197 protein-coding genes, 1 tRNA gene and 3 pseudogenes (2 of these 201 only partly in view) are annotated in these 230,686 nt (G+C 38.0%); 134 read left to right on the top strand and 67 right to left on the bottom strand.

The window, feature by feature from the left end; genetic code table 11:
* The 3 genes from CPT03_RS12880 to CPT03_RS12870 all read left to right on the top strand — a co-directional run.
* Positions 1-453, top strand: partial view of a c-type cytochrome domain-containing protein gene (locus tag CPT03_RS12880; RefSeq protein WP_099439232.1) — the end only. Its footprint begins 957 nt before the window's first position; 453 of the gene's 1,410 nt are visible here — the last part of the coding sequence; its start codon lies off the left edge, out of view; the stop codon is at positions 451-453.
* A gap of 42 nt (positions 454-495) precedes the next feature.
* The gene (locus CPT03_RS12875) at positions 496-3,492 is read left to right on the top strand and encodes a histidine kinase (RefSeq protein WP_099439231.1); all 2,997 of its coding nucleotides are present in this window, start codon (positions 496-498) and stop codon (positions 3,490-3,492) included.
* Positions 3,493-3,618: 126 nt separating this feature from the next.
* On the top strand, positions 3,619-4,365 hold the full coding sequence (locus CPT03_RS12870) for a LytR/AlgR family response regulator transcription factor (protein ID WP_099439230.1): 747 nt from the start codon (positions 3,619-3,621) through the stop codon (positions 4,363-4,365).
* Between the two features lie 17 nt (positions 4,366-4,382).
* On the opposite strand, the gene CPT03_RS12865 is transcribed toward CPT03_RS12870, so the two are convergent.
* Positions 4,383-6,170 (bottom strand): alpha-L-fucosidase, encoded by a 1,788-nt coding sequence (locus CPT03_RS12865; RefSeq protein WP_099439229.1) that lies wholly within the window; start codon positions 6,168-6,170, stop codon positions 4,383-4,385.
* Between the two features lie 144 nt (positions 6,171-6,314).
* Between CPT03_RS12865 and CPT03_RS12860 the strand changes: the two genes are divergently transcribed.
* Complete coding sequence (locus CPT03_RS12860; protein ID WP_099439228.1) at positions 6,315-6,953, top strand: Pr6Pr family membrane protein; 639 nt, start codon at positions 6,315-6,317, stop codon at positions 6,951-6,953.
* A gap of 17 nt (positions 6,954-6,970) precedes the next feature.
* Here the strand turns inward: CPT03_RS12860 and dcp are convergent, their stop codons facing one another.
* Together dcp and CPT03_RS12850 are read right to left on the bottom strand one after the other, a co-directional pair.
* On the bottom strand, positions 6,971-9,115 hold the full coding sequence (gene dcp, locus CPT03_RS12855) for a peptidyl-dipeptidase Dcp (RefSeq protein ID WP_099439227.1): 2,145 nt from the start codon (positions 9,113-9,115) through the stop codon (positions 6,971-6,973).
* Positions 9,116-9,210: 95 nt separating this feature from the next.
* The gene (locus CPT03_RS12850) at positions 9,211-10,020 is read right to left on the bottom strand and encodes a hypothetical protein (RefSeq protein WP_099439226.1); all 810 of its coding nucleotides are present in this window, start codon (positions 10,018-10,020) and stop codon (positions 9,211-9,213) included.
* Between the two features lie 118 nt (positions 10,021-10,138).
* On the opposite strand from CPT03_RS12850, the gene CPT03_RS12845 reads away from it, so the two are divergent.
* Complete coding sequence (locus tag CPT03_RS12845; protein WP_099439225.1) at positions 10,139-10,633, top strand: GNAT family N-acetyltransferase; 495 nt, start codon at positions 10,139-10,141, stop codon at positions 10,631-10,633.
* Between the two features lie 12 nt (positions 10,634-10,645).
* On the opposite strand, the gene CPT03_RS12840 is transcribed toward CPT03_RS12845, so the two are convergent.
* A complete protein-coding gene (locus tag CPT03_RS12840; protein ID WP_099439224.1) occupies positions 10,646-11,059 on the bottom strand; it encodes a hypothetical protein in 414 nt (137 codons plus the stop codon).
* A 52-nt stretch (positions 11,060-11,111) separates the two neighbouring features.
* On the opposite strand from CPT03_RS12840, the gene CPT03_RS12835 reads away from it, so the two are divergent.
* The 6 genes from CPT03_RS12835 (at position 11,112) to CPT03_RS23115 (ending at position 16,433) form a co-directional block, all read left to right on the top strand.
* Positions 11,112-11,708 (top strand): Crp/Fnr family transcriptional regulator, encoded by a 597-nt coding sequence (locus CPT03_RS12835; RefSeq protein ID WP_157766431.1) that lies wholly within the window; start codon positions 11,112-11,114, stop codon positions 11,706-11,708.
* Between the two features lie 310 nt (positions 11,709-12,018).
* Positions 12,019-12,417 (top strand): hypothetical protein, encoded by a 399-nt coding sequence (locus CPT03_RS12830; protein WP_099439222.1) that lies wholly within the window; start codon positions 12,019-12,021, stop codon positions 12,415-12,417.
* A gap of 602 nt (positions 12,418-13,019) precedes the next feature.
* Entirely contained in the window at positions 13,020-13,712 is a 693-nt protein-coding gene (locus tag CPT03_RS12820) for a hypothetical protein (RefSeq protein WP_099439220.1), read from the top strand.
* 525 nt (positions 13,713-14,237) lie between these two features.
* Positions 14,238-14,777, top strand: a complete 540-nt coding sequence (locus CPT03_RS12810; RefSeq protein WP_099439218.1) for a GNAT family N-acetyltransferase — start codon at positions 14,238-14,240, stop codon at positions 14,775-14,777.
* 133 nt (positions 14,778-14,910) lie between these two features.
* On the top strand, positions 14,911-15,339 hold the full coding sequence (locus CPT03_RS12805; RefSeq protein ID WP_157766430.1) for a tyrosine-type recombinase/integrase: 429 nt from the start codon (positions 14,911-14,913) through the stop codon (positions 15,337-15,339).
* 350 nt (positions 15,340-15,689) lie between these two features.
* Positions 15,690-16,433 carry a hypothetical protein gene (locus tag CPT03_RS23115; protein WP_245869830.1) on the top strand — a complete coding sequence of 248 codons (744 nt, stop codon included), beginning with the start codon at positions 15,690-15,692 and terminating at the stop codon, positions 16,431-16,433.
* A gap of 208 nt (positions 16,434-16,641) precedes the next feature.
* On the opposite strand, the gene gap is transcribed toward CPT03_RS23115, so the two are convergent.
* From gap to pfkA, 3 genes are read right to left on the bottom strand one after another with little or no spacing between them, the layout of a single operon-like run.
* Positions 16,642-17,640, bottom strand: a complete 999-nt coding sequence (gap, locus tag CPT03_RS12795; RefSeq protein WP_099439216.1) for a type I glyceraldehyde-3-phosphate dehydrogenase — start codon at positions 17,638-17,640, stop codon at positions 16,642-16,644.
* A gap of 4 nt (positions 17,641-17,644) precedes the next feature.
* Positions 17,645-18,487 carry a hypothetical protein gene (locus CPT03_RS12790; protein ID WP_099439215.1) on the bottom strand — a complete coding sequence of 281 codons (843 nt, stop codon included), beginning with the start codon at positions 18,485-18,487 and terminating at the stop codon, positions 17,645-17,647.
* Positions 18,488-18,489: 2 nt separating this feature from the next.
* A complete protein-coding gene (pfkA, locus tag CPT03_RS12785; RefSeq protein WP_099439214.1) occupies positions 18,490-19,476 on the bottom strand; it encodes a 6-phosphofructokinase in 987 nt (328 codons plus the stop codon).
* 299 nt (positions 19,477-19,775) lie between these two features.
* On the opposite strand from pfkA, the gene CPT03_RS12780 reads away from it, so the two are divergent.
* Entirely contained in the window at positions 19,776-20,465 is a 690-nt protein-coding gene (locus CPT03_RS12780; protein WP_099439213.1) for an NUDIX hydrolase, read from the top strand.
* 70 nt (positions 20,466-20,535) lie between these two features.
* Here the strand turns inward: CPT03_RS12780 and CPT03_RS12775 are convergent, their stop codons facing one another.
* Entirely contained in the window at positions 20,536-21,393 is an 858-nt protein-coding gene (locus tag CPT03_RS12775) for an N-acetylglucosamine kinase (RefSeq protein ID WP_099439212.1), read from the bottom strand.
* A 431-nt stretch (positions 21,394-21,824) separates the two neighbouring features.
* Here CPT03_RS12775 and CPT03_RS12770 point away from each other — a divergent pair, with 431 nt between their 5' ends.
* Genes CPT03_RS12770 through CPT03_RS12760 form a run of 3 tightly spaced genes read left to right on the top strand, consistent with a single transcriptional unit; the run spans position 21,825 to position 24,948 of the window.
* The gene (locus CPT03_RS12770) at positions 21,825-22,865 is read left to right on the top strand and encodes a threonine aldolase family protein (RefSeq protein ID WP_099439211.1); all 1,041 of its coding nucleotides are present in this window, start codon (positions 21,825-21,827) and stop codon (positions 22,863-22,865) included.
* Positions 22,866-22,873: 8 nt separating this feature from the next.
* Positions 22,874-24,358, top strand: coding sequence for an acetyl-CoA carboxylase biotin carboxylase subunit (gene accC, locus CPT03_RS12765; protein WP_099439210.1), 1,485 nt, complete (start codon positions 22,874-22,876; stop codon positions 24,356-24,358).
* 5 nt (positions 24,359-24,363) lie between these two features.
* Positions 24,364-24,948 carry a riboflavin synthase gene (locus tag CPT03_RS12760; protein ID WP_099439209.1) on the top strand — a complete coding sequence of 195 codons (585 nt, stop codon included), beginning with the start codon at positions 24,364-24,366 and terminating at the stop codon, positions 24,946-24,948.
* On the opposite strand, the gene CPT03_RS12755 is transcribed toward CPT03_RS12760, so the two are convergent.
* Positions 24,949-26,094: a tetratricopeptide repeat protein gene (locus CPT03_RS12755; RefSeq protein WP_099439208.1), complete on the bottom strand. Its 1,146-nt coding sequence runs from the start codon at positions 26,092-26,094 to the stop codon at positions 24,949-24,951.
* Positions 26,095-26,277: 183 nt separating this feature from the next.
* On the opposite strand from CPT03_RS12755, the gene CPT03_RS12750 reads away from it, so the two are divergent.
* Entirely contained in the window at positions 26,278-26,577 is a 300-nt protein-coding gene (locus tag CPT03_RS12750) for a hypothetical protein (protein WP_099439207.1), read from the top strand.
* Positions 26,578-26,581: 4 nt separating this feature from the next.
* On the opposite strand, the gene CPT03_RS12745 is transcribed toward CPT03_RS12750, so the two are convergent.
* Entirely contained in the window at positions 26,582-28,354 is a 1,773-nt protein-coding gene (locus tag CPT03_RS12745; protein ID WP_099439206.1) for a histidine kinase N-terminal 7TM domain-containing protein, read from the bottom strand.
* A gap of 151 nt (positions 28,355-28,505) precedes the next feature.
* On the opposite strand from CPT03_RS12745, the gene CPT03_RS12740 reads away from it, so the two are divergent.
* Positions 28,506-29,093, top strand: coding sequence for a porin family protein (locus CPT03_RS12740; RefSeq protein WP_099439205.1), 588 nt, complete (start codon positions 28,506-28,508; stop codon positions 29,091-29,093).
* 114 nt (positions 29,094-29,207) lie between these two features.
* Complete coding sequence (locus tag CPT03_RS12735) at positions 29,208-29,489, top strand: hypothetical protein (protein WP_099439204.1); 282 nt, start codon at positions 29,208-29,210, stop codon at positions 29,487-29,489.
* Here the strand turns inward: CPT03_RS12735 and CPT03_RS12730 are convergent.
* The 3 genes from CPT03_RS12730 to CPT03_RS12720 all read right to left on the bottom strand — a co-directional run bounded on the left by CPT03_RS12730 (position 29,486) and on the right by CPT03_RS12720 (position 32,939).
* Positions 29,486-30,406: a YihY/virulence factor BrkB family protein gene (locus CPT03_RS12730; RefSeq protein WP_099439203.1), complete on the bottom strand. Its 921-nt coding sequence runs from the start codon at positions 30,404-30,406 to the stop codon at positions 29,486-29,488. The two genes, CPT03_RS12735 and CPT03_RS12730, sit on opposite strands and share 4 nt — an antisense overlap.
* Before the next feature lie 105 nt (positions 30,407-30,511).
* Entirely contained in the window at positions 30,512-31,642 is a 1,131-nt protein-coding gene (hppD, locus tag CPT03_RS12725; protein WP_099439202.1) for a 4-hydroxyphenylpyruvate dioxygenase, read from the bottom strand.
* A gap of 130 nt (positions 31,643-31,772) precedes the next feature.
* Positions 31,773-32,939 (bottom strand): homogentisate 1,2-dioxygenase, encoded by a 1,167-nt coding sequence (locus CPT03_RS12720; RefSeq protein WP_099439201.1) that lies wholly within the window; start codon positions 32,937-32,939, stop codon positions 31,773-31,775.
* 288 nt (positions 32,940-33,227) lie between these two features.
* Here CPT03_RS12720 and CPT03_RS12715 point away from each other — a divergent pair, with 288 nt between their 5' ends.
* Together CPT03_RS12715 and CPT03_RS12710 are read left to right on the top strand one after the other, a co-directional pair.
* Positions 33,228-34,223: a fumarylacetoacetate hydrolase family protein gene (locus tag CPT03_RS12715; protein WP_099439200.1), complete on the top strand. Its 996-nt coding sequence runs from the start codon at positions 33,228-33,230 to the stop codon at positions 34,221-34,223.
* Positions 34,224-34,290: 67 nt separating this feature from the next.
* On the top strand, positions 34,291-35,178 hold the full coding sequence (locus tag CPT03_RS12710) for a flavin reductase family protein (protein WP_099441105.1): 888 nt from the start codon (positions 34,291-34,293) through the stop codon (positions 35,176-35,178).
* Here CPT03_RS12710 and CPT03_RS12705 read toward each other — a convergent pair.
* The 6 genes from CPT03_RS12705 to CPT03_RS12680 all read right to left on the bottom strand — a co-directional run bounded on the left by CPT03_RS12705 (position 35,173) and on the right by CPT03_RS12680 (position 41,570).
* Positions 35,173-35,715, bottom strand: coding sequence for a C40 family peptidase (locus tag CPT03_RS12705; protein WP_099439199.1), 543 nt, complete (start codon positions 35,713-35,715; stop codon positions 35,173-35,175). The two genes, CPT03_RS12710 and CPT03_RS12705, sit on opposite strands and share 6 nt — an antisense overlap.
* A 62-nt stretch (positions 35,716-35,777) precedes the next feature.
* Positions 35,778-36,479: an SDR family oxidoreductase gene (locus tag CPT03_RS12700; RefSeq protein WP_099439198.1), complete on the bottom strand. Its 702-nt coding sequence runs from the start codon at positions 36,477-36,479 to the stop codon at positions 35,778-35,780.
* The gene (locus CPT03_RS12695) at positions 36,476-38,266 is read right to left on the bottom strand and encodes an aromatic amino acid hydroxylase (protein ID WP_099441104.1); all 1,791 of its coding nucleotides are present in this window, start codon (positions 38,264-38,266) and stop codon (positions 36,476-36,478) included. Before CPT03_RS12695 ends, CPT03_RS12700 begins: the two co-directional genes overlap by 4 nt.
* A gap of 85 nt (positions 38,267-38,351) precedes the next feature.
* Positions 38,352-38,834 carry a GtrA family protein gene (locus tag CPT03_RS12690; protein WP_099439197.1) on the bottom strand — a complete coding sequence of 161 codons (483 nt, stop codon included), beginning with the start codon at positions 38,832-38,834 and terminating at the stop codon, positions 38,352-38,354.
* Positions 38,835-38,838: 4 nt separating this feature from the next.
* Entirely contained in the window at positions 38,839-40,767 is a 1,929-nt protein-coding gene (locus CPT03_RS12685) for an LTA synthase family protein (RefSeq protein WP_099439196.1), read from the bottom strand.
* Positions 40,768-40,865: 98 nt separating this feature from the next.
* A complete protein-coding gene (locus CPT03_RS12680; RefSeq protein ID WP_099439195.1) occupies positions 40,866-41,570 on the bottom strand; it encodes a CAP domain-containing protein in 705 nt (234 codons plus the stop codon).
* Between the two features lie 200 nt (positions 41,571-41,770).
* Here CPT03_RS12680 and CPT03_RS12675 point away from each other — a divergent pair, with 200 nt between their 5' ends.
* The 5 genes from CPT03_RS12675 to CPT03_RS12655 all read left to right on the top strand — a co-directional run bounded on the left by CPT03_RS12675 (position 41,771) and on the right by CPT03_RS12655 (position 51,127).
* A complete protein-coding gene (locus tag CPT03_RS12675; protein WP_099439194.1) occupies positions 41,771-42,313 on the top strand; it encodes an RNA polymerase sigma-70 factor in 543 nt (180 codons plus the stop codon).
* Positions 42,314-42,367: 54 nt separating this feature from the next.
* Complete coding sequence (locus tag CPT03_RS12670) at positions 42,368-43,285, top strand: FecR family protein (RefSeq protein ID WP_099439193.1); 918 nt, start codon at positions 42,368-42,370, stop codon at positions 43,283-43,285.
* A 130-nt stretch (positions 43,286-43,415) separates the two neighbouring features.
* Positions 43,416-46,853 (top strand): TonB-dependent receptor, encoded by a 3,438-nt coding sequence (locus tag CPT03_RS12665; protein ID WP_216641546.1) that lies wholly within the window; start codon positions 43,416-43,418, stop codon positions 46,851-46,853.
* Between the two features lie 17 nt (positions 46,854-46,870).
* The gene (locus CPT03_RS12660; RefSeq protein ID WP_099439192.1) at positions 46,871-48,670 is read left to right on the top strand and encodes a RagB/SusD family nutrient uptake outer membrane protein; all 1,800 of its coding nucleotides are present in this window, start codon (positions 46,871-46,873) and stop codon (positions 48,668-48,670) included.
* A gap of 78 nt (positions 48,671-48,748) precedes the next feature.
* A complete protein-coding gene (locus CPT03_RS12655; RefSeq protein ID WP_099439191.1) occupies positions 48,749-51,127 on the top strand; it encodes a PQQ-binding-like beta-propeller repeat protein in 2,379 nt (792 codons plus the stop codon).
* Between the two features lie 83 nt (positions 51,128-51,210).
* On the opposite strand, the gene CPT03_RS12650 is transcribed toward CPT03_RS12655, so the two are convergent.
* Positions 51,211-52,692 carry a glycine--tRNA ligase gene (locus CPT03_RS12650; RefSeq protein ID WP_099439190.1) on the bottom strand — a complete coding sequence of 494 codons (1,482 nt, stop codon included), beginning with the start codon at positions 52,690-52,692 and terminating at the stop codon, positions 51,211-51,213.
* A gap of 105 nt (positions 52,693-52,797) precedes the next feature.
* Between CPT03_RS12650 and CPT03_RS12645 the strand changes: the two genes are divergently transcribed.
* From CPT03_RS12645 to CPT03_RS12610, 8 genes are all read left to right on the top strand, one after another.
* On the top strand, positions 52,798-53,505 hold the full coding sequence (locus CPT03_RS12645) for an ATP-binding cassette domain-containing protein (RefSeq protein WP_099439189.1): 708 nt from the start codon (positions 52,798-52,800) through the stop codon (positions 53,503-53,505).
* 119 nt (positions 53,506-53,624) lie between these two features.
* Positions 53,625-54,152: an outer membrane beta-barrel protein gene (locus tag CPT03_RS12640; RefSeq protein ID WP_099439188.1), complete on the top strand. Its 528-nt coding sequence runs from the start codon at positions 53,625-53,627 to the stop codon at positions 54,150-54,152.
* A 266-nt stretch (positions 54,153-54,418) separates the two neighbouring features.
* Positions 54,419-54,940 (top strand): outer membrane beta-barrel protein, encoded by a 522-nt coding sequence (locus CPT03_RS12635; RefSeq protein WP_099439187.1) that lies wholly within the window; start codon positions 54,419-54,421, stop codon positions 54,938-54,940.
* Between the two features lie 4 nt (positions 54,941-54,944).
* A complete protein-coding gene (gldF, locus tag CPT03_RS12630) occupies positions 54,945-55,673 on the top strand; it encodes a gliding motility-associated ABC transporter permease subunit GldF (RefSeq protein WP_099439186.1) in 729 nt (242 codons plus the stop codon).
* Entirely contained in the window at positions 55,667-57,349 is a 1,683-nt protein-coding gene (gene gldG, locus CPT03_RS12625) for a gliding motility-associated ABC transporter substrate-binding protein GldG (protein WP_099439185.1), read from the top strand. Before gldF ends, gldG begins: the two co-directional genes overlap by 7 nt.
* Before the next feature lie 34 nt (positions 57,350-57,383).
* Entirely contained in the window at positions 57,384-58,508 is a 1,125-nt protein-coding gene (gene dnaN, locus CPT03_RS12620; RefSeq protein ID WP_099439184.1) for a DNA polymerase III subunit beta, read from the top strand.
* An 88-nt stretch (positions 58,509-58,596) separates the two neighbouring features.
* A complete protein-coding gene (locus CPT03_RS12615; RefSeq protein WP_157766429.1) occupies positions 58,597-59,280 on the top strand; it encodes a DUF4397 domain-containing protein in 684 nt (227 codons plus the stop codon).
* An 81-nt stretch (positions 59,281-59,361) separates the two neighbouring features.
* Complete coding sequence (locus tag CPT03_RS12610) at positions 59,362-60,018, top strand: DedA family protein (RefSeq protein ID WP_099439182.1); 657 nt, start codon at positions 59,362-59,364, stop codon at positions 60,016-60,018.
* Between the two features lie 262 nt (positions 60,019-60,280).
* Here the strand turns inward: CPT03_RS12610 and CPT03_RS23110 are convergent, their stop codons facing one another.
* From CPT03_RS23110 to CPT03_RS12590, 5 genes are all read right to left on the bottom strand, one after another.
* The gene (locus CPT03_RS23110) at positions 60,281-60,640 is read right to left on the bottom strand and encodes a zinc dependent phospholipase C family protein (protein WP_245869828.1); all 360 of its coding nucleotides are present in this window, start codon (positions 60,638-60,640) and stop codon (positions 60,281-60,283) included.
* Positions 60,603-60,785 carry a hypothetical protein gene (locus CPT03_RS23105; RefSeq protein WP_245869827.1) on the bottom strand — a complete coding sequence of 61 codons (183 nt, stop codon included), beginning with the start codon at positions 60,783-60,785 and terminating at the stop codon, positions 60,603-60,605. Before CPT03_RS23105 ends, CPT03_RS23110 begins: the two co-directional genes overlap by 38 nt.
* Before the next feature lie 127 nt (positions 60,786-60,912).
* Positions 60,913-62,772 carry a Fe-S protein assembly chaperone HscA gene (gene hscA, locus CPT03_RS12600; RefSeq protein WP_099439181.1) on the bottom strand — a complete coding sequence of 620 codons (1,860 nt, stop codon included), beginning with the start codon at positions 62,770-62,772 and terminating at the stop codon, positions 60,913-60,915.
* A gap of 152 nt (positions 62,773-62,924) precedes the next feature.
* On the bottom strand, positions 62,925-63,998 hold the full coding sequence (locus tag CPT03_RS12595; RefSeq protein WP_099439180.1) for a DUF3810 domain-containing protein: 1,074 nt from the start codon (positions 63,996-63,998) through the stop codon (positions 62,925-62,927).
* Positions 63,998-65,332 carry a dihydroorotase gene (locus CPT03_RS12590; protein ID WP_099439179.1) on the bottom strand — a complete coding sequence of 445 codons (1,335 nt, stop codon included), beginning with the start codon at positions 65,330-65,332 and terminating at the stop codon, positions 63,998-64,000. The genes CPT03_RS12595 and CPT03_RS12590 overlap by 1 nt, the downstream gene beginning before the upstream one ends.
* A gap of 145 nt (positions 65,333-65,477) precedes the next feature.
* Between CPT03_RS12590 and CPT03_RS12585 the strand changes: the two genes are divergently transcribed.
* From CPT03_RS12585 to CPT03_RS12570, 4 genes are read left to right on the top strand one after another with little or no spacing between them, the layout of a single operon-like run.
* Positions 65,478-66,800, top strand: a complete 1,323-nt coding sequence (locus CPT03_RS12585; RefSeq protein WP_099439178.1) for a DEAD/DEAH box helicase — start codon at positions 65,478-65,480, stop codon at positions 66,798-66,800.
* A 9-nt stretch (positions 66,801-66,809) separates the two neighbouring features.
* Positions 66,810-67,091 (top strand): hypothetical protein, encoded by a 282-nt coding sequence (locus CPT03_RS12580; RefSeq protein ID WP_157766428.1) that lies wholly within the window; start codon positions 66,810-66,812, stop codon positions 67,089-67,091.
* Positions 67,091-67,426, top strand: coding sequence for a gliding motility protein GldC (gene gldC / locus CPT03_RS12575; RefSeq protein WP_099439176.1), 336 nt, complete (start codon positions 67,091-67,093; stop codon positions 67,424-67,426). Before CPT03_RS12580 ends, gldC begins: the two co-directional genes overlap by 1 nt.
* A 5-nt stretch (positions 67,427-67,431) precedes the next feature.
* Positions 67,432-67,845 carry a hypothetical protein gene (locus CPT03_RS12570; RefSeq protein WP_099439175.1) on the top strand — a complete coding sequence of 138 codons (414 nt, stop codon included), beginning with the start codon at positions 67,432-67,434 and terminating at the stop codon, positions 67,843-67,845.
* 3 nt (positions 67,846-67,848) lie between these two features.
* Here CPT03_RS12570 and CPT03_RS12565 read toward each other — a convergent pair whose 3' ends face one another.
* Positions 67,849-68,364 carry a DUF421 domain-containing protein gene (locus tag CPT03_RS12565; RefSeq protein ID WP_099439174.1) on the bottom strand — a complete coding sequence of 172 codons (516 nt, stop codon included), beginning with the start codon at positions 68,362-68,364 and terminating at the stop codon, positions 67,849-67,851.
* Positions 68,365-68,463: 99 nt separating this feature from the next.
* On the opposite strand from CPT03_RS12565, the gene CPT03_RS12560 reads away from it, so the two are divergent.
* The 19 genes from CPT03_RS12560 to CPT03_RS12470 all read left to right on the top strand — a co-directional run bounded on the left by CPT03_RS12560 (position 68,464) and on the right by CPT03_RS12470 (position 87,530).
* Positions 68,464-69,123: a heme exporter protein CcmB gene (locus tag CPT03_RS12560; RefSeq protein ID WP_099439173.1), complete on the top strand. Its 660-nt coding sequence runs from the start codon at positions 68,464-68,466 to the stop codon at positions 69,121-69,123.
* Positions 69,124-69,379: 256 nt separating this feature from the next.
* Positions 69,380-69,946: an RNA polymerase sigma-70 factor gene (locus CPT03_RS12555; RefSeq protein WP_099439172.1), complete on the top strand. Its 567-nt coding sequence runs from the start codon at positions 69,380-69,382 to the stop codon at positions 69,944-69,946.
* Between the two features lie 83 nt (positions 69,947-70,029).
* Positions 70,030-71,169, top strand: a complete 1,140-nt coding sequence (locus CPT03_RS12550) for a FecR family protein (RefSeq protein ID WP_099439171.1) — start codon at positions 70,030-70,032, stop codon at positions 71,167-71,169.
* Between the two features lie 173 nt (positions 71,170-71,342).
* Positions 71,343-74,828, top strand: a complete 3,486-nt coding sequence (locus tag CPT03_RS12545) for a SusC/RagA family TonB-linked outer membrane protein (protein ID WP_099439170.1) — start codon at positions 71,343-71,345, stop codon at positions 74,826-74,828.
* 24 nt (positions 74,829-74,852) lie between these two features.
* The gene (locus CPT03_RS12540) at positions 74,853-76,313 is read left to right on the top strand and encodes a RagB/SusD family nutrient uptake outer membrane protein (protein WP_099439169.1); all 1,461 of its coding nucleotides are present in this window, start codon (positions 74,853-74,855) and stop codon (positions 76,311-76,313) included.
* Between the two features lie 28 nt (positions 76,314-76,341).
* Positions 76,342-77,031, top strand: a complete 690-nt coding sequence (locus tag CPT03_RS12535) for a fasciclin domain-containing protein (protein ID WP_157766427.1) — start codon at positions 76,342-76,344, stop codon at positions 77,029-77,031.
* Positions 77,032-77,060: 29 nt separating this feature from the next.
* A complete protein-coding gene (locus CPT03_RS12530; protein ID WP_099439167.1) occupies positions 77,061-78,047 on the top strand; it encodes a DUF5007 domain-containing protein in 987 nt (328 codons plus the stop codon).
* Positions 78,048-78,183: 136 nt separating this feature from the next.
* Positions 78,184-78,843 carry a cytochrome c biogenesis protein CcsA gene (gene ccsA / locus CPT03_RS12525; RefSeq protein ID WP_099439166.1) on the top strand — a complete coding sequence of 220 codons (660 nt, stop codon included), beginning with the start codon at positions 78,184-78,186 and terminating at the stop codon, positions 78,841-78,843.
* Position 78,844: 1 nt separating this feature from the next.
* Positions 78,845-79,063, top strand: coding sequence for a CcmD family protein (locus tag CPT03_RS12520; RefSeq protein WP_099439165.1), 219 nt, complete (start codon positions 78,845-78,847; stop codon positions 79,061-79,063).
* Positions 79,064-79,212: 149 nt separating this feature from the next.
* The gene (locus CPT03_RS12515; RefSeq protein ID WP_099439164.1) at positions 79,213-80,634 is read left to right on the top strand and encodes a Glu/Leu/Phe/Val family dehydrogenase; all 1,422 of its coding nucleotides are present in this window, start codon (positions 79,213-79,215) and stop codon (positions 80,632-80,634) included.
* A 129-nt stretch (positions 80,635-80,763) separates the two neighbouring features.
* Positions 80,764-81,423 (top strand): peptide-methionine (S)-S-oxide reductase MsrA, encoded by a 660-nt coding sequence (gene msrA / locus CPT03_RS12510; RefSeq protein ID WP_099439163.1) that lies wholly within the window; start codon positions 80,764-80,766, stop codon positions 81,421-81,423.
* A 124-nt stretch (positions 81,424-81,547) separates the two neighbouring features.
* Positions 81,548-81,958, top strand: coding sequence for a cytochrome c maturation protein CcmE (locus tag CPT03_RS12505; RefSeq protein WP_099439162.1), 411 nt, complete (start codon positions 81,548-81,550; stop codon positions 81,956-81,958).
* 5 nt (positions 81,959-81,963) lie between these two features.
* Entirely contained in the window at positions 81,964-84,435 is a 2,472-nt protein-coding gene (ccsA, locus tag CPT03_RS12500; RefSeq protein WP_099439161.1) for a cytochrome c biogenesis protein CcsA, read from the top strand.
* Positions 84,435-85,196: a Rossmann-like and DUF2520 domain-containing protein gene (locus CPT03_RS12495; protein WP_099439160.1), complete on the top strand. Its 762-nt coding sequence runs from the start codon at positions 84,435-84,437 to the stop codon at positions 85,194-85,196. The genes ccsA (CPT03_RS12500) and CPT03_RS12495 overlap by 1 nt, the downstream gene beginning before the upstream one ends.
* A gap of 40 nt (positions 85,197-85,236) precedes the next feature.
* The gene (locus CPT03_RS12490) at positions 85,237-85,569 is read left to right on the top strand and encodes a 2Fe-2S iron-sulfur cluster-binding protein (RefSeq protein WP_099439159.1); all 333 of its coding nucleotides are present in this window, start codon (positions 85,237-85,239) and stop codon (positions 85,567-85,569) included.
* 28 nt (positions 85,570-85,597) lie between these two features.
* Positions 85,598-85,840 (top strand): Fe-S cluster assembly protein IscX, encoded by a 243-nt coding sequence (gene iscX / locus CPT03_RS12485; RefSeq protein ID WP_048904286.1) that lies wholly within the window; start codon positions 85,598-85,600, stop codon positions 85,838-85,840.
* 6 nt (positions 85,841-85,846) lie between these two features.
* Positions 85,847-86,374, top strand: a complete 528-nt coding sequence (locus CPT03_RS12480; RefSeq protein ID WP_099439158.1) for a KdsC family phosphatase — start codon at positions 85,847-85,849, stop codon at positions 86,372-86,374.
* Between the two features lie 114 nt (positions 86,375-86,488).
* Positions 86,489-86,890, top strand: coding sequence for a periplasmic heavy metal sensor (locus CPT03_RS12475; RefSeq protein ID WP_099439157.1), 402 nt, complete (start codon positions 86,489-86,491; stop codon positions 86,888-86,890).
* Positions 86,891-86,960: 70 nt separating this feature from the next.
* Positions 86,961-87,530 carry a Maf family nucleotide pyrophosphatase gene (locus CPT03_RS12470; RefSeq protein ID WP_099441102.1) on the top strand — a complete coding sequence of 190 codons (570 nt, stop codon included), beginning with the start codon at positions 86,961-86,963 and terminating at the stop codon, positions 87,528-87,530.
* Here the strand turns inward: CPT03_RS12470 and CPT03_RS12465 are convergent.
* The 7 genes from CPT03_RS12465 to CPT03_RS12435 all read right to left on the bottom strand — a co-directional run bounded on the left by CPT03_RS12465 (position 87,527) and on the right by CPT03_RS12435 (position 94,351).
* Positions 87,527-88,435, bottom strand: a complete 909-nt coding sequence (locus CPT03_RS12465; protein ID WP_099439156.1) for an exopolyphosphatase — start codon at positions 88,433-88,435, stop codon at positions 87,527-87,529. The two genes, CPT03_RS12470 and CPT03_RS12465, sit on opposite strands and share 4 nt — an antisense overlap.
* Positions 88,436-88,513: 78 nt before the next feature.
* Positions 88,514-89,680: a molecular chaperone DnaJ gene (gene dnaJ / locus CPT03_RS12460; RefSeq protein WP_099439155.1), complete on the bottom strand. Its 1,167-nt coding sequence runs from the start codon at positions 89,678-89,680 to the stop codon at positions 88,514-88,516.
* Positions 89,681-89,684: 4 nt separating this feature from the next.
* On the bottom strand, positions 89,685-90,284 hold the full coding sequence (locus tag CPT03_RS12455; protein ID WP_099439154.1) for a nucleotide exchange factor GrpE: 600 nt from the start codon (positions 90,282-90,284) through the stop codon (positions 89,685-89,687).
* Positions 90,285-90,412: 128 nt separating this feature from the next.
* Entirely contained in the window at positions 90,413-91,096 is a 684-nt protein-coding gene (locus CPT03_RS12450; RefSeq protein ID WP_099439153.1) for a cell division ATP-binding protein FtsE, read from the bottom strand.
* A 2-nt stretch (positions 91,097-91,098) separates the two neighbouring features.
* Positions 91,099-91,302, bottom strand: a complete 204-nt coding sequence (locus CPT03_RS12445; protein WP_099439152.1) for a fructose-6-phosphate aldolase — start codon at positions 91,300-91,302, stop codon at positions 91,099-91,101.
* Positions 91,303-91,350: 48 nt separating this feature from the next.
* Positions 91,351-93,270, bottom strand: a complete 1,920-nt coding sequence (locus tag CPT03_RS12440; protein WP_099439151.1) for a gliding motility-associated C-terminal domain-containing protein — start codon at positions 93,268-93,270, stop codon at positions 91,351-91,353.
* A 61-nt stretch (positions 93,271-93,331) separates the two neighbouring features.
* Positions 93,332-94,351 carry an acyl-CoA reductase gene (locus CPT03_RS12435; RefSeq protein WP_099439150.1) on the bottom strand — a complete coding sequence of 340 codons (1,020 nt, stop codon included), beginning with the start codon at positions 94,349-94,351 and terminating at the stop codon, positions 93,332-93,334.
* Positions 94,352-94,428: 77 nt separating this feature from the next.
* Here CPT03_RS12435 and CPT03_RS12430 point away from each other — a divergent pair, with 77 nt between their 5' ends.
* The gene (locus tag CPT03_RS12430) at positions 94,429-94,779 is read left to right on the top strand and encodes a 4Fe-4S dicluster domain-containing protein (protein ID WP_099439149.1); all 351 of its coding nucleotides are present in this window, start codon (positions 94,429-94,431) and stop codon (positions 94,777-94,779) included.
* A 59-nt stretch (positions 94,780-94,838) separates the two neighbouring features.
* Here CPT03_RS12430 and CPT03_RS12425 read toward each other — a convergent pair whose 3' ends face one another.
* Complete coding sequence (locus CPT03_RS12425; protein ID WP_099439148.1) at positions 94,839-95,294, bottom strand: universal stress protein; 456 nt, start codon at positions 95,292-95,294, stop codon at positions 94,839-94,841.
* Between the two features lie 82 nt (positions 95,295-95,376).
* On the opposite strand from CPT03_RS12425, the gene CPT03_RS12420 reads away from it, so the two are divergent.
* Entirely contained in the window at positions 95,377-96,156 is a 780-nt protein-coding gene (locus CPT03_RS12420; RefSeq protein WP_099439147.1) for a C40 family peptidase, read from the top strand.
* 22 nt (positions 96,157-96,178) lie between these two features.
* On the opposite strand, the gene CPT03_RS12415 is transcribed toward CPT03_RS12420, so the two are convergent.
* From CPT03_RS12415 to hisG, 10 genes are all read right to left on the bottom strand, one after another.
* Positions 96,179-96,655 carry an OsmC family protein gene (locus CPT03_RS12415; RefSeq protein ID WP_099439146.1) on the bottom strand — a complete coding sequence of 159 codons (477 nt, stop codon included), beginning with the start codon at positions 96,653-96,655 and terminating at the stop codon, positions 96,179-96,181.
* Positions 96,656-96,712: 57 nt separating this feature from the next.
* Positions 96,713-97,615, bottom strand: a complete 903-nt coding sequence (locus CPT03_RS12410) for a WD40 repeat domain-containing protein (RefSeq protein WP_099439145.1) — start codon at positions 97,613-97,615, stop codon at positions 96,713-96,715.
* A 4-nt stretch (positions 97,616-97,619) separates the two neighbouring features.
* Entirely contained in the window at positions 97,620-98,210 is a 591-nt protein-coding gene (hisIE, locus tag CPT03_RS12405; RefSeq protein ID WP_099439144.1) for a bifunctional phosphoribosyl-AMP cyclohydrolase/phosphoribosyl-ATP diphosphatase HisIE, read from the bottom strand.
* 40 nt (positions 98,211-98,250) lie between these two features.
* Entirely contained in the window at positions 98,251-99,006 is a 756-nt protein-coding gene (hisF, locus tag CPT03_RS12400; protein WP_099439143.1) for an imidazole glycerol phosphate synthase subunit HisF, read from the bottom strand.
* A gap of 3 nt (positions 99,007-99,009) precedes the next feature.
* The gene (gene hisA, locus CPT03_RS12395) at positions 99,010-99,759 is read right to left on the bottom strand and encodes a 1-(5-phosphoribosyl)-5-[(5-phosphoribosylamino)methylideneamino]imidazole-4-carboxamide isomerase (RefSeq protein WP_099439142.1); all 750 of its coding nucleotides are present in this window, start codon (positions 99,757-99,759) and stop codon (positions 99,010-99,012) included.
* A gap of 1 nt (position 99,760) precedes the next feature.
* Positions 99,761-100,354 carry an imidazole glycerol phosphate synthase subunit HisH gene (gene hisH / locus CPT03_RS12390; protein WP_099439141.1) on the bottom strand — a complete coding sequence of 198 codons (594 nt, stop codon included), beginning with the start codon at positions 100,352-100,354 and terminating at the stop codon, positions 99,761-99,763.
* Entirely contained in the window at positions 100,354-101,487 is a 1,134-nt protein-coding gene (gene hisB / locus CPT03_RS12385; RefSeq protein WP_099439140.1) for a bifunctional histidinol-phosphatase/imidazoleglycerol-phosphate dehydratase HisB, read from the bottom strand. Before hisB ends, hisH begins: the two co-directional genes overlap by 1 nt.
* Positions 101,487-102,527, bottom strand: a complete 1,041-nt coding sequence (gene hisC, locus CPT03_RS12380; protein WP_099439139.1) for a histidinol-phosphate transaminase — start codon at positions 102,525-102,527, stop codon at positions 101,487-101,489. Before hisC ends, hisB begins: the two co-directional genes overlap by 1 nt.
* A gap of 84 nt (positions 102,528-102,611) precedes the next feature.
* Positions 102,612-103,901 carry a histidinol dehydrogenase gene (gene hisD, locus CPT03_RS12375; RefSeq protein WP_099439138.1) on the bottom strand — a complete coding sequence of 430 codons (1,290 nt, stop codon included), beginning with the start codon at positions 103,899-103,901 and terminating at the stop codon, positions 102,612-102,614.
* A 68-nt stretch (positions 103,902-103,969) separates the two neighbouring features.
* Complete coding sequence (hisG, locus tag CPT03_RS12370; RefSeq protein WP_099439137.1) at positions 103,970-104,821, bottom strand: ATP phosphoribosyltransferase; 852 nt, start codon at positions 104,819-104,821, stop codon at positions 103,970-103,972.
* A 382-nt stretch (positions 104,822-105,203) separates the two neighbouring features.
* Between hisG and CPT03_RS12365 the strand changes: the two genes are divergently transcribed.
* The 11 genes from CPT03_RS12365 (at position 105,204) to CPT03_RS12315 (ending at position 121,652) form a co-directional block, all read left to right on the top strand.
* The gene (locus CPT03_RS12365; protein ID WP_245869826.1) at positions 105,204-105,824 is read left to right on the top strand and encodes an RNA polymerase sigma factor; all 621 of its coding nucleotides are present in this window, start codon (positions 105,204-105,206) and stop codon (positions 105,822-105,824) included.
* 107 nt (positions 105,825-105,931) lie between these two features.
* The gene (locus tag CPT03_RS12360; protein WP_172954177.1) at positions 105,932-107,077 is read left to right on the top strand and encodes a FecR family protein; all 1,146 of its coding nucleotides are present in this window, start codon (positions 105,932-105,934) and stop codon (positions 107,075-107,077) included.
* Positions 107,078-108,565: a carboxypeptidase-like regulatory domain-containing protein gene (locus tag CPT03_RS12355; protein ID WP_099439135.1), complete on the top strand. Its 1,488-nt coding sequence runs from the start codon at positions 107,078-107,080 to the stop codon at positions 108,563-108,565. It begins immediately after the preceding gene.
* A 196-nt stretch (positions 108,566-108,761) separates the two neighbouring features.
* Positions 108,762-111,386, top strand: coding sequence for an outer membrane beta-barrel protein (locus CPT03_RS12350; RefSeq protein WP_099439134.1), 2,625 nt, complete (start codon positions 108,762-108,764; stop codon positions 111,384-111,386).
* A gap of 81 nt (positions 111,387-111,467) precedes the next feature.
* Positions 111,468-113,045 carry a L,D-transpeptidase family protein gene (locus CPT03_RS12345; protein WP_245869825.1) on the top strand — a complete coding sequence of 526 codons (1,578 nt, stop codon included), beginning with the start codon at positions 111,468-111,470 and terminating at the stop codon, positions 113,043-113,045.
* Positions 113,046-113,066: 21 nt separating this feature from the next.
* The gene (locus CPT03_RS12340; protein WP_099439133.1) at positions 113,067-115,112 is read left to right on the top strand and encodes a BatA domain-containing protein; all 2,046 of its coding nucleotides are present in this window, start codon (positions 113,067-113,069) and stop codon (positions 115,110-115,112) included.
* A complete protein-coding gene (locus tag CPT03_RS12335) occupies positions 115,109-116,371 on the top strand; it encodes a dihydroorotase (protein WP_099439132.1) in 1,263 nt (420 codons plus the stop codon). Before CPT03_RS12340 ends, CPT03_RS12335 begins: the two co-directional genes overlap by 4 nt.
* Positions 116,364-117,041: a hypothetical protein gene (locus tag CPT03_RS12330; protein WP_099439131.1), complete on the top strand. Its 678-nt coding sequence runs from the start codon at positions 116,364-116,366 to the stop codon at positions 117,039-117,041. The genes CPT03_RS12335 and CPT03_RS12330 overlap by 8 nt, the downstream gene beginning before the upstream one ends.
* Positions 117,042-117,085: 44 nt before the next feature.
* Positions 117,086-117,631, top strand: a complete 546-nt coding sequence (locus CPT03_RS12325; protein ID WP_099439130.1) for a DUF4199 domain-containing protein — start codon at positions 117,086-117,088, stop codon at positions 117,629-117,631.
* A 318-nt stretch (positions 117,632-117,949) separates the two neighbouring features.
* Entirely contained in the window at positions 117,950-118,948 is a 999-nt protein-coding gene (locus CPT03_RS12320; RefSeq protein WP_099439129.1) for a Gfo/Idh/MocA family protein, read from the top strand.
* Positions 118,949-118,955: 7 nt separating this feature from the next.
* Entirely contained in the window at positions 118,956-121,652 is a 2,697-nt protein-coding gene (locus CPT03_RS12315; protein ID WP_099441099.1) for a PQQ-dependent sugar dehydrogenase, read from the top strand.
* A 63-nt stretch (positions 121,653-121,715) separates the two neighbouring features.
* Here CPT03_RS12315 and CPT03_RS12310 read toward each other — a convergent pair whose 3' ends face one another.
* Positions 121,716-122,495: a DUF1080 domain-containing protein gene (locus CPT03_RS12310; protein ID WP_216641545.1), complete on the bottom strand. Its 780-nt coding sequence runs from the start codon at positions 122,493-122,495 to the stop codon at positions 121,716-121,718.
* A gap of 213 nt (positions 122,496-122,708) precedes the next feature.
* On the opposite strand from CPT03_RS12310, the gene CPT03_RS12305 reads away from it, so the two are divergent.
* The 35 genes from CPT03_RS12305 to CPT03_RS12125 all read left to right on the top strand — a co-directional run bounded on the left by CPT03_RS12305 (position 122,709) and on the right by CPT03_RS12125 (position 172,853).
* Entirely contained in the window at positions 122,709-123,662 is a 954-nt protein-coding gene (locus CPT03_RS12305) for a glycosyltransferase family 2 protein (protein ID WP_099439128.1), read from the top strand.
* A 3-nt stretch (positions 123,663-123,665) separates the two neighbouring features.
* On the top strand, positions 123,666-124,634 hold the full coding sequence (locus CPT03_RS12300; protein ID WP_099439127.1) for a glycosyltransferase: 969 nt from the start codon (positions 123,666-123,668) through the stop codon (positions 124,632-124,634).
* A complete protein-coding gene (locus CPT03_RS12295) occupies positions 124,631-125,419 on the top strand; it encodes a hypothetical protein (protein WP_099439126.1) in 789 nt (262 codons plus the stop codon). The genes CPT03_RS12300 and CPT03_RS12295 overlap by 4 nt, the downstream gene beginning before the upstream one ends.
* A gap of 9 nt (positions 125,420-125,428) precedes the next feature.
* Positions 125,429-126,928, top strand: a complete 1,500-nt coding sequence (locus tag CPT03_RS12290; RefSeq protein WP_099439125.1) for a GH3 auxin-responsive promoter family protein — start codon at positions 125,429-125,431, stop codon at positions 126,926-126,928.
* Positions 126,925-128,076, top strand: coding sequence for a 1-deoxy-D-xylulose-5-phosphate reductoisomerase (locus tag CPT03_RS12285; RefSeq protein WP_099439124.1), 1,152 nt, complete (start codon positions 126,925-126,927; stop codon positions 128,074-128,076). The genes CPT03_RS12290 and CPT03_RS12285 overlap by 4 nt, the downstream gene beginning before the upstream one ends.
* Before the next feature lie 39 nt (positions 128,077-128,115).
* A complete protein-coding gene (gene rseP / locus CPT03_RS12280; RefSeq protein ID WP_099439123.1) occupies positions 128,116-129,441 on the top strand; it encodes an RIP metalloprotease RseP in 1,326 nt (441 codons plus the stop codon).
* A 6-nt stretch (positions 129,442-129,447) separates the two neighbouring features.
* Positions 129,448-129,978 carry a Fe-S protein assembly co-chaperone HscB gene (hscB, locus tag CPT03_RS12275; protein WP_099439122.1) on the top strand — a complete coding sequence of 177 codons (531 nt, stop codon included), beginning with the start codon at positions 129,448-129,450 and terminating at the stop codon, positions 129,976-129,978.
* A gap of 88 nt (positions 129,979-130,066) precedes the next feature.
* Positions 130,067-130,366: a DUF3817 domain-containing protein gene (locus CPT03_RS12270; RefSeq protein WP_099439121.1), complete on the top strand. Its 300-nt coding sequence runs from the start codon at positions 130,067-130,069 to the stop codon at positions 130,364-130,366.
* A gap of 45 nt (positions 130,367-130,411) precedes the next feature.
* Positions 130,412-130,491 (top strand) — tRNA-Leu (locus CPT03_RS12265).
* Between the two features lie 535 nt (positions 130,492-131,026).
* Positions 131,027-131,596: an RNA polymerase sigma-70 factor gene (locus CPT03_RS12260; protein WP_317044287.1), complete on the top strand. Its 570-nt coding sequence runs from the start codon at positions 131,027-131,029 to the stop codon at positions 131,594-131,596.
* Between the two features lie 111 nt (positions 131,597-131,707).
* Positions 131,708-132,847 carry a FecR family protein gene (locus tag CPT03_RS12255; RefSeq protein ID WP_099439119.1) on the top strand — a complete coding sequence of 380 codons (1,140 nt, stop codon included), beginning with the start codon at positions 131,708-131,710 and terminating at the stop codon, positions 132,845-132,847.
* Positions 132,848-133,141: 294 nt separating this feature from the next.
* Entirely contained in the window at positions 133,142-136,480 is a 3,339-nt protein-coding gene (locus CPT03_RS12250; RefSeq protein WP_172954176.1) for a SusC/RagA family TonB-linked outer membrane protein, read from the top strand.
* A gap of 26 nt (positions 136,481-136,506) precedes the next feature.
* Entirely contained in the window at positions 136,507-138,306 is a 1,800-nt protein-coding gene (locus tag CPT03_RS12245) for a RagB/SusD family nutrient uptake outer membrane protein (RefSeq protein WP_099439117.1), read from the top strand.
* Between the two features lie 127 nt (positions 138,307-138,433).
* Positions 138,434-140,875: a beta-galactosidase gene (locus CPT03_RS12240; protein ID WP_216641544.1), complete on the top strand. Its 2,442-nt coding sequence runs from the start codon at positions 138,434-138,436 to the stop codon at positions 140,873-140,875.
* Positions 140,876-140,905: 30 nt separating this feature from the next.
* Positions 140,906-143,836: a glycoside hydrolase family 2 TIM barrel-domain containing protein gene (locus CPT03_RS12235; RefSeq protein WP_216641543.1), complete on the top strand. Its 2,931-nt coding sequence runs from the start codon at positions 140,906-140,908 to the stop codon at positions 143,834-143,836.
* The gene (locus tag CPT03_RS12230; protein WP_099439115.1) at positions 143,837-144,742 is read left to right on the top strand and encodes a metallophosphoesterase family protein; all 906 of its coding nucleotides are present in this window, start codon (positions 143,837-143,839) and stop codon (positions 144,740-144,742) included. It abuts the gene before it with no gap.
* A gap of 45 nt (positions 144,743-144,787) precedes the next feature.
* Positions 144,788-146,044: a glycoside hydrolase family 27 protein gene (locus CPT03_RS12225; RefSeq protein WP_099439114.1), complete on the top strand. Its 1,257-nt coding sequence runs from the start codon at positions 144,788-144,790 to the stop codon at positions 146,042-146,044.
* Between the two features lie 53 nt (positions 146,045-146,097).
* Positions 146,098-149,451 carry an endo-alpha-N-acetylgalactosaminidase family protein gene (locus CPT03_RS12220; protein ID WP_172954175.1) on the top strand — a complete coding sequence of 1,118 codons (3,354 nt, stop codon included), beginning with the start codon at positions 146,098-146,100 and terminating at the stop codon, positions 149,449-149,451.
* 80 nt (positions 149,452-149,531) lie between these two features.
* Positions 149,532-151,157: an alpha-L-fucosidase gene (locus CPT03_RS12215; RefSeq protein WP_099439112.1), complete on the top strand. Its 1,626-nt coding sequence runs from the start codon at positions 149,532-149,534 to the stop codon at positions 151,155-151,157.
* Positions 151,158-151,266: 109 nt separating this feature from the next.
* Positions 151,267-151,596 carry a LytR/AlgR family response regulator transcription factor gene (locus CPT03_RS12210; RefSeq protein ID WP_099439111.1) on the top strand — a complete coding sequence of 110 codons (330 nt, stop codon included), beginning with the start codon at positions 151,267-151,269 and terminating at the stop codon, positions 151,594-151,596.
* Between the two features lie 1,005 nt (positions 151,597-152,601).
* Positions 152,602-152,931, top strand: coding sequence for a LytR/AlgR family response regulator transcription factor (locus CPT03_RS12200; RefSeq protein ID WP_099439109.1), 330 nt, complete (start codon positions 152,602-152,604; stop codon positions 152,929-152,931).
* A 600-nt stretch (positions 152,932-153,531) separates the two neighbouring features.
* Positions 153,532-153,855, top strand: a complete 324-nt coding sequence (locus CPT03_RS12195) for a TonB-dependent receptor plug domain-containing protein (RefSeq protein ID WP_157766426.1) — start codon at positions 153,532-153,534, stop codon at positions 153,853-153,855.
* A complete protein-coding gene (locus CPT03_RS12190) occupies positions 153,855-156,434 on the top strand; it encodes a SusC/RagA family TonB-linked outer membrane protein (RefSeq protein ID WP_099439107.1) in 2,580 nt (859 codons plus the stop codon). The genes CPT03_RS12195 and CPT03_RS12190 overlap by 1 nt, the downstream gene beginning before the upstream one ends.
* A 2-nt stretch (positions 156,435-156,436) precedes the next feature.
* A complete protein-coding gene (locus CPT03_RS12185; RefSeq protein ID WP_099439106.1) occupies positions 156,437-157,996 on the top strand; it encodes a RagB/SusD family nutrient uptake outer membrane protein in 1,560 nt (519 codons plus the stop codon).
* Positions 157,996-159,111 carry a fasciclin domain-containing protein gene (locus CPT03_RS12180; RefSeq protein WP_099439105.1) on the top strand — a complete coding sequence of 372 codons (1,116 nt, stop codon included), beginning with the start codon at positions 157,996-157,998 and terminating at the stop codon, positions 159,109-159,111. The genes CPT03_RS12185 and CPT03_RS12180 overlap by 1 nt, the downstream gene beginning before the upstream one ends.
* A 26-nt stretch (positions 159,112-159,137) precedes the next feature.
* Positions 159,138-160,244, top strand: a complete 1,107-nt coding sequence (locus tag CPT03_RS12175) for a DUF5007 domain-containing protein (RefSeq protein WP_099439104.1) — start codon at positions 159,138-159,140, stop codon at positions 160,242-160,244.
* 20 nt (positions 160,245-160,264) lie between these two features.
* The gene (locus CPT03_RS12170; RefSeq protein WP_099439103.1) at positions 160,265-163,399 is read left to right on the top strand and encodes a SusC/RagA family TonB-linked outer membrane protein; all 3,135 of its coding nucleotides are present in this window, start codon (positions 160,265-160,267) and stop codon (positions 163,397-163,399) included.
* An 11-nt stretch (positions 163,400-163,410) separates the two neighbouring features.
* A complete protein-coding gene (locus tag CPT03_RS12165; protein ID WP_099439102.1) occupies positions 163,411-164,949 on the top strand; it encodes a RagB/SusD family nutrient uptake outer membrane protein in 1,539 nt (512 codons plus the stop codon).
* Positions 164,950-164,960: 11 nt separating this feature from the next.
* Positions 164,961-165,680: a hypothetical protein gene (locus CPT03_RS12160; protein ID WP_157766424.1), complete on the top strand. Its 720-nt coding sequence runs from the start codon at positions 164,961-164,963 to the stop codon at positions 165,678-165,680.
* A 20-nt stretch (positions 165,681-165,700) separates the two neighbouring features.
* The gene (locus CPT03_RS12155) at positions 165,701-167,323 is read left to right on the top strand and encodes a DUF5008 domain-containing protein (protein WP_099439100.1); all 1,623 of its coding nucleotides are present in this window, start codon (positions 165,701-165,703) and stop codon (positions 167,321-167,323) included.
* Positions 167,324-167,362: 39 nt separating this feature from the next.
* Positions 167,363-169,057 carry a LamG-like jellyroll fold domain-containing protein gene (locus tag CPT03_RS12150; RefSeq protein WP_099439099.1) on the top strand — a complete coding sequence of 565 codons (1,695 nt, stop codon included), beginning with the start codon at positions 167,363-167,365 and terminating at the stop codon, positions 169,055-169,057.
* 30 nt (positions 169,058-169,087) lie between these two features.
* Positions 169,088-170,122, top strand: a complete 1,035-nt coding sequence (locus CPT03_RS12145; protein WP_157766423.1) for a DUF1735 domain-containing protein — start codon at positions 169,088-169,090, stop codon at positions 170,120-170,122.
* Between the two features lie 74 nt (positions 170,123-170,196).
* Positions 170,197-171,234, top strand: a complete 1,038-nt coding sequence (locus tag CPT03_RS12140; RefSeq protein WP_157766422.1) for a DUF5013 domain-containing protein — start codon at positions 170,197-170,199, stop codon at positions 171,232-171,234.
* A gap of 191 nt (positions 171,235-171,425) precedes the next feature.
* On the top strand, positions 171,426-171,809 hold the full coding sequence (locus tag CPT03_RS12135; RefSeq protein ID WP_099439096.1) for a hypothetical protein: 384 nt from the start codon (positions 171,426-171,428) through the stop codon (positions 171,807-171,809).
* A 654-nt stretch (positions 171,810-172,463) separates the two neighbouring features.
* Positions 172,464-172,853, top strand: coding sequence for a lipocalin family protein (locus CPT03_RS12125; protein ID WP_099439094.1), 390 nt, complete (start codon positions 172,464-172,466; stop codon positions 172,851-172,853).
* 543 nt (positions 172,854-173,396) lie between these two features.
* On the opposite strand, the gene CPT03_RS12120 is transcribed toward CPT03_RS12125, so the two are convergent.
* Positions 173,397-174,632 (bottom strand): recombinase family protein, encoded by a 1,236-nt coding sequence (locus tag CPT03_RS12120; RefSeq protein ID WP_099439093.1) that lies wholly within the window; start codon positions 174,630-174,632, stop codon positions 173,397-173,399.
* A 9-nt stretch (positions 174,633-174,641) separates the two neighbouring features.
* On the opposite strand from CPT03_RS12120, the gene CPT03_RS12115 reads away from it, so the two are divergent.
* The gene (locus CPT03_RS12115) at positions 174,642-175,196 is read left to right on the top strand and encodes an ATP-binding protein (RefSeq protein ID WP_172954174.1); all 555 of its coding nucleotides are present in this window, start codon (positions 174,642-174,644) and stop codon (positions 175,194-175,196) included.
* Here CPT03_RS12115 and CPT03_RS12110 read toward each other — a convergent pair.
* From CPT03_RS12110 to CPT03_RS12065, 11 genes and pseudogenes are all read right to left on the bottom strand, one after another.
* Positions 175,132-176,160: a tyrosine-type recombinase/integrase gene (locus CPT03_RS12110; protein ID WP_099439091.1), complete on the bottom strand. Its 1,029-nt coding sequence runs from the start codon at positions 176,158-176,160 to the stop codon at positions 175,132-175,134. The two genes, CPT03_RS12115 and CPT03_RS12110, sit on opposite strands and share 65 nt — an antisense overlap.
* Positions 176,147-177,151, bottom strand: a complete 1,005-nt coding sequence (locus CPT03_RS12105; protein ID WP_099439090.1) for a tyrosine-type recombinase/integrase — start codon at positions 177,149-177,151, stop codon at positions 176,147-176,149. Before CPT03_RS12105 ends, CPT03_RS12110 begins: the two co-directional genes overlap by 14 nt.
* Entirely contained in the window at positions 177,144-177,797 is a 654-nt protein-coding gene (locus CPT03_RS23100) for a site-specific integrase (protein WP_245869824.1), read from the bottom strand. The genes CPT03_RS12105 and CPT03_RS23100 overlap by 8 nt, the downstream gene beginning before the upstream one ends.
* A 135-nt stretch (positions 177,798-177,932) precedes the next feature.
* Positions 177,933-178,103: pseudogene (locus CPT03_RS23385) on the bottom strand (hypothetical protein); the annotation flags it as partial.
* Positions 178,104-178,903: 800 nt separating this feature from the next.
* Complete coding sequence (locus CPT03_RS23250; protein ID WP_099439088.1) at positions 178,904-179,086, bottom strand: GIN domain-containing protein; 183 nt, start codon at positions 179,084-179,086, stop codon at positions 178,904-178,906.
* Positions 179,014-179,613, bottom strand: coding sequence for a GIN domain-containing protein (locus CPT03_RS23095; RefSeq protein ID WP_157766421.1), 600 nt, complete (start codon positions 179,611-179,613; stop codon positions 179,014-179,016). The genes CPT03_RS23250 and CPT03_RS23095 overlap by 73 nt, the downstream gene beginning before the upstream one ends.
* A gap of 4 nt (positions 179,614-179,617) precedes the next feature.
* Positions 179,618-180,865 carry an OmpA family protein gene (locus CPT03_RS12090; RefSeq protein ID WP_099439087.1) on the bottom strand — a complete coding sequence of 416 codons (1,248 nt, stop codon included), beginning with the start codon at positions 180,863-180,865 and terminating at the stop codon, positions 179,618-179,620.
* 219 nt (positions 180,866-181,084) lie between these two features.
* On the bottom strand, positions 181,085-181,765 hold the full coding sequence (locus CPT03_RS12080; RefSeq protein WP_099439085.1) for a hemerythrin domain-containing protein: 681 nt from the start codon (positions 181,763-181,765) through the stop codon (positions 181,085-181,087).
* Between the two features lie 135 nt (positions 181,766-181,900).
* Positions 181,901-183,703 carry a 7TM diverse intracellular signaling domain-containing protein gene (locus tag CPT03_RS12075; protein ID WP_099439084.1) on the bottom strand — a complete coding sequence of 601 codons (1,803 nt, stop codon included), beginning with the start codon at positions 183,701-183,703 and terminating at the stop codon, positions 181,901-181,903.
* A gap of 3 nt (positions 183,704-183,706) precedes the next feature.
* The gene (locus CPT03_RS12070) at positions 183,707-184,351 is read right to left on the bottom strand and encodes a response regulator transcription factor (protein WP_099439083.1); all 645 of its coding nucleotides are present in this window, start codon (positions 184,349-184,351) and stop codon (positions 183,707-183,709) included.
* Entirely contained in the window at positions 184,348-185,817 is a 1,470-nt protein-coding gene (locus CPT03_RS12065) for a 7TM-DISM domain-containing protein (RefSeq protein ID WP_172954173.1), read from the bottom strand. The genes CPT03_RS12070 and CPT03_RS12065 overlap by 4 nt, the downstream gene beginning before the upstream one ends.
* A 184-nt stretch (positions 185,818-186,001) precedes the next feature.
* Between CPT03_RS12065 and CPT03_RS12060 the strand changes: the two genes are divergently transcribed.
* The 4 genes from CPT03_RS12060 to CPT03_RS12045 all read left to right on the top strand — a co-directional run bounded on the left by CPT03_RS12060 (position 186,002) and on the right by CPT03_RS12045 (position 189,867).
* Positions 186,002-187,258, top strand: a complete 1,257-nt coding sequence (locus CPT03_RS12060) for a hypothetical protein (RefSeq protein WP_099439081.1) — start codon at positions 186,002-186,004, stop codon at positions 187,256-187,258.
* 39 nt (positions 187,259-187,297) lie between these two features.
* Positions 187,298-187,930, top strand: coding sequence for a hypothetical protein (locus tag CPT03_RS12055; protein WP_099439080.1), 633 nt, complete (start codon positions 187,298-187,300; stop codon positions 187,928-187,930).
* Between the two features lie 11 nt (positions 187,931-187,941).
* Complete coding sequence (locus CPT03_RS12050) at positions 187,942-189,357, top strand: Ig-like domain-containing protein (RefSeq protein ID WP_099439079.1); 1,416 nt, start codon at positions 187,942-187,944, stop codon at positions 189,355-189,357.
* A 270-nt stretch (positions 189,358-189,627) separates the two neighbouring features.
* Complete coding sequence (locus tag CPT03_RS12045) at positions 189,628-189,867, top strand: hypothetical protein (RefSeq protein ID WP_099439078.1); 240 nt, start codon at positions 189,628-189,630, stop codon at positions 189,865-189,867.
* A 169-nt stretch (positions 189,868-190,036) separates the two neighbouring features.
* On the opposite strand, the pseudogene CPT03_RS12040 reads toward CPT03_RS12045, so the two are convergent.
* The 3 genes and pseudogenes from CPT03_RS12040 to CPT03_RS22800 form a co-directional block, all read right to left on the bottom strand.
* A pseudogene (locus CPT03_RS12040) lies at positions 190,037-190,341 on the bottom strand (transposase); the annotation flags it as partial.
* Positions 190,342-190,869: 528 nt separating this feature from the next.
* Complete coding sequence (locus CPT03_RS12035) at positions 190,870-191,268, bottom strand: Fic family protein (RefSeq protein WP_245869823.1); 399 nt, start codon at positions 191,266-191,268, stop codon at positions 190,870-190,872.
* Positions 191,261-191,452, bottom strand: a complete 192-nt coding sequence (locus CPT03_RS22800; protein ID WP_157766420.1) for a BlaI/MecI/CopY family transcriptional regulator — start codon at positions 191,450-191,452, stop codon at positions 191,261-191,263. Before CPT03_RS22800 ends, CPT03_RS12035 begins: the two co-directional genes overlap by 8 nt.
* Before the next feature lie 496 nt (positions 191,453-191,948).
* Between CPT03_RS22800 and CPT03_RS12030 the strand changes: the two genes are divergently transcribed.
* The 7 genes from CPT03_RS12030 (at position 191,949) to CPT03_RS12000 (ending at position 196,933) form a co-directional block, all read left to right on the top strand.
* The gene (locus CPT03_RS12030) at positions 191,949-192,380 is read left to right on the top strand and encodes a hypothetical protein (protein ID WP_099439077.1); all 432 of its coding nucleotides are present in this window, start codon (positions 191,949-191,951) and stop codon (positions 192,378-192,380) included.
* Positions 192,377-192,847: a DUF6036 family nucleotidyltransferase gene (locus tag CPT03_RS12025; protein ID WP_245869822.1), complete on the top strand. Its 471-nt coding sequence runs from the start codon at positions 192,377-192,379 to the stop codon at positions 192,845-192,847. Before CPT03_RS12030 ends, CPT03_RS12025 begins: the two co-directional genes overlap by 4 nt.
* Before the next feature lie 483 nt (positions 192,848-193,330).
* A complete protein-coding gene (locus tag CPT03_RS23245) occupies positions 193,331-193,516 on the top strand; it encodes a DUF932 domain-containing protein (RefSeq protein ID WP_099439076.1) in 186 nt (61 codons plus the stop codon).
* Between the two features lie 22 nt (positions 193,517-193,538).
* Entirely contained in the window at positions 193,539-193,859 is a 321-nt protein-coding gene (locus tag CPT03_RS23240; protein ID WP_099439075.1) for a DUF932 domain-containing protein, read from the top strand.
* A 452-nt stretch (positions 193,860-194,311) separates the two neighbouring features.
* Positions 194,312-195,325, top strand: coding sequence for an SDR family NAD(P)-dependent oxidoreductase (locus tag CPT03_RS12010; RefSeq protein WP_099439074.1), 1,014 nt, complete (start codon positions 194,312-194,314; stop codon positions 195,323-195,325).
* Between the two features lie 12 nt (positions 195,326-195,337).
* On the top strand, positions 195,338-196,066 hold the full coding sequence (locus CPT03_RS12005; RefSeq protein ID WP_099439073.1) for a glucose 1-dehydrogenase: 729 nt from the start codon (positions 195,338-195,340) through the stop codon (positions 196,064-196,066).
* Between the two features lie 54 nt (positions 196,067-196,120).
* Positions 196,121-196,933 (top strand): helix-turn-helix domain-containing protein, encoded by an 813-nt coding sequence (locus CPT03_RS12000; protein ID WP_099439072.1) that lies wholly within the window; start codon positions 196,121-196,123, stop codon positions 196,931-196,933.
* A gap of 101 nt (positions 196,934-197,034) precedes the next feature.
* On the opposite strand, the gene CPT03_RS23085 is transcribed toward CPT03_RS12000, so the two are convergent.
* On the bottom strand, positions 197,035-197,235 hold the full coding sequence (locus CPT03_RS23085; protein ID WP_245869821.1) for a hypothetical protein: 201 nt from the start codon (positions 197,233-197,235) through the stop codon (positions 197,035-197,037).
* Between the two features lie 402 nt (positions 197,236-197,637).
* Between CPT03_RS23085 and CPT03_RS11990 the strand changes: the two genes are divergently transcribed.
* Entirely contained in the window at positions 197,638-199,272 is a 1,635-nt protein-coding gene (locus CPT03_RS11990) for an ABC-F family ATP-binding cassette domain-containing protein (RefSeq protein ID WP_099439071.1), read from the top strand.
* Between the two features lie 68 nt (positions 199,273-199,340).
* On the opposite strand, the gene CPT03_RS11985 is transcribed toward CPT03_RS11990, so the two are convergent.
* Positions 199,341-199,952: a hypothetical protein gene (locus tag CPT03_RS11985; RefSeq protein ID WP_099439070.1), complete on the bottom strand. Its 612-nt coding sequence runs from the start codon at positions 199,950-199,952 to the stop codon at positions 199,341-199,343.
* 228 nt (positions 199,953-200,180) lie between these two features.
* On the opposite strand from CPT03_RS11985, the gene CPT03_RS11980 reads away from it, so the two are divergent.
* The 12 genes from CPT03_RS11980 to CPT03_RS11925 all read left to right on the top strand — a co-directional run bounded on the left by CPT03_RS11980 (position 200,181) and on the right by CPT03_RS11925 (position 220,833).
* Complete coding sequence (locus tag CPT03_RS11980; RefSeq protein ID WP_099439069.1) at positions 200,181-203,492, top strand: SusC/RagA family TonB-linked outer membrane protein; 3,312 nt, start codon at positions 200,181-200,183, stop codon at positions 203,490-203,492.
* A gap of 12 nt (positions 203,493-203,504) precedes the next feature.
* A complete protein-coding gene (locus tag CPT03_RS11975; RefSeq protein WP_099439068.1) occupies positions 203,505-205,259 on the top strand; it encodes a RagB/SusD family nutrient uptake outer membrane protein in 1,755 nt (584 codons plus the stop codon).
* 295 nt (positions 205,260-205,554) lie between these two features.
* Positions 205,555-206,124, top strand: coding sequence for an RNA polymerase sigma factor (locus tag CPT03_RS11970; RefSeq protein WP_099439067.1), 570 nt, complete (start codon positions 205,555-205,557; stop codon positions 206,122-206,124).
* Positions 206,125-206,189: 65 nt separating this feature from the next.
* The gene (locus CPT03_RS11965) at positions 206,190-207,335 is read left to right on the top strand and encodes a FecR family protein (protein WP_099439066.1); all 1,146 of its coding nucleotides are present in this window, start codon (positions 206,190-206,192) and stop codon (positions 207,333-207,335) included.
* Positions 207,336-207,372: 37 nt separating this feature from the next.
* Positions 207,373-210,816, top strand: coding sequence for a SusC/RagA family TonB-linked outer membrane protein (locus CPT03_RS11960; protein WP_157766419.1), 3,444 nt, complete (start codon positions 207,373-207,375; stop codon positions 210,814-210,816).
* 10 nt (positions 210,817-210,826) lie between these two features.
* Positions 210,827-212,542: a RagB/SusD family nutrient uptake outer membrane protein gene (locus tag CPT03_RS11955; RefSeq protein ID WP_099439064.1), complete on the top strand. Its 1,716-nt coding sequence runs from the start codon at positions 210,827-210,829 to the stop codon at positions 212,540-212,542.
* A 79-nt stretch (positions 212,543-212,621) separates the two neighbouring features.
* A complete protein-coding gene (locus CPT03_RS11950) occupies positions 212,622-214,910 on the top strand; it encodes an alpha-N-acetylglucosaminidase (RefSeq protein WP_099441095.1) in 2,289 nt (762 codons plus the stop codon).
* A 140-nt stretch (positions 214,911-215,050) separates the two neighbouring features.
* A complete protein-coding gene (locus tag CPT03_RS11945; RefSeq protein WP_099439063.1) occupies positions 215,051-215,986 on the top strand; it encodes a dihydrodipicolinate synthase family protein in 936 nt (311 codons plus the stop codon).
* Positions 215,983-217,563: an aldehyde dehydrogenase (NADP(+)) gene (locus tag CPT03_RS11940; protein ID WP_099439062.1), complete on the top strand. Its 1,581-nt coding sequence runs from the start codon at positions 215,983-215,985 to the stop codon at positions 217,561-217,563. Before CPT03_RS11945 ends, CPT03_RS11940 begins: the two co-directional genes overlap by 4 nt.
* Positions 217,556-218,557, top strand: coding sequence for a 4-hydroxyproline epimerase (locus CPT03_RS11935; protein ID WP_099439061.1), 1,002 nt, complete (start codon positions 217,556-217,558; stop codon positions 218,555-218,557). Before CPT03_RS11940 ends, CPT03_RS11935 begins: the two co-directional genes overlap by 8 nt.
* A gap of 24 nt (positions 218,558-218,581) precedes the next feature.
* Positions 218,582-219,820: an NAD(P)/FAD-dependent oxidoreductase gene (locus tag CPT03_RS11930; RefSeq protein ID WP_099439060.1), complete on the top strand. Its 1,239-nt coding sequence runs from the start codon at positions 218,582-218,584 to the stop codon at positions 219,818-219,820.
* A gap of 122 nt (positions 219,821-219,942) precedes the next feature.
* Positions 219,943-220,833, top strand: a complete 891-nt coding sequence (locus CPT03_RS11925) for an AraC family transcriptional regulator (protein ID WP_099439059.1) — start codon at positions 219,943-219,945, stop codon at positions 220,831-220,833.
* Between the two features lie 12 nt (positions 220,834-220,845).
* Here the strand turns inward: CPT03_RS11925 and CPT03_RS11920 are convergent, their stop codons facing one another.
* The 5 genes from CPT03_RS11920 to CPT03_RS11900 all read right to left on the bottom strand — a co-directional run bounded on the left by CPT03_RS11920 (position 220,846) and on the right by CPT03_RS11900 (position 225,544).
* Positions 220,846-222,006, bottom strand: coding sequence for a PepSY-associated TM helix domain-containing protein (locus tag CPT03_RS11920; protein WP_099439058.1), 1,161 nt, complete (start codon positions 222,004-222,006; stop codon positions 220,846-220,848).
* Positions 222,007-222,176: 170 nt separating this feature from the next.
* Complete coding sequence (locus CPT03_RS11915; protein WP_099439057.1) at positions 222,177-223,262, bottom strand: acyltransferase family protein; 1,086 nt, start codon at positions 223,260-223,262, stop codon at positions 222,177-222,179.
* A gap of 120 nt (positions 223,263-223,382) precedes the next feature.
* Complete coding sequence (locus CPT03_RS11910; protein ID WP_099439056.1) at positions 223,383-223,718, bottom strand: SMR family transporter; 336 nt, start codon at positions 223,716-223,718, stop codon at positions 223,383-223,385.
* Positions 223,719-223,867: 149 nt separating this feature from the next.
* On the bottom strand, positions 223,868-225,106 hold the full coding sequence (locus CPT03_RS11905; RefSeq protein WP_099439055.1) for an RNA polymerase sigma factor: 1,239 nt from the start codon (positions 225,104-225,106) through the stop codon (positions 223,868-223,870).
* 96 nt (positions 225,107-225,202) lie between these two features.
* Positions 225,203-225,544 carry a YciI family protein gene (locus CPT03_RS11900; RefSeq protein WP_099439054.1) on the bottom strand — a complete coding sequence of 114 codons (342 nt, stop codon included), beginning with the start codon at positions 225,542-225,544 and terminating at the stop codon, positions 225,203-225,205.
* 205 nt (positions 225,545-225,749) lie between these two features.
* On the opposite strand from CPT03_RS11900, the gene CPT03_RS11895 reads away from it, so the two are divergent.
* From CPT03_RS11895 to CPT03_RS11880, 5 genes and pseudogenes are all read left to right on the top strand, one after another.
* A complete protein-coding gene (locus CPT03_RS11895; RefSeq protein WP_099439053.1) occupies positions 225,750-227,057 on the top strand; it encodes a Gfo/Idh/MocA family protein in 1,308 nt (435 codons plus the stop codon).
* A gap of 19 nt (positions 227,058-227,076) precedes the next feature.
* Positions 227,077-227,787: a DUF1080 domain-containing protein gene (locus CPT03_RS11890; protein ID WP_099439052.1), complete on the top strand. Its 711-nt coding sequence runs from the start codon at positions 227,077-227,079 to the stop codon at positions 227,785-227,787.
* 50 nt (positions 227,788-227,837) lie between these two features.
* Positions 227,838-228,670 (top strand): annotated as a pseudogene (locus CPT03_RS23080) (ABC transporter transmembrane domain-containing protein); the annotation flags it as partial.
* A 3-nt stretch (positions 228,671-228,673) separates the two neighbouring features.
* Positions 228,674-229,588, top strand: coding sequence for an ABC transporter ATP-binding protein (locus CPT03_RS23075; protein WP_410522631.1), 915 nt, complete (start codon positions 228,674-228,676; stop codon positions 229,586-229,588).
* Positions 229,578-230,686 carry the 5' portion of an ABC transporter ATP-binding protein gene (locus CPT03_RS11880; protein WP_099441094.1) on the top strand. It continues 652 nt past the right edge of the window, so only the first 1,109 of its 1,761 coding nucleotides appear in the window; it begins with the start codon at positions 229,578-229,580; its stop codon lies off the right edge, out of view. The genes CPT03_RS23075 and CPT03_RS11880 overlap by 11 nt, the downstream gene beginning before the upstream one ends.

Raw genomic sequence — 230,686 nt, 5'->3', positions numbered from 1 at the left:
AGTAATTATTTGTCTGCAAGTTTTGTTACTGCTAAGGCAAGTGCTGAGGTATTAAAACTCTTAGAACCATTAAAAAAGCAACTTGTTTGGCTTAATCTTGCCAATACGGCCTTAGATGATAAAGGGATGCTGGAAGTTGCCAAACTTGACAATCTGATTCGTCTTAATTTAAGCAGAACTCCTGTTACAGATAAAGGATTAGCATTGATAAGCAAGGTAAATTCCTTACAATATGTAAACCTTGTTGGTACTAAGGTGACTGCCTCAGGTGTGGAGCAGCTTAGGCCTTTGAAAGGGTTAAATAGTATTTATCTTTATCAAACTGCTGTTGCGAAAGATGATGAGGCAAAGCTTAAGAAAGTATTTGCTAAAGTGAATCTGGATTTTGGTGGTTATGTTGTGCCGACTCTTGAAAAGGATACTACTGAAGTGAAGCCTCCTGCTGCAAAATAATCGTTTGCAATTTACATTGCAAATTGATAAGTTTAATGTAGTATGGGCATTAAGGCATCTGTTAACTGCATTTTAATATTGTTGTGTTTTTTGCCGTATTATGGCAAGACCCAAAGTCATTTGAAGGATGAAGTTATCCGATTTGATGAAGGATTACCTTCGGATTTTGTCAGGCAGTTAGCCTTAAGTAAAAACGGCTATCTGTATCTGGCAACCAGAAGAGGCTTATCACAATATGACGGTTATCGATTTTTAGAGCATCCGGCAGCCTTAACTAATATTACTTCACTTTTAGTTAAAGGGGATGCTATTTACTACCATGATGTTTATAATGGCTTATGCTTATTAAAAAACTTTTATGATAAGCCTGAGGTAATTGCCATAAATAAATATCATGATACAGACCCTAATAATGACCATTTTGAGAATATTTTTGTCGATTCGGAAGATAGGGTCTGGTGCAGTGATTTTAACAATATTAAATACTTTAATGCCAATGATACTATCGGTAAAGTATTTTTTGTTGATAAAAATCCGGATAAGTCAAAACGGTATCTCACTTTTTTAGAAATAAAGAAAGGGGAGATATGGGTGTTTACAAATCATGGCTCATATGTTTGGCGGAAAGGTACCGGAAAACTTAGTGTTCATCCGGATGCGAGGTTAAGAAGTCTTAATTATGCTTCGGCATTACACATCAACAAGGACGAAATTCTTTTTGGTACAGCTGACGGAATACTTAACCGGTATAACTTAAGGAGTAGGGAGATTAAGAGTTTGCCGTCTTTGCCTGGCAATGACCGAATTGTAGGTATGAAGAAGGTAGTGTTTGATGGCCTTAACCAAACTTTATTATATTCTGACCGGTTGTTGTATTTGCTAGGTGACAATGACTTAAAACCCAAATTACTTTATAGCACAGATGGACAGATCATTAATGATGTAATTGTAAATAATGAAACCAAAGTTATATGGATAGCAACAAATAAAGGACTCGTTAAGCTATTTAACCGGTACACTTCAATAAGTAATGAGATGCTGCCTCTTGATTCCCAAAAGCCGGGAAATATGATGGCAGATATTGCTGAGATGTCAAATGGTGATATTTATACCTGTGGCAGAGATAATCTGTTATGGGTATATAGTAAAGCCTCTGGCTGGCGTAAAATGTTACTCCCTGCAGAGGATGTGAAATGCGAGAGTTTACATACCAATGGTAGTGAACTTTTTGTAAGTACAAATGTTGGTGTTTTTTATACCGATACTGAAAAGGACAAAAAACTAACCAAGCTGCCAATATCCCTAAATACTGCAATAAAAAAATGTATTCTTTATAAAAAGAAACAACTTTGGGTGTTACCCGCCGGACAGCCTGTTCAGGTTTGGAAATGGCCTTCGCTTGAAAAAGAAGAGGGGCTGGTGACGAATGACAAGCAGTTTTGGTCCGACAATTTGTGGAACGATATCTATGTGCATAATGATGGTAAGATATGGTTGATTGGCTGGATGCCTAAAGATTTTGGGATTACAATTTACAGTGATGCTCTAAGAGCTTTTACTGAGGTAAGCAAGTTTAAGGCAAATTCAAACCATTCTATGTTTTCCGGAGATTATTACAATCGGATTGCCCCGGCAGCAAATAATAATGTGCTGGTTTCAGGATACGGTGGCTGGAATTTACTAAACTCATATGGAGAGATAAAAAAGCTCCTGAATACTAAAACGTACGATGTAGCCAATGATAGAGTTGAAGGAATTACTGAAGATAATAATGGTAATATATGGTTTGCTACTGAGGAAGGATTAAATGTTTATAACAGGAATACTGATAAAGTGATCAGGATATCGCAAATTGATGGGTTGCCAGGTGATGATCTGATATACGGATTCAGAAAACTGAAAAATGGAAATCTGGTTGTTGGTGTAGAGAATGGCCTGTCTTTTATTGATGTAAGTAAAATTGTGAGGTCTCAGCTGGTAAACAAACTGGAGCTTTGTGGTATTAAAATAAACGGCAAGACTATTAACACCAATAATCCTAACATTGAACTTAAGAAAGGCGAAACAGAACTTGAATTACTTTTCTCTTCATTAACTTATATTGATAAGCGGAAAATAATATATCGCTATAAATTTAAGGATGAAACGAAATGGAACTACCTGGGTAATAAGGCTGAATTGCCGTTAAGGCATCTTGCTCCGGGAGATTATCATTTATTGATTGAGGCAGGGGACAATATGGAGAACTGGCAATCAAAAGGATTGGTGGTAAAGGTATATGTACCCGCACCATTTTATAAAACACAATGGTTTTTATTCCTGATGTTTGGGCTTATTATATTGGGTATAGTATATGTTTACAGGTATTTGTTTCATCAACATAAGCTTGAAGAACAGTACAGACGAAAGCTTAAAGATGCTGAGATGCAGGCTTTGCGGTCGCAAATGAACCCTCACTTTATGTTTAATACTCTTAACTCTATAAATAGCTTCGTTATTGAGCATAAAATTGAGGAGGCAAGTGAGTACATAACTACGTTCTCTAAGTTAATGAGGAATATACTTGATAATTCTAAACATACAGCTATTTCTTTAGATAAAGAGCTTGATACACTAAAGCTTTATCTGAATTTAGAGGCCGTAAGGTTAGAGCATTGTTTTGAGTATGTTATTAAGTTTAACAAGGATATTCATCCGGAATCTTTAAAAGTACCGCCACTTATTTTGCAGCCCTTTGCCGAGAATGCCATTTGGCATGGATTAAGAAACAGGGAAGAGAAAGGGCTCCTGGAAATATTGATCCAAAGGAGTGACGAAAATATATTGCATATAACTATAAGGGACAATGGGATTGGTCGTGCGGCAGCAGAATCATTTATGCCAAGTCAGTTTAAACATAAATCATACGGGGTAGATATTACTTCGAGTAGATTAAAACTACTAAGCAGCGATAGTCAAATTGTAATTGAGGATTTATATAATGAACATAATGAAGCAACAGGTACATCTGTTCATATTTACCTTAACATGATTTATTAAACTTTCAGTAAAGTTTATTTTAAATGGTAACCATTTGATGATTAATTGTTACCGTTTACTAATTGTTTTTGGTATTTTAGATATTAGTGAATTAATTTATGAGAAAAGACTAAGAACTATCTAAATATGAACGCAATCAGAGCTATTATCGTTGACGATGAGAAGCATGGTATTATAACACTGCAGCATTTGCTGAACCAGTGTTGTGAGGAAGTTGAGGTGGTTGCTACTTGTCAGAAAAGTACCGAGGCTAAGGTAATTATAGAAGAAAATCAACCAGATATTGTATTTATGGACATAGAAATGCCTGTAATGAGCGGTTTGGATGTTTTGGGACAGTTTAATGATTTTAATTTTCAAACAATCTTTACTACCGCTTATGATCAGTATGCGATTGCGGCATTAAGATTAAATGCATTAGATTATTTACTAAAGCCAATTGATAAAACTGAGCTAAAAGAAGCTGTAGAAAGGTTTGTAAATAATGAGACTATTTCGTCTAAGAAACAGTTTCAAATGGCAAAACACTTTACTCATTCCAGAATTATGGATACCCTGGCCTTATCTAGCAGCAAGGGACTTCATTTTGTAAAAATCAAAGAAATATTATATCTGGAAGCTACCAGTTGCTATACCAATATTATCATGAATGATGGGCAGGTTCATTTGGTTAGTAAAACACTTTCTTCATTTGAGGAAGCTTTAAGTGACCATAGCTTCTTTAGAGCTCATAAATCCTTTATTATAAACCTTGACTATATAAAACATTATATAAGGGGAGAGGGAGGTGAAGTAGTGATGGCCAACAATACTACCATTAACCTAAGCAGAACCAAAAAACAGGAGTTCCTGAATTTTTTTACCAAAATATAATTGCCACAAATTATTATTTATAATACAGGTTGCAGTATAACTGATTTTAAATTAAACAAGGATTTTCCGGCTGTATCTGGGCTTAGCTTTATGGTATAAATCCCTGGCTTAGCTACAGAAACAATGGCAACAGGATGTTTTATAAACAACAAGGGTTTTCCTGAACTGAATTCAGATGTTCTTAAGGTTTGAAATTTGTAGGTTGTATTATTAAAACTCATTAATCCTTCTTGTTTACTGCTAGCATCAGGACATGAGTATTCAAGCAGTATTTTATAATCACCTGCTTCTGTTACAGAGAACTTAAATGATGCTTCATCTTCCGGATTACTCATGTTGGTTATGCAGGTTGTGTGTTTCCAGTCGCCAAAATAATGACTATAGGTAAGGGATTCGATTTTTGCGTTTCCTTTAACATTGGCATTTACTGCTTCGATAGTATTAAAATCATATTGCTGTGAAACCTGTGGTATTGAAGCTGCATAACCATCGTTGAGTTTGCCATTAAATTGAACTGCAAGCACTGTATTATGGTCGTTTAAGGATTTAGGCATATCAACAATAATATCATTGCCTTGTTTTGTCCACTTAGCGGGTTGTTTATTGGCAAGCTGAAACACTTTGGTTACTGCAACATTTACCCCAGGTACCCTAATTTTTCCATTTCGGGGGTTGTTTAATACATGAAGATAAAGTTTACCCGGTGCAGAGGTAGTAACACCCCAAGGTTGCGCAGGAATTAATCCATAGGTAGTTCCATAAATACTCTTGCCATTTGTTTGGAGCCATTTACCGGTTTCTCTTAAATATTTTATCGAATATAGGGGCATATTTCCTTCTCCATCAGGGCCAACATTTAGCATAAGGTTGCCGCCTTTTGAGGCTACGTTTGCGAGCAGCTGGATAATCTCTTTAGGAGACTTAAAATTCATATCGTGGGTTATGTATCCCCATGAATCGTTATGAGTATATATAGATTCCCATGCACCTGAGATTGGTGTTGCAGGAACCTCAGAATCGCCAAAGGTTCGGTAATCTCCCAAGCCCTGGCCAACCCTGCTGCTAAACAAACTTTTAGGCTGTAAGGCATGCATACTGTCTACCAGTTCCTGAGTTTGTTTTTTATCCAGTCCACCAGGCATATCAAACCAAACAATACCCAGGTTACCATAATTGGTAAGCAATTCTTTTAGCTGGGGGATAGATTTTTCTTTATAATATTTTAGGTAATCTTTCTTTGTTTCATCAAAGTCCCAATTATTGCCTCCGCCATTTGGCTCGTGCCAATCCAGGAACTGAGAGTAGTAAAAGCCAAATTCTATTCCTCTTTTTCTGGTAGCAACTGAAAGTGCTTTCATAGGATCTTTTCCGTATGGAGAGGCCTTTACGATATTGAAATCACTTACTTTTGAATCGTACATGGCAAAACCTTCGTGATGTTTGGCTGTTATTACCATGTATTTAATGCCCGCATCCTTTGCAAGGTCAGCCCATTCATCAGCATTAAATTTTACAGGGTTAAATTCTTTAGCAACTTTTGCATAATCGGCCACAGGTACCTTTGCCTGATGCATTAGCCACTCGCCGCTACCATAATAATCTTTGCCATTCCATACTCCTCCTAGTTTAGAATATAAACCCCAGTGGATAAACATGCCGAATTTTGCTTCTTTGAACCATTTGGTGTTAGGATTTTCCTTTTCATTTGCTTGTTTATCCCATCGCTCAATGTCTTGAGCTATAGATGAGGAAAATGTTAATGCAGAGAGAATGCCAGTGGTTATAAATGCTTTTAAAATAGACATCGTTCGTTTATGGTTTGGTTAACAATCAACTAAGATAGGCGATGGGCCTTTAGATTATTATCCTTTAATAGCCAATTATTAAACTCTTTTGGCCTGGTATTTATTTTAGCGCAATTATTGCTTTTTACGTAACTTGGTATTTATATGGAACAAGCAACTGTTAAAAGAGGTAATTGGATACTGGTGACAGGTGTTGCCACTGGTTGCTTTGCGCTAGCAGGGCAGTTTTACCTTATTCTCCAAAGCGAGATTGTTCCGGTTGATGAGTCTGTTATCAGGTATTTTAGCTACTTTACTATCTTAACGAATATTCTGGTGGCTTTGTGCTTTACTGCACTTTTACTAAGGAGAAAGGAGGGTGGATTTTTTACAGCGCCAGCTACCTTAACAGCAACGGCAGTTTATATTTCTGTAGTGGCCTTAGTTTATAATTTGATATTGAGGTTTACCTGGGAACCGAAAGGTTTGCAGCTGATAGTTGATGAGTTGCTACACTTAATTGTCCCAATTTTATTTGTATTCTATTGGTTCCTGTTTGTACCTAAAGAATTATTGAAGTGGAGGGATACATTTGCATGGCTTATTTATCCTTTTATTTATTTAATGTTTATCTTATTCAGAGGCTCTGTATCTGGATTTTACCCTTATCCATTTGTAGATGTAGCAAAATATGGGTATGCAACAGTATTTGTAAACTGTTTTTATGTACTGGTTGTATTCTTAGTATTGTCGTTTTTATCGGTTTGGATTGGAGGAAGATTTAAAAAGAGAACCGGTAATTAACCGGTTCTCTTTCTGTATTATTTTGTAACTAAGCCCCTATATTTTTGCATTGCAGAAATGTTTGGGTCATGGCCACGAAAATCTCTGAACATTTTTCCATAATCTTCTGTATTCCCTTTTGAAAGTATCATGTCTCTAAAGCGTTGGCCATTGGCACGAGTTAATCCTCCGTTTTCCTCGAACCAGGAGAATGCATCATGATCTAGCATTTCTGTCCATAGGTAAGCATAGTAACCTGCAGCATATCCATTTCCCCAAATGTGTAAGAAATAAGAAGATCGGTAGCGTGATGGGACATAAGACAAATCAAGATGTGTTTTTTGTAAGGCGGAAATTTCAAATTTATCTGCATCCTGTAAAGGGTCAGCTGCTGAGAGTTTATGCCATTGCATATCAAGAGCCGCAGCTGCAAGGACCTCGGTTAATGCATAGCCCTGATTAAATGTGCCTGCCTTTTTGATCTTATCAATCAATGTTTGCGGCATTGGTTCGCCTGTTTTGTAGTGCACTGCATAATTTTTAAATACAGTTGGATTTATTGCCCAATGCTCATTGAACTGAGATGGGAACTCTACAAAATCACGGGCAACATTAGCTCCCGATAAACTCGGATATTGTTGGTTAGCAAAGAAACCATGCAACGCGTGACCAAACTCATGGAACATGGTAGTAACATCATCAAAACTGATTAATGCAGGTTGGCCAGCTGCCGGTTTAGTGAAATTACATACGTTAAAAATAACAGGTTTAGTGCCTAATAATTTAGATTGGCCAACCATGTTGTCCATCCAGGCGCCTCCCGATTTATTGTCGCGCTTAAAATAATCACAGTAAAACAAGCCGATTGTGGTTTGGTCTTTATCGAATAGCTCATATACCTTTACGTCTTTATGGTAAACCGGAAGATCTGTACGTTCTTTAAAAGTGATCCCATAAAGCTGTGTAGCAGCATAAAAAACACCGTTTTCAAGTACTTTATTTAATTCAAAGTAAGGCTTGATCTGATTTTCGTCCAGATCGTATTTCGCCTTGCGTACTTGTTCAGCATAATAGTTCCAGTCGTACGGTTCAACTTTAAAACCACCTTTTTGCTGATCTATTATAGACTGAATATCTGCTGCCTCAGCTTTTGCCTTTGCTGTTGCAGATGGAACAAGTTTAGAAAAGAAACTCTCGACTGCCTCTGGAGTTTTGGCCATTTGATCTTGCAGTTTCCAGGCAGCGTAATTAGGAAAACCAATAAGCTTAGCTTTCTCTGCTCTAATTTTTGCTATTTCTACAATTGCTTTTCTGGTGTCATTTGTGTCGTTTCGTTCTGCACGATTCCAGGAAGCATCAAATAGCTTTTGTCTGGTTGTACGATTTGACAACATTTGTAAGGAAGGTTGCTGGGTGGTGTTTTGAAGAGGTAGCAACCATTTACCATCTAACTTATTTGCTTTTGCTGCCTGGGCAGCCGCTGCAAGTTCACCTTCTGAAAGTCCGGCAAGTTCTGATTTGTCATTAACAACTAAAGCACCTGTCTTGGCAGCTGCAAGAAGCTGATTAGAAAATTTGGCACTTAAAGAAGCCTCTTGTTCATTCAGCTTCTTAAGAGTTGTTTTGTCGGTTTCCGAAAGTTTGGCTCCCGCTAAAACAAATGCCTGGTAGTAATACGTTATTAATCGTTTTGATTCCTGATCTAATTTTAACTTTTCTCTTGTGTTATAAATAGATTCAATCCTTTTGAACAGTTCAGGATTTAATGATATAGCATCTTGATGAGCTGCAAGTTTAGGCGCAATTTCTTCCTGCAATTTCTGTAGATCATCGTTTGTATTTGCACCTGTAAGCAGGCCGAATATCCGATTTACCCTTGTCAGCATTTCACCAGATTTCTCCATTGCTACAAGTGTATTCTCAAATGTAGGCGTTTCAGTATTGTTAGCGATTTTCTGAATTTCTTCCAGATGAATTCTCATGCCCTCGGTAAAGGCGGGCTTAAAATCGCTATCTTTTATGTGATCAAAATCAGGTGCCTGGTAAGGCAATTTACTCTGATTAAGAAAGGGATTTGAGGATGATGAAGCCGTGTCGTCTGTTGTGTTTTTTTTGCCATTATTTTGGCATGAGGTTAATATTGCGAGCATTGCAACCAAAGGAATCTTAAAGGATGTTTTCATGCAGTTTTTTTATTTTGTAGATCTAATTTACATAAAAAAGCGCCTGTATCATAGATGAAGATACAGGCGCTTTTTTTAATCTAAATTTGTGATATTTATTTGAACGATTTTAAGTCAACAATTTTATCGTTGTCGCTGGGTATTAAATGTGATATCCCTTCTTTATCTCTATCCCATTTATAGTTCTCCTGAATCCACACAAATAGTTCATTCCCTTTTGCAGTAGGTATAGTTTTCAAAGCTTGATCAAAAACTTTTCCTGTTGGATAATGAACCTGAAAGAATGATTTTTCGCAAAGGAAAGCCAGTGTTTGCTTATCAGGAGATTTTAGCATAAACTCACCCTGGATTCTTTCATCTTCATTTTGTCTTTTAATTAAGAAAACTTTGGCGTTAACATTTGTAACAAAGAAGTCGTTATTAACTAAATAACCGTCTCTGCCGGTTTTGATAATTCCTTTGGTATATACTTTATCATTTTTACCCTTAGATGCTCTGTAAAGGCTAATTACTTCAGGTTTTTTATCAGCTATGCTAATTAGATAAACAGGAGCTTCGAGGCCTGAATTATCTGCAATTTGAACCAATAAAGTAGTTTTTTGAGTGTTTACATATTCAGCAGTAGAAAATTTGCCTATTGCAGAGGCTTTATCGGCTGGATTTGTTTGGATTTGAATAACGGTATCTTTGTATTTTACACTAAAAACCTCTGTTGCTTCTTCAGCTGCTTTTTTATCACCTTCGGCAGTAATAAGCGCTAAGGTGTCGCCTCTAGTTTCAGGATAATAGTTGAATTTTTCTGTTGCAGTTAATACTCTTGGCGAGTAAGTTGCGGCATTTTCTTTATTGCCTTGACAGGCTGAGAAAACAACGGTTGTTAAAAGGGCGTAGAAAATAGTTTTCATAAATTTTGAGATAAAGAAATATTTTGGTTAGAACAAAGTTAAATTCTGACATTAAATATCCAAATATATCTTCGTAACATTGGTATTAGGAAAAAATAATACCACTTTATATTAAGAGATGCTCAAACCTTACAAAAGTTCAGATTTTAAATTATTGAAGAATTGGGTAACCGATGCTGAACTTCTGCTTCAATTTTCCGGTACAGATTTTACTTTCCCTCTTATTGAACAACAAATAGTAGACTACAGAATTAAACATTCAGATCGCTGCTTTTATATAGGATATACTCAGGATGGTTTGCCATTTTCATTTGGCGAGATTATCGCTCAGGAAAGTGGCTACCCCAGACTAGCCAGGATTCTAATAGGGGAGCCAAGTCTTCGGGGTCAAGGATTGGGTAGATATTTTATAGAACTCCTAGTAGAAGAATCTAAGCGACTTTATAACACTAATACTGTTGAACTTTTTACAGGGGAAAAGAATTATGCGGCAATCAGATGTTATGAGTCTGTCGGTTTCAAATTCTTACCAGAGAAAAGTAAAACAATGGTACATGAAGAGATAAGTTACGATATTCATAAAATGGTTTTTACATATGAATCTGGAGAATGAAAGTAAACTATATTACTCTTTTGCAAACTTTAATATACGAAGGCCTAAAATACTTCCGTATATAACAAATGCAGCCATCAGTAGTGCAATTGCAATGAAAATAAATACGTAGCGGCCACCATTAATGATGTTGCAATATATCGGTATTGCAGTTAAGAGTACGAGTGCCAAACTGCAAACTATTGTCCATCGATAATTCCAATTTTTGTCGAAGTGATAAAAGCCGGTAAACATGAGATAGAAGATACTCCCATATCCAATAATCCCTAGTGCCGATGTCTCAAGATTTAACAGGGCTATCAAAAGATAGGCAAACATTGGGAATGAAAGTTTGTCGCCTAATGCCACTACAAAAAATCCGTAAAATAGGGGGAAAATTACCTTCATAAAGGTTAATTTGTTAATGATGCAGTTGTCTATTTTCATAATTGATCTGATATTGATTTGGGCAAGTTAAATGATTAGTTTTACTCTACTTTTGACAAAAATCAAAAAAGATATGGCTGATGATATCCATTCTTCAATTTTTAAAAAGCTTCTTGCTATCCAGTCAATTAATGATGATGTTATTTCTGATATTCTCTCAAAAAGTAAAACATTGAATGTTTGTAAGAAGACATATTTGCTCTTGCCAGGGGATATTAGTAAACATGCTTATTTTATCAAGTCTGGTGCTTTACGAAGTTTTTATATCGATTCTGATGGGAATGAAAAGGTATCTTGGATCTTAATAGAGAATGATATTGTTGTTTCTGTTAATAGCTTCTTTACTGGAAACCCTTCAGTGGAATACCTTGAAGCAGTAGAGGACTGCGAGCTTCTTCAATTGAGTAAAAGTCATCTGGAGGAAATCTACACAAAACATCCACAGTTCAATTATATTGGAAGAAAACTGATTGAGACATATTATGTAAGATCAGAGGAACAGGCAATTTCTTTACGCACATTATCTGCAAAAGAGCGATACGAACATTTTTTATCTCATGAAGGATATTTACTTAATAGAATTCCACTTGGATATATAGCCTCTTATCTTGGGATGTCTCAGGAAACATTGAGTCGTGTCCGTAAATAATTTTTTTGATATGCGGGTAGAATGCGTGCTTTGTGCAAAGTTATGCTAGTACCACATCCCAATATGACATAACTGAAATTGCAAGATAACTCCATGTTTTTATCGTAAAAATATGGATTAGACATGGACTTACCATGGACTCAACATGGACTTTGATAAAGTTGTAATGGCTATAAACGTAAGAGAGCTCACATCGGTTGGAAAGATGATCGCCAGTATCAAAATCATTTAGGATAATTTACCCCTAGAGGCGAATGCCCCAGACTTTCTAGTGAAAACATTATATTTGACCTACCATTTATATAAACTATTGAAATCAATCCATACCTTTTACTACAATTTAGAAAGTTCTGCCTTATGTGTACAGAGGAAGATATGGGGTCGTTATTTTAATGAGCTTTCAGGAATGAGGGTTATTAATGCATCAATAGGTATGCTGATCATCCTATGGCTGTTTATAGCAACTAAATACTTAGACCTGAATTTGTATCTGGTCTTTGGGCTAGCCTTAATACCTTTTCTATCATGGCTATCTTATCATTTCACAAAAGCTTACCGATCCAAAAGTGCCGCTGATAAGATTGAAGACTTTAATGCATTAACACCTATTATCAAATGGGCTTATCTAATTTATGTAACATTCATTATGGTTGTGGCACCAATTCTTATATTGTTGGCCATCGCAATGTCAATGTTTAAGTTGTTGTAATGTCTTGGTGTATCATTAGTGCATTTACGCCGAAGGGGGATTTGAAAAGTATAAGTTTCTTATATTTATACCAGCATGCTACTAAGATTTTATTACTTCTGTTTCCTCTACTTTTATAAAGACAAACCTGAGAGTTGGGATGGATGGTTTAGAGCGCTATTATTAGTGGAATTAACCATCTTTGGTATATGTATGTTACTTGGGTTGCTAATCAATAAATCAGTACTACATCTTACCCCGTACACCCGGGTAGTAAGCATTGCATTAAACATTGTTATCTTAATAATATTGTACTATGTGTTAGCAGCAAAGGGAAGGCATGAGAATATATATGATGAATTTATAAATCATCACTGGAATACTAAGCGAACCCGTATAATTTGTTGGGGGATTTGGATCTCTAGTTTACTATTGCCAATGGCAATTGCGGTTTATTACAAAGGTTATATAAGTTGGCAATCTTCATAATATTCCAATCCATACCCCTTTGTAAAAAGGTTGCTTAGACCGCGAATGGGCAGGAATAAATATTGGATATTGACACGGCATACTCAATCATATCTCTTTGATTATCATGCTGAAAAGTCCGTATATTAGTTAGCATGAAATACCAAATGTCCAGCGGTGCCTTTATTCTGGCTATACTTCTTTCTATAAACATATGTTCCGGGCAGGAAAAGGAAGAACGTGATACCATCTTTCTGAAGAAGCCAAATGCTGAGGGACATTCTGTGTATATAGACAAGAACTGGAAGGAATCACCATATTTTGCTGCACTGACAAGTCTGGACTATACTAACACTGATAAAGCATATCTAGTAGATATCAAGGCGCTCCAGAAATACAAAAGGGCCGAGAGGCAACCAATTGATCTGGGTAAGCTACCTCATAATTGGATACGGCTTCATATGTACAAAGGAAAGTTTTATCTCTACTCCCCCTCTAATGGGTCTCCACGAAGGATTGCATTAAACGACAGTACGATGATTGTAAATGAAATGGAAAGGACTGTATCTTTGATTAACAATGTGAAGCAAACTGGTAAGTATGTTTATAGTGTTAATGTTACAAATTTCAAAGGCCAATCGTACACATTTCAGATTCATTTGATCGATCCGGCACAGGGAATAGCTGTATTTGAAGATATTTTTGAAAAGGGTTGGTATTCGCTTATGGTGACCGCTGAGCAAGCGCATCGTTTTCCACTTGTGATTAATTATACTCCCATTCATATGGAACCCGAATTTGTGTTTGATACGCCAGACCTTAAAGAATTGCTAAATAATGAACAATAGTGATTTATGCCTGTGGTCAGCCTGATATTTTCATTCCTAAATTCAGGCTTGCGCTCTTTTGGTGCATAAGAGAGGAAAGCCCTCTTTTAGTCATTTGTTTATAAGGTAAATATGTGTAGTGACCATCTACAAACTGCATTGCGGGTATTCGTGCTATTAAACACCTGTGGGTTCTGCACAAAGCCAGACGTACTTGCGTACTTTTCCAGTTGACACCTTCACTCCATTCGCAGGCGGTGAGCAGAAGCTATTTGAATGTAATATTCTATATAGCCTTTGTCTGCTAGAAACTTAAAAGCATCTTTAGCTTTATCTTTCAAAATGTAGCACTTCATAATTTGATATACTCCTTTTTTTCTGTATCTCCTGGGTACTGCTGTACCTTTTAAGACAAAAACCCCCTCCATAAATCTTGAAGGAATTACGTTCATCAGGTTATTACCTTTTGGTGCTAGTTTAAGAATCTTTGTGTATAGGCTTTTTTTGTAAATTAGGTGTGGATAAAAACAACTTTGCCAATTCGTAATGGATATAGTTATAGAAACAAAACGACTAATTTTGAGAGAGTTAGAATACTCAGACGAAAATGATTTGTTTGAAATGGACTCTGACCCAGAGGTCCATTTGTATATTGAAAATAATCCTGTTAAATCTATTGAGGAAATAAGGAAAGTGATTGAAATGCTAAAAAAGCAATATGTAGAAAATGGAATTGCTCGTTGGGCGGTTGTTGACAAAGTAACTAATGAATGTATCGGCTGGGCAGGGCTAAAATATTTTAGAGAACTTTTGAATAATCACTTTAATTTCTACGAGCTTGGCTATAGGTTTAAAAGAAAACATTGGGGCAGAGGTTTTGCTACCGAAGCGTCTACCGTAATATTGGATTTTGGATTTAAAAATCTCAATATTGACAAAATTTATGCAATAACAGACCCGAATAATGTAAATTCAAAAAAGGTATTGGCTAAATTAGGCTTTGACTTGCGAGAGACTTTTGACTATGAAGGTGATCCGATAGATTGGTTTGAATTGAAAAAATCAGATTGGGAGAATAAAAGCTAGATTTCTAATTAACAACTGACCAAAGAAAGGGAAAGTTTCTGTTATACAGGATTTTAATTCCTACATTGTAATACAAGTAGCAGAATTATTAACACATGCTACTCCTTAGTTTGAATCTAGCTAGTTGTTGCAAGTGAAGAACATCGATTTAGAAAAGGGATTATTACAAGTAACTAATAAGAAAAACGATACAGTAAGAACTGTAGTTCTTTCCTCTAAAGCAGTAGAGCTTATATCAATTATAAGAGAGAATACCATCTCAAGGGGGATAACTATTGAAGGAGGTTTGTGGCTATTCGGTGGGCACAATGTATTTAAATCTGGTAAACCACATTCTTTTAAGGAGCTTGGAACATTGATGAGGAGGTTTAGGAAGGCTTATCCACAATTTGCAGGAAGAACGTTATATGAGCAAAAGCATACTTCCATTAGGCATCAATTCAACAATGGGGTAGACCATTATCTTATAAAGGAAAGAGCAAACCATAGCAGTATAGGTACCACAGAGATATACCTTCAATCAACTCGATTAGTGGAGGATTATGAATTTAATCTGAAATAATAAGGTGCTAAATTGATGTTCTATTTGTTAGATAATGAGGTATTATACGTCAATAATCTAAGTGATTATCTATTCTATTTAAATATGTATTCTGTTGAGGAGGAAAATGATTAAGTTTACTTTATGCTTCTCAAAATTCTACTTACGATAACAGATTTTACTGATACAGCAAAGCCAACCGCAATAGTTGTAATTGTATTTTCAATTGTTTTTACAATCTTTACTAATATTGTTAATAAGAAAAATTCAGGTAATCCTGCAAAATCTATTTTTATCTTATAGATATTTTTATCCTAAAGGGATGTTTTTCAAGTGAATCATCAGTTTTTGACCCTCCATGTAGAAATTAAATGAAAACGCTGTTAATATTATTTGTTCTATTCGTAAATATATCAGTTTCTTACGCCCAAGATAGAATTCAAACTCTAGGTGAGGGTATAGCATTACTTGGCACTTCTAAGCAACATATTACAGAATATTTAAAAAATAAAGACTTTAGTAAAACTAATAGCTATAAAAACATTTATGATTATGGTAAAGGTGAATTTACATATTCAGTTGGTTATGAACTTGACAAGGTAGTTGTAGTCAGCTGGAATGAGTACATTGGAATGTACAACTCAATTCTTGGCGAATTAATTAGTTTAAACTTTCAACTAATCAAACCCAAAAATGGCACATATACAAGCATCTTTCGTTATGAAAACATTGAAAGTAATATTCTCATCACGGTGATTGTAGGTAAGAATATAAATAAGGTTATTGTTTACCCAAAGGACCCTTCAATACCCATAAAAATTCCAACTAAAAAAGATGATAGCAGAATTGAAACACCAGTTGGATTTAGAAAGTTTACCGATTTAATTGTACCAGAAGATGATGAGCAAAAAACAGGAAAAATAGCTGTTCGGATTAAAATAGAAAAAAGCGGTAACGTGATCGATGCTACGGCAGGTGTTAAAGGGACTACGTTAAACGATAAGGAATTATGGCGGAAATGTGAAGAGGCTTTAATGCGTGCTCATTTAGTCTCATCAGAAACTGCCCCTGATATTCAAATTGGTGTAATTGTTTTCAACTTTAAAGTGAAGTAGTGGTTGCCAATCCACCTTATATGTTTTAAAAGCATACTTTTAGCTATTAGAGTAGGAATTATAATTAACAGGATTATTAATCATTTCATGCTTGAAGTATATCTAATGTATTGAACTACAGCTTGATCGATGGATTGAAACAAAGAAAGGGATGTCGCATCCACGCACATCCCTTATCTAACCAAATATAAACCTGTATGAACGGGTTTTACTTTAAGTTTCCGTAGTACTCTACGAATTTAGCTAATGCATTAGAATAGCCCCATTCGTTATCATACCAAGAAACCACTTTAACGAAGTTGTCATTCAATGAAATACCAGCTTTTGCGTCAAAAATAGATGCATGAGCATCGCCGATAAAATCAGAAGAAACTACTTCGTCTTCAGTATATGCCAATACGCCTTTCAAGTCACCTTCAGAGGCAGCTTTCATGGCTTTTTTAATGTCTTCATAAGTAGCAGGTTTTTCCAAACGTACAGTAAGGTCGACTACAGAAACGTCGGCTACAGGAACGCGGAAAGACATACCAGTTAATTTACCTTTCAATTCAGGAAGTACTAAGCCTACTGCTTTTGCAGCACCTGTTGATGAAGGGATAATGTTAGAGAAACCACCACGGCCACCTCTCCAGTCTTTAGCTGAAGGTCCGTCAACAGTTTTTTGTGTTGCAGTTACCGCGTGAATAGTGCTCATTAAGCCTTCTACGATACCAAAGTTATCATTTAATACTTTAGCTATAGGAGCTAAACAGTTGGTAGTACAAGATGCATTCGAAACGATAGTTTGGTCAGCAGTAAGTTTTTCATGGTTAACACCCATTACATAAGTAGGAGTGTCGTCTTTTGCCGGAGCAGAGAATACAACTCTTTTTGCACCTGCAGCAATGTGTTTTGCGCCATCTTCTTTAGTTAAGAATAAACCAGTTGACTCAATAACAGTTTCTACGCCAACTTCATTCCATTTTAAGTTTGCAGGATCTCTTTCAGCAGTGATACGGATAGTTTTTCCGTTTACTACAAGGTTCCCGTTTTCTACAGCGATAGTACCATCAAAACGACCATGAGTAGAATCATATCTTAGCATATAAGCCATGTAATCTGGCTCAACTAAGTCATTGATTGCAACGATATCTAATCCTCTTTTTAAAGCAGCTCTAAAAACAAGTCTGCCGATACGGCCAAAGCCGTTTATTCCAATTTTGCTCATCTTATTAATTTGAATAGTAGTTTAGTAAATTATATATTGGTTCTTTAGTTATTGATGTTATTTTTAATCCGTGTTTTTCTGCTGTTTCTCTTAATTGCTCCTGAAAAGTTCCGGCAACAAGCCCTACAAAATGAATGTCTTTTCCAGGGTGTAGCTTTATTGTAGGCAGCAGATATATTTTGAAGTAACTTTCAAACGCTTTATCTATAAGGTCTAGTATATACTTATGGTTGCGATGTTCCAGAAAGAAGTCAAAAAACGAGCTGAAAAATTGCTGCGCCATTGGCTTTTTGTAAACACGCTCAAGTATTTGTGGCCTGTCCAGGTTATACCTTACTTCAAAATCACTTTGTAAATCCTTAGGTAGTTTTTCCTGGAGAAATGCCTTTACAATAATTTTACCTAAATAAGTTGCAGAGCCTTCGTCACCTAGAATAAATCCCAGGCCAAAGTTGTTTTTCTCAGGGCTTTTGCCATCAAAATAAGCACAGTTAGCGCCACTTCCCAAAATACCTACAATGCCAGTGTTGTTGTAACATGCTGAAATTGCCGCACCAAATAAATCATCCTTTACAGTGATTTTGCTATATTTAAAGAAAAGGCCAAGAGTTTCTGCCAATTCGTTTCTTCTTTCTACAGAGGAAGCTCCGGCAGCAAACACATATATTTTCTTTATGCTTTCGGCATGATTAATTAGTGTAGCCTTTTTATTTAAAAACTGCAGTATTGCTTTTTGATCATTAAAACATGGATTAATACCAGGCATAGTACACTCAGCAATGGTTTTACCATCACGTGCAATTTTCCAGTACGCTGTTTTTGATCCGCTATAAACTACTGCAATCATATTTATATTGATAAGACTTTAGTCATTTCCAATAAATCACTCTCCAATTTAAAGCTATGCTTTGTCAGTGCTTCTTCAATAGTGGTTGTAAGTATATCATTACCACGTAAGCCTACCATTTGCATGGTGTTACCTTTTAGAAGTTCATTTACAGCGGCAAAGCCAAGTCTGCTTCCAAGTATCCTGTCGAAACTACTTGGGCTGCCTCCACGTTGAAGATGGCCTAAGATAGTTACTTTTGTATCATAGTGATTAAACCTTTCTTTAACTTTTTTCGCAATATCATAAGCCCCACCAGCTTTATGTCCTTCAGACACAATAACTATGCTCGAAGATTTTTTAGTTGATGCGCCTGCTTCCAGCTGAGCTACCAATTCATCAACACTGGTGTCTCGTTCAGGAAGTAGAACAGCTTCAGCACCACTTGCAATTGCACTTCTTAAAGCAATACATCCAGAATCTCTGCCCATTACTTCAATAAAGAACAATCTATCGTGTGAGTCGGCTGTATCTCTGATCTTGTCAATAGCTTCAATAACTGTATTTATTGCAGTATCATATCCTAAAGTAAAGTCTGATCCGTATAAATCGTTATCGATGGTTCCAGGAATACCCATAACTTTTACACCATGTTTTTTTGCAAAGCGCTGAGCTCCTGTGAAAGTTCCGTCTCCGCCGATAGCAATTAGCCCGTCTATGTCTCTTGCTTTTAAGTTTTCAAAAGCTGTATCCAGTCCTTCTTCTGTTTTGAAATCCAGACAACGCGCTGTTTTTAATATTGTACCTCCAAGATGGATAATGTTACTTACGGACCTTGCATCCATCGGATTAATATTATTGTTTATTAATCCCTGGTATCCCTGCAAAACTCCAAACATATTTATACCATTGTATATTCCGGTTCTTACTACAGCTCTAATACAAGCGTTCATTCCCGGAGCATCTCCTCCAGATGTCAATACAGCAATATTTTTGATATTTGGTTTCATGATTTATTATACGAATATAGGGTGTATTTTTTACACTAAGTAATTTATTTTTAATTTTCTGTGTAATTTGGTGACAAGTATATTTATTTGCTTTAATATTTAAAAATTTAATACATTGAAACAGAACTACCAGTTCGGGTTTGAACCCGGCTCCAAAGGAATGGAAAAAAAGTAAAATAGAAGCATACTAATTGTAAATGTTATATATTGCTAAATTGGTATTCTTATCTATCTTTATGGATAATTATATGCTTGAGTTATTGTATAACGAGTAATTAACGTAATTAATATTAAATATTTTGAAAGAAGTTTTACCACAGTTTGATTCCACTTTTTCGATTGATTGTGTGGTGTTTGGATTTGATGAAGGAGAATTAAAAATCCTTTTAATTGAGAGAAATGAAGAGCCATTTAAAGACTGGTGGGCGTTGCCAGGTAACATTGTTGGAGAAGTGGAAAGTTTAGACCAATCAGCTTCCAGGATCTTAAACGAGCTTACCGGCCTAAGTAACATTTATATGGAACAATATTACACCTTTGGCGATGTTAACCGACATCCACAGGGAAGGGTAGTAAGTATTGCCTATTATGCACTTTTACGTTTGGGCGGAGATAAGGCCGTCAAGCCAATTAGTACCTATGCAAAACGTGCTCACTGGATTAATGTGAAAGATTTGCCAAGACTGGCGTTTGATCATCAGCAGATTTTTGATAAAGGTCTCGAAAAAATAAAGCGCCGCATTAAACATCAGCCAATAGCGTTTGAGCTTTTACCGGAGAAGTTTACACTAACCCAGCTACAAAATGTTTATGAAATTATTTTAAATAAGAAATTGGATAAAAGAAATTTTAGGAAAAAGATGCTAAGCTTTGGTGTGCTAAGAGATCTTCAGGAGAAGCAACAGGGTGTTTCATTTAGGGCAGCTACCTTGTATAAATTCGATAAAAGAAAATATGCTAAATTGTTTGAAAAGGAGATTTCTTTTTAAAATTCTCAGTAAAAATAAAAGCCCTAAAGTGTTATTCTTTAGGGCTTTTTTTTTGTGCTTATTGCAGCTATTATCTGTTTGCCACCTGTAAATGGTAATCAACCAGATCATCTATAGGTGAGCGGATAATTTTACCAACCCCCATTTCGTATCTGTCTGCTACAACGCTTAATATATCTCTAAAGCTATAACCAACTGAACCTACACAGTTTAGCTTGTGCTCTTTATAGTTAGGGTAATGAATTACAAGGTTTTCAAAGAAAGCAGTAAATGCATACTCAACAGTTGAGAAAGTGTAATCCTCATAATTGTCTTTAAAGTCATATAAGAACTTACTAAAGCTAGCGCAGAAGCGATTTGGCAATGGTTTGTTATAAATATGATCAAAGATATCTTCGTTAGTTAATGCAAAGTTGTCGTAGAAGCTTTCTCTAAGTCCTTTAGGCATATAACCTTTCATGTAATCTGAAAGAATTCTTTTTCCGATAAAACAACCACTTCCTTCATCGCCAAGGAAATATCCTAGCGAGTCGATGTTTAAAGTGATATCTTTTCCATCATATAAACATGAGTTTGTTCCTGTTCCTAAAATTGCTGCAAAACCTGGCTCGTCACCTAATAATGCTCTGCATGAAGCTAACAAGTCGTGCCCAATATTAATTACGGCATTAGGGAAAACCTGTTTCATTGCATCCGCAACAATTTTACGTTTGGCATCTGTTGAACAGCCTGCTCCATAATAATTTACCTCTTTCAACTTGTCGGTTTCCAAGTGATCCGGTAACGTTTTTCTTAATGATTCTACTATATATTCTGTGCTTGAAAAATATGGGTTGTAGCCCTCGGTATTAAAAAGAATTTTTCTACCAGCCTCATTAAGTAAACACCAATTGGTTTTAGTTGAACCTCCGTCTGCAATAACTATCATCTTAATTTGATTTTTTCGGGATAAAAGTAAATAATCCTACAACTCTTGTATGGTTTTTTTTCATAAATTTAATTTTTTAGTTTTGGTTAGTTTTTAATTTTCTGCCTTTTAGGTGCTAAAAACAGTGTTTTTTCTAATTTTGCTCGTGATTTTTAGGTTACCATATTGTTAAATAAACACTAAGGCTAAAATACACTTGTTATTTTAAAATCCAAATTATAAAATACCCTGTTTTTTTTAATCTAGGTTACAACCGCTATAATAGTAGTTTTTTGTTTAAAAATGAACGATATTATCACTTTTAAGTATTTAAAAGTGACGATAATTCTTTTTTTATCTAAAAGCGCTATTTTATATTGTATTTTGTAATATTTTCAAACTTACTTTCATTAAGAACATTAAAAATAGTTTTTGTATTCAGTAAAAATAATATGGCAATAAAAGTTGATTTTAGAAGCGATACCGTAACAAAGCCTACGGCCGAGATGCAGGCAGCAATGATGAGTGCAAAAATAGGAGATGATGTTTTTGGCGAGGATGAGACTGTAAATGAGCTGGAAAGGAAATTAGCCGGTATGTTTAATATGGAAGCCGGATTGTTTTGCCCTTCGGGAACAATGACAAATCAGATTGCAATTAAGTGCTTTACACAACCTATGGATGAAGTTATATGTGATCAGACATCGCATGTTTATCGTTATGAAGGGGGCGGTATTGCTTATCACTCTATGGCTTCAGTTCGACTTTTGTATGGAGAAAGAGGAATATTAACACCAGAGCTAATTGAACCGGAAATAAATGAAAGTAATATTCATTATCCGAATTCTAGTCTGGTTGTTTTAGAAAACACAGTGAATAAGGGCGGGGGTATAGCCTATACTTTAGATCAAATAGAGCCAATTCATACATTGTGCAATATCAAAGGATTGAAACTACACTTAGATGGTGCAAGGATATTTAATGCTTTAATAGCCACGGGTGACCATGCAAAAGATTATGGTAAATATTTTGATGGAATATCAGTGTGCTTGTCAAAAGGACTTGGTGCTCCGGTAGGATCAGTTTTGCTTGGATCTGCAGCAACAATTAAAAAGGCAAGGAAGATACGCAAGGCGTTTGGAGGGGGGATGCGGCAGGCAGGTTTTTTAGCTGCAGCAGGTATTTATGCATTAGACCATCACGTTTCTCGTTTATCAACAGACCACCAGCATGCCGCTGCGCTTGCAGATGCCTTAAATAAAGTTAATTATGTATCTTCTGTAATGCCGGTTCAAACAAATATTGTATTATTTAATGTAGCAGCCGGTTTTAGAGCTGAAGATGTTGTTCATCTTTTATCTGAAAAGGGGATTGCTTGCATTGCAACCAGCCTCAATACAATCAGGATGGTTACGCATTTGGATGTATCGTCAGAAATGGTCGATATGGCTATTGATAAGATCATGCACATGCAGCCAATTACCCATAAATAATTTTAATAATGAATAAAATCCTTATAGCAAATAGAGGGGAGATAGCACTGCGCATTATGCGTTCTGCACGTGAAATGGGAATAAAAACAGTTGCAGTATTTTCGGAAGCGGACAGGGATGCCTTGCATGTGCTTTATGCTGATGAAGCCATTTGTATTGGTCCGCCGCCATCAAATCAATCTTATTTATCAGGTGAAAAAATAATTGAGGCCTGCAAAGCTACCGGCGCCGAAGCAATACATCCTGGATATGGGTTTTTATCAGAAAATGCTGGCTTTGCAAGATTAGTTAAAGAATCAGGATTAATTCTGATTGGACCAACTCCGGAAGCAATGGAGATTATGGGTAATAAATTATCTGCAAAGGCTGCTGCCTTGAAATATAATATTCCTATGGTTCCTGGTACGGAACATGCAATTACAGATGTTGAAGAAGCAAAGATAAGAGCGGTTGAAGTTGGATTCCCAATACTGATTAAAGCGGCCGCAGGTGGTGGTGGGAAAGGAATGAGAATAGTAGAAAAGGCGGCTGACTTTGAAGAACAAATGAAGCTGGCTGTAAGTGAAGCTACTTCAGCATTTGGTGATGGGTCAGTATTTATAGAACGTTATGTTTCATCACCACGTCATATAGAAATTCAAATTCTTGGTGATACTAATGGCAATATTGTTCATTTATTTGAGCGTGAGTGCTCAGTTCAAAGAAGGCATCAAAAAGTAATTGAAGAAGCCCCATCCAGTATTTTAACTGAAGAAACACGAAAAAAAATGGGTGAATGTGCTGTGGATGTAGCACGTTCTGTAAACTACGTTGGTGCAGGAACGGTTGAATTTATTTTGGATGAAAACCTCGATTTCTTTTTTCTTGAAATGAATACCAGGCTTCAGGTAGAACACCCGGTAACTGAAATGATAACTGGTTTGGATCTTGTAAAAGAACAAATAAAAATAGCAAGGGGTGAAAAACTTTCCTATAAACAGGGTGACCTAAGTATTAAAGGTCATGCCATAGAACTGAGGGTATATGCCGAAGATCCTGAAAATAATTTTTTACCGGATATAGGTATACTGGAGACATATACTACCCCAAAAGGGAATGGAGTGCGCGTTGATGATGGTTTTAAGCAAGGAATGGAAATTCCTATTTACTATGATCCAATGATAGCAAAATTAATTACCTATGGAAAGGATAGGGAAGAGGCAATTGAACGTATGATCCGTGCAATTGATGAATATGACATTACAGGTATAAAAACTACCCTTGCTTTTGGGAAATTTGTAATGCAGCACACCGCTTTTAAAGAAGGTAATTTTGATACCCATTTTGTTGGCAAATATTTTAATGCCGAAAGTTTAAAAAATGAGAATGAAGATGAGGCTCTTATGGCAGCTTTAATTGCAGTAGCTTCATTGAAAAAGCCTGATGTGGTGCAGATACAGAAAGACGTAGCCGCAGCGAGCAACTGGAGGAAAAATAGAATTAAGTTTAATTAATAAATATGTTTACGGGAATAATAGAAACACTTGGTGAGGTTACAGATATAATATCAGAAGGAACAAACAGGCATTATATTGTAAAATCAAATTTAAGCAATGAGTTAAAGATAGATCAAAGTGTTTCGCATAATGGAGTATGTTTAACAGTAGTTGCCTTATCAGAAGATACACATACAGTTACTGCAATAGAAGAGACATTGCAAAAAAGCAATCTTGATAAACTAAAAGTTGGGAATAAAGTAAATCTGGAACGCTGTATGCTAATGAATGGTAGATTGGATGGACATATAGTTCAAGGCCATGTAGACCAAACAGCAGTATGTATTAAGAGAACAGAGCTGGACGGAAGTTGGGAGTATAGGTTTAAGTATGATGCTAACAGGGGGAACGTTACTGTAGAGAAAGGTTCTGTATCTGTTAATGGTATTAGCTTAACCGTAGTGAACTCAGAAATTGATGAATTCTCTGTATTTATAATCCCCTATACGCATGAGCATACCAATTTACATGAGGTTAATGTAGATGATACTGTTAATCTGGAGTTCGATATTATTGGTAAATACGTTGCAAGGTTGGTAAACAGGTAATTATCTTTTTAACTCTGTAATCTTGTTTTTGATAAAACCAATGAGCTTTGGCTGCTCTTTTGGGTCAATTGTTTTTAAGTATTGCTCATAGTAGTCAATTGCACTTTTCTTATCACTAAGCTTTGTTTCATAAACCAAAGCAATATTATACAGCAGGCTTCCATTATTTTCAAATTGGAGGCCTTTTTTGTAAGCCACATTTGCCTCTGTATTTTTGCTTACTCCCTCAAATGAATCGCCAAGTAAGCCATAATAACTGGCAATTTTGGTTGATATGCCTTCTTGTATCGCTTTTTCTAAATAAGGGATAGCATTTTTGTAGTCTTTTAATCCTCTATAACTAAGTGCAATACTGTAAAATAATGTTTCGCTATCCATTGATTTACTTTCTATAGTTAAAAAGTTCTTTAGCGCATTTTTATAATCGAGGATGAAAAAATAAGATTTCCCCAGGTTATTAAGTACAAAAGTGGAACTGTCACCATAGCTTAATAATTTTTCGCCAGTTTGGATAGCCTCATCATACTTTTTACTTGCCATGCTAATAGGCATTTTCATTTTTAACAATTGCAGATTTGTACTGTCAGCTGTTAAAGCTGGTTGTAAAATATTGCTAGCCTTGTCAAAAAGGTTCAGTTTAAAATAGAGCTCACATAAATCAAATACTACATCAGGGTCAATGGGATTTATTGCATTTGCTTTCTGAAGGTAGTCGATTTTTGCCTTGCTCATTTCTCCTTTATCCAAGCTCGCTAATTGCTTGTATACAGTAAAGTTTGTACTATCAATTTTAAGGATATCCAGGTAATACGCTTTAGCTTTTTCATCATTGCCCCTTCTAATATTTATCCTTGCCAAACTAAATAATGTAGGTAAATTCTGAGGTTGTTTTTCGTATAGCTTTAAATAATTCTTTTCTGCTTCGGGGAGTTTACCGGCCATCATATTGGCATAGGCAAGCTGCGATATCTCTTTTTCATCCTGAGTATCTTCAGCATAAATGCTTTGTAAATATTGTGCCGCTTCAATATATTTTTGAGTTTGGTAATACTCAAGTAACTTTTCATTATCCAGAACAGCTTTAGTCTGTCCATAAGTGATCTGAAAAAAAATAACTGCAAAAAATATAAGTAGTGCTCTTTTCATGCGGGTAATATATTAAACAACTAAAGTATTAGTTATTTGTTGGTTATGCAAGTTTTATCCCTATTTTTTTACGTATATAACGATGTTAAGGTGTTCTAATTATAAAAAAGGTAAAACATATTGGCAAGGTAATTGGTTGAATAAGAATGTAAATTGAATATTAATTTTAACTAAAATACGAATATGGATACTTTAAAGAAGTTCGAATTGATGCAGAAAATTGTAAGAGAATTAGAAGACTTACAGCACTCTCAACAGGCTATTATTCAAAAAATAGGGAAAATTGAAGTTGACAATATAGAGCTTGGAGATAAAAGATTAGAAAAGGATTTGCCCGATATGCACCAGCGTGTTTCAGATAACTTGGATACTATTGTAGGTATACTGGAATATTTTGCAGATAAAACCCAAAACTTTGGTAATAAGAATAATGTTGATGCATTAAAAGAGCAGCAAGCTATAAACGACGCTACCGGTAAATAGAAAACTATTTTGCATCTACGGGCAGATATATGCAAAAGGATGACCCTTTACCTGGTTCACTTTTGACTAAAAGTTTACCGTCATTTTTTTCCATAAATTCTTTGCATATAACCAAGCCCAACCCGGTGCCTTTTTCATTCATGGTGCCCCGCGTAGACAGGTTTTCTCCATTAAATATTTTTTTGAGGGCGGTGTCGGACATCCCGACACCGTTATCTTTTATACATAGCTCAATAAAGCCTTCTTTTTTATACACGGCAGTAATGTTTATCTCGCAATTTTCATTACAAAATTTTATTGCGTTGCTTAAGATATTTCTAATTACAATTTGTATCATGAGTCTGTCAGCATAGACCATTTCACCAGGAAAAACATCTTGTATTATTTGAATATTTTTCGCTTCAGCAGCCGGTAAATGATAATCGATTTCGTTGACAAGCATGTTTTTTAAATCAAATAAATCTTTATCAATCCCGTATCCTTTTAATTGGCTTCTTGACCAATGCAAGATATTTTCTAAAAGCTCTGTAGTGTACGAAATATCTTTATTTAAATTGGGGGCCAGAACTTTAAACTCGTCAATTGTAATGATATCATCTGTAGTCATTTTTAATATTTGAGCAAGGTTAACCAATGGACCTCTTAAATCGTGAGCTATTATTGAGAATATTCTATCCTTTAATTGATTGAGCTGCTGAAGTTCTATAGTTTGCGATTTAAACAACAAAGCTTCTTTTCTCAGCGTAGTAAGATCCTGTACTTTTATAATTACCGCTTCGCTATTTAATTTAAATTGATTTTCATTTAAAGTCTTAATCTTAGCTTCCAATTCAAATGAACCATTTTCGTTTTCAACCTTTAGTTCAATTTTTCCCGACTGTCGGTCTTTTATCAATGCTGTAAGTCCATCATGATCGGGGAACAGTGTCTCAATCTGGCTTCCTATAATTTTATTTTTCTTTATATTGGTTATGTATTTTCTGAAGGAAGGGTTATAATCAATTACCCTGTTTTTGCTATCCAGAATAACGAAACCGTCTTGCATTAGTTCCAATACCTTTTCTCTTGCTACAGGCAAAATATCGAACAGCTTAAACCGATAGATTGCAATAGCAATTAGTACTATAGTAAGTATAAAAGCAAAGGGAGTAACATCAAGCTGGCCAAAAGGTCTGAAGCCTAAAAAATAGGATATGTTTGTTATCCATGGTATAAATGCAGCTATGATTATACTATAGTTTTGACTTTTATAAATTGGGTCTGATTTACGAAATGTGACGATTAAAAGATAACTACCAATGGCCATCAGCAAATAAAAATATACGGTGAATATCCAATATGATGGTCCCATTTCAAGTGCAACCATTGGAAAATCTCCTGTAGTATCCATCCTGTAACCTTTAAAATGCAGATGATGATAATCATTTGTCCAAACCATTAATGTGGGGATAACTGCAGTGGCAATTAGAATAGCTAATCTGATCTTATTCTGATACCAATGTTCTTTTCCTGATAACTTTAAGCAGAATAGAAACCATGTTATTGGTAGGGTAGAGATACCAATATATTCAATACTTATCCAAAATTTTGCCTGTTCAAGTGTGGTGCTGGCCAGTTCTAAGCCATACGTTAATGACCATGCAGCACTAGAGAACATCATAATACCAAAATAGCGAACTGCTCCTCCTTCTTTTTTATAGATGTAATAAGATAGCAATAGGCTTGTAGTGCCAAATAAAATCAGGACAATCGCGTAGAAATTAAATGTAAAATCCATTTAAAAAATATGAGAATAAACAATAAGGGATAGAGTTTTGGCAATAATATTGATGTAGTTCTTTTCGGATAAAACTACGTAATTTAGTTACAAATTAAAAATATTGTTAGTTTTACAGAGATAATTTAAATATCACCCTAACCCTTATATTATGAAAAAAATCGTTTTATCGGCATTATTCATTTGCTTTAGCGTTACTGCTTTCAGTCAGGTATTACCAAGTTTTCAATTCGGTTTGAAAGCAGGAACTAACTTGTCGAAATTGAGCAAGGAAAACACATTAAGCAGTGACAACCGAGCTGGTTATTATGCTGGTCTTTGGGCGCGTATTGGTGCCGCAGGCATTCACCTACAACCCGAACTTTATTTAAGCGGTAAAAATACTACACTTAAAGATGGTAACGGAGCAGAAAATAAAGTGAATTTTACTAGTCTTGACGTTCCTGTATTGGTAGGAACAAAATTTGGTGCCGCAGGAATCGGACTTCGTTTAAATACCGGACCAGTAGTGTCTTTTATTTTGGATGATGAGCAGTCATTTGGAGATGCTGCAGGCAGTGCTTTCAAAGGAAATTTCAAAGGACAAAATATCGCATGGCAGTTTGGTGCAGGATTGGACATCTCTAAGCTTGGAATTGACCTGAGATATGAACAAGGATTGTCAAAAATTGGAAAAGATGGTTACGATGGACAAAAATTAAGTCTCTTTACTTTGGGCTTAGCTTACAGACTGTTCTAGTAAAATCACAAGTTATTAACATTTTGTATAAAAGGGTAAACAACTGATGTTTACCCTTTCTTTTTGGCTTTAAAATTGATGTTGCTTCCTTCCCTAACTTAATTTAAAGTGATCATGAATATCAAAGAACTATTGCTAAACGGCCAAAGCTTCTCGAAGCTGCTAAATCAGTTCTCAATTGAGGCAGATGATGTGAAAATTCAGGATGAAGATGTCCTTCTTGCTGATCATAAATTAGAACACAAGGAGATTGTAAAAGAAAGTATTTGTATTGAGGGTAAAAACAAAGATGGTATCATTAACTTCTTTGGTACTTTACATTACAACTTACTAAATAAGCTAGCAGTATTCGAAATGCATGGATTTGAACAAATTTCGAAGCCCCAGGTATGCTAAGTGTTTTTTAAGACCTCTTTGATTTCATATTCAAACGCCCCTTTTATTGGGCGTATAGGAGTTTCTTTGGAGTCACTTAATACTTTAATATAGCACGCGCCAAAATAGAATATAAAAGAAGAGTAGAATACAAATAGCATAATTAAAACAATAGACCCCGAAGTGCCATAAATATTCCCAATTCCACTTAGGGGAAGCATTATCCTTAATATATATTTACCAATTGTAAATAGTACTGCTGTTAAAAGGCCTCCTTTTAATGCTGCTTTCCATGTAGGCCGGCCATTGGTTAAAAATTTAAATAGTACAGTAAACCAAATCATAACAATAGCTATAAACAATAGCTGATTTAATATGGATAGGAATATTTTTCCGAAAGTGGGGGCAGCTGTGTTAATGTAGGTGCCTACAAATGCCTGTATACCGTCGGTAATAAATCCTGTAGTAAATAAAAGCCCTGCTAATAAAATGATTACCATTGATCGAATCCTTAGCTTCATTTTAAACATAAAACCTGCATGTTCTTTATTTGCGATAGACCAGATCTGATCCATTGAATTTTTAATTACAGTGAAAAGAGTGGTGGCAACAAATAGAAAAAAAACAAAGCTTAGTAAAGTAGCATACCATTGATGCTCAATTCCTCTTATGTTCCTTAAGGTCTGCCTTATTTGACCGGTACTTGTATCATCTAAAATACTGGCTAAACGTTCAAACATTCTTGAAGCAAGTATTTTTCTATCGATAAAATAACCAAAAAGCCTGATTAGTATGATAAGAATAGGTGGTAATGCAAAATTTGCAAAAAATGCTGTGGCTCCGGCTAAACGTAATGGATCGTTTTTTTGAAATAACTTAAATGCAGCCTTAAAATGTGTAAAAAACAGCACAACTCTATTTACTATATTAATTTCCATTTCCACATTATAGCCTTAAACCCCGAAAGTAGCTATTTTTTTTAAATGAAAAGGATAAGTATAAAAAAAGGCATTTAACAAAATGCCTTTTTTTATTGCTATAAATTATAAGTTTCCTCTCAGTTCCTGCTCACGTTCAAGAGATTCAAATAAGGCTTTGAAATTTCCAGCACCAAAAGATTGAGCTCCTTTGCGTTGTATTATTTCAAAAAATAAAGTCGGACGGTCTTCAACCGGTTTAGTAAATATTTGAAGTAAATAGCCTTCTTCATCACAATCTACAAGTATACCAAGTTCTTTTAACTGTACTATTTCCTCATCAATTTCACCAACTCGTTCCGGCATCATATTATAATAGGCTTCAGGTGGTGCACTTAAAAACTCAACCCCTCGAGCTTTTAAGCTTTTTACTGTAGCTAAAATATCTTTGGTAGCTACGGCAATATGTTGCACCCCTTCGCCCTCATAAAATTCCAGATACTCTTCAATCTGTGATTTCTTTTTGCCTTCTGCGGGCTCATTGATCGGAAATTTGGAAAAACCATTCCCATTACTCATTACCTTGCTCATTAAGGCCGAATATTCTGTGTTTATCTGTTTGTCATCAAATGAAAGGATATTTACAAAGCCCATTACATCTTCATACCATTTAACGGTTTCATTCATTCGGTTCCAACCCACATTACCTACACAATGGTCTATATAAAGTAAGCCGGCGTCAGCAGGATTGTAATCACTTTTCCAATCGCGGTAGCCCGGTAAAAAAGAACCATTATAATTTTTACGCTCAATGAACATATGAACCGTTTCACCATAGGTATAAATACCAGACATGCGCACCTCACCATGCTCATCAGTTTTAGTAATAGGCTCCAAGTAAGGCTTGGCGCCTCTTTTGGTAGTTTCTTCAAAAGCGCTATAGGCATCATCTACCCATAAGGCTAATATTTTAACACCGTCACCATGTTTTTTAACATGTTCCGATATTTGATTGTCCGAGTTTAATCCTGTAGTTAATACCAGTTTTATTTTTCCCTGTTGTAATACATAAGAAGCCCGATCGCGTACTCCTGTTTCTGGGCCAGCATAAGCCAGCGACTGGAAACCAAAAGCCGTTTTATAAAAATGCGCAGCTTGTTTAGCATTCCCAACATATAACTCAATATAATCTGTTCCATTTATTGGAAGAAAATCTTGAGCTCCGGCAATCTTTTCTGCAAATGTTTGTGTACTCATTTTAGTTTTTTGAATAATAAGTTAGCTTCAGTTGTTTTAATCTTGTCTTTCCTAAAAAAATCTGTGTTATGAGCTGACATGCAAAATCTTCCCTTCAAGATTTTGAGGAAGCGAGCGACAGCTGAATTTTTTACTCTATATTTTCCTGCCAGCTTTTATGATAACTTTCGTCTTCAATATTAACTGCATCTTCAGTCAGCATTAAAGGCCTAAAAGGATCAATCATAACAGCAAGCTCTTCTGTACTTTCTTTGCCAATGGATTTTTCAACAGTACCCGGGTGAGGGCCATGCGGAATACCGCCAGGGTGTAGCGTAATTTGTCCTTTTACTACACTCTTTCTGCTCATAAAATCCCCATCAACATAATAAAGTACCTCATCACTATCCACATTGCTGTGATTATAAGGTGCTGGAATAGAAAGAGGATGATAATCGTATTTGCGCGGAACAAAAGAGCAGATTACAAAATTGTGTCCTTCAAAAGTTTGATGAACCGGTGGTGGTTGATGTAAGCGGCCTGTAATTGGCTCAAAGTTGTGGATAGAAAATGCCCATGGATAATGAAAGCCATCCCAACCTACAAAATCAAAAGGGTGAGTACCATAGGTGTAAGGATAAATTAACCCTTGTTTTTTAATCAATACTTTAAAATCACCAAATTCATCAATAGTTTCAAGATCGGTTGGGCGCTTAATGTCGCGCTCACAATAAGGCGAGTGCTCCATTAGCTGGCCGTATTCATTACGGTAACGTTTAGGAGTACGGATAGGGCTAAAACTCTCTACTATAAACAAACGGTTCTTTTCATCATTAAACTCCAGCTGGTAAATAGTCCCACGGGGTACAACTAAATAATCTCCATATTCAAATTGTATCTTACCAAAGCCTGTTTTTAAAGTGCCACTGCCTTCATGAATAAAAATTACTTCATCTGCCTGACTGTTCTTATAAAAATAATCAGTCATTGATTTTCTCGGAGCTGCCAGCGAAATATGTAAATCGCTGTTTACTAATACCGGTTTGCGGCTAGTCAAATAATCATCCTCAGGTTTTATGTTAAAACCAATTAGGCTGGTGTGGCGTAAATGTTTTGCACGTGCAATTTTAGGCTCAACAGAATATGGTTTTCCCAAGTTCTTTACAATAGTTGGGGGATGACAGTGGTAAACGAGCGAATATAGGCTTGAAAAACCTTCAGTAGAGACCAGTTCTTCTGCATACAACTTGCCATCCGGTTTGCGAAAAACGGTGTGGCGTTTAGCAGGTATAGTTCCTAAGGTATGATATATGGGCATAGCAGTAGGTATTTGGTTAAAATGTAATTTAATAACGATTAAAACATATAAACGTTTTAATTAAAGCCTGAAGATTGGGGGGCTTAAAGGGAATATTGCGCAAAAATGATTTTAGAAAGCATAGCATATCTATACGAAGCCAAAGCTTGTCTGGCTACCTGATTCTGATATATAAAATTACTTTGTATCATTTTTCTTTTGCGGAAGCTAAATTAAGTATTTTATTTTATAACCTGTTTGCTTTATTTTTTATATAGCTTTGAATAACTACAAAAAACTACTGATCATATGAAACTGGTATCCTATAAAACAGAAGACAGAGAACACCTTGGTGTTTTTGTAAACGGACACATTTACAATTTAAACTCATGCGATAAACAATTGCCTGATGAGATGAATGCTTTTTTACAAGGTGGAGAAGTTTTAATGGAAAGAGCAAAGAAGGTCGATGCAGAAATCAAATCTGGAGCACTCTCACCAAAAGAAGAAGTCTTTTTTGAACTACTTGCTCCGGTACCTCATCCAGCCTCATGCAGAGACGGTTATGCATTTCGTCAGCATGTTGCGGCAGCCCGCAGAAACCGTAAAGTTGATATGATTGCAGAGTTTGATCAATATCCAATATTCTACTTTACGAATCATAATGCTATACAGGGGCCAGGGGAGATTGAATGTATGCCCGATCATTTTGAAAAGCTCGATTTCGAATTAGAAGTAGCCGTTGTAATAGGTAAGAAGGGAAGAAATATTACTGCTGCTGAAGCTGATAATTACATTGCCGGTTTCACGATTATGAACGATATGAGTGCCAGGACATTACAAATGGAAGAAATGTTATTAAACCTTGGACCTGCAAAGGGCAAGGATTTTTCTACCGTAATAGGACCATGGCTGGTAACCCCGGATGAATTGACAGCATACAAAACTTCAGCAAAACCAGGGCATACAGGTAATGCTTATAACCTTCAAATGACGTGCACAGTGAATGGTAAACAGGTATCTGCAGGAAATATGGCAGATATGGATTGGACTTTTGCTGAAATTATTGAACGTTGTGCCTATGGAGCTGATATCTTACCTGGAGATGTAATAGGTTCAGGTACTGTCGGTACCGGATGTTTTCTTGAGTTAAACGGTACCGGATTATTAAATGATGCAAACTTTAAACCTCAATGGTTGCAGGATGGTGATGTAGTGGAAATGGAAATTACCGGGCTAGGTCATTTAAGTAATACCATAAAAAAAGTTGATACAGATTTTTCTATCCTGGCTTTGAAGAAGTAAATTTTGACATGTACTTATCATCTCAACTATAGGAGAGATGACGTTATACATACCAAGTAGTAATATTATGCTGACCCTTAATACCTCGGATCTTTCCCCTGCACAATTGCAGAATTACATGCAATATGCAATTGCGCCCAGACCAATTTGTTTTGCCACAACTATAGATCAGGCCGGAAATATTAATTTAAGTCCGTTTAGTTTTTTCAATATGTTCAGCACAAACCCGCCTTTGTGCATATTTTCTCCATCCAGAAGGGTTCGTGATAATACCATCAAACATACACTAGAAAATATATTAGAGGTAAAAGAGTGTGTAATTAACATAGTTAATTATGAAATGGTACAGCAAACCAGTTTAGCAAGTACCGAATATCCAAAAGGTGTAAATGAATTCGAAAAAGCTGGTTTTACCATGCTCCCCTCTCAACTGGTAAAGCCTCCCAGAGTTGCCGAGGCTCCGGTACAAATGGAATGCATAGTTAGAGAGGTAATACATTTAGGAGAAAACCCCGGAGCAGGAAATCTCATACTTGCCGAAGTAAAGCTAATACACATTAAAGAAGAAATATTGGATGAAGATGGGAAAATTGATCAGGCCAAAATTGATCTTGTAGCCCGCTTAGGTGGTGACTGGTATTGCAGGGTTACTCCCGAGAATTTGTTTAAAGTAGCTAAACCATTAACAACACTCGGAATAGGGGTAGATGCTTTGCCAAAAGCTGTCCGTAATTCAATTGTGCTAACCGGAAATGATCTTGGTAAATTGGGTAATGTAGAACATTTGCCAACTGATGACGAAATAGATGCAGTTAGGAATCTTGCAGAAGTGAAAGAGATTTTAGATGCAACTATTGGGGATGCTAACAATCGTGAACGTGAGCTTCATGAGCTTGCCAAAGTATGGTTGGGGCAGGGCAATGTAAACGAAGCGCTTAAAATAGTGTTGTTATAAAATGCTTACCACCTTTATAAACCGTTTTTTATAAAAGCCTTCATCCAGACTGGTAATGGTTACACCTCTTTTATTTCCTGATGAAGAATGGATAAATTTGATCTCATCACCGTCTATTGAATAAATAATTCCAACATGCCCGGGAGTTCTGGATCTGCTGTTAGTTCCAGTGAATAGGATTACATCTCCAATTTTCGCATCTTCAAGCTTTTTGGTCTCGCCACTAGTTGCAAATTCTCTTGATGAACGGGGCACTTTAAAGCCAAAATTGCTGAAAACATAGTTCACAAATCCAGAACAATCAAAGCCTCTGCTAGGGCTGCTTGATGCAGTTCTGTATCTAATGCCAAGCATAGATTTTGCAAATTCCAGTAAACGGTTTGGTGGAGTAGTAACTGTTTGCTTTTTATCCTGACCTGGTACTTCCTGACTAAGCTTATGTACCAGTTCTTGAAATTGAACGGGTATAGAAGTTTGCGACTTAGCTGCCGAAAAGCTTAAAAGTATTACACTGAACAGAATAATGGTTTTCTTCATATCAATTGGGCTAAAGATATTAAAATTATTTTTTAACCCTGAAAATGTTGATAACTTGTTGATTAAGGCGTTGTTACCGCAACAGGGAGCACTTTTCCATTAAAAAACTTATGTCCTGTCTTTGCAAAATCAGCTACATATTTACCCATTTCGAAAGCCATTACCGGTGATTGGTAGCCCGGGAATGCCTGTTCAAGCATTTCTGTTTGTGCAGATCCAAGAGCCAAACAGTTCACTTTAATGCCGGTTTCTGCCAGCTCAAAAGCCAGGCACTCCGTTAAAGTATGTAAAGCGGCTTTGCTTGAAGAATAGGCTGCTAGCCCGGGAAATTTAACACTTCCCTGAAACCCACCCATACTGCCAATATTTACAATATGAGTCCCTTCGCCCATTAAAGGCATTAAGTTTTGAATCATGCTAAAATGCCCGACAACATTGCTTTCAAACATCTCATAAAGATCAGCAGGGCTGGTTTCCATGAAGGGCTTGTTAATTAGTGCACCGGCATTGTTTATTAAAATGTCAATTTTGCCAAGTCTCTCTTTTAAAAAGGGTACCAGGGCAGCGTAGTCATCATTTATAATGTCAAACTCTACAGGAAGCAGCGTGCAATCAGGATTAATACCTTTAGCAATTTCCAGGAGTTTGCGGAGTTTATCTGAAGAACGGGCAATACATACTACCTTGTTCTCGCTATTTAATGTAAATTCTAAAGCAGCTTCAAAACCAATTCCGCTACTTGCACCGGTTAATACTATATTCATTGATTGTCTTCTTCAGTGATCTGTTGACTAATGGGATGTTCAATCACATGTAGCCCATCATTGATCAGTTTTTTATGTTCAGCCTCGTTTTCAGACTTAAGTTCTAAATAAATGCGAATTTCTTTTGCCAATTCAGGAAAAAGTTGTTTGTGATGTAAAATCTCAAGGATTTCCAGCGCAGAAAGCCAATCCTGACGGTGTTCTGTTTTTACCTGTTCAAACAAGCCGGGTAGTTGGTCAAAATTCTGCTCATGCTCCCTTATTGCACGGATGCTTTTATAAATGCTGTGCAGCTTTTGGGTCTTTTCATCGTGATCCGCTTGATGAGTTTGTTTGTCGCTAACATGTGTAATTTCCTCATACGCTTCTTTGTCAGCGGCACCATTAAATACAGAAACAATGGTAGCGCCAACAGCCATGTCATATCTTCCCCACTCAGGTTGGAAAAGTACATTCCCATTGCTTTCTTTAACCGTACATTCATCAAATGAGATCAGACAAGTTCTTCTATCTTTCTGAGAGATGGTTTTTACTATTCCTTTTACGGTAATGCCACTTTCAAACTCCAGTATGGCCATATTAAAAGGTTTAATGCCATATCCCATTAATTGCTTCATGTCCATATCTTCTATCGGCGTGTCTATACCTTTCAATTTGCCTACCGGCGATGAAAAACCATCTTTATGGTGTAATTTGCCATGTGCCTCAAATTGTACACCGTCAACCGCAAGGGCCGATGGACCGGTAGTTTTTATAAAAGTAAGCTCATCATTCTGATCAATACCCATGTCTGTAAATACACCCGTTACCTGCAATCCGGAACTGTAAACAGCAGTGGCGGGATTTTTACATTCAATGGCTTTAACAATACTTTCTGCACCGCCACGTCTAAATGCCATAGTATCAGCAAAATCTTCCAAAACATCAATCAGATTTTGGAATGTCTCTGTTACAAATAATTGGGGTTGTGGTTTGGTGATGTCATAGGGGTAATTTACTGTGTCTTTATTGTACCATAATTTTTTTACTTCAGGCTTCATGCAAGAAGAGCTCTCTCCAATTGACGACAGCAAACCGGCCCCATAAATTTTAGGATTTTCTAAAGTACCTATCAAGCCGTATTCTACAGTCCACCAATGTAACCTGCCTAACAATGCCATTTCCGATGGTTCGCCCATGTTTTCAGAAATTTGCTGTAATCGTTGTTCAGCCTTAGCAATTTCCTGTTCCTGTACATCAGCAGCCTCTTTCAAAATAGAAAGATGCCGTATGGCCTCATACAATTCAAAATCCTTTGAAGAGAACATAGCCTTAGCACCTATAGAGCCAAAATAACTTAAATAATTATTGTAATCAGCATCAGCGATAATCGGTGCATGTCCTGCCGATTCATGAATAATATCAGGAGCAGGGGTATATTCTATATGATTAATCTGACGGATGTCGGCTGCAATAACCAGTACACGGTACGCCTGGTATTCCATGAAAGCAGCGGGTGGTATAAACCCATCTACAGTAACCGCACCCCAACCAATTTTTCCGAGGTTATCGTTCATGTTTTGCAGATCAGGTATATGCTCAATACTCAAGCCCGCCCGCTGTAAACCTTTTATATAAGGATAATAAGCAACATGTTTTAAATAACTATAATTCTGACGCATTACATACCTCCAAACTGCTTGATCTACAGGGGTATATTTCTCATAATGCTGCTCCACAATAAATTGTTTCAGATGCTTTGGCAACTTGGCTACCTGTGGATTATTGAAGTCATTAAAATCACTCATTTCTAAAGCCATATATTATTTGTCGAAGATAAAGCTATAATGAGCCTTAAACAAGTAAAATTAATCGGACGATAGATACAATTATCTATTTTTTTACCTTAAACGAAAAATGCTTCTGCGAAAAATAACTGAAAACAGTTAAGATAGTTGTAATGATAATCTTGGAGATGGTTGGGTAAAAACCAAATGATAAAAATACTTTCAGTAAGGCATAATTAAGCAGGATGTTTGTTGCCACTACCGATCCGTATCTGAACAACTGTATCCGTCCCTTTAAATCTGATTTCGTAAAAATCAAGTACTTATTTAATATAAAACCAATAAGGAAAGTAATTACAGATTCTATAGCTAGCGCAGCGGTAGGGGCTGTAATCAGGTTAGGGAAAAATGGAATAGACAGATGAACATCTTTTTGATGTAGAATCCAGTTATAGCAAATATAATATACAACAATTCCAGTGGCAGCGGTAGTTCCACCAGATACCATGTATCTAAACGTATGGATAGGTAACCAGCGAGAAAAAGGAGGATAAAAGAAATCTATTATCTTTAATAAAGCTTTACGCATGCAATTAATTTGCTGTTAGTTTATTTTCAATCATCCTGTTGTTGTATTGCTGAATAAATGCTTTCAGAGACTTCTCCATTTTCTCTGCAATTAACGGTTCTTTTTCCAGAATGTTGTTTTTTGTTAAACGATCTGCTTTTAAATTATATAAAGCGTTATTTTCTTTCCCATCATTAATCAACAGATAATCGCCCTGATAAAAACTAAAAGTACCATCATTATTGTTTACAGCAAAGTTATCATTCCCTTCTTTAAAAGCATCAAAACCCAGTGCAAAATAAGGCTTGTCGTAATGTAAATAGTTTAATACCGTAGGCATAATATCTATCTGCTGTACAATTTTGTCGGCCTTTCCTTTTAAGTTTCCGCCGGGATAATATAGCACAATAGGAATCGAAAAATACCCTGGTATGGTTTGGTATTCAGGGTAGTAGGATAGCGTTGCATGATCTGCGCAAAGCACAAAAAGGGTGTTTTTATACCAGGGCATAGCCGAGGCTGTTTTAAAAAAGTTGCGTAATGCCATATCGGTATAACCAAAAATCTCCTGCACAGGCAGCGGACCTTTAGGGAATTTACCTTTGTACTCATCAGGTAACCTGAAGGGGTGATGTGATGATAATGAAAAGAAACTTGAAAAGAATGGTTGCTTAAAAGTATTCATCGTTTGGGCCATGTACTGCATAAAAGGATCGTCCCAAATTCCCCAGGTACCATCAGTATCACCGGTGCGTTTATACTCATTCTGGCCAAAATAATGCTTAATACCAGCAAGATGGGTATAGGATGAAAAACCCATTGACCCGTTAGGTGCGCCATGAAAAAATGCAGTTTCATAACCTTTGTCGCCCAGTAACTTAGCAATACTTGTTGTTTTATTGCCGGAATATATAGAAAGGATAAAGGGCTCTCTTATACTGGGAATGCCTGTAATAACAGAAGGCAAGGCATCTATAGATTTCCGTCCGTTGGCATAAGTATGTGTAAAAGTGTAGCTCTGTGAAATTAAAGAATCAAGAAAAGGAGTATAGCCTTTGTATTTTCCTCCATCCAGATCAGTATTTAGGCTTCCCACATGTTCCTTTCCTAAACTTTCAATGATCAGGAAAACCACATTAAGGGGCTTAAATTTACCTGTATCGGCAGGCATATGAATTGGATTGTAAATAGAATTCAATGTTAGCTCATCATAAAAATGAACGGGTTGTAATTTTGAAGCCCTAAGCGTTCTGAATATACAAAAAGGCGTATTTAAAACCAGGTTCATCTGATCGGGCGTATCTACAAATTCACCAGCATTACTTAATGTAATTGGTCTTGTACCAAAGCCCCAGCCGCCTCTTATTCCGGTAAGGCAGACTAATGCTATAGCAAACATAAGAGCAGTATGAAAAACATATACAGGCCACGTAAAATGTGGAGGCTTATTAAGCTTAACAAGATCATATAGCTTAACAAACAACCATATAAAACCAGCAAACAAGATCAGCAGGTACCAGTAGTCTACCAAAAAATCACCAAAAAGTTTTAGCTTGTTTTGCTCGTTTTTAAACTGATCGTAAACAGTTGCAGTAGTACGTTTTAAAGTATATTTAAAATAGGCAAAATCGGCAAAGTTTGCCAGTATACCTATGCTATTGGAGATAATGAAAAGCCATTTGCAAAATCTTTGATATCCTTCCTTGTACCTGAAAGGGAAGGGTATAACATGCAGTAATATAAATATGAGGTTAATGTACAAAAGAGCAGAAACATCAAATTTTACACCCCCATATAAAATAACAAGATACTTAGGGAGTGTAATGCCATGAAAAAGGCTATGGTTAAAGGCATAAAAGCCTAGTCTGCAAAGCGTATATAAAACCAATACAATAAAGAACCTATACGCCAGGGCCAGGTAAAGGTTTACCGTTTTTGTGTGCTTAATTTTCAACTGTCTTAAATTAGAGGCCGTAAATTTAAGTATTTTGAAAACGATTTGTTAATAATAAATTAATGGTATATTATTTTTGGAATATTACTAAGATCTGATTACCTGGGGAGAGCAACAAAATCAATTACAGCACAATGGCCGTATTTTTTGTGGGGCTGGATGCTTACGCCAACATAGTTTAAGCCATAAGAGTTATTTAAAATCATTTTTCTGTGGCCAAGGTCAGGTACGCCCTTATCAAGCAATAACATACAAATATTTTCAAAACCTGTAGAAAATCCAAAAGCAAGGTTTTCGCCATTAGATCTTTTAGGGTATATCCCCGATATTCTGTCTTTAACAGATCTGCCATCACTAGAGTTATGTCCTGTAAAATTATTGCGGTTCATATCTCTCGCGTGCTGCCGGGCAACTATACTTAAAGCCTCATCAGGCCAAAGCATCGGCAAATCTTTCACATCCTTAAGCTGCTGTTCCAGGCTGCGGTAATATTTGCTGTTTCTGGTTATTTTAAGATCATCATAGTTACTATATTTAATAACCTTTTTGTTATAAGCATCAACAAAATCCTGAAAATAAGTGTTAAAAAATTTCTCGCCGTCCATACGTGCCAGGTTCATATAAATAACCAAATCCTTTTCTTGTCCGGTAAGGTAGCTGGAGTTACCGGCAGTATTGGCCATTTTTAATTCCTCTTTAGACCAAGAGTAATTATCATATGTATTTTTGACCTGAGAGGTGGGAGTAAAAGTAGTGTTAAAAATAGAAAACAGAAATAGGATTGATATAGATAACAGTTTCATATTTTCTGCACGTACAAAAGCCAGGCCATGTTTTCGGAGGCAAAATCTGACATCCAAATAGTAATATAAAAAATTAAATAGTTTCTATGAGTTAATAAAAAGTTAACGTAATATTAGCCTCTACACTTTTTTAGAGTTTTACTTTTGTTGAAATTTTTAATACATTGTGGTGACCAAACGATTTTAAAAACCAACATCTTTTGAAGGGCCTGACTGATTTAGCTTTATTGGATTTACTAAAAGAAGATAGCGACGACGCATTTAACGAAATTTATGCACGCTATTGGGATGTGGTATATGCCGTGGCATGTAAAAAATTAAACAATAAAGAGGAGGCTAAAGATGTGGTGCATGATCTGTTTATGCTCATCTGGATTAAACGTCATTCTATTTGTATTACCACCACCTTTATCGGATACATTTACATAATCCTTAAAAATAAACTTACTGATCTTAATCGCCGACAAACACTTCGTATAAAGCATGACGACGAAGTAGTAAAGACACATCCTTTTGCCGATAATGATGTGTTTGAACAACTCATTTCTAAAGATATGGCTCAGCAACTCCAGCTAGAAATTCAGGATATGCCTGTTGGAATGCGAAAAGTATTTTTAATGAGTAGAGAAGAACAGCTTTCAGTTAATGAAATAGCCGGTAAATTATCCATTTCATCTCAAACCGTAAAGAATCAAATTACCAGTGCGTTAAAAAGATTGAGGTCTAAATACCAGGCAAACTAAAATATTTTATTTTCACATAGTACCTCTTTAATTCTTGTTCGTTATGTATTTATAATGGACGCTAAGAATAAAAAAGATATCTATAAAGAGTTTGGCATTTCTGATCCTGAGGAATTTTTCAGGGATCAGGATGACAAAGAGCAGGTACGTCAGGAAATGCTTGAGCGTATTACTGCAAGCAAGCATGCTTACAACATGCAGTCTGCAAATAAACTAGGCACAAACAGGAAATTGCGAATGGCGATGGCTGCCGCTATAAGTTTCGTATTACTTTCTGTAGGTGTCCTTTTTTATAATAACTCTTATATTAAAGCCGATGATTTTGTGACTATCAAGGTGTCAAAAGGGGAGACCCGATTGGTTACCCTTCCCGACGGTTCAACAGTTTGGCTTAATGCTGCGAGTACGCTAAAATATCCAAAAAAGTTTGGAGCAAAAAGGATCGTTTATCTCGAAGATGGAGAGGGTTTTTTTAATGTGGTGCATAACGATAAGGTACCTTTCATAGTAGAGGCCGCCTCGCTTAAAACATTTGTGCTTGGAACATCCTTTGTCGTAAAATCATACAAAAGCCTTTCAACGGCTTCAGTATCTGTTGTAACCGGTAAGGTAGCAGTAAGTGATAATGAAAAACAGATAAGTGTACTTACCCCAAATGAAGAGGTAGTGTACAACAAGAGTACACGTAAACCAAAAAAACTGAATACCAAAGCTATCGAGAAAACACAATGGAATAATGGTAAGCTTATCCTAAATGCAGTTTATTTTGAAGAGGCAGTTCTTGCCATCGAAAATGCATACGGGGTTAAAATAGATTACGATAAAGAATTATTTAAAGATTGTCAGAATACATTTAACCTAAATGCGAAACAAACGCTTGACGAGACTTTAAAAGTGATTTCAATGATTCAGAATGTTACATGTCAAATAAAAGAAAAGGAGGTACTGATAACAGGAAAAGGGTGTAATTAAACGAGAAAAAAAATGATCAGTACCTGTTGGAGCAGATACTGATCTGAATGTACAGCATGCGGGTAGTTCGTCGAAAAATCTTCCGTATGGCTGTTTTGTGTTTCATTTTAACTATAAAACGATTAAAAATATGAAAAAAAACATTACTACACTAATTCTTAAGATAATGAAGGTAGGATTAATAGTGTTTGCTTCTTTACTTACTTCTGCCGGTACTCTTTTAGCAGAGACAGTTTTTAGCCAAAATCTTAAAGATGTTAAGGTAACCCTAAACCTTAAAGGCGAATCATTAGAGAAAGCAATTGAAAAGATCAGCAAAACAAGCAAGTTAGACTTTTCTTATAACAACAATGAATTAAGAAAGGTTAAAGGAATTGTAATGGATATATCAAATGAACCAGTAACCGAGGTTTTGATGCGTCTGTTAGATCAAACTCCCTTTTCCTACAGAGAGATAGATCAGAATATTGTGATCTTCAGGAAAAGAAATGAGTTATCGGGTGAAAAGCAATTAATAAAAGGAAAAGTTACAGATGAAAAGGGTATGCCGTTGCCAGGGGTAACTGTACAAATTAAAGGAACAACCACTTCTGTGACTACTGATGTTAATGGAGCTTTCGAAATTAACGTAGCTTCATCTGCAGACATTTTAGTGTTTTCTTACATGGGTTTAACTACCCAGGAAGTTGTAACCGGTACGCAAGCACAAATAAATATTGTTTTAAAGGATGATCAAAAGATCCTGAACGAAGTTGTTGTTGTGGGATATGGCACTCAGAAAAAAATAAATTTAAGTGGTGCGGTAGATGGTATAACGAGTAAAGAGTTAGAGAACAGACCGCTTTCAAGTATAGGTGCAGGTTTACAGGGTTTAATTCCAAACTTAAACGTAAACATAACAAGCGGACAAATAAATTCTGCTCCTTCCTTTAATATCAGAGGATTTACATCAATTAATGGAGGCTCTCCTTATATTCTTGTTGATAACGTACCTTTTACTGCTAACGAGTTATTGGCATTAAACCCTAATGATATTGAAAGTGTTTCGGCACTAAAGGACGCGGCATCAGCTGCTATTTATGGCGCCAGAGGTGCATTTGGAGTAATCCTGATCACTACTAAACGTGCTAAAAGTAATGAACTTAAAGTAGCGGCCAATGCTTATTATGCAGTTAGAACGTTAGGTAAAGTACCAGAGGTTGTTACCGATCCGCTTTTAGTTATGGAGTATAAGCACGATGCAGCCTATCCGTTGTATAACTTATATCCTGATAATATTAGGGAATATGCAAAGAAAAGATCTGAAGATCCTTCCTTGCCTTCAGTAATTGTCTCGCCAAATGATCCTAACTCATGGATGTATTATGGTTCAACAAATTGGCTTGATGAGGTTTATAACAAAAATGCCCCTACTTACAATGCAAATATGAGTATAGCCAAGCGCGATGACAAATTGAGCTATTACTTGTCTGCAGATTATTTTAGAAATGATGGGATGTTGCGCTACGGCAACGATATCATGGATCGATATAACCTTAGAGCGAAAGCGGATTACCAGATTAGAAAATGGTTGAATGTTGGGAACAATACCTCATTTATGTCTAATACCTATGATGCCTCAGTATTATATGGATGGGATCTTTTTCACAACATTAATAGACAAAGCTCTTTAGATGTGCCAAAAAATCCTGATGGAAGCTGGACTTCTACAGGAGCATCAACTCTTGGCAGACTTCAAAGTGGTGGCCGAAATTTATCAAGAATTAATAATTTCCAAACTACTTTCAATGCAACCGCAGGTATTATTAACGGGATATGGGACGTAAAGGCTGATGCAACATTCAGAAAAATAAATTCAGAGGGAAGATCTTATGATATCCCTGTTCCATATAAAAATGGGCCAAATTCAGCAATAGGGTATACTGGAGCTAACCCTACTTGGGCTCAGAATGATAATGGATCAGTAAGACATAACATTTATAATGTTTATACTGATTTCCATAAAACGTTTGCTGATAAGCATTATTTGCAGGTATTAGCTGGTTTCAATCAGGAATATAGATATGAAAATACCAACTGGGTAAATCGTAAAGGGCTTATAAGTAATACATTACCTTCAATAGCACTGGCAACTGGCGATTTGACGGGAGGTGAGTCAATTACCGACTGGGCAGTAAGAGGTTGGTTTTACAGATTAAACTATATCTATGACGATAAGTATATTCTTGAACTAAATGGCCGTTATGATGGTACATCGCGCTTCCCTACAAACGACAGATGGGGTTTCTTCCCCTCTGCTTCTGCTGCATGGGTAGTTAACAGAGAAAACTTCTTTAAGCCAATAAGCGAAAGTATAGGCCTTGAATTGTTTAAACTACGTGCCTCTTATGGTGCTTTGGGTAATCAGGATGTAAGTGCTTACTCTTATATTCCTGGAATGGGCTCTGGACAGATCGGTCAGATTCTGGATGGAAAAAGACCTGTGGGGGTAAACCCTCCAGGGGCAGTAGCACCTAGCTTAACATGGGAAAAGGTATCTACCATCAATTTTGGAGGAGACTTAGGCTTCTTTAAAAACCGTTTAGAGCTAAATTTTGATGCTTATACAAGGTATACAAAAGGAATGCTTACTAAAGGTAAAACACTTCCTGGCCCGTTTGGGGTAAAAGAGCCAAGTATAAATGCAGCCAATTTAAAAACTAAAGGTTGGGAATTCAGAATTGGATGGAATGATAGCTTTGCAGTTGACAATAGTCAGTTTTATTACGGACTGAAATTAAGTGTTGCAGATAGCAGATCATATATTACCAAGTACGATAATCCTAACGGACTATTGTCTGACTACTATGTTGGTCAGGAAATAGGCGAAATCTGGGGTCTTGAAACTGAAGGTTTCTTCCAAAATAAAGAAGAGCTTGCAAGTCATGCTGACCAGACTGCTGTTGGAGCTGATGATACTGGTTATAAATTTGACGTTGGCGACTTAAAGTTCAGAGATATTAATGGCGATGGTAAAGTAGACAAAGGTAAAAATACCTTAGCCGATCATGGTGATCAGAAAATTATAGGCAATAACAGAGCTCGTTATTATTATGGAGCAGATCTTAATGCAGGCTGGAAAGGCTTTGATGTACGTCTGTTTTTTCAAGGTGTAGGTAAAAGAGATTGGTACCCTAATGCTGGTAACCATTATTTCTGGGGAGTATATGCACAACCATGGACAAATGTTCAGGTTCATAACCTTGACCATTGGACACCAGAAACACCAGAAGCTTATTTTCCAAGAGTTAAAGCTTACATCGCAGAAGATGCAACTGAACTTGGTAACCCTCAAACAAAATATCTTCAGGATGCATCATATCTGCGCTTAAAGAATCTTACTGTAGGTTACACCTTGCCGAAATCGCTTACCAACAAAATGAAGGTTGATAAAGTACGCTTTTATTTTAGTGCAGAAAACGTGTTTGGTGTTTCGCATATCAAAGCGAATCTGGACCCTGAAGGACTGGATGGAACAGTATATCCATTCCAGAAAACCTTTTCTTTTGGTTTAAACTTTAATTTTTAACTCAAGTAGGAAGTATCATGAAACTAAAAATAAATTATATCCTTATACTAGGAATTATAACTGTTGCAATGACTGCTTGTAAAAAAGAGTTTTTGCAAAGAAACCCTCAAACGCAAATTACTGATCCCGTTTTCTTTCAATCTGCAGCTGATCTTGAAACTTATAGTAATGGGTTTTACGCACAATTATCGCCTTCTTACGACGATATTAACTCTGACAATATAGCCAACTATAACGCCAGTGGCGAAGTTGATGTATTGGTTAGAGGTGGGTTGTCGTCTGCCAATGCTGGTGGATGGGACAAAAACGACTGGGGTAATCTGCGTCGTATTAACTATATGCTTGATCATATTGGTCAGGTAAAAGGCGATGCAACGCTAATTAAACATTATGTTGGTATAGCCCGCTTTTTTAGAGGCCTTTATTATTTTAACAAGATTAAAAAGTATCATAATGTGCCCTGGTACAATAAAGTACTAACCTCCGAAGATGGAGATTTGTACAAAGGTCAGGATCCAAGAGCAATGGTTGCCGATTCGGTTTTAAACGACCTTACTTATGCTGCGACCAATATCAAAGCAGATGGAACCAATACACGCGTTACAAAATGGGCAGCGCTTACATTGTTAGCCCGCTTTGCACTTCACGAAGGTACTTTTAGAAAATACCATGATGAAATAGCCTTGACCAACGATTATCAACGCTTCCTTGATGTAGCCATTTCTGCTACAGCCCAGATTATAAAAGATGGGGGTTTTGTAATTTACAATACCGGAAAATCTGGCGAAGACTATCGTGCTTTATTTTCAAGCGGGAATTTAGCCGGAAATAAAGAAATGATCATGTGGGCTGATTACGGAAAGGAACTGGGAGTTGGTAACAACACCCATACCGTATTAGATTATACCTGGTCGCTTAGTAAAAATCTGGCCGATACTTATCTGAAAACCGACGGTACACCGTTTACTTCAACCCCGGGCTATAATACAAAGCTCTATACAGAAGTATTTGCAGGTCGTGATCCGCGTATGATGGAAACTATTATTAACCCGGCATTCAGAGGCCCAAATAATGCATCAGCACCTTACAGAATAAAGCCAACTCTTGGAGGTTATAACCAAATTAAGTTTTATCCTCGTTCTGCCGAATTAATGCAAGGTTGGGTAATGAACTATACCGACCTTCCTATATTCAGGTATGCTGAGGTGTTGTTAATTAATGCCGAAGCAAAAGCAGAATCCGGAACAATTACCCAGGCTGATCTGGACCAAACAGTTAATAAGCTTAGAGCCAGAGTGCAAATGCCTGCAATGAGCATAGGTGTGGCATTAGATCCTGTGTTGGCTGCTACTTATCCCAATGCAACAGCCTCTAATAAAGCAGTGCTGCTGGAGATTCGTAGAGAAAGAAGGGTAGAGATGGCATGCGAAGGATTGAGATATGATGATATTATGCGCTGGAAAGTAGGTAAGGTTTTACAGGACAGCCAGCAAGGTATGTATGTTCCTGCACTTGGTGCAATGGATGTAACTGGCGATGGCATTGTTGATATTGCTATCCTTCCCTCTCCCAACGATGAATCTTTAATAGCAAACCTTCCTGAAGATGTTAGAAAGGGCTTGTCTAAATATTATCTGAAAGATAAAGACGGCAAGGATCAGAACTTTTATCTTACAAATGGCACTTCGGGCTTTGTCGCGTTTACACGCGATAGAGATCAGCCAAGGGTATTTATGGAACCAAAATACTATTACAGACCAATCCCTATAAGTGAAACAGTAGTTAACCCGGCCTTAAAACAAGTATTCGGCTGGTAATGATATTAAAATCATAGCTCTCTCCGGCAGCAGGTTTAACCGCCTGCTGCTTTTTAAATTTACACACAAAACGAAAACATGAGATTATTAACTCTTTTATTTTTTTACTTATCCTTTATAGGAGCAGCAAATGCCCAGTTTAGGGGTAAAGTTTTTCTGGATAAGAATAAAAACAAACTTGCCGAGTCAACTGAACAGGGCATGCCAGGTGTTGCCGTATCTGACGGGCAAAACGTAACCCGTACAGATAAGGATGGTAACTATAGCTTGCCGGGAAATTCAAAAACAAGATTTATATTCATCACCCTTCCTTCAGGATACAAGCTTACTGATAAGCATTACATCAAAGCGGAAGCAACAATTAAAGCCTATAATTTCGGTATTATAGAAGATCCTACAAGTGCGGGGGCATCGGTAAAAATGCTTCAGATTACCGATACCGAAACGGATAAGTATAACGACTGGATTGTGAATGTAAAGGACTATGCCAAAAAGCAAGGCATTAGCTTTATTGTGCATACCGGTGATATCTGTTATGAAAAAGGCCTGAATTTTCATGCAAATCAAATCACGTCCGAAACCATGGGTAAGCAAATATTTTATTGTATTGGTAACCATGATCTTGTTAAAGGAGCATATGGCGAGGAGCTGTTCGAAAATCTGTTTGGCCCCGTATATTATTCCTTTGATGCAGGACCTGCACATTTTATTATAACCCCAATGAGGTCTGGCGATTTTCAGCCATCTTACACGGTTGATGAAGTGATCAGCTGGATGAGAAATGATCTTGCTGCTGTTGATAAAAACAAACCTGTAATTATCTTTAATCACGATCTCCTTACTTATAACGATCAATTCATTTTAAAAGGTAAAAATGATTCTATCAATTTAAATGATAACAATTTAAAAGCATGGGTTTATGGCCATTGGCATAATAATTTTGTAAGGAAAAGCGAAAACACCGGTATTCATTACATATCAACTGCACCACCTGATAAAGGTGGTATAGATAATTCGGCCGGACAATTTTTATCTATAGAAATTGATAAAAATGGTGTAAAGGAAGTAAAACCACATTACACTTATTTACATAAGCACCTGGTTGTAAATACACCATCGGGAACTGATATGGTAAAAGTGAAAAATGGTGCACTAATTATAAATGCCAATGTTTACGATAGTGAAACCACAGTAAAAAGTGTTAAGAGCATAATTTATAACACTAAAGGGAATAAGGTTGCTGAAACAACCTTAACTGCAAATACCGATTGGAATTGGGGAGGAGAAATACCGGTGGCTAAGCTCGAAAAAGGAAAATCTTTAACTATTCAAACTGAAGTTACCTTTGCCGATGGTGAGCATCACATACAGAAGCAAGCCTTTACAATTGCTGCTGATGTTGCAAAAACCGCGTTAAAATGGGTAAGTAACATAAAAGGAAATATTTGGAAAACTGCGCCTCTGTTTGCACAAGGACGATTATTTGCCGCAACTATAGATGATGGCAACAACATTAACTGCGGAATTACGGCGCTTGATCCGCAGAGTGGAAAGATTTTGTGGCGTTATAAAACCCATAATTCCATAAAGCATGAAATGGCTTACGATGGGGGCTTAATTTTATGTACAGATATGGAAGGTTTTACTTATGCATTAAAAGCCTCATCTGGCCAACTGTTTTGGAAGAAAAATCTGGGCATGAAAAGTTTGCCGGGCTACATCTCTGCCGGAGTAGCCGAGAACGGTATTTATTATACCGGTGCCGAAGGCTATTTTCAGGCACTTGACGTGAAAACTGGTAAAACTATCTGGGTAAATAAAGAATGGCGCGGCGGAGAAGGTACTCCAGAAAAGATGACAATTGCCGGCGATGTAATAATTACCGGAAGTAACTGGCAAAGCCTGTTCGGACACGATAAAAAGACCGGTAAATTGCTTTGGAAAAGAAGCGATGAAGGCTTGCGTTTTAGAAGCAGTACAGGTAAGTATATAAATGATAAGTTATACATTACCGGACTGAACTCCATTTTTGTGATAGATCCTAAAACCGGGAAAACACTACAGAAAATTGATGCCGATTATGAATTTAAAGTAATGGCAACTCCTTTGGTAACCGATAAATACATTGTCATGCCAACAGCTAAACATGGTGTTGTTGCATACGATATAAATACATTAAAACAAGCATGGAATAGAACTACCGATAATGCCCTTGTTTATTCAGCTCCATATGCTGGCCCTGAGTCAGCTACTGTTGAATGTTCGGTTATCAGATATAAAAATAAACTCTTGTTCGGAGCGTCTGATGGTTTCCTTTATGTTTTAGATGAAAATTCTGGAAATATCATAAGAAAAATTAATCTGGGAGCTCCGGTATTTGCAGATTTATCTGTGGTTGACAATACAGTTTACGTAGGAGATTTTGCTGGTAATGTATTTGCAATTTCAAATATTTAGAAAATCGCAACGCGTAGAAATAAAATAGCATATAAAAGGCTGCAAAATATCATGATGCAGCCTTTTAAAATTATTTATAAATACTATCTCAACAAGTTTTTCCAGCTTGTTTTGCTTTCAATTAACGATTGAAGATCTTTAATATCAATACGTTGCTGCTCCATAGTGTCACGATGGCGGATAGTTACCGTATCATCTTCCAACGTTTGGTGGTCAATTGTTAAGCAGAAAGGAGTACCAATAGCATCTTGCCTGCGGTAACGTTTACCGATAGCATCTTTTTCTTCATATACACAGTTGAAATCCAGTTTCAAGCTGTTCATAATTTCTCTGGCTTTTTCCGGTAAACCATCTTTTTTGGTAAGCGGGAATATGGCAACCTTAACAGGAGCAAGGCATGGATGCAAGCGTAATAAAGTTCTGCTGTCTTGTTTTTCACCTTCGCTCAAATCCTCCTCTTCAAAAGCATTGATCATGGTTAACAAGAACATACGATCTAAACCGATAGAAGTTTCAATTACATAAGGTACATAGTTGCCATATGGTTTTCCTTCTTCATTAAGATCATTATCGAAATATTGCATTTTCTTGCCAGAGTATTCCTGATGCTGAGAAAGATCAAAATCTGTACGGCTATGGATACCCTCTACCTCTTTAAACCCAAAAGGGAATTCAAATTCAATATCAGTAGCAGCGTTTGCATAATGAGCAAGTTTAACATGGTCATGGTATCTGTATTTCTCAGCAGAAGTACCCAAAGCTAAATGCCATTTTAAACGTGCCTCTTTCCAGTAAGCAAACCATTTTTCGTCTTCGCCCGGGCGAACAAAGAATTGCATTTCCATTTGTTCAAACTCGCGCATGCGCATAATAAACTGACGGGCAATTACTTCATTTCTAAAGGCTTTACCTATTTGTGCAATACCAAAAGGAATTTTCATTCTTCCTGTTTTTTGAACATTAAGGAAGTTTACAAAAATACCTTGTGCAGTTTCAGGGCGTAAGTAAATTTCCTCAGCACCATCGGCCATAGCACCAAACTGTGTACTAAACATCAGGTTAAACTGGCGGACCTCTGTCCAGTTTTTGGTGCCGCTTACCGGGCATACAATGCCATGCTCTTCAATTAATGCCTTTAATTCCTGCAGATTTTCGGCTTTTAAAGCCTCATCCATATCAATTTGCAGCTTTGCAGCTTTATCTGTTTTGCCGTCTTTTTCGTAACGTGCAATTTTGTCTTCTAATAACTGATCAGCACGGTAACGTTTTTTCGAATCTTTGTTATCGATCATCGGATCGTTAAATCCATCAACGTGACCACTTGCTTTCCATATTTTTGGATGCATAAATATTGCAGAATCAATGCCTACAATATTTTCATGCATTTGTACCATGGCTTTCCACCAATAAGTTTTGATGTTGTTTTTTAATTCTGCGCCTAACTGCCCGTAATCATATACAGCACTTAGTCCATCATATATTTCGCTGCTTTGGAATACAAAACCATATTCCTTAGCGTGTGATATTACATTTTTAAATTGCTCGTCGTTAGTATTTTTTGCCATAATGATGCAAACTTAGATAAAATATTTTAATGGTTTTCATGAATGCAGTGGTGTTTTTTCTACTTTTGAAAATCATCACACGAACAAACGTAAAAATTAAATAATTTGAGCATTAAAGTACAGTATTTGTCAAAGCATTACGATAAGCAAAAGGCTGTCGATGAAGTTAGTTTTGAAGTTAAACCCGGTAGCATATTGGGGTTCCTGGGACCAAACGGTGCCGGCAAATCTACCACCATGCGCATGCTAACCGGTTACCTTAAACCAACCTCAGGCTCGGCCCAGTTGTGCGGCTTTGATACTCAAACCCAAAGTTTAGATGTTAGGCGTATCATTGGTTACCTGCCCGAAAACACACCTTTGTATACTGACATGTATGTAAAAGAGTTTTTATTGTTTGTTGCCAATACCTATAAGCTGCAAAACCCTGAACACAAGGTTAAAGACACTATAGAAGCAGTTGGTTTAGGGGCTGAGCAGCATAAAAAGATACATATGCTTTCAAAAGGCTATAAACAAAGGGTAGGGTTAGCTCAGGCTATAATCCACAACCCACAGGTTTTGGTACTTGATGAACCTACCTCGGGTTTAGATCCTAACCAGCTCACAGATATCCGTGAGCTGATAAAGAAATTAGGAAAAGACAAAACGGTTATCCTTTCAACACATATTATGCAGGAGGTAGAGGCAGTTTGCGAGGAGGTGATTATCCTTAATAAAGGGAGAATTGTAGCAAATGCCGAAATAACTGAACTTAAAAAACAACACCAGTCTTCATCTCTCGAAGATATTTTTAGAAAATTGACATTCTAGGCAGATCAGGTCAAATGTGCTTCTGTTTATAATTATTTACTGTAGGGTTTTATTGTTTGTAACTATTGGCCAAGTTTTTGTGTCAAAGGATACAATTACACAATTTAAATTAAACAGAAATGAAAAAAGTATTTTTACTAACAGCAATTGCAGGTCTTTTTGCATTCTCAAGCGTTAAAGCGCAAAAAGATGTTGCTATGACAGGTCCAAAGTTAGGTATTGGAGCTGAATTCGCATTCCCTATGGGTGATTTTGGTGATGCTTATAAATTAGGATACGGTGGTTCCCTATTGTATCAGCACCCCGTAGCTTCCAATTTAAATTTAACTGGTAGTGCCGGTTTTATTAATTTTCAATCTAAAGATTTACCTATTGTAGGAAAAATAAATTCTGGTTTTATCCCAGTTAAAGCAGGTGCAAGATATTTTGTAGCCGAAAACTTTTATATTGGTGGTGAGCTTGGTGCTGCTTTCTCTACTGAATCAGGTGGGAAAACTGGGTTTGCTTACTCTCCAGGTATTGGTATTGAGTTCCCGGTTTCTGATGGCGGCGCTATAGAATTAGGAGGACGTTATGAAGGTTGGTCATATAAGGGAGGAACTAATTCTTTCATCGGACTTAGATTAGCTTATAACTTCGGGTTATAATTCAAAAACAAAACATTCGTTTATACGAATTCTTAGAGCTGCTTAATCTGGTTAAGCAGCTTTTTTATTGGATAACTAGATAGGACTTCTTCACACATAGTTCACACCTCCTTCACACCAAATACACAAACAGGTACCTTTTTGTGAAGGAGGTGTGTGAAATGTGTGAATTATGTGAAGAACTTGTATTGTCAAGTATTACCGTATTAACTCTTTTGTTATGCTAGCTATATTTTATAATATTGCAGTTCATTGAAATTTAACTAATGAAAAAAATATTTTTCTTAATTCTTATAGCAGGACTTTTCCAGTTTGCAATTGTTAAAGCACAATCAGGTTCTCAGATTGCAGAACCCAGGCTAGGGATTGGATTTGATGTAGGTCTGCCTACGGGCAATTTTGGCGATTTTGCAAATTACGGAACAGGGGGTTCAATACTTTATCAGCATCCAATATCAGAATCATTAAATATTACAGGTAATGTAGGGTACATCAGGTTTAATGGCAAAGAAACTATTGGTACACTTAAATACAGGCAAAGCTTTATTCCAATTAAGGTTGGTGCAAGGTATTTTATTACTAAAAATATTTACGGAACAGCCGAACTAGGTTCGTCAATTGCTACTGCTAATGATAGTGGTGCTTCTTTTATTTATACACCAGGTTTAGGTTTCGAAATCCCTGTTTCAAATACTGGCTCTTTAGATATAGGAGCCAGATACGAAAGCTGGACAAAAAACACAGGTACATTATCATTTGTTGGCTTAAGGGCCGGATACAATTTTTAAAAACATGTACGCAGTTTTTAAAAGGGAATTATTCAGTTTACTAAATTCATTAATGGCATATATTACCATTGGTGTGTTTTTGTTGGCTTCGGGATTGTTGCTTTGGGTTTTTCCGGATACCTCTATATTGGAGTATGGCTATGTTGAATTAACAGGTTTTTTTAGTTTAGCGCCCTTCCTTTTTATGTTTTTGATTCCTGCGGTTACTATGCGCTCATTTGCCGAAGAAAGACGAGAAGGTACTTATATTTTACTGGCATCAAGGCCATTAACAGATTGGCAAATCATTATGGCAAAGTATTGTGCCTGTTTGGTTTTGGTGCTGCTGGCACTAATACCTACACTAGTTTATTATTATTCTGTTTATAAGCTGGGCATGCCAGTTGGTAATATTGATACAGGCGCTGTAATTGGATCATATTTAGGCTTATTGTTGCTCGGGAGCTCATTTGTTGGCATCGGTATATTTGCTTCTTCCATTACTAAAAATCAGGTTATTGCTTTTGCCGTAGCTGTGTTTATTTGCTTTGTGACCTATAGTGGTTTTGATGCGCTGAGCAAAATTTTTGCAATGCGATATCTGGAAAGTGTTTTTCTAGCCATAAGTGTAAATGAACATTATCAATCTATAAGCCGGGGGGTATTGGATACCCGAGATCTTGTTTATTTTATAAGTTTTGTATTGTTCTTTTTGGGGCTTACCAGATTAGTGATTGGAGGCCGGAAATGGTAAAGCTTAAGAATAGTAAAGTAGTTGGTTTACTGCTTTTTGTGGCAGGATTGGTATTGCTTAATGTTGCTGCCCAGTATGTTTATACGCGGTTTGATTTTACCAAAGAGAAACGCTTTACGCTAACACCCAAATCTAAAACGATTTTAAAAGAAGCGAATAAACCAATAACAATTACTGTGTTTTTAGATGGTGAGTTGCCAGCGGCATTTAAACGCCTGAAAAATGCAACTAAGGACCTGTTGGCCGATTATAAAGCTTATGCGGGTATAGAGATCAATGTTAAATTTGTGGACCCAATTGCCGGTTTGTCTGCCATTGAACAGGATACAGTTATCAATCAGTTATACCAGGCAGGAATTGAGCCTACTACGCTGAACATTAAGAACGATAATGGCTTTGCTCAGAAAACGATATTTCCGATGGCAATGGTTGAAGGGAATGACAATCAGATGGCTTTAAAGTTGTTGCAAAATCTGGATGCGTCGGGTAATTATGAAGAAAACATCAATAATTCTATCCAGAATTTAGAGTATGTGTTTACATCGGCCATACAGAAAATATTAAGTGGGCAGCACCCAAGAATTGGGTTTACGGAAGGAAACGGTGAATTGTCTGATCTGCTGTTGAATGATGCCATAAAAAGCTTATCGGAAAGTTATGATGTGGGCAGGGTAGATCTTAATCAGATTGATAAAGCCGGTTTAGATAAACTAAAATTACTGATAATTGCCAAGCCAGAAAAGGAGTTTACAGAAGCCGAAAAGTATAAAATCAACTATTTTGTAATGAATGGTGGAGGTGTAGTTTGGAGCATAGATCAGGTTGGTGCCAGTTTGGATAGTTTAAGAGGAGCCGGGGAACAGCTTGCTTTTAACAGAAAGCTGAACCTTGATGATATGTTGTTTATGTATGGTGCACGGGTTAACTATGATCTTGTGGCTGATGCCAATTGTGCCGAAATCCCTTTAAGTATGGGTGGGCAGCAAGGGCAGATTCAAATGGCGCCATGGGTGTTTTATCCGTTACTGATGCCCGATACGGCACACAATCTGGTAAAAAATATTGATGGCATAAGAAGCGAATTTGTAAGTACGGTGGATACTATAGGGGTAAAAGGAGTTAGTAAAAAGGTGATTTTGCAAAGTTCAGCTTATAATAAAGTGCATAATACGCCAAAAATGCTCTCGTTGCAGATGGTTGCTGAACAGCCTGATCCGCGTGAATATGCCAGTTTTCAGCGCACAGTAGGGGTATTGTTAGAAGGTAAATTTCCATCTGTGTTTTTAAACAGACCCGTGCCAGCCGGAATTACTGAGCAATATAACTTGCCTGCCGAAAGTAAGCCCGCCAAAATGATTGTGATTGGAGACGGAGATATCTTTAAAAATCAGATAAGTGCTAGGGATGGCTCTGTTTTTCCGCTTGGTTTTGACAGATATACGCAAAGAAACTATGGAAATAAGGCATTGTTATTAAATATTGCCGACTTTTTATCTAATGATAATAATTTAATCTCTTTACGCAATAAAGAAGTTAAGATCAGGTTGTTGGATAAGGTGCGTTTGCGTACCGAAAAGTTGCAATGGCAGCTTATTAATGTTGTTTTTCCTTTACTATTGTTAATATCGCTCGCAATTTTTCAACATTATTACCGTAAGCGTAAGTATGCAAGGTAATTTTTATATTTTTGAGAACTGACAAGATCATACTATGAGATTTATTGTATCAACATCAACGTTATTAAAACATTTGCAAACTGTAAATGGTGCATCGAGCAGCAGTACTGTTTTGCCTATACTGGAAAATTTCTTATTTGAAATTAAAGACGGAAATTTAACGATATCTGCAACTGATTTACAAACCAGCATGACCACTTCGTTGGCTGTTGAATCTAAAGAAGGCGGAAAAGTAGCGGTACCTGCAAGAATATTGTTAGATACCTTAAAAACTTTACCAGATCAACCTATTTCTTTTAATATTGATGATGCATCATTCTCTATTGAGATTAGTGCAGGTGATGGTAAATATAAATTGAGCGGCGAAAACGGAGATGATTTTCCGAAAATACCGGTTGTTGAAAATGCTTCGTCTGTAAACTTACCGGCCTCGGTATTAACGGAAGCTATTACCAAGACTATTTTTGCGGTAAGTAATGACGAGTTGAGGCCGGCAATGACAGGTGTTTTCTGTCAGCTGTCTGAAGAACACATTACTTTTGTAGCTACCGATGCCCATAAATTGGTGAGATACAGACGTATGGATAGCAAGGGTGATAAGTCATCGTCTTTTATACTTCCTAAAAAGGCTTTAACTTTATTGAAAGCTGCATTGCCATCAACAGATGTTAATGTTTCTGTTGATTATAACGCAACAAGTGCTTTCTTTAAATTTGAAAATATAAACCTGGTTTGTCGTTTAATTGATGAGCGTTATCCGGATTACGAAGCGGTAATTCCTGCTAATAATCCTAATAAATTGGTAATTGACAGGGCTTTGTTCTTGAATACATTGCGCAGGGTAGTTATTTTTGCTAATAAAACTACTCACCAGGTAAGGCTAAAAATTAATGGAAGTGAATTAAACATTTCATCAGAGGATTTAGATTTTGCTAATGAAGCTCATGAGCGTTTAAGCTGCCAATATGAAGGTGAGGATTTGGAGATTGGATTTAACGCACGTTTCTTAATTGAAATGTTAAGTAATTTGAGTGGCGAGGAAGTTACATTGGAGCTTTCTACACCAAATCGTGCAGGTTTGTTAATTCCTCAAACCAATGATGAGAACGAAGATGTTTTAATGCTGGTTATGCCGGTAATGTTAAATAATTACAATTAATATTTGTTAGAAAATATTTGAGATGGCTTGGTTTTTGACCAAGTCATTGCTGTTTACTGAGAATTATTTTAAGTTTAATCATATTACTATGAAAAAGTTATTCTTTTTATGCCTGGCTCTTGTTGTTACTGTTTTAAGTTCTTGTTTTAAAGAGCCTAAACCGGCACCTGTTGGAGACGCATATATTAATGCTGTAAATGCAGTAAAAGGGTCGACCCCGCAAGAGTTTTATTTAAATGGAAGTAAGAAAAATAATGCTGCAATCCCTTATGGGGCTTCTAGCGGTTATATTACGGTTACTTCGGGTGATGCGCAGTTTGCATTTGGTAATGTAGGCTCGGATGTTGCAAATGCAGCTACCCAGCCAGTTGGTGTGCCAATAGGAATTAATGCTACTGTATTCTATTACACTCAGGATAAAAATACAAATACCCAGGAAGAGTTGCATATGGCTACTATCATAAATGATGATATGAAGCCATCGTTGGTTGCAGGTAAGGCTAAAGTTAGGTTCATTAACCTAAATTATCTGTTAAACAATACAATCTCTGTTTTATCTGGAACGACCAAAATTATAGAGAAAATACCTTTTAAAAGTGCATCATCATATATAGATGTTGATCCTGGAAGCAAATTTAAGTTTGTTGCTGATATAGTGGATTCTCCGGCTTCGGCTGAACTGGATCCTAATTTACAAGCAAATAAAAATTACACCATCTGGATTGATGGAGTAACAGCAACAGAGCTGACGGGACACGTTGTAGCGCAGTAATTAAATAAATGACATTTCTAAGGTTAAAAATATCATGGTTATTGCCATGATATTTTTAATTTTGGGCTTAATTTATAAAACTTGGAATTTTTCACTTTTTTAGTAGACTTTCTTCTTCATATTGATAAGCATTTGGAGGAGATCATCAGAGATTATCAGAACTGGACTTATGCCATTCTTTTTTTAATCATTTTTGCCGAGACAGGTTTTGTAGTTACTCCCTTTTTGCCTGGCGACTCTTTGTTGTTTGCAATGGGAACCTTAATTGCCGGAGGAAATACTGGTTTAAGCATATGGGTTATGCTTATTCTATTAATTGTGGCAGCTATATTGGGTAATTCATTAAATTATAAATTAGGCAGCTATTTTGGTGTTCGGGTGTTTAAAGAAAACAACAGAATATTAAAACTCGAGTATTACAATCAATCGCACATGTTTTTTGAGAAGCATGGTGGTAAGGCCATTATTTTTAGTCGTTTTTTGCCTATTTTCAGAACAATAGCACCATTTGTTGCAGGTGTGGCAAAAATGCCTTTCGGTAGGTTTACGTTCTTTAATGTAATTGGTGGTGTTGCCTGGATAGTTAGCTTACTTATGGCCGGATATTTACTGGGGCAAATTCCTGTGGTTAAAAAGAACTTTGATATCGTAATTGTAGTGATTGCGGTTGTTACTTTTTTCCCTGCAATATTTGCAGCTTTAAAGGCTAAATTCAAGAAAAAGGAAGCGAAAAGATAAGCTAGAAGGAGGGCTGTCCTGCATCGATCCATGCTGAGTACCAGAAGGATCCGATGGTTAATATAGCTGATTTCATTTGTCGCTGTACCATGTTATTCATGGAAGTATGATAGGCGTTGGCATATTCAACGGAGTACTGTTTAAGTACCTGGTTATTTCTTTCTGAAAAGCTATATTTTCTATATGAGGGAAATGTTTTATTCAAATCGGCTTCGAGTAGTAATACCGAATCTACAAGACTATGGGCGTGTGTTATGGTTTTTCAGATCTCTGTAAGCGGATTTTCAATGTATCTCGCCTGGCCTACCAGATAGTTATAATCTTGCAAAAATAGTTCGGGGAGCCTGCTTTCCCAAAATGCATGAATACCTACCTGATTGGTAAGCTGCCCGTTATGATTTTGGGTGGTATGTAATGGTACATGTGCGTCGGCAATATAGTGCCCCAGGTATGCAGAATAGATTAGAATTTTTAGAGAATCTTTGGCTTTAAAAGCATTTACAAGTTTATAATAGCTTCTTTGAATTTGCCATGGAAGGATGCTGTTCTTTGCGAGTCGATCGCGACCGTATTTTTGAACAGCATCATCCCATTTGCGCGGGATACTGTCTATGTGGCTCATACAATTCAACATCAAGGTAGTGCCGAGGTGCTTCTGTAGTATCAGCATAGCGGCGCTTGTCTGGGTCAACAGCATGGTCGGAAATATATTTTATGTTTGCTTTATAGAATCTATTGATGCCTGCCGGAAGAGTGAAAACTGCCATGCGGTTAATCTTTATATGGGCGAAAAAGCCCCAGGAGCTAAAAAGGATAACTATTGCAATAAGCGCGTTACGGAAATAAAAGTACATTTCATTCCCGTAAAACTATATAAAGAAACCCTTAGGGTGGTTATTTATCGATGCTTTTCCCTTTCATAGCAGATGAAACAGCTACATCCATAACACGTTCAGCAAATGGACGTGTATATTCATTTAACTCGTCTGCTTTTTTAAGAATTTCATCTTTCTCTGCTTTAGCCAGCGCTTCTTTAAGAGCCTGGATATGGATGTTTGTATTTTTAATTTCGTCTGCAGTAAGGAAGGTGCCGTGTTTTTCAATAAAACGTTCAGCAGTGTAAACCAATTGCTCACCTTCACTTCTTGCTTCAATTAGCATCCTTTGCTCTACATCGCTTTTTGCATGGGTAATGCTGTCGATCAGCATCTTTTCTACAGTTTCATCTGTAAGGCCATAGCTTGGGGTTATGTCTATTTGCTGTTTTACTCCAGAGCGTAATTCGATAGCTTGTACGGTTAAAATACCATCGGCATTTAAAAGGAAATTAATATCTACTTTAGGTAAGCCGGCCGGCATTGAAGGGATTCCCTTTAGGTCAAACTCAGCTAATTTTCTGTTTTCCTGAACAAGGTCACGTTCTCCCTGGAATACAGAGATTTTCATGTTTACCTGACCATCAACCGAGGTAGTGTATTGTCGGCCCGCTTTTGTTGGGACCTTTGCGTTTCTTGGGATAATTACGTCCATTAAGCCGCCCATAGTTTCTATTCCAAGGGATAGAGGGGTAACATCCAATAAAAGGATGTCGGACCGGTTTCCGGCAAGGATATCAGCTTGTATTGCAGCTCCTAAGGCAACTACCTCATCAGGGTTAATCTGATCGTGGGGTGTACGGCCAAAGAACTCGGCTACTTGTTTTTTAACATATGGGGTGCGTGTAGAGCCTCCTACTAAAACTACCTCATCAATGTTTTCAATGGTTAGTTTTGCATCACTTAAGGCTTGTTTGCATGAGTTTATGGTTTCTGCAACTTTAGGGGCAATAAGTTGTTCAAAGGTTTGTTTATCTATAGAGCACCAGATTTCGCCTAACTTTTCATTAAACAGATTTTGTGTGGTTAATGCTTTTTTGGCCTCTTCGGCTTTTAATCTTAAGGCTTGCATTAGGCCAGAATCTGCAGCAAGGTCTTCTTTGTTTAATTTGTTCTTTTCTATCCAATAATGAACAATGGCACGGTCAAAATCATCGCCACCTAAAAAGGTATTGCCATTGGTTGATAGTACTTCGAATATTCCGTTTTGAATTGAAAGTACAGATACATCAAAAGTACCTCCACCCAGGTCATAAACAGCTATGGTTTTTTGTTGAGTAGGATCGAGGCCTAATCCATAGGCTAAACTAGCCGCTGTAGGTTCGTTTACTATCCTTAAAACATCCAGGCCAGCAAGTTTACCTGCATCGCGGGTTGCTTGTCGCTGGCTATCATTGAAATAAGCAGGAACGGTTATTACAGCTCTGTTTACAGGGGTTTTAAGTGCATGTTCTGCTCTTGCTTTAAGCTCTTTTAATATTTCGGCTGACAATTCAATTGGTGTATAGAATTTATTGCCTGCTTTAATTTTTACCAGAGCATCATTTTCATCGTCAATTATTTTATAAGAGAAGGTGTCCTGATGACTGGCTACATCTTTGTACGACCTGCCAAGCAGGCGTTTAACAGAGAAGATGGTGTTTGAAGGGTCTGTAATTAAAAATTCTTTGGCTTCGTTTCCAACCACAGCATCGCCTTGCGTATTGAAATGTACAACAGAAGGAACTAATAAACCTTTACCTGTATCATTTATTACCTTAGGGTTTTTATCAGGATCGATAAAGGCTACAAGACTATTTGTTGTTCCTAAGTCGATACCGACGATGATTTCTTCCTGCTGGAAGGAGCCTGTTGCCAGGTTGATGGATATTTTTGCCATAGTTTGGCAAATTTAGGAATGTTTACGGTTTTTATTGTTTTAAGGTTGTAATGTTTTTCAGATGATGTGGAACTAACCTGTTCTTTGGGAGGTTTAAAATAAAGTAACAGGATTAAGCTATAAAGAACTATTTTAACTGAATAGCTGATTTTTTAAGGCTTGAGCTCTTTTTTATGGATATTATAAAGCCAAAGTACTATGTCCTGATAGCTGTCTGTTCCTTTATTCTGATTGTTTAGTTTTAAAAACCTGTCGAAAGCAACATCCATATATCCAAACATCTCGCTGTTATACTTACGCCAAAAATCTCTGTCGTTTTTAAAGTCTTGTATGGTACCGGCATTGATAGTTGCATACAGTGCATCGTAGTCTTCCTGAGATTTGATTCGGATTTCAAAAAGTATACTTTTTAACATTGCATAATGTGCTGAATACTGAAAATTAGGGTCGTTACTGTTGGCAGCTACAAGATAGCCGATAAGGTTTGCTTCGTCTTCGCGACCAATGCCCAGTTGATGGGCTATTTCGTGACAGGTAACAAATGGCAGGGCGATGGCTGGCAATCTCATATTTACATTGGCTTCGCCCGAGAGCGGATTGTAGTATCCTTCTATACCGATTTTAGTAACAATCCAACTGTTTAATACTGATTTTACGGCAGGGCTACGGTACTTAAAAATGGAGTTTTTTAGTTCCATTTTATTGTAAGCTGTTTTGGCCCTGGCTTCTAGTTCATTGATGTTATATCTTGTTTTGTTTACCTTTTGGAGGTGATTAAGCTTATTGATGAAAAACCTGCCAAGCGAGACAAGTTCGGGGGTGCTGTATTTTTCATTACTAATACCCAATTGTTTTGAAACAGAGGGGCGTGAATAGTTTAAACCCCAAAGGATTTTAAAGACCAGATAAAGTATAAGTGTAAAGTTTACTATGTGCAATGGGGCTTTTAACCAATCAGCTTTTTTAAGTGACTTGTGAGCTACTTTTTTATAAAATAGAAATAAGCTTCTGATTACATACAGAATAAGTATGAGGTAAAGAAAATCGCCAAGGGCGAAAGGAACTAATGAGCTTATAAATCGCTGAATAACGGAGCTTATCTGATAAAGCCCGTCTGAATAAATGTTTTCGATAAACCTGCTGAAAAAGCCGCCGAAAAACACAATAGCAGAAAGGGATATCAGGATAGTAAATTTCCGTACTTCTGGCTTATAAGCTACATTCATTACCTGTTAAAGGCTAATCTTTTTCCGTTTTCTCTGGTAGTAAATCGTCCTTTCTGATAGGCAAGATTACCTGAAACAAAGGTATGCGTTACTTCGGCCTGAAAGGTTTGACCTTCAAAAGGAGACCATCCGCATTTGTAAAGTACATTTTGACGGGTCACTTTAAACGGATCATTCAGGTTTACCAATACCAGATCTGCCCAATAACCTTCTCTGATAAAGCCTCTTCTGTCGATATTGAAACAGATGGCTACATTATGCGCAGTTTTTTCGGCAATTTTCTCTAGAGTGATCTTTTTTTGATGATACATTTCAAATAAAGCAGGCAGGGCATGTTGCACTAATGGCCCGCCCGAAGGAGCTTTTAAGTAAGACTGTTCTTTTTCGGCTATGGTGTGCGGGGCGTGATCTGTTGCAATGATATCTAAATGGTTATCGAGCACGCCTTTTAAAATGGCATCTTTATCTTCAGCTGTTTTTACTGCTGGGTTCCATTTTATCCAGTTTCCTTTGGTGGCATAGTCTCTGTCGTCAAACCAAAGGTGATGAATACAAGCCTCGGCAGTGATTTTTTTATCTTTTAAAGGGGTAATGTTGTCGAATAGTGCTACTTCTTTGCCGGTTGATATGTGTAAAATATGCAAGCGTGTACCGTGCTTTTTAGCAAGATCTATTGCCATTGAAGAAGAAATATAGCAAGCCTCTGCACTTCTGATAAGGGGATGCATATCAATGGTGATGTTTTCGCCATATTTTTCTTTGTACAGCGCCATATTGGCTCTTATGGTTTGCTCATCTTCGCAATGGGTTGCCACAAGCATTGGTGCTTCTCTGAAGATATTGTCGAGAACTTTTTCATTATCAACCAGCATGTTACCTGTTGATGAGCCCATAAAAACCTTAATGCCACAAACATTTCTTGGATCTGTTTTTAGTACTTCTTCAATATTGGTGTTTGAGGCACCCATAAAGAAAGAGTAGTTGGCAAGAGACATTTCAGCTGCAATCTGATACTTATCCGCAAGCAATTCTTGTGTTAATGTATTTGGAATGGTGTTGGGCATTTCCATAAAAGAGGTAATACCACCTGCTACTGCCGCCATGCTTTCAGAAAAAATGTCGGCCTTATCAGTAAGTCCGGGCTCCCTGAAATGTACCTGATCGTCAATCATCCCCGGAAAAAGGTGTAATCCTTCGGCATTGATTTCCTGATCTGCAGGCCCATCGATTTTTGGCGCAATTTTTTCAATAAACCCGTCCTTGATGAGTACATCAGCGACTACTATTTGGCCTTCATTTACAATTGAAGCAGCTTTTATGAGTATGGTATTCATAGTGTCAAACTTAAAAAAAATATTCTTTTCATAATGTAATTTTCCAGGTTTTACTTTACTATCCGTGATTCTAAACTTATCCGGATAATTACTGACAGGGAGTCTGGTGACAGGTGGGTAAATAAATTTTGACTACTTTTGCCGAATGGGCAAGAAATTCGAAGAGTTTAACTTAAATCGACAGATTTTAAATGCTGTAGCTGATGCTGGCTTTACTGTTGCAACCCCTATACAGGAAAAAGCAATAGCTCCGGTATTATCTGGTCAGGATATTTTTGGGATTGCCGAAACCGGAACGGGTAAAACTGCGGCCTATGTTTTGCCTATTTTAATGCAACTGAAATATGCACAGGGTGATTCTGCCCGTGCTTTGATCCTTGCGCCAACAAGGGAGCTTGCCATGCAAATTACTGAGCATATAAAGGTGTTTTCTAAATATACTGATCTGCGTACTGTTGTTGTTTATGGTGGACTTGGCCCCAAAACTCAAATTGAACAGATTAAGGCAGGTGTTGATATTATTGTAGCTACACCGGGAAGATTCCTGGATATTTATCTGGCAGGCCATATTAATACGCAATACCTAAAGTTTTTAGTGCTTGATGAGGCTGATAAAATGATGGATATGGGTTTTATTGGCTCTATTCATAGAATTTTAGAGGTGGTGCCTCGTAAAAGACAAAATCTTTTGTTCTCGGCTACTATGAGTAATCTTGTTCAAAAGATTGCAGGCGATTTTTTAAAGCACCCCACTTTAATTGAGGTTGCTGAACAGGCTACTCCTGCTGCAACGGTTACACAATCGTTGTACGAAGTGCCTAATTTTAAAACTAAAATTAATCTGCTCCAGCACTTGATGAAAAATGATGAGGAATTTAAGAGACTGATCATTTTTTGTAAAACTAAAACTGTGGCCGACAATATTTTTAGTTTTATTGAGCGCAGGCTTGGGCCTGATGCTGTTAGGGTAATACATGCCAATAAGGGACAAAATACAAGGATTAATTCTATAAATAGTTTTAAAGAGGGCAATATTAGGGTGTTGGTGGCAACTGATGTGGCATCGCGTGGTATTGATGTTTCGGAAGTTAGCCATGTAATTAATTTTGATGTTCCGATCATTATTGAAGATTATGTGCATAGAATTGGCCGTACGGGTAGGGCATATTCAAAAGGGGATGCACTTACTTTCTGTACACCCGGAGAAAAATATTACATTCAGAAAATACAAAAACTAATTAGACAAGATATTCCTGTTGTACCTTTGCCTGCCGAAGTTTTTGTGGAAGAAACGCCATACGAGGAAAGACAGGCTATAAATCGTGCAATTGACGATCAAAAGCGTAAAGAAGACCCTGATTTTAAAGGTGCATTCCATGAAAAGAAACATGCAGCGGCAATTGCTGCAGCTGCAAGAAATAAAACAAATAAGCAGCCGGCCTGGAAAAAAAAGAAATTCAAAAAATAGTTAAAGGCATTGAAAGTAAAACTGACACCTCTCAATATTGTTTCGGCCATTTGTTTGGTTGTTGCTGTACTCTTGCTGGTTAGTAAAAAGGAAGAAGGGCATGCCCCGCAACATGTTGATGTTACGGGAATTTTGGTAGGGTTCAGTTTTTTAGCTGCAATAGTTGCTTTCGTATCTGATCAGATTTTTAGAAGGTTTATTTTAAACCTTAAAAAATTATGGGTAGTAGAAGGCGTGTTAGTTATTTTCATCATTATTTTAATATTTATAATAAAAACCAGTATAAGTTAATGAAGCAAGCAGAAATCAAAATCACTGTTCAATTAGATGATAATAATGTTCCTGATAATATTCTTTGGGAATCTACAGATGCAAAAACTCAGGAGCAAGTTCCTGTTAAATCTATGATGCTGGCATTGTGGGACCACAATTATAAGAATTCAATGCGTATTGATCTTTGGACTAAAGATATGCCTGTTGATGAAATGAAGCGGTTTTTTTATGAAACTTTGCAAACCATGGGCGATAGCTTTTTAAGGGCTACTGGTGAGACGCTTATCGTAGAGGATTTACGTGATTACTGCGCGCACTTTGCTGATAAAATGGGAATCAATACTCAAGGATAGGTAAAATGAGACTGCAGGGAATTATTGGATCAGTTATTATGGCTGTAGGCGGAATGTGTCCGCTTATGCGTATTCCAATTATTGGTAGCTGGAATTATTTTGATATTGATCAGCGGTTAGCTATTGCATTTTATGTATTGGTAATAATTGGATTAATAGGTGCGTTTGCAAATAAGGCCGGACTAATAAAGCTGGCTGGTTGGGGTGGAATTGTTTTGGTTCTGATTACTTTAGCCGGTATATACTTTAAAGCGCATGATTCATTTAGTTTTTTACATTTCAAAAAACTGATTAACATAGGTGCAGGTATGGTGAAATTGAAATGGGGTTGGTACGTTATTGCTGCCGGAACATTTATATTAATTACGGTCAGGAAACCAAAGGTTGCTTTGGCAAATGATGTTGTTGAGGTAAAGTAGGTGTTAATTTAAATCGCCAAGCGATTTGTGTTTCCTTTTTCTTTTAAACTGAGTTTGTTTTAGGTGTTCATCTCCGGTAATAATACTGATGTTTCCATCAACTTCAAGGATAGCCAGTTTTACATCTTTATATCTTTCTACACCATGTTCCCTCATTGCTTCTTCAAGCTCCTCGTTGGTAATATCTAACTCACTGAGCTTGTCAAAGTTTAATTTGCCGTTATGTATAAGGATTTCAGGGTGCTGAGAAATCAGATCTCTAAGTTTTTTGCTTTTAAACATGAGCTTTTTTAATGCAAAGTTTAACGTGAATAATACTGCCGCTGCAACCAGACCTCCTGATAGGCTTGTGTTGTTGCCAACCATAGCATTTTGAACTGCATTGCTGATCAGTAAAATCAGCACTACATCAGTGGTATTAAGCTGTGAAAGCTCCTTTTTGCCACTTAAGCGGATTGCTACAATCATAAAGGCATAAACTGCCAGGCTTCTTAAAATGATGTCAAGATATTCGTTCATGATCAGGATTCATTTATTAATACAATATTATTCATATTTAGGTTACAAAACACCTATCTGAATCGAAAATAACCGATTAAAAATTATCTTTGCCGCTACATGCAATTACTACATCAGGTAAAATATTTAATTAAGAAAGAAGTGCTGCTGGAATGGCGGTCGAAATATGCGCTTAACGGTGTATTGCTTTATGTAGTATCAACAGTATTTGTTTGCTTTCTTTCTTTTGTTAGTATTGCGCCAATTACCTGGAATGCATTGTTTTGGATTATTATGCTCTTTGCATCTATAAATGCAGTTTCGAAAGGGTTTTTGCATGAGAGCAAAGGGCAACAGCTATACATTTATACCATTGCGAGTCCGTTGGCACTGATCATTTCAAAAACAATATATAATGTGCTTTTGATGATTTTGTTGACCCTTATTGCATTGTTTTTTTACATGATGGTGTTTGATTATGTTCCTCAGGATATTGGCCTTTATATTATAGCCACAATTTTAGGGAGTTTAAGCTTTTCGACCATTTTTACAATGATTTCGGCAATTGCATCTAAAGCAGGTAATGGGGGGATGCTTATGGCAATACTTAGCTTCCCTGTTATTATACCTGTGCTGATTGTACTGATTAAGCTAACAAAAAATGCTATTGACGGTTTAGACAGAAGTGTGAGTTTAGACGAGATTGGCTTACTTTTAATTATAAATGCCCTTGTTGCAGCAGTTACTTTGCTGCTTTTTCCTTATCTATGGAGGGACTAAAGATCGATTAATTATGTGCTCCGCAACCGTTTGCGCAATGATTTATTCGATTGCTTATGTTGATAAGGACATGTAAGCCAATGAAAGCCGTATTTACTGGCTTTTTTCTATATAAATTATTATTGTTTTTTCTTTGATCGAATAAAAAACTCCGAAAAGTTTACTGGTAAATAATGCTGTGCAACCGTTTGCGCAGGCTTATTGTGTTAAGTCGACCTAAAATTATTGTTACATTAGTGTAGGAGGATAATAATCAATGTCAGGTTACAGTCAATTTTCCGATTCAGAATTAACTGCTTTATTGAGGCAAAGAGATAGTTCGGCCTATGCCGAAATCTACAGCCGTTATACTGCGGTTTTATATCGTCATGCTTTTTCCAAACTGCAGGACCGTGAAGAGGCAAAAGATGTGGTGCAAGAGCTGTTTGTTACTTTGTGGTCAAGGTGTGAAGACATTTCTATTAGTACAACTTTATCTGGTTATCTCTATAGTGCAGTTCGAAACAGGATACTGAATGTAATTTCTCATAAGCAGGTTGAATCTAAGTACATTGTCTCTCTTCAGGAATTTTCAGGTAAATGCGAATCAATTACTGATCATAGGGTAAGAGAAAGAGATTTGGAATTTTTAATTGAAAAAGAAATTGCCAGTTTACCTTCCAAAATGAAAGAAGTATTTGAATTGAGCCGAAAGGCCAATCTATCTCATAGACAAATTGCCATAGAATTGGATCTTTCTGAGAAAACAGTCAAAAATCAGGTAAACAATGCACTAAAGGTCTTGAGATTAAAGCTGGGATCATTGATGTTTTTTACTTTCTAATCGAATTTTTATTTTTTTTCATTTTAATCTGGGCCCAGGGTTAGGGATAGCTGTCTTTACTTTAATTAGCGCTAAACTTAACTATGCAACCTTTAGAAATCAAACAATTATTAAAGCGATATGCGGAGGGCAAGTGTACCGAAGAGGAAAAAGCTTTGGTAGAATCCTGGTATCTTCAGTATAAGGAGGAAAATCCTAAAATACTATCTGAGTCGGAATATGAATCTGATATCAACGAAATTTTAAAAAAACTTGGCAAAGGTAATGGCCCGCGCAGGATTATTCTTTGGTCTTACATTTCTGTAGCTGCATTGGTATTAGTTACACTATCAGCAACCTTATATCTTTTTTTTGGTAGGGAAAATAGAAATGATGTGTATGGACATAAATTTAATGTTGCAAAGGATATAACTCCAGGTGGAAATAAAGCAGTGCTCACTTTGGCAGATGGATCTAAGGTTAACCTAACCGATCTTGGGAATGGTGAAGTATCTAAGCAAACAGGGTTTAAAATCGTTAAAACAGCTAGCGGGCATTTGCATTACATAGTTGATCCATCTTTTGAGAGTAAGCAGTCAGAAGAAGTAACTTATAATACCATAGAAACTCCCAACGGAGGTAAGTATCAAATTACATTACCTGACGGGAGTGAGGTTTGGCTGGACGCGGCTTCGAGCCTAAGATACCCAACAAAGTTTAGTAAAAATGAGCGTAAGGTAGAATTAACAGGCCAGGCTTATTTTGAAATTGCAAAGGATCCAAGTAAACCATTTAGAGTAATTAGCAATAAACAACGGGTTGAGGTATATGGAACGCATTTTAATGTTAACGGATATAAAGATCAGCTTGAAACTATTACAACTCTGTTAGAGGGTAGTGTAAAAGTTGGTTTACTTAATGATAAAGTTGGAAACTTACTAAGGCCTGGTGAGCAGGCTAAATTAGTGGCGGATCGTTTTGAGGTAGGCCCAGCAGATGTAGATGAGGCGATTGCCTGGAAGAATGGCTATTTCGTGTTCCCTGACGAAGATGTAAGTGCTGTTCTTAACAAGATTGCAAGATGGTATGATGTTGAAGTTATTTGTGATAAAAGATTAGAGGGCACAAAAATAGGCGGTACAATATCCAGGTCAAAGAATTTATCGGAGGTCCTGAGAGTTTTGCAATTAACAAAAAAGATAAAATTTAAGGTCGAAGAAAGGAGGATTGTAGCTATGCCATAACTTCTACTTAGCACAATCTAACTAAAAAACCGGAGAGCAGTAGAGCGTCACCGGTTTGCATAGTCTGGATTAGGTTCTAAATATATTGTGATTAACAATAATTAAACTAAACATGAAAATGAAACGGCTTGGACACTGATCTCATTTTCGCTAAACCAAAACTTATCAAATGTATGAAATTCTATCATTTTAATTCGTATGGCATAGCCTGTACGAAAAAGAAACTTCTATTGACCATAAAACTTACGGCAATTTTAATGATGTTCTCCTTTTTACAGGCGGCAGCTTCGGGATATGCCCAAAAGAAAGTTACCTTATCTGAGAATAATGTGTCGCTGGAAAAAGTTTTAAAATCCATAACCAAACAGACTAATTATGATTTGGTATTTATATCAACAGACATTAAGAATGCTAAACCAATAACCATTAAAGTAAATAATGTGCCATTAGATGAGGCATTAAAACTTTGTTTTGTTAATCAGCCATTTGAATATTCATTAGATACCAAAACTATTATCGTTAGCGAAAAGCAACGGACTGTAGTAAGTGAGATTCTTAAGGCTATTGGTATTACCGGTCAGGTTTTAGATGAAACAGGACAGCCTTTAACAGGTGCCTCTGTAAGAGAGCTTGGGGTAACAGGAAATGCAGTACAAACCAATAATAAAGGGGAATTTAAGTTAAATGTTGCAGGTACAGAATCATCTATTGTGATTTCATTTATTGGATACAATAGTCAGACTGTAAAAGTTGGATCAGAAAAAAACTTCACCATTAAAATGAAACCTAATGAGACCATGTTGAAAGATGCGGTTATCATCGGTTACCAAAAACAATCTATGCGGAAAACAACAAGTGCCGTACAGATGATTACCGGAAAGCAGATTGAAAATTTACCTGCGCCTAGTTTCGAGTCTTTATTGCAAGGTAGGGTTGCCGGTGTAAACATTCAGAATTTTACTGGTGAACCTGGTGCAAGAAACACGTTTACAGTTAGGGGGAATACAACCATATCAACCGATCTGAACTCTGAAATCGACTTGGCAAATACGCTAAGTTCTCCATTATATATTATTGATGGTATTCCGATCTCTATTACAGATTTGGCAGGATCTAATGCTACAGGTAGTAATGCTATTGCAGGTATTAACGTTAACGATATTGAGAGTATTGTAGTTCAGAAGGATGCTGCTGCTACTGCCGTTTGGGGTTCGCGCGGAGCGAATGGTGTTATTGTTATTAAAACCAAAAAGGGATTAACTGGTAGCCCGGTAATTCGCTTATCATATTATACAGGGGTGACTCAACGTCCTGAATTACAGCGTACTGTTGCCGGAGCTGAGGAGCGTCGTCAAAAAATGGGTTTATTGAGTGAGTATGGAACCTATAATCAATTGGCCAACATTCCGCTAATGCTTACTGATAGTTTAAACCCAAGCTATAACAATGCTACTGACTGGCAGGATTTGTTCTATAAGTCGGGCAGGGTTAGTAACTATGATGTGAACATTTCTGCAGGTACTGATATTATGAACTACAGATTGTCGCTTAATTATTATGATGAAGATGGAATAGTTCGAAATACTGGTTTTAACCGTTACTCTATGCGTGGTAATTTTGATTTTAAGTTAGCACCAAAAGCAAGTTCGAATTTAGTGATTTCAGCCTCTAGAATGAATAGGAAAAGAGGACTTGGAAGGGGAATTGGTCAAATTGTACCAATCAGCGCCAGTTCGATGCCGGCGTCATTTGTGAAACTGGCCGATGCAGATTATGATTTCTACTATGGTCAGTATGATAAATTGAGAGATGACAACCAAACGGATCAGATTAGCGTTTATTCGCAGACAGATATCGATGTATTTAAAGGCTTCAGGTATTCATTGCAAGGTTCAGTAAGTGCTTTATTGGATAACAGAGATCGTTTTCAACCAAAAGAATTAGATGCAAATGGCGTTTCTTTTGCTGAAAGTGACCATAGAATTAATAACTCTTTTTATTTAGCAAACGTACTCTCTTATAACAAATCATTTGCAGAAGGAAAACATAACCTAAGTGTGGTTGGTATCCAGTCATATGATTTTACAAATTTTAAACAAACCTATGCTTATGGATCTAACATTCCTACGGATGACATTCATGTTGTACAAGGTTCACCTCAAAGAGATCTTTTTGGATCATCTGATCTTAAAAAATCGGCAATGCTTTCCTTCACTGGCCAGCTTTCTTATGATTATTTGAGCAGATACCTAGTGAGTGCTTCTTACCGTACTGATGCCTCATCACGATTTGGTAAGGATAGCAAATGGGGAGATTTCCCTGCAGTATCTGTAGGATGGATTGCATCTGATGAATCGTTTTTGAAAGATACTAAATGGCTTTCTATGCTGAAATTAAGAGCCAGTTATGGTTTGTCAGGTACACAACCTAACGATTTTTATGCACCCTTCAATGTTTGGAGTACACCACAAACTACTTACGATGGTTCATCGGTTGCTATGCCTTCATTTACCAAACCACTTACGCTTCCAAATTTAACCTGGAACAAGTCAAGTCAGGGCAACATTGGTGCAGATATTTATTTGTTTGATAACCGTTTGAATTTTACAGTAGACTTTTATAGAAAAGCAACCAAGAACCCAATCTTTGAATTTGATTTTCCTTTCTATACCGGCTATACCCGATTGTCTTACAATGTGCCGATGAAAATTCTGAACGAGGGTATGGATTTGTCTATTCAAAGCAGAAATTTGGGTAAAGAAAGCCCGTTACAATGGACAACTAACTTAAACTTGAGCTACAATAAGAATAGAATTGCCTCATTGCCTTATGGAAACAGAAGTTTTTCTATGAGTTCAAGAGATTATAACCAAAACTTACTATTTACTGTTGGTTCGCCGATTTATGGTTGGTCGCAAATGCTTTATCAGGGTGTTTACAACAGATTGACGGACATCCCTGTTAATCCTATTACAGGTAAGGCGCTTACTTATTTCAAAGGTAATTATGTGGGGCTGCCTGGTTATCCTAATTGGAAAGATGTTAATGGTGATTATGACGTTTGGAGTGATGAAGATAAAGGTGCACAAGATGGAGATTTAGTTCCTACCGGAGATCCTAACCCTCGCTTCACAGGAGGTATTTATAACGAATTTACCTGGAAAAGATTCTCATTGGGCGTATTGGGGATTTTCACATTTAAACGTGATATCATCAATACCTTTAAGTCTAATCAGTATGCTAACGTATTTAATTTTGGGGGCATCGAAAATTTTGCAAACAGTCGTTTACCGGATTTAAGCAGGGTAGATTACTGGACGCCAACTAAAGCGCTTGACCCTAACTATAATGCAGCTTTTCCTTCACTAAGCCCATATTCTGCAAATTTCTACCAATTCTTGCCATTTAGTACTTTATGGAATGAGAAGGGTGATTATTTTAAGATTAAAACCATTACAGTTGGTTATCAGTTGGATCCAAAACTGGTTGGCCGATTAGGTATGAAAGGTGTTCGTGTTTACGGAATTATGGATAACATTATGACTTTCCAGTCTTCCAGTGTTCCTGATGCTGAATTGGTTACTCCTCAGGGTGAATATTCAGGAGGATCGTATCCGTTGCCTAAGAAAGTGACCCTGGGATTAGAAGTAACCTTTTAACTGAACCATTTAATTAGAATAGTGATGAAAAAATATATAAAACAGACATGGATTATCGGTGTATTTGCTTTAATGGCGAGCACACTTCTGTCTTGTAAAAAACAAATAAACCTTGCTCCGGAAAATGCTACTTATGATGAAGTATTTTGGGTAAATGGTGCAAATATTGATAAAGCACTATCTGGTTCTTATAGCATGTTACGAGATGCTTTTAGGGCGGATAACAGTTATTTTATATTTGGTGATATTGCAGCAAATAATTTTTCACTTGGGGGTGATTTCTGGAATTATAACACATTTATTGAATCTGGACATTTCAACTTTAATTATGCCCCATATCTGGAAGGATCTGTAAAAAACTGGAGCCGATTTTATGGTATTATTACTCAATGTCACCAGATTATCGACAAAACGCCTGCAATTCCTGATAGCAAATTTGAAGGAGGGGCAGAGCAGAAAAACCGTTTGATTGGTGAAGCCAGGTTTTTAAGAGCATATGTGTATTTCTATATGCAAAGAGTATGGGGTGATGTGATTTTAACTAAAACCACATTTAAAGATCCTCAGAATATTCCTCCTGCTGCAAGAACTCCAGAAAGTGAAACCCTTGCATTCTGCCTGAGTGATTTGCAGTCAGCTTCAGCATTATTGGACAATTCAGCGAATAAAACCCATGCAAATAAGATGTCGGCATTAGCATTACTTGCTCATGTTTATGCGTGGAAAAAAGATTATCCAAATGCTGAGAAATATTGTGATAGTGTAATTCAAAATAGCCCCCTGGCTTTGGAACCTATAGAAGATTATAAAAAAATATGGGAAGGCAACTCGCAAGAGAGTATTATGGAGCTCAACATGAAGTACGATGCGATAAGCAATGAGGCTACCTCTACTTTCTTTGGCAGGTTTCTTACCGCTCCATATATCAAAGGTAGAAGTGGTATAAACTCAACCTGGCCAATTAATGCCGATTTGATAAACGAAATATTCAGTGAGCCTGAGCAAAGAAAAGAAATTATGATGGAAACAGCAGCTGGTGGTGGAAATGTTAAGATGTTGACAAAATATACTAATGTAAACTATTTTGATCCTAATAATTCTAATACTTATGTAATCAGCAACAACCTGGTACTATTGCGCTTGGCTGACATTTATTTACTGCGTGCTGAAGCTAGATTTAAAAACGGTAAACCTGGAGATGCACTATTGGATTTGAATAAAATAAGAGAGCGTGCCGGATTAGCAGATTATGAGGAGACAGGTACTGAATTATTTGATGAAATAGCAGATGAAAGACGTCGCGAATTGATAGGGGAAGGATGTACCCAGTTTGATTTAATCAGAATGGAGCAATTGCCTAGATTGTTTAGTGATTATACTACTGATCGTATTGCTAAAAAAGGTTATTTCTGGCCGTTGGATATGAGAACTTTACTAAAACAGGATGAGTTGCTTACCCAGAATGAATGGTGGAATAACAATTAATAGAGTGATGAATATTAAGAAAACTAAGATGAAAAAAATATATAATACGCTATTTGTTCTGGTAGCCGCAGGCCTGTTTTTTTCTGCCTGTAAAAAGGACGATTATTTTGTAGGTGGTACCTTACATAATGCTAAGGTAAATATGACGACCTATGATTTTTTGAAGAGTAACAATAGAGGACTTTTTGATACGCTGTTATTACTTGTAGATAAAGCTGGTATTAAGGACAAGATCAATCAGCAAGGAATGACCTTTTTTGCGCCAACTGATTATTCAATAAGATCATATTGTGATTTCAGAAGCGCTTTAGAACAAAAGAAAGATCCTTTCAGAAAATGGACTGTTGATTCGATTATTAAGTATGAACTTCCACGTTTTGCGGATTCTATTAATGTTTATATGCTACCAAAACGAGTGAGCTATAATGACCTGACCGAGAATGGTAAGATGTTCGATACACAAAAGACACCTTCAAAAGCGGTAGTTTCATACGAGTCTACGGATGATCCTAAACTTGGATATAACTCCAATAGCACGGTATTGCCAAGGGTAATGTATTTTAACTTTTTGTACAAACCTCTTGATGAGCCTTTTGTGGCCTCAGAGATTCCTAATGATGTTGGTGCCCGTACACTGGTTCAAACATCGGGAGTAGAATCAACAACAGGCTTAGTTCACGTTTTGGTGAATTCACATAGGTTGTTTTTTGCAAAATAAACGGTATAGTCACATTAAAAAATATTAAGATGAAGAATTTAATCGTAAAAATGCTGCTGTTGGTATTTGCAATATGCGTGATCAATGTAGCGTGTAAGAAAGTTCCGGATGGCTTTTTGAGTCCAAATATAAGATACGAAGAAACGCCTATTCTGGTTCCACAGGGAATTGTTAAAGTAAGTAGTGCATTAACTCTTGATGGTTCAGCAATGCCAATAAAAGTGAAGTTGTTGCATGTGTATGATCGTGCTACCGGTAAAAATGTAGATGATCTTTTTAATAAACAATATCCTATAAAGGTTTGGACAGGATTGTATGATCCAAAAATCGACAATACTTTAGAGAAGATCAATGCAAAACGTAAAGATTCACTAGTAAACCCAATATCAATTAATCCCGCTAGTGGGCAGCTTGAAGCAAATATTGCTACTTTGAATCTGCCGGCAGGAAAATATGAGTTTGACCTGGAGGTTTCCAACTCTGCTGGTACCAAAACATTTTCAAAGATTGGGAAGTTCGACCTTAATGCGGCTGCTCCATTTGAAATCCCAGCTGCAGGAAGCCAGGTTGCATTTAAAGTTGGTGCAGAAAATATTACTAAAACACTTTCACCGACATTAATTAGCGTAGTGAAATTAGCAGACGCACCAGATAAGGTTATAGTACGAATGGTAGACAAAAATGGTGTTCCATTTAATGCCGCAGCAGGAGAAATTGGTCGTAGACCACTTTCAGGAACTGCTGTTGGGTTCCTGCAAACAATGGATCTGTATAGTTTAAGTGTAACGAATTTTGCAGATAGAATGGAGTTTATTTATGGTACAGTTCCTTTTCCATTGTCCTCATTAGGTAACGGATTTAATTATTATTACCGCATTCCAACACAATATGTTCATTTTGATGATCCTACTTTACCTGATGATCAATACTCTTGTAATGCACGTTTCTCTTTCAGAGCGTTTATTCCAGGTACATATGAGGTAACAGTTAAAATTCCGGGAGTAACACACAGATAATTAATAAAAGTACAATTTACAATTGTTTAAAAGGTGTCTGAATTTTCAGGCACCTTTTCTATGTAGCCAGCAATTGCATCTTTATCATGAAAATACACCGCTCAGTTATTATCTTTGCTATAATTAAGCCTTTATAATGAACAAAATCTGGTGGAAAATTTTAGGGTCGGTATTAGTTTTATATACTGCCATAGCAGGATTACTATTGGGAGTACCCCATTTAGCCATATTAAACGAGACCATACGTAACCTGTATTTTCATGTACCCATGTGGTTTGCTATGCTGACGCTATTTTCAATTTCTGTATTCTACAGTATTAAATATTTGTTACACGGAAAAGAATCTGACGACCTCAGAGCAATAGAGAGTGTAAACGTGGGAATCATTTTCAGTATTCTGGGCTTAGTTACGGGAGCGGTTTGGGCTAAATTTACCTGGGGCCAATTCTGGAGTTTTGATGTAAAGCAAAACTTTACGGCCGTGGCTATACTTTTATATTTTGCCTATCTGGTACTTAGAAATTCTATAGACGAACAACAGAAAAGAGCAAAAATATCAGCAATTTACAATATTTTTGCCTTTCCGATGATGGTGGTACTGATCATGGTGCTGCCTCGCTTGTCCGACTCGCTGCATCCGGGAAATGGCGGAAACCCCGGCTTTAATAGCTATGATTTAGATAGCCGCATGCGCGCTGTTTTATATCCTGCTTTTATTGGCTGGTCAATAATAGGATATTGGATTTATACTATTAGATTCAGAATCCGTACAATAGAAAATAAACAAAATTCATAAGATGAAGAAGATCATATTTGCTTTAATGCTATTATTAAGTTCAGTCCAACTATTTGCTCAATCCAACGATGTGGAGATGGCTGATGCTTTGCGTAGCAACGGAAAGATTTATGTAGTTGTGATCTGCATCGTTATAATTCTCCTGGGTTTGTTAATTTATCTATTCTCTCTTGATAAAAGATTAAAAAAAATAGAAAAGAAATCTTCAGATAAAAACTAATTTTAAATCGTTTAATCGTCGCTTTTATGCCTTTTTAGGGGTAGTGTGCGGCGTACACTAAGTGATTCTGCATTTGTATTAATCGTTTTTTTTAGTGCAATTTTGTACTCATAACTGAGAACTTATTCAAAATTCATAAAAAACAAATAATGGCTAATTCAGCAAATGAGACAAAATTTTTTGCCGACGTGTGTAAAAATTTTGACAGTGCAGCGCAGTTCACTTCCCATCCCGAGGGACTATTAAATCAAATTAAAGCCTGTAACAGTGTGTATCGTTTCCAGTTCCCAATCAGAAGAGGAAATGGATTCGAAGTTATTGATGCATGGCGTGTAGAACACTCTCATCACATGAGCCCAACAAAAGGCGGTATCCGTTACAGCGAGATGGTAAATGAAGATGAGGTAATGGCTTTAGCTGCCCTAATGACTTACAAGTGCGCTATTGTAAATGTTCCTTTCGGTGGGGCAAAAGGAGGTATTTGTATTAATCCTAAAAACTATTCTGTGGCCGAGCTGGAAACGATAACGCGACGCTACACAACCGAGTTGATTAAGAAGAATTTTATTGGTCCGGGCATTGATGTCCCTGCTCCTGATTATGGATCAGGTGAGCGTGAAATGAGCTGGATAGCTGATACTTACATGACTATGAACCCTGGTCAATTGGATGCATTAGGGTGCGTTACAGGAAAACCAATTGCTTTGCATGGTATCCGTGGTCGTAAGGAAGCTACCGGGCGTGGGGTTGCTTATGCAGTTAAAGAGTGCGTAAATGTGGCAGAGGATATGCAAAAACTTGGATTTAAGGCTGGCTTGGGTGATAAGCGTGTTATTGTACAGGGTTTAGGAAACGTGGGTTATCATTCAGCCAAATTCCTGTCGGAGTTTGGAGCAACAATAGTTGGTCTTTGCGAATATGAAGGCGCAATATATAATGAAAACGGGTTAAACATTGACGAGGTTTTTGCTCATCGTAAAAATACAGGATCAATATTAGGTTTTCCTGGTGCTACTGATTTTAAAAATTCCATGGAAGGATTAGAGCAACCATGTGATATTCTGGTTCCGGCTGCATTAGAGAATCAGCTTACCGTAAATAACATTCGCAACATAAAGGCAAAAATTATTGCCGAAGGTGCAAATGGACCAACTACTCCTGAAGCCGAAGAAATATTTACCGAAATGGGCGGAATGATTATTCCAGATATGTATTGCAATGCAGGTGGGGTTACTGTATCCTATTTCGAATGGTTAAAAAATCTTTCGCATGTTGCATTTGGACGTATGGAGAATCGTTATGCAGAGAACTCTAATGCCAATCTAATTAATACATTAGAGAGCCTTACAGGTAAAAAGATTCCTGCCGAGAATCGTTTAATGATTGTTAAGGGAGCATCTGAAATGGAACTTGTAAATTCTGGATTGGAAGATACAATGATTCACTCATACCATGAGATTAGAGAAAATTTAATAACTAAACCTGGTGTTCAGACATTAAGAATGGCTGCTTTTGTTGGGTCAATTGACAAGATCGCAGTTTCTTACATGAACCTTGGTATTTGGCCATAGGCTTATTTAAAGTTATTTTAATCCGCATCACCAACAAGGGATGCGGATTTTTTTTGTCATTTTTTTGCTAATTAAATCAGGTGCTGAAATCAAAATGCAGTTATCACGTATATTGTATAAAGCCTGATCATGAGAACTAAAATAATATTTCTGATAATGCTGCCTACTTTTTTTTGTGCTTGCAATGAGGCGCAAAAACTGGAAACTAAAGATGGATTTGCCGTAATAACAGCAGCAAAAAATGGAGAGGCTGTAGCAACATATGCTGGTGGTTGTTTTTGGGCAATGCAGGAGTGTATGCTGGAATTAAAAGGAGTGAGTAAGGTAATAAGCGGTTATTCGGGTGGCACCAAAGCAAATCCGGATTATAACGAGGTATTATCTAAGGCTACCGGATATGCGGAAGCAGTTCAGGTTTATTATGACCCCAAAGTAATTAGCTTTGAAAAACTAACTGAAGCATTTTTCAATGCACACGACCCTACCCAGGAGGATGGACAAGGACCTGATCTGGGTTCTGATTATCGTTCAATTGCTTTCTATCGTTCGCCTTCAGAGAAAGTAACAATACAAAAATGGATTAGTAGAATTGACTCTATAAATGGTTACAACAGGCCGGTGGTAACCGAGGTGGTTCCATTTAAGATAATTTATCCAGCTGAAACCGAACATCAGGATTATTACAGGAGGCGTAGCTGGGATCCATACATCAGAAATGTCTCTCGTCCAAAAGTGCTAAAGCTCAGAAAAACTATGCCTTATCTTATAAAATCTGAGTATAAAGACTAAAAATTTATCTTTTTGTCAGAGAACTATCAATAAACGGTCATCAAACTGAATTGGATGTTGGTAAAGGCCTTTAGGTACTTATATTTTTTATCTTTGTAGGGTTCAATTTATTTTTATTACGACCATGAGAAAAAGTGCAATTGTTGGTTTAATTACTATAGCGATATGTGTAGGTTTTTTAGTTAGTCTAAACGCTGATACAAATAGCTATTCTACATTTACTGAGGCTGCAAAAGATTCTAAAGAATTTCACGTAATGGGTTATTGGGAAAAGGGAAAGGGTACCTACTACGATGCACAGAAGGACGCCAATCACTTCGCTTTTTACATGAAAGATCAAAATGGCAGTGTTAATAAAGTTGTTTACAATGGTACAAAGCCTCAGGATTTTGAACGTTCCGAAAAACTGGTATTAATCGGGAAAATGAAAGATAATACCTTCTATGCCTCTAAAATACTAATGAAATGTCCATCTAAATATAATAATGATCTTGTAGAAGTCAAGAAGGACGGTAAAGTGGAAAAATACAATTAATCTTAATGGATATACAATTTATTGGAGAAACCCTCCTTCCGGGTAAAGTCGGGCAATTCTTTATTGTTTTAGCATTCGCTGCATCTTTATTATCAACCATCTCTTATTTTTTTGCTACTCAAAATAAGGATCTTTCAGATCAATCATGGAAACGCATCGGTCGTATCTCATTTCTAATAAACTGGCTTAGTGTAATAGGTATAGGATCAACACTGTTTTTTTTAATATTAAATCATTATAACGAGTACTATTACGTTTATTCGCATTCATCAAAAGAACTTCCTGTTTATTATATTGTTTCAGCATTTTGGGAAGGGCAAGAAGGAAGCTTTTGGCTTTGGGCATTCTGGCAATCATTACTAGGTGTAATTTTAATCTGGAAAGCCAGGTCGTGGGAAAACAGCGTAATGACAGTGGTTGCTTTTTCTCAGGCATTTTTAACTTCAATGTTATTGGGGGTTGAAATTTTTGGCGAAAGAATAGGTAGCTCTCCATTTATACTTTTAAGAGATGCAGTAAATCTTAAGGAGATGGCACCGGTTGTATTTGCCGATCCTGAGAATTTTAAGAATTATTTAAAGTTTATAGCTGATGGTCGTGGATTAAACCCGTTGCTTCAAAATTATTGGATGGTTATACATCCACCCACTTTATTTTTGGGTTTTGCAAGTATGGTTGTACCATTTGCTTACGGAATAGCCGGATTATGGCAAAAGAAATATAAAGAATGGGTAAAACCTGCAATGCCATGGGCATTATTTGCTGTAATGATTTTGGGAACAGGTATTATTATGGGTTCTTTCTGGGCATATGAAGCACTGAATTTTGGTGGTTTCTGGGCTTGGGATCCTGTAGAAAATGCTTCAATTATCCCTTGGTTAACGCTTATAGCAGGAGTTCATGTGATGATTGCCTTTAAAAATACAGGACATGCTTTTTTTACTGCAATTGCGCTAATCTTTCTAAGCTTTGTATTGGTATTGTATGCTTCATTCCTTACAAGGAGCGGTATTTTGGGCGAAACCTCCGTACATTCATTTACAGATCTGGGTATGTTTGGCCACCTTATATTGTATAATGTAGTCTTTTTGGCTTTGCCTGTAATTTTATTGGTTATAAGATGGAAAGAATTGCCAATTACCAATAAAGACGAAGAAACTTATTCAAGAGAATTCTGGATGTTTATTGGTGCGCTTGTAATTACAGTAGCTTGTATTCAGGTAATTTTCTCTACCTCTGTGCCTGTTTTTAATGCCGCATTTGGAACTAATTTTGCACCTCCTGTTGATGCTATTAAATACTATAATCAATGGCAAGCACCATTTGCTATATTGGTAACAATCATATCTGGATTTTCTCAGTTCATGAAATATAAGAGAACTGATATCCGTAAATTTTATAGCAGTCTTGTAGCAACTATAATTTTCTCTGCAGTACTTACTTCAGGTTTTGTGTACATCACAAATGTATATCATAACCTAATGTATATCCTGTTAACCTTCAGTTGTGTTTTCGCTATCATGTCTAATGCGAAAATTTTAGGTCAGGGTTTTGGAGGCAAACGGAAATTGGTAGGTGCAGCAGTTGCACATATTGGTTTTGCCTTGTTACTATTAGGTGCTTTGGTAGCGGCAGCTACCAATAAGCCAATCTCTTTAAATGCATCTAATTTTATTCCTGTTAAGGATTTTGAAAAGGCTGAGAAGCCCGGTGAGAATATTGTTCTTTACAAGAATGAGCCCAAAAAAATGGGTAAGTATACAGTTACTTATATTAGTGATACTACTATTGCCCCTAACACTTTCTACAAATTGAACTTCAAGGTTTATGACGAAAGTACCGGTAAGGTAAAAGAAGATTTTGAAGTAAACCCTCACATACAGTCTAACGAGAAAATGGGGCTTATTGCATCTCCTGATACTAAACATTACCTAACTTATGATATTTATACTCATGTTACAAGTGCTCCCTTGAAAGAGGATAAAGAGCATGGAGATCATGAAGGTCATAGTGAAGAAGAAAATTATAAAGCACCAAGAATTGTAAATGTTAGCGTTGGGGATACCTTACATACAAGTAGTGGGGTGCTTACTGTTAAAGCCTTAAATCCAAAACCACAGGCCAAAGATTTAGTGATAGGCCCTAAAGATTTAGCTGTAGGTATGCCAATAGAGATTGATGTAAATGGCAAAATATATAAAACTGAGCCTATCTTTTTAGTGAAAGGTAATAATGTATTTGATTTTGCCCGAAATATTGATGATCTGGGATTAAGAGTTAGGTTTACAAAAGTAATCCCTGATCAAGGAAAAATGGAATTACAGGTTTTCGAAAAACCTCAGCAGGCTAAGGATTGGGTTGTATTTAAATCTATTGAATTCCCTTATATAAACTTGTATTGGGTGGGTACCATTGTAATGGTTGTAGGGTTTTTAATTTCCATTTTCAGGAGACAAAAAGAAGTTAAAGCAGTTTAATGAAAGTAGTTTGTATTGGTTCTGGTAATGTGGCGACACATTTGGCTAATGCTTTAAAAGCGAAAGGTGTAAATCTGATTCAGGTTTGGAGCAGAGATTTAACAAACGCATCTGAGCTTGCTAAATCTATCAATGCTGCAGCTACTTCAAATCTGGATGAAATTGACCGTTCTGCTGATCTATATATCATTGCAGTAAAAGACGATGCTATTCCAACAATTACGGAAAACCTGAAAGATGTAAACGGCCTGGTTGTCCACACATCCGGAGCAACCCCAATAGATACATTATCCGCGCATAGAAATTACGGCGTTTTATATCCATTGCAAACTTTTTCTAAAGCAAAATCAATTGATTTTGTGGATGTTCCATTATGTATTGAGGCTAACAATGCCCATTCTTTAGAACTATTGAAAAAGGTAGCAAACAAACTTTCTTCTCCTGTTTATGAAGTGAACAGTGAGAAAAGGAAAATATTACATTTGGCAGCTGTTTTTGCCTGTAATTTTGTGAACCATCTTTATGTACTAAGTGATAAAGTAGTGGAGCATTTTGGACTAGACTTTGAGATCCTTAAGCCATTGATTATGGAAACGGCCTTGAAGGTGCAGAGTGAATTACCTATAAATGTACAAACAGGGCCTGCTGTTCGGAATGACGAACAGACTATGATTAAACATCAGGATTTACTGAGTGATATGCCTGAATTAAAAGAAATCTATCAAACTTTAAGTAAAAGCATTAAAAAAACACATTTATAGTTATAAATGCCGTTTTTCGTGCTTATTTTTGAATCGAATTATGAGTATTTTTAAATTAAAGATAAATTTTGAAGAACAAGGAAAAGAAGCCATTGAATTACCCATTGTAAGTGGAGAATCGGTTCTTGATGCTTGTTTAGATCACGGAATAGAATTACAGCACAATTGCGGTGGAGTTTGTGGCTGCAGTACCTGTCATGTTTACGTATTAAAGGGTATGGATAATATCCAGGAAATTTCTGACAAAGAGGAGGACTTTATTGACAGGGCTGTTCGTCCTAGAATTACTTCGCGATTAGGATGTCAGTGCGTTGTTATAGATGGGGATATAGAAGTAACTATTCCAGATCAATCAGAGTTTTTAGGTCACTAATTAATAAAACAATAAATTATACAGAAACATGCAAGATAAATTTGCTTTACCAATATACTGGAATGACCATGAAGATATAGCCCAGGAGTTGTATGAGAAATTTGGTGATGATTTTAACGAAGCTAAAATATATCGCATCAGATTTACTGAGTTAATAGAATGGGTATTGGAATTACCTAATTTTAAAGGCACCAGAGAAGAAAGTAGCGAAGGTCATTTGGAGCAAATTCAGTCGGCCTGGGTTTACGAATGGAGAGATAATCAAGATTAATAAGATATGTTTCTGCAGAAGCTTAAAGAGATTACCACCCTTATTTTTGATGTGGATGGTGTACTTACCAATGGTGATATTATAGCATCAGATAGTGGAGAGTTTCTGCGTACATTTAATATTAAGGATGGTTATGCTTTACAGTTAGCCGTAAAACGGGGATATCTCATTTGTATAATCTCTGGAGGTAAGGGTTTGGCAATGCAAAGACGTTTTGAAGGTTTAGGCATTGCCGAAGTATTTCTGGGTGTTTCAGATAAGGTAGAAGTATTTAGCTCTCTTCTAACCAAATACAATCTCACTGCCAGTGAAGTGTTGTATATGGGAGATGATATTCCCGATCTTAAGGTAATGCAACTGGCAGGGCTTCCAACATGCCCTTCAGATGCTGTTCCTGAAATAAAAGCTATTTCAGAATATGTTTCGCCATACCCAGGGGGGAAAACCGCAGTTCGCGATATTGTGGAAAAGGTACTTAAAGTACAGCAGAAATGGTTCGATGAGAACCCATCAGCAGCCGATTCAGGCAAGTAATAATCTGCAACAATTATGTTACGATTTTTAGATTAAACCTATTCTTGGGTTCATACTCTAATTTTTTACAAAACCGAAGCTGAAAGCTTTGTAACCATTAAAAAGTAAAAAAGTATGAAAAAATTATTGATTATCTGCGGATTGTTATTCAGTGTGGTAACATTTGCACAAGCACAACAAGGTCAGGGAAATGGTGGTCGCAGAGGCGGAACACCTGAAGAAAGAGCAAAAAGAAATACTGAGATGCTTACTAAAAAGTTAAGCCTTACAGCAGATCAGCAAACCAAAGTTTCTGCCATATATCTGGAGCAAGCCGAGGGAATGAAAAAATTACGTGAAGATGCTGCGGGAGATAGAGATGCAATGAGGGCCGCAATGGTAAAATCTAATGAGGAAAGTGATGCTAAAATTAGTGCCTTATTAAATGATGATCAGAAAAAAGCTTATACTACCTGGAAAGAGGAAAGAAAAGAAGCTATGAAAAAAAGACAAGAAGGTAACGGCGGAGGTCAATAATTATAGAAAGATTTAAAAATAATAGAAGCGGTGTATGGCCGCTTTTATTATTTTTGGACAAATTTTATTTATGTACAAGCAGAAACTTCCGATAATACTCGCCTCAAAATCTCCAAGAAGACAGGAATTGATGAAATCTATGAATCTTGATTTTAAAGTAGTTTTAAAGGATGTGGATGAAAGCTATCCGGAGGATTTATTACCAGCAGAAATTGCAATTTATATTGCCGAAAAGAAGGCCGCAGCATTTGCTGATATTAGTAATGAAAGCATTGTAGTTACCGCTGATACCATTGTTGCCTATAATAACGAAATATTAGGTAAACCTGAAGATGCTACCCACGCTACAGAAATGCTAAGCAAACTTTCAGGCACAAATCATCAGGTTTATACAGGGGTTAGTATTGTCCATGCCGGTAAAACACATTCCTTTTACGATGTTACTGAAGTATTTTTTAATCCGTTAACCGCAGAGCAGATTGAATTTTATATCACTAATTTTAATCCTTTTGATAAAGCAGGTGCTTATGGTATTCAGGATTGGATAGGTCTGGTAGCTGTTGATAAGATTATTGGTTCTTATACAAATGTAATGGGCTTGCCAACAGAAAAACTGTATAAAGCCCTGGTTGCTTTTTAATCTGCAAAGGAATATAGAACACCCATTTTTAAATCGTAGGTAGACAGGCTAATCTCTTTAATCTCAGACATTGATAGAATATGATTTGTAAGAATCGCGGCAATAACTATCATATCTACCCTTAATTCTATCAGGTCAGGCATGTTTTCTCGTTCTGCGTGTGTAGATGCAATTAGCTTTTCAGATAGGCTATTGTAAGTGGTAAATGCTATAGATGCGGATTTTATATTCTTTATTTCAATGTCTTCTTTTAAAAGCATGCCGGCAAAGGTCTCAAAAGCTCCTGCAGATCCTATTAGATGATTAGGCTTAAATAATATACAAGCTTCTTTTAAATCGGTTAGTTCATTGTTTAAATGATTAATTATAGCAGATTTATCTTGCTCACTAATTGGATCAGAATGGAAATAAGCCTGCATTAACCTGGCAGCACCTATGTTATAGCTTTTCTTCCACAATAGTTTATTATTGTCGCAGATTATAAATTCAGTGCTTCCACCACCTATATCCATAATCAATGATGTGCCATTGATTATGCCTGTAGCTTTTACTCCGTTATAAATGTATTCAGCTTCTTTATCACCATCAATAACCTGTATATTAATACTGGCATTTTTCCTTACGGCATCAACAAAATCCTTTCCATTGGTGGCGCTTCTTACTGCCGAAGTGGCGACAGCTACTGTTTGCTGGGCCTTATACTTATCAATTTGTTGTTTAAAGATTTTTAGTGTTTCAACTCCACGCTCAAATGCTTCCGGGATAATGATGTTTTCATTAATTCGTCCCTGGCCAAGCCTAACCGGAACATTTGTTTTATAGATGATCTGAACGTTAGCATCAGATATATCTGCTATTATAAGGTGGAAGGTATTAGTACCAAGATCAATAACTGCAGCTCTCATTAAGGGTGTATTTTAAGGTAAAAGTGCAAAAAAAAAGCCATCCGGAAAGGATGGCTTTTTATAAAAACTATTTAATTATTATTCGAAATATTCCTTCATTTTCTCAAAGAAACTCTTATCATGTTTACCAGGTTGTGGTTTGAAATTAGGAGACTCTCTTAATTTTTCAAGCATGCTTCTTTCTTCTGAGCTTAAAGCCTTTGGAGTCCATATGTTTACATGGATAATCTCATCGCCTCTGTGATATGAATTGATTTCAGGAATACCTTTACCTTTTAAGCGCAATAATTTTCCGCTTTGGGTACCTGGTTCAATTTTGATTTTTGCTTTACCATCAATAGTTGGAACTTCGGCACTATAGCCTAATGCTGCATCAATGATAGAAACATGTAAATCATAGACCACATTATTTCCTTCACGTTTTAAAGTTTCATGAGGTATTTCTTCAATCAGGATGATCAGATCTCCGGGGATACCACCGCTAGGGGCAGCATTACCTTTTCCACTCATACTTAATTGCATGCCGTCACTTACACCAGCAGGGATATTGATAGTAATGGTTTCTTCACCACGAACTATACCATCACCATGACAAGATGTACATTTAGCTGTAATTTGCTGTCCGCTACCGTTACAAGTAGGGCAGGTAGAGCTGGTTTGCATCTGGCCAAGAATAGTGTTGGTTACTCTACGAACGGCTCCACTTCCACCACAGGTTTTGCATGTACTTACAGAAGAGCGGTCTTTAGCTCCTGTTCCGTCGCATGTTTTACAGCTAATTTGTTTATTTACTTTGATTTTTTTCTCTGTGCCGTTGGCAATTTCTTCAAGAGTAAGTTTTACTTTGATGCGAAGGTTGGTTCCTTTGGCAACACGTCGGCCACCGCGCGATTGCTGACCTCCCCCTCCAAAAAAGCTTTCGAAAGGGCTACCACCGCCGCCACCAAAAATATCTCCAAACTGACTGAAGATATCTTCCATGTTCATTCCACCACCGCCATATCCGCCGCCTGATGCTCCACCAACACCGGCATGGCCATAATGGTCATAACGTTGTTTCTTTTCCGGATTACTTAAAATCTCATAAGCTTCGGCAGCTTCTTTAAAGCTATCCTCGGCAGCTTTATCACCAGGATTTTTATCAGGGTGAAATTTAATGGCCAGTTTTCGATAAGCCTTTTTAATTTCTTCGGCAGATGCGCTTTTGGTTACACCAAGTACATCATAAAAATCTTTCTTACTCATAATTTTAACTACCCACTACAACTTTAGCAAAGCGGATCACTTTATCATTCAAAGTGTAGCCTTTCTCTAATTCATCCATTACTTTTCCTTTTAACTCTTCACTAGGCGCAGGTATTTTAGTAATAGCCTCATGGTTGTCAGTATCAAAAACAGTATTAATGCTTTCAATTTCTTTTAATCCCTTTTGAGCTAAAATACTTTTTAGCTTATTATGTACCAATGCAACACCTTCGCGAATTGGATTTATATCAGTAGCAGTCTCTATTGCCTTATTTGCACGATCAAAATCATCTAACACAGGTAATAATGAAATTACTACATCTTTTCCGGCAGTTTGTAAAAGCTCTACACGTTCTTTTTGAGTACGACGTTTGTAATTGTCAAATTCAGCAAACAATCGCAGGTATTTATCATTTAATGCTGCATTTTCCTGTTGTAATTTTTCTTCAGCTGATAGCTCGGGTGCAACTTCGGTTTCGGCAACCGGATTTTCTACAGTTGTCTCTTCAGTATTTATTTGATCTTCGGTATTATTCATCTGCTCTTCAGCGTTATTTTTCACAATTGGATCAGTATTCTCGTTCTTTTTCTTCTTGCTAAACATGGTATAGTAGAATTTTGATTGTAAACTCAAAAGTTTTGCCAATGAAATATATCAGTCATGGTGTCAGTTTTATTTAAGATAAACTGACGCAAATGACTTAAAAGGAATGTTTTGTCAGATTTTGATATTTAAACAATTTCTGCATCTTCATGAACAATACCTCCTTCACATTTAATGATTCTTGAAGGGAAGGTTCTTATAATATGATAATCATGGGTAGCCATAAGTACAGCAGTTCCACTCTGACTAATTTGCCTAAGCAACATTACTATTTCTTCTGATGTATCAGGATCTAAGTTTCCTGTAGGCTCATCAGCAAGTATTATTTCAGGATTATTTAATAATGCACGTGCAATCACAACGCGTTGTTGCTCGCCACCTGAAAGCTCATGAGGCATTTTTCTGATCTTCGATCGTAAACCTACCTTTTCAAGAACATCTTTAATGCGTTCTTCAATTAAGGCCTGATCTTTCCATCCGGTAGCCTTTAATACAAACTCCAGGTTTTTTTCAATAGTTCTGTCTGTAAGTAATTGGAAATCCTGAAATACAATACCTAATTTCCTGCGTAAAAAGGGAACATCTTTAATTGCAAGATTTTTTAAATCAAAACCAGCTATTTGGCCATTGCCGTTACCAATATGAAGATCTCCGTAAATGATTTTAAGCAAACTACTTTTACCGGAACCGGTTTGACCAATTAAAAAAACGAATTCCCCCTTATCAACATTTAAATTTACATCTGATAAAACCAGGTGTTTTTGTTGAAATACATCTACATTCTTTAGATTTATAACTGCGTTTCCTGTCATTTTTAAATATCTATTTTAGCAATTTGTCCAAAAGGCAAATCATTTACAAAATTCATAATGTAAGGCAATTTATCACCGAAGCCTAATTTCTCAAGTGATTTATCAGGCCTGTCTACCCTAAAGTAAGCCAATAGGGTAAATTTATCATCCCTTAATTGTACATAATCAGGGATCTTGGCAATGCCTTTTACTTTAATAACATACATCAGGTCAAAAATAGTATTTCAAATCGATAAATATGGCATATCATGTATTTATCTAATCACGGTAAGAGATCCGGTTATAGGTTTCATGCCATTTTTTAGATCAATAATATAGTAGTATACGCCCACAGGAACGTCCTCATTTCTATATTTTCCATCCCATGGCTTTTCATATCCCGTGCTTTCAAAAACAAGGTTCCCGTAACGATTCATTACTTTAACTACCGGGCTCTCAACAGCATCAATGGCGGTAATATTCCAGCTGTCATTAATATTATCGCCATTTGGGCTAAAAGCATTTGGAGCAATTAGCTTTGGATAAACCTTTACAAATACCGTATCTAAGGCAGTTTCACAACCCAGATCTGATACCACGTTCAGAATGTAATTGGTATCTTCTTTTGGCGATACTTTGGGGTTAAGTGAATTTGCGTCATCAATATCGAGAGCGGGAGTCCAGAAATAGCGTATCCCATCACCAGAAGCTTTTCCATTTAGTTTGACATCATATCCCTGCAATATTTTTTTATCAGGACCTGCATCAGCCGTAGGAACTTTATTGACAATCACATTTACCTGGGCTTCTCTGTAGCAGGTACCTCTTGTTACCTGTACGGTATATAGGGTAGTCACAGCTGGTGAAGCTATAGGGTTGGCTATATTAGGATCAGACAGCCCGGTTTCCGGAGACCACTTATAGCTTGTGCCTCCAGATGCATTTAACTGAACGCTTGTTCCTGCACAAATCTGAGGGGCTGGGTTTCCTACGTTGGGCTGGGGTGGTGGAATAACATCTACGGCCACTTCAGCGGTAACTTCACATCCAAGGTAGTTTACTGTAACGCTATAGGAGCCAGACATACTAGTGGTAGCATTTAGGATTGAGGGGGACTTTTCCCTGGAAAATTCTGTGCCATCAGGCCTTCGCCATATATAAGTGCCTTCATTCTCTACATGTAACATAATTGCGTCTCCTACGCATATAGGCCCATTACTTATGGGATTTACTACTGGCGGAGGATTAACTCTGATGGTTATGGTTTCGGAAGCCGTACGACAACCCTGAGAATTAAAGTTTCCTGGTTCTGCAGCGGTCAGTCTATAATTGTATGAACCCAGACTTGCATTAGGAATTTGCACATTATAGTTTGATGGGTCGGTAGCTCCTGCAATATCAGACCAGATGCCATCAGTTTGTTTTTGCCACTGAAAACGGAACGTTTCTGAACCCGCTATCTGGCTTGATAAGTTTAAGTTGGCATTTGCTCCCAGGCAAATATCCTGAATCCGGTTAAAATTGCTGCCTACCCCAGCCTTAATGTCTGGTCCGCATGCCCTGAAAGTAATGTCATCTATTACTATGTCATTGCCTCCGGCATCTCTTTCATTAAAAACGTTGTTGATCATTGTGATCTTTACACGGGTAGCTGTTGTGGTTTGAAAGATGAAACCATACTGTCGCCAATTGTTGTTCTGGTCTGGAATATCCCCAGTGTCGTATGAACGTAGTACATTGCCGTTCATATCGGATACAACGAATGTGATGTTTGGTTTTAGTCCATTATAGTCGAGCATATTAAACAGCCAAGCCGCAAACTCATATTTGGTATTTGCACAAAGGTCAGTCTGGACTATTGTTTCAAAAAAAACGCCCCTATTGCGATCCGCATTCACAACCATCATATAACCGTCTGGATCGTTTGGAGTATGATTGGTTACTGTATACCAGTTCGCATTCATTGCCAGCGTGGTTTTTGCTATGGTATAGTCACCATCCCGAACATTTCTATGACTTACATAGGTGTAAGTACTTAAACCGGGATCAGGGCCAGCATCATCACTTCCCCTTCCAAAATCTATATTTACTACCGGATCTCCCAATGAACCGGTACATACCTGTGCCTTAACCTTTGCAGCATTAAAGGTAAAAATTAAAAATAGAGCAATAATTTTTATGTACCCCTTGGTCAACACAGTAATTTAAGCAATACAATATAATGCTTATTCACTGTATTTTAAACAATTAATTTGCTTATATCGAACTCAAAAAATCTATGGTATTTACATTGTCTGCATAATCCCAAAGTTTTGGAATCTGGCTCTCCCCAAATCCTAGTACATCGGTTTTTAATTCAAAAGGCACATTACTTACCACACATTGAATGTTCTCTTCTTCTGCCTGTAATTTAGCTGCAACATCTTCGATATTCTTGTATCGTTCATAATACAATACAGCCAGCGGAGAAGACATTCCAGGGTCTTCCTTTAACAGTAAGAAACCATTGTCGTAATGCTCAGCCATATTTACCAGATAAATAGACTTGTTGTAATCGTAATTGTTGTTGTATTTAAAATGATTAATAATTTCTTTGAAATGTTCAATTGGTTCAAAAAGATTTTTAATATTATAATCTTCAGGGATAAATAATTTAGAAACATTTCTGCAACCCAATCCGAAGTAATCAAAAATATCATGACCAAGAGATGCAATTTCCGATGGAGTTTCCTGTCCGGATAGAACAGCAACACTATTTCTATTTTTACGAATGATGTTTGGAACTTTGCCAAAATAAAAATCAAAATACCTCGAAGTATTATTGCTGCCAGTAGCTATTACTGCATCAAAATCTTTCAAACGATCAACATAAATAATATAGTCAGCTAATTCAGGCTCAATAATAATCAGCTGAGCAAGTAGGGCAGGTAGTAATTTGTCGTCCGATGAAGATAGTTTAATCAGAGCGATGTTTCCTGTTGATAATACAGACAATATATCATGAAAGCCTACCAAAGGGATGTTTCCGGCAAGGATAAGCCCAACTTTTTTAGGGGTTTTATTAATTGTAATATCTTTAAACCATGTTTCAAGGTCTTGCTGGTTAAGCATTTTATGCAAGGCATTTAAGGCTCTTTCAACCTCATCTTTAGTAAACCAGGCATTGCTGTTTTGAGCCCTCCAGATCAGGTTTTTAAATTCCAGATCAGGATTGACCATGTAGTCGCTAAGTTTTTTTAATGCAATAATTAGTTTTTCCGCAGTAAGGATTGGCATATTTCCAACAATTTTAAAGTTTAAGTGTTATATTTGCATTGCAAAGTTAACCCTTAGCAATAGATTTACACGAAGACATGGCTATTAAAATAACAGACGAATGTATTAACTGCGGAGCATGTGAGCCTGAATGCCCAAATAATGCAATTTATGATGCAGGCACAGCCTGGAGATTTTCTGATGGTACTAACTTAGATGGTATTATCGATTTTGGCGACAAACAAATAGATGCGGGAGCTGCACAGGATGCAGGATCTGACGAGGTCTATTATATTGTTTCGGATAAGTGTACAGAATGTAAAGGCTTTCATGATGAACCTCAATGTGCTGCGGTTTGTCCGGTAGATTGCTGTGTTGATGACGAAGATGTTCGCGAAACAGAAGAAGAATTATTGGCTAAAAAAGCTTGGTTACACCAAGAGAACTAGCTATAATAATTTAATTTATATGAGGGTGTATCATGATAATGGTACACCCTTTTTTTTATTTACTCTTTTTCTTCATACTTGTTTGGCACAATTAAAACAGGGCAGGCCGATTTTCTAGCCACATGCTCAGCCACACTTCCCATTAAAAAGTGATACAGACCAGTACGGCCGTAAGTGCCAATTACAATAAGATCAGAACCATATTCATCAGATTGTTGTATAATACCGTGTGCAGCGCTATCAACTACACTTAAATAAGTAGTAGCTATACCGTGACTAAATTTAGTTTCAATTTCTTTTAACAATAAATGACTATTTTCTTCACTGTTATCGTAGGTTTCCAAAAAAACAGGGGCTAATGTCAAATCAGGGCTTATATTTGCAGGCACTGGCTCTATAATATTAACAAGTGCTACCTCTGCGCCAAATGTTTTTGCTACTTCATAACCAACTTTTGCTGCTTTTTCTGAACATGTACTATTGTCAACTGCAATTAAAATTTTTTTGAGGTTCATCGTCTTATAGATTAAGGTTTATACTATAAAAATAACAAAATAACTGAGCAAAAGTTTACATTTATACCATTGATTTTATGCTATGGAACAATACTATGGAATATGTAGGGTGGCAGTAGCGCCCTTAAGATCTGAGCCATCAGACAGAGCAGAAATTGCCTCTCAGTTGCTTTTTGGTGATCATGTGGAGATCATCTCAAAAACCGAAAAGTGGTGGCAGGTACGTAATGCTTATGACGGATATGAGGGTTGGATGGATTTTAAGCAGTTAACAGAAGTATCTTTAGATGAGTATACAAATAACCATAATTGTAAATACCTGGCACCTGCCGAAATTGTAAATATAATTACAGATACCGAAGGCAGTAAATATTACCTCTCTCCAGGCAGTAATCTCCCTTCATTTAATAATGGGTATTGCAGCATTGGTAATGAAAAGTATAAGGTTTTATTTAACCCAAAAGTGGTTTCTGGTACCGAGCCAACCGATATTATAAATACAGCGCTTTTCTTTCAGAATGTTGCTTATTTATGGGGCGGTAAGAATTTATTTGGAATGGACTGCTCAGGATTTGCGCAGATTGTATTTAAATTACAAGGCATACAATTAAACCGGGATGCCTGGCAACAGGCTGAACAAGGTGAAATCGTTGATTTTTTGCCTGAAGTTAAACCCGGAGATGTGGCTTTTTTTGATAATGAAAATGGACGTATTATCCACGTCGGTATTATGCTAAATACAACCGATATTATCCATGCTTCAGGTAAAGTTAGGATAGACCCAATGGACAATCAAGGAATTTATAATGCAGAATTGGGGAGGTACTCTCATAAACTTAGAATTGTTAAGCGGTTAACTTAACAATTCTAAATGTTTAATAAATTTAGCCCTTTTCTACAATACATTTGGGGTTATGCGAAACCGGGAAATTACAGGAGTTCGCTATAAAACACATTTTGTTTGCCTGCTCGTGTAATGAATTAGCTTTTTCTACATGCTCTTCTCTATTAATCACTACTACAGGGTTTAAAATAACTTCGGTAAAATGCCCGCTTCCACTAGCTTCTTCAGTCATTTTTCCCACGGCATTGTCGGTGTAATCCAATACAATGATCTCATTTTGAGAGCACAGATGTAAAAACCAAAGCATATGACATGATGATAGTGATGAAACCAGTAAGTCTTCAGGATTGTGCTTGGTTTTATCACCAAGAAATGCAGAATCTGATGATCCCTGGATATCTGCCTTATGGTCTATTGATATAATATAACTTCTTTCGTACGACCGGTAGTCCATTGTTCCAGAACCTTTATTACCTGTCCATGTTAAACTCGTTTGATATAGATGTTCTTTGGCCATAACTTATACTTAGTAGCCTCCAATTTAAAAAAACTTTCCTTAAAAAAATAGTATAGTTTAAGAATTAAACTCCCAAATCATTATCTGCCTATCGTCTCCCGTGGAGATCAGGTATTTACCATCAGAACTCCAAATAAGTTTGTTGATGGAATGGAAATGTCCTTCCGTATTCTTCTCTAAACTAAGGATCTTATAAAGCTTAAAATCATTAGCTCCCCATAGCTTAATACTCTTGTCCTGGCTGCAGGTAGCAAAATAAGGCTGGGTGGGGTGGAAGGCGATAGTATAGACACTAAACATGTGTGCGGCTATATTATTTACCAATTGGTAGTCTGGTAAACTCCATACCTTTAATTGCGCATCTCGTCCACCTGAAATTAAAGAAGATCCATCCGGAGAATATTGCAGAGAAGTAATGGGTAGTTTATGTTCGCTCAATTCGGCAGTTAGGCTATAATCAAGAGAATTGTAAACCCTAATGATACCATCCTTACATCCAAGGGCTACTTCCTCTTCCGAATTGCTTATGGCAATAGTGCGTACTGTATTTTGTAAAACCGGAAAATTGTAAAGTAAAGAGAAATCTTTTAATGACCATACGGCAACCGTTCCGTCTTCTCCAGTACTTAAAAGTTCGTTCTTGTAAGCAATAGTTTTCAGGTCAAATACTCCTTTTTGGTGATGACTTAATGTTGCAGTAACTTTTTCAAGTTTTATATCAAATACAAGTATTAAGCCACTTCTTTGCGCTATAAAGAGTAAGTCATTATAACTATGTAAAGCATATACAGAACTTTGTACGGGCGCCAGAACCTTAACAAAGGTCATTGTTTTTAATGACCATTCAACAACCCCCTTGTCGTTACCTGCACTAAAAAAAACATCTTCTTTTACAGCCGGGCTGGCAAGGGCATAGATTGGGTTTTGGTGACCGCTAAGTGTATGTAAATGCCTTAACATATAATTATTTACTGTGCCTGCCTTTTAGGTTTAAGCCAATATCTTCTAATGTTTTACCCTTTTCTCTAAGTAAAACCAATAGATGAAAGATCAGGTCAGAGCTCTCGTTAACAAAGTCTACATCAGTTTCTGCTAATGCAGCGATAACGGTTTCAACACCTTCCTCACCTACTTTTTGTGCGATCTTGTTAAGGCCTTTCGAACGAAGCTTATTCACATATGACTCTTCAGAAGGGTTTTTATAACGATTGGCAATGATCTGTTCCAATTCAAATATAAAGTTCTGGTTGTAGTCTGTTTTAAAGCAGCTACGAGAGCCTGTATGACACGTTGGGCCAACGGGAGTAGCCTTTATAAGGATTGTGTCGTTATCGCAATCAATATGCGTTTCCTTTACGAAAAGAAAGTTCCCGCTTTCCTCTCCCTTAGTCCATAGCCTGTTTTTACTACGCGAAAAGAAAGTAACTTTTCCTTCTGCAAGTGTCTTGTCCCATGCCTCCTGATTCATATAACCCAGCATTAGAACCTCCAGGGTTTGTACATCCTGTATAATTACAGGTACTAAACCCTGTGTTTTTTCAAAATCTATGTTCATTGTTTCTATTTATTACGGCATCCTGGGCAAAAGCATGTCGCTATAACCTTACCGGTATATTATGTTTTTTTAATTCGCTCTTTAAATACGGGATAGGGATTTCACCAAAGTGGAATACCGAGGCTGCCAAAGCAGCATCAACACCCGTTTCTAAAAACACCTCTGTAAAATGTTCAACCTTACCAGCGCCACCGGATGCAATTACAGGGATATTAATAGATTGAGCTATTTTATCAAGTAATAAGCAGTCAAAGCCATTTTTGGTGCCATCATGATCCATTGAAGTCAGTAAAATCTCGCCGGCTCCTAAACCTTCCGCTTTAATAATCCAATCTTCAGTTTCCAGCTCAGTAATTAGTCGCCCTCCATTAAGATGAACCATGTTTTTGCCATCCACCAGCTTGGTGTCAACAGCTACCACTACAAACTGAACGCCAAATGCCTTAGCCAGATCCTCAATTAATTTAGGATTTCTGACTGCTGCCGAGTTGATGCTGATTTTATCAGCACCAGAGTTTAATAAAGCCTCAGCATCAGCAATGGTGGTAATGCCACCCCCAATGGTAAATGGGATGTTCAGTTGGCGGGCAACTGATTTTACCATTTCTATGGTAGTGCCACGTCTTTCATGAGTTGCAGTAATGTCTAAAAATACAAGTTCATCAGCCCCTTGCTGGGCATACTGCCATGCAAGTTCAACGGGGTCTCCGGCATCTTTCAGATCAACAAAATTTACACCTTTAACAGTGCGCCCATCTTTAACATCCAGGCATGGAATAATACGTTTGCTTAACATCGATTAAAGGGAAGTCATTTGCTTCAGATTCCATTGCTTAATTTCATCAATAGAAATTCTGTTTTCATATATTGCCTTTCCAACAACTACCGAGCGGATATCAAGGTTTGCCAGTTCTTCAATATCGGCCATTGAACTGATGCCGCCAGAAGCGATTAGTTTTATAAACGGAGAGTGCTCCAATAGTTTTTTATACAATTCTACAGCAGCACCACCTAATTTGCCATCTTTATTGATGTCTGTGCAAAGAAATCTGAAAAAGCCAAGTTGTAAGCATTTATCAACGTAGTCCATTAGCTTAATCGGTGAGCTTTCCATCCATCCAGAGTACTTAATTACTTCGTCTAATACATCAATAGCAATCACAATACGATTTGCATAGTCATACTTTTTACCTACTTCGGTACTAAGATCTTTTAAGAAATCGGGATTAGTAATAGCTTGTGTGCCAACAATAACACGATGGATACCTGCATCAAGCAAATCTGTAACCTGCTTAATTGTGCGTATACCACCTCCGTACTGAACACGCATGTCGGTTTTTCTAATGATATCAAAAAGCTCGGCTTGGTTACTGAAATCTCCTTTTGCACCATTTAAGTCAATAATATGTATGAATTCTGTACCATTAGACCGGTAAGTGTCTATCATTTCAGCGATGGAAACATCATATACTGTCTTTTGGTTATAATCACCTTCTCTAAGGCGAACAACCTTACCATCTAGAATATCAATTGCGGGAATTATGTACATTTTACTGTTTTAAGTTTGAAAAATTTTTTAATAAACGTTCGCCGGCGATACCGGATTTCTCCGGATGAAATTGTACGCCATAGAAATTATCCTTTTGCACTGCTGCAGAGAATGGTTTTCCATAATTTGCAGTTGCGATATCAAAAGTAGGGTTATATTCAATAAAGTACGAATGCACAAAGTAAAATTGTGTCAGATTTTCAACACCTTCAAACAAAGAATTGTTTTTATGATCTATATTATTCCAACCCATATGCGGGATTTTAATCCCTTCATTTTTATCAAATAGTTTTGTTTTAACCGGTACAATGTTCATCATATCGGCATTTCCTTCTTCCGAATGTTCGGTAAGTAGCTGCATGCCTACACAGATACCCAACACTGGTTTTTTTAATGCTTTTATGGGCTTTACCAGTCCTGTTTGTTCCAGTTTACTCATTGCTGCTCCAGCATGGCCTACGCCTGGTATAATGATATGGGTATATTTATCCAGATCAGCTTCTGTGTTTACCATCCCGAAGGGTATAGCCAGCCTTTCCAATGCAGAAGTAAGGGAAAAGATGTTGCCGGCGCCATAGTTTACTATTCCAATCATTACAATACTCCTTTAGTGCTCGGTAAAACCAGCTTTTCAGCATCACGCTTAATGGCCATTTTAATAGCCTTAGCAAATGCTTTAAATATAGCCTCAATTTTATGATGCTCATTTTCGCCTTCAGCTTTAATATTCAGGTTGCACTTTGCTGCATCGCTAAACGATTTAAAGAAGTGATAAAACATTTCCGTAGGCATATCACCAACCATTTCACGTTTAAAATCTGCTTCCCAAACAATCCAGTTCCTACCGCCAAAGTCTATTGCAGCCTGAGCTAAGCAATCGTCCATAGGCAGGCAGAAACCATAGCGTTCCAAACCAAGTTTATTACCTATAGCCTTTGCAAAAGCTTCTCCCAATGCAATACCCGTATCTTCAATAGTATGATGTTCATCAATGTGCAAATCGCCATTGGTTTTAATCTTTAAATCGATACTTCCGTGACGCGCAATCTGATCAAGCATATGATTAAAGAAGTTTAATCCGGTGTCAATATCAGCCTTACCTGTGCCATCCAGATCAATGCTAATGCTGATCTTGGTCTCATTGGTATTGCGTTCATGAGTAATTGTTCTGGTTCCTGCCTTAAGCATGGTGTAAATATCTACCCAGTTTTGCGTTCTTAATGCAATATATTCCGTTAAATGCTCAGCTTTTTCAAGCTTTTCATTAGCACCAAGCTGCTCATTGTTGCAGATCCATATTGCCTTTGCCCCAAGATTTTTTGCCAGAATAACGTCGTTTATACGATCGCCAAGCACAAAAGAATGCTGCAAGTCATAAGCATCAGTAAAGTAGTGCTGTAATAAGCCTGTATTAGGTTTGCGTGTTATTGCATTCTGATGGGCAAAAGTTTTGTCAATAATTACCTCACTAAACTCAACACCCTCACCTGCAAAAGTATCCATAATAAAATTGTGTACCGGCCAGAAGTGTTCTTCCGGGTGAGAATCTGTACCTAAACCATCCTGATTGGTTACCATCACAAGTTCATAATCCAGCTCTGCTGCAATTTTAGAAAGATAGTACAGCGCTTTAGGATAAAATTCTAATTTGGCAAATGAATCAATCTGCTCATCTGCAGGTTCTTTAATAAGTGTGCCGTCGCGGTCTATAAATAATACTTTCTTCATTATAGTGATTTAAGGGCTTTTAAAAGGATTTCGTTTTCTTGAGTGGTTCCGATGGTGATGCGCAGACATCCTTCGCACAGCGATACTTTTGATCGGTCTCTGATGATGATGCCCTGATCTACCAGTGCATTGTAGGTACTTAACGCATCATCAACCTGAATTAGTATAAAATTAGCATCAGAGGGGTATACCTTTTTAACCATTGCCAGTTCTGCCAGATCTGAGCTTAGTTTGTCCCTTTCTTCAACAGTAATTTTAATCCAGTCATTTACCTGCTCTATGTTTTCCAAAGCTTTCAAAGCAATGTCCTGAGTGGCTTGGTTAATGTTGTATGGGGGTTTAACTTTATTCAATACATCAATAACCAAACCAGAGGCAAAAGCCATACCTAAGCGTAGCGCTGCCAGGCCCCATGCTTTAGAGAAAGTTTGCAATACCACAAGGTTCGGATATTCAGTTAATTCTTTAATAAAAGTGCGCTGTTTTGCATAGTTAATATAAGCCTCATCTATCACAACTAAACCATTAAAATTAGCCAGTACAGTTTCAATATCTGTACGGATAATTGAGTTTCCGGTAGGGTTGTTTGGAGAGCAGATAAAGATCAGCTTAGTGTGTTCATCAATGGCTTCTGCAATGCCATCAAGATCCAACTGAAAGCTTGGTAATAGATCAACTTTACGGATTTCAACATTGTTGATGTTCGCTGAAACTTCGTACATGCCATAAGTAGGCGGAAGGATGACTACATTGTCTACTCCCGGCTCACAAAATGCCCTGAAAAGAAGGTCTATCGCTTCATCACTTCCGTTTCCAAGAAAGGTGTTTTCAATCGGAACTCCTTTGATTTTGCTAATCGCATCCTTAAGATCAAGTTGTAAAGGATCCGGGTAGCGGTTATAATTCTGATCTAACGGAGAGCCATAGCTGTTTTCATTGGCATCCAGAAATATACTGGCCTGCCCTTTATATTCATCCCTTGCCGTTGAATAGGGGCGAAGGTTTTTGATGTTTTCTCTTTGTAATTTATTAATGTCCATGTTGCTTTTTTTAAAGCGGGATCCTGAAAAAAAAATGCTTTGCAGCTTCTTCGAGGTCAGGATAACGTAATGCTTAACCTAATTTCAATTGTTCTTTAATCTGATACTTACCGCATTCCTGTGTGCTCTTAAACCCTCTGCTTCTGCAAGCACTTCAACTGTACTACCAATATTTTCTAAACCCTTAGGGCTGATGTGCTGGAAGGTGATCTTCTTCACAAACGAATCAAGCGAAACGCCAGAATAAGCTTTCGCAAAGCCGCTTGTAGGCAAGGTATGATTAGTGCCCGAGGCATAATCACCGGCACTTTCAGGAGTTAAATTGCCCAAAAAGACAGATCCGGCATTAGCAATCAGCGGTATAAGCTTTTCAAAATGCTCTGTTGAAAGGATCAGGTGTTCCGGCGCATATGTGTTGCTAAATTCCATGCCTTGTTCCAGATCTTTAACCAATACAGTGTACGAATTTGCTATTGCAAGGGCGGTTACATCTTTTCTTGGAAGTTCTTTTAGTTGAATTTCAACCTGTTCAAGTGTCTTAGTTATAATTTCATTTGATGTAGAAACCAGAATTGTCTGACTATCAGCTCCATGCTCCGCTTGTGCAAGTAGGTCAGAAGCAAGGTATGACGGATTGGCAGTCTCATCAGCAAGTACTAAAACCTCCGAAGGACCTGCCGGCATATCAATCGCAGTCATGGTAGTCGACTGGATCAGCTGCTTTGCCTGCGTTACATAGCGGTTACCCGGGCCAAAAATCTTGTATACTTTCGGAACGCTTTCTGTTCCATAAGCCATTGCCGCAACGGCTTGGGCACCTCCAACCAGATAGATCTTTTCGATCCCCAGTTTTAATGCACAATAAGCCAGGTAGCAATTAGTTTTTCCATCTTTTTGAGGGGGGGAACATACCACAATTTCTTTGCATCCGGCAAGTGTAGCTGGTATGCCAAGCATTAAAAAGGTACTTGGTAAAACTGCAGAACCACCTGGTATGTAAAGACCAACACGGTCTATAGCTCTGGTCTCGCGCCAGCAGGTAACGCCTGGCATTGTTTCTATCTTTTCTTCCTTTTTAGCTTGTGCTGCATGAAAGGTTTTGATGTTTTGGTAAGCGGTATCTATGGCTGCTTTTGCCTCCGAAGGAATAGATGCGGCTATCTCTTCAATCTCTTTTTTATCGATGAATAACTGCGCTAACTCAACCTGGTCAAATTGTTTGGCGAAGTTGAATAAGGCCTTATCTCCATCAGTTTTAACGGCATCGACTATGCTTTTTACACGGTCTTGAATGGTAATGTCGTCTTCCAGCTGTCTTAAACAGATTGATTCAATCTCTTGTTTAGATAAATCACTATAACTGTAGATTTTCAAGTTGTTATATTTTAAGTTTAACTATTAGTTAATGATAAAATAAGTGTTTTTCTATTATAATCTTATAATTAAGCAATGATTTTTTCAATAGGCATAACTACAATTCCTTGTGCTCCGGCAGCTTTCAGACTATTGATCTTTTCCCAGAAATCGTGCTCTGCAATTACTGAATGTACAGCAACCCAATCCTCATCGAACAATGGAACAACCGTTGGGCTTTTTACTCCAGGCAAAAGATCAACAACTTTTTTAAGGTTAGATTTAGCCACATTAAGCACTACATATTTGGTTTCTTTTGCACGTAGTACTGAACGGATCCTTTGCAATAATTCCTGAACTTCTGGCAATAATTCTGAGCCTTCTTTTCCAATTAGAACAGCTTCAGATTTCATCACTTCCGAGAATGGTTTCAAGCCATTACTTTTCAAAGTTCCACCGGTAGAAACGATATCGCAAATCGCATCACTTAGTCCCAAACCCGGACCAATTTCTACAGAACCTGAAATGGTACGAACCTCAGCATTTACATGATTATCTTTAAGGTATTTTTCGAGGATTACAGGGTAAGAAGTCGCAATTGCTTTTCCTTCTAATTGTGCAACTTCAGTGATGTCGCTTTCGTTAGGGATTGCAATTTTAAGTGTGCATTTACCAAAGCCTAATTTTTGAAGATAGGTAACTTCAGAGCCGGACTCTACAATTACATTTTCGCCAACTATACCCAGGTCGGCAATTCCGTCCTGTACATATTCAGGAATATCATCATCTCTTAAAAAAAGAATCTCAAGAGGGAAGTTTGTTACGGTTGAAATTAAAGAGCTCTTGTAGTTTTCGAAAGATAAACCACAATTTTTAAGGATTTCTACTGATTTTTCGTTTAATCTACCCGATTTTTGGATAGCAATTTTAAGTGTTTTCAAATGTGCTTTTGATTATTATTGAATTGAACAAGAAAATAAGGTCGGAAACAAGTTTTGAAGTACAAAACATTACATATACATCGCCAATTGGCGATGGTGCAAATGTAAATGATGGTTCAAAACAGTGTTCATAATATTATTTAAGTTCCTTATCAACAATGGCTAGCATCCTGAGGAGATGCAAATATATAGATTGAAATTGCAATTCCAAATAAAATTTGGTTTTAAATTATAATGTATGGTTAACACTTTGTTTTAGTTTTGAGGTTAAAAAGGTTTTACAGGGCGTCGCTAGGGCCCCGGCACCAAAAAATTGTATAAAAAGCTGCCTGTACTAATCTTTAACTAATGTAATTTTCTCAATACCCAGCTATTAGCTGATTTGAGTATTGGGAAAATAGTTAACTTTAGAGAAGTAATTAATGTGTTAGACTATACCAAATATAACGAGCACGAATTGATCCGGTTATTTAAATCGGGTGATGATGCCGCATTTAAAGAAATTTACGCCCGATACGATAAACCTCTTTACTTATACGCATATCATAAGCTTGGCAATAAAGAAGAGTCAAGAGATATAGTGCATGATGTTTTTGCATGGATGTTGAATAATCACCAGACTCTTGATTTGAAGACCACCTTATCCGGATATCTTTATAAATCTGTTCTCAATAAAATTTTCAACGTTTTTAAGCATAAAGAAGTTTTGCGCAGATACGCTGATGAGGGTAATCATTACATAGATGTGGATAGTGAAGAAACAGACTTTCTTATCAGAGAGAAGGATATCGCTGCAATGATAGAAAGGGAAATAGCTGCAATGCCGCCAGGAATGCGAAAGGTTTATGAGTTGCGAAGCAAACAATACATGTCTGCAAAAGATATATCTGAACAATTAGGTGTTGCCGAATCGACAGTAAATACTCAGCTTAAAAGGGCAATGAAACACTTAAAGTTAAAACTCGGCCTTGTTATTTATTTGGTTTTTATCGTTAATTCCTGATTTAAAAAAATATTTTAAACGGTTGTCCCCATTTGGTATTGCTGAGTTGTCTATGTCTGCAATGATCGGTATTCCAAATTCAAACCAATGGAAATCCCAATATGTCAATGGAAAAGAAAGATATTAAAAAGGTTTTAGATAAAGTGAGTGCTGGTACAGCTACTCCTCAGGAAGAACAGGCAGCTAAATATTGGCTGCATTATTTTTCTAAAGATGATATACCCGAGCTTTCTGAAGATGAACTGAATCAGGAAACTGAGGCGATTTATAAATCACTGATGAAAGAAAAGGTTCCGGTTAAAGTAAACCGTTTGTGGTATCCGGCTGTTGCCGCTGCATGCTTGTTAATGGTTGTTGGCGCAGGGTTGTTTTATTATAGACAACACAATCCGGAAGTTAAGCAAGTTACAGCAGCGAATATTGTTCCCAATGATGTAGCACCCGCTAAGAATACGGCTACTTTAACACTTGCCGATGGGAAAAAGATAACTTTAGCCGATGCTCCTATAGGTCTGATTGCTGAACAAAGAAATGTATCTATTTTTAAAACAGCGGATGGGAAACTGATTTATAAATCTAAACCTTTAAAGGCAAGCGAAACAACATTTTTAGACAATCCGGAGCTAAATATTATAAGTACTGCAAAGGGGCAGCAGTATCAGGTTATTTTACCCGATGGGTCTAAAATCTGGTTAAATGCTGCTTCGTCTTTTACTTTTCCGGCAACTTTTGTTTCACTTAAACAGCGTAAAGTTGAACTTACCGGTGAGGCTTATTTTGAAGTTGCGAAAGATAAAAGTCATCCTTTTATAGTGAAAACTGATAAGCAGGAGGTTGAGGTATTGGGTACTCATTTTAATGTTAATTCTTATAGTGATGAGGAGGCTATTAAAACAACATTGTTAGAAGGGTCAGTTAAAGTGTCGAACAGTAATGAGCAAAAGATTTTACGTCCTGGTCAGGAATCTTTGCTGGCTAAAAGCAGTTTGGTTATCCGCAATGCGGACACACAAGAAGCTGTAGCCTGGAAAAATGGAGATTTTATATTTAATAATGAAGATTTTGGCAGTATCCTGCGTCAGGTAGCCCGATGGTATAATGTTGAAATTATAGATAATGGGAACCACGAAAACCTTCATTTAAGCGGTACAGTGTCTCGCTCAAAAAATATTTCGGCTGTTTTAAAAGCATTGGAAATAACCGGGAAGGTTAAATTTATGATTGATGGAAATAGAGTAATAGTTGCTAAGTAGATGAGATTGATATTCGCATTTTTTTTAATTGTATTTATACGTACCACATCTAATGCGAATGGGCAGGGAATTACCCTGTCGCTGAAAAATGCTGAATTGTCGACAGTTTTTAAAGAGATTAGGAAACAGTGTAACTATGATTTTCTGTATGACAACACCTTGATTCAGGATTTGAAACCTGTAGATGTTACAGTTAAAGATGCAAGTGTTGATTTGGTATTGAGTGACATTTTTGAAGACTTGCCAATAACTTACATTATCGAAAATAAGATTGTAATGATTATTCCAAGGAATAAGAATGAAGTTTTGCCTCCGCAAAGTTTGTATGCTATTTCTGGTGTGGTTAAAGGTAAAAACGGTGAGACACTGCCGGGTGCAGGGATTTTGCTTAGTGGTTACCAAACAGGAACAGTGGCAGATAATGAGGGGAAATTTGTTATTAAGAACCTAAAGGAAGGCAATTATAATGTTCTGGTTCAAATGATGGGGTATTTACCTGCTAATCAGAATGTAACTATAATTGGTAAGTCGGTGGCTATAGAAATTGTGCTCCAGGAAAATATTAAACAACTAAAAGAAGTTGTAATCACTTTAGACCCGTTTCGCGAAAAGCGGCTTAAAGCTTTTAAGGAAAGCTTTATTGGCACATCACCAAATGCTAAAAAATGTGAAATTACTAATCCGGAGGTAATACAATTTGATTATGACGATGAAAACCGCATTTTAAAAGCGATGGCTGATGAATTTATTGTTGTAGAAAATAAAGCGCTTGGATACCGGATTAAATATCTGCTTAAGTATTTTGAGCAGGACCAGGAAACAAAGGTGGTATTATTTTATGGCTACCCATACTTTGAGGAAATTAAAGGAACAAGATCAAAAATAAAAGGATATCAGCAAAAAAGAAAAATAGCTTATTCAGGCTCACCTCAACATTTTTTTAGGTCGTTGTATAGCAATTCAACCGAGGAAGAAGGTTTTGTAATTAACAAGCTAATAAAAACTGCAAATAAAAGTAAGCGACCTGATACACTGATTGATGAGAAGATTAATTTTTTTTCGGACATAAGGGGCAAGCAGATTAGCTTTAAAACCAGGAAAGATTCTTTGAGCTACTGGACTATTATGAAAAATAAGCCGGATACTTTGGAGGTGCTTAACAGAGCTAACGTGCTAACTGATACCCTGGTTAAGCAAAAAATAAGCAGCATAAAAACTCTGGCTTATAAAGATGCGTTATACATTGTTTTTAAAAAGGAAAAAGAAACAAGGGATTATGCGGATTATTCGGGTTACAAGATTGAAAGACCCCCAGAATATTCCAGATTCCAGATTTCTTTGATTTATAAATTGAAATCGTCTATTAATTTTTATGAAAATGGGGGAGTTTATGATCCAGGCTCGTTGCTTTATGAAGGGTTTTGGGGCTATGAAAAGGTTGCAGATATGGTGCCGATGGATTATATCTTACCAAAAGAAAAAGATTAATAACAACTATAATAAAGAAGCCCAGCGACTCTCAAGCGAAATGATCGGTAGGGATGTAACATAACTGCTTACATCCCATTACCGATCTTAATATTCTGTTAAAGCCATTATAGATTAGTGTTTGTTGTAACATATTAATTACGCTTAAAACGCTTTAGCAAAGCTTATTGTACCTTTATGGCACACACACAACCAAATGAACCATTTTATTAAATCAATTTTTTTGCTTGTAGTGCTCACTACTGCATTTTTAAGCAGTAAAGCGCAAAACTACACAGTTAAGGGAAGTATATTAGATACGGCGGGGCTGCCACTGCCCGGCGCCGTGGTTAGAATTAACTGGGTTAAAGACAGTTTGGGCGTTTCGGCCAATACTGATGGGAGCTTCAGTTTTACCAAGGTTAAATCAAAACAATTTACGCTTACAGCTGCATTTATTGGGTTTGATACGTTTACCAGGCAATATACAATTACACAAGGTAATGGTATTGTTATTCCGAATGTTAAATTAAAACCAACCTCTAATACCCTTGATGCGGTAGTTATTTCGGGAGTTCCCCCGGTAAAGATTACTGAAGATACGGTAAGTTTTAACGCGGCCTCTTTTCCTGTTAGGGAGGGAGATGCGGTAGATGAGGTATTGAAAAAGCTGCCAGGTATAAAGGTAGATAAGGACGGAAATGTAACCAATCAAGGGGCGCCGGTAACCAAAATTAAAGTAAATGGGAAAGACTTTTTTGGTACTGATGTGGCAACGGCAATTAAAAACTTACCGGCCGATATTATTAAAAACCTTCAGTTTATTGATGATTATGGCGATCAGGCTAAGTTAACTGGTATAAAAACCGGCGAGCCGGAAAAAGTACTTAACCTAACCATACAAGAGGATAAGAAAAAGGGATATTTTGCAAGAGCACAGGGTGGGGTTGGAAATTCTGATAGGTACAATACCAGTTTTAGGGGGAATAGTATGAAAGGAGAGCGGCAGCTTTCTTTTGACGGAACGGTAAATAATGCAAATTTGAGAGGAGGCGGTGGTGACGGGATAACAACCAGAAATGCAGGGGGATTGAATTACCGTAATGAATGGAACCCTAAAATTTCGGCCAATGCGAACTATAATTTTGATAACAGTAAAAATAATACGATTAGCACTGCCCATACCCAAAACTTTTTGGATAGTTATACCCGTTTGGAAGATTCGAAAAACGATAATATAAACAACAGGTATAATCATGAGTTTAATGGAAATGTAGAATATAAGAGCGATACCATGAATTATCTTAAGGTATCTCCACAGTTTTCGTACAATACCAATAATGGCAATAGTGGTGGTTTTTCTACAATTACCCAAAATGATCTTATTACCAACCGTAATAGCAGGAACCTGAATACCTCAAATTCATTATTCCTGAAAACAAATTTGTTTTACAATCATAAGTTTGCAAAAAAAGGAAGAAACTTTAGTTACTGGGGTGGTGTTAATTATTCAAATGGAGACAACTTTAAGGATGTATCCAATGATTACCTGATTTCTGAAGGTGGGGTTGATTCGACAAGGTTACAAAATCAGCTAACTGATCAGAATAGTCATACACTTGGTACTTATTCCGGCTTTTCATACATGGAGCCTTTATGGAGTAAAACATTTATTGAATTTAACTATAATTACAGCCGGTCGGCTACTTCGAGTGTTAGAGATACACGCGATGTGATCACCGGTGAACAGGTGTTTAATCCTGATTTAAGTAACAATTACGATTATCAGTTTATCACCAATAAAGTAGGGGTAAATTATCGTTTTATTGGAGAGAAATTGAATTATACCTTAGGTTTAAATGGTCAGCCTGCTGTGTTAAAGGGGCAAAACATCAGTAAAGATATCAGTACTATCCAAAGAACTTTTAATGTGATCCCTTCAGCCAGAATGGTTTACAGGTTCTCGAATCAGGAATCATTTGAGTTTAATTATTGGGGACGTAATAACCAGCCTGGGTTTTTACAACTGCAACCTATTGCTGATAATTCTAACCTCCAGAACGTAGTGATTGGTAATCCGAACTTAAAGCCTGAATTTATTCATAGTGTTAATGCGCGTTACAAACAGTCTGACTGGAATCGTGGCCACATGTTAACTGCCGGTCTTTCATACAACCAGACGCAGCATAAGATTGTAACTACTAAAATGCTAATTCCTAACACAGTAAACCAGATTAGCAGCTACACCAATACTAATGGCTTTTATAATTTAAGTGGAGATTACAATTATTCGAAACCATTTTTTGAACGCAAGTTTACAGTTGAGTTTTCTGGATGGGGTTCTTTAAATAATAATGTTGCCTTTGTTGATCAAAATAAGAATGTTGCAAAAAATGCAGTATGGCGCCAGGAACTGGAACTTAGATTGGATTTGGAAAATATTGTGAATTTCGAGATAGAGACGTCTTACATGCAAAACAGGACCACCTATTCTCAGGAAAATTTTGAGGATAGACAAACAAACCGTTTTGAGTATGGTATTGAAGGCCGAAACTACTTTTTTAAAGATTTAACTATTGGCTACGATTTTACAAAACAGATCAATTCTGGCTATGATAATTCTTTTGTGAAGAATCCTACATTACTTCGCTTATTTATGGAATACAAGTTTCTTAAAAAGGATAGGGGTACTTTGCGACTGGATGGATTTGATTTGTTTAACGAAAACTCAGGAATTTCCAGAGATGTGTTTGATAACGTAATTGTAGATAGGCAAGTAAACAGATTGGGTAGATATTTTATGCTTTCGTTTATTTTTAAAGTAAGGAAATTTGGCGCGTAAGCTCAGTTAGTGGCACTTAATTTGTTTAGGTAGGAAGGTTAAGTTAAAAAAACGCCTAAATTTGTCGCTAACTCACTTGCTTTGAAAAAAAAACTATTACCTGTTGTTTTGTTAATTGCGATGCTTTCATCGTGTAATTGGTTTAAAGATGTACCGGAAGTTGGTATTGTGCTGTCGGATCATTTCAAGAATAAACTGTATAAAAATTTCGATACTGCTGTTTATAATGTTGTTTTTAAGAAACACCTTGATTCCTTAAAGTCCAAATTTTCTAACCCAAATACCTTAACAAATTATTATTATTCAAATGAATATAAACCAGAGCTGGTTACTAGATTCTTTGTTAATGGTGGGCTTGATAGTCTTGAGAATTATATAGGCAGGAGTGAAGAGCATGGTTTTAACCCTGATTTATTTAGGTATAAACAACTTGGATCTCTGTTGGCTATACTACAAGCTAATAAATTTAAATCGATAGATGAAGTTTATCCTGTAATTGCTGATTTGGAGCTGAACGCTGCGGAAGGGCTTATTAAATACAATAATTTTGTTTACTATGGCAGCATCAACCCAAGGAAATTGTTTAGCAGGTATTATGTGCCTGTAAAAAGACCGGATAGTCTAAGTGTAACTGAGGTTTTGCAAACGAAGGACATTCAAAAATTACTAACAGATATCCAGCCTTCTTCTCCGGATTATCATGTGTTTCAGGGTAAACTGTCGAAATATAAGGCCGACTCTGGCAGTAAAAGTTATATGGTAAAAACCATTATGGTTAATATGGAGCGTTTGCGCTGGAAATTGCCGGAACTTGGTGATGAATATGTACAGGTAAATATTCCCGATTTCTCTCTTACCTGGTTTAAGGACCAGGATACGCTAACCCAAATGAAGGTGTGTGTAGGAGGTAAGCGCGAAGAAGGGTATGCTGATAAAATTAAACAGTATTTAAAATCGGGTAATCTTGATGATAAACCTAAAAATCATGAAACGCCACTTCTATACAGTAAACTTAACTCTATACAGGTTAACCCGATATGGAATATTCCGGTTAGTATTGCACAAAGTGAAATTTACTGGCAGGCGGTTAGAGATCCGTACTATCTTTCTAACAGCAATATAAAAGTATATTATAAAGGCAAGCAGGTGATGGACCCTGATACCATTCAGTGGAGTAAGTATTCAAGAGAAAAATTGCCTTTTCAGTTTAAGCAAGGTTCTGGTGAGGGAAATGCTTTAGGTAAGTTTAAATTTATATTCGATAACGGGTCGAGCATCTACCTGCATGATACGAATAATAAAAGTGCATTTTCAAGAGCTAACCGTGCAATAAGCCATGGTTGTGTTCGTGTAGAAAAACCGTTACAATTTGCCGAAACCCTGGTTAAAGATAAATACGAATATGATCAATTAAGGATGGAGGTAAACCTGCCACCAATTGATACTACAAAAATGGAGATTTATCGTAAAAAAATGGCCAAAAAGGCCGATACTGTAAATGTTTATAAATTAAAACCTAAATGGTTTGGAGTTAAAAAGCCTGTTCCGCTGATCATCAATTATATAACTGCATGGTCGCAAAATGGCAGCTTGCAATTCCGCCCTGATGTTTATGGTTTAGACGAAACTTTATGGGATGCTATGAAAAAATTCATGTAAAAGTTCTACCTTTGGTTTTTAATGAATTTCCTATATCCAGGTTTTCTTTTCGCGCTGCTGGCAATAGCCATACCTATTGTAATTCATTTATTCAATTTCAGGAAATTTAAGAAAGTATATTTTAGTAATGTACAATTTTTAAAGGAAGCCAAAGAGCAAAATTCTTCGAGAGAAAAGCTTAAAAATCTACTTGTGCTTTTGTGCAGGGTATTGGCAATTGTTTTTCTTGTTTTGGCATTTGCCAGGCCTTTTATCTCCTCAGGAAATAAACATAATCCGGGCGAAAGAAATGTTATCAGTATATATATTGATAATTCGTACAGTATGGAAACTGTAAACAAGGAAGGAAGTTTGCTTGATGAGGCCAAAAGAAAGGCAAAGGAAATTGCAAAGTCGTACGATATTAATGATCAATTTAGGTTGATTACAAATGATTTTGAGGGTAAGCACCAAAGATTGGTTAATAAGGAAGAGTTTCTTCAGTTTCTTGATGAAATTAAGATATCTCCGGCAAGCAAGACTTTGCAACAGGTTATAAACAGGCAACAGGCGAGTTTTATGGTAGGCAGAAATGAGATAAGCTTTCTGCTTTCCGATTTTCAAAATAGTTTTGTAGGCAGTAAGTCTTTAACGGCTAATAAGGAAATTAATTATACTTTTATTAAGCTAAACGCCAACAGTCTTCCAAATATATCTATTGATAGTGTTTGGAGTCTTTCTCCGGTACATCAGCCCGGACAAGCTGAAAAGATTGTTGTTCAACTGCGAAATTATGGAGAAGAGCAGGCTTCGGGTATAGCTTTGAAGCTGACCATCAATAAACAGCAAAAAGCTATTGGTAATATAACTGTTGAGGCGGGTAAGTCTGTTAAGGATACTTTGTCTTTTAGTGGTTTGCAAAGCGGATGGCAAAAAGGAACAATTGATATTAAGGACTTTCCTTTAACGTTTGATGATGGCCTGAATTTTAGTTTTAAGGTAAGTAATGAAATGAAGGTGCTAAATATTGCAGGTAATCCTTCAGATAAATATATAAAGGCTCTTTTTGCATCTGATAATTACTTTAAACTTACTGAAATGGCTGAATCGAATATTAAATATTCTAGCTTTTCAGACTATAGTTTAATTGTTTTGAATGGTTTAAAGGAGCCATCATCTGGTTTGGCCCAGCAGCTAAAAGCATATGTGCAAAATGGTGGATCGGTAGTTGTATTTCCTGATCTTGATGCAAATGGAAATGTTTATTCTGCATTTTTAACAGGCTTGTCGTTGCCTTCGGTTCAGCAATTAAATTCAGGACCTCCGGTAGCAAGCAGCATGGATTTGAAGAACTCTGTTTTTAAGGATGTGTTTGATCAGGTTCCTAAAAATATTGATCTTCCTTTAGTGAGCCGTTATTTTAGCTATAATGAGCAAAATACAAATGCCAAAGAGAATATTTTAGAGTTGCCTTTAAATAGGTTCCTGTTTGCAAAGTATAACGTAGGAGCTGGTAAAGTCTATCTTTCTTCGAGCTCATTAGATATAGAGGATAACAGCTTGCCTAAGCATCCTGTTTTTGTGCCATTGATGTATAAAATTGCATTTGCTAGCGCCAAAGAACAACCGTTGTATTATACAATAGGACTGAACAATGTTCTTGAAAGTGAAAAAATCAGTCTTCTGACTAATCAATCGCTAAAACTGGTGTCGGATGATGTTGAAGTTATTCCTGAAGTGAGGCAAACCGCCGGAAAAACTTTGCTGTATGTGGCAGATCAGATAAAGAAATCGGGCTTTTATGAATTAAAAAAAGCAGATTCTGTTTTAGCAGTTATGGCATTTAATGATAATCGGACAGAATCTGATATGCATTATGCTACAGAAACAGCGCTAAATAAGCTCTTTGGCAAACAAAAGGTATCCGTATTTAATTCTAAAAAGGACGCACAGTCATTAAATATAGAGGTGAAAAATAGCAGCAGTGAATTATGGAAACTTTGCCTAATTTTAGCTATTGTTTTTTTAGCCGCTGAAATACTACTTATTAGATTCTTTAATAACATAAAAAACATAGAAATATCATGAACCTTCTTATCACGGGCATAGTTATTGCCGATCCAAACAGCCAGTTCAATCAAAAGAAATGTGATGTTCGTGTTGAACAGGGAAAGATAACGGCTATAGATAATAAACTTACTGCATCTAAAAACGAACAGGTTTTTGATGGGGAAGGAGCTGTGCTTTCTCCGGGTTTCTTTGACATAAACTGTTCCATTGGTGATCCGGGTTTTGAAACCAAAGAAGATATTAATACGGCTACCGCTGCGGCAAAAGCAGGAGGCTTTACAGGAATTGCGGTTTTACCAAATACCAGGCCGGTAGTACAATCGAAGGCCGAAGTTGAATACATCATTAACAGAGCTAAAAACAACCTGGTAGATGTGTTGCCAATAGGAGCCATTAGTCAGGGATTGGAAGGTAAGGAGCTTGCAGAATTGTACGATATGAAGCTGGCAGGTGCCGTAGCGTTTTCTGATGGTGGAAAGGCTATTGTTGATGATGGTTTTATGAGCCGTGCTTTACAATACACCCAGGGTTTTGACGGGCTTTTAATGGTATACCCTGAAAATAAATCTATTGCAGGAAAATCACAGATTAACGAGAGTAAGACTAGTGTGTTACTGGGAATGAAGGGATTGCCTTCGTTAGCAGAAGAAATGCACATTAACCGCGATATCTTTTTGGCAACTTACCACGATGCTCCTGTACACATTAGCAATATCTCAACCGCAGGTTCTGTAGCCCTTATTAAGAAGGCCAAAAAAGATGGTGTTAAAATTACCTGCGATGTAGCAGCGCATCATTTAGTGTTTACTGAAGAGTTGTTGAATGATTTTGATAGCAACTATAAGGTTAAGCCACCTTTGCGTGGTAAAACTGATGTGAAAGCATTGATTGCTGGTTTAAAAGATGGAACTATTGATGCGATAGGATCACAGCATCGCCCGCACGAAATAGAATTTAAAGATGTTGAGTTTGAAATTGCATCGTATGGTATTATTGCCTTGCAAACTGTTTTGCCTTTGCTTATTAAAGCCGGACTTGATGCAACGCAGATAGCGGAGAAACTGTCTGTAAATCCACGTAAGTTGCTTGGTCTTGCAGTTTCTGTAATTGAAGTTGGTGCAGAAGCTAACTTTACGGTGTATAATCCTGCTTTGCAATGGGAGTATAATGTTGATACGAACTATTCAAAGTCGGCTAATTCTCCATTATTAAATAAAAAACTAACCGGTAAAGTTCAACTGGTATATAATAACAAACAATTACAATCATATGGATAAGCATGTAAAAGCAGCACTAATTGCATCGTTAGATAAATTTGCTGGAGTATCTGGTAATGACTCGGTTAAATTAGAGGAGAGCCTTGTTGAAGTGTTTGGCAAAGACTTAGGCTTTTTGGAAAAAGTTGAAGAGTTTGATGAGGTTTTTGACGAGCATCCATCATTTGAAGAGCTTAGAGAAGTATTCTTTGATTTGCTGATGATTAATTTCTTCTCTAATGATATTAAGAAACTGGAAGAAGATTATCTGGATTCTGATGAGTGGGCAGATATTGAAGAAGAAACAATTGATAGGGGAACAGAGTTATTAAACCTGTTGTTATACATTAATGAGTGTCATGATGAGCGGATAAAGCCTGAGCTAGGCGATTTTCTTAAAGAATTTTTGCTTGTTGATGAAGATGAGTTTCAAGATGAGTTTCATATTTACGAGGACCTTATCAGCAATCAGCAATTGGCTGAATCAAGTGTTGAAGACATTTGTGGTCATGCCGGAATGATTGATCTTGGTGAAGAAATGGAAGAGCTTTTTGTTCCTTTTATGGTTTTCTTTCACCAGCCTAAAGCTAACGATAAGGTAATTAAAGAGCTTGAAGATTATAGCTCAAACAAAGAGTTTGATATTGCTGTATATGCTTTAATAGCTAATTTTAACGAAGCCACAGCTTAGGCTAATTATTAACCAATATATTAACGTTTATTTAAAACTTTCGAATGGAAGAAGTAGTAGTTGAACCAAAAAAGAGTCCAAATAAGCTGGCGTTTAAAAGCGCAATAGCTTATTCTGTTTATTTCCTTGTACTTATGTTTGTGATGAAGTGGATGGGGGTAGATCAGAACAGCCCGAATACCACATTTGCCGAGAAAGTTGTTTACTCACTGGCTTCTTATATCCCGTTTATTATGGCAGTTGTATTTGTACAAACAACATATAAAAAGGAATTGGGTGGTTATATAAGCTTTGGGAAAGCATTTTCTTCTGGATTTAAAGTAGCTGCATATGCAGGATTATTTATCGCTGTATTTACTATCCTTTATTATAAAGTTTTGGATAGGAATGCTTTTGATCAGTTAATGGATTCGGCAGTGGCTGCTGCCGGTGACGATGAAAATAAGGTTAAAGGGGTAGAAATGATGAGGCCTTATATGATCTTTTTTATTGGATTTGGGGTAGCGGTGAGCTATACTATATATGGACTGATTATTAGTTTAATAGGGGCGGCAGTAGTTAAGAAGGAGCAGCCTCTTTACGAAGAGTAAGTTTGGCTTAAGAATGCAAAAGGCAATTATTAAAATGGATTAGTCCCTTTAATAATTGCTTTTTTTTGTTTATTATTGTTTGGAGGTTGTTCAGAAAGTGCGGTCGTCATTTCTTGTATGCCAGCTGATTAGGGTTAACTGTCGTTTATTAATAAAGACATTTATTCCTTAAGAGCAATAGTTATTATTAACGCTCAATTTTCTCTCAAATCAGTAAGGTTTCTTTTCTGTTTCGGGGATGGTGGAATACATTTGGTATGGAGAACGTATTATTTGTATCAGCTCTTTGTTTGAAACATACAAAAAACCAAATATATTATGAGATCTTTTAACCGTAGATCTTTCATTCTGAACACTGCATTAGCAGGTTTGGGTGCAGGATTGCTTCATTCTTTGCCTTCACTAGGCAAATCATCATTGCAAAAGGAAACCGGGAAACGTATTGGAATTATTGGATTAGATACATCTCACAGCGAAGTCTTCACTAAAGCAATTAATAGTGGTGGTCCAGAAATGAAAGGCTACAAGGTGGTAGCAGCTTACCCCCAGGGAAGCAAAGACATTCCTGCTGCTTTAAAAATGAAACCTGGAATTGTTGAGGCAGTTAAAGCAAACGGAGTAGAAATAGTAGATTCAATAGAAGAATTGATCAAGAAGGTTGATGTTATCTTATTGGAGACTATTGATGGCAGGCCTCATTTTGAGCAGGCTTTACCTGTAATGCAGGCAGGGAAGCGAATGTTTATTGATAAACCTATTGCAGCTTCGCTGGCAGATGTTAAGAAAATCTTTGCTGCTTCAAAAAAATATGATTCACCAGTTTTCAGTTCTTCGGCATTACGTTTTGATGGCAATGTTCAGAAGGTTGTTTCAGGAAGTATAGGTAAAGTATTGGGAGCTGATGTTTATACACCGGCAGAGATAGAACCAAATCACATGGATATGGCCTGGTATGCAATACATGGAATAGAGATGTTGTTTTCGGTAATGGGCCCAGGTTGCAAAACGGTAACCAGAGTTTATAATGATGGAGTTGATTTTGTGACGGGTATATGGGAAGATGGGCGTGTTGGAAGTGTCCGTGGAATACGTAACGGTGCTTCAAATATTGCAGGTACTGCGTTTGGAGCAAGTGGAATAGCACCATTAGGACCATTTAATTCTTATTCGCCCTTAATTGCTGAAATCATTAGTTTTTTTGAAACGGGAAAACCTCCTGTGTCTGAAAAAGAAACATTAGAAATTTTCTCGTTTATAAAGGCTGCAGATCTCAGCAGAAAGCGTAATGGTTTACCTGTTTCATTGGCTAATATTTAATTTTAAAATGAGATCAAATTACTTATTGGTAGGGGCAGCATTCTTTGTTGTCATTTTTAGCTCATGGAGTTCGAAAGACAGACAAATAAATCAGAGCCTTAAAGTTTTAAATAAGGTTGATGTAAAAGTTCCTGATAGTAGCAGATATACACGTATTGTACTTGCAGAAGGATTGGACGAACCTATGGAGATGGCAATATTACCCAATCTCAATGTGCTTTTTGTAGAACGTAAAGGTGCTTTAAAGCTTTACAATAGTAAAACCAAGGTTGTTAAGACTATTGCAAATATGAATGTTTTTAGTGGAATTGAGGATGGCTTGCTTGGATTGGCCCTCGACCCGAAGTTCTCAGAAAACCATTGGGTATATCTTTATTTTGCAGTGGCAGGAGAGGTGTCAAAAAGCAGATTGGCCCGGTATCAGTTGATAGGTGATAAACTGATCAATAAATCGGAACAAATTGTACTTGAGATTCCTACCCAACGCAAGTATTGTTGTCATTCGGCTGGATACCTTGCATTTGATGCGAAAGGAATACTTTATTTATCTACTGGTGATAATACTAATGCTGAGGAAACAGAAGGATACACGCCGGTGGATGAAAGACCTGGTAGGGGACTTGCCGACGACCAGGCAACGTCTGCAAATACCAATGATTTAAGGGGAAAGATATTACGCATCATTCCTAAAAATGGTGGCGGATATATCATTCCGGATGGGAATCTTTTTCCTAAAGATGGTTCAAAGGGCTTACCTGAAATTTACACGATGGGATCCCGTAATCCTTATCGATTTAGTATTGACCAAAAAAATGGATATGTATATTGGGGAGATGTGGGGCCGGATACAAAAATACAAAGTGAAGATGGAGAATACATGAGTTTTGATGAAGTCAATCAAGCAAAAAAGCCTGGTTTTTTCGGATGGCCCTATTTTTTGGGTAACAATCAAGCAATGCCCTTGTATAATTATGCGACTAAACAACCTGGTGAGAAAAAAGATCCCGCTAAACCTTTTAATAATTCGCCCAATAACACCGGTGAAAAGGGATTGCCACCGGCTCAATCTGCAATGATATGGTATGGTAAGATGTCATCTAAGCATTTTCCTCTTCTTGGAAGTGGTGGGGCAACTGCAGCCGCAGGACCGGTTTATTATAGCGACCTTTTTCCAAATGCTCCTTACAAACTTTCTGAATATTATAATGCCAAGCTATTTATTTACGATTGGATAAGAGGATGGATAATGGCCATTACCTTCGATGAAAATGGTAATTACAAGCAAATGGAACCATTCTTAAAACATATTAAATTCTCGGCGCCTGTAGATATGCAGTTTAGTAAGGATGGAGCAATATACATGTTGGAGTATGGTACGAATTGGTTTTCTAAAAATACAGATGCAAAACTTGTGAGAATTGAATATCAGGAGGGGAATAGAAAACCTATCGCCGAGATTACGGTTGACAAACAGTATGGGGCTGCTCCTTTTCTGGTTAACCTGACTGGGCGTAAATCAGTTGATTTTGATAAAGATGATAAACTTGATTTTAGCTGGAAAATAGAAGGCAAAACAATTAAAGGACCTGAAATCAAATACAACTTTAAGAAATTAGGCATTTATAATGTAGAACTTATTGTTAGCGATGATAAAGGTGCAGTTGGGACTGCTGTTTCGAAAATACATGTTGGAAACACTCCTCCGGAGGTAGTGATTAACAGTACAGCGAACAACAGTTTTTATTGGGACAGGGAATTACTGGATTATCAGGTTATAGTTAAGGATAAAGAGGATAAGAAGATAGATCAAAACAGAGTCAAGGTTTCCTTTGGATATCTTCCAAGTGGAAAGGATGTTGCTGTTATTCTTGCGGGGAATCAAGATCCCGGGGCCTATAAGTACTTAAAAGGATCTGGCATGGTGGCAAATTTAGACTGTAAGGCATGCCATTCTATGGATAAAACCTCTGTTGGTCCTACCTATAAATCGATATCAATGCGTTATGCGGGACAAAAAGATATTGAGAAGACATTGGCTAAAAAAGTAATTGAAGGTGGCAGTGGGAACTGGGGAGAAAGGGCTATGTCTGCACATCCTGCAATATCATTTGATGATGCACAGGAAATGGTTAATTATATTCTTTCGCTTTCTAAAAAGTCAGGAAAGCTGCCGCTTAAAAATAGCATTCCATTAAAAGAGCATGTTGGAAAGGGAAAAAAGGGAAGTTATCTGCTTAATGCTTCTTATAGGGATAAAGGGGCTAATGGTATTGAACCATTGGATGGAAATGCTTACCTCTCTTTACGTAGTCCATATGTTGAGGCAGAGGATTTTGACAAAGGAAATGTTCGTGTAATTACGATAACAACTGCTTTTATGGCTTATGTAGTAGGAATTGCGGACCAAAGCTATATCAAGTTTAATGCAATTGATCTGACCGGGATTAAGCAGCTTAAATATAATGTACAAGCTATTGGAAGTGGGGGGAATATTGAATTAAGACTAGATAATGCGAATGGGCCTTTGCTTAGTAAGCTTACCGTTCCAGCTGCCGACCCTAATGGTAAAGTGGATTGGAAAGAGTTAACGGTAGCCATAAATACAACGAAGGGAAAGCATGATCTTTACTTTGTATTTACGGCGTTAACAGATCAAAAGAATGATCTGTTTAATCTGGATTGGATTTATTTTTCTAATAAATAAAAAAAGAGCCGTTCAAAGAATTAAGTCGCATTCTTTGAACGGCTCTTCTATACTAATTTGAAATTACAGATTTCTTATCCAAATATTTCGAAAGCTTAATGGCTCACTAGGATCACCATGAGATTGCAATTTAATTGGTGCAGGGCCATGAGCTTGTCTGTATGCAGGAGCTCCGATATATTGGGTTGGACCTAACAATGTAGTATTATCCTGAACCAATACGCCGTTAAATAACACAGTAACTCTGGCAGGTGTTTTTACAGTTTTATCGTCATTGAATGTTGGTGCTGTCCAGATTACATCGTAACTGTTCCATTCGCCCGGTTTACGGGTTGGGTTTGCAAGAGGTACAAATTGTTTGTAGATACTTGCAGCTTGCCCATTTGTGTAGGTGTCGTTTTTATAGGAGTCAAGAATTTGTAATTCGTAGCCAGCATCACCTTTGCCAATAGAAGCAAGGAAAAGTCCGCTATTACCTCTGCCTTGTCCTTTTCCTGTGATGTTAGCAGGTACGCGCCACTCCAGGTGTAGCTGGTAATTACCAAATGATTCTTTAGTTTCGATGTTCCCTGATTTTTTATTTACAGTAAATACTTTGTTGGCAACAGTCCATGCAGCAGGTTTAGATCTATCGTCAGTCATTACCCATTGGTCAAGGTTTTTGCCGTCAAAAAGTATAATAGCATCAGAAGGAGGAGCTATTGTAAGTTCCGGTGTTGATACTACTTTGGGAACCGGGGTATATACTTCAGTGTCTTCAGGCTTTGCATCTTGTGCCTGAACGATGTTAATTCCTGCTATCATTAAAGTAGCAAGCATAACTGATTTACGAATATTTATCATTATATAATTTAATTTAATAACTATTCAAATTTATAATTAAATGGGATTAATTATAATAATTCGCTAAGTATTTATTAGGAATAGGTAATATTGTTACAGTTTTGATGCAACTATTAATCTACGATCATGATGGCTAAACATAACAATTTTGTACATACGCATATTTGTTAAGTTTTAAGTAAGTTTGCACAGTTTTAAGCGTTGTAATCACACATGGATATTTCTGTTGTAATCCCCCTATATAATGAAGAAGAATCTTTACCTGAATTAACTTCATGGATTGCTAAGGTAATGCAGGAGCATAATTTTAGTTATGAGGTTCTTTTTGTTGATGATGGAAGTACTGATGCTTCCTGGAGCATCATTGAAAATTTAAAGCAGGAATATAGTTCAGTAAAAGGGATTAAATTCAGGAGAAACTATGGTAAATCGGCTGCTTTAAATGTAGCCTTCGAGGCTGCACAGGGTGATGTTATAATTACTATGGATGCTGATTTGCAGGATAGCCCGGATGAAATACCTGAACTTTTCCGTCGGATAAAAGAGGAAAAGTTTGATATTGTATCTGGCTGGAAAAAGAAACGTTACGATCCGATTACGAAAACTATACCCACTAAATTATTTAACGCAGCTACTCGCAGAATGTCGGGCATTCAGCTAAATGATTTTAATTGCGGTTTAAAAGCTTACAGAAATGACGTGGTAAAAACCATTGAAGTTTATGGAGAGATGCACCGCTATATTCCTGTAATTGCAAAATGGGCCGGATTTAAGAATATAGGTGAACAGGTAGTAGAGCACCGGGCACGAAAGTATGGGGTTACTAAATTTGGAATGAGCCGTTTTGTTAACGGATTTCTAGATCTGTTGTCGATCTTTTTTGTTGGCAAGTTTGGGAAACGACCAATGCACTTTTTTGGTTCATTAGGAGTTCTAAGTTTTGTAATAGGAACATTTATGGCATTATGGCTTATTGGTGTTAAGTTGTATCACATATCTATGGCCATTCCATATAAAAGAGATGTAACAGATCAACCTTTGTTTTATATTGCTTTGGTTGCCATAATACTTGGTTCTCAGCTGTTCCTTACAGGTTTTGTTGCCGAACTGGTTACCAGAAATGCTACAGAACGTAATCAATATTTAATAGAAAAGGAGATCTTATAATAAATGTTTTTTTCGATTATAATCCCCCTTTACAATCGTCCACAAGAGATTGATGAGCTTTTAGCTACGCTTACCAAACAAACCTATACACAATTTGAAGTATTGGTAATTGAAGATGGTTCGGTAAATGATGCTAAGGGTATTGTTGATAAATATGCGAATACACTTGATGTAAAGTATTTTTTTAAACCTAATGAGGGTCAGGGGTTTTCGCGTAATTACGGATTTGAAAGAGCTAAAGGTGATTTCTTTGTGATTTTTGATTCTGATTGCCTGATTCCGGAGGATTATCTGGAAATCGTAAAAAACTATCTTTTTGAACATAAACTGGATGCTTACGGTGGACCTGATGCAGCGCATCAAAGTTTTACCCCAGTGCAAAAAGCCATTAGCTATGCCATGACTTCACCTTTTACAACCGGAGGAATAAGAGGGAATAAAAAGCATATCGGACAGTTTCATCCACGGAGCTTTAACATGGGAGTTTCCAGAGAGGTATGGGAAAAGGTGGGTGGTTTTATTTTAACAAGGCTTGGAGAGGATATTGAGTATAGTATTCGTATTCATGAACATGGGTTCAAGATCGGCTTAATACCTGCAGCCAGAGTTTTTCATAAACGACGGACAAGTTTTAGCCAGTTTTATAAGCAGTTGCATTTTTTTGGCCGTGCAAGGATAAATATTTATAAACATTTCCCGGCAGAATTAAAATTAGTGCATTTTTTTCCGGCTGTTTTTACATGCGGGGTAATATTTACTGTGCTTATTAATATATTTTATTGGCCTTTGGCATTCATTTGTAACTTTGTGATGCTGATTTACTTTATGTTGATATTTTTTCACTCATGGCAGGTTAATAAGTCATTAAAAGTTGCATTTTTGAGCATAATTGCCGCATTCATTCAGTTAACAGCCTATGGTTTGGGCTTTATGCAGGATTTTATTAAAAGAGTAGTATTTAAACAACAATGATAGAATTTTTAAAGGAGAGTACATTTGCTGTAAATGAGGTGATTAGCAAAGCCTGGACAGTTACCAAAAGAAATTACTTTTCTATTGCTACGCTGTGCTTTTTGATGTTTATTACTTCTAATGCTTCGGGTTTAATGGCATTCTTTTTAAAGGATGTGAGTAAGGGATTGAGCATATTAATGGCTTTCATTTTTGTGATGTTCTATTTTACAATTAACCTGTCGTTGTTTAGGTATATTTTTCACTTATTGGATGATGAAGAGCATGATGTAAGTATTGTAAGTACAATTCCTACCAGAAAACAGATTATCAGATTTTTGGTGGCTACCCTTTACTTTATGCTTTGTATTATTGGAGTGTATTCGTTGGTAGCATTAGTAGCTTTTCCGCTAATATATACTGGTATAAAAATGGAAATTATAACCAATGTGGCAATTTCTGTTGGTGTAATTGCAATATTCATTACATGGATTCGTATTTCCTTTTTTCCATTTTTTATAATTGATAAAGACCTGCCGCCATTTTTATCTATCAAGTTTAGCCTGGCCATTACAAAAGGCAACTTTACAAAGATCTTCTTGCTTTTGTTAGTGTTGTTGAGCTTTCACCTGCTTTATTTGTTTTTTAGCTATATACATTGGCCGGTAGTTTCTTTTTTTATAAATATTCTGAGCTCTTTTATTATTGTACCTCTATCAAGTGTGGCTTTAACCATTGCTTACCGTAAAATGATGAGTGAATACAAAGGAGATGCTGAGCCTGACATTATACATAACATAGTTTAAACAGAACTTATGGGATTAAAAGCGGCATTAAGTAAACCATTTGCGGCCTTTATTGTAAAAGGTATAAATAAATGGAAAAAAGATGCAATTGGGGCACAAAAGGAAACTTTAAGCCAACTCATTGATTCTGCAAAAAATACATCCTTTGGTAAGGATCATGGTTTTGCTTCAATACAAACATATGATGATTTTAAAAGAGCAGTGCCAATTAGGGATTACGAAGAGTTAAGACCTTATATTGAAAGGGTAGTTGCAGGTGAACCGGATGTGATGTGGAAAGGTAAGCCTCTTTATTTTGCAAAAACATCAGGTACTACCTCTGGAGTTAAATACATTCCACTTTCTAAAGAATCAGTTCCTGAGCATGTTAAGGCAGCACGTAATGCCTTGCTTACTTATGTTAATGAAACAGGTAAAACCGGGTTTATTAATGGTAAGATGATTTTTTTGCAAGGAAGTCCGATACTAAAAAAGAAGAATGGAATTAACGTAGGAAGATTATCAGGTATAGTTGCCCACTTAGTTCCAGGTTATTTACAGAAAAACCGCCTACCTTCTTACGAGACAAATTGCATAGAAGATTGGGAGCAAAAAGTTGATGCAATAGTTGAGGAGACCTTTAATGAGGATATGACTCTGATTTCGGGTATACCACCATGGGTACAGATGTATTTTGACAGGCTTACACTGAAAGCTGGAGGTAAAAAGATTAAAGACATCTTTAAAAACTTTACCCTGTTTGTATATGGTGGTGTTAATTATGAACCCTATAGGGCTAAAATTGAAGAAAGTATAGGTAAGAGGGTTGATACAATTGAAACTTATCCCGCTTCGGAAGGATTTATAGCTTACCAGGATAGCCAGCAGGATAAGAGTTTATTATTATTGGCAAATGCAGGGATGTTTTATGAATTTATCGCGGCAGATGAATATTATAATGATAATCCTTTAAGGGTAAGTCTGGAAGATGTTGAATTGGAAAAGAATTATGCTCTAATACTTAATACAAATGCGGGATTATGGGGATATAGCATTGGGGATACAATTAAGTTTGTGTCTAAAAATCCCTATAAAATATTGGTGACCGGACGCATTAAACATTTTATTTCGGCATTTGGAGAACACGTAATTGGCGAAGAGGTAGAGCATGCTTTACTCACCGTAGCGAAAGAAGAAGGTGTTGGTATTACAGAATTTACGGTTGCCCCTCAGGTTGAAACGCCTCAGGGTGAATTGCCTTATCATGAGTGGTTTGTAGAGTTTTCTACTGCTCCCAAAGACCTCAATGCTTTCAGTAAAAAAGTAGACGAGGCACTACAAAAGAAGAATATTTACTATTTTGACCTCATTGAAGGGAAAATACTGCAGCCACTGATCATTCGTTCATTAAAGAAGGATGCTTTTGTGAACTATATGCGTAGTCAGGGTAAACTTGGCGGACAAAATAAAGTTCCAAGATTATCGAACGACAGAAAGATTGCTGATAATTTAAGTAGTTTTATAAATTGAAGAACATATCCATTTTAGGCGCAACCGGTTCAATAGGAACACAGGCCTTAGAAGTTATTGAGGCAAACCCTGAATTGTATAAGGTTACAGCACTTACGGCACAATCAAATGCCGATTTATTGATTCATCAGGCATTAAAGTTTAAGCCTTTAATGGTAGTTGTAGGTGACGAAAATCAGTACTTAGCAGTAAAAACGGCTTTAGACGGAACGACTATAAAGGTTTTGGCAGGCGAGACAGCACTGTGTGAGGCAGCAAGTTTACCGGAAACGGATTTAGTACTTACTGCAATAGTGGGGTCTGTTGGTTTAAAGCCGACTATTGCTGCTATTGAAGCTAAAAAAGATATTGCCCTGGCTAATAAAGAAACACTGGTAGTGGCTGGAGATTTGATAACCGGATTAGCTAAACAGTATGGGGTAAGAATTATACCTGTGGATTCTGAGCATTCGGCAATTTTCCAATGTCTGGTAGGGGAGGCTGTAAATACAATTGAAAAGATTTATTTAACTGCGTCAGGTGGCCCGTTTAGAGGTAAGGAACGGGACTTTTTAGCCAATGTTACCAAAGCCGAGGCACTTAAACACCCCAACTGGGTAATGGGAGCAAAGATCACTATCGACTCAGCATCTTTAATGAATAAAGGGCTAGAGGTTATTGAAGCTAAATGGTTGTTTGATCTGGAAGTAGAGCAAATTGATGTGATTGTACATCCACAATCTATTATTCATTCGTTAGTGCAGTTTAATGACGGTTCTATGAAGGCTCAGATGGGATTGCCGGATATGAAATTGCCAATTCATTACGCTTTTGCATATCCTGAAAGAATAAGCAGCAATTTTAAGCGTTTCAACTTTATGGATTATCCGGAGCTGACGTTCTCACAAGCTGACCGAAATACTTTTAGAAATCTTGACCTGGCATTTGAGGCATTACGCAGAGCTGGAAATATGCCTTGTATCATTAATGCAGCCAATGAAGTGGTAGTAAATGCCTTTTTACAAAATCAGATTGGTTTTCTGGAAATGAGTGATATCATAGCACAATGCATGTCGGATATCAGCTTTATAGCCAGGCCAACTCTTAATAATTATTTAGAAACCGACCAGTATACACGTATATTTGCGCGTGAGCTAGTAACAAAATAAGTTTTTTACAGTCAAATTTAGAAACATTTAAAATCATATATGAGCGGATTGATTATGGCGGCCCAGTTACTTCTGGGATTATCGATATTAGTTATTTTACACGAATTAGGACATTTTCTTGCGGCACGTGCTTTTGGAATTAAGGTAGAGAAGTTTTACCTGTTTTTTGATGCCTGGAATGTTAAGCTGTTTAGCTTTAAGAAAGGCGATTGTGAGTATGGAATAGGATGGCTGCCTTTAGGTGGTTATGTTAAAATTGCTGGTATGATAGATGAATCTATGGATACTGAGCAAATGAACCAGCCGGCACAGCCCTGGGAGTTTAGATCTAAACCAGCCTGGCAGCGGCTAATAGTAATGCTAGGTGGCGTTATTGTTAATATAGTGGTAGGTATTCTGATTTTTTGGATGCTTACTTTTAAATATGGTGAAACATTTATCCCGAACAGTTCCGTACAGAATGGTATTAACCCAGGTAGTATTGGTAAGGAAATTGGACTTCAAAAAGGAGATAAGGTAATTGCTGTTAATGGGAACAAAGTGATTCGTTTTGATGAATTGATTAGTTCAAAGGTGCTGTTGGGAAATACAAATTTAACGGTTATCCGTGGAGATAGAACTTTAGACATTAAAGTACCTGAAAACATTTTAAACAAAGTTTCTGATTTAGGAATTGAAGCATTCATTAGCAGGGCACCTCTTTTAACGTCAACAGTGGATAGTGTATATGGTAATGCCCTTAAGGCAGGACTAAAACAGGGGGATAAAATTGTTGCGGTAAATAATGCTCCTGTTCGATTTAGTGCTGATGTTAGAGACGAACTACAGAAGTATAAGAAGAAGGCGGTTAAGTTTCAAATTAACCGTGGTACTGAAAAACTAACTTATAACATTCCTGTAGATAGTGCTGGTACTATTGGTATTGCTTTTAATATAGATGAAATTAAGCAGCAGACCATTAATTATGGTTTTTTTGAAGCTCTTCCGATAGGAGCAAATCAAGCTTGGAAAACTTTTAGTGATAATGCTAAGGGAATCTGGAAAGTAGTTACCGGTAAGATACAAGCAAATAAAGCATTTTCAGGTCCGGTAGAGATAGCACGTAAGGTGTATGGAGGAGAGTGGATCTGGGCCAGATTTTGGGCTTCTACAGGCTTTATTTCTATTGCATTGGCATTTATGAACTTATTGCCTATCCCTGCATTAGATGGTGGGCATGTTGTATTCCTGATTGTTGAGATGATCAAAGGGAAACCTCTTGGTGATAAATTTATGGAGCGTGCTCAAATAGTTGGATTTGTACTGCTGCTGTCATTGATGGTTTTTGTACTCGGAAACGACATATTTAAGGCCATAATGCATTAGCGTTTTATGACGGATTATTTTGAATTCTATGGCTTACCTTTAAGTTTTAATCCTGATACTGCATTTATAAAGCAAAAGTTTTATGAGTTTTGTAAAAAGTATCATCCAGATTTTTATATCAATGAAAGCGATGAGAAACAGGCTGAAGTATTGGAATTAAGCACCATTAATAATAAAGCATACCAAGTTCTAAGCGATTCGCAGAAGCGTTTACATTATGTTCTAGAATTAAAAGGCTTGTTAAAGGAGGGCGAAAATTATGTATTGCCTCAAAGCTTTTTAATGGAAATGATGGATATTAACGAAGCATTGATGGATTTGCAGTTTGATCCTGATGCTGTAAAGCTGGAGAACTTAAAGAAGGATGTTGAGAAAGTTGAACAGGGCTTATCAAAAGAAATTCTATTACTTACGGATTCTTTCGAAGACAAGACTACTGTTGAACAGGATAACATTCTTTTAGTTGTAAAGGATTTGTATTACCGGACAAAGTACTTATTAAGGCTTCAGGAGAGCATTGCAAAAGCTAGCCATTAATACGGCTTGCTGTTAAATCATTGTAAAAAAGTAAAATGCTGCTTTTTTACAATGATTGTTTGGATACCTTTGCCGCAAATCCATATATATGAACACATTACCCATTTTTAGAAAAGTTGCTGTTGCCGAAGGAATTTCTTACATCCTGCTGATATTTATTGCTATGCCCTTAAAGTATTGGGCAGATATGCCTTTAGCTGTAAAATATACAGGTTGGGCGCATGGTGTTTTATTTATGCTGTACATTGTTTTTTTAATTATGGCGTGGCAGGAGTATAAATGGAGCTTTAAAAAGGTGGTACTCATAGGGTTTGCATCTTTATTGCCGTTTGCACCATTCTTAGTAGATAAAAGACTTAAAGAAGATAATTTAAATAAGTCTTGGTAATTAGTTATTCAATTAATACATTTGCATCCCGCTAATAAGCAAAATGCCCAGCTGGCGGAATTGGTAGACGCGCTGGTCTCAAACACCTGTGGGAAACCGTGCCGGTTCGACTCCGGCGCTGGGTACAGATCCCTCTTTACGAAAGTAGAGAGGGATTTTTGGTTGAAATCATCTTTTAAAGCTTGCAAATTGTGTTTTTTTATTTCGACCTCCGATTAAGGTAAGTTGTCAATAGTATCCGTACTGAATTCGAACCACTTGTCTAGTGTATGTATCTTGTCAGAACAAGTATCTTATTTATTGCTGAAGCCCCATAGGAATGTGTTGTACAGAATTTGATTGTCTCACAGAGGATGAACAGTCAAAATCAGTAAAATTTAATCATTCAGAATTTTTACATGATTCAATTGACTGTATTACTCACAAATTTACAACGTCCGTCGAAATGAAATTCTTAGTTTAATACCTGTGTAGTCAAAAAAACATCGGTATTGATCAATATTTGAATAGTTTAAAAGTTTGGTTATAAGTAATTTGCATGCTTATAGTTTTTTTGACAGATTTAAATTGCGAATTATATAGAACCAAGTTTATCTTTTTTTTGATGGTTTCGTTTAATGTTTGTTGTGAAAGAAGATTTAGGGATATTCCACCATGTTGATGTATTGTAAGGTCAATGATCAAGAATTAATTTCCCTGCTTAAGGAGGGGGATGAACTTGCGTACACAGAAATTTACAACAGATATAAAAGGCTCTTGCAAAATCATGCCTATAAAAAACTGGGTGATTTTGAAGAAGTAAAAGATGTACTACAGGAGCTTTTTGCAAATCTCTGGACAAAAAGAGCTGAAATACCTGTAACCATCAACTTGTCAGGATACCTTTATACTGCACTCAGAAACAGAATTTTCAACATAGCTGCACACCAAAAGGTAGCCTCAAAATATGTAGAGTCGCTTCAAAACTTTATAAATGAAGATCATTGTATCGCAGATCATTTGATCAGGGAAAAAGAGTTCACCTTGCTGATACAAAAGGAAATTGATGCCTTACCACCCAGGATGAGAGCAGTTTTTGAGTTGAGCAGGAAATCTGGCTTATCCCATAAAGAGATTGCCAATCAATTGGATATCTCAGAACAGACCGTATCCAAACAAATCACCAATGCGATAAAAACGCTTAAGGTGAGATTGGGTGTGCTGTTGATCTTGTTTTTTTTGCTGTTTTAAGCGGTTTTTTAGGAAAAAATATTTTTTTTAATTTTTTTTCAATTCATCTACCTGTTCCCCCCCCCTTTAACTGTCTTAGTATTGAATAGGACGTAAACCGCCCTCGAATTTATGAAAGAACAAGACGCTAAGGACTTACTAAAGAAATATGTGGCGGGAAACTGCACAGAAGAAGAAAAAGGCTTATTGGAGACCTGGTACCTCCAATATGAGATAAAAGACCTTCCCCAGATAGCTGAGGAGGATAAGGAGGAACAACTGGATGAAGTTTTCCGTTCCTTACCTATTCACCGCAGTCCCATCAGGGTAGTTTCCTTATGGCCGCGTATTGCTGCCGCTGCGATGGTCCTAATTATCCTTGGCTCTGGTCTTTATTTTTATCGTCATAAACTCCCAAAGGAAGAACTTGTGCGACATGAGCATGTTAATGACATTAAACCAGGAGGAAATAAGGCTATACTTACGCTTGCCGATGGCCGTAACATTACCCTAGACGATGCCGCAAATGGAAGTATCGCTAAACAAGCAGGGGTAACTATCTCTAAAACTAAGGATGGTCAGTTGGTGTATGAGGTAATTGCGAGTGCAAATGACGATGTTGATGCTCCATATTCTTTGAATACCATCACAACTCCCAAAGGGGGCCAGTATCAGATCAGTTTGCCGGATGGAAGTAAAGTCTGGTTAAATGCGGCATCATCGCTAAGCTATCCGCTGAGATTTAATAAAAAGGAACGAAAGGTAGAACTTACAGGTGAAGCTTATTTTGAGGTAGCTCATAATACTGCATTGCCATTTAAAGTTAAAACTGCTAATCAGCAAGTGGAGGTATTAGGGACACATTTCAATGTTAATGCCTATCAGGATGAAAAAAGTGCCAAAACTACCCTACTGGAAGGAAGTGTTAAAATCTCTCAAATTCAATCTAATGTTTCTAAACTGTTAAAGCCAGGCCAACAGGCCATAGTAACTAATGCCATTAGTGTTATAGATGTTGATACAGAGGAAGCCATTGCCTGGAAAGATAATCTGCTTATGTTCAATGAGGACAACCTGGATCATATTATGCGCATGATTGCTAGGTGGTATAATGTTGAAATTGTTTTTAACGATGATAGCCTTAAAACAGAATTGTATAGTGGCTCGGTGTCAAAGTTTGCCAATGTTTCTCATGTATTAAAGAAACTTGAACAGTTAGGAGGGGTACGCTTTACTATTGATGACAGAACAATAAAGATCAGCAGAAATTAAGCCTCCGAAAGCTTAAAAATAAATATGAACCACAAATGATTTAATATAACCAAATACTAAACAAGCAAAAACATGAACAGTCAGAAAGAAAAAACAGAGCCTTAGTGGCAAAAAAAGCCTGAATAGAAAAAAACCAGTATCCGAATGCAATCAGATACTGGTAATACTGTTCAGGTAGCCCAAAATTGTCAAGAAACAACATCTTAAAGCTTAATCTTAAACATTCAAATGTATAAAAATTCTACAAAATTTATATGCAGGCCCCGGCCGTATATATATAAATTCCTACTAGTTATGAAACTAGCTACAGTTATACTATTAGCAGCAATCATGCAGGTAAGCGCAAATGGCTTCGCGCAACGACTTACGTTGAATCAGGAAAGTGTAAGTCTGAATAAAGTATTTAAGGAAATCAGGAAGCAAACTGGATATAATGTATTATGGAAATCGGATAAATTGAATGCCAATAATACAATTGTGGCCAATTTTAGCAACACTCCCTTAGATAAGGTGATGGAGCAAGTTCTCTATGGAAAGAATCTGACCTACACCATTGATGAGAAAACTATCATTATTAAACCTTTGTCCCCAATAATTAAGGTGGTGCAAGAGGTAATTACAGTTACAGGAACCGTAACAGAAAAGGGAAGTAACTTGCCACTAGCTGGTGTTAATGTGGTTTCGGTTGAAGACAATAAGAATGGAACTACTACCGATGCCAGTGGTAATTTTGAAATTAAAGTGCCGGCTAACAGTAAGTTATTGTTTAGGATGCTCGGGTTTCAAGAGGTAACGGTAGTGGCAAAAGCTCGCCTTAATATTGAAATGGAGCTAATGATCAAAGAACTTGACGAAGTGGTAATTGGTTATGGAAAACAGCAAAAGGACTTGGTTACCAGTTCCGTTGTGACCATGAAAATGGATGAAGCCAAAAGGTCCATCCCAACGACAACTTTAGGAAACTTGCTGGCCGGTCAAATGGCAGGCGTAAGGGTGAATACCCCTGCAGGTCGTGCAGGGACGGCTCCTGGGATTAGAATTCGAGAAAAATCTTCTTTTAACAATCAAGATGTATTATATGTTATCGATGGTTTAGTTACCGGGGCAGCGGATTTTAATAACCTGAGTCCCAATGATGTTGATAATATCACTGCACTGAAAGATGCAGCAGCAACTGCTGCTTATGGAGCGCGGGCTTCTGGCGGTGTAATTGTGGTTACAACCAGGCGTGGAGAAAGGAATCAGAGAGCTAAGATCAATTATTCATTTAATACCGGCTTTGATAAAAGAGGAAAAAATGCAGAAAGAACCAGTGCAATTGAAACCGGAGAAATCTACAACCGCCTTAATCCGACGGCACCTGATCGCTGGACCCAGTCAGATTTTGATTACTTCAAAAACATCAACAACGGCTGGGGATACGACATTATAGAATACATTTGGCAGGATCCTTCTACTACTACACATAACCTGAGTGCATCAGGCGGTACGGACAAGCTTAGTTATTTTGTAGGTGGTTCTTATGTAAAGCAGAATGCTTTCCAGAAAAATACATCTTTCGATAAATACAATTTTCGCGTTAACCTTACGGCTGATATCACTAAAAATTTAACCCTGTTTGCTGGTGTTTCGGCAAATAATAACCTCACTAGAAGACCTCCGGGAAATAATGAGACTGATGATTACCGTGCCGAACTATTAAGGCAACCATATCAGCCGGTGTGGACAGACGCAGGTAATCCTATCGCTTTTGACTGGCATAACCTGGGTGCAGAAATGAGGGGAGATGGAGGGTATGCGAAAGAGAATTTGTTAAAGCCAGTGATTAACCTGAAAGGAACCTATAAAATTCCCTTGATCGATGGGCTTAGTGCTTCTGCGCAATACATCAGGGCATTCGATAATTATCGTGGCAAGAATTATTTTAAACGCTATAATTTGTGGGTAATGAAAACCTTCGACACGCCCAAACAGATCAGCACCAAAGAATCCGACATGTTAACAACTAAACCGTCAGGACATAATTCAGAATATCTTTCTGAAAATTATACCTGGGGTGATGCGGCTCAGCTAAATTTTCAATTGAACTATGACCATACTTTCGCAGAGAAGCACCATGTACAAGGATGGCTTACTTATGAAAAAGCACAAAATAAAGGTGGTGGTTTAAATGGAACCCGCGAAAGGTTCCCTGTGATCTATACTGATCAATGGTGGGCTACCAGTGGTGACCGTGCTGATTCTTTTGTTGGAGGGAATACAGAGCAAACTACCGGGCGAAAATCTTATGTTGGCCAGCTCTTTTATGATTACAGTGCTAAATACCTGGCTAGTTTTACCTTCCGTTACGATGGGTCGTATAAATTTGCTCCTGAAAACCGATGGGGATTCTTCCCTTCAGGTTCAGTAGGTTGGGTAATTTCTCGTGAAAACTTTTTTGAGAATATAAAAGGAATTGAAATGCTGAAATTAAGGGCCTCTGTAGGTACTACCAGTGCAGATAATGTTGATGCGTGGCAGTATCAACAAAAGTATGGAAATGATAATTCTGCTTATTTTGGAAGCACCCCTAGCAACAATGTTGGTATTGGGTATGGAGGAATGGTTAACCCTGATATCACCTGGGAAAAAACACGGACCTATAATGTTGGTGTTGACGTAAATTTCTTAAGCCATTTTAATGCTACAGCTGAGTATTTCAGAACAAAGACTTATGATATTCTTATTGGCAGGGTTGCGCAGGTGCCTCCAACTTTTAGCCGTTCACTACCTTCATCAAACTATGGCGAATATAAGTCAGACGGTGTTGAATTTACCTTAGGCTACCGCAACAAAACCAGTAATTTGAATTACTATGCAAACGTGAATGCCAGTTATGCAAATGCAGTTCCGACTTATAAAGATCAAAACATCACCTATCCATATCAAAATGAATTGAATCAATCCAGCTCAAGAGTAGTTACCTACGTTAATACAGGTATGCTTCGTACTCAAGCTGATTTGGATGCTTTTATTGCGGCCAATCCGAATTATAAATTCCATGGCAGGGCGCCTGCTTTAGGCCAGCTAACCTATGCTGATTTGAGTGGGAAAGAGGGTAAACCTGATGGTATTGTTGATGACTGGGATCAAACTGTAGTTCAGAAAAATACCAACCCTGTTTCATTAGGTTTAAACTTGGGTTTTGAATGGAAAGGGTTTAGTCTGGATGCAAGTTTTGCGGGTAACTTACATACCTACAGAATGGTGAATGGCCTGGTAGATGGAAATGTAGAATGGAACCGCATGTGGAGGCCATGGGCTTATGATGCTTGGACACCCGAAAATCCAAACGCTTCATTGCCTAGACGTTATTCTGCAAATGATGGAACCAATTGGGTAACGAATGCTCCAAGTACTTTTTGGTTAAAAAGAGCTGATTTTTTAAGGCTGCGCATGTTAAACATTGGGTATTCACTCCCTTCTAGTATTACCAATAAGATAGGCATCAGCGGCTTGAAGTTTTATTGCAGTGGATCCAACTTGTTTATCATCAGCGGGTTCAATAAGAAATATTACGATCCGGAAATGGGAGGGGGCTTTAGCTATCCTTTAATGAAGTCTTTCAACTTTGGTGTCAATCTGTCGCTTTAAATTATTCACAACAAACTTTAAGAAACATGAAACTTAACAATAAATATATAAAATTCTTTGTTGGCGGGATATCAGCAGTATTGCTGATGTGGGGTTGCAAGAAGGGACTGGATTATCCGAATAATGGCGTAATCAGTCCGGAAATGGTATGGGGTGATGCCAATATGATAAAGGCATATTTGAATGGTATTTATGGAAGATCAATGCCGGAATGGCCATTTAACGGCGCCGGTTCTGATGAAGCCATCAATGCACCCAAGGATTTCGGGAACTATCTGCGCGGTATTATTTCGGAATCCGGGACTACTTCCAACCTTGATTACAACATCATAGATAGAGCTAACTTTTTTCTGGATGAATTGGCAAACGTTCCTACCACTGTTTTACCAGATGAACTAAACAAACAATATACTGGTGAGGCGAAATTCTGGAGAGCATGGTCTTATTGGGGTATGGTAAACCGGGTAGGAGGAGTTCCAATTATTTTGCACAAACAGGATTTTAATGATGTGCCAGGTTTGTTTAAACCCCGTAATAAAACATCTGAATGTGTTGCCCAGATTGTTAAAGATTTGGACAGTGCCATTCTGTTACTGCCTGGTGTTTACTCTAATGCAGCCGCAGACTATGGCCGTATTACCAAAGTTGCTGCCATGGCTATGAAAGGAAGAGTCTTGCTTAGTTATGCAAGCCCCTTGTTTAACCCTACTAATGACCCTACACGCTGGCAAGCAGCCTACGATGCATGTAAAGCCGCAGTTGATTTTGGTGCAACTCAGGGGCATGACTTGCATCCAAGATTTCATACCATCTGGACCCAGGAGCGAAATAAAGAAGTGGTCATGGTAAATCAGTTCTTTTATCCGGGCCACTCTAATAATTTTGGTTTTCTTCGTCCCGGCGCCGACAACACCAATCAACCTTTGTTATCACTTTTGCTTGCTTTTCCTAAAAAAGATGGCTCTCCTATGCAGTTTGATAAGAATCAACTGAGCGATCCTACCTACAACAGTCAATTCATGACTGATTTTTATACCAATCGTGATGACCGGTTTTTTTCTACTATTTATTGCGGTGGAACTCCACAACCAACGCCTGAAGAACAACCTCCAGGTTATATTAAGGGTATGAGTTTTTGGAGCGTTTGGCGCCAGGATGGTGTAGATAAATATACCAATATCGCCCAAACAATTCATCCGGGTTATGGTGGTAATATGGGCTGTACTGGGTTCTTTCAACGTAAAGGTATTGATACCACCGTTAATACGGTGGATAGGTTTAAGGCCCAAACAGACTGGGTGGAGATGCGTTATGCAGAACTGCTGATGAATTATGGCGAATGTGCCAATGAATTGGGTAAATCATCAGAGGCTTTAGAGGTATTAAAAAGAATCAGAAAGCGTGCAGGTATTACTGCAGGTGCCGGTGGGAACTATGGTCTTACCGCATCAACCATCACTGATATAAGGGAAGCTTATATTAATGAACGTTTTGTGGAGTTTGCTTTTGAGAATAAACGCTTTAACGACCTCCGCCGCTTGAAACGCTATGATATCCTGAATAATCAAATGGGAAGGCATGGTTTGTATATTACAGTAAAAGATATGAATAACTTGCCTTTGCCGTATGAAAAAATCACCAGCGCTGATGCACGTGCTAAGCTTACTGCAAACTATATTGATAATCTTGATGGCGATGCGACCTATAAATTTAACCTTGATTTGAATCACTGGTTTTATGCACTTCCACCATCCCAGATTTCTCAGTCAAAAAATGTTTTGCTGCAAAATAAAGAATGGGGAGGAACTTTCGACCCATTACAATAAGTGAAGTAAGGGGGCTGGTTAGAGCTCCCTTTTTACTTTCTACCCACAGACATCTAAATAAAAAATGTTGAAAAGATCTTTACACACACAAATATTCCGTAACGCATGCTTGCTCCTGTTTTTATTAATGAGCAATACGAATGCTAAATCGCAGCAGTCAACATCATCACCATTGCCGATAAAACAATTTGCTCATCCACATCGCATCCGTTATGATGGCTCATGCATGAGCATCGAGGGCAAAGATGTTTTTATCTACAGTGCCGCCTTCCATTATTTTCGATGTCCGCAGGAGCTATGGCGTGATCGTTTCAGAAAGATCAAGGAAGCTGGATTTAACACTGTAGAAACTTACATTCCCTGGAACTGGCATGAACGCAGTATGCCCTCAGGACTGAACGATAATTCCAAATTCGATTTTAAAGACCTGAAAGCCTGGTTAAAGATGGCGCAGGATGAATTTGGTTTTTACACCATTGTACGTCCAGGACCATTTCTTTGCGCAGAATGGTCTGGTGGAGGTTATCCTCGCTGGTTGGCCAAGTTTGGTCCCGGTAAAGGCGACCTTTGGTTACGCAGTGCCGATCCCGAACATATCAAATGGTCTGTTCATTGGTACAATGCCGTTTCTAAAGTATTAGCCCCGGAACAGATCAGTCGCAAAAAGAAAGGCCAAAAGGGCATCATTATGTTTCAGATTGAAAACGAGTATGATGCACATGGTACCAAAGACAAAGAAGTCTTTCTAAAAGCTTTGTATCATTCTTATAAAAACAATGGCATTGATGTACCCTTGTTTACCTGTCTTACCAGTCAAACCAGGGCCAGCAAAGACCCTGAGTTGTCGCAGGTATTCGATTGCGATAATTATTATGTAGCCAATCTAAGTGATGCGCCAAGTTGTGCCCGTCGCATGTACGATCTTCGCAAAAAACAAAGCGATGCTCCTGGTTTTGTAACGGAATTACAGGGGGGCTGGTTTTCTTTAGTAACCGGAACATTGAGTGAAGAACATTATTCTGATGCGCGTCATTTTAAAGCAATTGGTTTAATGAGCATGCTTGGAGGCGGTACAGGTATCAACTACTATATGTTTTTTGGGGGTACTCATTTTAATGGTTGGGGAGCACGTGGGATGACCACAAGTTATGACTATAATGCCGCCATCAGAGAAAGCGGTGCAACAAGCCCAAAATATTTTGCAGCCAAAGCGATGGGGGAATTTATAAAGCAGTATGGCACTAAACTGGCAAGATCAGTTGGTGGACCTTGTGAACTAAAAGATGCACCTAAATCACTTTTTGGTGGACTGCGCATAGCCGAGGATGGTACCAAATTTGTTTTTTTGCACAACACAGATCCTGATAAATCTTTAAAAGGAAGGGTGACTGTATTACCTGGTAAAGTGGCTAAATCCACTGAGCCAATTTACAATGTGAATCAGAACGGAGAGAAAGTATTGATTAAAACAGCTGCAGTTACAAACGGAAACACATCTGCAAATGATTCATTTGCAATTGATTTCAATTTGCCGGATCTGGGGGCACAAGTGTTAGTTATTCCTCCGGGAGCTACTCCTGAGCAGGGCAAGTGGTGCTTAATGGAGCCAGAGCAACCAGTTCGCCCGTCGGTAAATGTTACACCAATACGTATAGCAAGTGCCTTGCGTTATAACGATCCTGTAAATGAAGCCAAGTGGACAGTACTTCCAAAAGAAACCTCTTTGTCAGAAATAGGGATCAATGATTTTCGATATAACCTGTACCGTTCAAAAGTTACCCTGAGTGCAGCCGATATTCAGCAAGAAAACAGGCTCTTGTTTAACATGTTTACCCGTGATATTGTTTCCGTACAAGTTAATGGCAAAATTCCTAAGCGTCTTTTTCCTGAAAAAGCAGATGCACAAACCTGGATTACGCGCGGTGCTTATTCGCGCATCCGTCCCAATGAATTCGACAATCGTTTTGATGTCAGCGGTTTACTAAAAGCAGGTGAAAATGAAATTGTAGTGGTATACGAAAACCTTGGACATGCGCATGGTTATGTGCCTATGGAAGAGTTGGGAGGCATCAGGCAGGCTGGACTTTCTAAGGCAGATACCGTGTTAACACATCCACTGCAGTGGGAGCTAACCGCTGATGTTGCAGGCGTCACAAAGGGCTTTACCACTCCATCATTTAAAGCTGATAAATGGGAGCGTGTTACCCTAAATATGCAAGATGAAATTCCCCGCAAGGGCAATGGCATTCAGCCAAAAGGGGAGCAAACAGGTTTATTTACCTGGTACAGGGTTGAGTTTTCCTTACCTGAAAAGGATGCAAAAGTATGGATGCCATGGATGGCCAAAATTAATGCTTCGGGAAATGGGTATATGTGGCTCAATGGACATAACATCGGTCGCCATTGGGAAGCGGGCCCACAGCGTGAGTTCTTTTTGCCTGAATGTTGGTTGAATTCCGGAGCTAAGAAGAATGTATTGGTATTTGGACTACGCCAAACGGTTAATGGTGCAACCATTAACGCTATAGAAGTAATGCCATATCCTAATTCAGCAGAGTTCAAAAAATAACTGTTATTTGTAAATGATTATTAAATAAAGATGTCTAGAATATTTCAAAAATGCGTTGTGCTTTCCATCATCCTATTGATGCAGACTGGTTATGCAAACAGTAAAAGTAAAAACCCAAGGGTGGATTATAACCTGAATACAGGTTGGGCATTTTATAGAGGCGATGCGAAGCATGCCCAAATGCTCAATTATGACGATTCAAAATGGATGCCGGTAGTTTTACCACATATCATGCAATTGGAAAAGAAACACAACGGAGCTGATATTATCTATGACGGTGTTGGATGGTACCGCCGCTACTTTAAACTATCCAAGGATCAGGCTGACAAGCGAGTTCTTCTGAATTTTGAAGGAATTATGAGCAACAGTGAAGTGTTTGTAAACGGAGAGAGTGTCGGTATCCATCACGGGGGATACGTTGGATTTACAATGGATGTTTCGAACAAAGTAAAATTCAACAATGAAAATAATGTGATCGCTGTTCGCGTATCGGCAGAATATGATTCACTGACGCCCCCGGGAAAACCGCAAGGCCGATTGGATTTTTATTATTACAGTGGTATTTATCGTGATGCAAATCTGACTGTAACCGATAAACTTCATATTACTAGTGAGCTGGCTCAGCATAGTACAAGGGCAAGTGGTGTTTTTGTAACCTATCCGCAAGTAAATGAGCAGCAGGCAGTGGTTCATGTGAAAACTGAAGTTGCCAATTCATATGCTACTGCGAAGGAAGGTTACTTGCAGACCCTGCTTAAAGATGCAAACGGAAAAGTAGTGGCCAGGAATAAGAGCAAATTTCATCTCGGAGCAAATAAGAATACGTTGATTGAGCAGGATCTGAATTTGATTAATCCTAACCTATGGTACCCATATACTCCTTATTTGTATTCGCTAGAGAGCCAGGTATTATTTGAGGATGGAAAGGTAGTAGATGTTCGATCTGAAAAGATAGGCGTCCGTACAATTAAGTTTACCCGTGATGAAGGTTTCTTTATCAATGGAAAGCATTTATATCTGGTGGGTGCCAATCGTCATCAGGCTTTTCCTAACATCGGTGATGCTGCGTCAAATTCGATGCAGGAACGAGATGTTATTGAGATGAAAAAAGGAGGATACAATGCTGTGAGGGCAGCGCATTATCCTCAGGATCCAGCTTTCTTGGCCGCTTGTGATAAATACGGACTGCTGGTTGTGGAATGTGTGCCGGGCTGGCAGATTTTTAATGAAAATCCGGTCTTTGCTGATCGCCTAGAATCCATTACACGAAACATGATCAGAAGGGATCGCAACAGAGCCTCCATTGTATTATGGGAAACTGCGCTGAATGAAACAACCTACCCGCTACAAGTTGTTAAACGTATTTTTGAGGCAGCGCATCAGGAGTATCCGGGAGATCAGCTTTATACCGCCGGCGATTATTTTAGCCATGAAGAAACAGAACCCTATTATGATGTTTTCTACAAGCAGGTTAGCAAGTTTCCAAAAGATGGAAGCGTGATGAGTAATTATTTGGAAGATCAGATTGCTATCAAGCCACTTTTTGCCCGGGAATGGGGAGATGGTGTGGGAGAAAAACCTAGGGTAAGCATGACCGAAAACGAGTATGAGCAGATGCGTCAAGGGCGTAGCCGTCTGACCCAATTGAACGGTGATGGATATTTTGACTGGTGTATGCTGGATGCCAATCCTCGGATGGGTGGACATTTTATGTGGAGTTACAACGATTATACCAGGGGTGCGGAGGAAGAAACGATGTATTCGGGAGTGGTAGATGTGAATCGGTATCCTAAGTTTGCCTATTATATGATGCAGAGCATGCGCCCCAGTGGAATTTCACAAAAGGAACTGTATGAGGGACCGATGGTATTCGTTGCTTCCTTTAATTCATCCGGCAAGTACAAAACATCAACTTCAGAGATTACAGTTTATTCAAATTGTGATGTAGTTGAGCTCTATAGAAACAATAAGCTAATTGGGAAACAGACCCGTGCTGAGCGGGCGAAGGTATATCCTCATATTGTGGCTAAGGGTGGTAGTCCAAGTTTTGTATTCGATGCCGGAGGTTTTGAGCCAGGAGAACTGAAGGCCATAGGATATATAAATGGGAAAAAGGTGACCGAGCACGCAGTTCGGACGGCCGGTGAGGCCGATCATTTGGAGATTGTTATTCCTGATCACCATATCGCTCCTGTAGCAGATGGATCAGATATGATTCCCGTTTATTTTAAAATCTGTGATGCCAATGGTTCAGTAGTGCATGATGCAAAATCTGAGATTTTTATCCGTGTTAAAGGCGAGGGTACATTGATTGGTGACGGTATATCGAGAGTTGAAATCAATCCTCAGGCTGTAGAGGCCGGAATCGGATTTGCGTTTATCAGAACATCCAAAAAAGCGGGAAAAATAGAAATCCAGGTTGAATCCAAAGGGATGAAAGCCGGTCAGTTAACCATAAACACAGTCGCGTACAAAGGGATGCATTTGCCTGATGGTACACATGGCGAATTTAAAGGACAGGAAGAAGATGGTGCAATAGTGAAGCCCACCAAATGGGATAAAGGTTTTCTTACTAAACCCAAAGTGGAGATAAGCAATGTTTCTACAACATCTTCCCACGCTGAGTTTCCAACAACAAATTTAACAGACGGCAATGATTACAGCTGGTGGATTGCCAATCAGGATCAATTTCCTCAAGTGGTTACATTGACTTTGAAAGAACCAACGACTGTAGTTGGAAGCCGGGTAAGATTTCAAAAAGATAGTTCAAAGTATCGTCATAAGGTGGAGGTATCCTCAGATGGTAAAACCTGGGAACCGGTGTACGAAAAGGAATGTACTGGCTGGGACTTTAAACCTGTCCGTTTCAAGAAGACGATCAAGTATTTCAGAATCTCGATATTATCCACAAGCGAGGGTAGGGCTGGACTGGCAGAAGTAACACTCTTTAAAGATAAATAAATGAAAAGAAGAGAATTGATAAAAGGTATTGGTTTAGTTGCCGGAGCATTGTCCATACAGGGCAGTGCAATGGCAGCAGAACCGGTTGCCAGTCCTAAAAAGAAAAGGATATTGCGTATTGCGCACATCACCGATATACACATGAGGCCTGAATTGAATGCCCCGGATCGTTTTCGTCAGTGCATGAAAGAAATAAAAAACCATAAAATTGATTTCTTCCTGAACGGAGGCGATACCATTTTTGCGGCAGATTATGGGAACATCACCCGGGATCGGGTAGAAGCACAATGGGCGATCTGGCAGGAACTGAGAACTGAGCTAAGTGAGTATGAAATGCACAGTTGTTTAGGGAATCATGACATGTGGTGGGCGGCACCGGACAAGCAGGATGCCATGTACGGAAAACCTCATGTGGTAAAACAATTGAATATCCCTAACCGGTATTACAGCTTTCAAAAACAAGGATGGCACTTTGTAATTCTTGACAGTAATAATTCCAATGCAGGATCTTTAGATCCCGAGCAAAGGACATGGCTGGAGGCGGATTTGGCAGCATTGCCCAAAGGTACACCGGTTTTATGTTTAAGTCATTATCCTATTTTGGGCGTGAGTACCATCATGGAGGGAGGTAATCATACCGATTCCCGTTATATTACCGATTTATTTTATCAGCATAAGGACAAAAAAATCACCTGTTTAAGCGGGCATATCCACCTGCTGGATGCCGCGGAATACAATGGCGTGCACTATTATTGCAATGGAGCATTAAGTGGCTTTTGGTGGGAAGAAGGCGATAAGCAATCCGCAGGCAAAGGTTATTATCGCGAAACACCTCCAGGTTATGCCATATTAGATTTATATGAAGATGGTAGGGTGGAAAATAAGTATATCGAACATCGTTATTGATAAGTAATATTCAAATTTAATATACACACAAATTAAACTTTTAAAATGAATAGGTTTTTGTTTACGCTGTTTTTATTGTCTTCATGCATTTGTTGTACAACATTGAATGCGCAATCCACTATTCCGGTTTCGGCCCAGAAAAAAAACATTAAACGGAAAACACCAATTATGGGATGGTCCAGCTGGAATAATTTTAGAGTGGCGATTAATGAGAATATTATTAAAGCACAGGCGGATAAATTGATCTCAACCAAACTAAAAGATGCAGGTTATAATTTTGTAAATATTGACGATGGCTTTTTTGGCGGAAGAAATGAGAATGGTGATTTGCTAACACATCCAGGACGTTTTCCTTCTGGAATGAAGGCCTTAGCCGACTATATTCATAGTAAAGGACTTAAAGCCGGAATATACTCTGATGCAGGTATTAACACCTGTGCATCGGTGTACGACAGAGATACCATTGGGGTAGGATCTGGATTATATGGACATGATGAGCAAGATTTGAATTTGATGCTCAAGACCTGGGGTTATGATTTTATAAAAGTAGATTGGTGTGGAGGAGAAAGATTAGGCCTGAACGAAGAAGTCCGCTATACCCAAATTGCCAATCGTATTAGAGCCATAAATAGTAATGTATTATTTAACATTTGTCGTTGGCAGTTTCCAGGTAAGTGGGCCGTTGAAATCGCTGATTCATGGCGGATTTCCGGAGATATTGGTAATGAATTTAGTTCTATTTTACACATTATTGATAAAAATGCAGACTTGTGGAAATACAGCGCCCCTGGACATGTTAATGATATGGATATGCTACAGGTTGGAAGAGGTATGAGCTATGAAGAAGATAAATCGCATTTCACCATGTGGTGTGTCATGAATTCACCACTATTACTCGGGAATGATCTTAGAACAGTTTCAAAAGAAACCTTGGATCTGGTTACAAACAAAGAGATCATTGCCTTAAACCAGGATAAATTAGGCTACCAAGCACGCCGTCTGAAAAAAAATGGTGAATTCGAGGTGTGGGCAAAGCCATTAGCTTCGACAATGAGTGGTCAGGTGGCAGTGGTTTTACTCAATAGATCAGCAAAAAAGGAAGCGATTACATTTGATCTTGACAATGTTGGTATTAATGCTGAAAGTGGTTATGAAATTCGTGATTTATGGATGCATAAAGATGGCGAATTAATGAAATCTAAATCACAAAGCTTTGAAGTACCATCCCATGGAGTGATAGTGCTTAAGATTAGTGGCAAATCAAAAGCCTTTAATGTTTTTCAGGAAGATAAAAAGCCTTGATTAAAAAAATAGAAAAATATTTTATGAATTATGTCCCGCCAAAAAGCATTTATTTGCTTTTCTTTTTTCTCATTTCAGCAGTAGGCGTCAAAGCTCAGTCATCCAAAAGCGATAGTTTAGCCGTTGTCTATGAATTGTTAACTCAAAAGGATCAGGTCTTTTCTCTCAAAGCTGAAAAAGGAGCAGCATCCATGCTGATTTTTAACAAAGATTTGCCGAAAATGTATAACCTGGCAATTGAATTTGATGTATTGCCTAAAAATTCAGATTCCAAATTTGGAGTGATCAGCAGGTACAAGAACCAGCAGGACTGGACTTATGTGGGATGCGATCTTACCTCAGATGTTTTAACCAATTCTCATTGGTATGTACGCACGCCGACCAAAAAGAAGGAGATCGCCATTGAAATCTCCAAGTTCTATAAAAACTATAAGCGACATGTTCGTATAGAATATGTGGGCAAAAGCCTGGCAATCTATCTCGATGGAGAACAGGTTACACGTACCACGGCATCGATAATGGGCAATGAGGCCGGATATGTAGGCTTTAGGGTACATGATGGTGCTGAAATAGAGCTGAGTAATGTGAAATTTACTCGGGTTAACAGCTTGATTGAAAAACCAGTGAAATCTTCGTCGATAAAGCTGATGTCAGATCAAATGGAGGTTACTTTTTCTAAGGATTATCCGGCCGTTTATCGGTATCAAATAAAAGAGGGTAATATCCAAGTGCCAGGAGCAAAAAAGATATCGAACGGATTTATTATTAATGGAAAAGCTTATGTTGCTAAAACAAAGGTTGCCACTAGTTCTGGTAAAGTCATTTATCAATCGGAAATACCGGAAATAAATGTTGGGATCACTACCGAGTTCACGCTTCATAAGATGATGCTGGATATGAAAGTAACCGAAATTGCAGAGCGTGGCAACGTTAAAGTGAAAACCATAGCTTTTCCAAATCACGACATTGTTTCCATGAACAACAAGGATGATAAAGCGATGTTGTCGATAGCTCATGATGTTCACAGTGATCAGTTTTTACCTCTTAATAGCCGTTCTGTTGATACAACTGCAGGCTATGCAGCTATCGCCATCCTAAACAACAACAAAATTGCAGTCACTATCGATAACAATTCAATTTACAACGCAAAGCAAATACTGTATCACACCACAAAAACAGGAAACGAGTATTTCACTTCCCTGTTTAGTAATGAATGGATTTATAGAGGCATCACTAATAATCTGCTTCCCTTACCCCAGATGAAAGTGATCTTTGCAAAAGATAACAACGATAACCAAACCGTAGATTGGCAAGATGCAGCCTATGTTTTGGCTCAGGTATACCCGGAACCTTATGGCGCTGATTTGATCAGAAATGTTTATGCCACCATTACGATGAACTTTGCCAGTGGAGGGCAGTACCCTTTCTTACGCCAGCTGGACAATATCAAAAAGTTTAATCTGGCTACTGATGGTTTTGGACAGATGCTTGAACTGAAAGGATATCAATCCGAAGGTCATGATAGTGCCCATCCCGATTATGCCGGCAACTATAACCGTAGGGCAGGTGGACTTACAGATTTGCAATATTTAACGGAGCAGGCGAAAAAGTATAATGCGCATATTGGGGTGCACATCAACCATAGCGAGGCTTATCCCGAAGCAAAAGCCTATGATCATGAAATTATAACAGACATACCGGGCTGGGCATGGTTGGATCAGGCTTATCTGATTAACAAGGAAGCAGATATTAAGAGAGGAACATTTATTCAAAGAATTGATCAAATGAAAAAGGATTTGCCGAACCTTTCTTTTGTTTATATAGATACTTATCGTGAACACCGGTCGATTGCAAATTTTACTGCTCAACATTTCAATAAAAATGGATGGCCTGTATGGACAGAAGACCCTGAGATATTTTATAGAGAGGCGATATGGACGCATTATCCTCCTGATTCGAAGAGCCTGATCTCTCGTTTTGTTCAACATAAGTTCCGTGATGGCTATGCTGCTCATCCTTTATTGTTGGGTGGTTATTCCCGTAGTGCTGAAATTGGTTTTATGGGCTGGCAAAAGGGAAGAGATTTTAACGGGGTATTGCAAAATTTCTTTACCCAGCAACTTCCTTATCGTTATTTGATGAATCATCCATTGAAAACCATAAACGATCAAAAAGCAGTGCTTGAGGGTGATTTGGTCTCGGAATTAATCAATGGGGTACATAAAATGAGTCAAAACGGTCACCTGATAAAGGATGGTGATAACGTATTTATTCCATGGAACCCTGTTACTAAAGAAAAAATTTATCACTACAATACTAAGGGTGGAACATCTACCTGGACCTTGCCAGACAGCTGGAAATCTACAGGTACTATAAGTCTGTATAAACTGACGGAGCAGGGACGTGAATGGGTTGCCGATTTACCTATAAATGGACAAAAGGAGATTACAATAACTGCAGCGCCGAAGCAAGGTTATGTGATTTATAAAAACAAAATAGCCGATGCGACACCAATGATGTGGGGGGCTGGCGGATTGATCTCTAATCCTGGATTTGATGGAGGCTTGTCTGCTTGGGCAATCAGTGGAAAAGATACAAAGGTTGTAAGAACTTCTTATGGACAGGCTGTTTTGCAAATGGCAGGTACTGCAAATGCCAGTCAAACTTTGAACCTTGAAAAAGGGGTGTCTTATGTCTTATCAGTTTGGGCTAAAGTAGCTGGCGAAGGCAAGGCCACGCTCGCTATAGGAGACAATTCCTATTCAATAACCGAAAGTAAGGTGATGAATTTTACCGATAATACAGATAGATTCAATACCAAATTTCAACGCATTAAAATCCCTTTTGTTTACAATGAAGGAAGTAAGGCCCTGAACCTTTCCTTTAAAGGGGCTACTGATAGCTCATTTGTACAATTTGATGATGTGAGGATCGTGAAAAGCACTAATCAAAAATCTGCACATACTTATTTTGAAGATTTTGAAAACGTAGATGAAGGCTGGGGGCCATTTATTGCAAGTAAGTCCAGCGCATATAAAACCCATTTATCTGAGCGACACGAGGGATATACTGAGGATACCATTGATGGGGATTTCTCACTAAAGACATGGCAGGAAGGAAATGGCGAAGTTTACCGTACCTCCCCAGCTATGATTCGTTTCAAGTCCAACACGTCCTATAAAATCAAGTTTGATTACAAGTCTACTGGAAAGGGAGCTTATCGTTTGGTTGTTCGTTCTGTAAAGGACAATAAAGAAGTGATGAATGTTCCTCTTGATGGGGCCACTGTTTTCACAGGTGAATTTACCACAGGCAATGCAGATGATTACTATATCTGTACGACCAAGAAAGGTAACGGCATTCTGGTTATCGACAATTTTTCAATCGATGGAAATCTTAATAAATAGATATTGCTCTCCGGGTCCCGAATTGTTTCGGGGCCTTGTTCTAAAAATTGAATTAATACCCTAAACAAATTAATTAGAAAATGAAAAATAGACATTGGCTTTTTTCTTCTGCAAAATTCAAATATGCTTTGTATTTGAGTTTGGTAATTTTATGCTCGGTTTCTTCATATGCTCAGGAAAAAGAAAAAAACTGGGAAGAGTTGAAACAAGGTTATGAGTTTCCTGCATGGTACACCGAAGCTCGTTTTGGAATTTGGTTACATTGGGGAGGACAGTCTCAGGCCGACAATGGAGGAGGCTGGTATGCCCGTCACATGTATATGCAGGATGTTGGAGGTCAGACTTTCGGTAAAGATGCCTATGCCAATCAACTCAAACAATACGGGCATCCGTCCAAATTCGGTTATAAGGAAGTGCTTCAATCCTGGAAGGCTGAAAAATTAGACCCCAATGCGTTGATGAAATATTTTAAAGAAATGGGGGCTAAATATTTTATGGTGTTGGCCGTTCATCATGATCATTTTGATGATTTCAATTCTACCTATCAAAAATGGAATTCCGTAAATGTTGGTCCTAAACGGGATATCGTAGGCGATTTTAGACAAGCGGCACGAAAATATAAGATGCCTTTTGCAGTAAGTTCACACGATGACCGTTATTTGAGTTGGTGGCTTCCGGCTTTTGGTTCAGATATTTCTGGTCCGTTGAAAGGCGTTCCTTATGATGGAAATTTGACTAAAGAAGACGGGAAAGGTTTGTGGTGGGAGGGGCTTGATCCAGCCGATTTGTATGGATTACCACCTGCCAAAAGGACTCCTGAATGGATTGCTGAGATGAAAAAAACATGGGTATTGCGTCACAAGGAATTGGTGACCAAATATGATGTGGATATGATTTGGTATGACGGCTACGGTTTCCCTTATGGCGCTCCTGGAAAAGAAGTTAGTCGCACTTTATTTGAAAACAGCCTGAAGAAAAATGGTAAAATCATGGCGGTTGTTGCAGGTAAAATTGCTGATGATGATGCTATCGTAAAAGATATTGAGTGTGGAACTTCGAATGATATTAACCCAAAACCTTGGCAAGGTATCATTACGACCAGTAGCGGATGGCTCTATAAAAAGGACAGAGAAATGGTTCATAACGCCCGCACGATTATTGAAATGATGGCAGATGTGAACAGTAAAAATGGGAATTTATTGCTCAATGTAGAACTATTACCCAATGGAAGCCTTTCTACTGATGAAAAGGCAATTCTTGATGAAGTGGGCGCCTGGGTAAATAAAAACAGTGCAGCAATTTATGCAAGTAAACCCTGGAAGGTATATGGAGATAATTTGAATTCGATTTTAAAACGTGCCAGTAATATTGCCAATGCCGATCTGGAAGCGCTGAAAAAGCAAAACGAATCTGAGCAATTTAATCAACGTACAGTTAAAAGTCCGCTTTATGGAAATGATGAAGTCAGATTTACAACTAAAGGCAATATTTTGTATGTTTTTGTATTGAATCCAACTGAAGGTGAGATTAGCCTTCCAACATTAGGTTTAAAATCAAACCAGTCGCCTAATAAGATCAGGTCGATAAAAATGATGGATGGCAAAAAAGTAGCTTTTAAGCAAACGGATGAAAAGCTGACATTTAAGGTTCCTGCGAATCGTCCTTCGAAATATGCAGCTGTTTTTGAAGTAAAAGGAATATTGTAACAGTACAGGTATAAAAAGGGAGTTTACATTGTAAATTCCCAAAATGCCTGCTATCTGATATCGCCAATTTAACAATCAATTCATCTCTCATATAATCAATAAGTATCTCATGAAAAAATTAATGATTTCTTCTCAAGAATCACTCAGGCTAGTCTCTTGTTCGGATATTATTTTCTGCAAATCTGATAATTGTTATACCAGTATCTTTCTGGATAATGGCGAAGAATTAGTGGTTTGCAAATCCTTGAAGAAAATCTCTCAGGAATTAGATTCTTTATTATTTATTCGGGTAAATCAATCGTATTTGATAAATAAAGATTTTATTAAAATAATTGATAAAAGAAATAAGTTTATAGAATTAGTAAGTAGTCAACGTATTCCATTTACAAAAACTATAGCAGAACTTCTTTCCTTAATTTTTGCAAATTTTGAAATATGATAATGCGTAATTACCAGGATCCGAAAAATTGCTTGAAAACTTTAGTGAATTCATTAAATAAATAAGCAATGAACAAAAATGAAGGGAAATATTCAAGAAAAGAACCTCTAAATTCTTACCCAAATGTACCATTTCCTTAATCTTTAAGTACATGGTTCTCTAGCTGATTTTAAAGGGCTATCTTAGTTTTAGTAAAACACTTAACCCTTTAACAATTGATAAAAAATACGCTCATTATTGCCTTGTTCCCTATCGTGGACAGAAAGCACAGTTTTCTGTGCTGACACGGGAGTCGACCAAAGCGGTGGTTCATCAGCAAGATAGTATGCAAGATTTTCAATGGCATCTGCATGGAAAATCTTGAGCTTGACTGCTACAATCTGTATGCATCTCCTAATCCATAAGAAAAGTGCAAGAGTTAAAAGTAATAGAAGCCAAGCGGCAAAAAAAAACAAACCAAAAAACAAACTATGAATAAATTTTTACACTCATTCTCAAGTCCAGACATAGAGACTTCCAAAGTCAGCTAAGTGTTTATCAAAATTGCACCAAATCTGGCTTGTATAGATTACACCAACTTAAGTATAGGAAGACAATTGTTAAGGTCATTCCACGAAGAAGTAAAATTGGTGTGTAGTGAATTATGGCAATAGTGACCAAACCACATATTGGAAGCCGGATTCTACTTATACCTCGCAAGTACATTATCGTTTACAGCCCCTGTGCTGTTTGAAATTTATCCTGACAAGGCACCTGGTATTGAGCTTCATGCAGGTGAAATATTGAGCTCGTTAAGGACTAGTGAGTTACTGGTTAACAATGAAGACAGGGGAAGTCGTCGGCTTGCGATAAGAAAAATGTATCGCACCATAGCGCCGTAGACATCAGCCCATCCAATATTTATGCACCTTGTTGCTAAAAATTCGGAGTAGGTTCATGCTGCTATAGATCAATGTGCGTCAATATAATAGTCAAATTATCTCCTATATAATCAATCAGCATCTCATGAAAAAATTAATGGTTTCTTCTCAAGAATCACTCAGGTTAGTTTCTTGTTCAGATATTCTTTACTGTAAATCTGATAATTGTTATACAAGTATCTTTCTAAATAATGGCGAAGAACTAGTGGTTTGCAAATCCTTGAAAAAAATCTCTCAGGAATTAAACCCTTTATTATTTATTCGGGTAAATCAATCGTATTTGATAAATAAAGATTTTATTAAAATAATTGATAAAAAAAATAAGTTTATAGAATTAGCAAGTAGTCAACGTATTCCATTTACAACTACTATTTCAGAACTTCTTTCCTTAATTTCTGCAAATTTTGAAATATGATAATTCGTAATTACCATGATCTGAAAAATTACTTGAAAACTTTAGTGAATTCATTAAATAAATAAGTAAAGAACAAAAATGAAGGACAAATATTCAAGAGGAGAACATCTGAATTCTGACTCGTGTATGCCATTTCCTTAATCGCTAAGTTCTTGGTTCTCTAGCTAGTTTTAAAGGGTTATCTTAGTTTTAGTAAAACATTTAACCCTTTAACAATTGATAAAAGATACGCTCATTATTGCCTTGTTCGCTATTGCGGACAATAACAACAATTTCCTGTGCTGATACAGGTGTCGACGAAAGCGGTGGTTCGTCAGCAAGATAGTATGCAAGATTTTCAATGGCATCTGCATGAAAAATCTTGAGCTTGACTGCTGCAATTTGTATGTATGCATCTCTTAATCCATAAGAAAGTGCAAGAGTTAAAACTCATATAAACCAACCGGCCAAACCAAAAAAAAACAAACCAAAAAACAAACCAAAAAACAAACAAACCATGAACAAATTTTTACACTCATTCTCAAGTCTAGAGATAGGGACTTCCAAAGTCAGCTAAGTATTCATCAAAATTCAACAGACTAATTCTATTAATTCAATACTATGTATATTAAATTACAACTATTGTTATGTGTATCGCTATGCGCTAGTTTTTCTCATGTGTATGCGCAAAATCCGGATAGAAGTCCCTTGAAGGAATCTGTAACTGATACCTCAAAGAATAGTGCGAGGAAAAAAGTTATAGCGCAAACAGGCACAACTGTATCCCCATCCAAACTCTCCAAGATCCCTGCTGTTTCACTGCAGCAGTATCTTAAGGGGCAGGCACCAGGGATTAATATTCAGGAACCTAGCGGGGAGCCTGGAACTGTTCAGAATATGTTTATCAGAGGGATTTCTGCCCTTTGTTATCTCCGGCTGATGTGATGAAACAACAGCCGCTTGTTGTACTGGATGGAATACCGCTTATCGGAGAACATCCTTTTGCTTACGATATCCAGTTAAACAATTACAACCGTATAGGTACGGCAACAAATCTGCTCAGCAATATTGATATGAACAATATTGCTGAAATCAAAGTACTGCGCGATCTTTCTGCTGTAGCCATTTACGGACCTAATGCCGCTAACGGTGCCATCGTTTTAACATCTAAAAAAGCGGGCCCTGTTAGACAAGTTAGCTTTAACAGTTATTTAGGTTTTGCCCCAAGTCCAAAGGTCACTACTTTAAACTCAGGCTATGAAAATGCATTCAGAAAGCAGTTTTATGACAGATTTACTTCAAATGGAAGATATTCGGATGAAGATATTTATCCTCAGTACCTGAGTGATTCATCGAGTAACTTATACAATGGCCCATCCAATTGGGTAGATGATTATTATCGGAATGCGCTGGTTCATAACATCACCGCAGATCTTTCCGGTGGAAACGAGTGGGCTAATTTTAGGTTTTCCGGAGGTAATATGCGGAATCAGGGAGTCGCCGATTCTACTAGTCTGAATCGATATAATGTGATGTTTAATGTAAACATGAAACCCATGAAGTGGCTTAATGTTTCATTAATGGTTAATGCTAATCGTTTGCAGCGCGATAGAAACCGAAGCTTAAGAGATCGATTTGCGCAAACAAATTATCTTCCCTCATTGGCAATGCCACTTTCGCCTAACAAGGAGGTATACCAGCAATACCTTGCCCAATTTGGTAAAGGGTATGATGATAACATCAATACGCTTCTGGATGGATACGGTAAGATATCTGTTAATTTTAAAAATGTAAAAATCTCTTCCGGAATATCCGTCGACTATAACGAGGGTACAAGGGATATCTTTTATGCAAGGCCATTGATGGAAGGAAATAGTTATGCCTCAAATTATTTTGGCTATAATCAAAGACTTATTTTTGAAAATGTGATCTCCTATAACAAGCATTTTGGATCAGACCATTTGCAAATAGTAGGAGGACAAGCCATCCAATGGGATCTTTCAAAATACAACTATGCTTATGCTTATAGAGGGGTAAATGATTTTATCAAGCTAAATCTTATTGATAATAACCTCAACCCAACGTCTTTTCCCGCCAATCTATTATTTAAGTTTTTAGATAAAACACGCCATAACCTGTTTTCAGTTTATGGTAAAACGTCGTATGATTTTAGTGATAAATACAGCGTTTCGCTACTGTTAAGGGGAGATGCTTCTTCAAATGCCCAGCCTACCAGCAGATGGTTCTTTTCGCCCGTGTTATCAGCAGGTTGGAACATCAAAAACGATTTGTTATCAGCGTCGGAAAATGTTTCATCATTAAGCTTGAGGCTGAGCGCTGGTCGTTTAGGTAAACTAAACACTTATGATAATTTTGGACAAGGTCCTCAGTACACAGCAGACATCGGATATACTGGGAATGTAACTATACCGGGCTTTAATGGCTTTGCAACACTTGCACGTCCTTACAATTTTGGCTGGGTAGGTTATGGCATACCCTGGGCTTACACTGATCAGTTGAATTTTGGAATTGATTTCGGTATAAATAACAATCGATTGCAGGGTAGTTTAGACTTATACACCAAAACAGATAAAAAACAGTTATTGGGAATACCGGCTCATGCTGAATATGGGTATAAAACATCCATTGAACCAGGCATGTCGGTGAATAATAAAGGCGCAGAACTATTATTAAGTTATGCCGCTTTTCAATCTGGTAGTGGTGGGTTTTCGTGGACACCTTCCCTTAACATCAGTTACAATGCCAATAAATTGCTGGCGCTTCCAGGTGGACTAAATGAAATCATAATTGGCAATAGTCTTTTAAGGGTTGGTGAGTCTGTAGATAGGTATTGGTTGCTTACTAATGAAGGTGTGTATAATTCTGTTACCGAAATACCATCTGTAAATGGTGTGCCTATGCAATATACAGGAACCACAATGCAGGCGGGAGATCCTAAATGGAAAGATCAGAATGGAGACAACAAGATAAATAATACTGATAAGACACTATATGGTCATAATCAACCTGTAGTGGTTGGTGGTCTTAATAATGATTTCAAATACGGAAAGTGGTCATTGAATATGAATCTCTACTTCAACCTGGGGCGCAGTTTGATGAATCAACAGATGGCCAACACTCTGGATTTTATCAATCGGGACGGAGAGCAAACTTTAGAGTCAGTAAAAGAGATCACATTTTGGGAAAAGAAGGGGGACAGAAATGATTATCCGCTTTACAACCCTTGGAGCAGCGTGATTCCGTATCGAATTGATCAAAACTTGTTTCTTGAAAATGCATCCTTTGTTAAAATGCGGACACTTTCATTAGGCTATGATCTCACATCTGCACTGGGCAAAGGAAAAATCAAAAGCCTTTATGTATATGCTATGGCGACTAATCTTTTTACCATAACTGGATATAAGGGACGGGATCCAGAACTGGTTCCCTACACCGGTTATGATACCGGATATGGATTACCTATTCCCAGAACTTATACCCTTGGATTAAAAATGAACTTATAATCATGAAAAGAAATTTAAATCATAAGAACTATAATCCTGTTAAAAGTGCGCTTGCAATAGGTGTGGCTATCATTTTAATGCTGATGGGCAGCTGCAAGAAGGTCGTAGATGTTAAATCTACCAGAGCAGTTGCTGAGGTCAATATGTGGAATAAACTGGAGGATACCCGGGCCGCATTATTAGGCATTTATGGATTAACACGTGCCGCGATGGTCGAGAATAATGCCCACTGGATTTATGGCGACGTTAGAGGAAAGCAATTCGTTAGTCCCACCAGACAAGACCTCAAGGCAGTTATTGATAATCGTCTTACTGCCTCGTATAAAACATTAGACCAGCTTTCCAACTGGCGCAGATGGTATGCGGTAATTAATGCAGCCAATATCTTCCTGGAAAGGGTGCGCGATGTAAAAAAGGCCGACTTACGCTACACGGCTAGTAATATGGAAATTGATATTGCTCAGGCGCGCGTTCTCAGAGCTTTTGCCTATTTCTATATGGTGCGCATATGGGGAAATGTACCACTTATCATTTCATCACACGATGGCAGTTTCGAAAACAGAGCACAAAATAGCGGTGCTGAGGTATTAGCCTGGGCAGAGAAAGAAATACTGGGAGTAGTGAATGTATTGCCAAATAAATATGGCGAAAATGATCCCAAACAACCGGGGCTTTATTATGGTGAAAACCATGGCCGATGGACAGGCTCATTGGTTCGACGCATCTCTGCTTATGCAGTTTTAGCACATATTGCTGCCTGGCAAGGCGATTACATCAAGGTGGCCAGTAATGCAACTAAAGTAATTAATGAGATTGGTAGTGCCGAAATTACCCTTACTGATGTGAACAGCTTAACCAGCTCCAACGGATTTTTTTCATCTAAAAGACAGGGCCATTTATTGGGTTTTAATTCTGTTTATGAACATGGAGAGGGTGGAATGTCGGGCCACATAGAAGAACTTACACTGGCCTTTCCATTCGTAAATAAAGCAATCCCTGATATCTATATGTCGAAGGATTCAATTCTTAACACTTTTAATGAAAAGAAGGATACACGTTTCGGCCTGGATACGCTTGGCCGGCCAACAACCGACCGTTACTTTTACAATTTCGATGGCAGGTATCCGATCTTTAGTAAGATCAAGGTGATTATGGCAGGCTCTGCCTCCACCTCAACTACCGATGCTAAATTCAGCTTCTTTTCTAGCATCGCGCTTTTTACACGACTAGAGGATATCTACCTGCTGCGTGCCGAGGCCAGTTCCGTATTAGGTGATCGACAAGGCGCCATAAACGATTTAAATACCATCAGGTCAAGTAGAGGGCTCCCTAATTATAGTGAAGTAACCAACGGACTGGTGATTGATGCCATTTTTAAGGAACGAAAAAGGGAACTGATAGGCGAGGGACATTACTGGTTTGATCAGGTACGCTACAATAAGATCAGGCAAAATAATAGTGTCTTTACTGAACTGATCAAAACAGGAGGTATATACTGGCCTGTGTCCGAAGAACTACTTCAACAAAATAAATTATTAACTCAAAATCAATATTGGAAATAATGGGAATTAATCATTTTAGAAAGCAACTTTTCCTGATTGGATTGACTGCAATCAGCATCATTGCCTGCCAAAGAGATGCTGGATTTTACGATCACGAGGCATTGAGTCAGACGGTTCCGGTAAATACTTATGATTACCTGAAAAGCAAGAAAGGCATATTTGACTCGATGGTTTTGGTTATTGATCGTTTGGGCCTAAAGCAAACACTCAATGATAGTAGTATCACTGTATTTGCCGTTACTAATAATAGTTTTCGTTTGGCGGTTAATAATCTAAATAATACCCGGAAAATCGCGGGGAAGTCTCCATTAAATTTATCCAACATGGATTATATCCAGTTGGATACCATTATTACACAATACATTATGCGTGGTAAATATCCAACTGATTCTATGCAGAATCAAGATGGATTGCTTTTAAGTGGGGTAAGGTATGGATACCAAATGAATGCGAGACTAACGACTGCCGCTACTTCTGGTTTTCAGAATGGGGGGCCTAAAACCATTAACTACAGCGATACCAAATGGAGTCAGTTCCAACGCAATTGGGCAACCACAAGCACAAGTTCTTCGAATATTCTGACCACAAATGGTGTTGTGCATACCATCAGTCAAGATCATATTGCAGGGTTTCAAGATTTTGTAAAGCGTTTCACCTTAACTTTTCCTCCTAAAAATTACATTCAAATGTATGGGGGTAAGCAAACTGTTTCAGCGGAAGCACCGGATAAACCCTACCCAGAAAAATCTTATTTTATGGTGGATGGATCGGTAACCACGAAATTCTTTAACCCTACTGCCTTACAGACAAAACCTTTTTGGTCAAATATTGAATTTTCAGTTCCTCGCATATGTAATGCATACGCATTGAGTTCAGCAAATGATAATCCCGGGAGGAATCCAAAAGCCTGGAACCTTCAAGGGTCACAGGATATGCTGAATTGGGAAATGCTAGATCAACAAAGCAATCAGAATTTTCCTGAGTTTTTTCTGCAGAAAGTTTACCGGTTTGAAAATACCAAAGCCTATAAGCATTATCGGTTGAACATTACAGAAAATAACGGAAGCGGAATAGAGCTACAAATAGCTGAATATGTCCTGGGCTTTAAACTATAAACAGATCAAAAATTCAATTTAAAGAAATGTGTTTCAATCATAATATTCATCGTGTTTTAAAAAGGAAAGGCAATTGGTTGCTAATTGCTGTGCCTTTTATTTTATCCTTATCAGGTTGCAAAAAGTTATTTGAGGTGCCTGCCGAAAAGGAATATATCAGTAATAATATCAGTTACGGTTCAAAATTCTATGAGCCTGTACTGGGCCGGACAGCATTAATGGGAACTTTAAATGCAGATAATTCTACCCAGCCTTTGACCTTCAGCATCGTGAATGCACGTTTTGGTGATGGTAGACCAATGACCGACCTGTTTAAAACAAAGGAAGTATGGGTTTGGACTGCCGCCTATGATGGAAAAGAAAAAAGCCTGGAAGAAATCAATAGTAAAAGAAAAAAAGAACTCAAGCCATTGTTTGAGGTTCGTACTTCCGGTCAGTTGATTTTATGGTCATCAGCTACTGATGATCTTGTCGAAGCAAGAAAAGCTGATAGCACTAATTTTCCACAGAACCGTCGCTATTTTGATGTGAAAGTTTCTAATGTCGGAGGCGAGGTGATCGTTAAAGATTTAGAGCTTAAACTATGGCGTGAACGACCTTATGAGCCTTCTTCAGACTTTAATCCCTACACAGGGAAAATAGCAAAGAACCCGGTTGATTTCCTGGATCCCTTTAATAAACTGGATTACATTCGTCCTTCGCGTTTATCTAATATCATCGGAAAAAGTATCAGAAAAGAATTATCATCCGGTGATGTGGCTGTATACATCAGGCCATTTTCTGGGGGTAATGGGCACTCGCTGCGCTTCAAGTTTTTGGATAAAGATGCAGTAGCTATTAATCCTGCAAAGTTCAACGAAACTAAATGGGATCAGTTGATACACGGATTTAATCGTGAAATGACTAAGGAGTATGTACAGTACGATGTTGCTTATCCTATCCCCTTAGTTAATATCGCTACTCCATATGCCAGTGGGGGAAAAGCTAATGTAAACTTTAGTTATTCCAGATTGGGCTTTGGAGGCGCCAGACAAGTAGGAACGATAGGCCTGGACTTTAATATTTATAGGGAAGGAGACTGGGAAATTGTTTTTCAATTCCGTAACGACAATCCAAAATTTGAAGATGAATAAATCTAATACCTGATATGTATATGAAAATAAAAATAATTTTAGGGGTATTAGTTTGTATAGGACTTATATCCCCAAACCTTAAAGCACAAACTAAGAACGTTAAGCTTAAGGGGATTGTAATTGATGAGGGAACAAAACAACCAGTTCCCTCAGTATCCCTGGTAACAGGAAATCCGTCCAAAACCGTTGGCTTTAGTGATGGAAAAGGGCATTTCAGCGTGGATCTCCCTGTAGGAATTACTGTTGAGTTTAGATATATTGGGTATCGTCCCCAAAAACTAAAAGTTAGTGTTGAGCAATTGAATCTTAGCATAAAACTTAAGGAACTAACTCAAAATATGGATGAGGTAGTGGTGCGAGGTTTCGTGGCACGATCTAAGGAGCTCACCACAGGTTCTTCTTTTACAGTGAAAGCAGAGGAACTGCAAGATGTTCCCGTTGCAAATATTGAACAACTTTTACAAGGAAAAGTACCCGGACTGAATATTCAAAATAATACTGGAGCTCCTGGATTTAGAGGAACTACACAGCTGCGGGGATTATCTACTTTACAAGTATCAAACTCAAATAATGAAACGTTTCTGCAGCCAACTTCTCCGCTTTATGTGATTGATGGGATCCCTATCGATGCGGATAAAGCTTCTGAGATGGGATTTGACCTTCAAGGGCCTGGTATTAGTCCCTTGTCACTTATTCCTCAGGAAGATGTTGAAAGTATTGAAATATTACGTGATGCACAAGCAACCGCTTTGTATGGTTCCAGGGCGGCCTATGGAGTAATTATCATTAACACTAAAAGAGGCCATTCCAAAATCCCACGTGTCAGGTACACCAATAACTTTTTTGTGAGTACACCTCCTGCATTAAGAAAAACGTTAGGTGGAAATGACGAACGGGCAGTAAAACTGCAGCAGATTTATGGCAATGCCTTAAGTTTTGATGATATCATTCGAATTTCAAAAACACCATTATTGTCTGACAGTTTGAATAATTACTATAACAATTCAACAAACTGGCAATCCATATTCTACCGTACTACTTATAACCAAACACACAACCTGGCCATTGATGGTGGTGATGAGAAATTCAATTACAAAGCAAATATGGGATACTTTGCCAATAAAGGTATTCTAAAGAACACTGGATTCAGCAGATACACCCTAAACATGAATGCAGAACTCAGACCTAATGATCGTTTCAGGTTTACTACATTTCTTTCTGGTGGGATAGGTAAGCAGCAAAAGGGTGATGGCCTTGGGTTTCTTCAGCGCGGAGTAGCCGATAATGCTCAGGCTTCGTCATTACTTCCCGGGCCGTCATTTTATCAGTCTTCTGGAGGAGTGGTTTCGGCTTTAGAAACCCTAAATGACAATGCCACCCGAAATATCAGGACCAGCATTGATGCGGAATACAGCATATTGCCAGGATTGAAGCTTGTATCAACCGTAAATTATAGTTTCTCTTCTGATATCGAAGATACCTTTACCCCCGCGGCAGCCAATAACCAATTTTCACAGGTATATGGATTTAATGGAAGAAGCACTTCATTGTATAATAGAAATATGCTTAACTATAATGTCACATTCAAAGAAAAACACAGCTTATATGTATCGGTGGCTAATGACATTAATGAACAGCGAGGGCAGACTTCAGCGATCAGACAAGCACGTACCCCTAATGATCAGTTTCAAGGACCTCTGGGCTTTGATGCTTACAGTTCAAGAGGGGGAGGTGTTTTAAGTTATAATCGTGCCAAATTAGCTTCTTTTTGGGCTTCAGCTTCCTATGACTTTATGCGAAAATACATACTTGATTTGGCATATCGTATTGATGGAACATCTTCAAGTGGCTTAGATAATCCATATTCCAAAAACCCATCTATTGGTTTACGTTGGAATTTTGGTAAGGAGAACTGGATGTCTAATCTGGATTGGTTAAATAGTGGATCAATCAGACTTAGTTGGGGAAAGAACATCACCCCAACAGGAAGCTTACAGAGCATTTATGGTAAATATAACATTGGTAGTAATTATAATAACCAGCAGAGTATAGGTGTTGATTTTGGATCAATACCCAATCCGGATCTTAAGCCGAAATCAAGGGAAATGTATAATTTGGGCTTAGATTTTAGCTTGTTTAAAGGTAAAGCTGATCTGAACTTTGACGCTTATTTCAGTGAAATAAAGAATGAATTGTATTCACGGAGTATGTCTAATACAATTGGATTCGGAAATTTACCAAGTAACGAAACTGGAATGGTTAATTATGGATACGAAATGTATTTTGCCATCAGACCATTATCCGATAAAAGTCCTTTTAAACTTAATCTTTCCTTTAATGGTGCCTGGAATAACAACATCCTTACCCGTTTGCCGGAAGGATATAATGGACAAAATATAGTCTTTGCAGATGGTGATGGACAACATACCATTTTACGTGTAGGAAGAAATACATTGTCTAATTATCTGCTCATTAATCAGGGCGTATTTTCTCAGGATTCGGATGTTCCTGTTGATCCGGTATCAGGATTGCGTTACCAAACTGGACAGAGATTCTATACGGCCGGAGATCCCAACATCAGAGATGTGAATGGCGATTATATCATGGATAGAAATGACTATCAGATTACTGGAAATTCTCAGCCCTTATTAACAGGAGGAATGTCAGCTAATCTTTCTTACAAGGGATTGGGGATCAATATTTACGCTTCCTATACAGCAAAAAGGACCATACTAAACAATGCACTAGCCAGTCGTCTAAGCATTATGAATAATCCATTTGGTACAAATGCGGTGGTTTCCCTTCCAGATGTAGATATGTGGCGTAAACCAGGCGACATTGCAAAATATCCGTATGCATTTGATTATAACCGTTACGGTACGATCCGTCCTTTTCGCTATGATCAGAATTTGTGGGAAGAAGATGGAACTTATCTAAAAATCAATAATGTGACCTTGTTTTATTCATTTCCAAAGGAATTTGCAAAACGATTGGGTATAAGTAACCTTAGGGTACAAATGAGTGCCAGCAACATTATTACATTTTCTGGATATTCCGGGCCAAACCCAGAGAATGTAACCGCCCTGGGAAGAGATCTTTCCGCCGGTTATCCGAATTCCAGAGATTATATTTTTGGTATTAACCTAGACTTTTAATTGATACAAACATGAAAGCGATCAAAATAAATATATCGGTAGTCATACTGCTGATCTGTTTTGTACTGCCCTTTGGCTGTAAAAACTACCTTGATATTAAGCCACTTACGGAGCTTACAGGTAATAATTTTTTTAAATCTAAAGAAGATGTTGAAGCCTATGTTGCCAGTATATATTTAAAATTCTTTTCGAAAATTAATGAAACCTGGGTGATTGGTGCTATAGGGGAAAGCCGCTCAGGAGAAGCTTTTGCCGTTACTAATGGCAATAACTTTTCAGCCCGGAAAGTGGTGGAGGCACTCGGCAAGAATAACATAAACAGCGCCATAAATGATCCGGCCTGGCAAGGTACCTATCATTTCGAACGCATCACAAATTGGACTGGTTATTATCAGACCATACAGAGTTGCAATATTTTGATTGATAAGTTGAATCAGGGAATTCCAGGGCTCTCGGAAAAGGATAAAAAGAGATATATCGGAGAGGCTGTTTTTATGCGCTGTTTCACTTACTTCTGGATGGTCAGATTATATGGAGATGTCGTTTATTACACTAAAGCATATCAATCTGAAGCTTTGCCACGTGAAAATATGGTGTCTGTAATGAAAAAATGTATTGCAGATATGGAGGTACATGTAGATGACCTACCCTGGACATATGATAATCCTGCATTACGTGGGGTAAGGGCAAGTAAAGGTGGGGCCGTGGCATTGATCATGCACATGAATATGTGGAATGCTGGATTTGATAATGCTGGTGCCAAAGGGTACTATGAAGAAACTGCCAAATTCGGAAAGGAACTATTAGCTCAAAATGGCAGCTCTTATGCATTATTACCAATGGAAAGATGGCCGGAGGTTATCAAAGGCCGATCCGAGGAAAGCCTGTTCGAATTTTATCAAAGCGTTAATTATGGGGATAACACGTCCACTATAGCCCCATTTGGAGACTCTTTTCTAAGATATCCTTATAAATTCCCAGCCACTACTTACCTCAATTCACCAATGGCATTCAGCGGAGCATATATGGAAAAACTGTTTCCTCCCGATGTAACAGATAGGCGAAAAGAAGTATGGTATGAAGATATATATGCAAATAGTGGCCGCTTTATGATACCGAAGTTTGCTGGCAATGTTTATGCTTCAAGTGGAGAAGATAAGAACCCGGACAATAGCTTTCTGATCTTTAGGCTGTCTGATGCGATTCTTTTGCAGGCAGAGGCTTTAGCTGAACTTGGTAGGGATGGAGAGGCAATTGCCAACGTAAATCTGGTACGAACAAGGGCAGGGGCCACACCATATGATGCCGGACAGGGAGCTTTGAAGGATTTTATATTTCTTGAACGCTGCAGAGAACTTCAGGGTGAAGGTCATACCTGGTTTGATCTGGTAAGAACGAAAAGGATTTTGAACCAGCGATGGGCGAATCATCCCCTGACACTTGACCAGTTTAACCGAGGTGCCTGGACCTGGCCAATTGATAAAAATTCTTTAAAAGATAACCCCCTAATGAGGTTGAACGATTATTGGACAAATAGTGAGGGAATTTAAACAAGATAAAGATGAATAAAACGAAGATTTCAATCAATATACTATTAGCTTTTGGACTGTTTTTTTGCTTTTCAAGTTGTAAACGTGACGAATATTACATGGATGGTGGTAAGGCTAAAGCTGATTTTAATGGCACCATGTTGGAGTACCTGCAAGCCAAACCAGTTCCATTTGATACCATTGCAAGCATTGTTAAACTGGCTGGTATGGAAGCTGTTTTTAATAAGGAGGACATTACCTTTTTTGCACCGACAGATTATGAAGTTAAACAGCTGATTGGTTCTGTTAATAAGCCCAACAGTTTAAATTCAAAGCTATACCTAAATGGTAAGGATACCGTTAAAACACTGGCGGATATTGAGGGAGCCATCTGGGCCAAATATTTGCAAAGGCATATTTTCAAGGGGGCGAAAAGATTGTCCGACTATCCTCAGTATGATCCCGATCTTCCGGCAGTTTATTCCGGACAGTACTATTATGCCTACAACAAGTCAGTATCAAAAATCGGAGTCGTTTACGGTGATGTGAATGGGGTTAAGTATATCGGCTACAGGCAACTTACCATTACCTATATCAGGGATGTATCCAAGCCTGATCAGTCATTTAGTATCTATAGGGTTGCTTCATCAGATATTAAACCTAAAAATGGTGTAGTTCACACACTACAGCTTTATGGTGATGCTTTTGGCTTGGGAGCCTACGATATGATTAATGACATTGTGATTCGATAGGTATATAATAAAATAAGGAAATGAACATACAACAAATAAATAGATCAATATTAAAGGGCTTGTTTTTACTGCTGGCTTTAAGTTCCTGCAAAAAAGCAGCCGATCAGTTCTCAGAACCTTATCCTGTAAGTACAGAGGATTTAGGAATTAAAATGGACCGTGTTAAGTCACCTCAACCTTCAGATGGTGGGGCTGGAACAGAGGTCACTGTAGAGGCTACCGGGATGATTCCTTATAAGGACCAGCTCTTATTCATGTTTAATGGAGAAAAGGCGGAAATATTAGAGATTACAGAAAGCCATATTAAAGTGAAAGTTCCGGAGTCTGCAAGTACCGGAGTTCTTTCTGTTGCGGTTGGCGATGTAATTGTTTTTGGCCCCACATTTAAGGTAAATGGATTGGTTAACCCTGACCCTACATTTAAAGTGCCCAATGGAACAAATGGGCCGGTTATGCAAATACTTGATCTTATAGACGGTAAACGATTGATCGTTGGTGGTTTTACCAATTATAATAACAAAGGCGCGATTAGACCAATCAATCGCATCGCCAGCATTTTTGGCGATTTTTCTTATGATCCTACTTTACGTAGTGGTAAAGGTGCAAATGGTGTGATCAATTCCATCATTGAATACAAAGGGAAATACCTGATCGCTGGCGGTTTTAGTGGTTATGATCAACGTAAGGAAAACATTAGTAACCTCACGATGCTGAATAAAAATGGCTCTATTGATACCATAGGGATACATCCCTTTAGGAGATCGGATCAAATGGATACAGTTAAATACGTTCCTAGATTGAACGCCGGAACAGATAGAGCTATTTACCAGGTCTATAAACAACCCGACGATAAGGTAGTGGCTACCGGAGGATTCGAGTTTTTTATCAGTCGCAGATACGATCAGCCAAATAGGCAAAGACAAAAAGATACTGTTCTTCTGGATAGCATCAGGATGCCTCAGATCCTAAGGCTTAATGCTGACGGTACACTGGATAAAACCTATCGGTTTAATGTGTCTGCCAATGAGGGGTTAAAAGCGGCAAATGGACCTACACGCAGTATAATTCATACCGATGCTAAAAATCTCGGTAAGGTAATGATATATGGAAGGTTCAATAGTTTTGATGGAAATTCAGCAGCTAATATCATTAGGCTAAATGCGGATGGAACTATTGACGAAACCTTCAAGCCGGGATTAGGACCAGACAATTCTGTGTACACTGCGACTTATAACAGTCTCCTTGACCGCTATGTGATTACCGGGCTGTTTAGAACTTATAATGGTAAACCATGTGAATATCTGGCATTGCTAAAATCAGATGGATCTTTAGATGAGAGTTTTGTTCCTAAGAAATTTAATGGGCCGGGAGTGAGTTTTGCAAAACAGCTTAATGATGGTTTAATCGTCGCATGCGGATACTTTAATACTTACAATGAGGTCGCCAGAAATGGGTTTATGATCTTAAACAGTAAAGGAGAATTGGCTCCGGGCTATAATGCGACAGGATTATTCCAGGGATCACTTAATGATGTCATTGAAACCAAATCTGATGACAATAAAAGGGCATTGTTGCTAATTGGATCTTTTGATCGATTCAATAATGAACCTGTCAATAATATTATTCGGGTAGTACTGGAGTAACCTGGTCAGTTGTATCTAAACGCTATAAAAGTATAAAAAATGAAAACAAGATATCATAATACTAAAATCATGAAGTTATCCTGGCTCTGCATAGGTCTTCTGAGTATACTGGGGGCCTGCAATTCTCCTTTCGACCGGATGATACCGGAAAGGGAATACACAGATTCTGCTAATGTTGCTTATAGTAAACCTAAAGTCCTCTACATTATTGTCGACGGAGCTAGGGGTATTTCCGTACGTAACGCACAGGCAGCAAACATTAATAGCTTATTGCCTACTTCCATTTATACCTGGAATGGGTTTTCTGATGTTGATGCAACTACCAATGCAGCTAGTTATACAACTATGCTAACGGGAGTGAAAGCGGCGAAACATGGCGTAAAGTCAGATGATTTTTCTGCCAATCACTTATCAGACTATCCTGTATTGTTCAAACGGATTAAAGAAATGGATCCTGCACTAAGAACTACTGTATATACCAGTTCTTTATTACTGAATTCAAAGCTTTCTGCTGATGCAACTTCTAGTTTACAGCTTAGCGATGATGCTGCTGTTAAATCAGCAGTGGTCAATGATTTGGAAAAAGATGAATCAAGCCTTATAGTTGCACAGTTTTCCGGCGTAGATGACGCTGGAAAAACCTCAGGCTACGATTTGTCTTTTCCTGCCTACAAAACAGCTATTCTGAAATTTGATGGTTATGTAGGCGAAATGCTTACGGCCTTAAAAAACCGGCCAAATTATAAATCGGAGAAATGGCTTGTTGTGATTTCATCAAATAAAGGCGGAATGTTCCATTTGCCGGATAGTGAAAATGATAATACAGTTTTTAGCAATACGGAAATAAACACCTTTACCATTTTCAATACCTCGGAATATACAACGAAGATTCTGACCAAGCCTTATTTAGGTAATAAATTCCCCGGAAACTTTGTGAAGTTCTCAGGGGATCTAAAGGCGCTAAATACTGCTGCTGACAACTCTCTTTATAATTTTGGTGATTCAGAATTTACAATAGAGTTAAAAGTGAGAAAGAATGTTCTTAATTTTTATTATCCAAGTATGATTGGGAAACGAAGAGACTGGACCCATGGCGATATTGGATGGAACATTTTTTTAGAGGGACCTTATTGGATGCTAAATGCAAGAGGTAGTAAAAATGTAACCCGACAAGTAAAAGGAGCCAATATACCTATGGGTACATGGAACTCTATTGCGCTGGTTTGTGTAAATAAAAATGGAAAACGTTACATCCGAACTTTTACCAATGGAAAGTTTAATACGGAATCAGAAATTACGGATTTAGGAAGCTTTGATAATAATTTTCCGCTAACCTTAGGGAAATTTTCTAGTAATGGATCTATGGATGGTAACATAAGCGATGTTAAAATCTGGAAAGCTGCCATTCCTGATGATAAGATTCAACAATTTGCCTGTGATACCTATGTTGACCCCGGGCATCCTTATTATGATTATCTGATTAGCTATTGGCCTATGATGGATGCTTCAGGAAACCATTTTAAAGATGAAGGTCTTGCAAAAAATGATCTTATCCTTCAGGACGGAACCGTAGCCTGGCAAAATCTTAGCGAACTGATTTGCTCGCCACCGGCTACAGATTTATCACAATTAGTACCTGGTACTGTTGATATCCCCGCTCAAATTTATACTTGGTTAAGGATACCAAGGCAGGAAAGCTGGTCATTAGACGGACGTATATGGCAGGATCAATAAATGAATGTAGGATATATTAAATGTAAGATAATGAAGAAACAAAACAGTAATATTTATAAATGCCTTGTTCTAATATTAATCATCTTTTTACAATCTTGTAAACAGGATGAACTGGAGAACTTTGCAAGTAAGAAAGGTGCTTCAACAAATGTTTCTATAAAGGGACAAACAGGACAAATAAAAAAAGATGTAGAGGTTGTGAGGATACCGGTTGAGATTCAGCTTTCCGGTAGCGCAACTCAGGCTTTTGATGCACATTTGGAGCTGGATGGGGATGCAATTACCAATGCAATTACTGGAGATTTACTGCCAAATACATTGGCCATGCCAGTAGAATCAATATTTATCCCGGAAACAGTGGTCATACCTTTCGGCTCAACTAATGCCGTATTTGATGTACTAGTAAGTGTCTCTGACTTGGAAAAATTTTATTTTACCAGTAAAAAAGTAGCTTTCGCATTGAAATTGAGCGAGGTTACCAAAGGCAATACCATCAACGAGGAAAAAAACATTGGGATCATTTCTATAGACCCAAGGGGAATTATATCAGCCACCGAAATGCATGCAATCTCAATTAAAAATGGAGGTGGGGGCAAATTGGAAGTTTCAGGAACAAGTAATTATTTGCCAAGCGTAGCTTCAATTGGTATCCCTCTAGATGTATCCCTATCGGGGGTACCCTCGAGATCCTTTACCGTTGATGTAGCTATTAATAGTGATACTGTTGCAGTCCTGAAATCAAAAGGGGTTATTCCTCAAAATGCAGTGATGATGAAGACAGGAGAGTTTGAAATGCCCGCTCAGGTAACAGTAGATCAAATCAGTAGTACAGGTAAATTAGACCTCACCATTCCTTCAGAAACATTGTTGAAATACAGAAATAATAAAATCGCATTGGTGGTTCAGTTAACTGGTAGTAGCAAGCATGTTGTGGATCCGGTTAACAGGACCGTTGTCTTGTTGATTGATCCCGCCAGTATCATTGCTGCAAATAAATATACAATATGGTTACCCTTACTTAATAAACCCCAGTTTAATGTACTAAATAGAAAATTCAACTCATGAGAAAGAAAAATAGTATGAACAAACTTTTTACGTTACTATTAAGCACAATTATTTTTACTTCTTGTGTTAAAAATATGGACATAGTACCTGGACCGACCGAAGGAAATCCACCACTTGTTGATTTTGAAGTCGTTCCAGGGGACGATGCATTCACCTTCGACTTCAAGAATAACTCGAAGAATTATAAGAGACTTGAATGGCGCTTTGGAGATGACGGTATTTCTACTGAAATTGCTCCAAGTCACGTATTTGCTAGGGCAGATACTTTTGACGTTAACCTATCAGCGATATCAGAGGATGGATCAATAGCGAAAAAGGTGATGCGTGTGATGATCGTCCCTGATAAGGCCATAAATTTTATAGCTGAAAGTCAAGGTAGTAACAAAGTTAAGTTTAGTGTGAAATCAGCAAATGTAAAGGTGAAAAGTTTATCCTGGAATTTTGGGGATGACTCAGATTCAACTACAGTAGCAGCTCCAATTAAAGAGTATGGCCCCGGTAAATTATATACCGCTAAGCTTACTGTAACAACAGAAAAAGGTTCGGTATTTACAGTGAAAAAATTGGTAACAAGTAATGGAACGGTGGTTGATGTAACATCTAAGTACTTGCTTAATGTCGGGCCTAAATTTGCTACTTCAGAACGATTCGGTAGCAGATGGGGTGTTGTTGCTAATTGGAGAGTGAATGCTGCAGTGAGACAACGTGATGGTGGCATGGGCAGCTGGGACGAATGGGAAGGAAATAGTATGTCTATGGAATCTTGGGGTGGGGAACCTGATATTGTAAATGGTAAGATACAACAGACTGCTTTACTTCCACTTCCCGTAGGTGAGTATTTTTATACGCTCTTTTTCCATGATTATCAATTCAAAGATCAGTTTTATACCGTTATTGCAAAAGGCAATGAAATACCGGATGTTGATAAGGTGGAGAGCAATCCAGATGTTTTAGGTTATACCAAATCTAACGGGAATGCTCCACTTAATTTTACTACCAATTTTAAAGTGGCCACACCATCTAATGTAACTTTTGGTTTTGTATCTACAATGATTCAGAGTGATCAAACTTTTAAGCTTACCTATATCAAGCTTTACGAATTGGATAAGTAGGATGCTATAAGGGTAAAAGATGACTGTTCTTTTACCCTTATTAAATTCAGAATTGATTGCTTAAAGGGCTATTGACCGCCTTTTAGTTTTAATAGCCTCTTTAATTTCTTTACTCCCTAAGTGCTGAGGTAAAAGGCTCCTCAAGCACTGATTAATTAAAAAAACAGTATTCATGTTGTTAACAGAAAATTATGCATAAAAATCTCTTTTTATTTGACACGAGCAGTTTCCTGAAGCCAGATTCTGCTGAATCATTATTGGCTTCAGGAAAAACCAGGTATGTAAGGGTTAAAACAGAACTGAGTCCGAAAAATTTACGCGGCCTTTGGGATATTACAGTTGGTGAAAAAGAGAAACCTATACCATCAAGGTTAAATGGTAAACTTTCAGTTGTCAAAGATCCAATAAAACAGTCCCGCGGTTGGCGCCACTTGTTTAATCATAAAAATCTTAATAGCTGGCATGCGTTGCCAGATGCTGAATGGAAGGTCGAGAATGGGACCATCCTGAATACAGAAACATTGCATGGCATTTTTGACACAAGTAAGTCCAGGCTCTGTCAATGTTGGTATTAATGATTATTGTGTGTATTTATAAAGTTTACCAATGGATAAGATTAGTTATGATGAATTTCTGGATGCTCTAGAAAAAGTCAATATTTTTCACCGACAAATTCGAAAGGAGGGACCGGATGAAAAAAATAGTTTAAACGCCCCAATCGCCAGTGATGTTAATAGCAGTATATTGGAATTGCTACGAAGGCATGCTACCAACAGGATAATTGATGCAGTTCGATTATTTTTGGAATCCGAAAAAAGTGATAGGAAATTACCATTTTCGTCTACTGAAGATGTCTCAATAGTGTTTTTTGTCGAAAGATATACTTTAAACCAATTGAAGATAATCAGAAGCATTGGCCCAGGCAGCCTTATTCTGTTGGATAGAATATTGACACAGGCCGGGTATAGATTGAGAGAACGGTGAAGAGCTGCCTCACAGATGACATACACTTTATAATAGGGTAATCAAGTAACCAAACAAATATTTTTTAATACTATTCCATAAAACTCTTTAAAGATAAATAAATGAAAAGAAGACAATTGATGGCCCCAATCGCCCTTAAAGGAACAAGGAAAAGCCTGAATTAAGGAAATCTCCACAACAGTATGCAAATAAGCTATACGAAGTAAATTCTAATTAACATTAATTAAAAATAGAATAACGAAACTATGAAGAGAAATGCCCTATTAGGTGTAATGCTGGTAGTAGTTACCTCATGTACCCAAACATCCAAGCAAAATGCACAGGGTGATGGACAATATGAAACAGAAAATAACAAGAACCTGTTAATAGGTTCATGGGTTGAGCCCAATCCCATTAACAAGAATGAAGTTCAAGGGGTTACAATTAGTAATGATGGAACAGCAAAATCCATTAATATGGCAACATTGGTCTATAAAAAATGGTGGAAAGAGGATGGTAAATTGATTTTGGTGGCTGAAAGTATTGGCAATGGTTCATCTAGTTTGGACACGACCAAATATGAAATTATCAAATTGACTGACAAAGAGTTGGAATTAAAAGATAGGGCGTTAACGATTTCTTATAAAAAACAGTAAAAGTTAGCTGCCAAGTAACCCACTAATGCAAAGTCAGCAATCTGCAAATGGAGAAAACTAGACTGATAATGGATTGACTTTAATTAAAAAGACAATCTTATTATTTCGGATTACGTATTTCATAGAAGAAATTGGTGGCCGAATTAATTTAGTTTTCAAATAAGGATGAAATGTAATAGATAAGAGTAAAGGAGAGGTCATCTTTTACTCTTATTAAATTCATAGTTGATTGCTTAAATTATAATTACTGCTGCCCTTTAGATTGAATACGATCCATGACTTCTTTACGAATAGGTAATTTGGCTATTTTGATTAAATCTTCTTTAAATTTTTTCGATCTCAATATGGCATAGAGTACTAAACTGGAGTTAGTTCTTTTACGAGAGCTAACTCCTTTTTTTTGGCTTGTAAGCTGTTGTTAATGTGATAGATAAGACGGAAGGTCAGGTTCATCGGGGCGGTTCGATTTATCGCTCCGTCAAAAACGAATTTTTTCAGGGAAAATCGAACCAACAATATATTGCCGTCCTTCAATATCGGCCTCTAAAAATAATTTGGATAGGTTTTAAGGCTTTCTAATGATTCGTCCACTGCGGCATAGATATCCCGGTCTAATTGTATTTTTTGATCCAATTCTTTAATCTCAGCTTCAGCTCTCAAAATGCCTTCTTCTGCTTCGTTTTTAAGTTGTTTATATTCATCTGAGGAGATCGTGTCGTTGAGCAGTAATTCACGTGCCCTGGTGATCCTAAGGTTGTAATCTGTGATTTTCTTAATGAAGGTAGACCTATCGTTTTCAAGGAAGCTGGCACTGTCATCATAGGTATCGCATACGACTTGCCTGAACAGTTGAGCCATACCCGGCCTGGGGACAAAATTTTTGAGAAAGCCTTCAAAATAATGGTTGACTGCATCACATCTGAATCTGACGTTACATGGTCTTTTGCAATGGTAGTAGTAATAAAGTTGATGCCTGCCCTGTGAAGCGCTTCCTGTTAAGATGCGGCCACATTTGTGGCAGATCAGGAAGCCCCTGAGTGAAAGGTCTTCTGGTGCCCGGACTTTTACATACTGATTTCTTTTCCTGCCATCCATGGCATCCTGTGCCTGATAGAATATTTTTTCTGATACCAATGGTTCATGCAATCCGGCTACCAAATGCATGTCTTCATCGCCAAACTTAGGTACGATGATTTTACCGCAGTAGCAGGGATTGCGAACGGCGTTCCAGAAGCTGACCCTGCTGCATTTTAATCCTTGGCGTTTAGCGAGCGCCCAGATGTGTTCAGTAGGGTAGATGTCTTTTGCGATGGACTCAAATACCCAGGTCATAAGTTTGGCTTGTAATCCGTCGGGTGCGATGTATTTCACCCCATTCTCTCTGACCTTGTTTTTATAGCCTGGTAGCGCTGGCCCCATCCAGCGGCCTCCTTTTCTGGCCCTTCTCATGCCATACTTTACATTTAGTCCTCGCCGGTCATTCTCGACTTCGGGCATGGGTAGGTAAACGGCCAGCATGAGTTTTTGTTCCGGTACTGTTAAGTCGAGTGGCTGTTCAATCGCAATGGGGATGATGCCATAGCCAGTTAGAAAGTTAATCATGTTGTATCCGTCCATGGTGTTCCTGCTGAACCGATCCCATTTGGTGAAGATGATGAAATTGAGATTTTTGCCTTTTGTTTTTTTGATCTCGTTGACCAGCTGGCTCCATTCGGGGCGCATGAAGGTTTTGGCGGAATAATCTTCATAGATGATTTTTCCGACGGTATTGATAAGCATGAGAATGTTTTGATTACTGGCCCCACCGGCATCGGTAAAAGTTATATTGCTTCAGCTTTGGGACATCAGGCCTGTGCGAACGAGTATAAGGTGCTGTATTGGAGTACCCCTAAGTTGTTCACCAGATTGAAGCAGGCGAAGGCCGATAACAGTTATACCAAGGAGATGTTGAAAATTGAGCGATCCGAATTGCTGATCTTGGATGATTTTGGTTTGCATCCTTTGGATGCCCCCTCCAGGGCGATGCTCATGGAGATCATTGAAGACAGGCATGAGCAGATGTCGCTGATTATTACTTCTCAGTTGCCGGTAAGCGCCTGGTTTGATATGATAGGTGATAAAACGATTGCGGATGCCATCTTAGACCGGATTGTGCACAATGCCCACCGCATTGATGCCATTGGTTATGACCACAATATGGTTATGGAAAGTCCATTGCAAGATATAAGGATAAATAATCTATTGCGTTATTACTTTACATTTAGACTTTCCATAATAATCACCTTTTACCGAACTCTTTCAGCCAAGTTATCAAGTTTCTGTTATCAACCCATTCTCCATTAGGTATAGAAGGAGTAAGACATTCTGATGCCCTTTCTATTGCCTCTCTTTTTTGTTTAGAATCTGCTCTGGCATAAACCTCTGTGGTCTGGATGGAAGTGTGGCCCAGCAAGTCCCTGATCCAAATAAGATTTACGCCGGATTGCAACAGATGCATCGCCCGGCTGTGCCTTAGCTGGTGACAACTAGTTACATCAGGTATAAGGTGAGGATTGTGTGCCCGGGCCATATCTGCATATTTTTTCAGGATATAAGTGATTCCCGCTCTGGTAAGTTTTTTACCGGCACTATTCCAGAAGATAGGTCTTTTCATATTTATCCCGCAATCAATATTGTACCGGTCCATATATTTCATGAGTATTTCAACTACATGTTCTGAGATAGGTACTATCCTCACTTTTCGTCCTTTCCCATACACCTTGATAGAGAATGGTGTATACTGTATCTGCAATGATTCTATTGTAAGGTCTGCCAATTCCTGTACCCGACAACCCGTGTCATACATCAGCGCAAGTATAGCCACGTGTCTCAGTTCCCTGTTGTTTGTATAATCCGGCTGCGCCAGTAGCAGTTTTACTCCTTCTTTTGTATAGTGTACTGGAGTTGGATGCATTTTTTTCAGATTTCTGATTGCCAAGATTCTTTGCCATTGATCCAGATACTCTATGCTGTCATATTGAAGATACGACACAAAGGAATGTATCGCTGCCAATCTGTTGTTACGGGTTGCAATGCTATTACCATTCTTCTCAACCAGCCATCGCAGATATTCCAGTACATTGTCTCTGTTAATGTCCGACAATGTCACCTTCTCGACCTTTAGTTGTTGCTCGTCCCTCAGGAATGAAAAGAAGGAGACAAAAGAATCACGGTATGCAGATATCGTATTTGGACTAACATTCCGTTCGTGGGGGAGATATTCTCCCAAGAATGCTGTAATATACTTTGCTATGTTATTCGTTGCCATCGTTTTTAGGATATATAAAGTCATTGAGAGTGGTGCACTGATCCAATAATTCGGGGTATTCTTGGCAGGTGAGTCTTACATACCCTTCAGTGGAATGAAGGGACCTGTGTCCAAGGCAAGCTGACAACAAAGGCAGGGCGGAATATATGTCCATACCACCCTTTACCATCTTCGCTAGAGAGTGTGTTGCCATGGTATGCCTAAGATCATGTACACGTGGGCCAAAGCGTTCACCCCTATATACAATTCCACATTTTGTATATATCTTTCTAAACCAGTTGTAGGCATTGGCAGATGATAGTGCCGTGCCGTTTAATTTCATGAGGAACGGGTGGTCAGGGGCAGATATGCCCTCTACCGGTACCATGCTCCGATAATGCAGGTATTTCAGGATATTTTCCTTTAGGCTGTCACATATCGGGACCAAACGTTCTTCACCATTTTTGGTACTGCTCCACGTTCCGACTTTTAGGATATTCCTGTCCAGGTCCACATCCTTGTTCCTCAATGAAATGGCTTCCGTGATCCTTATACCCGTACTGTACAAAAGCCTGATCAAGCAGGGCACCGATATGATCGGGTCATCCTTCCTGTGACTTTCACGCAATAGGCTATCAGATTCATGGAATATTGCCAGCATCTGCTCTTCCGTGAAGATATAGGGCGTAAAGCCACGGTCATTAACACATTTTGGCAAGGGCATTATATATGATTTAGCTCCCTGCTCATTCATATATCTGGCAAGTTGTGACAGTTTGGAACATTTTCCATAGAATGTCCTGCTACAGTCATTCATCCTGGACGTTGACCAAGCAACTATCAGATCTTTCGTAATGACAGGTTCCCTTAGACCGTAATGAACGGTGAACTCATCAAACTCTTTGTATGTCCACTTTGTGGATATCACATTGAACCCGCAGGATTCTTTTATGCGGATAAGGGCTTTCATATATGGAGAAAGAGGTCCTTGGTAGTTGAACGGGTTAGTCATAGAGCCATCCCCCTTTCTGCATATAAAAGTAATCCTTTGGTTCCGGCACTTCCAATACGCATTCCAGCATATGTGATAGGTCAATCCGTATATAGGTTCTGGTGGTATCTGCTTTCGAATGGCCCAAAGTTTCCGATATGATCGGTATAGGTGTTGATTTATCCAGCATCCTTTGGGCCAGACTGAACCTTAGGGCATGTCCTCCACGGTGTCTGTCCCCGAAATCTATTCCGGATGACATAAAAACAGTAAGGATTGCAGAATGGACGGCTCCACCATCAAGTTCCCTGTACGGTGGCCGACAGCTCAGGAACACCTTCTCGGACATGGACTTTGGACGGGCATACCGTAGATAGTCTATAATCGCATTGCCAACTACGGATAACAGCGGCAGGGTCAATGGATTTCCTGTTTTATATTGTACAAGGGCTATTTTATTGTTTTCCCAATCTATGTTATTGAAGCTCAAATTGGACACATCAGATACACGGAGCCCAAGCCGGGAACACAATAACACCATTGCATAATTACGTTTGCCGACATTGTTCGAAAGGGATATCGATTGCTCTATCTTCCGTACTTCATCCTGGGAATAAAACGAAGGAACTTTCGTGCGCTTGAACCTATTGCCTAGTGAGCTCAGCATACGTGAAAAGTCCCTGGAAAGAACCTTTTTCCGAAAAAGGAACGAAAGAAAGCGCCTTGTGTTATCGATATATTCCTTCCGTTGATGTTCGCGGCTCTCAACATACTGTGTTATTGCCTCTTCAGTTATGCCGGAAAGGTTGTTTATTCCATTCTCAAGCAGATATTCTATGAAGTTGCTAATAGACTTTTTGTAACGCTGGAGAGTTTTCTTCTCGTTAATACGCCGGGATTTCAAAAAATCGAGGTACTGATTCGCGGCCTCCCCAATTTCACCCCTTAATGGGAATTGTACCGCACAATGCATTCTTCCTCCGAGATTGTTGTTCAACAACACGCGGGTTAATACATCAACACTCTTGACAATGTCACGATGATGGAGTGTAACACTGAAACCATCATGGCACGTCAGCACGAAATCATTGCCGATGCTCTCCTCATAGTCCAACAGACCCCGTGATAACATATACGCGAGGATGCCTTTCTTCCACAACCAATTATAGGTGTAGATTCTGCTACTCGAATACCTTGCTTCTATTAAAAGCCGATTGGCTTGCTCAATAAGCTTTTGAATTTCCATAACTTTTACTTTTAATGTTGAAACTGCATTGTTTCACATTAAAGTTATGGAAAGGGGTTATGGATAGTGTTTTTGTAAACCGCTAAAGTTAAGTTCCCTAGACAAATCTCAGTCATCAAGTTTCCATAACCATATTGTGGTCATAACCCTCCTTATGGAAAGCTTTCCATAAGGAGGGCGAGTCGATGCGGAAAATACGTCCAAAAAAGATAGAGGAAAATGTTTATGATTAGGGGTTTTAAGCGTTGAAATGTACACCACCCTAAAGTAATAAGGTTTATGCAATTTTAGAAATCGTCTATGTCGTGATGATTTAAAATGAACCGCAGAATGATAAGTTTTTTTATTAAAGCATCCCGATTTGGAAAGCAAACCGGGATGTGTTGTTAAGCGCTTTATCTTTGCGGTGATCCTGAATACTTTTGTCGCAGGTCGTGTTTAAAGGCTATTTTTAGTAGCGCATCATTTGTGCGATCAATAGGATGATGATGAAAATCAGCAGCCATTGTAGCTGCTGATGTGTTTTTCTAGTCATTGGGCATATTGAATTTGATGAGTTTTCCGCTGTCTTTGATGTCGGAGATGATGGTTGGATTGCCGCTGTAGTAGATGTTTCCGCTGCCGGTTATTTTTGCTTTTAATTCTTCCAGTACGTTGATTTTAATGTTTCCGCTTCCGGGTAGGTCGAATTCTGCGATGTTTGTCCACATGGCTGAAAGGTCTGTGAAGCCGGTTCCGGAGTTGTAGAATTTGAAGCGGTTGTTGCGTATGGAGCCGATAAATGTATATTGGCGGAGCCGGTGTTGCGGATGTTGAAGGATTCCTGGTCGTTGAAGTTGCCCAGTATTTCTATGTTTCCGCTTCCTGAGGTACTGAGTTTTTCCAGGCTGGGTAGGGTCAACCAGATTTCCAGGTCGTTGGATAGGATGTTGCCTTGTTTGTAGCTCAGGACCAGTTCGTTGTTGACGATGTTGGTGTTGAAGTGTTGGATGAGGTTGTCTGATCCTTTGATGGACACCGAATGGGTATCGCCCTGGCTGATGTGGATGTTTACTGCGCTGTTGGTGCTGATGCTGTGGAATGTGCCCGGGTTTCTGGTTTCGGTGATCTGCTTGCCGCTGGGGCTGATCTCCTCTTTTTTGCAGCTGCTGATCAAAAGGAGCAACAGGGGCAGGATAAAGAGGTTTGATTTCCTGGGTTGGTGAATGCTGTTGGCGGTATTGCTGAAATATATCATGGTTTTATTGTTTGATGAATTCTACTCTTCTGTTTTTGGTATTGCCTGCTTCGCTGGTGTCCGAGGTAACGGGGGCGCTGGAGCCTTTGCCTTCGGTTTCTATGCGGCTTGCATCGATCTGGTAAGTTTTTGCCAGGACATTTTTAACGGATTCGGCGCGTTTGCTGGATAGGGTCTGGTTGGCCTCTGGTTTGCCGACTGCATCGGTATGTCCGATGATTTTGATAGTCAGGTCTGGGTTTTCAGTCATGGCTGCGGCTACTTCTTTGATGCTGCCTTCGTTATCAGATTTTACTTCAGCGGAGTTGCTGGCAAACAGGATGCCGCTGGTTTCCAGCTTTCCTGTAGTCAGAAGTTTAGAGCGCTTGTCTGAGCTTCCTTCTGCGAACCTGAAATTTGATACGTAATAACCCAATTGCTCATTGGTGTAATTGGAGGTGGACATGTCAATTTTGAGCTGATTCAAATTGCCGTTTAGTGGAGCTGCCTGTGGCAGGTCAAATACTTTTTCCTGATCTATCCAGATTCTTACTCTTTCCTTTTGAATGCTGATGGCGACATGGATTGGACTGCCAACCTTATTCTCGAAATTTGCCACTTTGTATTTGTCGCTTTCTAGTTTCTTTGCAACGTTCTCATAGGAGGTCAGTTGTATTGCAGCTTCTGATCTGTAGGGTGCGATGGTGAATTTCAGGCAATTTTTCAGGCGGTAGTCATAGGATAAAATTTCTCCTTTATTTCCCCGGTCGTAGAAGGCGAAACCAATTGCCGGTACCATATACCCACCCGCCTTCGGCCAGTTCATGATCAGGTCAAACTCAATAGTGGTATTCTCTCCGATGTTCACTACCGGGCTTACAAATGTACCTGGATATACGCGCAGCCAGTTACCTTTGGCATTATTCACAGTAACGATTTCGCCTTTACTTCTGGTGTACCATTTTAAGGGGAACTGGCCAATAGCATCCTGAGCGAAGTTGTCTGCCAGCAATACTTTAGATCCTGGAACGAAGTCGTAGACGGTGGTGCTGGTCAAAGCGGTGTTCTTGCTACCGGAGCTGTTTTCAGTTTTTATACCTGATTGGCTAGTATTGTTCGCTTCGGTATTCTTTTTGTCTTTTCCCTCTATGGCTTTGTCAAGGGTTTTAGAGGCCATGTCTTCTGCTTTTTGTTTCAGTTTGTTTAAAAAGCCCTGGGCCATTAAATTGCTTCCGGCCAGCAGTAAGGCCGAGATAAAGATTAATTTTTTCATGTCTATGCTGTGTTTGTTTAAAAAAGATTAGTGAACAGGGATATCTCCAGGCTGATTTTTCTGACCTGATATCCTGCTGCTGTGTGTTCATTTGTGGTACCTGCGCTAACTTTCAGTCTGGAAGGTTGATGTAGGATGTCGCTATGATGTGGGGTAAACCACACCAAAACGCAGGCGAGCAGGAAAAAAACGCCCGCAGCGAATTGGATAAGCCGGTTGTTAATTTTCATTTCCGTATATATATAAATTAATGGATTCCAGTCTTTCCGGTGCCAGGACCTTTTGAGCCAGGTCATATACCAGGTTAAACTGGGTGGATGTTCTATTTTGATTCATGCTGTTGAGCCAACCGGACATTTCCCTGTTGGTGTTATGGATCAGCATCCACTGCACCAGAACGTCTTCACTTTTGCTTGTAGACTGGTCCATATGCAGCAATTGTAACGCCCGGAGTTCACTGTCGCTGTGATTATTCCATAGCAAGGGGTTGATGAGCTGTTCTTCCATGTTCATGTGATTGAAGTTGTAAGCGGTGAATTCTACAAAGGAATTCAGGAGCTTATCACCCAGCAATTCTTTTTCCGGGCCTGATTTTGCTTCTTCAAAGCCGCAGATAAGGATGTCTAGCTCAAGGGTCAGGGAGTCGGTATGGTAGTGCTGATTGGTAAAAAAGCTGGACATGCTCTGGCTTTGGTTTCCAAGTTGCGGGAAAATATAATCCTCTTCCCATTTGGTATGCCTGTGCAGCTGTAATAAAACCAGTTTGATGCGTTCTATACCTTTATCGGCCTGCTGGGTGATTAAAAAATCGGTCTGCTGAAGTTGCAAAAGTGTATCGGCAAGCAATGCCCTTAATCCTTTATGTACGCTTTTAAACAGGTTAAATCTGATCTCTTCCATGGTATAGCTTAATTTTATTTTGCTTGATTTCGCTGCTGCTGATCGGCAGGTTTGAAATACAATTCAAAATTAAGCTGGAAATGGAGGCCAGGGAATAGGGAATACTATTCAAGTATCTGGGTAGTACTGCCTATTTTAAGGGGTAAGTGGGATGTTTACGGTAATTTGGGTAGCATTTTGTGTCTTTTGAACATGGATGCTGCCTTTGAGTAGTTCCAGTCTGTTCTCAATATCAGGAGAAGCATTCAGTATCTGCTGGCTGGTTTGTATTTCAAACTTAAAAGCGACACTGGAAGTGTGAAGGTTAATGGCATAGCGGATCTGTTTGCCGGGCTTGCTGGCCAAAATACTGTCTGTCAACAGCTGTAAGATCCTAAAGATGTGCATGGACTCGTCTGTATTGAAATACGCGTTGATTTCATCTGTATTTCCCTGCTCGATATCATAATTGGTAAAAGTATCTGTAATTAAGCCATGGATGCTCTGGGTTAATCCCAGCAGGTCCATTTGGTATGGTCTTAACCGGTGAAGTATGCCACGTACTTCAGCCATGGTAGCTGCGATGTGTTCAATGGGACGGCTAACCAGATTCTTTATAGGCTCATCGCTGAGCTGTTGCAGGCGCCAGGACCTGTTCTTAATCAAAATCAGCTGCTGGCCAATGTTGTCGTGCAGTTCCATGGCGATGCGTTTTTTTTCCTGTTCCTGCCGCTGAAGGAGTTCTTTCAAAAATGCTCTTTTTTCTTCAATCGTCTTCAGCTGAATCTGATCTTGCTGCTTCCTGTAAAAGTTGAGCCTGCTGGCCAGGGCGAAAGACAGGATTAATGCTTCCAGCAGTGTTCCCCAATGCATACTGGTACGGGTAATCAGATTGTCAGGCAGGATATCCAGGTCTTTTAAGTTGTACACAGCGTTGCCCAGCATGAGGGATCCGAATCCAAGTATAAAATAGATGGCTGGTTTGTAGCCCTTTCTTAAACTCTGAATGCCTGCTCCAAACCAATAGATGAAAAAGGGGTACATCAGGTATTGTACAAGCATAAAGGAATAGGCGCCTTTGTAGAAAATATCAGTCAGCAAAATCACTATAGAAAGCAGGCACATCAGCCCCCTGATTTTATAGAAAAACGGACTGTTTTTTTTGGTTTGCAAAAAAGAATTGGTAAAAATGACACTCAGGAGGCTGGCTATGGAAATGATCGTCCCTGCGCTGTTTAACCAGATGAGCTCAGTCAGGATATCGGGCAGGAAGCCATTGTAAAAAAACACGTTCAGACTCCAGAAAAATATATAGCCTAAATAATAAAGATAAGGCTGTTCATTAGTGATGATGTAAACAAAAAGGTTGTAAATGGCAAATGCGATCAGCATGCCAAAAACAATTCCATTCAATAGATCTGTCAGGTAGCTCTGTTCGAAGGCTTGCCTTAAGGTAGTGACTTTAATTGGCAGCCTGAGTATATTATTGCTGCTGGCTTTGATATAAAATTCTGAAGCTGTTTGGATTGGAATGGAAATAGGTATCAGCAGGTTGTTTACCCTTACCTCTCCTATGGTTTTGGGTTTGTTGGCGGTTCTTGCAAATATCTTAAACAAGCCACGGTCCTTTTTCTGATATACGCTAACCGATTCCAATACCGGCGGGCTGTCGATCTGGATGTGCCAGCCGGTTTGATTGCTTTGGTTTTGAATGCGGATTTTAACCCAAACCGATGCCGTTGTGGCTCCCAAGGACAGGGTGGGAAACTTTGAGGGCTTAAAGTTTTTTTCCGACAGTTGATCAGCGCTAATGGTATTGTCAGCATCAATCAGGAACAAGGGATGGCTAAGCGCATAGCTTTTTGTATTGTCTTTCAGCAGAATATCCTGGGCATAACTTTCTCTTATACCGGAAAGTACGAGAAACAATAGTAAAACTTTGAGTAACCCTTTGCTCATTTCTTAGCGTTGTTCGATGGCAAAACGCAGCAAGCTGTTTTTGCCATTTAAGTTTAGTTTTTTCAGGATATTCATCCGGTGGTTGGAAACCGTTTTTTCACTGATGAAGAGTTCATCGGCTATGGCTTTTGTACTTTTATAGCTGCCTACCAGTTTCAATATTTTCATTTCTGATGGCGTCAGTGTGCTGAGCAGCTCATTGGCGGTTGGATTATGGTTTGCCGCTCTGCGCTGGCTGAGTAAAAATGAACTCATCTCAGGGCTAATGTAGGAATTCCCCGTCATTACAGCCTCTATGGCCTGTATGATATCAACCACCGCATTTTCTTTTAACACATATCCGGCAACGCCAACATCGAGCGCGCGCAGGAAGGTGTCTTTTGCCTTGTGCATGGTCAGCAGGATGACGTTAGCCTCCGGCACGAGTTTAATCAGCTCTTCGGCTGCGACCAGTCCGTTCATTTCCGGCATGTCTATATCCAGTATGGTCACCATCGGGTGACGGGTCCGGGCAATGGCCAGCGCTTCCAGGCCATTTTTAGCTTCGAAAATAACCTCGTAACCGGGTTCAGATTCTATGACTTCTTTTAGGCCCTTTAGGAATATCGGGTGATCGTCTGCGATGAGTATGGTCGTCTTTGCGTTCATATGGCTATGGTTTTAATTGGAATTTTGATGGACACTTTAGTGCCTTCACTGAGTTTGCTGCTTATTTTTATCTCGGCATGCAGGAGTTTGCAGCGTTCCCTGATGCCTGAAAGTCCTAAACCTGTGGAGGGGTTTTGGGTGTGATATCCTTTTCCGTTGTCCTGGTAGTTCAATTGTAAATGTTTTGCAGCTGATTTGATTCGGATGCTGCAAAAGGTTGCACCTGCGTGTTTGATCAGGTTACTGAGTAGTTCCTGTACGATCCTGTACAGATTCATCTGAGCTTCTTTGTCAAGCAAATGATCTAAATCATCTATATTCAAATCTATCTTTGTACTTGCATTAGTGGACATATCTTCTGCCAGACGTTCTAAGGAGCGCTTCAGTCCTAGTGTATTCATTTGATAAGGTGTAAGCGAGAACGATACATTGCTGACTTCTTCAATGGCCTTTCCAATGTCCTGGGTTATGCTATAAAACAAGTCAGGGTTTCCACCATTGCTTTGCTTTTCCAATATATAGATTTCATTTTTGAGCTGTACCAGTTGCTGTCCGATGCGGCTACTGAGCTCAGTAGCGATGCTTTCTTTTTCGTTTTCCTGCGCAATGAGGAGTTCTTTGGAGAAACCTGCGGTCTGTTCCAGCATTTCGGTTTGCAAGCGCATGGTTTGCTTTTTTGAATCGTTCAGTTTTACCGCCAGGGAAAAGGAGAGTACAAGCGATTGCAGGCAGAGTCCCATCTGAATACTCATAGAGGAATGAAAGCCTTCATATAGTATATAGCTTAAGGGCACGCAGGCAAAGGCAGCCAGGTGAAAAAGCAAAGATTTGTAGCCTTTCTTTGAATTGACATAAACTGTGAGCAGCCAGATTGCGAGGGCCAGCAGCAGGATATTGAGTAATTGCCCCTGAATGTAACCATTCCAGATCAGCAAAAAGATCACGCTAAAAAACAGATACCCTAGATAAAATAGATAGGATTTATCCCTGATGGCAATGTAGATATAGAGGTTGTAAATCATCAGGGCCAGTAAAGCCCCAAACATAAATCCGTTGACAACATTTTTGAAATGCTCTTCTTCGTAGATCGCTTCCAGCGTGCCCGCATATACCGGGATTTTGAGCTTATAGGTGTTTTTGATGCGCAGGTAATAATGCCGGCTTTCCCCTTTCTGCAATTTCAAAGGGAGGATAAATCCATTCACCTTTACCGGGCGGTTGGTGTACGGTGTTTTGCTGTTCAGTCTCAGGTGTTGGAAGCCTCCGTCTTTTAGCTTCCTATATAAATCTACTTCGCTAACGGGCGGTGGCACCTGGATGTACCAGTCATTGGAGCTGGAATTGTTGGTTAGGGTGACGCTGATCCAAAGGGCATTTTGATTGAGGCGGGCAGCTTTGATTTTATAAAAGGCTTCTGTATTGCGCAGCACTATCCGTTTTGGCGCAGCCTTTAAGCCAGATGCCAATAGGATAAGTATACAAATAATCCACCTAACAATCATGTTCAAATATAAATAAGATCAATGGATTGAAAATGGGTAGTAGTACCTATAAATATGATTAATGTCGCTTATTTATCTCTTACCGTACCCGGGCTAATTTTGACCTCAGATTATTTTCAAAAATTACCAGAGCAATTAAAATTAGAACATGAAAAAATTAAATGTGTACTTGATGGGTATGCTGTGTGCAATTAGCATACTCGCCTGTAAAAAGGATAAAGTAAAAGTAGTGGAGGAGGAAAATCCCGAGGTCGTGGCCCTGGTTAGGCCCAAGGGAGTTTCAACGGGAGCAGCGGTTACCCGGCGTATTGGGCCTGCAGGCGGAGTGATCGCTTCTTCGGAATGCGGCCTGAGTATCAATATACCTGCTGGTGCGTTGAAAGCGGAAACAACCATTGGTATTGAACCCATTACCAGAACGAATATTGCGGGTGCGGGAAAATCCTTCAGACTTAGCCCGCATGATGTTCAGTTTGAAAAACCGGTTTCACTGACTTATGCATTTTCTGTTGAAACAGACTCAATAGCCATGATGGAAACCTTTGGATTTTCTTATCAGCTGGCAAGCGGAGCCTGGAAGTATGTAGGGGCCAGCAGTTACGATCTTCAGGGAAAGACTGTAACGTTTAAAACGACGCATTTTAGTGATTGGTCTATGATGAACCGGGTGTCGCTTTCGCCGCTTCATGCCAGTCTGGAGCCGGGAGATAAACAGGAAATTAAAGCGCTGATTTATACTCAGTCGAAATACGAGGATTTGCTGGTGCCGCTTACCGGTGATGGGGGAGTTGAACCTGGTTATCCGGTAGGAACGCCAGTGCCTTTGCCTGCCAAATACATCAAGTCCTGGGATTTAACCGGACCAGGTAACATCATCAGTTCCAATGGGAATAAGATTACCTATCAGGCTCCTGCTACAGTGAATGGCTCTGCAAATGCAACGGTGAGCCTGAACCTGAATGCGCCGGTGACCGGTACGTTTATGTTATTATCCAATATCGAGATTTTGGGTGATGGTTGGGCTGAGTTAAATGTGAGTAATGGGAGATTCCCGGTTACACCGGCGGTAAAGTCAGGGCAAAGGTTTCTTTTGTCTAATCCGGGGGCTGAGGGTGGCGGTGAATTCCTGCTGACCTGGAATGGTGGCGTCGGCACCTATGCTTATGATCTGACTGCTACAGGAAATAAGTTTCATTTTCTGATCGGTCATGGAGGATACACCAGCGCCTACGTAGATCAGCTGTTGGGTGATCTGGTACCAAGTGGTGGCAGCATCAACATTACCAAAATGGATAACAAATGGGTGGAGGGCAATTTTACGGTGCCTAATGCCGGAATCGGACCCCTTCTGATAAATACCGCCAGTATTACCGGCCGGTTCAAAGCCAGGGTATATATCCCATAAACATTAGAAAAATATTTATCCAATTTTAATAGTAAACAAATGAAAACTAACAAAGCAAAAATCTACAGTGGACCAGTCCGCTCATTTTTACCAGTCATTTTATTAACCATAGCGATTATGACCGGCACGGCATACGGTTGTAAAGAAACCGAGGCAGCCTCGCCGGCTATTGAAGAGGGGTATGGAAATCATCCCAGATCTGCGGTGCCCGATGAACTGGTAGGCTACTGGATAGCTGGAGTTAGCTCGATCAGCAACTTTTGGGGATATAATGGAAGTTACCAGGGGCCGGCCAACGAGATTGCCGTAGGGTATATGTTATATAAGGACGGCCGTGTAAAGGAGTATTTCTATTATACCAGTACTTCTACCTATTGCCGTACTCAGGTGCTGGGTTATAAGCAAGGAACTGTGAAGATTGACAAAGAAGCGAAAACTTTTGAGGTATACTATGCCAGTGGTCATTACAGGTCTTTTAATACCTGCGGATCGGCTAACCCTCCGGGATTTGGGGAAACAAAACAATACACGGCTGCGGAACTTTCTCCCGCGAAGAAATCAAATCTGAACAACTGGACTATTCAGCAGGTAAATGGCAAACAGACACTTGTAGTTCCCATTGGAGATGGAGAAGTACAGTACTATGTAAAGTCAACAGAACCTCAGAAATAAATTTTAAGGTTATGTTAAGCAATTCAAAAATAATGCAGCTGCTGGGATATGGGAGGGCGCTGCTTTTACTGCTCATCGTGTCGGCCTGCAGTCGGGACAGGGATATCCCCAGGCCGGCTGCGGTGAAGCAGATCGAGTTTAAGGAAAAACAATTGAGCGTAGCTGTTGGTCAATCAGTCGAGCTGAAGGTTCTCCATTCTCCATCTGAGTTGAATGCGCCGGAATATGAGTGGTTTGTGCTGAATCCTGATGTGGCAAGGGTAGAGAATGGTAGACTCCGTGGATTAAGTGTGGGAGAAACGGTATTGTCGGTTACTGCAAAAGGATTGAATCTGACCGCCCGGATGAGGATCAGCGTGCTGCCTGTGCTGCCGAATGCGCTGCAACTGTCTGCGGAGAAGACCTCTTTGGTTCCAGGGGAGGAAACCCTGGTTACTTATACGATCGATCCGCAGGACGTAACTGATTCGGATCAGCTGGAAATAGAATGGTCGAGTTCGGATGAGACTATTTGCAAGGTTTCCGGAGGTAAGGTTCTGGCCATTGGTGCGGGAGCAGCGAATGTCATTGCGAAGATCAAAGGGACAGCTGTTACAGGGACACTTCGAATTCAGGTGGCTCCGGTACCGGTTGAATCGGTTTCTCTGATTGTTCAGCAAACGACGGTAACTGTTGGGAAAGGAATGCGTTTAGTCCCACGGATATTGCCGGCGAATGCGACTGATCATCGGTTAATCTGGTCTTGCGACGATCCTCAGGTGGCCAGTGTAATTGATGGAACTGTTTTGGGTATTAAAGCGGGAACGACTACGATCCGGGTAATGAGTGTAGATGGCGGGAAGGGTGCTTCATGCGAGGTTACCGTGAGGCCTGTACAGGTGCAGCGCATTGTTTTGTCGGTGACTGACTTACCGCTTGTGGTGGGGCAGGAATATACAGTGGGCGCGGTTGTGCTGCCCGTGGAAGCGAGCGATAAATCGTTGAAATGGAATTCGTCCAATGTCAGTGTCGCCACTGTAAGTCCGCAAGGCCAGGTTGTCGCTAAGGGGAAAGGTACTGCGATGATCTGGGCCATTTCGATCAGTAATCCCAGGGTACAGACGGCCATTCAGGTCTCAGTAGGCAGTCCGGAGGACTTGGTTTTTACGCAGGTAACGGCCAGTTCCAAGGTATCGATCGACGGGTATGTGTCAGCAAACCTTTCAGCTTTGTTTGAAAACGGATATTCCAGTCCGGTCAGGTTAATCTCCTTTGAAGTGATGTCGCATTCCGGGGAGGTAGTTCTGGGTAATTATCTGTCGCCCGTTGTCTCGCCGAGTATGCAGTACAGACACTCCTGTACGATAAAAAATATCTACAGGCCGTATATCCGTTATATGTTCGAGTTGAATGGCCGGCGTTATGAACGTAGGGTGGAGATTTTATAGTTTAAGATACGCTGTTGTAGCTAAAAACCTGTTTTGATGATGTCAAAGCAGGTTTTTTTATTGAAAAGAATTAGCTGTGCTCGGTTTCTAGAACATTTTGGGAATGGCATAACTTTCATCGTGACCACTGATTTTAGTCCAAGTGATATTTAAGTAGCAGGTGTTGTCATGGATGCGTTCCACTGACCCCCCTTAGAAAACCACCCTCTATTTTTCGTATCTTTATGTTATTCAATTGAGGTCAACTCAGAAATTAATTTTAGATTTTTTATGGGAATATTTAAAGCGAATGATGTCCTGTCACATGGGCAACAATGGTACATTTATGTGCAAAATTACGGAATGAGGATGCTTAAAGCTGGAGATGTTATCAAGTTTCTTCGCGCATCAAACGAGAAATATGCGAATCCTATAGAGGACAAAAAGTTTCAGCAGCATTTCAATGCTTTTTTGAGTTTAATGAGGGTAGTGTATGCATTCAAGGTTTTAAGTTTTAGAAAAGATGGTTAGGGGGAGAAGTGCTTATTACAGCAATTCGTTAAAAGACAACACGAGGCCGTATCATTAATCAAAGATGATACGGCTTCTTTATTTGCTGGTTGTGTGATCCGTTCTGAGTGTTTTCTTACTATGTCTTTTTTCTTTGAATATCTATTGAAGTATACAAAAAACAGCTTTTCTAAGCTGCTTTTTTCCTTATATTTTGTGCAATTGCCAATAATCCCATTCAATTTCCACTTTTTGCTTACCTCTGAGCATGAAGCGGCGGAACCCGTGGTTCTGTTTGATATTAGCGAAAACAGGCTCTACGTCGTAACATCGTTTCTTTCTGTGACTGATGCCCTGTTCTGTATTGAGTAGATAAGGTGCCTTCTGCTTATGCCTTTGTAGGTTTTCGTTGATTTCGATCAGACGGTTGCCTTTGGATTTGTGACAAGCGCCATTTAGTGGGCAATTGCTGCAGTTCTTAGCTTGATATCCCCTGATCTGCTGCTCGAACCCACTTGCAGTGTCAGAAAGAAATGCTGCTCATTATAGCCGGAAAATGAGCAGTAAATAATATCAAAATGAGCCACAAATTAAAATGTCTAACTGGAGAAAAAAGCAATATGCATTTTTTGCACATTGCTTTTTTCTCCAGTTCTTTTCCCGGAAATGTATTGTTGCAATTCCATAGCTTACTTCTCAAGCTAAAACCAAAATTATATTAATAACCGAATTTTCGGTTCAAAAGTAGAGTGCTAAGGGTATTACATTAAAAGTTTATTTATGCTTGGCTATTAATTTTTCTCTTATTTTATGAAACCCTTTACTTTTAAATCTTCAATAATAGGCTCAATAAGCCTTAAAAAACGATCTAAATGTTCAAAGTAATCCGAAGACACGGTACAGAAATCTTTCCCATATGGGAAAGATTATTAAAAACTAAAAAAGCCTTTAGATATCTGAAGGCTTTTTTAGTTTTTAACTGTTGCATTTTTTGCAACAGCTGTTCCGATCTCTAAAAAATTACTAAAAATAGGTTTTAACAGCAAATTCAAACTGATTCTTGAAAATTTCCTTAAAAGGATTAATGTTGTTTTGCTCATAAAATATCAGCATTGCCTTTTTGTATTCGATTGAATCTACTGTTCTAAATGACAAGGGGCAATGTTCATGAGCGATCAATAAAGCATTGCTGACTATTCGCGCGGTACGTTTATTACCGTCATTAAAAGCCTGTATATAGGATAGTAGTACTAAAGCCAGTAACGCTTTTTCAAAGATGTTTTCTTTCTCGTTAATCAATGTGCACATCTCATTGAGGGCATCACGTATCTGATGCTCATTATCTAATGGCTTGTAATTGGTTCCGGAGATACCGACGCGTCTGTGACGGATGTTCCTGTCTACACCCAGATCTTTAATCAACAGACTTTGTAGCCTTGGACTTTCCTTCAGAAACAACGATGCCTTGAGCGGAAAGATTCGATAAAATGCGTTTTACCGTTGCATAGGCAACTTTTTCGCTCATCGCATCATGAATCGCTTTGGATGAACTTAATGGATGATCCTTTAAGTAATCAAGGATTAGGCTAGCATTTTTTCCTTGCATAATATTTAAATGATAAAATGGAGCTCACTGTTTATACAAATGTAGCTCATTTATAATTAAAAATGAGCTGCAAATAATGGTGTAATGAGCTGCAAAATTATAATCACAGAAATGAAGATCATTTCAGTAAGAAATTCGGCTCAATATAGGCGAAAAATGAGCTGTAAATAATATCAAAATGAGCCGAAAATTAAAATGTTTATCTGGATTGGCAATATGCATTTTTTGCACATTGCTTTTTTCTCCAGTTCTTTTCCCGGAAATGTATTGTTGCAATGGCGGCTAATATTTTCCTCTATTTTATAAAATTCTTTCTTTTTAAACCTTCAATAATAGGTTCTATAAGCCTTAAAAAACGATCTAAATGTTCAAAGTAATCCGGAGTAACGGTACATTGACTAAAGCCTTCGATGAAAATCGAAGGCTTTTTTAATTTATCAAAATAATTCTATCTTCATTTGACTAATATTAGTGTGATATTTGTTATATTTGATATATGGAAGCGCTAAGTATTCAGGGAAAGAGAGTAGTCGTTGTTTTTTGGAAAAATAATACAGAGAATCCTTTTGAAGTGTTCTCTAATCTAAAGAACTTTTGCCTGAGCTATCCGAAGTTCAATTATAACACCATAAGTAATTATTTGAGTAAGGCTAAAATTGCTTATGAAAATCATGAAATCAGAATCGAGCGTAAAAATATTATTTTAAAGCCTAAACTCAGTCGTGAACCTCGGATAAGAAAAATAGCACCAGTATTAAGGAGGGTTATGATGAAAGATGCAGATGATGAGCAACATGATCTGGAATATTGGTTGAGCAGACCAGTAAAAGAGCGTGCTGCAGCTGTCACATCAATCATTTCACAATCTTTAAAGAAGGGGCAAAGAATGGATAAAACTAAGCTGATAAAGAAAAGAATGTACGCATGACCTTGGCCGAAGATTTTGAAGATTTCGTTAAGTTGCTGAATCAGCACGATGTAGAGTATATGGTTGTGGGAGGCTATGCATTGGCATTTCATGGCAAGCCTCGTCACACAGGTGATCTTGATATTTGGATCAATGTATCCGAAGAAAATGCAGTTCGAATGCTTAAGGTTGTTAGTGATTTTGGGTTACAATCTCTAGGCTTTCAAAAGGAAGATTTTCTAACTGAAGGATTAATTAGCCAAATAGGATACCCACCATTGCGAATTGATGTACTGAATCTAATTGATGGAGTTGAATTTAGTGAGGCGAAGTTAAATATGGAAAGGATAGAACTAGAGAATGATCTTGTGATCAACTATATAGGGCTTAATGATCTTGTAAAGAATAAACAGGCTTCTGGTCGCAGACAAGACATTACCGATGTCAAAACATTACAGAAGTTAATGAAATCAAAAAAAACTAATTAAGAGCGATTGCTATAAGTTAGATTCATTTAGTTTTTCACATAAATCCCATACGGGAAATTTCACTCGTGCAAATTCCCACATGGGAAAGGGTATCCTTATAAGGGGGGCAGCTAAAGATCTGACGACAATCAGCTTCGATTACCCAGAAATCTCGTATTTCTCATATGCTCAATATATTTCCTCATGTCCGCAACCACTTTTAAATCAACAAAAAACCGGTGTGTTCGAAAGAAATCGTCGGGTACCGATCCGGAAAGATAGTTTTTTAAAACATTCTTTCCGGATTTTTTTATGCTCTAAATCCTTGTTTATCAGGTATATTTTTCTTCGCATTCACCTTTCATGATTTTATAATCCCGCCTGATCCAGATCTTCTGATAAAAACATTCCGCGGATTTTGGTCAGCATGTTATTCTGATGCGCTAGATCAGATGCTTACGCTCTTTCTCAAAGCCCTGCTTGTCATCTTCACTCAAATCACAGATGATCTTTTTATATACTTCTGCTCTTCCCGGAAGTGGCTGGAACTTTTCCAGTATCAGGTTAAAACATACCGCCAATGTACAGGATAGGTTAAAAGTAGTACATCAGCTTTTAGGGTTAAGTAACCGTTTAGCCGATGAAATGGAGAATATCTTTAATCATTGGGCTTTAGTACGGATAAGATAACGAGGTTAAACGCTTAATTCAAATGGCAATAGCACCAAATAAGGAAAACACCGAAGCCCTGCGAAGTGGTAAACTGGATGAAATTTCCAGTATCTATAAAAACACTGTTGAAGGTATATTTGATTATGCAACGACTAACCCAACACAACAGGAAGTAACCACAAAAGGAACTTTGTTTGGGGCTTACAATTCAATCACAGATTTTTACCAAAATATAAAAGGGTATAAAGACGAAGAAAGCAGATTCAAATCTATTATGTACGGTACGGGATTGCAAAAAGGACAAAAGGCTTTTGACCTCTGCAAGGACTTTGCTCAATTAGGCAAAGAAGCGCTTAATTAGCTGATTTATAAAATATAGTTTTTTGCCCATTAGGACAGCCCAAAATTTATGGGTGGCCCTAACGGGCCTTTGAGTGTTTTCTAAGCGTTTTTAATATTCAGTTCCATCTAATTCTTCTTTGCGACATTGATTTAGCTAAAGAAATGTCAGACACTAAAATGATGTAATAAATTTCTCTCTGTCTTTGAGTTAATTACATTCATATCTCTCGATAGCAAACATAAAGAAGAATACACCCGAAATCAGGCTCTAATCTTGTTCCTTTTGAATACTGGCAATACTCTTCAGACGAAATCTGCTTTATCGATCAATTTCAAAAGAGACAGTTTGGTCATCTTGGTCCACTCAACAAATAAACTGACATGCTCAACAAAACAAATTGACATGCTCAACAAAACTCCCGGCTTCGCATCAACCTAAATTTGTTCTACAACATTTAAATAAAAAACAAAATGGAAAAGAACAATTATCAAGGTGCATTACAAAACCCACTAGGTTCGGGGTTTAATGCATCATCAACCGCTAATGAAGTAATCAAAGGTATCGACCTTACAGGAAAAATTGCAATCGTAACTGGTGGTAATGCTGGTATCGGTTTGGAAACAACAAAAGTACTTTCGGCAGCAGGCGCTACCGTTATCGTTCCGGCCAGGGATTTGGAAAAAGCTAAAAGGAATTTGGCAGGCATTGCTAATGTAGAACTGGAGGAAATGGACTTAATTGATCCTGCATCTATTGATGCCTTTGCAGAGAAATTTATGGCAACGGGAAGACCTGTTCATTTACTAATCAACAATGCAGGTATTATGTGGATACCATTGCAAAGAGACTCTCGTGGCATCGAATCGCAATTGGCTACCAATTACCTCGGGCAGTTTCAACTCGTATCCAGGTTATGGCCTGCCCTTAAAAAAGCAGACGGAGCAAGGGTGGTTAATGTATCTTCTTATGGCCACCAAATGGCACCATTCAATTTCGATGATCCGAACTTCGAACATAGGGAATACCAAACGCTTCAGGCCTACGGACAATCTAAAACAGCTAGCAACCTGTTCACGCTTGAACTGGATAATTTGGCAAGGATGTTTAATGTAAGAGCATATTCATTGCATCCAGGCTCTATTCATGGTACCGAACTGGCCAGAAGTGCAGATATAGAACTATTTAAACAAATGGGCTTTTTTGATGAGAATGGTGATATTAAGCCAGAGATCGTAGCCAGCCTTAAGACCATTCCACAGGGAGCAGCTACTACGGTATGGTGCGCAACCAGTCCAATGCTTGATCATATTGGAGGTGTTTATTGTGAAGATTGTGATATCGCAGCATTAGATCTTGGTCATTTCGAGAAAGATAATGGTCTTGGCACTAGAGGGGTACAACCCTATTCGCTTGATCAAGTGAATGCTAAAAAGCTTTGGGATTTAACCGAAAAAATGACAGGGATTATTTTCAAAGTTAACTAACCTGCAAATACGATGAAAAGTTTAAATGGAAAAGTCGCTGTTATTACTGGCGGCAATAGTGGAATTGGTTATTCTACCGCAAAAGAGTTGAAAGAAAATGGCGCTAAAGTTATTATCACAGGAAGAAGAAAAGAAGCGATTGAGCGAGCAGCACAGGAACTGAACGTAACCGGCCTTATAGCTGATCAGTCTAACCTAACGGATATCAATGCTTTGGTAAATGACGTTACGAGAAAATTTGGCAAGATAGATATCCTGCTGATAAATGCAGGAATTACAAAATTCTCGACAATTGAAACAATGCCAGAAACGATTTTCGATGAGGTGATGAACGTGAATTTCAAAGGAGCCTATTTTACGCTGAGCAAATTTATCCCAATTATGAATATAAATGCCTCTGTAATTCTATTATCGTCTACCTCTGCACATATCTCTCCTCCTCAGGCCTCGGTTTATGCGGCAAGCAAGGCTGCTTTAAACGCAGTTATGAAGATTGCCGCACTAGAACTGGCAGATCGCAAGATCAGGGTAAACGCAGTTAGCCCTGGTCCTGTTTCCACAGCAATCATGGATAAAATCGGTTTGGATCAAAAACTTGAAGACCAAATGACCAGCACCATTCCTTTATCCAGGTTTGGTAAACCAGCAGAAGTGGCCAAATTAATTGCCTTCCTTGCAAGTGATAATGCCGCTTTTATTAACGGATCAGAATATTTAATTGATGGCGGCCAATGTGTTTAATATAACGGCGGATTTCATTAAAGAAATTCGCCTAAAACAAATAACTTTATTCCGATGGAGCATTTATCCAAATATTTGACCAAAGACATTAAGCTTTCCAGCTTTGAAGACAAACTGTTCAAATCAGACCTGATGTTCGATGATCACATGCTGGTTTGGTTTATTTCTGGAGAAACAAAGATCATACAGGCAGACCGAACATTTTATTTCAAAACCGGAGATATTTTTCTGATCCCAAGAAATGAACTGGCAACGATCATCAATTATCCAAAAAATGGACTGCCGCATAAAACAGTGGTGATGCATCTATCAACCGATAGACTGAAGCAATTTTATGAAAAAATAGAGATCAGAAAAGATATACAGAATGAACAGAAAATATACAGTTTTAGTAACCATCCCTTATTAGAAAGCTGCCTGGCTTCGCTGATACCCTATTTCAATATGGAGGGAGAATTTCCCGAAAGCCTTGCTTCCTTAAAAATTATAGAAGCAATTAGCATTCTAAGAATAATAAACCCAGAGGTAGATAGTGTTTTGGCAAATTTTGATGCTCCCGGAAAGATTGACCTGGTGGATTTTATGCAACGGAATTTTATGTTCAATATGTCACTAGAAAAATTGGGGTACTTAACAGGCCGAAGTTTATCTACTTTCAATAGGGATTTCAAGAAGCTATTCCATACAAGCCCTCAAAAATGGTTGACTGAGAAAAGGCTTGAATTAGCTCACTATCACTTATCCGAAAAAAAGAAAAAACCAACTGAGGTTTACCTTGAAGTTGGCTTTGAAGATCTGTCTCATTTTTCCTTTATTTTTAAGAAGAAATACGGAGTCTCTCCTAATCAAATAGCATTAGTTAGATAAAAGCAAAAGCACGAGGTAAAAAAATGAAAACTAAATTTCCGATGCTTTTTCAGCAGCTTCTATAATCACAGAGGCAGCGATCTCAGGCTGCGACATAAAGATTACATGACTGCATAAAATGCTCTCTGTGAAGCATACATAAAAGCTGCTTCATCTGCATCGATATCGGCACATATCCCTTTTCCTTTGCTGCGTGCGTGGTAGATATGCGTTAATTCGCTTAACCACAAACCTGTTTCAAGGTTGCCGCTTGCATAAGCATTGACATTGGTCACAACGATTAAAATTTTCAACATACTCATATTGCGATTTTTTATTAATACAAAGCTCTGAATGAAAATTAAGACTGATGTACCCCAATTAAGGGACTTTGTAACCAAATCTCTGACTTCCCAAATGCTTCTCAGTAATATGGTGAAAACAGCTATATACAAAAATACCCGTCCGGATTATCGAACGGGTATTTTTGTAAAATCAAGTACTTACTGTTTTTATTACATCGGTTTTAAAAAATCTTGCGATTTCTTATAATATTTCAAAATGATTCTTGCATCGGTTCCAAATTGATTGGAATGTATGACAAATATTTCAGGTGCTGCACGAAGTTTTTAGATTTAACCGTATCTTTGAGTGCATAAAAGCCTTAACGATTTTATTGTTAAGGCTTTATTTTTATCTTTTGTGATGATTCAATATTCCATACTGTGATTAATATAAATAACATCTCCGTTTCATTTGGAGGAACCACCCTGTTTAGTGACGTAACCTTTTCAATAAACGAGAACGATAAGATTGCCCTGATGGGTAAGAATGGTGCAGGCAAGTCGACTATTTTAAAGATCATTGCTGATGTGGCCAAACCTACCAGTGGCAATGTGACCGGTCCGAAGGATGCGGTAATAGCATATTTGCCTCAGCATCTGCTTACCCAGGATAAGGTTACAGTCTTTGAAGAAACGATGAAAGCTTTTGAGGAGGTTAATCAGATGCAAAAAGAGCTTGATGCGCTTAATGAGCAGTTGACTATTCGGACGGATTACGAAAGCGATGACTACATGAAGCTGATCGAGCGCGTGTCGGAATTGAGTGAGAAATTTTATTCAATCGAGGAGGTCAATTATGATGCCGAGGTAGAAAAGGTGTTAAAAGGCTTAGGTTTCGAACGTAAGGATTTTACCCGCCAAACTTCTGAGTTTTCTGGTGGATGGCGCATGCGTATTGAATTGGCTAAAATTCTGTTGAAAAAACCTGATCTCATATTACTTGATGAGCCGACCAACCACATGGATATTGAGAGTATACAATGGTTGGAAGATTTTTTGATCAATTCGGCAAAGGCAGTTATGGTGATCTCGCATGATCGTACTTTTGTAGATAACATTGCTAATCGTACCATTGAGGTTACAATGGGTAGAATATATGATTACAAGGCCAAATATACCCATTATCTTCAGTTGCGTGCTGAACGTCGTGTGCATCAGTTGAAAGCTTACGAGGAACAACAACGTTTTATTGCTGACAACCAGGAATTTATAGACCGATTTAGGGGGACGTATTCAAAAACCTTGCAGGTTCAATCGCGTGTTAAGATGCTGGAAAAGCTTGATGTTATCGAGATCGATGAAGTCGATACTTCAGCATTGCGATTGAAATTTCCACCATCACCACGTTCAGGTCAATATCCTGTAGTAGTTGAAGAACTTACCAAAACGTATGGTGATCATGTGGTGTTCAAAAATGCATCTATGGTTATTGAAAGGGGTGAAAAAGTGGCTTTTGTGGGTAAAAATGGTGAAGGTAAGTCAACAATGATTAAAGCCATCATGAGCGAGATCGATTTTGAGGGGAATTTAAAAGTTGGCCACAATGCTAAAATTGGATACTTTGCTCAAAACCAGGCTGCCTTGTTGGATGAGAATTTAACAGTATTTGAAACGATTGATCAGATTCCAATAAGTGATGGCACAATAAAAATTAAAGATCTTTTAGGTGCTTTTATGTTCAGTGGAGATGATACTACAAAAAAAGTTAAGGTGCTTTCAGGAGGAGAAAAAACACGCCTGGCTATGATCAAGTTACTACTGGAACCTGTAAATGTTTTGATACTGGATGAGCCGACAAACCATTTGGATATGAAAACCAAAGATATTATCAAGGATGCCTTAAAGGATTTTGATGGAACACTGATTTTGGTATCACACGATCGGGATTTCCTGGATGGTTTGGCAAAAAAAGTATTTGAGTTTGGTAATAAACGCGTACGGGAGCATTTTGAGGACATTAAAGGATTCTTAGCTTACAAGAAAATGGATAGCTTAAAGGAAATCGAACAAAGTTAATGCGCCAAAAAAATAGATACTTATAATGCGGTAGAGGCCTAGATGGTCATCATTGGACTAACAGAGAACTACCAGGAATAACTTTGTTCTTCAATATCCAGACCTTTTATCGCATTGGGTTTGGGTGTTGAAGGGTAAACCGGTTGAACGCTTGGATTAGAAGGGTAGGTTTTACCATTATATTTAACCAGATGATCATTACCGTTACTATGCAATATTAAATCTTTCCATCCGCTAGTGGTAGTAGGGGTGATTAGAACCGGAGCTTCCGTAACAGTAAATTTATTGATTAGTTTTCCCTGCGAGTCCAATAATAAAATTGTACATCCACCTGATCCGCAAAAATAGGATCCAGATAAACCAACAAGAATTTCCTTTTTTTGATCATCGTTTAGATCATATTCAAAGAATTTAAATTTTCTGCTTTTTTCTTCAATCAGATTTTTAGAGACATCATCCTTAAACATAACATTTAATACTTGTTTAACAAGATTGACCGTGTTTTCATGATTTGGGTTTTTAGGAATGGCTTCAGAATCTGTTTGTGCTTTTTCGGTTGCTTGTTCTGTAGACACATTGACGCTGTCTTTGATAGAATTGTTAGCCTTGTTTTCTGAAGAAGAGCAGCTGAATAATATCAAACTGCCAATTAAAGCAAGAAATAAGACAGGTGTTTTCATTGGATTCTTTAGTATAAACAAAATTAATTATTTCCTCCAATCAGGATGTGCCATCCAACACTAAAAAGTTTTTTTATTTTTTTTGAATCATTTGGTTTACTCGAGGTACTTGATAATAAATGCCTGCCAGCAGGAATGTGAACTAACCCAATAGTATTGGCCAATATTGGGAAAGAACATCGGGCAGCAAGCAAACAATAATCACTAACCAACAAACAAACCAAATGTATGAAACTTAAAAAATTACTTTTTTGTAGGGCATCTGCTTTTCTGCTTGTATTATTGGGTGGAAGTGTAACATCATCGGAAGCATATGAATCAAATCGTCCGATTAATGCCAACTTAACACCCAACAGCAGCAGAGAATATGTTGCCAAAAGAGCAGTTATTCTAAACGAACTGTTAGACAAACGGCTAAAACAAAATACGGCTTTTTTTGCCACCATTACAGGGAAAGTGGTAGACGAAAAGGGAGAAGGCCTACCAGGTATTAGCGTTAAGGTTGAGCGCACCGGTGCTTCTGCACAAACGGATGGAAAGGGTAATTTCCAGATCGCAGCTAATACGGGAGATGTTATATCTTTCACCGCTATTGGCTTTCTGCCAAAAAAGCTCACTGTTGCAGATGAGAAAACAGTATTATCGATTACGCTGGAGGAGGATAATAAAAAATTAGATGAAATAGTTGTAGTGGGATATGGTACACAAAAAAAGGTAAGTGTAACAGGAGCTATTAGTACTATAAAGACAGGTGATATTGCCAGCATTCCGGTTAGTAACTTATCAAATGCATTAGCAGGAAGGCTACCTGGAGCCACAATTGTGGGTTCATCAGGCTTAGCTGGCGCTGCCTCAACCATTCGCATACGCGGTAGTTTTGTTGAACCACTGTATGTGATTAACGGAATCATAAAATCGAAAGCTGATTTTGATGCGTTAAATGCGAATGAGGTAGAAAATATCAGCATTTTAAAAGATGCGGCAACTGCCTCAATCTATGGTTCAAAAGCAGGTGATGGTGTAGTTTTAATTACTACAAAAAAAGGACTTGTTCAAAAACCAACTTTTGATTATTCGAACTCCTTTTCATTTTCCAATACCACTCAGAAGCAACAGGATTTTACCGCAACAGAAGAGTTAAGATATGATAATAATGTGGCAAGGGGAAAAGGTGTTGCTGAGCCTTATGGGCAGGATATTTTTGATTATTTTAAAGATAAAAACTATAGCATTAACGATTACATATGGCGTAATCCAACTGTTCAGGAACATAATTTAGGCTTACGTGGTGGATCAGAAATCATACAGTATAATATGAACTTATCTTATCATACAGAAAATGGTTCATATAATAATTTAGACTTTAATCGTTATAATTTTCGTTCAGATATTACGGCCAATGTATCAAAAAGAATAAAAATTAACTTAAACCTGAGTGGTAACCAACGTAATTACAACAGATGGTACTGGCCGTACGATGACCCATCAAGTACAACTGTTGGAGATTTTTACCGTGCTACTTTTAACTGGACCCGCTTGTATCCCTTTTATGTAGATGCCACTGGAAACCCATCTATGAACATCAGTGATTTTCCGGTAATTGCAGGCTCCTGGAGCCCTGTTTGGGCTGTTAACAATAGTCCGGCTTATATTCACAATAAGATACGTAATCTGGATGGGATTTTACGCTTCGACTTAGATTTAGCAGATTATGTGCCCGGCTTATCAACTGCCTTACAGGCGCAGTATAATGCAAATGACAATAATATTAAATCATTTGTTGTTTTCAATGAAGTTTATAAATTTCAATCAAATACCAATAGTCCCAATAATAAATTTGTTCCAGGACCAATTAATCCTACACAAATTAATATTCACACCATGAGCAATAATTATCCAAATATCCGACATGGATTTGGATTGGGAGACGCCTATACCTTAAACTGGTTTTTAAACTATGATAGAACTTTTGGAAAGCACGCTGTAAACGCTATGGCTGTTTACGAACAAGCTAGAACAAATAGTACCAGTTTGTCAGGTATGAGACAAAGGTTGCTTGTCAATAATATTGATCAGCTTTTTAATGCTTCAGATGATGCAGTGAATAGTACTTTTTCAGGAGGTGAAGGTATAGAGACACGTTCCTCAGTTATTGGTCGTTTAAATTACAGCTATGCAGACAAATATATAGCTGAGTTTTCGTTCCGTGAAGATGGGAATTTCAGGTTTGCGCCGGGAAAAAGGTGGGGCTTTTTTCCATCTGTGTCAGCAGCATGGCGTTTAGGAGAAGAAAATTTCATGAAAGATGTAAAATGGTTATCTGAATTAAAATTACGTGGATCCTATGGTACTTCAGGTAATGATTTATCTGGTACTTCATCTAATGCGATTGCTCCGTTTCAATGGAGCCAGAATTTTACAAAATCTACTGGTACTGTTTTTGGATCAAGTCTGGCTGATGGTCTTGCCCCAGGAACTTTACCAAATCCGGATATCACCTGGTCAACTACAAAAATGCTAAACATTGGTTTAGATTTTGGTTTTTTAAACAATAGGTTAACCGGTTCTGCAGAATATTTTAATAAAAAAACCACTAATATTTTAGGAGCAAGATTAGCATCAACACCCAATACTTTAGGTGCTACTTTACCGGCTGTAAATTATGCTGCAAGATCCTGGAAGGGTTTTGAATTTTCGGCCGCCTGGAGCGACACGAAAGGAGAGATCAACTATTCTGTTTTTGCGAACATGGGTTATTCCAAAGATCAATGGGATATTCTAGATCAAGCCGCTGCTTTAACGGATGGGACCTATTTAAACAACTGGCGGAGTGTGATCGGTCGCCCAAACAACAGAATATACGGGCTACAGTCATTAGGTATTATCCGCACTCAGCAACAATTAGATGCCCTGCCTTCGACTTACACGCAATATGGTCTTAAACCGAGGTTGGGGTATGTTTTATATAAAGATATCAGAGGTGCAAATTTCTCTGAGGGTCCAGATGGCAAAATTGATGATAATGATTTGAGTTACTTATCTGATAATGCAACACCTCGTATTAATTTTGGTTTTGGCTTTCGTTTAGTCTGGAGAGGGATTTCATTATCTACCCTTTTTCAAGGTGTAGCTGCGTATGACAAGATTGTGAACACCGGTAATACCGCATCAGGAGGTGTCTTCCAAACAGGAGATAGACCATATTTCGCAATATGGGCCAGAGATTACTGGACTCCTGAAACACCTAATGCTAAGTACCCAATGGCATCAGATTTATTTGGTGACCAAAATGTCGGTGGGGGACCTTCAACTTTCTGGATTCGCAATGGGTCTTACATACGCCTAAAAAATATAGACTTGGGTTATGAGCTGCCTGGAAAGTGGGTTAAACACCTTGGTTTACAAAAAGTCAGAGTCTTTGCTAATGGTACTAACCTATTTGTAACTACAGCCTTTAAAGAATATGATCCTGAGCAGGAACGCCTAGATTCCTATCCTTTAATGAAAACTTACACAGCAGGTTTAAATGTTACATTTTAATCTATAAAAAATATGAAAATTTTAAAATTCAATTTATATACATTGCTATGTGCATTTATGATAGCCATAGTTTTTAATAGTTGTTCAAAGGTATTGGATGAAGCTGAAAATTTAAGCCAGTATCCACCTGAGGGTGTCTTTAATGATCCATCACAATCCAATGCCTATTTGGCCAATCTATATAGTAGCTCATTGCCTAACTCCTGGCCTGTAAATGATGGGAACTCGGCAGACGAGAGTGGGGGTATTACCGGTGCAGATGCCATTACCCCAAATAGCTCTAGAATTTTTTGGCCATATCAAGCCATTAGAAAACTTAATATTTTTATAAATTCCATACCTACGGGTACCTTACCTGATGCGACCAAGAGTAATTTAGTTGCTCAAGCTAAATTTTTGAGGGCATTTTTATATTTTAAAACTGTAGTTTACTATGGTGGCGTTCCTATTATTAAAGAAGCACAGGGGTTAAATGATGAATTAAAAGTGCCAAGAAATTCAACAGCAGAGTGTTTTACATTTATTGAAAGTGACTTGAATGATGCGGAGGCTGGTTTACCTCCAAAATATAGTGGAAATGACAGGGGCCGAATAGATCAGGCAACGGTTAAAGCATTTAGAGGTAGGGTCTTGTTGTACAAAGCATCTCCACAATTTAATTCTGCTAATCCTTACGACAATCAGTACTGGGCTACAGCTTATCAGGCAAATAGTGAAGCCAAAGCTTTTTTAGACGCAAACGGCTATGGTCTATTAGATAAGTATAGTGATATTTTTACTGTAAAGGGTAATAAAGAATGTGTGCTGTCTATAATTGGCCTTAATCCAGGTAAAACAAATTTACGTGGAGATGATGCCGTTCGTCCCCTTTCTGAATCGAAAAATGCAACAGGTGGTGATCAGCCTATTTGGGCTTTGGTACAGGCTTATCCCATGTTGGATGGGAAAAAAATAACCGATCCAACATCTGCTTATACTTACAATGAGCAAAGTTTCTGGTTAAACAGGGATCCGCGTTTTGCTCAGACCATTGTCTATAATGGAGCTCCTTTTGCTTTAAGCGGCAAAGCAGGGCGTCGTCAATACACTATGAAGAATATAGCCTCATCGCTTGATGCATTCGGTTTTGCAATTCAGGGAGAGAACAGCTACCGTACAGGTTTTTTTACAAGCAAAGGTTTAAATTTAGCTTTACCTGCGCCACCTACAACCAGTGATTATGACTGGAACGAAATGAGGTATGCAGAAGTGCTATTTAACCTAGCCGAAAGTGCAAATGAAACAGGGAACAGTAATGAATCTTTGGCAGCATTGATCGCAATAAGAAAGCGTGCTGGTATTTTGCCGGGAGCAGATAACTTGTATGGCTTAAAGGCAGGTATGAACCGTACGGAGATGCGGACAGCCATTTTAGATGAAAAGTACCTGGAATTTGCTTTTGAAGGAAAGCGCTATTGGGATTTACGCCGCCATCGTCTGTTTGCCACTAAATTAAATGGGATACATAAGTATGGTATGATGGCTACTACAGTTAATGGTCGTACTGCAGATCAGCTAACTCCAGCTGACATAAATGGTGCTGCGGCTTACTCATTGTTGCCGGAAAATTTTGGTTATACAGTTACAGAACTGATAACCTCAGGAGCCAAGGCTATGGTAGTGCCTGATACTTACTATTTCTTCCCAATTCCGTTAGATTATATTAATCAAAATCCTAACCTAAAGCAGAATGTCGCCTGGGGTGGTACATTTAATCCTGAATTATAGAGTGTAATTTTTTATTAATGTTGGTTGTAAACGGGGTAATGTGAATTACCCCGTTTTTTATTAAAAGACATAATTGTAAACGTTTGCCAAATTCACTTAATATTTTGATGAAAATTCTTAATAAAAGTGTTCCTGTAATTTATATTTTCGTTAATAACCCTCTTATATTTATGAAATAGCAAAAATCAAATGCTTAATTTTATATAGAACATTAACTATAATTTATTAATTTAATAAAAATCTTTTTTGGGACAGGGGATTTATTATAAAGTAGTCTGATCAAGGGTTAATTATTATGAAGGTATATCCTGATTTTACTGATTCAGAGTTGATCACATTAATTTGTGAAGGTAATGAAAATGCGTTTGCAGAAATCTACAACCGGTATTGGAAGCAGGTATTGTATTATGCAGCTCAAAAAACTGGTGACATGATTGCTGCTGAAGATATTGTACAGGATGTATTTGTCTCTTTATGGAAAAGAAGAGATCAGCTGGAGATCAAGTCAGAGTTTAAAAACTACTTAATTGTTTCCATAAAATACAGAGTACTTAAATTTTTAAGCAGAGAAAGGATTAAAAGATTAGCTGAAGAAAGCAATGCACCTGCTTATGATCTGCTGGATGATTCAACTCAGCAATACCTCGATTTTGATGAACTTCGTACTGCACTTGAAGAGATGGTTGGCAAACTTCCGGAAAAGAGCGCTCTTATTTATCGTATGAATAAGGAAGAAGGGCTAAGTCATAGGGAAATTGCCTATGAAATGGGGATGTCAGAAAAGGCAGTCAATTCGAATCTGGTCAGAACAAAGAAAATACTTCGCGCAGGACTGCACACTTTCCTTTTTAGTTTCCTGCTCTAAAATGATTATTTTTTGTATCATTTAGTTAAGTTAGGGTACTTATCAATATATATCTACATAGAAAGATGACAAAAACAACGGATAAGATCAAGCTTCAGGAGCTTGCCCATAAATATCTTCAGGGTAATCTTACCAAGAAAGAAAAAGATGAGTTTGAGAATTGGTTTAATCAAACTACAGATGACCCAATAGAAGTTTCTGCTTTGCTTGCAAGCAATGAAGAAGTACACAGACAAGCTATTTTTAATAACATAAAGAAAGAGTTAGGGCCTAAGCGCCCAGCCATATTTAAATTTTGGGGAGGTATTGCTGCGGCTGTTATCTTCATCTGCGCTATAGGTGCAGGAGTATTGTATTTAAAACGTGATCAAAAATCTCTACAACAGACTGCAAAAGTTAGTAAAAGTGATATCCCACCAGGTCATAGTCAGGCAACACTAACCCTTGCAAATGGGAAAAAGATTCTGCTATCATCTGCGGTCAATAGCGGGTTGTTGAAAGAGGCCGGAGTCGAGGTACAGAAAGATTCAAAAGGAGAACTGATTTATAAACAGGTTGCTGGTGGGAAGTCCACGGAATTGGAATATCATACATTAACAACGGCTAAAGGTGAACAATACCAGGTGATTTTGCCAGATAACTCCCATGTTTGGCTAAATTCAGCGTCTTCAATTAAATTCCCCATTAATTTTGCCCAATCAAAGGAGCGTAAAGTGTTTATAACTGGGGAGGTTTATTTTGAGGTTGCTAAAGATAAAACGAAACCTTTTAGGGTAGTGTCATATAACCAGTTGGTTACGGTGTATGGGACTCATTTTGATGTTAATAGTTATAAGGATGAATTAGGAACGAGAACGACTCTTCTTGAAGGAAGTGTTGATGTAAATGGTACTTTATTAAAACCAAAACAACAGGCCATCAACGAAAATGGAGTGATGAAAATTATGACTGTTGATGTAGAAAATATAATAGCCTGGAAAAACGGCTATTTCAGATTTAGGACAGAAACTCTTGAAAGTATTATGAGGAAAGTTTCAAGATGGTATGATGTTGATGTAGAGTTCCAGTCTTCTTCACTTAAAACTATTGAATTTGGGGGAGTAATGACAAAGTATGTAAGTGTTTCTAAGGTTTTGGAAATGCTTGAACTTACAGGAGAAGCATCGTTTGAACTTAAAGGAAGAACCATCATTATTAAGAATAAACAATGAAAAATTAATTAGCTACATGCTTAAAATATTGTTGACAATGAGGTTAAATGTTATTCTTTTAATCATTGGTATGTTGCTCATTTCTGCGACAGGCTTTTCTCAACGTATTACGTATGTAAAAAAAAACACATCATTATCTGAACTCTTCGATGAGATCTACAAACAAACAGGGTATGGAACTATCTGGTCAGAGAAAAAATTAAAGAATATAACTCCTTTTGATGCAGATTTTCATGATACCCCACTTGAAAATGTGCTTAAAATAAGCTTAAAAAATCAACAATTAACTTATACCATTAAAGATAAAACTATTGTTCTTCGGGAACAGGACGTAATGACATTTGGTCCTAAATCTACGTCAACCTCCATTGATGTAAGGGGAATTGTTCTTGATGAAAAAGAGAGGCCATTAGCTGGTGCAACCATTCAGGTAAAAGGAACACAAAAAAAAACAATTTCTGACTCAGCTGGAAATTTTTCTATCGAAGTGCTTGATCAAGAAAAAGAGCTCTTCATCTCATTTGTGGGTTACAATACAAAACAGGTTAATGTTGCCGAGGATATGCAAGTTAGCTTGTCCTTGAAACCAAATGATCTTGAGGCTGTTGAAGTTGCAGTAGGCTATGGGACGCAAAAAAAAACAAGTATTACCGGTGCAGTTTCAACTTTAGATGCAAAAGATATTCAAACCATTCCAACTTCAAGTCTATCTAATTTACTTGCAGGCCGATTGCCTGGGGCACAGATTGTTAACAATTCAGGGTTTGTAGGCGCAAACTCGAATATATTGGTTCGTGGAGTTGGTTCAGGAACCGGGGGAACCTATCCTCTGGTGGTAATTGACAATGTTATTGCTTCCAGAACTGATTTTGATGTTTTAGATCCAAATGAGGTGGAATCTATTGCCTTGTTAAAAGATGCAGGGACAGCCGCAATTTATGGCTCAAGAGCGGCAAATGGCGTGTTGTTAGTGAAAACAAGGTCAGGAGGAGTTAATCAAAAAGCTGAATTTACAGTGAAGACTTATTTTACTACAGATCGTACAACCAAACCTATTCCGGGATATAGCGCAACAGATGAATTGATCTATAAAAACAATCAGTATATACATCAGCAAGAAATTGCTGGACAATCAATTGGTACTTTACCTTATGGTCAAGCAGCTTTTGATTATTATAAAGATAAATCATATGAACTAATGGATTATATATGGCGAAATCCCACCTCCCAGCAGCACGATCTAACTGTCTCTGGGGGAAGTGAGGAGATTCAATATTTTATGCTGGCTGGTTTTAACAAGGCAAATGGTTCTTTTGAAAATACCGATTATAACAGATACAATTTTAGAAGCAAGGTAGATGCTGTCATTTCCAGAAATTTAAAAATAGGGTTGAATCTGAATGGTTACAGGCGAGCCCTTGATCGGTTTTACTGGCCTTACGATCTAGAGGAAAGTCAAACGGTCCAAGATTTTTATCGGACTACTTTCAATTGGTCCAGGCTTTTTCCTTTTTATGCTACGCTTGATGGTACTACCACTGATAGGTTAGATCCGAAAGGATTCCCCGCAATAGGCAGTGGAGGATGGAATCCGGTAGAAACAATTTATAATGCTGGCTATCGTAAAACAATATATAATAACCTGAATGGTATTTTGAATATCGATTTAAAAATACCCTTCGTTCCCGGTTTAAGTACCAGAGTTATGGGTAACTATAATGTTAAAACCCGAAATAATAAGTCTTTTATCAAATTCAATAAATCCTATCCTATTAAGTTTAAAACTGATGGGGTAAGTGCAAGGAATTATTTGCCCGTTGGCCTGGATATGGAGAATCCAAACATTCATAATTTAAGTAATGCGTTAGAATCAATAGTTGAAAATGTAAACTTTGCGAATTCATACCAATTAAACTGGTTTTTGAATTATAGCAGGACCTTTGGTCAAAATGCTATTTCAGCGAACTTAATATATGAGCAAAGTGAAGGAAATTCAAAAATATTGTCGGGCTCTGCAGGTCGACTGATTTCAAGCGATATAGATCAGATACTTGTGGCCTCACCTGATGCTACTGACAGATACTTTAGTGGTAGTGAGGGCGCAAATTCAAGGTTAGGGTGGGTTGGTAGAATACACTATGAATATGATTCCAAATATATTACTGAGTTTTCCTTTAGAGAAGATGGATCTTATTTATTTGAACCAGGCCATCGTTTCGGATTTTTTCCCTCAGCATCTGCCGCCTGGCGCATTTCAAAAGAAATGTTCTTTAATGTGGATTTTATTAGTGAACTAAAATTAAGAGCTTCTTATGGTACAACAGGTAATGACGGTACTACTGATGGAAGTATAGCCGCTTATCAATGGCAAAACAATTATTATCCAGGGTCGTCATATATGTTTGGTGACAATTACGAGCTTGGGATAGCACAAGGAAGATTTCCAAATCCTGATATAACCTGGGAAAAAACAAGTTCATATGATCTAGGTCTCGAATTTGCCTTGTTTAATGGACAACTATATGGGGTATTTGATTATTTTAAGCGTAGGATATCAGATATTTTCCAAACAAGAGTGCAGACATTGCCCGGTACCTTAGGGGCTGTTTTACCGCAGGTAAACTATGCTAAAAAAGATGTTAATGGTTTTGATTTTAGTTTGCAATATCACACCAAGGCTGGAGGAATTTCATATTTAATAGGAGCAAATATAGGTTATGCCAAAGATAAATGGGTAGTTTATGATGAGCCCGCAATAGTACAAGGAACATGGCGCAGCCAGGTTGGCCAACCAACCAATAGATTGAATGGGTATATCTCTGAAGGGATCATCAGAGATCAAAGTATTGTAGATGAGCTAAAAGCTAAAGGCTTTAAACAATTTGGAAGAGACCCTATGATTGGGGCTTTACTATTTAAAGATATTCGAGGAGTAAATTATTCTGAAGGACCTGATGGAAAAATTGATGCGAATGACAGAACATATCTTTCAAATAACCAAATACCCCGCGTCAATTATGGCATAAATTTATCAGCGGAATGGAGAGCCATTAAAGTAGATATACTGTTACAGGGGGTAAGTGCTTACGATAAGATTGTTACTACTGCAAATACACCTGACGGTGGCGTATTTCAGTTTGATAGACCTTATTTTGGATTATGGACAGATGCCTGGTCGAGGGAAAATCCCAATGGAAAATACCCTAAAATTATTGACTGGGGGTATGAAGAGTTAGGATTTGCTCCTTCATCTTTTTGGATTGGTAATGGTGCCTATCTGAGATTGAAAAATGTTAATATTTCTTATAGCTTGCCTCAAAAATGGATAAATAAAATTGGAATCAAACAAGCTCAAGCATTTTTTACCGCCACTAATCTACTCACATTAAGTGCTTTTAAAACGTATGATCCAGAGCAATTAGCCCTTGACTCATATCCTATTATGAAAGGATTTACTGGAGGATTAAATATTGTTTTTTAGCACATTTAACATGAAAAAAATAATCTATATAATGTGTTTCCTATCTTTTCTTATTTCCTTTTCAGGATGTAAGAAAATTCTAGATGTGGAAAATACGGGTGCAATTGATCCGGATAAAGTATGGAATGATACACAACTTTCGCAGGCTTATTTAACAAATATATATCCTAATGTGTTTGGCGGATGGCCAGTCGATAATGGTGGTAATGCTGACGAATCATTTGGGAATCTTGGCGTGGATGCTGTGACTTCCAATGGGACTTTATTTAAAAGATGGCCATATGTAACAATAAGAAATATAAACGTTTTGCTTACTGAAATAGATAAGGGTAGCTTATCGGCATCAGCCAAAAATCCTATTAAAGGGCAGGCATATTTTATGAGAGCATTTTTGTATTTTAATACAGTTATCTATCATGGGGGAGTACCTATTATTGATAGACCGCAAGGGATTAATGATAACCTTATGGTTAAAAGAAATTCGACCAAAGAGTGTTTTGATTTTATAGAGTCGGACCTTCAAAAGGCTGCTACCTTGTTGCCCAATAAGTACACTGGGAATAATAGAGGCAAAGTTGATAAAGCTACTGTAATAGCATATTTGGGCAGAGTTCTCCTTTATAAAGCTAGTCCACAATTTCACCCGGCTAATCCATATAGCAATGACGACTGGATAAAGGCCTATGAGGCAAATAAAGAGGCAAAGGATCAGTTAGCTGTACTAGGGTACGACTTAAATTCTGACTATTCCGGAATTTGGGATAAAAATAATAAAGGAAACAAGGAAGCAATATTTAGCATTATATTTAAGAAACCAAATAAAACTAATGGACGACAAGAAGATCATTGTAGGCCTTTAAGTGAATCAAAAAATAGTACAGGAGGAGATCAGCCAGTATGGGAAATGATCCAGGCTTATCCAATGAAGGATGGCTTTCAGCCTGGGCTTTCTTCAAAATACATTTACAACCTGCAAACTTATTGGACGAATCGTGATCCGAGATTTTATGCTTCTGTAGTATATAATGGGGCTTCTTATGAACTGAGCGATAAAACTGGTCGTAAACAATACACTGCTGCTGGTATAGCACATCAGGATGATGTGTTTGGTCCCGGGCAGAATTACCCTAGAACTGGTTTTTATCCGCTAAAGGGGATGGATCCTACTTTAACACAGTCAGACGTAACAAACAATGAAACAGATTGGATAGAACTTCGTTATGCTGAAGTTTTATTAAATTTTGCGGAAGCCGCAAATGAAACTGGTAAGGTGGATGAAGCATTAGATGTATTGATTCGCATTCGTAAGCGTGCAGGTATTGAGCCAGGAGAAAATAACCTTTATGGACTTGGAGCAAGTTTAGGTAAGGATGAAATGAGAAAGGCAATATATCGGGAGCGTAGAATTGAATTTATCTTTGAAGGTAAGCGTTTCAATGATTTGCGAAGGACCAGGAGTTTAAATGAGACGAACGGATTGGTTAAAAATGGGTTGTTGGCAATATTGAAAGATGGCAGGAATCCCGCAGATGGTGCTGTTTATTTGCTTAAACCAGAGGATTTTACTTACAGTGTTATGCCCCTTTTGGGGAATGGAACTAATGTGATGTCAACGCCAAATTCCTATTACTTTTTCCCAATTAGTAAAGGTGAGATTGATAAAAACCCAAATTTGATTCAGAATAGTGGTTGGGATGGAGGTACATTTAACCCAACACTGGAATAGTAGCAATTAAGAATAAAATATTCAATTTTTTTTGAGTCATATTCATGCGATGGGGTACTTGTTAATAAAGAAAAAGTATATGATTAAAAAAGTTGCCAGTACTGCTTCAATACTTCTGTTATTTTGCACCCTCCTCATTCAAACAGCTTCTGCTTTACAGAAAAGAAGTTCAAATTTACAGATAGGGAAAGTAGATGACCAAAGGTTAAAAGCCACAAAAGAATTATTAAAAAGAGTACTTCCCAATCACTTTAATCAAATTGATTTTGATTTTATTAATGCTGATAACGGGAATGATGTTTTTGAACTGGAAAATAAGAATGGGAAGGTAGTATTAAGAGGAAACAATCCGGTATCAATTGGATCGGCACTTAATTGGTATATGAAATATTATTGTCACATGCAGCAAAGTTGGTGTGGAGACAATATGGACTTACCTGCAAGATTACCTTCAATCAAGAAGAAAATAAGAATTTCATCTCCATATCGTGACAGGGCTTATCTTAATTATTGCACATTTAATTATTCTATGACCTGGTGGGATTGGGAGCGCTGGGAAAAGGAAATAGATTGGATGGCTTTACATGGCGTGAATATGCCGCTAGCAATTGTTGGACAGGAAGCCGTATGGCAACAGACTTTACGGCAATATGGTATGAATGATAATGAAATTCGATCTTTTTTAGTAGGACCTGCTTATCAAGCCTGGCAATGGATGACAAATATAGAAGGGATTTATGGACCATTACCCCAGAAATGGATTGGACGAAGTATTGTGCTGGGAAACAAGATCTTGCAGCGTGAGCGCGAACTTGGCATGAAACCAATTTTACAAGGTTTTACAGGTTATGTGCCAATTAAACTGATAGAGAAACAGCCAGAAGCAAAAATTCTAAAAAAACCGATCTGGTTTTATGTTGGAGAGGGAACAGCGCAGCTGGATCCACTGGATCCTTTATTTGCCAGGATGTCAAAAACTTTTTTGGAAGAACAGACCAGGCTTTTTGGTACAGATCATTTCTACGCCGCTGATCCTTTTCATGAGGGAGAACCACCCGTAAAAGGTGATCATTACCTTTCGTCAGTCGGCAAGGCTATTTATCAGGCAACAACATCTGTAGATCCAAAAGCTGTTATTGCAATGCAAACCTGGAGTATGCGCAAACCAATAGTAGAGGCTATACCAGAAGATAAAATCTTAATGTTAGATCTTAATACACAACGATGGAAAGGGAGCGATGCATTTTGGGGTAGGCCTTGGATAGCGGGAATTATTCACAATTTTGGAGGTAATACAGCGATGGGAGGTGACCTGGATGCCGTATTGGGCCGCTACCCGGCATTACTTAATAAACCCGAACAAAGTAAATCTTTTAAGGGCATTGGTATGTTTCCCGAAGCCATAGAGCATAATCCTATAATCTATGAGGCTGCAAGTGAAATGGCATGGTATATGGAAAAGCCTGATACAAAGATCTGGTTACATAATTACTTAAAGTCCAGATACGGAAAAATAGATCAAGCTACCATTGTAGCATGGGATACTTTGTTAAATACTATATATGGTAAACATGGAGTGGAAACCTTTATGGAATCGGCAATATGTGCAAGACCTGCATTAAAAATTAATGGAGCATCTCCAAATGGGGCACTTAACAGTGAAAAGAAATATCATTTTGCCAGTTTGTGGCAGGCAGCTTCTATGTTATTGAAAACATCGCTCGTAATTCAACAAAGAGATACTTACAAATATGATCTGGTAGATTTGATGCGCCAATGCTTAGCAGATCTTGCAATTCCGCTTCAAAAAAAGATGGCAGAGGCTTATCTGGTAGGTAATGCTAGTGATTTTAATAAGTATAGTACACAATTTATGGGCTTAATGCATGATTTTGATAAGTTGTTAGGAACCAGAAAGGAATTCTTATTAGGTAAGTGGATTTCTGATGCCAGGTCCATTGGGAGCAATAATGAAGAAAAGAATCTTTACGAGAAGAATGCGAGAGGTATTCTTACCATATGGGGGCCTTATGATGCTAATGCGATCCAATATGATTATTCTGCTCGTCAATGGAATGGATTAGTTAGCAGTTTCTATCAACCTCGATGGAAAATGTTTATTGATTTTTTAAGTAAAGAAATAAAAAAGGACTCTGCATCCAGATATAAAGAGATCAATATTAACCATCGGTTTAACAGGCCTGCAAATGAAGTAAATGATTTTTATAAGATGATTTCTAAATGGGAGGCCGATTGGGTTAATACTCCTGGCAAGTTATCTGCCGTTAAACCATCCGGAAATGAGGGAGTTGTTGTTAAGTCGCTCTATCAAAAATGGAAATCTGTTGCGAAAGATTTTTATGAATAAATTTTAGGCGATGAGTTATTAAGGGAACAATTGAAATGTCAATTGGCCTATTTTAAACTAATATTGGTTAAAATCCAATAACAGGTATACCATTTTCCAGCCTAGCTTTGAATATCGTAAATAATTAAAAGAAGATTGCAATGGGTATACAATGGAAAGGGGTTTTCCCTGCTGTAACTACAAAATTTACAGCTAACGATGAACTGGATTTTGAAACTTTCGATCTGAACATTTCTGCGCAGCTAGAGGCAGGGGCAGAAGGCATTATTCTAGGTGGATCTCTCGGAGAAGCAAGTGTGCTTACTGATGATGAAAAATATGAACTATTGGTTCACACCATTAATTTTGTTGATGGGAAAGTTCCTGTATTACTTAATATTGCTGAATCTACCACAAAAAAAGCCATTGAAGTAGCTAATAGAGCAGAATCATTAGGTGCTAGCGGTTTAATGTTATTGCCGCCAATGCGTTACAATGCAGCCAAGGAGGAGACCCTGGCCTATTTTGGTGCTATTGCTGAGTCAACCAAGCTGCCGATTATGATTTACAATAATCCTGTCGATTATAAAATCGAGGTTACCTTAGACATGTTTGAGGTATTGACAAAATACGATAATATCCAGGCTATTAAGGAGTCAACCAGAGACGTTTCAAATGTAACAAGGTTAATTAACCGCTTTGGTGATCGTTTCAAGATTTTTACCGGTGTTGATCCACTCGCTATGGAAAGTATTGTAATGGGTGCCCATGGCTGGGTAGCTGGCTTGGTTGATGCATTTCCAAAAGAAACAGTAGCAATTTTTAGGTTAATTAAAGCTAACCGAATTACTGAGGCACTGACCATTTATCGCTGGTTTTTACCAGTTTTAGAGTTAGATATTCATCCTAAGTTAGTTCAATATATTAAATTGGCAGAAGTAGCAACAGGACTTGGAACCGAAACTGTTCGTGCGCCAAGATTACTTATAGCTGGCGATGAAAGAGCCAGAGTGCTTAAAATTATTGATGATGCTCTGGCTAACCGTCCGGAATTACCAGTTGGATCTTGGGGTGCATTAGCTCACCAGGAATTATGAATGGAAAAAATATCATAGGTTCGCTTTACCAGACAGGTGATCGAGAATTCCTTAAAGCTGCAGATCCCAGTACCGGACTGTTACTGGAAGGAGAGTTTTCAAGAGCCAACGAAAGCCTTGTAGAAAGTGCATTGGCATTGGCTGTCGATGCTTTCCAAACTTATCGTTTTATTGATAAAGATATCAAAGCTGCCTTTCTTAATGCTATTGCAGATGAGTTGAATAAGGTAGGGGAAATTCTTGTGAATCGGGCTGCAAAGGAAAGCGGTTTGCCTTTACCACGTTTACAGGGCGAGTTAGGAAGAACTACAGGGCAACTCAGAATGTTTGCAAGCTTAGTGAGTGAAGGTTCGTGGGTAGATGCCATTATAGATACCGCATTGCCAGACCGTCAACCTCAACCAAAACCTGATATCAGAAGAATGCTAGTTCCAATAGGGCCCGTTGTTATTTTTGGAGCCAGTAATTTTCCACTTGCGTTCTCTGTTGCTGGCGGCGACACTGCATCTGCTTTCGCATCAGGATGCCCCGTAATAGTAAAGGCTCATCCTGCCCATTTGGGGACTAGTGCAATAGTAGGGCAGGCAATTGTAAAGGCAGTTGAATTGTGCGGAATTCCCAAAGGTGTTTTTTCTTTGCTTTATGATGATGGTTATGCTGTTGGTGCAGGTTTAGTGAAGCACCCTCTGACCAAAGCGGTTGCTTTTACAGGATCATTTAAAGGAGGAATGGGTTTAGTGCAACTGGCAAATGAAAGGGAACATCCAATTCCAGTATTTGCTGAAATGGGTAGCATAAATCCAGTAGTGTTTCTCCCGGATGCATTAGAAACTTCTACCTCAGAACTAGCTAAAAAATATGCAGCTTCTATTACCTTAGGGGCAGGCCAGTTTTGTACAAATCCAGGTCTGTTATTAACCATTAAATCGGCAGCATTAGAAACTTTTAAAGCTGCATTGGCTGAAGCAATAAATGTAATTCCTTCCTCAACCATGCTCACCGAAGGCATTGCTAATAACTATAATAAGGTTTCATCTGAAATCGAAGAGGAGATAGGCGTTTCAATATTGGCTTCTTCAACCTCAGAAAATAAAGAGTTGCAAAATCAATCAAAAGCCATAATTGCAGAGGTTAACGCTGTTGATTTCATAAATAATCCGAAACTCCAAGAAGAAATTTTCGGCCCATATTCTTTGCTTGTAGTTGCAGAAGATATTAATGAATTAGAAAATGTGATTAATGTACTGAAAGGACAGCTTACCATCACATTGATGGCTGAACAGGAAGAACTTCTTCTCTTTAATACTTTAATAGCTAAACTGATAGACAAAACGGGCAGGATTATTTTGAACGGAGTGCCAACAGGTGTTGAGGTTTGTGCTGCAATGCAGCACGGTGGGCCATTCCCGGCAACCAACGATAGCCGGTTTACTTCGGTAGGCACAACTGCCATTAAACGATTTGTAAGGCCTTTGGCCTATCAGGATTGGGTGCAGGACTTATTGCCACCTGAACTGAAAAACGGAAATCCATTAGGTATTCTTAGAACAGTAAATCAGAAAATGACACATGAGTAAGACTTTTTTTTGTATTGATGCACATACCTGCGGAAATCCGGTAAGATTGGTTGCAGGAGGCGGCCCTCAGCTTCTGGGAGCTAATATGAGCGAAAAACGGCAACATTTTTTGAAAGAATTTGATTGGATCAGAACCGGATTGATGTTTGAACCCCGTGGTCATGATATGATGTCGGGAAGTATACTTTATCAACCACACAATCCTGATAATGATGTGGCGGTTCTTTTTATAGAAACAAGTGGATGCCTGCCAATGTGTGGCCATGGAACAATTGGTACCATTACCATAGCAATAGAGGAAGGATTAATTCAGCCAAAAGTGCCAGGATTGATTAGAATGGAAGCACCTGCGGGCTTGGTATTGATAGAATACAAACAAGAAGGTAAGAAAGTTAAATCAGTAAAACTTAGAAATGTAGCGTCTTATCTAGCCGCAGAAAACCTGGAGATTGAATGCCCGGACTTGGGATTGCTAACTTTTGATGTTGCCTATGGCGGAAATTTTTATGCTATCATAGATCCTCAGGCTCACTTTCCGGGGCTCGAAAATTATACAGCTTCACAACTCATAACCTGGAGCCAGGCAATACGCAAAAGAATAAATGAAAAATACACGTTTGTGCATCCTTTGGATGAAACAATTAATGGCTGTAGCCATGTTTTGTGGACAGGCCAAACATTAGACCCCTCTTCTACTGCCAGAAATGCAGTTTTTTATGGAGATAAAGCAATTGATAGGTCGCCCTGTGGAACTGGAACTTCTGCGCGTATGGCACAATTATATGCAAAAGGCAAGTTGAAACAAGGGGAAACTTTTATTCACGAAAGTTTTATTGGAAGCAAGTTTATAGGCAGGGTTGAGGATGTAGTTGAGCTTAATGGTGTAAAGGCCATTATACCCAGTGTTGAGGGATGGGCAAAAGTGTATGGTTACAATACCATCAAAATTGATGCAGAAGATGATCCCTATGCATACGGATTTCAAGTGATTTAGTGAATTATCGATTAAATAAAAAGAATGTCGAAGGTTATAATTATCGGAGCTGGAATAGTGGGGTTAAGTTCAGCCTATTATTTGCAAAAAAAAGGACATAAGGTAACTATACTGGATAAGGAAGATGCACTTGATAATTGCTCTTATGGTAACGCAGGTATGATTGTGCCAAGCCATTTTGTGCCATTAGCGGCACCAGGAATGATTAAGCAAGGAATTCGCTGGATGTTTAATAGTAAGAGCCCATTTTATGTGCGACCCTCATTAGACTCAAATTTAATTAATTGGGGACTGAAATTCGTTAGACATGCCACTACAAAACACTTGGATAAATCTGCAATACCCTTGCGAGATCTGTCTCTGTTAAGCAAATCGCTGTATGATGAACTAGCTAAGGAGCTTGATTATTTTGAACTCAATCATAAAGGGATTCTTGCATTTTACAAAACTGAAAAGGCGGCAGAAGAAGAAGCTCATTTGGTTGATAAAGCCCTTGAACTTGGTTTGGAGATGACTATATTGGATGCTGATGAATGCAAGAAATTACAACCAGATTTAAAGTTAGATGTTTTAGGTGCAGTACATTATCGTTGCGATGCTCATTTGTATCCCAGTAAATTAATGAATGCTTTATATAAATATTTGCTTCAGGTGGGGGTTGAAATTGTAAAGGGGCCAGAAGTTGACCGAATTGAAACGGATAATAAACGCATATTAAAGGTGTTTACAGGAAATCAGGTTTGGGAAGCAGATCATTATGTAATCGCTACAGGATCATGGTCACCAGCGGTAGCTAAAATGGCTGGAGAAAAGGTATTATTAATGCCAGGGAAAGGATATTCTTTTATGGAGCCCGAGCCTCAGCAACGTTTGACAGTACCGGCTTTGCTATGTGAGGCCAGGGTAGCCATTACACCTATGAATGACAGCATCAGATATGGGGGGACAATGGAATTGGATAAGATTAATACTAAAGTAAATATGAATAGGGTTAAAGGAATTGTAGATGCTGTACCCAATTACTTTCCTGATTTAAAACCATCAATGCCTTTGCTAAAAGATATTTGGTACGGATTCCGTCCGGCATCTCCAGATGGGCTACCATATATTGGTAAAAGTGTAAAAAAGAATAATCTTGTTATAGCAACCGGTCATGGTATGATGGGTTTGAGCCTGGGGCCAGCTACCGGTTTATTGGTTAGTCAAATCATTTCTGATGAGCAGCCGGAAATAGGTATTTTACCTTTTGTAGTGTCAAGATAAACTAAAGACTTTGCTAATATTTTATCGATAAGTAACCGTATTTTAACCCATTTTGTTATAAGTGTAAATTATGTGGGTTAATATTATTAAATTGGATCATTAAATAAATTGATGCAAAGCCTATGAAAGTTTTACCATTCACAATATTGGTGCCCGATGATAGGAGTGTAATTTCAGAATATATTGAAATGGCTCATTTTTATCCGCACCTGCATCGCCACGATGAATGGCAAATCACTTTTATTGAAAGGGGGGAAGGGACACTAATAACCGGAAGCGAAATGCACGCTTTTAAGGCAGGAGATATTTTTGTCATTGGCTCAAAAATGCCTCATCTTTTTAAAAGTAATCCTGACTATTTTAAAGGCAATCCTGAGTTAAGTATAAAGGCCTGCTCTATATATTTCAACCCTGAGGGTATTTTGGCATCTTTGTTTAATTTACCAGAGATGAAGACATTAAAAACCTTCTTTAAAAAGCACAAAGAGGGCTTTAAAGTGCCTTTTAAGGTATCAAAAAACATTGCATCCCATATTCTGGATATCCAGTATGCCACTGGGAGTAGCGTAATGTTTGGGTTTTTAAAATTAATGGATAGGCTGCAAGAGATGGATGATCAGGTAAAGCCTTTATGCTCCAAAACTTACTCCTTAAATGTAAGTGAAAGCGAAGGCAGGCGTTTAAGTAAGATCATCAATTACATCATGGGAAAATACAATACCCAGCTATCTTTAGAGGAGATTGCAGATATCGCCTTTATGACACCCCAGGCTTTTTGCCGATATTTTAAAAAACATACTGGCCACACCTTTGTTTCATTTTTAAATGAGGTTAGGGTAAACGATGCCTGTAAAAACCTTATTTTTCGTGAGCATGCCGGGTGTATCTCCGAGGTTGCCTACAATGCTGGTTTTAATAGTATTACCAATTTCAATAGGGTATTTAGAACTGTAACAGGCCATTCGCCTAGGGGCTATATAGATAGTTATACCAATGTTGGGAAAATAGCGTAAGAAAAAACTCTTTTATACCAAAACAACTTTTTTGCTTTTTTTACTTTTTTTTCCTCTATTGTACCAGATTAAAAAACCTGTTATAGGCATAGTAGCGCAGATTAAAGAAACAAAGAAAGCAACTAGTTTAGTAGGTATTCCTGTAAAAGCCCCAGTATGTAAGTCGTAATTCATGGTTCTAAACTTCTCTCCTCCCTTTACATCCTGATCGCCATATCTCATTAGGACTTTACCATTGTTACGATCAAAATAATACCATTCAAAGAGATGCGTACGATTCTTGGCTAGTCGTACCTGAACATCAAAGGGATCTGTATTCTTCTCTCTAAAACGAATAGAGAGCGCATCAGCCTGAGGGTGCAGTTTAAAAATTTGGGCAATCGCACTATCGGTGGGTTGGGGGTTATAGGTTTCATTGGGTGTAGATAATGGGATAATTCTCTTTTCGGCAACTTTCCCTCCGTTAGCCAGAAACTGAACGGATTGGTCAGCCCACGAAAAGGCGAAAACCAGGCCAGTTATGCTGATAAGCATAGCCGGTATTAATGCATAAAAGCCCAATATATTGTGCAAATCATAGTTCATTCGCTTTTTCCCTGCATCTGGCTTAAATACAAGGCCTTTTTTAAAGGCTTTGTATTTCCATTTCTTTGGAAACCAAAGCACAAAGCCAGATAACAGAAGAATAAAAAAACATAGCACCGAAATTCCTGTTACCATGGTACCAATAGTGTCACCCAACAGCAGGTTCATGTGCAGATTCAGTACCACTTGAAAGAACTCATTTCGTGTATTTTCCATGTGCACAACTTTTCCATTGTATGGGTTTATGTAAACCCTGTAATAATACTTGTAGTGATTCCAGTAGCCAAAACCTTTTTTGTCTGTTAATGAAGCCCTAAATACCCATGTACGACCATTGGTTGGATAAATCTCACAGCGGGAAATTTTAATTTCAGGACCAAGAGCTTTCTGTGCCTGGTTATGAAGTTGACTAAAGTTTAAAAAGTTGCCATCCCTTTCAGGTTCAACATAATATCTTTCATGATAAAAGTATTCTTTCAGTTCGTCCGAAAAAACGGTTATACAGCCAGTTAAACTAACAATTAGAACTACAAGGCCTGTTGCCAGGCCCAGCCATTTATGCAGCCAGAAAAATATTTTGCGCAGCATTACTAAAAGTTTTTATGAGGATTGGGTTCTTGCATGAGTTTTGATTTAAAACTGCGGGCAAAGGTATTCTTATTTAGATTTAATACAAATGAATTTTATTTAAAAAGTATTCCTAAGAATTAGTTTTCAAATTCTATAATGTTAAGTTTATGTCTAATGAGTCGTAAAAGTTAAACCTGCTTTCTTTTTGCGGTTAAGTATTTTCGAACAGGAATATCATAAAGAACCATAAAAAGATATGCAACTGCAAGCAATAGCATTGTACCAATAACAACGATAAATGACAGTTGAGTCGTATCCGGTTTGTTAGCGGTGTAATAATTTAAGAACATCCATATTACGGCATAATGAGTCATGTAAAGTGGATAAGATATTTTTCCCGAAAAAACGCAAAGCTTTCTAAGCCTGTCTGTTAATTCAGCTCCTGCCCCAAGTGCAATTATCAATGGGAAATAGAACAGAACAACCAATGGTTCTGTAAGCCATGTTAATTCATTGAAAGGCATAATAAATGCCAGGAATAGTAGTATCGATAAGCTTATGAAGCCTAGCTTATTTTTAATAATCCAATTGGATCGATAAATCACTAAGCCAGCCAAAAAAGAATACAATATGCGGATGCTTCCATCCCAAAATGTTGATTGACCCCAACCACCCATAAGGTTACCGGAGCGGTAACTCACAAAGCAAAGTGCTACAGCCGAAATTGCGGTTAATACCAATAAAACTCGACGGCTAAGTCTGCAAAGAATAAAAGCATATACAATATTGGCAATGTACTCCCAGAATAATGACCAGGCTGGGGCATTAAAGCTGAACAGATTAAAAGAACGTTCAGTCATTGAGGGGAATGGAATGAGTAAAATGGAGCTAAGAAATATCAGAATAATTTTGCCTGCACTGTAAGCTTCAGGATTCCCACCATAAGGGGCAAAAAGAAAGGTTAATAAGCCTAATATTGAACCCAAAATAACTAAAGGATGCAATCTGATGAGTCTTGATTTGAAGAACTCTTTTACGCCCATTTTTCCAATACGATCATCATAAGCATATCCAATTACAAATCCTGATAAACAGAAAAAGAAATCGACAGCTAAAAAACCATGAGCAATAAAGTTCTTGCTATAATCTGTAATGGCCATTTCCATAAAATGAAAGATGACTACGGATATTGCGGCAATTCCTCTTAATCCATCAAGAATATCAAAGTGCTGTTTAGTTTTTAATGTGTCGGAGCTTAATTGGGTCGTACTCATTTATTTATGGTAACGTTGGCTTGTTAAATAGTTTACGGCGTATATACGCGGCACCAAGATTACCAAATAATAAGGAGTCTATCAAATTTTAGAGATAGTGTAATAGAAAAGAGACCAAGTTTAATGGCTTACTGATTTAGAAAATACATTGATAACTACAACACCACAAACAATCAGAACAATGCCAATTACAGCCGGCAGATCCAGTTTTTGCTTAAACAGAAATAGCCCTACCACGGAGATCATAATAATGCCAACTCCCGACCATATTGCATAAGCAATACCGAGATTGAGTTTGTTTAGGCTAAGGCTCAAAAAATAAAAAGCTGTTGCATATCCTATAACGGTTAAAAGCGATGGCCATGGTTTGCTGAATTGCTCAGATGCTTTTAAGGCCGATGTGGCAATAATTTCAAAAGCAATAGCAATGAATAAAAGAAGATAGGTTTTAAACATATTCCATTTTAATGAGGATAATGAGGTTGCAATTTTGCTTTAATAAATGAAGTGTCTTCAAAATTAAAAATATTAAAATTAAATCACTCTTTTAGGTAAAAGTGAATCTATTATTAATATTTTGCTTAGAAAAATAGAACCAGTCTTTCCTAAGAAGAACCAAGATTAGTTATGTTTTTGGATATTACCGTTTTATCGGCTTTTGATTTAGCTAATTTTAATGCTGTCCGGAAATGGGAAAGCGCCTCTGAATTATCCACTCCTGTATATAAGTTTCCCAAAAGCGCATGGTATAAATGATTGTCATGCAGATTAAGCTTCTCTGCTGCTGTAATTGCCTCTTTTTTACCGTTGGCTTTTGATAAAGCGTAAGTTCTGTTTAATGCAGCAATTGGCGAATACTCCAATTGAAGCAACTTATTGTAAAGCTGTAAAATATTTTCCCACTTTTCGTTTGTGTCTTGTTTAAGTGTGTGCCAATAAGCAATACCTGCTTCCAGGTGGTATTTTGAAAGTTTATCACCTACAGAAGCCCGATTTAAAAAGCATTCTCCCTGTATGATTAGTTCGTCATTCCAAAGGCTTTCATTCTGATCCTGATAAAGTATGGTTTCTCCATTTATATTCACTCTTGCCTCAAAACGGGATGCATGAAAGCACATTAGGGAGATTAAAGCATTTACGGCTGGTTGATTTGTTGACTTATTTTCAAGCAGCAGGTTGGTTAAACGCATGGCCTCCAAACAAACCTCTTTTCTTAAGGTTATATCCTTTCCGGCTGAATAATAACCTTCATTAAAAAGAAGATATAATGTTCTTAGAACCATTTCAAGCCTTCCTTCAATTGCATTTTGATTCGGGAACTCAATTTTAACCTGTTCTGATCTAAGCTTTTCTTTAGCCCGAAATAGCCTCTTGTTAATCACTTCTTTATTGGTTAAAAAAGCATTTGCTATTTCATCAATTCCAAAACCACATAACACACGCAGTGACAGACTTATTTGGGCTTCAGAAGGAATAGATGGGTGACAAACGGCAAACATCATTTGCAACTGGCAATCTGTAATGTTCTGATCTGACAGGTCTATTTCAAATTCCTCAATTTCTGAAGTACTACTTTGAATATGAGGCACAATCTTCTGGTCAAAAAGCGTGTTTCTTTTTAAATAATCTTTAGCCTTATTTTTTGCAACAGTATAGATCCAGGCAACTGGATTTTCAGGTAAGCCTTTTATTCCCCAGGTTTCAGAAGCCATCAGAAAGGTGTCGCTTGAAATATCTTCAGCAATTTCAATATGCTCCAAGCCAAATATTTTAGTTAGAACAGCAGTAAGCTTTCTGTATTCTGTTCTAAACAAATGTGGTATTAATTCTTCTGTTTGTTCCATGTCGAAACTGCACTTACTTGCTTTCCCAAAATTGAAAAAGCCTTTGCAAAATACAAAGGCTTTTTGGCTTTTTTAAACTAATCTGGCTATTATGGCCTACAATGGGTTAATTGCTCTAACCTCAACACTTCCACCAAATTGAAAGATAGGGCAACCTTTAGCAATTTCGGTAGCATCTTCTAATGATTCTGCTCTGATCAGAGTATACCCTCCAATAGCTTCTTTAATTTCCATAAACGGACCATCTGTAATTACATTACCCGGTTTTAAGGTATTACCTTCAGAAGCTAAACGGTTACCTCTATCAACCAGTTTGTTTTGTGCAGCAATACCACCAATCCAATCCATCCATTTTTTAGTTTCTGCCTGCATTTCTTCAGGAGATCCTTTAGGAACAGCTTGATAATCATTTCTAAATACAAATAAGAACTCTTTCATTTTGCTTAAATTTTAATGGTTAAAAACAGATGACGATTGTAATTTCTGAAATTGGACATTACCATGCAAAAATACTCATGTTACTTTGTATTATTTAATAGGTAACCTTTTTGTGAATTAATATCATCTTTAAATAACTTAGTATAAATTTAGTACAAAAAATCGCCTCCTGCCAAGGAGCACACACAACCATGAACCTAATGCTATGAATAAAATTAAAATTCCAAATTTAACGGATCGAAGATCATTTTTAAAGAAATCAGGCCTGGTACTGGTAGGTAGTACTTTAGCTTACCAATCTGGCTTTTCTTCTCCGCTGTTTTCATCAGTAAAATCTAAACTAAAGGTGGGGTTAATAGGTTGTGGTGGCAGGGGTACAGGTGCAGCGGCCCAAGCATTGCAGGCAGATCCTGACGTTATAATTACAGCAATGGCCGACGTTTTTGAGGATAGGCTGGAAGGTGCTTATTCAGCCCTGTTTGAAATTGGAGGAGATAGGGTAAAGGTAAATAAAAAGAACAAGTTCATCGGTTTTGATGCTTATCAAAAACTGATAGATTCAGGGGTAGATGTAGTATTGCTTACCACGCCACCTGCTTTCAGACCTGATCACTTAACCGCGGCAATTAATGCAGATAAGCATGTTTTTTGCGAAAAACCCGTTGCTGTTGATGTGCCCGGAATACGTAAGGTTTTAGATGCTGCAAAAAAAGCAAGAGAGAAAAATCTTTCCTTGGTGTCTGGGTTTTGTTTTAGATATGATCTGCCTAGCAGAGCTACTTTTGAAAGGGTATTAAAAGGAGATGTTGGAGAGATCAGAACCGTTTCTACCTTTAGAAACGGAGCCGGAAATTGGTCTAATCCCCGTCAGCCAGATTGGACTGATCTGACCTACAAAATGCGCAACTGGCATTATCATAGTTGGCTATCTGGCGATTTTATAACAGAACAAGCCGTTCACAGTCTGGACATGATGTCCTGGGCAATGGGAGGAAAGATGCCTTTAAGTGCAACAGGTACAGGTGGTCGGCAGGTGCGTGTAGACGAGATTTTTGGTAATATATACGACCATTTTGCCATTGAGTATGCCTATGCAGATGGAGTTAAAGGTTATCATTTCTGCAGACAACAGGAGGGAACTTCGCATCGCAATAGCGTAGATGTATTAGGATCAGATGGTAGCGCAATTATCAATGTAGGAAGCAGATATGAAATAACCGGAAAAAATAAATGGCAGTATAATGGTGAAAAGAATAATATGTATCAAACTCAGCATAATGAGTTTTTTGCCGGTATAAGAAGCGGAAACCTTATAAATCAGGGAGAGGAGATGGCTAATAGTACCATGCTGGCTATTTGGGGGCGCATGGTTGCCTATAGCGGGCAAACGCTTACATTGGAGCAAGCAATGAAGTCTACTGAAACATTAGGCCCAAAAATAGAGGATTATAATTGGGATCTTAAATGGCAAGATCATCCGGTTGCTTTGCCTGGCATAACCAAAGTAATTTAACCTTCCTTAAGCTATAGATATGAGAATATTACGTGGGATAGGTATGGCCTTTCTTTTTATGTTGCCTTGTAATTCGTCACTATTTGCGCAGTCAAAACCTATTAAATTTGGAACAGAGTTGAAATTTGAGCAAACAACAAGAGGTAATAAAGCTAAGGGACAGCCTATTAACTGGATCAATGTAAACACAGATCCTGATACCTGGAGGGTAGACAAAGATCTGCTCATTTGCAAAGGTAAGCCCATTGGAGTCATGCGTTCAGAAAAACTGTATGAAAACTTTATCCTTCAGGTTGAATGGAAACACATGGAAGCCGGTGGAAATTCAGGAGTATTTGTATGGAGTGACGCAAAGCCAGGTGCAGAAAATCGCTTGCCAGGTGGGGTAGAGGTTCAGATGCTTGAACTTGATTGGGTAAATCAAAACATTACTAATGGGGAGAAGCCGCCTATTGCTTATGTTCATGGTGAACTTTTTGGAGTTGGAGGCGTACAAACAGTTCCGGATAACCCTAGAGGTGAACGCAGCAAATCTGTAGAGAACCGTTGCAAAGGAAAGGGTGAATGGAATAGCTATATCGTGGTTTGTGTCGACGGGACTATTAAGCTATCTGTAAACGGTAAGTTTGTAAACGGGATAAGTAAGTCAACCGTAAAAAAGGGCTACCTGTGTTTAGAATCTGAGGGGGCTGAGATTTATTTTCGTAACTTAAAAATAACTGAATTATAATCGGCATTGGGTTATAGTATTGAAAAAAAATCCCAATTTCGTAAATTGAAATGAAGAATTCAGATACCGAAGTCCCTAAACAGAAAACAAAGCAAAGCCCAAGCATTTTTAGCTTGCTTAAGCCATATTCAGGACTTATTTTTCTGTTGATTCTGTTTGCTTTACTTAGTAACGGGCTGAATCTTTGGATACCAAAACTTATTGGTAGTGGTATTGATGCCTATAGCGCAGGCAAGTTTTCTTATAGAATAATTGCTGCTGAGTTTATCACCATAGTTATCATTATTTTCTTATTCAGTTTCCTTCAAAGTTTAATGCAAACTTACGCTTCAGAGAAGGTTGCAAGGGATTTAAGAACCCGTCTGGCCGATAAAATATCCAGACAAAGTTTTGCTTACATACAAACTACCAACCCTTCACGGTTACTTACCAATCTAACGTCTGATGTCGATTCTATAAAGCTGTTCGTATCACAGGCTATTGTTTCCATTGTATCCTCGCTGTTTATAATTATTGGAGCAAGTATTTTATTGTTAAGCATTAACTGGAGGCTGGGCCTAATTGTAATGGCTATTATACCAATTATTGGAGGTGCTTTTTTTGTAGTGCTAGGTAAAGTACGAGTCCTGTTTAAAAAAAGTAGGGAAGTAATTGATTGGCTAAATAAGGTTATTAACGAAAGTATTCTGGGGCTATGCTGATCCGTGTAATTAATTCACAACACTTGGAATACAATAAATTCTTTGAAGCTAGCACTAAGGCTAAAGATATTGGGCTTTCCATACTAAGGCTATTTGCCTGGCTAATCCCCATAATTGTATTCACAGCAAATATGGCTGGTTTAATGATTCTTGTACTGGGCGGGCATTACGTAATTAATGGCAAAATGAGTTTAGGTGATTTTGCTGCTTTTAACAGCTACCTGGCGCTACTTATCTTTCCAATTCTGATAATAGGCTTTATGAGTAACGTAATTGCTCAGGCCACTGCTTCGTATGGTAGAATAAGTGGAATGCTTGAAAGACCAGATGTCCTGGAGGCAGGTGAGCTTAACGCTGATTTAACAGGAACGATCGAGGTGAGAGGTATAAATGTTTGCTATGGCGAAAAACCAGTATTAAAACATATTAATATCGCAGTACGCCCTGGATCACGCACAGCTGTTATTGGGCCAACAGCGGCAGGTAAAACCCAGCTGCTCTATTTACTTAGCGGCTTAATTAAACCGGATAGTGGTACGCTTACATTTGATGGGCATCAGATTGATGAATATAAAAGTGAATCCTTTTACCAAAAATTAGGCTTTGTTTTTCAGGATAGTATTCTGTTTAATATGAGCATTCGCGAGAATATTACCTTTAGTGAAACGGTAACAGACGAATCTTTGCAAAAAGCAATTGAAACTGCCGAATTGAAGGATTTTATAGAATTATTGCCAAAGGGCTTAGATACCAGTGTTTCAGAACGTGGGTTGAGCCTTTCGGGTGGGCAAAAGCAGCGGATTATGTTGGCACGCGCATTAGCAATAAATCCAAATGTGTTACTGCTTGATGATTTTACGGCTAGGGTAGACAATCAGACCGAAACCCGAATACTTGAAAATATTCAACGTAATTATCCAAATTTAACGCTTATATCAGTAACCCAGAAAATAGCTGCTGTTGAGCATTATGAACAAATCATTTTGCTTATGCAGGGCGAAATATTGGCTGCAGGAACACACAATGAGCTTATGGCGACAAGTCCAGAATATGTACAGATTTTTAATTCACAAAAAAGCACAAGCAATTATGAATTATAATTTGAACACAATTGCAGAGCAGGAGAAAAAAAGTTCATCATGGGTAGGTCTTAAAAATCTATTGAATCTGGTTGCGGAAGAGAGAAAGCGTATTTTTCTATCCTTATCAGCAATTCTTATCAGTGCATCACTTAACCTCCTTGGTCCATTTTTAATAGGGTATACTATCGATCATTATGTGCAAACAGGAAAGTACCATGGTGTTTTGGTATTTGCAGGTATTTTGCTTGCCATGTATTCTGTCGCTTTTGTTAGCAGTTATCTACAAACACAATGGATGGGAGGGGTAGCCCAACGTGCTATATTCAAATTAAGAAATGTAATTTTTAATAAAATACAGCAATTGCCGGTAGCCTTCTTTAATGAAAACAAAGCAGGCGATCTTATCTCAAGGGTTAATAATGATACCGATAAATTAAGCCAATTCTTTTCACAGGCTTTAATGCAGTTCATTAGCAGCATCATGACCATGGTTGGTTCTGGAGTATTTTTATTATCCATTAACATTAAACTTGGGCTTGCCACTCTGGTGCCAGCCTTAATTATTCTTGTGTTTACAAGAGGCGTCTCGCCCTGGGTAAGAAAAAGGAATGCCTTAAGTTTAAAAAGTTCCGGAGCGCTAAGTGCCGAAATACAGGAAAGCCTGAATAATTTTAAGGTAATAATAGCCTTTAACAGAAGAGATTATTTCAGGAAAAAGTTCGATGTAGCCAATCAGCATAATTATAAAACTGCTATGGGTACCGGAATGGCAAACAACATGTTCTTACCTGTATTCGGTTTATTCTCCGCCTTAGCACAATTAATTGTGTTAAGCTACGGCATTTACCTCATCACAGAATCAGAATTTAGCGTTGGATTGCTGGTTAGTTATTTAGCCTACTCTACTAACTTTTATAACCCTTTAAGACAGTTAGCTGCATTGTGGACAAGTTTCCAGGTAGCACTTGCAGGCTGGGATAGAATCTCTCGTATGCTATCTCTGCAGAGTAATTTAGATATTATTAACAGCACGGCAGTAAAAGCGTCAGATTCGTTACTTGAATTTAAAAATGTACATTTCGGGTATACCGCAAGTAATGAAATCCTTCACAATGT

This window comes from Pedobacter ginsengisoli (assembly GCF_002736205.1).
Lineage (GTDB): Bacteria > Bacteroidota > Bacteroidia > Sphingobacteriales > Sphingobacteriaceae > Pedobacter > Pedobacter ginsengisoli_A.
This window is presented reverse-complemented; position numbering and strand designations above follow the sequence as displayed.

Coding starts and splice junctions, on each gene's coding strand:
- CPT03_RS12155 (WP_099439100.1), top strand. CDS start 165,701: ATGAACATACAACAAATAAATAGATCAATATTAAAGGGCTTGTTTTTA.
- CPT03_RS12010 (WP_099439074.1), top strand. CDS start 194,312: ATGGAAAAGAACAATTATCAAGGTGCATTACAAAACCCACTAGGTTCG.
- CPT03_RS12025 (WP_245869822.1), top strand. CDS start 192,377: ATGACCTTGGCCGAAGATTTTGAAGATTTCGTTAAGTTGCTGAATCAG.
- CPT03_RS12050 (WP_099439079.1), top strand. CDS start 187,942: ATGTTAAGCAATTCAAAAATAATGCAGCTGCTGGGATATGGGAGGGCG.
- CPT03_RS12180 (WP_099439105.1), top strand. CDS start 157,996: ATGGGAATTAATCATTTTAGAAAGCAACTTTTCCTGATTGGATTGACT.
- CPT03_RS12570 (WP_099439175.1), top strand. CDS start 67,432: ATGAGACTGCAGGGAATTATTGGATCAGTTATTATGGCTGTAGGCGGA.
- CPT03_RS23095 (WP_157766421.1), bottom strand. CDS start 179,613: ATGATATATTTCAGCAATACCGCCAACAGCATTCACCAACCCAGGAAA.
- CPT03_RS12655 (WP_099439191.1), top strand. CDS start 48,749: ATGAGATTATTAACTCTTTTATTTTTTTACTTATCCTTTATAGGAGCA.
- CPT03_RS12290 (WP_099439125.1), top strand. CDS start 125,429: ATGGGATTAAAAGCGGCATTAAGTAAACCATTTGCGGCCTTTATTGTA.
- CPT03_RS11935 (WP_099439061.1), top strand. CDS start 217,556: ATGAGTAAGACTTTTTTTTGTATTGATGCACATACCTGCGGAAATCCG.
- CPT03_RS12590 (WP_099439179.1), bottom strand. CDS start 65,332: ATGAATACCATACTCATAAAAGCTGCTTCAATTGTAAATGAAGGCCAA.
- CPT03_RS23250 (WP_099439088.1), bottom strand. CDS start 179,086: ATGTGGACAAACATCGCAGAATTCGACCTACCCGGAAGCGGAAACATT.
- CPT03_RS12075 (WP_099439084.1), bottom strand. CDS start 183,703: ATGAGCAAAGGGTTACTCAAAGTTTTACTATTGTTTCTCGTACTTTCC.
- CPT03_RS12720 (WP_099439201.1), bottom strand. CDS start 32,939: ATGCCCATATATCATACCTTAGGAACTATACCTGCTAAACGCCACACC.
- CPT03_RS22800 (WP_157766420.1), bottom strand. CDS start 191,452: ATGCAAGGAAAAAATGCTAGCCTAATCCTTGATTACTTAAAGGATCAT.
- CPT03_RS12640 (WP_099439188.1), top strand. CDS start 53,625: ATGAAAAAAGTATTTTTACTAACAGCAATTGCAGGTCTTTTTGCATTC.
- CPT03_RS12710 (WP_099441105.1), top strand. CDS start 34,291: ATGCTGACCCTTAATACCTCGGATCTTTCCCCTGCACAATTGCAGAAT.
- CPT03_RS12760 (WP_099439209.1), top strand. CDS start 24,364: ATGTTTACGGGAATAATAGAAACACTTGGTGAGGTTACAGATATAATA.
- CPT03_RS12175 (WP_099439104.1), top strand. CDS start 159,138: ATGTGTTTCAATCATAATATTCATCGTGTTTTAAAAAGGAAAGGCAAT.
- CPT03_RS12650 (WP_099439190.1), bottom strand. CDS start 52,692: ATGGCAAAAAATACTAACGACGAGCAATTTAAAAATGTAATATCACAC.
- CPT03_RS12445 (WP_099439152.1), bottom strand. CDS start 91,302: ATGTATGTTATTAAAGTAAAAGGCATTGCCAAGATCCCTGATTATGTA.
- CPT03_RS12270 (WP_099439121.1), top strand. CDS start 130,067: ATGAACACATTACCCATTTTTAGAAAAGTTGCTGTTGCCGAAGGAATT.
- CPT03_RS12055 (WP_099439080.1), top strand. CDS start 187,298: ATGAAAACTAACAAAGCAAAAATCTACAGTGGACCAGTCCGCTCATTT.
- CPT03_RS12860 (WP_099439228.1), top strand. CDS start 6,315: ATGGAACAAGCAACTGTTAAAAGAGGTAATTGGATACTGGTGACAGGT.
- CPT03_RS12245 (WP_099439117.1), top strand. CDS start 136,507: ATGAAACTTAACAATAAATATATAAAATTCTTTGTTGGCGGGATATCA.
- hisA (WP_099439142.1), bottom strand. CDS start 99,759: ATGTACATAATTCCCGCAATTGATATTCTAGATGGTAAGGTTGTTCGC.
- CPT03_RS12135 (WP_099439096.1), top strand. CDS start 171,426: ATGCATAAAAATCTCTTTTTATTTGACACGAGCAGTTTCCTGAAGCCA.
- CPT03_RS12495 (WP_099439160.1), top strand. CDS start 84,435: ATGAAAGTAGTTTGTATTGGTTCTGGTAATGTGGCGACACATTTGGCT.
- CPT03_RS12260 (WP_317044287.1), top strand. CDS start 131,027: ATGTATTGTAAGGTCAATGATCAAGAATTAATTTCCCTGCTTAAGGAG.
- CPT03_RS11950 (WP_099441095.1), top strand. CDS start 212,622: ATGATTAAAAAAGTTGCCAGTACTGCTTCAATACTTCTGTTATTTTGC.
- CPT03_RS12535 (WP_157766427.1), top strand. CDS start 76,342: ATGAAAAAAATATATAATACGCTATTTGTTCTGGTAGCCGCAGGCCTG.
- CPT03_RS12210 (WP_099439111.1), top strand. CDS start 151,267: ATGAAAAAATTAATGATTTCTTCTCAAGAATCACTCAGGCTAGTCTCT.
- ccsA (WP_099439166.1), top strand. CDS start 78,184: ATGAACAAAATCTGGTGGAAAATTTTAGGGTCGGTATTAGTTTTATAT.
- CPT03_RS23075 (WP_410522631.1), top strand. CDS start 228,674: ATGAGTTTAGGTGATTTTGCTGCTTTTAACAGCTACCTGGCGCTACTT.
- CPT03_RS12745 (WP_099439206.1), bottom strand. CDS start 28,354: ATGGATTTTACATTTAATTTCTACGCGATTGTCCTGATTTTATTTGGC.
- CPT03_RS12140 (WP_157766422.1), top strand. CDS start 170,197: ATGGACATAGTACCTGGACCGACCGAAGGAAATCCACCACTTGTTGAT.
- CPT03_RS12545 (WP_099439170.1), top strand. CDS start 71,343: ATGAAATTCTATCATTTTAATTCGTATGGCATAGCCTGTACGAAAAAG.
- CPT03_RS23085 (WP_245869821.1), bottom strand. CDS start 197,235: ATGAGTATGTTGAAAATTTTAATCGTTGTGACCAATGTCAATGCTTAT.
- CPT03_RS12230 (WP_099439115.1), top strand. CDS start 143,837: ATGAAAAGAAGAGAATTGATAAAAGGTATTGGTTTAGTTGCCGGAGCA.
- CPT03_RS12000 (WP_099439072.1), top strand. CDS start 196,121: ATGGAGCATTTATCCAAATATTTGACCAAAGACATTAAGCTTTCCAGC.
- CPT03_RS12435 (WP_099439150.1), bottom strand. CDS start 94,351: ATGCCAATCCTTACTGCGGAAAAACTAATTATTGCATTAAAAAAACTT.
- CPT03_RS12070 (WP_099439083.1), bottom strand. CDS start 184,351: ATGAACGCAAAGACGACCATACTCATCGCAGACGATCACCCGATATTC.
- CPT03_RS12470 (WP_099441102.1), top strand. CDS start 86,961: ATGTACAAGCAGAAACTTCCGATAATACTCGCCTCAAAATCTCCAAGA.
- CPT03_RS11920 (WP_099439058.1), bottom strand. CDS start 222,006: ATGCTGCGCAAAATATTTTTCTGGCTGCATAAATGGCTGGGCCTGGCA.
- CPT03_RS11925 (WP_099439059.1), top strand. CDS start 219,943: ATGAAAGTTTTACCATTCACAATATTGGTGCCCGATGATAGGAGTGTA.
- CPT03_RS12110 (WP_099439091.1), bottom strand. CDS start 176,160: ATGGCAACGAATAACATAGCAAAGTATATTACAGCATTCTTGGGAGAA.
- CPT03_RS12820 (WP_099439220.1), top strand. CDS start 13,020: ATGAAATACCAAATGTCCAGCGGTGCCTTTATTCTGGCTATACTTCTT.
- CPT03_RS23115 (WP_245869830.1), top strand. CDS start 15,690: ATGAAAACGCTGTTAATATTATTTGTTCTATTCGTAAATATATCAGTT.
- CPT03_RS12215 (WP_099439112.1), top strand. CDS start 149,532: ATGAAAAATAGACATTGGCTTTTTTCTTCTGCAAAATTCAAATATGCT.
- hppD (WP_099439202.1), bottom strand. CDS start 31,642: ATGAGTACACAAACATTTGCAGAAAAGATTGCCGGAGCTCAAGATTTT.
- CPT03_RS12790 (WP_099439215.1), bottom strand. CDS start 18,487: ATGATTGCAGTAGTTTATAGCGGATCAAAAACAGCGTACTGGAAAATT.
- CPT03_RS12870 (WP_099439230.1), top strand. CDS start 3,619: ATGAACGCAATCAGAGCTATTATCGTTGACGATGAGAAGCATGGTATT.
- hscB (WP_099439122.1), top strand. CDS start 129,448: ATGACGGATTATTTTGAATTCTATGGCTTACCTTTAAGTTTTAATCCT.
- CPT03_RS11905 (WP_099439055.1), bottom strand. CDS start 225,106: ATGGAACAAACAGAAGAATTAATACCACATTTGTTTAGAACAGAATAC.
- CPT03_RS12235 (WP_216641543.1), top strand. CDS start 140,906: ATGTCTAGAATATTTCAAAAATGCGTTGTGCTTTCCATCATCCTATTG.
- CPT03_RS12615 (WP_157766429.1), top strand. CDS start 58,597: ATGAAAAAGTTATTCTTTTTATGCCTGGCTCTTGTTGTTACTGTTTTA.
- CPT03_RS12735 (WP_099439204.1), top strand. CDS start 29,208: ATGAATATCAAAGAACTATTGCTAAACGGCCAAAGCTTCTCGAAGCTG.
- CPT03_RS12560 (WP_099439173.1), top strand. CDS start 68,464: ATGCAATTACTACATCAGGTAAAATATTTAATTAAGAAAGAAGTGCTG.
- CPT03_RS12090 (WP_099439087.1), bottom strand. CDS start 180,865: ATGAAAAAATTAATCTTTATCTCGGCCTTACTGCTGGCCGGAAGCAAT.
- rseP (WP_099439123.1), top strand. CDS start 128,116: ATGAGCGGATTGATTATGGCGGCCCAGTTACTTCTGGGATTATCGATA.
- CPT03_RS12455 (WP_099439154.1), bottom strand. CDS start 90,284: ATGTTTAGCAAGAAGAAAAAGAACGAGAATACTGATCCAATTGTGAAA.
- CPT03_RS12465 (WP_099439156.1), bottom strand. CDS start 88,435: ATGAGAGCTGCAGTTATTGATCTTGGTACTAATACCTTCCACCTTATA.
- CPT03_RS12305 (WP_099439128.1), top strand. CDS start 122,709: ATGGATATTTCTGTTGTAATCCCCCTATATAATGAAGAAGAATCTTTA.
- CPT03_RS12680 (WP_099439195.1), bottom strand. CDS start 41,570: ATGAAACTGTTATCTATATCAATCCTATTTCTGTTTTCTATTTTTAAC.
- CPT03_RS11985 (WP_099439070.1), bottom strand. CDS start 199,952: ATGAAAACACCTGTCTTATTTCTTGCTTTAATTGGCAGTTTGATATTA.
- CPT03_RS12670 (WP_099439193.1), top strand. CDS start 42,368: ATGGACGCTAAGAATAAAAAAGATATCTATAAAGAGTTTGGCATTTCT.
- CPT03_RS23100 (WP_245869824.1), bottom strand. CDS start 177,797: ATGCTGAGCTCACTAGGCAATAGGTTCAAGCGCACGAAAGTTCCTTCG.
- CPT03_RS11910 (WP_099439056.1), bottom strand. CDS start 223,718: ATGTTTAAAACCTATCTTCTTTTATTCATTGCTATTGCTTTTGAAATT.
- CPT03_RS12520 (WP_099439165.1), top strand. CDS start 78,845: ATGAAGAAGATCATATTTGCTTTAATGCTATTATTAAGTTCAGTCCAA.
- CPT03_RS12335 (WP_099439132.1), top strand. CDS start 115,109: ATGAACCTTCTTATCACGGGCATAGTTATTGCCGATCCAAACAGCCAG.
- CPT03_RS12185 (WP_099439106.1), top strand. CDS start 156,437: ATGAAAAGAAATTTAAATCATAAGAACTATAATCCTGTTAAAAGTGCG.
- dnaN (WP_099439184.1), top strand. CDS start 57,384: ATGAGATTTATTGTATCAACATCAACGTTATTAAAACATTTGCAAACT.
- CPT03_RS12490 (WP_099439159.1), top strand. CDS start 85,237: ATGAGTATTTTTAAATTAAAGATAAATTTTGAAGAACAAGGAAAAGAA.
- CPT03_RS12160 (WP_157766424.1), top strand. CDS start 164,961: ATGAATAAAACGAAGATTTCAATCAATATACTATTAGCTTTTGGACTG.
- CPT03_RS12240 (WP_216641544.1), top strand. CDS start 138,434: ATGAGCAATACGAATGCTAAATCGCAGCAGTCAACATCATCACCATTG.
- CPT03_RS12755 (WP_099439208.1), bottom strand. CDS start 26,094: ATGAAAAGAGCACTACTTATATTTTTTGCAGTTATTTTTTTTCAGATC.
- CPT03_RS12565 (WP_099439174.1), bottom strand. CDS start 68,364: ATGAACGAATATCTTGACATCATTTTAAGAAGCCTGGCAGTTTATGCC.
- CPT03_RS12360 (WP_172954177.1), top strand. CDS start 105,932: ATGGAAAAGAAAGATATTAAAAAGGTTTTAGATAAAGTGAGTGCTGGT.
- CPT03_RS11940 (WP_099439062.1), top strand. CDS start 215,983: ATGAATGGAAAAAATATCATAGGTTCGCTTTACCAGACAGGTGATCGA.
- dnaJ (WP_099439155.1), bottom strand. CDS start 89,680: ATGAGTAAGAAAGATTTTTATGATGTACTTGGTGTAACCAAAAGCGCA.
- CPT03_RS12045 (WP_099439078.1), top strand. CDS start 189,628: ATGGGAATATTTAAAGCGAATGATGTCCTGTCACATGGGCAACAATGG.
- CPT03_RS12125 (WP_099439094.1), top strand. CDS start 172,464: ATGAAGAGAAATGCCCTATTAGGTGTAATGCTGGTAGTAGTTACCTCA.
- CPT03_RS12315 (WP_099441099.1), top strand. CDS start 118,956: ATGAGATCAAATTACTTATTGGTAGGGGCAGCATTCTTTGTTGTCATT.
- pfkA (WP_099439214.1), bottom strand. CDS start 19,476: ATGAAACCAAATATCAAAAATATTGCTGTATTGACATCTGGAGGAGAT.
- CPT03_RS11890 (WP_099439052.1), top strand. CDS start 227,077: ATGAGAATATTACGTGGGATAGGTATGGCCTTTCTTTTTATGTTGCCT.
- CPT03_RS12730 (WP_099439203.1), bottom strand. CDS start 30,406: ATGGAAATTAATATAGTAAATAGAGTTGTGCTGTTTTTTACACATTTT.
- CPT03_RS12080 (WP_099439085.1), bottom strand. CDS start 181,765: ATGGAAGAGATCAGATTTAACCTGTTTAAAAGCGTACATAAAGGATTA.
- CPT03_RS12690 (WP_099439197.1), bottom strand. CDS start 38,834: ATGCGTAAAGCTTTATTAAAGATAATAGATTTCTTTTATCCTCCTTTT.
- gldC (WP_099439176.1), top strand. CDS start 67,091: ATGAAGCAAGCAGAAATCAAAATCACTGTTCAATTAGATGATAATAAT.
- hisH (WP_099439141.1), bottom strand. CDS start 100,354: ATGATTGGAATAGTAAACTATGGCGCCGGCAACATCTTTTCCCTTACT.
- CPT03_RS23245 (WP_099439076.1), top strand. CDS start 193,331: ATGATCTTTTTATATACTTCTGCTCTTCCCGGAAGTGGCTGGAACTTT.
- ccsA (WP_099439161.1), top strand. CDS start 81,964: ATGGATATACAATTTATTGGAGAAACCCTCCTTCCGGGTAAAGTCGGG.
- CPT03_RS12845 (WP_099439225.1), top strand. CDS start 10,139: ATGCTCAAACCTTACAAAAGTTCAGATTTTAAATTATTGAAGAATTGG.
- CPT03_RS11915 (WP_099439057.1), bottom strand. CDS start 223,262: ATGAGTACGACCCAATTAAGCTCCGACACATTAAAAACTAAACAGCAC.
- dcp (WP_099439227.1), bottom strand. CDS start 9,115: ATGAAAACATCCTTTAAGATTCCTTTGGTTGCAATGCTCGCAATATTA.
- CPT03_RS12170 (WP_099439103.1), top strand. CDS start 160,265: ATGAAAATAAAAATAATTTTAGGGGTATTAGTTTGTATAGGACTTATA.
- CPT03_RS12715 (WP_099439200.1), top strand. CDS start 33,228: ATGAAACTGGTATCCTATAAAACAGAAGACAGAGAACACCTTGGTGTT.
- CPT03_RS12740 (WP_099439205.1), top strand. CDS start 28,506: ATGAAAAAAATCGTTTTATCGGCATTATTCATTTGCTTTAGCGTTACT.
- CPT03_RS12595 (WP_099439180.1), bottom strand. CDS start 63,998: ATGAATGTAGCTTATAAGCCAGAAGTACGGAAATTTACTATCCTGATA.
- CPT03_RS12635 (WP_099439187.1), top strand. CDS start 54,419: ATGAAAAAAATATTTTTCTTAATTCTTATAGCAGGACTTTTCCAGTTT.
- hisIE (WP_099439144.1), bottom strand. CDS start 98,210: ATGAACATAGATTTTGAAAAAACACAGGGTTTAGTACCTGTAATTATA.
- CPT03_RS11945 (WP_099439063.1), top strand. CDS start 215,051: ATGGGTATACAATGGAAAGGGGTTTTCCCTGCTGTAACTACAAAATTT.
- iscX (WP_048904286.1), top strand. CDS start 85,598: ATGCAAGATAAATTTGCTTTACCAATATACTGGAATGACCATGAAGAT.
- CPT03_RS12555 (WP_099439172.1), top strand. CDS start 69,380: ATGTCAGGTTACAGTCAATTTTCCGATTCAGAATTAACTGCTTTATTG.
- CPT03_RS12250 (WP_172954176.1), top strand. CDS start 133,142: ATGAAACTAGCTACAGTTATACTATTAGCAGCAATCATGCAGGTAAGC.
- CPT03_RS12505 (WP_099439162.1), top strand. CDS start 81,548: ATGAGAAAAAGTGCAATTGTTGGTTTAATTACTATAGCGATATGTGTA.
- CPT03_RS12425 (WP_099439148.1), bottom strand. CDS start 95,294: ATGAACCTCAAAAAAATTTTAATTGCAGTTGACAATAGTACATGTTCA.
- gldF (WP_099439186.1), top strand. CDS start 54,945: ATGTACGCAGTTTTTAAAAGGGAATTATTCAGTTTACTAAATTCATTA.
- CPT03_RS12005 (WP_099439073.1), top strand. CDS start 195,338: ATGAAAAGTTTAAATGGAAAAGTCGCTGTTATTACTGGCGGCAATAGT.
- CPT03_RS12195 (WP_157766426.1), top strand. CDS start 153,532: ATGTATATTAAATTACAACTATTGTTATGTGTATCGCTATGCGCTAGT.
- CPT03_RS11965 (WP_099439066.1), top strand. CDS start 206,190: ATGACAAAAACAACGGATAAGATCAAGCTTCAGGAGCTTGCCCATAAA.
- CPT03_RS11895 (WP_099439053.1), top strand. CDS start 225,750: ATGAATAAAATTAAAATTCCAAATTTAACGGATCGAAGATCATTTTTA.
- CPT03_RS12660 (WP_099439192.1), top strand. CDS start 46,871: ATGAAACTAAAAATAAATTATATCCTTATACTAGGAATTATAACTGTT.
- CPT03_RS12350 (WP_099439134.1), top strand. CDS start 108,762: ATGAACCATTTTATTAAATCAATTTTTTTGCTTGTAGTGCTCACTACT.
- CPT03_RS12145 (WP_157766423.1), top strand. CDS start 169,088: ATGAAGAAACAAAACAGTAATATTTATAAATGCCTTGTTCTAATATTA.
- CPT03_RS11970 (WP_099439067.1), top strand. CDS start 205,555: ATGAAGGTATATCCTGATTTTACTGATTCAGAGTTGATCACATTAATT.
- msrA (WP_099439163.1), top strand. CDS start 80,764: ATGAGAACTAAAATAATATTTCTGATAATGCTGCCTACTTTTTTTTGT.
- CPT03_RS12225 (WP_099439114.1), top strand. CDS start 144,788: ATGAATAGGTTTTTGTTTACGCTGTTTTTATTGTCTTCATGCATTTGT.
- CPT03_RS12120 (WP_099439093.1), bottom strand. CDS start 174,632: ATGCTTATCAATACCGTCGGAAAAATCATCTATGAAGATTATTCCGCC.
- CPT03_RS12865 (WP_099439229.1), bottom strand. CDS start 6,170: ATGTCTATTTTAAAAGCATTTATAACCACTGGCATTCTCTCTGCATTA.
- CPT03_RS12585 (WP_099439178.1), top strand. CDS start 65,478: ATGGGCAAGAAATTCGAAGAGTTTAACTTAAATCGACAGATTTTAAAT.
- CPT03_RS12775 (WP_099439212.1), bottom strand. CDS start 21,393: ATGATAGTTATTGCAGACGGAGGTTCAACTAAAACCAATTGGTGTTTA.
- CPT03_RS12750 (WP_099439207.1), top strand. CDS start 26,278: ATGGATACTTTAAAGAAGTTCGAATTGATGCAGAAAATTGTAAGAGAA.
- CPT03_RS11900 (WP_099439054.1), bottom strand. CDS start 225,544: ATGAAAGAGTTCTTATTTGTATTTAGAAATGATTATCAAGCTGTTCCT.
- CPT03_RS12060 (WP_099439081.1), top strand. CDS start 186,002: ATGAAAAAATTAAATGTGTACTTGATGGGTATGCTGTGTGCAATTAGC.
- hisF (WP_099439143.1), bottom strand. CDS start 99,006: ATGTTAAGCAAACGTATTATTCCATGCCTGGATGTTAAAGATGGGCGC.
- CPT03_RS23240 (WP_099439075.1), top strand. CDS start 193,539: ATGGCAATAGCACCAAATAAGGAAAACACCGAAGCCCTGCGAAGTGGT.
- CPT03_RS11930 (WP_099439060.1), top strand. CDS start 218,582: ATGTCGAAGGTTATAATTATCGGAGCTGGAATAGTGGGGTTAAGTTCA.
- CPT03_RS12355 (WP_099439135.1), top strand. CDS start 107,078: ATGAGATTGATATTCGCATTTTTTTTAATTGTATTTATACGTACCACA.
- CPT03_RS11980 (WP_099439069.1), top strand. CDS start 200,181: ATGAAACTTAAAAAATTACTTTTTTGTAGGGCATCTGCTTTTCTGCTT.
- CPT03_RS12330 (WP_099439131.1), top strand. CDS start 116,364: ATGGATAAGCATGTAAAAGCAGCACTAATTGCATCGTTAGATAAATTT.
- CPT03_RS12255 (WP_099439119.1), top strand. CDS start 131,708: ATGAAAGAACAAGACGCTAAGGACTTACTAAAGAAATATGTGGCGGGA.
- accC (WP_099439210.1), top strand. CDS start 22,874: ATGAATAAAATCCTTATAGCAAATAGAGGGGAGATAGCACTGCGCATT.
- CPT03_RS12515 (WP_099439164.1), top strand. CDS start 79,213: ATGGCTAATTCAGCAAATGAGACAAAATTTTTTGCCGACGTGTGTAAA.
- CPT03_RS12705 (WP_099439199.1), bottom strand. CDS start 35,715: ATGAAGAAAACCATTATTCTGTTCAGTGTAATACTTTTAAGCTTTTCG.
- CPT03_RS12850 (WP_099439226.1), bottom strand. CDS start 10,020: ATGAAAACTATTTTCTACGCCCTTTTAACAACCGTTGTTTTCTCAGCC.
- CPT03_RS12340 (WP_099439133.1), top strand. CDS start 113,067: ATGAATTTCCTATATCCAGGTTTTCTTTTCGCGCTGCTGGCAATAGCC.
- hisC (WP_099439139.1), bottom strand. CDS start 102,527: ATGGACATTAATAAATTACAAAGAGAAAACATCAAAAACCTTCGCCCC.
- CPT03_RS12665 (WP_216641546.1), top strand. CDS start 43,416: ATGAAAAAAAACATTACTACACTAATTCTTAAGATAATGAAGGTAGGA.
- CPT03_RS12420 (WP_099439147.1), top strand. CDS start 95,377: ATGGAACAATACTATGGAATATGTAGGGTGGCAGTAGCGCCCTTAAGA.
- CPT03_RS12695 (WP_099441104.1), bottom strand. CDS start 38,266: ATGAGTGATTTTAATGACTTCAATAATCCACAGGTAGCCAAGTTGCCA.
- CPT03_RS12475 (WP_099439157.1), top strand. CDS start 86,489: ATGAAAAAATTATTGATTATCTGCGGATTGTTATTCAGTGTGGTAACA.
- CPT03_RS12410 (WP_099439145.1), bottom strand. CDS start 97,615: ATGTTAAGGCATTTACATACACTTAGCGGTCACCAAAACCCAATCTAT.
- CPT03_RS11955 (WP_099439064.1), top strand. CDS start 210,827: ATGAAAAAAATAATCTATATAATGTGTTTCCTATCTTTTCTTATTTCC.
- CPT03_RS11960 (WP_157766419.1), top strand. CDS start 207,373: ATGAGGTTAAATGTTATTCTTTTAATCATTGGTATGTTGCTCATTTCT.
- CPT03_RS12190 (WP_099439107.1), top strand. CDS start 153,855: ATGAAACAACAGCCGCTTGTTGTACTGGATGGAATACCGCTTATCGGA.
- CPT03_RS12415 (WP_099439146.1), bottom strand. CDS start 96,655: ATGGCCAAAGAACATCTATATCAAACGAGTTTAACATGGACAGGTAAT.
- CPT03_RS12295 (WP_099439126.1), top strand. CDS start 124,631: ATGATAGAATTTTTAAAGGAGAGTACATTTGCTGTAAATGAGGTGATT.
- CPT03_RS12875 (WP_099439231.1), top strand. CDS start 496: ATGGGCATTAAGGCATCTGTTAACTGCATTTTAATATTGTTGTGTTTT.
- CPT03_RS12540 (WP_099439169.1), top strand. CDS start 74,853: ATGAAAAAATATATAAAACAGACATGGATTATCGGTGTATTTGCTTTA.
- CPT03_RS23105 (WP_245869827.1), bottom strand. CDS start 60,785: ATGGCAGTTTTCACTCTTCCGGCAGGCATCAATAGATTCTATAAAGCA.
- CPT03_RS12165 (WP_099439102.1), top strand. CDS start 163,411: ATGAAAGCGATCAAAATAAATATATCGGTAGTCATACTGCTGATCTGT.
- CPT03_RS12450 (WP_099439153.1), bottom strand. CDS start 91,096: ATGACAGGAAACGCAGTTATAAATCTAAAGAATGTAGATGTATTTCAA.
- CPT03_RS12430 (WP_099439149.1), top strand. CDS start 94,429: ATGGCTATTAAAATAACAGACGAATGTATTAACTGCGGAGCATGTGAG.
- CPT03_RS12840 (WP_099439224.1), bottom strand. CDS start 11,059: ATGAAAATAGACAACTGCATCATTAACAAATTAACCTTTATGAAGGTA.
- CPT03_RS12105 (WP_099439090.1), bottom strand. CDS start 177,151: ATGACTAACCCGTTCAACTACCAAGGACCTCTTTCTCCATATATGAAA.
- CPT03_RS12530 (WP_099439167.1), top strand. CDS start 77,061: ATGAAGAATTTAATCGTAAAAATGCTGCTGTTGGTATTTGCAATATGC.
- CPT03_RS12310 (WP_216641545.1), bottom strand. CDS start 122,495: ATGATAAATATTCGTAAATCAGTTATGCTTGCTACTTTAATGATAGCA.
- CPT03_RS23110 (WP_245869828.1), bottom strand. CDS start 60,640: ATGAGCCACATAGACAGTATCCCGCGCAAATGGGATGATGCTGTTCAA.
- CPT03_RS12030 (WP_099439077.1), top strand. CDS start 191,949: ATGGAAGCGCTAAGTATTCAGGGAAAGAGAGTAGTCGTTGTTTTTTGG.
- gap (WP_099439216.1), bottom strand. CDS start 17,640: ATGAGCAAAATTGGAATAAACGGCTTTGGCCGTATCGGCAGACTTGTT.
- CPT03_RS12300 (WP_099439127.1), top strand. CDS start 123,666: ATGTTTTTTTCGATTATAATCCCCCTTTACAATCGTCCACAAGAGATT.
- CPT03_RS11975 (WP_099439068.1), top strand. CDS start 203,505: ATGAAAATTTTAAAATTCAATTTATATACATTGCTATGTGCATTTATG.
- hisB (WP_099439140.1), bottom strand. CDS start 101,487: ATGAAGAAAGTATTATTTATAGACCGCGACGGCACACTTATTAAAGAA.
- CPT03_RS12770 (WP_099439211.1), top strand. CDS start 21,825: ATGGCAATAAAAGTTGATTTTAGAAGCGATACCGTAACAAAGCCTACG.
- CPT03_RS12810 (WP_099439218.1), top strand. CDS start 14,238: ATGGATATAGTTATAGAAACAAAACGACTAATTTTGAGAGAGTTAGAA.
- CPT03_RS12700 (WP_099439198.1), bottom strand. CDS start 36,479: ATGAATATAGTATTAACCGGTGCAAGTAGCGGAATTGGTTTTGAAGCT.
- gldG (WP_099439185.1), top strand. CDS start 55,667: ATGGTAAAGCTTAAGAATAGTAAAGTAGTTGGTTTACTGCTTTTTGTG.
- CPT03_RS12550 (WP_099439171.1), top strand. CDS start 70,030: ATGCAACCTTTAGAAATCAAACAATTATTAAAGCGATATGCGGAGGGC.
- CPT03_RS12320 (WP_099439129.1), top strand. CDS start 117,950: ATGAGATCTTTTAACCGTAGATCTTTCATTCTGAACACTGCATTAGCA.
- CPT03_RS12480 (WP_099439158.1), top strand. CDS start 85,847: ATGTTTCTGCAGAAGCTTAAAGAGATTACCACCCTTATTTTTGATGTG.
- hscA (WP_099439181.1), bottom strand. CDS start 62,772: ATGGCAAAAATATCCATCAACCTGGCAACAGGCTCCTTCCAGCAGGAA.
- CPT03_RS12200 (WP_099439109.1), top strand. CDS start 152,602: ATGAAAAAATTAATGGTTTCTTCTCAAGAATCACTCAGGTTAGTTTCT.
- CPT03_RS12325 (WP_099439130.1), top strand. CDS start 117,086: ATGGAAGAAGTAGTAGTTGAACCAAAAAAGAGTCCAAATAAGCTGGCG.
- CPT03_RS12150 (WP_099439099.1), top strand. CDS start 167,363: ATGAAAACAAGATATCATAATACTAAAATCATGAAGTTATCCTGGCTC.